General features: G+C 61.6%; 167 protein-coding genes, 1 tRNA gene and 3 pseudogenes. 104 read left to right on the top strand and 67 right to left on the bottom strand.

All coding sequences use genetic code 11. The features are described 5' to 3' along the window. Positions 1 to 30: 30 nt before the first annotated feature. The 4 genes and pseudogenes from ppx to RWK44_RS24110 form a co-directional block, all read right to left on the bottom strand. Positions 31 to 1,548 carry an exopolyphosphatase gene (ppx, locus tag RWK44_RS24125; RefSeq protein ID WP_020049393.1) on the bottom strand — a complete coding sequence of 506 codons (1,518 nt, stop codon included), beginning with the start codon at positions 1,546 to 1,548 and terminating at the stop codon, positions 31 to 33. A 54-nt stretch (positions 1,549 to 1,602) separates the two neighbouring features. Then, positions 1,603 to 3,765: pseudogene (locus RWK44_RS24120) on the bottom strand (RNA degradosome polyphosphate kinase); the annotation flags it as partial. A gap of 66 nt (positions 3,766 to 3,831) precedes the next feature. Beyond that, positions 3,832 to 4,545, bottom strand: a complete 714-nt coding sequence (hdaA, locus tag RWK44_RS24115; protein ID WP_131664289.1) for a DnaA regulatory inactivator HdaA — start codon at positions 4,543 to 4,545, stop codon at positions 3,832 to 3,834. Further along, positions 4,538 to 5,662: an AI-2E family transporter gene (locus tag RWK44_RS24110; protein WP_017959846.1), complete on the bottom strand. Its 1,125-nt coding sequence runs from the start codon at positions 5,660 to 5,662 to the stop codon at positions 4,538 to 4,540. Before RWK44_RS24110 ends, hdaA begins: the two co-directional genes overlap by 8 nt. A gap of 245 nt (positions 5,663 to 5,907) precedes the next feature. Between RWK44_RS24110 and purM the strand changes: the two genes are divergently transcribed. Continuing rightward, entirely contained in the window at positions 5,908 to 6,981 is a 1,074-nt protein-coding gene (gene purM / locus RWK44_RS24105; RefSeq protein ID WP_168282734.1) for a phosphoribosylformylglycinamidine cyclo-ligase, read from the top strand. Beyond that, entirely contained in the window at positions 6,978 to 7,649 is a 672-nt protein-coding gene (gene purN, locus RWK44_RS24100; protein ID WP_131664291.1) for a phosphoribosylglycinamide formyltransferase, read from the top strand. The genes purM and purN overlap by 4 nt, the downstream gene beginning before the upstream one ends. Before the next feature lie 268 nt (positions 7,650 to 7,917). On the opposite strand, the gene RWK44_RS24095 is transcribed toward purN, so the two are convergent. Further along, positions 7,918 to 9,087: an alpha-D-ribose 1-methylphosphonate 5-triphosphate diphosphatase gene (locus RWK44_RS24095; RefSeq protein ID WP_316029490.1), complete on the bottom strand. Its 1,170-nt coding sequence runs from the start codon at positions 9,085 to 9,087 to the stop codon at positions 7,918 to 7,920. 180 nt (positions 9,088 to 9,267) lie between these two features. Between RWK44_RS24095 and RWK44_RS24090 the strand changes: the two genes are divergently transcribed. Next, on the top strand, positions 9,268 to 9,507 hold the full coding sequence (locus RWK44_RS24090) for a type II toxin-antitoxin system Phd/YefM family antitoxin (protein WP_017959842.1): 240 nt from the start codon (positions 9,268 to 9,270) through the stop codon (positions 9,505 to 9,507). Beyond that, positions 9,507 to 9,911, top strand: a complete 405-nt coding sequence (locus tag RWK44_RS24085) for a type II toxin-antitoxin system VapC family toxin (RefSeq protein ID WP_131664293.1) — start codon at positions 9,507 to 9,509, stop codon at positions 9,909 to 9,911. Before RWK44_RS24090 ends, RWK44_RS24085 begins: the two co-directional genes overlap by 1 nt. A gap of 267 nt (positions 9,912 to 10,178) precedes the next feature. Here the strand turns inward: RWK44_RS24085 and RWK44_RS24080 are convergent, their stop codons facing one another. Together RWK44_RS24080 and RWK44_RS24075 are read right to left on the bottom strand one after the other, a co-directional pair. Next, complete coding sequence (locus tag RWK44_RS24080) at positions 10,179 to 10,769, bottom strand: NUDIX domain-containing protein (protein WP_131664294.1); 591 nt, start codon at positions 10,767 to 10,769, stop codon at positions 10,179 to 10,181. Further along, positions 10,766 to 12,970, bottom strand: coding sequence for a molybdopterin oxidoreductase family protein (locus RWK44_RS24075; protein ID WP_221999569.1), 2,205 nt, complete (start codon positions 12,968 to 12,970; stop codon positions 10,766 to 10,768). The genes RWK44_RS24080 and RWK44_RS24075 overlap by 4 nt, the downstream gene beginning before the upstream one ends. Before the next feature lie 16 nt (positions 12,971 to 12,986). Between RWK44_RS24075 and RWK44_RS24070 the strand changes: the two genes are divergently transcribed. Further along, positions 12,987 to 13,856, top strand: coding sequence for a 23S rRNA (adenine(2030)-N(6))-methyltransferase RlmJ (locus tag RWK44_RS24070; protein WP_131664296.1), 870 nt, complete (start codon positions 12,987 to 12,989; stop codon positions 13,854 to 13,856). A gap of 62 nt (positions 13,857 to 13,918) precedes the next feature. Next, complete coding sequence (locus RWK44_RS24065) at positions 13,919 to 14,515, top strand: glutathione S-transferase (RefSeq protein ID WP_168282745.1); 597 nt, start codon at positions 13,919 to 13,921, stop codon at positions 14,513 to 14,515. A gap of 85 nt (positions 14,516 to 14,600) precedes the next feature. On the opposite strand, the gene RWK44_RS24060 is transcribed toward RWK44_RS24065, so the two are convergent. Beyond that, entirely contained in the window at positions 14,601 to 15,236 is a 636-nt protein-coding gene (locus RWK44_RS24060; RefSeq protein WP_020049381.1) for an outer membrane protein, read from the bottom strand. Positions 15,237 to 15,601: 365 nt separating this feature from the next. Between RWK44_RS24060 and RWK44_RS24055 the strand changes: the two genes are divergently transcribed. From RWK44_RS24055 to RWK44_RS24035, 5 genes are all read left to right on the top strand, one after another. Then, a complete protein-coding gene (locus RWK44_RS24055; protein ID WP_131664298.1) occupies positions 15,602 to 16,369 on the top strand; it encodes an SDR family oxidoreductase in 768 nt (255 codons plus the stop codon). Then, on the top strand, positions 16,366 to 18,408 hold the full coding sequence (gene uvrC / locus RWK44_RS24050; RefSeq protein WP_131664299.1) for an excinuclease ABC subunit UvrC: 2,043 nt from the start codon (positions 16,366 to 16,368) through the stop codon (positions 18,406 to 18,408). Before RWK44_RS24055 ends, uvrC begins: the two co-directional genes overlap by 4 nt. 192 nt (positions 18,409 to 18,600) lie before the next feature. Then, positions 18,601 to 19,191 carry a CDP-diacylglycerol--glycerol-3-phosphate 3-phosphatidyltransferase gene (gene pgsA, locus RWK44_RS24045; protein ID WP_003547103.1) on the top strand — a complete coding sequence of 197 codons (591 nt, stop codon included), beginning with the start codon at positions 18,601 to 18,603 and terminating at the stop codon, positions 19,189 to 19,191. Continuing rightward, positions 19,188 to 19,442, top strand: a complete 255-nt coding sequence (gene moaD / locus RWK44_RS24040; RefSeq protein ID WP_017959832.1) for a molybdopterin converting factor subunit 1 — start codon at positions 19,188 to 19,190, stop codon at positions 19,440 to 19,442. Before pgsA ends, moaD begins: the two co-directional genes overlap by 4 nt. 261 nt (positions 19,443 to 19,703) lie before the next feature. Continuing rightward, positions 19,704 to 20,165, top strand: a complete 462-nt coding sequence (locus RWK44_RS24035; RefSeq protein ID WP_025393988.1) for a molybdenum cofactor biosynthesis protein MoaE — start codon at positions 19,704 to 19,706, stop codon at positions 20,163 to 20,165. 1 nt (position 20,166) lies between these two features. On the opposite strand, the gene RWK44_RS24030 is transcribed toward RWK44_RS24035, so the two are convergent. Further along, on the bottom strand, positions 20,167 to 21,063 hold the full coding sequence (locus RWK44_RS24030) for a branched-chain amino acid ABC transporter permease (RefSeq protein ID WP_131664301.1): 897 nt from the start codon (positions 21,061 to 21,063) through the stop codon (positions 20,167 to 20,169). A 64-nt stretch (positions 21,064 to 21,127) separates the two neighbouring features. Between RWK44_RS24030 and RWK44_RS24025 the strand changes: the two genes are divergently transcribed. Further along, complete coding sequence (locus RWK44_RS24025) at positions 21,128 to 21,673, top strand: CGNR zinc finger domain-containing protein (RefSeq protein ID WP_131640389.1); 546 nt, start codon at positions 21,128 to 21,130, stop codon at positions 21,671 to 21,673. Further along, on the top strand, positions 21,670 to 22,170 hold the full coding sequence (locus RWK44_RS24020; protein WP_316029489.1) for a hypothetical protein: 501 nt from the start codon (positions 21,670 to 21,672) through the stop codon (positions 22,168 to 22,170). The genes RWK44_RS24025 and RWK44_RS24020 overlap by 4 nt, the downstream gene beginning before the upstream one ends. A gap of 84 nt (positions 22,171 to 22,254) precedes the next feature. Here RWK44_RS24020 and ndk read toward each other — a convergent pair whose 3' ends face one another. Beyond that, positions 22,255 to 22,677, bottom strand: a complete 423-nt coding sequence (gene ndk / locus RWK44_RS24015; protein ID WP_131640391.1) for a nucleoside-diphosphate kinase — start codon at positions 22,675 to 22,677, stop codon at positions 22,255 to 22,257. A gap of 81 nt (positions 22,678 to 22,758) precedes the next feature. Beyond that, positions 22,759 to 23,448 carry a glutathione S-transferase family protein gene (locus RWK44_RS24010; RefSeq protein ID WP_131640392.1) on the bottom strand — a complete coding sequence of 230 codons (690 nt, stop codon included), beginning with the start codon at positions 23,446 to 23,448 and terminating at the stop codon, positions 22,759 to 22,761. A 139-nt stretch (positions 23,449 to 23,587) separates the two neighbouring features. Here RWK44_RS24010 and RWK44_RS24005 point away from each other — a divergent pair, with 139 nt between their 5' ends. The 6 genes from RWK44_RS24005 to RWK44_RS23980 all read left to right on the top strand — a co-directional run bounded on the left by RWK44_RS24005 (position 23,588) and on the right by RWK44_RS23980 (position 31,106). Then, positions 23,588 to 24,097 carry a DinB family protein gene (locus RWK44_RS24005; protein ID WP_131664303.1) on the top strand — a complete coding sequence of 170 codons (510 nt, stop codon included), beginning with the start codon at positions 23,588 to 23,590 and terminating at the stop codon, positions 24,095 to 24,097. A 141-nt stretch (positions 24,098 to 24,238) separates the two neighbouring features. Beyond that, positions 24,239 to 25,288, top strand: a complete 1,050-nt coding sequence (locus RWK44_RS24000) for a GGDEF domain-containing protein (RefSeq protein WP_221999564.1) — start codon at positions 24,239 to 24,241, stop codon at positions 25,286 to 25,288. A 115-nt stretch (positions 25,289 to 25,403) separates the two neighbouring features. Further along, positions 25,404 to 27,287 carry an ABC-F family ATP-binding cassette domain-containing protein gene (locus tag RWK44_RS23995; RefSeq protein WP_221999636.1) on the top strand — a complete coding sequence of 628 codons (1,884 nt, stop codon included), beginning with the start codon at positions 25,404 to 25,406 and terminating at the stop codon, positions 27,285 to 27,287. Positions 27,288 to 27,471: 184 nt separating this feature from the next. Then, positions 27,472 to 29,514, top strand: a complete 2,043-nt coding sequence (locus RWK44_RS23990) for a prolyl oligopeptidase family serine peptidase (protein ID WP_316029488.1) — start codon at positions 27,472 to 27,474, stop codon at positions 29,512 to 29,514. Between the two features lie 89 nt (positions 29,515 to 29,603). Further along, a complete protein-coding gene (locus RWK44_RS23985) occupies positions 29,604 to 30,530 on the top strand; it encodes a Gfo/Idh/MocA family protein (RefSeq protein WP_316029487.1) in 927 nt (308 codons plus the stop codon). A 72-nt stretch (positions 30,531 to 30,602) separates the two neighbouring features. Further along, positions 30,603 to 31,106, top strand: a complete 504-nt coding sequence (locus RWK44_RS23980) for a hypothetical protein (protein WP_131640481.1) — start codon at positions 30,603 to 30,605, stop codon at positions 31,104 to 31,106. A gap of 33 nt (positions 31,107 to 31,139) precedes the next feature. Here the strand turns inward: RWK44_RS23980 and RWK44_RS23975 are convergent, their stop codons facing one another. Together RWK44_RS23975 and RWK44_RS23970 are read right to left on the bottom strand one after the other, a co-directional pair. Then, the gene (locus RWK44_RS23975) at positions 31,140 to 31,589 is read right to left on the bottom strand and encodes a DNA polymerase III subunit chi (protein ID WP_131664308.1); all 450 of its coding nucleotides are present in this window, start codon (positions 31,587 to 31,589) and stop codon (positions 31,140 to 31,142) included. Continuing rightward, positions 31,589 to 33,079, bottom strand: a complete 1,491-nt coding sequence (locus RWK44_RS23970; protein ID WP_316029486.1) for a leucyl aminopeptidase — start codon at positions 33,077 to 33,079, stop codon at positions 31,589 to 31,591. Before RWK44_RS23970 ends, RWK44_RS23975 begins: the two co-directional genes overlap by 1 nt. 144 nt (positions 33,080 to 33,223) lie before the next feature. Between RWK44_RS23970 and RWK44_RS23965 the strand changes: the two genes are divergently transcribed. The 7 genes from RWK44_RS23965 to rsmA all read left to right on the top strand — a co-directional run bounded on the left by RWK44_RS23965 (position 33,224) and on the right by rsmA (position 41,682). Further along, entirely contained in the window at positions 33,224 to 33,997 is a 774-nt protein-coding gene (locus tag RWK44_RS23965) for a phosphatase PAP2 family protein (RefSeq protein ID WP_316029485.1), read from the top strand. A 100-nt stretch (positions 33,998 to 34,097) separates the two neighbouring features. Further along, positions 34,098 to 35,279: an LPS export ABC transporter permease LptF gene (gene lptF / locus RWK44_RS23960; RefSeq protein ID WP_077976289.1), complete on the top strand. Its 1,182-nt coding sequence runs from the start codon at positions 34,098 to 34,100 to the stop codon at positions 35,277 to 35,279. Beyond that, positions 35,276 to 36,364, top strand: a complete 1,089-nt coding sequence (gene lptG, locus RWK44_RS23955) for an LPS export ABC transporter permease LptG (RefSeq protein ID WP_316029484.1) — start codon at positions 35,276 to 35,278, stop codon at positions 36,362 to 36,364. The genes lptF and lptG overlap by 4 nt, the downstream gene beginning before the upstream one ends. After that, the gene (locus RWK44_RS23950) at positions 36,364 to 38,691 is read left to right on the top strand and encodes an LPS-assembly protein LptD (RefSeq protein WP_316029483.1); all 2,328 of its coding nucleotides are present in this window, start codon (positions 36,364 to 36,366) and stop codon (positions 38,689 to 38,691) included. The genes lptG and RWK44_RS23950 overlap by 1 nt, the downstream gene beginning before the upstream one ends. 184 nt (positions 38,692 to 38,875) lie before the next feature. After that, a complete protein-coding gene (locus RWK44_RS23945) occupies positions 38,876 to 39,820 on the top strand; it encodes a peptidylprolyl isomerase (RefSeq protein ID WP_316029482.1) in 945 nt (314 codons plus the stop codon). Positions 39,821 to 39,826: 6 nt separating this feature from the next. After that, positions 39,827 to 40,855, top strand: a complete 1,029-nt coding sequence (gene pdxA / locus RWK44_RS23940; protein ID WP_131664313.1) for a 4-hydroxythreonine-4-phosphate dehydrogenase PdxA — start codon at positions 39,827 to 39,829, stop codon at positions 40,853 to 40,855. After that, positions 40,855 to 41,682: a 16S rRNA (adenine(1518)-N(6)/adenine(1519)-N(6))-dimethyltransferase RsmA gene (gene rsmA, locus RWK44_RS23935; protein ID WP_316029481.1), complete on the top strand. Its 828-nt coding sequence runs from the start codon at positions 40,855 to 40,857 to the stop codon at positions 41,680 to 41,682. Before pdxA ends, rsmA begins: the two co-directional genes overlap by 1 nt. Positions 41,683 to 41,749: 67 nt before the next feature. Here the strand turns inward: rsmA and gmk are convergent, their stop codons facing one another. The 7 genes from gmk to fabD all read right to left on the bottom strand — a co-directional run bounded on the left by gmk (position 41,750) and on the right by fabD (position 48,334). Beyond that, positions 41,750 to 42,412 (bottom strand): guanylate kinase, encoded by a 663-nt coding sequence (gmk, locus tag RWK44_RS23930; RefSeq protein ID WP_003547062.1) that lies wholly within the window; start codon positions 42,410 to 42,412, stop codon positions 41,750 to 41,752. Positions 42,413 to 42,415: 3 nt separating this feature from the next. Continuing rightward, positions 42,416 to 43,303, bottom strand: coding sequence for a YicC/YloC family endoribonuclease (locus RWK44_RS23925; protein ID WP_316029480.1), 888 nt, complete (start codon positions 43,301 to 43,303; stop codon positions 42,416 to 42,418). An 18-nt stretch (positions 43,304 to 43,321) separates the two neighbouring features. Then, positions 43,322 to 44,539, bottom strand: coding sequence for an endolytic transglycosylase MltG (gene mltG / locus RWK44_RS23920; protein WP_316029479.1), 1,218 nt, complete (start codon positions 44,537 to 44,539; stop codon positions 43,322 to 43,324). Positions 44,540 to 44,721: 182 nt separating this feature from the next. Next, entirely contained in the window at positions 44,722 to 45,984 is a 1,263-nt protein-coding gene (fabF, locus tag RWK44_RS23915; RefSeq protein ID WP_168282771.1) for a beta-ketoacyl-ACP synthase II, read from the bottom strand. A gap of 93 nt (positions 45,985 to 46,077) precedes the next feature. Beyond that, positions 46,078 to 46,314, bottom strand: a complete 237-nt coding sequence (locus RWK44_RS23910) for an acyl carrier protein (RefSeq protein WP_132610620.1) — start codon at positions 46,312 to 46,314, stop codon at positions 46,078 to 46,080. 286 nt (positions 46,315 to 46,600) lie between these two features. Continuing rightward, positions 46,601 to 47,338 (bottom strand): 3-oxoacyl-[acyl-carrier-protein] reductase, encoded by a 738-nt coding sequence (gene fabG, locus RWK44_RS23905; RefSeq protein ID WP_077976145.1) that lies wholly within the window; start codon positions 47,336 to 47,338, stop codon positions 46,601 to 46,603. Positions 47,339 to 47,389: 51 nt separating this feature from the next. Beyond that, positions 47,390 to 48,334, bottom strand: a complete 945-nt coding sequence (gene fabD / locus RWK44_RS23900) for an ACP S-malonyltransferase (protein WP_077976144.1) — start codon at positions 48,332 to 48,334, stop codon at positions 47,390 to 47,392. A gap of 201 nt (positions 48,335 to 48,535) precedes the next feature. Between fabD and RWK44_RS23895 the strand changes: the two genes are divergently transcribed. From RWK44_RS23895 to alr, 7 genes are all read left to right on the top strand, one after another. After that, complete coding sequence (locus RWK44_RS23895; protein ID WP_168255033.1) at positions 48,536 to 49,579, top strand: aldo/keto reductase; 1,044 nt, start codon at positions 48,536 to 48,538, stop codon at positions 49,577 to 49,579. 313 nt (positions 49,580 to 49,892) lie between these two features. After that, positions 49,893 to 50,360: a 30S ribosomal protein S6 gene (rpsF, locus tag RWK44_RS23890; RefSeq protein WP_003547040.1), complete on the top strand. Its 468-nt coding sequence runs from the start codon at positions 49,893 to 49,895 to the stop codon at positions 50,358 to 50,360. A 14-nt stretch (positions 50,361 to 50,374) separates the two neighbouring features. Beyond that, entirely contained in the window at positions 50,375 to 50,623 is a 249-nt protein-coding gene (rpsR, locus tag RWK44_RS23885; RefSeq protein WP_003547038.1) for a 30S ribosomal protein S18, read from the top strand. 159 nt (positions 50,624 to 50,782) lie between these two features. After that, positions 50,783 to 51,769 carry a DUF2232 domain-containing protein gene (locus tag RWK44_RS23880; RefSeq protein ID WP_316029478.1) on the top strand — a complete coding sequence of 329 codons (987 nt, stop codon included), beginning with the start codon at positions 50,783 to 50,785 and terminating at the stop codon, positions 51,767 to 51,769. A 22-nt stretch (positions 51,770 to 51,791) separates the two neighbouring features. Further along, entirely contained in the window at positions 51,792 to 52,370 is a 579-nt protein-coding gene (gene rplI, locus RWK44_RS23875; RefSeq protein WP_020049349.1) for a 50S ribosomal protein L9, read from the top strand. A 374-nt stretch (positions 52,371 to 52,744) separates the two neighbouring features. Continuing rightward, entirely contained in the window at positions 52,745 to 54,241 is a 1,497-nt protein-coding gene (locus tag RWK44_RS23870) for a replicative DNA helicase (RefSeq protein ID WP_316029492.1), read from the top strand. Between the two features lie 88 nt (positions 54,242 to 54,329). Further along, a complete protein-coding gene (alr, locus tag RWK44_RS23865; protein ID WP_206117102.1) occupies positions 54,330 to 55,499 on the top strand; it encodes an alanine racemase in 1,170 nt (389 codons plus the stop codon). An 8-nt stretch (positions 55,500 to 55,507) separates the two neighbouring features. Here alr and RWK44_RS23860 read toward each other — a convergent pair whose 3' ends face one another. Then, a complete protein-coding gene (locus RWK44_RS23860) occupies positions 55,508 to 56,143 on the bottom strand; it encodes a LysE family translocator (protein WP_222060350.1) in 636 nt (211 codons plus the stop codon). Between the two features lie 234 nt (positions 56,144 to 56,377). Here RWK44_RS23860 and radA point away from each other — a divergent pair, with 234 nt between their 5' ends. The 4 genes from radA (at position 56,378) to RWK44_RS23840 (ending at position 60,954) form a co-directional block, all read left to right on the top strand. Further along, positions 56,378 to 57,778, top strand: coding sequence for a DNA repair protein RadA (gene radA, locus RWK44_RS23855; protein ID WP_025393959.1), 1,401 nt, complete (start codon positions 56,378 to 56,380; stop codon positions 57,776 to 57,778). A 90-nt stretch (positions 57,779 to 57,868) separates the two neighbouring features. After that, positions 57,869 to 58,495: a CvpA family protein gene (locus RWK44_RS23850; RefSeq protein WP_168282787.1), complete on the top strand. Its 627-nt coding sequence runs from the start codon at positions 57,869 to 57,871 to the stop codon at positions 58,493 to 58,495. Between the two features lie 147 nt (positions 58,496 to 58,642). Beyond that, positions 58,643 to 60,133 carry an amidophosphoribosyltransferase gene (gene purF, locus RWK44_RS23845; protein ID WP_017993519.1) on the top strand — a complete coding sequence of 497 codons (1,491 nt, stop codon included), beginning with the start codon at positions 58,643 to 58,645 and terminating at the stop codon, positions 60,131 to 60,133. An 80-nt stretch (positions 60,134 to 60,213) separates the two neighbouring features. Then, entirely contained in the window at positions 60,214 to 60,954 is a 741-nt protein-coding gene (locus RWK44_RS23840; protein WP_168282789.1) for an SDR family NAD(P)-dependent oxidoreductase, read from the top strand. Between the two features lie 27 nt (positions 60,955 to 60,981). On the opposite strand, the gene RWK44_RS23835 is transcribed toward RWK44_RS23840, so the two are convergent. Next, positions 60,982 to 61,731 (bottom strand): glycoside hydrolase family 25 protein, encoded by a 750-nt coding sequence (locus tag RWK44_RS23835; protein WP_316029477.1) that lies wholly within the window; start codon positions 61,729 to 61,731, stop codon positions 60,982 to 60,984. A gap of 353 nt (positions 61,732 to 62,084) precedes the next feature. Here RWK44_RS23835 and cysS point away from each other — a divergent pair, with 353 nt between their 5' ends. The 7 genes from cysS to rarD all read left to right on the top strand — a co-directional run bounded on the left by cysS (position 62,085) and on the right by rarD (position 69,019). After that, complete coding sequence (gene cysS, locus RWK44_RS23830) at positions 62,085 to 63,476, top strand: cysteine--tRNA ligase (RefSeq protein ID WP_316029476.1); 1,392 nt, start codon at positions 62,085 to 62,087, stop codon at positions 63,474 to 63,476. Positions 63,477 to 63,705: 229 nt separating this feature from the next. Next, positions 63,706 to 64,185, top strand: a complete 480-nt coding sequence (locus tag RWK44_RS23825) for a GFA family protein (protein WP_316029475.1) — start codon at positions 63,706 to 63,708, stop codon at positions 64,183 to 64,185. Next, positions 64,182 to 64,670 (top strand): GFA family protein, encoded by a 489-nt coding sequence (locus RWK44_RS23820; protein ID WP_131665949.1) that lies wholly within the window; start codon positions 64,182 to 64,184, stop codon positions 64,668 to 64,670. Before RWK44_RS23825 ends, RWK44_RS23820 begins: the two co-directional genes overlap by 4 nt. Then, positions 64,667 to 65,143: a GFA family protein gene (locus RWK44_RS23815; protein WP_025393951.1), complete on the top strand. Its 477-nt coding sequence runs from the start codon at positions 64,667 to 64,669 to the stop codon at positions 65,141 to 65,143. Before RWK44_RS23820 ends, RWK44_RS23815 begins: the two co-directional genes overlap by 4 nt. Then, positions 65,140 to 66,102 (top strand): prolyl aminopeptidase, encoded by a 963-nt coding sequence (pip, locus tag RWK44_RS23810; RefSeq protein WP_316029474.1) that lies wholly within the window; start codon positions 65,140 to 65,142, stop codon positions 66,100 to 66,102. Before RWK44_RS23815 ends, pip begins: the two co-directional genes overlap by 4 nt. 185 nt (positions 66,103 to 66,287) lie before the next feature. Continuing rightward, positions 66,288 to 67,901, top strand: coding sequence for a citramalate synthase (gene cimA, locus RWK44_RS23805; RefSeq protein WP_316029473.1), 1,614 nt, complete (start codon positions 66,288 to 66,290; stop codon positions 67,899 to 67,901). Between the two features lie 206 nt (positions 67,902 to 68,107). After that, on the top strand, positions 68,108 to 69,019 hold the full coding sequence (rarD, locus tag RWK44_RS23800; RefSeq protein ID WP_026265122.1) for an EamA family transporter RarD: 912 nt from the start codon (positions 68,108 to 68,110) through the stop codon (positions 69,017 to 69,019). Between the two features lie 11 nt (positions 69,020 to 69,030). On the opposite strand, the gene RWK44_RS23795 is transcribed toward rarD, so the two are convergent. After that, positions 69,031 to 69,654, bottom strand: coding sequence for a TIGR00730 family Rossman fold protein (locus tag RWK44_RS23795; protein WP_020049334.1), 624 nt, complete (start codon positions 69,652 to 69,654; stop codon positions 69,031 to 69,033). A 154-nt stretch (positions 69,655 to 69,808) separates the two neighbouring features. Between RWK44_RS23795 and RWK44_RS23790 the strand changes: the two genes are divergently transcribed. The 5 genes from RWK44_RS23790 (at position 69,809) to RWK44_RS23770 (ending at position 76,164) form a co-directional block, all read left to right on the top strand. Beyond that, the gene (locus RWK44_RS23790; protein WP_316029472.1) at positions 69,809 to 71,845 is read left to right on the top strand and encodes a LysM peptidoglycan-binding domain-containing protein; all 2,037 of its coding nucleotides are present in this window, start codon (positions 69,809 to 69,811) and stop codon (positions 71,843 to 71,845) included. Between the two features lie 212 nt (positions 71,846 to 72,057). Continuing rightward, the gene (locus tag RWK44_RS23785) at positions 72,058 to 73,935 is read left to right on the top strand and encodes an ABCB family ABC transporter ATP-binding protein/permease (protein ID WP_131665954.1); all 1,878 of its coding nucleotides are present in this window, start codon (positions 72,058 to 72,060) and stop codon (positions 73,933 to 73,935) included. Positions 73,936 to 74,008: 73 nt separating this feature from the next. Then, complete coding sequence (locus RWK44_RS23780) at positions 74,009 to 74,767, top strand: phosphatidylserine decarboxylase (RefSeq protein WP_260691447.1); 759 nt, start codon at positions 74,009 to 74,011, stop codon at positions 74,765 to 74,767. Between the two features lie 79 nt (positions 74,768 to 74,846). Next, the gene (pssA, locus tag RWK44_RS23775; protein ID WP_077976128.1) at positions 74,847 to 75,692 is read left to right on the top strand and encodes a CDP-diacylglycerol--serine O-phosphatidyltransferase; all 846 of its coding nucleotides are present in this window, start codon (positions 74,847 to 74,849) and stop codon (positions 75,690 to 75,692) included. Positions 75,693 to 76,017: 325 nt separating this feature from the next. Beyond that, positions 76,018 to 76,164, top strand: coding sequence for a hypothetical protein (locus RWK44_RS23770; protein ID WP_017959783.1), 147 nt, complete (start codon positions 76,018 to 76,020; stop codon positions 76,162 to 76,164). Positions 76,165 to 76,387: 223 nt separating this feature from the next. On the opposite strand, the gene RWK44_RS23765 is transcribed toward RWK44_RS23770, so the two are convergent. Further along, positions 76,388 to 77,152, bottom strand: a complete 765-nt coding sequence (locus RWK44_RS23765) for an SOS response-associated peptidase (RefSeq protein ID WP_131665956.1) — start codon at positions 77,150 to 77,152, stop codon at positions 76,388 to 76,390. Positions 77,153 to 77,193: 41 nt separating this feature from the next. Then, positions 77,194 to 77,514, bottom strand: a complete 321-nt coding sequence (locus RWK44_RS23760; RefSeq protein WP_222010106.1) for a YnfA family protein — start codon at positions 77,512 to 77,514, stop codon at positions 77,194 to 77,196. A gap of 72 nt (positions 77,515 to 77,586) precedes the next feature. On the opposite strand from RWK44_RS23760, the gene RWK44_RS23755 reads away from it, so the two are divergent. From RWK44_RS23755 to RWK44_RS23720, 8 genes are all read left to right on the top strand, one after another. Then, positions 77,587 to 78,003, top strand: coding sequence for an NUDIX hydrolase (locus RWK44_RS23755; protein ID WP_077976125.1), 417 nt, complete (start codon positions 77,587 to 77,589; stop codon positions 78,001 to 78,003). A gap of 34 nt (positions 78,004 to 78,037) precedes the next feature. Then, positions 78,038 to 78,481 (top strand): TIGR02301 family protein, encoded by a 444-nt coding sequence (locus RWK44_RS23750; protein ID WP_027665234.1) that lies wholly within the window; start codon positions 78,038 to 78,040, stop codon positions 78,479 to 78,481. A gap of 103 nt (positions 78,482 to 78,584) precedes the next feature. Next, on the top strand, positions 78,585 to 78,842 hold the full coding sequence (locus RWK44_RS23745) for a hypothetical protein (RefSeq protein WP_003546972.1): 258 nt from the start codon (positions 78,585 to 78,587) through the stop codon (positions 78,840 to 78,842). An 18-nt stretch (positions 78,843 to 78,860) separates the two neighbouring features. Beyond that, on the top strand, positions 78,861 to 79,616 hold the full coding sequence (locus tag RWK44_RS23740; RefSeq protein WP_221946293.1) for a hypothetical protein: 756 nt from the start codon (positions 78,861 to 78,863) through the stop codon (positions 79,614 to 79,616). Positions 79,617 to 79,714: 98 nt separating this feature from the next. Further along, positions 79,715 to 80,551, top strand: a complete 837-nt coding sequence (gene ygfZ, locus RWK44_RS23735; RefSeq protein ID WP_316029491.1) for a CAF17-like 4Fe-4S cluster assembly/insertion protein YgfZ — start codon at positions 79,715 to 79,717, stop codon at positions 80,549 to 80,551. After that, positions 80,548 to 81,156 (top strand): YfbR-like 5'-deoxynucleotidase, encoded by a 609-nt coding sequence (locus RWK44_RS23730; protein ID WP_020049321.1) that lies wholly within the window; start codon positions 80,548 to 80,550, stop codon positions 81,154 to 81,156. Before ygfZ ends, RWK44_RS23730 begins: the two co-directional genes overlap by 4 nt. Further along, entirely contained in the window at positions 81,153 to 81,683 is a 531-nt protein-coding gene (locus RWK44_RS23725) for a tyrosine phosphatase family protein (protein ID WP_168270247.1), read from the top strand. Before RWK44_RS23730 ends, RWK44_RS23725 begins: the two co-directional genes overlap by 4 nt. Before the next feature lie 58 nt (positions 81,684 to 81,741). Beyond that, positions 81,742 to 82,626: a mechanosensitive ion channel family protein gene (locus RWK44_RS23720; protein WP_316029471.1), complete on the top strand. Its 885-nt coding sequence runs from the start codon at positions 81,742 to 81,744 to the stop codon at positions 82,624 to 82,626. A gap of 107 nt (positions 82,627 to 82,733) precedes the next feature. Here the strand turns inward: RWK44_RS23720 and RWK44_RS23715 are convergent, their stop codons facing one another. Both RWK44_RS23715 and RWK44_RS23710 read right to left on the bottom strand, forming a co-directional pair. Next, entirely contained in the window at positions 82,734 to 83,249 is a 516-nt protein-coding gene (locus tag RWK44_RS23715; protein ID WP_131665961.1) for a superoxide dismutase family protein, read from the bottom strand. A gap of 131 nt (positions 83,250 to 83,380) precedes the next feature. Then, positions 83,381 to 83,734, bottom strand: coding sequence for a hypothetical protein (locus RWK44_RS23710; RefSeq protein ID WP_205930276.1), 354 nt, complete (start codon positions 83,732 to 83,734; stop codon positions 83,381 to 83,383). 433 nt (positions 83,735 to 84,167) lie between these two features. On the opposite strand from RWK44_RS23710, the gene RWK44_RS23705 reads away from it, so the two are divergent. From RWK44_RS23705 to RWK44_RS23695, 3 genes are all read left to right on the top strand, one after another. Further along, entirely contained in the window at positions 84,168 to 86,066 is a 1,899-nt protein-coding gene (locus RWK44_RS23705) for a putative bifunctional diguanylate cyclase/phosphodiesterase (protein WP_316029470.1), read from the top strand. 250 nt (positions 86,067 to 86,316) lie between these two features. Continuing rightward, positions 86,317 to 86,976, top strand: coding sequence for an HD domain-containing protein (locus RWK44_RS23700; protein ID WP_316029469.1), 660 nt, complete (start codon positions 86,317 to 86,319; stop codon positions 86,974 to 86,976). 9 nt (positions 86,977 to 86,985) lie between these two features. Then, positions 86,986 to 87,843, top strand: a complete 858-nt coding sequence (locus RWK44_RS23695) for an MOSC domain-containing protein (RefSeq protein ID WP_222041012.1) — start codon at positions 86,986 to 86,988, stop codon at positions 87,841 to 87,843. Between the two features lie 67 nt (positions 87,844 to 87,910). Here RWK44_RS23695 and RWK44_RS23690 read toward each other — a convergent pair whose 3' ends face one another. From RWK44_RS23690 to rpoZ, 12 genes are all read right to left on the bottom strand, one after another. After that, positions 87,911 to 88,906, bottom strand: coding sequence for an aldo/keto reductase (locus RWK44_RS23690; protein ID WP_221999547.1), 996 nt, complete (start codon positions 88,904 to 88,906; stop codon positions 87,911 to 87,913). Between the two features lie 102 nt (positions 88,907 to 89,008). Then, on the bottom strand, positions 89,009 to 89,779 hold the full coding sequence (gene recO, locus RWK44_RS23685; RefSeq protein ID WP_025393929.1) for a DNA repair protein RecO: 771 nt from the start codon (positions 89,777 to 89,779) through the stop codon (positions 89,009 to 89,011). Positions 89,780 to 89,899: 120 nt separating this feature from the next. Further along, complete coding sequence (locus RWK44_RS23680; protein WP_316029468.1) at positions 89,900 to 90,385, bottom strand: hypothetical protein; 486 nt, start codon at positions 90,383 to 90,385, stop codon at positions 89,900 to 89,902. Positions 90,386 to 90,534: 149 nt separating this feature from the next. Further along, complete coding sequence (locus tag RWK44_RS23675; RefSeq protein ID WP_017959764.1) at positions 90,535 to 91,287, bottom strand: Crp/Fnr family transcriptional regulator; 753 nt, start codon at positions 91,285 to 91,287, stop codon at positions 90,535 to 90,537. A gap of 150 nt (positions 91,288 to 91,437) precedes the next feature. Then, entirely contained in the window at positions 91,438 to 92,379 is a 942-nt protein-coding gene (era, locus tag RWK44_RS23670; protein WP_003546943.1) for a GTPase Era, read from the bottom strand. Between the two features lie 7 nt (positions 92,380 to 92,386). Beyond that, positions 92,387 to 93,106 carry a ribonuclease III gene (gene rnc, locus RWK44_RS23665; RefSeq protein ID WP_017959762.1) on the bottom strand — a complete coding sequence of 240 codons (720 nt, stop codon included), beginning with the start codon at positions 93,104 to 93,106 and terminating at the stop codon, positions 92,387 to 92,389. Next, complete coding sequence (lepB, locus tag RWK44_RS23660) at positions 93,103 to 93,846, bottom strand: signal peptidase I (protein ID WP_025393926.1); 744 nt, start codon at positions 93,844 to 93,846, stop codon at positions 93,103 to 93,105. The genes rnc and lepB overlap by 4 nt, the downstream gene beginning before the upstream one ends. Before the next feature lie 158 nt (positions 93,847 to 94,004). Continuing rightward, entirely contained in the window at positions 94,005 to 94,409 is a 405-nt protein-coding gene (acpS, locus tag RWK44_RS23655; RefSeq protein WP_020049306.1) for a holo-ACP synthase, read from the bottom strand. Between the two features lie 38 nt (positions 94,410 to 94,447). Further along, a complete protein-coding gene (locus RWK44_RS23650; protein ID WP_131665969.1) occupies positions 94,448 to 95,038 on the bottom strand; it encodes a DUF2062 domain-containing protein in 591 nt (196 codons plus the stop codon). Positions 95,039 to 95,199: 161 nt separating this feature from the next. Further along, positions 95,200 to 95,349 carry a DUF3563 family protein gene (locus tag RWK44_RS23645; protein WP_003558084.1) on the bottom strand — a complete coding sequence of 50 codons (150 nt, stop codon included), beginning with the start codon at positions 95,347 to 95,349 and terminating at the stop codon, positions 95,200 to 95,202. A 185-nt stretch (positions 95,350 to 95,534) separates the two neighbouring features. Beyond that, the gene (locus RWK44_RS23640) at positions 95,535 to 97,769 is read right to left on the bottom strand and encodes a RelA/SpoT family protein (protein WP_131665970.1); all 2,235 of its coding nucleotides are present in this window, start codon (positions 97,767 to 97,769) and stop codon (positions 95,535 to 95,537) included. A 182-nt stretch (positions 97,770 to 97,951) separates the two neighbouring features. Further along, positions 97,952 to 98,356 carry a DNA-directed RNA polymerase subunit omega gene (gene rpoZ, locus RWK44_RS23635; RefSeq protein WP_017959757.1) on the bottom strand — a complete coding sequence of 135 codons (405 nt, stop codon included), beginning with the start codon at positions 98,354 to 98,356 and terminating at the stop codon, positions 97,952 to 97,954. Between the two features lie 297 nt (positions 98,357 to 98,653). Between rpoZ and RWK44_RS23630 the strand changes: the two genes are divergently transcribed. Continuing rightward, on the top strand, positions 98,654 to 99,235 hold the full coding sequence (locus RWK44_RS23630; RefSeq protein ID WP_003546927.1) for a LabA-like NYN domain-containing protein: 582 nt from the start codon (positions 98,654 to 98,656) through the stop codon (positions 99,233 to 99,235). Positions 99,236 to 99,354: 119 nt separating this feature from the next. On the opposite strand, the gene smpB is transcribed toward RWK44_RS23630, so the two are convergent. Together smpB and dapA are read right to left on the bottom strand one after the other, a co-directional pair. Next, positions 99,355 to 99,834, bottom strand: coding sequence for an SsrA-binding protein SmpB (smpB, locus tag RWK44_RS23625; protein WP_003546925.1), 480 nt, complete (start codon positions 99,832 to 99,834; stop codon positions 99,355 to 99,357). Between the two features lie 100 nt (positions 99,835 to 99,934). Further along, positions 99,935 to 100,819, bottom strand: a complete 885-nt coding sequence (dapA, locus tag RWK44_RS23620; RefSeq protein WP_020049304.1) for a 4-hydroxy-tetrahydrodipicolinate synthase — start codon at positions 100,817 to 100,819, stop codon at positions 99,935 to 99,937. Between the two features lie 214 nt (positions 100,820 to 101,033). On the opposite strand from dapA, the gene RWK44_RS23615 reads away from it, so the two are divergent. Together RWK44_RS23615 and RWK44_RS23610 are read left to right on the top strand one after the other, a co-directional pair. Further along, entirely contained in the window at positions 101,034 to 103,109 is a 2,076-nt protein-coding gene (locus tag RWK44_RS23615; protein WP_221946301.1) for a lytic transglycosylase domain-containing protein, read from the top strand. Positions 103,110 to 103,174: 65 nt separating this feature from the next. Continuing rightward, complete coding sequence (locus tag RWK44_RS23610) at positions 103,175 to 104,071, top strand: alpha/beta fold hydrolase (protein ID WP_221946302.1); 897 nt, start codon at positions 103,175 to 103,177, stop codon at positions 104,069 to 104,071. A gap of 249 nt (positions 104,072 to 104,320) precedes the next feature. On the opposite strand, the gene RWK44_RS23605 is transcribed toward RWK44_RS23610, so the two are convergent. The 4 genes from RWK44_RS23605 to RWK44_RS23590 form a co-directional block, all read right to left on the bottom strand. Continuing rightward, complete coding sequence (locus RWK44_RS23605) at positions 104,321 to 105,346, bottom strand: porin (protein ID WP_221946303.1); 1,026 nt, start codon at positions 105,344 to 105,346, stop codon at positions 104,321 to 104,323. A gap of 535 nt (positions 105,347 to 105,881) precedes the next feature. Next, positions 105,882 to 105,972 (bottom strand) — tRNA-Ser (locus RWK44_RS23600). 169 nt (positions 105,973 to 106,141) lie between these two features. Next, positions 106,142 to 107,359 carry an NAD(P)/FAD-dependent oxidoreductase gene (locus tag RWK44_RS23595; protein WP_221946304.1) on the bottom strand — a complete coding sequence of 406 codons (1,218 nt, stop codon included), beginning with the start codon at positions 107,357 to 107,359 and terminating at the stop codon, positions 106,142 to 106,144. 87 nt (positions 107,360 to 107,446) lie between these two features. Beyond that, positions 107,447 to 108,562, bottom strand: coding sequence for a Gfo/Idh/MocA family protein (locus tag RWK44_RS23590; RefSeq protein WP_131665975.1), 1,116 nt, complete (start codon positions 108,560 to 108,562; stop codon positions 107,447 to 107,449). Positions 108,563 to 108,769: 207 nt separating this feature from the next. Here RWK44_RS23590 and RWK44_RS23585 point away from each other — a divergent pair, with 207 nt between their 5' ends. The 8 genes from RWK44_RS23585 (at position 108,770) to RWK44_RS23550 (ending at position 117,291) form a co-directional block, all read left to right on the top strand. Next, on the top strand, positions 108,770 to 109,645 hold the full coding sequence (locus RWK44_RS23585; RefSeq protein ID WP_017959750.1) for a MurR/RpiR family transcriptional regulator: 876 nt from the start codon (positions 108,770 to 108,772) through the stop codon (positions 109,643 to 109,645). 92 nt (positions 109,646 to 109,737) lie between these two features. Then, positions 109,738 to 111,672: a bifunctional 5-dehydro-2-deoxygluconokinase/5-dehydro-2-deoxyphosphogluconate aldolase gene (locus RWK44_RS23580; RefSeq protein ID WP_316029467.1), complete on the top strand. Its 1,935-nt coding sequence runs from the start codon at positions 109,738 to 109,740 to the stop codon at positions 111,670 to 111,672. Positions 111,673 to 111,875: 203 nt separating this feature from the next. Then, positions 111,876 to 113,726 (top strand): 3D-(3,5/4)-trihydroxycyclohexane-1,2-dione acylhydrolase (decyclizing), encoded by a 1,851-nt coding sequence (gene iolD / locus RWK44_RS23575; protein ID WP_168284159.1) that lies wholly within the window; start codon positions 111,876 to 111,878, stop codon positions 113,724 to 113,726. Between the two features lie 65 nt (positions 113,727 to 113,791). After that, positions 113,792 to 114,712: a myo-inosose-2 dehydratase gene (iolE, locus tag RWK44_RS23570; RefSeq protein WP_168284160.1), complete on the top strand. Its 921-nt coding sequence runs from the start codon at positions 113,792 to 113,794 to the stop codon at positions 114,710 to 114,712. A 213-nt stretch (positions 114,713 to 114,925) separates the two neighbouring features. Next, a complete protein-coding gene (gene iolB / locus RWK44_RS23565; RefSeq protein WP_017963650.1) occupies positions 114,926 to 115,723 on the top strand; it encodes a 5-deoxy-glucuronate isomerase in 798 nt (265 codons plus the stop codon). Between the two features lie 89 nt (positions 115,724 to 115,812). Beyond that, positions 115,813 to 116,040, top strand: a complete 228-nt coding sequence (locus RWK44_RS23560) for a DUF1127 domain-containing protein (protein WP_168305146.1) — start codon at positions 115,813 to 115,815, stop codon at positions 116,038 to 116,040. Positions 116,041 to 116,091: 51 nt separating this feature from the next. After that, the gene (locus RWK44_RS23555; RefSeq protein WP_222060338.1) at positions 116,092 to 116,928 is read left to right on the top strand and encodes a helix-turn-helix domain-containing protein; all 837 of its coding nucleotides are present in this window, start codon (positions 116,092 to 116,094) and stop codon (positions 116,926 to 116,928) included. Positions 116,929 to 117,129: 201 nt separating this feature from the next. Continuing rightward, complete coding sequence (locus RWK44_RS23550; RefSeq protein ID WP_020049291.1) at positions 117,130 to 117,291, top strand: hypothetical protein; 162 nt, start codon at positions 117,130 to 117,132, stop codon at positions 117,289 to 117,291. Positions 117,292 to 117,335: 44 nt separating this feature from the next. Here RWK44_RS23550 and RWK44_RS23545 read toward each other — a convergent pair whose 3' ends face one another. Beyond that, positions 117,336 to 118,703 carry an MATE family efflux transporter gene (locus tag RWK44_RS23545; RefSeq protein WP_316029466.1) on the bottom strand — a complete coding sequence of 456 codons (1,368 nt, stop codon included), beginning with the start codon at positions 118,701 to 118,703 and terminating at the stop codon, positions 117,336 to 117,338. Positions 118,704 to 118,777: 74 nt separating this feature from the next. Next, complete coding sequence (locus RWK44_RS23540; protein WP_131665982.1) at positions 118,778 to 119,218, bottom strand: glyoxalase superfamily protein; 441 nt, start codon at positions 119,216 to 119,218, stop codon at positions 118,778 to 118,780. Positions 119,219 to 119,572: 354 nt separating this feature from the next. Between RWK44_RS23540 and RWK44_RS23535 the strand changes: the two genes are divergently transcribed. Continuing rightward, the gene (locus RWK44_RS23535) at positions 119,573 to 119,905 is read left to right on the top strand and encodes a hypothetical protein (protein WP_077976102.1); all 333 of its coding nucleotides are present in this window, start codon (positions 119,573 to 119,575) and stop codon (positions 119,903 to 119,905) included. Here the strand turns inward: RWK44_RS23535 and RWK44_RS23530 are convergent. Then, on the bottom strand, positions 119,856 to 120,107 hold the full coding sequence (locus RWK44_RS23530) for a hypothetical protein (protein ID WP_077976101.1): 252 nt from the start codon (positions 120,105 to 120,107) through the stop codon (positions 119,856 to 119,858). The genes RWK44_RS23535 and RWK44_RS23530 overlap by 50 nt on opposite strands. A gap of 92 nt (positions 120,108 to 120,199) precedes the next feature. Between RWK44_RS23530 and RWK44_RS23525 the strand changes: the two genes are divergently transcribed. Then, the gene (locus RWK44_RS23525; protein ID WP_131640441.1) at positions 120,200 to 121,066 is read left to right on the top strand and encodes a LysR family transcriptional regulator; all 867 of its coding nucleotides are present in this window, start codon (positions 120,200 to 120,202) and stop codon (positions 121,064 to 121,066) included. A gap of 152 nt (positions 121,067 to 121,218) precedes the next feature. Here RWK44_RS23525 and RWK44_RS23520 read toward each other — a convergent pair whose 3' ends face one another. Then, positions 121,219 to 121,665: a baeRF12 domain-containing protein gene (locus RWK44_RS23520; RefSeq protein ID WP_131640442.1), complete on the bottom strand. Its 447-nt coding sequence runs from the start codon at positions 121,663 to 121,665 to the stop codon at positions 121,219 to 121,221. A gap of 156 nt (positions 121,666 to 121,821) precedes the next feature. Between RWK44_RS23520 and RWK44_RS23515 the strand changes: the two are divergent. The 3 genes and pseudogenes from RWK44_RS23515 to RWK44_RS23505 all read left to right on the top strand — a co-directional run bounded on the left by RWK44_RS23515 (position 121,822) and on the right by RWK44_RS23505 (position 124,090). Then, a pseudogene (locus RWK44_RS23515) lies at positions 121,822 to 122,218 on the top strand (DUF2177 family protein). Positions 122,219 to 122,459: 241 nt separating this feature from the next. Further along, the gene (locus RWK44_RS23510; protein WP_316029465.1) at positions 122,460 to 122,861 is read left to right on the top strand and encodes a PilZ domain-containing protein; all 402 of its coding nucleotides are present in this window, start codon (positions 122,460 to 122,462) and stop codon (positions 122,859 to 122,861) included. A 113-nt stretch (positions 122,862 to 122,974) separates the two neighbouring features. Next, positions 122,975 to 124,090 carry a pyridoxal phosphate-dependent aminotransferase gene (locus tag RWK44_RS23505; protein WP_316029464.1) on the top strand — a complete coding sequence of 372 codons (1,116 nt, stop codon included), beginning with the start codon at positions 122,975 to 122,977 and terminating at the stop codon, positions 124,088 to 124,090. Positions 124,091 to 124,329: 239 nt separating this feature from the next. Here the strand turns inward: RWK44_RS23505 and RWK44_RS23500 are convergent, their stop codons facing one another. Next, complete coding sequence (locus RWK44_RS23500; protein WP_003546876.1) at positions 124,330 to 124,599, bottom strand: sel1 repeat family protein; 270 nt, start codon at positions 124,597 to 124,599, stop codon at positions 124,330 to 124,332. Positions 124,600 to 125,042: 443 nt separating this feature from the next. Here RWK44_RS23500 and RWK44_RS23495 point away from each other — a divergent pair, with 443 nt between their 5' ends. The 5 genes from RWK44_RS23495 (at position 125,043) to RWK44_RS23475 (ending at position 128,000) form a co-directional block, all read left to right on the top strand. Then, the gene (locus tag RWK44_RS23495) at positions 125,043 to 125,381 is read left to right on the top strand and encodes a DUF2147 domain-containing protein (protein ID WP_026158604.1); all 339 of its coding nucleotides are present in this window, start codon (positions 125,043 to 125,045) and stop codon (positions 125,379 to 125,381) included. A 74-nt stretch (positions 125,382 to 125,455) separates the two neighbouring features. Continuing rightward, on the top strand, positions 125,456 to 125,725 hold the full coding sequence (locus RWK44_RS23490; protein ID WP_017959735.1) for a CopG family ribbon-helix-helix protein: 270 nt from the start codon (positions 125,456 to 125,458) through the stop codon (positions 125,723 to 125,725). Positions 125,726 to 125,781: 56 nt separating this feature from the next. After that, positions 125,782 to 126,018, top strand: coding sequence for a type II toxin-antitoxin system RelE/ParE family toxin (locus RWK44_RS23485; RefSeq protein ID WP_245521127.1), 237 nt, complete (start codon positions 125,782 to 125,784; stop codon positions 126,016 to 126,018). A gap of 212 nt (positions 126,019 to 126,230) precedes the next feature. Continuing rightward, positions 126,231 to 126,410, top strand: coding sequence for a hypothetical protein (locus tag RWK44_RS23480; protein ID WP_131665988.1), 180 nt, complete (start codon positions 126,231 to 126,233; stop codon positions 126,408 to 126,410). 87 nt (positions 126,411 to 126,497) lie between these two features. Then, the gene (locus RWK44_RS23475; RefSeq protein WP_316029463.1) at positions 126,498 to 128,000 is read left to right on the top strand and encodes an AMP nucleosidase; all 1,503 of its coding nucleotides are present in this window, start codon (positions 126,498 to 126,500) and stop codon (positions 127,998 to 128,000) included. A gap of 9 nt (positions 128,001 to 128,009) precedes the next feature. On the opposite strand, the gene RWK44_RS23470 is transcribed toward RWK44_RS23475, so the two are convergent. Then, a complete protein-coding gene (locus tag RWK44_RS23470) occupies positions 128,010 to 128,228 on the bottom strand; it encodes a hypothetical protein (RefSeq protein WP_221967860.1) in 219 nt (72 codons plus the stop codon). Positions 128,229 to 128,379: 151 nt separating this feature from the next. Here RWK44_RS23470 and RWK44_RS23465 point away from each other — a divergent pair, with 151 nt between their 5' ends. Genes RWK44_RS23465 through RWK44_RS23450 form a run of 4 tightly spaced genes read left to right on the top strand, consistent with a single transcriptional unit; the run spans position 128,380 to position 130,716 of the window. After that, positions 128,380 to 128,736 (top strand): YciI family protein, encoded by a 357-nt coding sequence (locus RWK44_RS23465; RefSeq protein ID WP_131640448.1) that lies wholly within the window; start codon positions 128,380 to 128,382, stop codon positions 128,734 to 128,736. Between the two features lie 10 nt (positions 128,737 to 128,746). Further along, on the top strand, positions 128,747 to 129,106 hold the full coding sequence (locus RWK44_RS23460) for a YciI family protein (RefSeq protein ID WP_131640449.1): 360 nt from the start codon (positions 128,747 to 128,749) through the stop codon (positions 129,104 to 129,106). A gap of 2 nt (positions 129,107 to 129,108) precedes the next feature. After that, positions 129,109 to 129,468 carry a YciI family protein gene (locus RWK44_RS23455; protein ID WP_020049276.1) on the top strand — a complete coding sequence of 120 codons (360 nt, stop codon included), beginning with the start codon at positions 129,109 to 129,111 and terminating at the stop codon, positions 129,466 to 129,468. 9 nt (positions 129,469 to 129,477) lie between these two features. Beyond that, positions 129,478 to 130,716 carry an RNA polymerase sigma factor gene (locus RWK44_RS23450; RefSeq protein WP_316029462.1) on the top strand — a complete coding sequence of 413 codons (1,239 nt, stop codon included), beginning with the start codon at positions 129,478 to 129,480 and terminating at the stop codon, positions 130,714 to 130,716. On the opposite strand, the gene RWK44_RS23445 is transcribed toward RWK44_RS23450, so the two are convergent. Beyond that, complete coding sequence (locus tag RWK44_RS23445; protein ID WP_316029461.1) at positions 130,687 to 131,649, bottom strand: lysylphosphatidylglycerol synthase domain-containing protein; 963 nt, start codon at positions 131,647 to 131,649, stop codon at positions 130,687 to 130,689. The two genes, RWK44_RS23450 and RWK44_RS23445, sit on opposite strands and share 30 nt — an antisense overlap. 163 nt (positions 131,650 to 131,812) lie before the next feature. Here RWK44_RS23445 and RWK44_RS23440 point away from each other — a divergent pair, with 163 nt between their 5' ends. The 4 genes from RWK44_RS23440 to RWK44_RS23425 all read left to right on the top strand — a co-directional run bounded on the left by RWK44_RS23440 (position 131,813) and on the right by RWK44_RS23425 (position 137,459). Then, positions 131,813 to 133,306: an ArnT family glycosyltransferase gene (locus RWK44_RS23440; protein WP_131665994.1), complete on the top strand. Its 1,494-nt coding sequence runs from the start codon at positions 131,813 to 131,815 to the stop codon at positions 133,304 to 133,306. Between the two features lie 136 nt (positions 133,307 to 133,442). Further along, positions 133,443 to 134,459, top strand: a complete 1,017-nt coding sequence (locus RWK44_RS23435; protein WP_020049272.1) for a glycosyltransferase family 2 protein — start codon at positions 133,443 to 133,445, stop codon at positions 134,457 to 134,459. A gap of 12 nt (positions 134,460 to 134,471) precedes the next feature. Beyond that, a complete protein-coding gene (locus RWK44_RS23430; protein WP_168284164.1) occupies positions 134,472 to 135,971 on the top strand; it encodes an ArnT family glycosyltransferase in 1,500 nt (499 codons plus the stop codon). Next, the gene (locus tag RWK44_RS23425; RefSeq protein WP_222012859.1) at positions 135,972 to 137,459 is read left to right on the top strand and encodes an ArnT family glycosyltransferase; all 1,488 of its coding nucleotides are present in this window, start codon (positions 135,972 to 135,974) and stop codon (positions 137,457 to 137,459) included. It abuts the gene before it with no gap. 6 nt (positions 137,460 to 137,465) lie between these two features. Here RWK44_RS23425 and RWK44_RS23420 read toward each other — a convergent pair whose 3' ends face one another. Beyond that, complete coding sequence (locus RWK44_RS23420) at positions 137,466 to 138,833, bottom strand: aspartate aminotransferase family protein (protein WP_221999538.1); 1,368 nt, start codon at positions 138,831 to 138,833, stop codon at positions 137,466 to 137,468. A gap of 82 nt (positions 138,834 to 138,915) precedes the next feature. Here RWK44_RS23420 and RWK44_RS23415 point away from each other — a divergent pair, with 82 nt between their 5' ends. Continuing rightward, positions 138,916 to 140,271, top strand: a complete 1,356-nt coding sequence (locus RWK44_RS23415; RefSeq protein ID WP_131661171.1) for a glutamine synthetase family protein — start codon at positions 138,916 to 138,918, stop codon at positions 140,269 to 140,271. 19 nt (positions 140,272 to 140,290) lie between these two features. Here RWK44_RS23415 and RWK44_RS23410 read toward each other — a convergent pair whose 3' ends face one another. After that, positions 140,291 to 141,235 (bottom strand): diacylglycerol/lipid kinase family protein, encoded by a 945-nt coding sequence (locus RWK44_RS23410; RefSeq protein ID WP_131640456.1) that lies wholly within the window; start codon positions 141,233 to 141,235, stop codon positions 140,291 to 140,293. 293 nt (positions 141,236 to 141,528) lie between these two features. Between RWK44_RS23410 and RWK44_RS23405 the strand changes: the two genes are divergently transcribed. Then, positions 141,529 to 142,773, top strand: a complete 1,245-nt coding sequence (locus tag RWK44_RS23405) for an MFS transporter (protein ID WP_221999537.1) — start codon at positions 141,529 to 141,531, stop codon at positions 142,771 to 142,773. On the opposite strand, the gene RWK44_RS23400 is transcribed toward RWK44_RS23405, so the two are convergent. Next, entirely contained in the window at positions 142,732 to 143,136 is a 405-nt protein-coding gene (locus RWK44_RS23400) for a winged helix-turn-helix transcriptional regulator (RefSeq protein ID WP_131640458.1), read from the bottom strand. The genes RWK44_RS23405 and RWK44_RS23400 overlap by 42 nt on opposite strands. A 104-nt stretch (positions 143,137 to 143,240) precedes the next feature. Between RWK44_RS23400 and RWK44_RS23395 the strand changes: the two genes are divergently transcribed. Continuing rightward, a complete protein-coding gene (locus tag RWK44_RS23395; RefSeq protein ID WP_316029460.1) occupies positions 143,241 to 144,254 on the top strand; it encodes a zinc-binding alcohol dehydrogenase family protein in 1,014 nt (337 codons plus the stop codon). A 328-nt stretch (positions 144,255 to 144,582) separates the two neighbouring features. Continuing rightward, positions 144,583 to 145,956, top strand: a complete 1,374-nt coding sequence (mgtE, locus tag RWK44_RS23390; protein ID WP_168337504.1) for a magnesium transporter — start codon at positions 144,583 to 144,585, stop codon at positions 145,954 to 145,956. A gap of 22 nt (positions 145,957 to 145,978) precedes the next feature. On the opposite strand, the gene RWK44_RS23385 is transcribed toward mgtE, so the two are convergent. Further along, complete coding sequence (locus RWK44_RS23385) at positions 145,979 to 146,500, bottom strand: Lrp/AsnC family transcriptional regulator (protein WP_206102937.1); 522 nt, start codon at positions 146,498 to 146,500, stop codon at positions 145,979 to 145,981. A 97-nt stretch (positions 146,501 to 146,597) separates the two neighbouring features. Between RWK44_RS23385 and RWK44_RS23380 the strand changes: the two genes are divergently transcribed. Beyond that, on the top strand, positions 146,598 to 147,503 hold the full coding sequence (locus tag RWK44_RS23380; RefSeq protein ID WP_168284170.1) for a DMT family transporter: 906 nt from the start codon (positions 146,598 to 146,600) through the stop codon (positions 147,501 to 147,503). Positions 147,504 to 147,602: 99 nt separating this feature from the next. Here the strand turns inward: RWK44_RS23380 and RWK44_RS23375 are convergent, their stop codons facing one another. After that, a complete protein-coding gene (locus tag RWK44_RS23375) occupies positions 147,603 to 148,217 on the bottom strand; it encodes a L,D-transpeptidase (protein ID WP_017959713.1) in 615 nt (204 codons plus the stop codon). Between the two features lie 135 nt (positions 148,218 to 148,352). Next, positions 148,353 to 150,017 carry an electron transfer flavoprotein-ubiquinone oxidoreductase gene (locus tag RWK44_RS23370; RefSeq protein ID WP_316029459.1) on the bottom strand — a complete coding sequence of 555 codons (1,665 nt, stop codon included), beginning with the start codon at positions 150,015 to 150,017 and terminating at the stop codon, positions 148,353 to 148,355. Positions 150,018 to 150,268: 251 nt separating this feature from the next. Between RWK44_RS23370 and RWK44_RS23365 the strand changes: the two genes are divergently transcribed. Further along, complete coding sequence (locus tag RWK44_RS23365) at positions 150,269 to 151,057, top strand: SDR family oxidoreductase (RefSeq protein WP_222060331.1); 789 nt, start codon at positions 150,269 to 150,271, stop codon at positions 151,055 to 151,057. 4 nt (positions 151,058 to 151,061) lie between these two features. Here RWK44_RS23365 and RWK44_RS23360 read toward each other — a convergent pair whose 3' ends face one another. Next, positions 151,062 to 151,940, bottom strand: coding sequence for a phosphotransferase family protein (locus RWK44_RS23360; protein WP_316029458.1), 879 nt, complete (start codon positions 151,938 to 151,940; stop codon positions 151,062 to 151,064). Between the two features lie 274 nt (positions 151,941 to 152,214). Between RWK44_RS23360 and RWK44_RS23355 the strand changes: the two genes are divergently transcribed. The 6 genes from RWK44_RS23355 (at position 152,215) to RWK44_RS23330 (ending at position 159,664) form a co-directional block, all read left to right on the top strand. Then, positions 152,215 to 153,522, top strand: coding sequence for an efflux RND transporter periplasmic adaptor subunit (locus RWK44_RS23355; RefSeq protein ID WP_316029457.1), 1,308 nt, complete (start codon positions 152,215 to 152,217; stop codon positions 153,520 to 153,522). Beyond that, on the top strand, positions 153,519 to 156,635 hold the full coding sequence (locus RWK44_RS23350; protein ID WP_222060328.1) for an efflux RND transporter permease subunit: 3,117 nt from the start codon (positions 153,519 to 153,521) through the stop codon (positions 156,633 to 156,635). Before RWK44_RS23355 ends, RWK44_RS23350 begins: the two co-directional genes overlap by 4 nt. A gap of 188 nt (positions 156,636 to 156,823) precedes the next feature. After that, entirely contained in the window at positions 156,824 to 158,116 is a 1,293-nt protein-coding gene (locus RWK44_RS23345) for an Hsp70 family protein (RefSeq protein ID WP_130701687.1), read from the top strand. A gap of 68 nt (positions 158,117 to 158,184) precedes the next feature. Beyond that, complete coding sequence (locus RWK44_RS23340) at positions 158,185 to 159,084, top strand: uracil-DNA glycosylase (protein WP_131666008.1); 900 nt, start codon at positions 158,185 to 158,187, stop codon at positions 159,082 to 159,084. A gap of 131 nt (positions 159,085 to 159,215) precedes the next feature. Further along, complete coding sequence (locus RWK44_RS23335) at positions 159,216 to 159,407, top strand: hypothetical protein (protein ID WP_316029456.1); 192 nt, start codon at positions 159,216 to 159,218, stop codon at positions 159,405 to 159,407. A 98-nt stretch (positions 159,408 to 159,505) separates the two neighbouring features. Next, positions 159,506 to 159,664: a hypothetical protein gene (locus RWK44_RS23330; RefSeq protein ID WP_020049252.1), complete on the top strand. Its 159-nt coding sequence runs from the start codon at positions 159,506 to 159,508 to the stop codon at positions 159,662 to 159,664. Here RWK44_RS23330 and RWK44_RS23325 read toward each other — a convergent pair whose 3' ends face one another. Beyond that, complete coding sequence (locus RWK44_RS23325) at positions 159,665 to 160,537, bottom strand: hypothetical protein (protein ID WP_131666009.1); 873 nt, start codon at positions 160,535 to 160,537, stop codon at positions 159,665 to 159,667. A 247-nt stretch (positions 160,538 to 160,784) separates the two neighbouring features. Then, the gene (locus RWK44_RS23320) at positions 160,785 to 161,723 is read right to left on the bottom strand and encodes a DMT family transporter (RefSeq protein ID WP_020049250.1); all 939 of its coding nucleotides are present in this window, start codon (positions 161,721 to 161,723) and stop codon (positions 160,785 to 160,787) included. 346 nt (positions 161,724 to 162,069) lie between these two features. Between RWK44_RS23320 and RWK44_RS23315 the strand changes: the two genes are divergently transcribed. The 3 genes from RWK44_RS23315 (at position 162,070) to RWK44_RS23305 (ending at position 168,515) form a co-directional block, all read left to right on the top strand. Further along, positions 162,070 to 163,176, top strand: coding sequence for a methyl-accepting chemotaxis protein (locus tag RWK44_RS23315; RefSeq protein ID WP_131666010.1), 1,107 nt, complete (start codon positions 162,070 to 162,072; stop codon positions 163,174 to 163,176). Positions 163,177 to 163,364: 188 nt separating this feature from the next. After that, on the top strand, positions 163,365 to 166,013 hold the full coding sequence (gene pepN, locus RWK44_RS23310) for an aminopeptidase N (protein ID WP_316029455.1): 2,649 nt from the start codon (positions 163,365 to 163,367) through the stop codon (positions 166,011 to 166,013). Positions 166,014 to 166,205: 192 nt separating this feature from the next. Continuing rightward, entirely contained in the window at positions 166,206 to 168,515 is a 2,310-nt protein-coding gene (locus tag RWK44_RS23305) for a PAS domain-containing sensor histidine kinase (protein ID WP_020049247.1), read from the top strand. A gap of 12 nt (positions 168,516 to 168,527) precedes the next feature. Here the strand turns inward: RWK44_RS23305 and RWK44_RS23300 are convergent, their stop codons facing one another. The 6 genes and pseudogenes from RWK44_RS23300 to RWK44_RS23275 form a co-directional block, all read right to left on the bottom strand. Continuing rightward, entirely contained in the window at positions 168,528 to 169,178 is a 651-nt protein-coding gene (locus RWK44_RS23300; RefSeq protein ID WP_168284177.1) for a glutathione S-transferase family protein, read from the bottom strand. Between the two features lie 100 nt (positions 169,179 to 169,278). Then, the gene (locus RWK44_RS23295; RefSeq protein ID WP_316029454.1) at positions 169,279 to 172,236 is read right to left on the bottom strand and encodes a bifunctional [glutamine synthetase] adenylyltransferase/[glutamine synthetase]-adenylyl-L-tyrosine phosphorylase; all 2,958 of its coding nucleotides are present in this window, start codon (positions 172,234 to 172,236) and stop codon (positions 169,279 to 169,281) included. Between the two features lie 136 nt (positions 172,237 to 172,372). Beyond that, positions 172,373 to 173,782: a sensor histidine kinase gene (locus RWK44_RS23290; protein ID WP_131641439.1), complete on the bottom strand. Its 1,410-nt coding sequence runs from the start codon at positions 173,780 to 173,782 to the stop codon at positions 172,373 to 172,375. Then, a complete protein-coding gene (locus RWK44_RS23285) occupies positions 173,779 to 174,534 on the bottom strand; it encodes a response regulator transcription factor (protein ID WP_017990850.1) in 756 nt (251 codons plus the stop codon). The genes RWK44_RS23290 and RWK44_RS23285 overlap by 4 nt, the downstream gene beginning before the upstream one ends. A 67-nt stretch (positions 174,535 to 174,601) precedes the next feature. Further along, positions 174,602 to 176,194, bottom strand: coding sequence for a Do family serine endopeptidase (locus tag RWK44_RS23280; RefSeq protein ID WP_316029453.1), 1,593 nt, complete (start codon positions 176,192 to 176,194; stop codon positions 174,602 to 174,604). Between the two features lie 202 nt (positions 176,195 to 176,396). Further along, positions 176,397 to 176,462, bottom strand: a pseudogene (locus RWK44_RS23275) (cytochrome c-type biogenesis protein CcmH); the annotation flags it as partial.

Below are 176,462 nucleotides of genomic sequence, written 5' to 3'. Positions count from 1 at the left end.
CTGATACGGCACAACGGCCGCAAATCAGACCTATTCGAACCGAAATGCCAACCGCTTGTTCGTCAGCTTCGACAGCTGCTGCAGGCGGCCGTCCAGGCGTTCGCCGGCGAAGTCGCGATACTCGGGAGGCACGACGAATTCGAGGTCGAGGTCCGGGCTCGATGATTTGCGGAAGATCAGGTTCTTGACGATGCCGGGCATCGAGGCCGAGAAGAGGTAGACGACGCGCAGCATGCCGCCGAGCAGCTTGGCGCGCTCGATGAGCTGTGGCGTGGCAATCTGCGCCAGCGGGCCGGTGGCGCCATCGTCATGCAGGCCTTCGAAACGGTAATAGTTGGAAAGCGCGATGAAAGCGCGGCCGGGATGGCTGATGCCGACGAAAGAAGAGTGGGCGATGACGTTCAGCGCCTGCAGGCCGCGATAGTCAGGATGGGCGCGCCAGCTGATATCGGCCAGCAGACAGGCGGCCTGACGGTAGCGGCTTTCCTCGTCGGTTTCCTGGATGCCGAAAAGGGGCATCATGCGGCCGGTCCATTCCGCCAGCTCGCGGGCATGCTCCGGCGAACGGGCACGCAGGATCGCCAGTTCGCCGGCGGCGGCAAGCAGCGGGTCCAGGCGGCGTTCGGACTCCGACAACAGCGAATAAAGATATCCCTCGCGCACACCCTGCGCCGAGAAGGAAATCACCGACGGCTTCATCGCGCTCAGCACTTCCTTCATGGCGATAGCGCCGAAGGGCAGCAGCGAACGGCGGTGCTTGGAAACGGCCTGCAGCGCCGGTTCCCTGGAATCGCGCGCGGTCACCTGTTCGAGGAACAGCATCATCGCTTCGAAAGACACCTCATAGCCCTGCATCATATGCAGCGGATAATGGGTGATTTCCATGTGCAGCTTGGCAATGTTTCGCCAGGTACCGCCGACGGCGTAGAAGGTGCGCCCCTCGCCTTTCGACAACAGCTTTGCCGTCTTCAGCTGCTTGCGGGCAAAGGTTTGAGCCTTGGAAAGCGAGCCGCCGGCATATTCCGACAGGCGCAGGCCGCCGAGCGGCAGCGTGATGCCCTTGCCGACCTCCTTGCCCTTGATATCGATCAACTCCAGCGAGCCGCCGCCGAGATCGCCGGCAATGCCGTCAGGATTATAGAAACCGCTGATGATACCGAGCGAGGCGAATTTCGCCTCCTCCTCGCCGGAGAGCACGCGGACCTTTCGGTTAAGGATGGTTTCTGCCTGATGGATGAAATCGGGACCGTTGCTCGCCTCGCGCGCGGCCGCCGTCGCCAGCACATACATGGTGGCGGCGCGCGCCTGGTCGGACAGAGCCTTGAAACGGTGTAGCGCCGCCAGAGCCCGGCTGACGCTGTCTTCATCCATCTTGCCGGTAAGGGCTACGCCCTTGCCGAGGCCACAGAGGACCTTTTCATTGAAGAGGACGGTCGGCGAACGGGACATGCCTTCGTAGACGACAAGACGAATCGAATTCGATCCAATATCGACGACGGAGACCGGGGCGATCCCCGGAAGGCGCCCCTGGGCTTCAGATTCAACCATTTAGGTCCAGTATTACTTGTTGTTGCGGCCTTCGAGCAGACCGGCGATCAGCTTCGGCGCACTGGACTTCAGAGCTTCACCACGGCCCGACAGGCTCGGATTGGTCATGAAATACTGCTGCGCATTGAACGGTTCTTCGCCCCTGCGCACTTCCATGCGACGCGACGTACCGTCGGGCAATATCTCGTAGCTTTGTTGATTGTCAATCACGTTGCCGAGCATAATCTGTGACAAGACCTGCTCGTGAACGGTGGGATTCGTCAGCGGAACCATGGTTTCGACACGGCGATCGAGGTTTCTTGGCATCATGTCGGCCGAGCCAATATAGACCAACGCCTTGTCGGACGGCAGACCGTGGCCGTTGCCGAAGCAGAAGATGCGGCTGTGTTCCAGGAAGCGGCCGACGATCGACTTGACGCGGATCTTTTCCGAAAGGCCGGGCACCTGCGGACGCAGGCAGCAGATGCCGCGCACGACGAGATCGATCTCGACGCCGGCATGGCTGGCGCGATAGAGTGCGTCGATGATGTCGGGATCGACAAGCGAATTCATCTTCATCCAGATCGCCGCCGGCGCACCGTTCCTGGCGTGCTGGACCTCTTCCTCGATGTGACGCAGGATGCGCGAGCGCATCGTATAGGGCGAGATCGCGAGCTTCATACCCGGTTCCGGCTCGCCGTAGCCGGTGATGAAGTTGAAGATGTTCGCCATGTCGTGGGCGATGACGGGATTGCAGGTGAAGTAGGAGAGATCGGTATAGATCTTCGCGGTGATCGGGTGATAGTTGCCGGTTCCGAGATGGCAATAGGTGCGCAGTTTGCCATCCTCGCGACGGACGACCAGCGACATCTTGGCGTGGGTCTTGAGCTCGATGAAGCCGAAGACGACCTGGACGCCGGCGCGCTCGAGGTCGCGCGCCCAACGGATGTTTGCCTCTTCGTCGAAGCGGGCCTTGAGCTCGACCAGCGCCGTCACCGACTTGCCGGCTTCGGCGGCATCGATCAGCGCGCGAACGATCGGGCTGTCGTTGGAGGTGCGATAAAGCGTCTGCTTTATCGCCAGGACGTCAGGATCGCGCGCAGCCTGGAGAAGAAACTGGACCACGACGTCGAAGGATTCGTAGGGATGATGGACGACCATGTCCTTTTCGCGGATGGCGGCGAAGCAATCGCCGGCGTGCTCGCGGACGCGCTCGGGAAATCGCGCATTGTAGGGGGCAAAGCGCAGATCGTCGCGCGGCGCCTTGGTGATCTCCGACAGCGTGTTCAGCGCCAGAAGACCCGGCAGAACGGCGACGCGGTTGTCTGGGATGCTCAGCGCCTGGACAACGAACTGGCGTAGCGACGCCGGCATTTCCGAATCGGTCTCGATGCGGATGACCTTGCCGCGGCGGCGGCGTTTCAGCGCCGTTTCGAAGAAGCGGACGAGATCCTCGGCCTCTTCCTCGACTTCGATATCGCTGTCACGGATGACGCGGAACGTACCGGAGCCCTGCACCTCGTAACCCGGGTAGAGCCGATGGATGAAGATGTTGGCGACATCTTCCAGCGTGATGTAGCGGATTGTGTTTCCATCATCCGGCAGGCGGACAAAGCGGTCGAGCGCCACCGGCAGGCGCAGCAGCGCCGTCATCGGCTCGCGGCCGTTCTTGCTGACGAGCTGCAGACCGATCGAAAAGCCGAGATTCGGAATGAAGGGGAACGGATGGGCGGGATCGATCGACAGCGGCGTCAGCACCGGGAAGATCGCCTGTTCGAATTCGGCGGCCAGCCACTGGCGGTCGCCCTCGCTCAGGGCGCCGGGGCGCACGATCAGGATGTCTTCCTTGGCGAGATATTGTTGCAGCACGGCGAGCGAGGCCTGCTGCTCCATCTGCAGATGGTCGATCTCCTGCAGGATGGAATCGAGCTGCTCGGCCGGCGTCTTGCCGTCCGGGCTGCGGATGGCAATATTCTGGCGTATCTGGCCTTCGAGGCCGGCGACACGCACCATGAAGAACTCGTCGAGGTTGGCGGCCGAGATCGACAGGAAGCGGACACGCTCGAGCAACGGATGCTCGGTATTCAGCGTTTCTTCCAGGACACGGCGATTGAACTGCAGCCAGGAGAATTCTCGGTTGATGAAGCGCTCGGGGCTCTTGAGCAGCTCTTCAAGCGCGGGGGTGTTGTCGTTGATTTCCGGAGTGAGTTCCTGATGTTCTGCGACTGCACTATCCATGGTCCGCTTACCCCGTTTTCAATCGCCAAAGGCAATTATATCAGTTTGACGACGGAACTGTGACAGTCAATCGGCCGGTTCCGAATTTCCCAATTCATTCAATACTTCGGCAGCAAGAGACCGGGTAATTTTCGTGCCCCGCGACAGGGCCAGCCGGTCAAGCCTTTCGACGATTGTCTGGGCCGCGTTCAGCGACCGCTCCATCCGGTTCACGATATAAAGCACGAGTTTGTCATCAATATAAAGCTGCCGGTCGGCGAAGAGCTTGACGATCACCTGCGACAACAGCGCCTCATCGGGTTCGCCGATCTCGACGACGGTTGCCGCTTTCAGGCGCGAGCGCAGATCGGGCAGCGAAACCGGCCACGACATCGGCCAGAGACGGCTGGTGATCAACAGGCTGGTACCGTTTTCGCGGACGCTGTTGATGACGTGAAAGAGCGCATTGTCGTCGAAGCCAAGGCGGTCGGCGTCCTCGAACAGCACCGGGCCGGCGGCAGCGACAACCGCCGCGTCCGAGCCAGGCTCGGGGTGGATGTCGACGGCGCCGCTCAATTCCCGCCAGATGCGGGCGAGATGCGATTTTCCCGAGCCGACGGGGCCGGCGAGCACGACCACCGGCGATGGCCATGCCGGCCAGGCATCGACGATCGAAACTGCGGCGGCGAGCCGCTCCGAGATCAGGAGGTCGTCGCGCCCGCTTGCGGCATCGTGCGAAAAGACCAGCGGCAGCTGCTCTCCGGCCTTGCGCTTCGGATCAGCATTTTTCACGTCATTCATTGGGAACTGATTTCGTCTTCCGGGCACTGCCACTCGGCGACCCGCCAAAATAAAGATCGCTCTGAAGGTAGCGTGAAAGTGCGAAACGAACAAGGACGCCGACGGCCGCCGCCGCCGGCACGGCGACCAGAAGCCCGACGAAACCGAAGAGCGCGCCGAAGGCAAAGAGCGCAAACATCAGCCAGACCGGATGCAGGCCAACGCTGGAGCCGACGAGCTTCGGCTGCAGAATGTTGCCTTCGAGGAACTGACCGCTGAAGAAGACGACGAGCACCAGGCCGATCCACGGATAATCCGGCCAGAACTGCACAAGCGCGACGCCGACCGCCAGCACGAGACCAACCATCGAGCCGACATAGGGAATGAAGCTGATCATGCCGGCGAAGAGGCCGATCAGCAGCCCGAAATTCAGCCCCACGAGAGAGAGGCCGACGGCATAATAAATGCCGAGTATGAGGCAGAGCGAGCCCTGGCCGCGGATGAAACCGGCGATTGCCTGGTCGATCTCCTTGGCGATCTGGCGGACATCGCTGACATAATCGCGCGGGATCCACTGATCGACCTTGGCAACCATGCGGTCCCAATCAAGCAGGATGTAAAAGGCAACGACGGGGGTGACGACGAGCAGCGATATGACGTCGACGATCGCCTTGCCTGAATTCCAGATCTGCGCAAAGAGCCCGGTGAGGAAGCCCATGCCTTCCGACAGGATGCCCGAGAGATTGTCCTTGATCGTGCCCACTTGGTTCTCAACCCAGTCCGGCAGCAGCGAATTCTGCGCCTGCGCGATGAACTGCTGTAATTGGCTGATATAACCCGGCAGACGTTGAGCGAAATCGTTAAACTGGCTGATCAGCACCGGAATGAGGATCATCAGCGCCAGCGCGAAGACGATCACGAAAGCGACGAGAATGCCGATGGTCGCCATCATGCGGCTCAGTCCCAGCCGCTGCAACCTATCTGCCACCGGATCGAGGAAATAGGCGATCGCCATGCCGGCGACGAAGGGCAGCAGGATCGAGCTGAAGACATAGAGAAAGACGATGAAGAAGACGAGCACCACCAGCCAGAAGAAAATCTGACGCTTGAGACTGTTGCCGCTGACTTGCTGTGGCATTGCTTCCCCGCTGATCGCTCGCCGCCGTCTGACGCCGCATCCGATCCGAAGCGGCCATTGAGCACATAGGATGCAGGCGCAAAGATGGTCAACCCTGTCGCGCCAAATCCCGGAAAGGCCGGAAGAAGACGCGGGAAATTGGGGGCTTTCGCCATGCAGCGCTTGCATAAAAGCCCCTGTCATGCAATTGCGACCGGCAGATGACGCGGCACGTTTGCCGCCTGAAATAGCCATCGGAGACCAGCATGAGCCAGTCTGGGAAAAACGGCCTGACATATAGCGATGCGGGCGTCGACATCGATGCCGGCAACCTCCTCGTCGAGAAGATCAAGCCGGCGGTGCGCTCGACCCGCCGTCCCGGCGCCGACGGCGAGATCGGCGGCTTCGGCGGGCTTTTCGATCTCAAGGCGGCAGGCTTTACCGATCCGGTTCTCGTCGCCGCCAATGACGGCGTCGGCACCAAGCTGAAGATTGCGATCGACGCCGACTATCACGACACCGTCGGCATCGACCTCGTCGCCATGTGCGTCAACGATCTCGTGGTACAGGGCGCCGAGCCGCTGTTCTTCCTCGATTATTTCGCGACCGGCAAGCTCGACCCCGACCAGGGTGCGGCCATCGTCGGCGGCATTGCCGCCGGCTGCCGCGAGGCCGGCTGCGCGCTGATCGGCGGCGAGACCGCCGAAATGCCCGGCATGTATTCCTCCGGCGATTACGATCTCGCGGGCTTTGCCGTCGGTGCTGCCGAACGCGGCAAGCTCCTGCCATCAGGCGATATTGCCGAGGGTGACGTGATCCTCGGCCTCGCCTCCTCCGGCGTCCATTCCAACGGTTTCTCGCTGGTGCGCAAGATCGTCGAACTGTCCGGCCTCGATTGGGATGCGCCGGCGCCGTTCACAGCAGACAAGAAGCTCGGCGAAGCCCTGCTCGAGCCGACCCGTATCTATGTGAAGCCGCTCCTGAAGGCGATCCGCGAGACCGGCGCCATCAAGGCGCTGGCGCACATTACCGGCGGCGGCTTCCCGGAAAATATTCCGCGCGTGCTGCCGAAGCATCTGGCGGCCGAGATCGATCTTGCCGCCGTCAAGGTGCCGCCGGTGTTTTCATGGCTCGCCAAGACGGGCGGCGTCGAATCCAAGGAAATGCTGCGCACCTTCAACTGCGGCGTCGGCATGATCGCCGTCGTTGCCGGCGAGAATGTCGCGGCAGTTTCCGCCGCACTCGAAGCCGAAGGCGAGACGGTTGTCACGCTCGGCCGCATGATCGCTCGCGACGAGGGCGCTGCCGGCACGGTCTACAAGGGCACGCTTGCCATATGAGCTCGCCGCGCAAACGCGCCGTCGTCTTCATATCAGGCAGCGGCTCCAACATGATGGCGCTGGTTGCGGCGGCAAAGGCAGCCGACTATCCGGCCGAGATCGTCGGGGTGATCTCCGACAAGACGGATGCCGGCGGGCTTGCCAAGGCGGCTGCCGAAGGCATCGCCACCTTCGCCTTTCCCCGCAAGGACTATGCCAGCAAGGACGCGCACGAAGCGGCGATCTTTTCGGCGCTCGACGAGCTTAAACCCGACATTCTCTGCCTGGCAGGCTATATGCGGCTGCTGACGGCGACCTTCATCCAGCGTTACGAAGGCCGGATGCTCAATATCCACCCTTCCCTGCTGCCGCTGTTTCCCGGCCTGCATACACATCAGCGTGCGATCGACGCCGGCATGCGGATCGCCGGCTGCACGGTGCATTTCGTCACCGAAGGCATGGATGAGGGGCCGGTGATCGGCCAGGCGGCCGTACCGGTTCTTTCCGGCGACACGGCCGAAAGCCTTGCTGCACGTGTGCTCACCGTCGAACACCAGATCTACCCGCAAGCGCTGCGGCTCTTTGCCGAAGGCCGTGTGATGATGGAAGGCGGCAGGGCCGTCGGCGCTGAGGCCTCGACCGCTGTGCCCAAGGCTCAGCTGATTTCACTGATCGGCGATCACGCTTAAGCGCATCGCCACGTGACGCGCTTCAGACTGGTGACAAAATCGGCCAGCTTGCCGCCTGGTTCGAATGGCCGCCCCTCATCCGGCTGCCGCCACCTTCTCCCCGTAAACGGGGCGAAGGGACCATGCCGCAACCTCTCCGATTCCAGCAACCTTTCGTATGGCACGTCCCCTCGCCCCGTTTACGGGGAGAGGGTTAGAGTGAGGGGCAGCCATCTCTCATTGTTTATCCATGTCGTCGTTCCAAAATCGCACTTTTGGGCGACATGCATTAAGCCGCCAGGGCCCGCAACGGATGCAACGTGCCGTCGCTGTAGACGAAGCGGCCGGCGCGGAAGGTGGCGCGGATGCGGTTGATATCGCCCGGCTCGACCACGACCAGATCGGCGCGCTGGCCGATGGCGATCGCGCCACGATCCAACAATCCGGCCGAGCGGGCCGCATTGCTGGTCGCCATGGCAACGGCTGCCGGCAAGCCACCTTCCACCATATCGGCAAGCTTGAAGATGCCGGGCACGAAGGCGGCCGGATGATAATCGGCGGCGATGATGCTCAGCAGGCCGGCGCTTGCGGCATCGAGCGCGCTGAGATTACCCGACATCGACTGGCCGCGCAGCGCGTTCGGCGCGCCCATCAGCGTCCAGAGACCGCGGCGGCGCGCTTCCTCCGCTGCAGGTGCGGTGACCGGAAACTCGCTGATGGTGACGCCGAGATCATGCATCTCGGCGACTTTTTCGACGCTGTCATCGTCATGCGAGGCAAGCGACAGCTTGTGCTTCAGCGACAGCGCGACGATCTCCTTCAGCTTGGCCTCGATGTCACGATTGCTGCGCATGGCGATGCGCTTGGCAACGATCTCTGCCGCCATTTCCTCGGAGATGGCGCGGCGCTCGGAAATGCTGAGGATGTAGCTCTGCAGGTTGTTGTACTGGCCCTGGCCCGGCGTGTGGTCGGTCAGCGAAACCATGGCGATCTGATCGGCACTCAGCAGGCGCTCGAGTGCTGCGGCTGCACCGACATTGGTGATTTCGTAGCGGGCGTGGACGCGGTGGTCGATCAGCAGGTCGTCACGCAGGCGGTTGATGCCTTCGATCACCGCCGATGTCGTCTCCAGCGAGCGGACGTGGCCGTAGACGCTTTCGGTCGCGAAGGAGACGGCGGCAAACGCCGTCGTGACACCGGCAGCGGCAAGCTTCTTGTCGAGTTCGTGGATGCCGAAATCGATCGGCATCGTCGCGTTCGGCCGCGGGGCAATCTCGCGCTCGATCATATTCCCGTGGAGATCGACGAAGCCCGGCATCAGCAGCCGCCCGCCGCCATCGATCACAGCACCTGCGACCGGCTCCGCCCTGATCTCGGCGATGACCCCATCCTCAACACGCACGGAACCTTCACTCACCACCTCGTCTGGGAGAACGAGGGTGAAATTGCCGAGCCACATGGGCTTTCTCCTGACCGCATCCGATGATTGACAAACCGCAGCGCATAGAACCGCTTCGTGACAACTGCATGAAGAACTTCCAAACTTCTTACCCTTTCCGTTCTTGCTTCGCCATACTTGACCAATCAGTTGACCAAGTTTTGACATAACATTATATTAGAGACAAAGTGGACGGTGGCCATGACGATCAAAGTGAAAGTGGCAGAGGCAAAAACGCATCTTTCGGAGCTTCTGACAAAGGTGGAAGCAGGCGAAGATGTGGTGATATCACGCGGCAACAACGCGGTCGCCCGCATGATCAAGATCGATGACCGTCGCCAGAGGCTCGACGCCATCCGTGCACTCCGCAGCGAACGGGCAGAACGCGCCGGAGCAACCGCGGCTGAAATTCAAGCCTGGCGGCGCGAAGGCCAGCGCTGATGCCGTTCGTGGTTGATGCTTCTGTTGCGGCGGCTTGGTTGCTTGCCGATGAGGAAAGCCGGACTGCCGAAGAAGCCTTGTCGTTTCTCGAAACGGAAGATGCCTTGGTGCCCGATCTCTTCTGGCATGAGATACGCAACATCCTGTTGACCGCGGAACGGCGGAAACGCATCTCCAACGAGGATGTGCTCGCTTGTCTCATGCGGCTCACCAGCCTGCCGCTGCGCACTGTCTCAAGCGAAGACCATCTTCCGATCTTACGACTTGCCGGAAAATATCAACTATCGGCCTCTGACGCCGCTTATCTGGCGCTTGCGGTCGCAGAGAACGTATCGCTTGCGACGCTGGACGCCAGATTGGAGCGTGCCGCGTCAGCGGAAAGTCTCACCTTCGGGCGGGGTTAGAGCCTTTCCTGGTCAGATTGCAGCATTCTGTTGGCTCAAACGGAGTCGGATGGTCGACCGGCCGGCGCGCGTCGTAGCCAAGCTCTACGGCCAAGCCGGCCGGTCGATCAGCCGGCCCGTTTCAGCCAACCCGAAGGGCCGGGCATCTTTCCACCAGGATCAAAGGCGATCGGCTCGGACGTACCAAGAGGTATGCCCTTCGCCAATCGCCTCTGCCCTGACGAAAACCTGCTCCGGCAGAATGCTACAATCTGACCAGGAAAGGCTCTAAGAAAGCGTTCCCCTGTTCAACAGCGCCCATTGCAGAAGCACGATCGTCTTGACGTCGAAGATCTCGCCGGTTTCGATCATCGCTGCCGCCTCGTCGAGCGGGATCTCGAGGACTTCGATGTCCTCATGTTCCTCGTCCAGGCCACCGCCTTCGGCCACGCGGTCGGCGGTATCGACGAGGGCTGCGAAGAAATGCACGACTTCGGTGACAGCACCCGGCGACGTATAGGATTTGAACAGGAAGCGCGCATCGCGCAGGCGATAGCCGGTCTCCTCCATCGCCTCGCGACGGATTGCCGCTTCGGGGTGGTCGTCGTCGAGAAGGCCGGCCGGCACCTCGATCATCCAGGCCGGATCGCCGTTGAGATGAACGGCGAGGCGGAATTGGCGGACGAGAACGACGAGGTCGCGCTTCGGATCATAAAGAAGGATGCAGGCGGCCGGCGTGCGGTGATAGACTTCCCGCTTCAACCGCTGGGTTGCGCCCTTGCGATCGATATAGTCGAGGAGGTAGCTGCTCAGCCGCGTCCACCCATTCGACAGGGTTTCCTCGCCGGCGATCTTCACGCGTGATTTCGGCTGCATCATGCTGCGTCCCTGCGAAGCCAGACCTTGTTGTCGTGCACGGCCGCCCCGCCATAAGGCGCGACGGGGTCGGCGCCGGTCAAGACGTTGATGCCCTCGCCGTCGACATGCGCCTTGTTCGGCCAAAGCCCCTCGGCGATCAGCACGCCGGATTTGACTTCGGTGGTGATGCGGGCGTGGATGCGCAGATCGCCGCGGCTGTTGCCGATGCGCACAAGATCGCCATGCGCGATGCCATTGGCTTCGGCATCGGCCGGATTGATCATCACTTCAGGGCGGCCTTCCTTCTGGCGGGAGGTCTTGGTCTCGGAAAAGCTCGAATTCAGGAAGTTGCGCGCCGGCGAGGTGGCGAGCCGGAAGGGATGTTCGGAATCGGCGACTTCAATGACATCGACCTGATCAGGGAAAGCCGGAAGCGCGGCATGCGGCCCGAGCACGCCGATAGAAGCCGGGGGTTTGTTCGGCGCCGGCTGATCGATCCAGTCCGGGCGGAAATGGAACTTGCCATCCGGATGGGCAAAACCGTTCAGATAATGCGCCTCCTCGAAAGCGGGTTGACGATCGAACCATTTGTGTTCGAGGAAATGGTCGTAATCCGGCAGGCCGCTCGATTCCAGAATGCGGTCGACCATCTCCCGGGCAGTGAAGCCGAAGCCGGGGCGATCGGCGACGCCGAGGCGTTTTGCCAGTTCCTCGATGACGAAGAGATTGGTGCGCACGGTTGGCGGCGGCTCGACCAGTTTCGGCCCCAGCAGGATATGGTTCTGGCCGCCGGCGCGGTAGATGTCGTCGTGCTCGACGAACATCGTCGCGGGAATGACGATATCGGCGATCTCGGCCGTTTCGGTCATGAACTGCTCGTGCACGGCAACGAAAAGATCGTTGCGGGCAAAGCCGCGCCTGACGAGGCGCTGCTCGGGGGCGATGTTGGCGGGATTGGTGTTCTGGATCAGCATCGATGTCACCGGGCCGCGATGGCGCAGCGCGACAGCGTCACCGGTCAGCACTCGGCCGATCTGGGATTGATCGAGCATGCGGATATCCGCATCCTTCATCGACCGGCCGATCAGTTCCGCATTGTTCAAGCGGAAGATGTCGCTGTTCGAATGGAAGGCGCCGCCGCCTTCATATTGCCAGGAGCCGAGGACGGTGGCAATCGAGGCCGCCGCATGCATGGCGACCGCGCCGTTGCGCTGGCGGGTGAAGCCATAACCCAGGCGGAAGAAGGTCTTCTTCGTCGTGCCGACGAGGCTGGCGAAGGCTTCGATCTCCTCGACCGAAAGGCCGGTGACGGCAGCGGCCCATTGCGGCGTCTTGGTTTTCAGATGCGCTTCGAGACCCTCGGGATCATCGGCATATCTCGCCATGTATTCGCGGTCGGCGTAACCGTCGCGGAAGGCGATGTGCATGACGGCGCAGGCGAGCGCGGCGTCGGTGCCTGGCCTGACGACAAGCGCCATGTCGGCCTGCTTCATCGTCGGATTGTCGTAAATGTCGATGACGACGATCTTCGCGCCGCGCTCCTTGCGCGACTTGATGGCGTGGGTCATCACATTGACCTGGGTCGACACCGCGTTGGTGCCCCAGATGACGACGCAATCGGTGCGGCCCATCTCGCGCGGATCGGGACCGCGCAGCGTGCCGGTCGCCATGGTGAAGCCGGTCCAGGCGGGGTTGGTGCAGATCGAGGAGAAGAAGCCGGAGTAACGCTTGGCATGACGCAGGCGATCGATGGAATCGCGCTGCACCCAGCCCATGGTGCCGGCGTAAAAATAGGGCCAGATCGCTTCGCTGCCGTCCCTTGCCTCGGACTTCACAAAGGCTTCGGCGATCTCATCCAGCGCATCGTCCCAGGAAATCTGCTGCCACTGCCCTGCCCCCTTGGCGCCGGTGCGACGCAACGGATGCATCAGGCGGTCGGGATGGTAGAGCCGCTCGGCATAACGGGCGACCTTGGCGCAGATCACGCCCGAGGTGTAGGAATGATCGCGCGCGCCGCGCACACGGCCGATGCGGCCATCCTCCGATATCTCGACCTCCAGCGCGCATGTGGAGGGACAGTCATGCGGACAGGCCGTGTGCCCTACCCTGTTGTCCGACTTCGGGGATTTGGCGTGGATGGGGGTCGCAATGTTCATGGCATTTGTATATTCCAAGGCTTGCACGGCCAAAAGCCACAAAAATTCCTCATGACGCGAATTCATACGGACATCAGCGAAAATGAACTACCGCCACATTTATCACGCGGGCAACTTTGCCGATGTGCTGAAACATGTCGTGCTGACGCGGCTGATCCGCTACATGCAGAAGAAGGATGGCGGGTTCCGCGTGCTCGATACGCATGCCGGCATCGGGCTCTACGACCTCTCCTCCGAAGAAGCGCAGAAAACCGGCGAATGGCTCGATGGCATCGGCAAGCTGATGGAGGCAGAACTCGGCCCTCAGGTCTCTGAACTGCTGGAGCCCTACCTCTCGGCGATCCGCGAACTCAATCCTGAGGGCGGCATCCGTTTCTATCCCGGTTCGCCGAAACTTGCGCGCATGCTGTTCCGGCCGCAGGACCGGCTGTCGGCGATGGAACTGCATCCCGAGGACTTCGCCCGGCTGCACCGGCTGTTTGAGGGCGATCACCACGCCCGCATTACCGAGCTCGACGGCTGGCTGGCGCTCGGCGCGCATCTGCCACCGAAGGAGAAGCGCGGCATCGTGCTCGTCGATCCGCCCTTCGAGGAAGAGGACGAATATCAGCGGCTGGCCGAGGGGCTGGAAAAGGCCTATCGGCGCTTCCCCGGCGGCACCTATTGCCTGTGGTATCCGATGAAGAAGGGCGCGCCGATCAAGGAATTCCACGAGACCCTGCAGGCGCTCGACATCCCGAAAATGCTCTGCGCCGAACTCGCCGTTCGCAGCGATCGCGGCATCACGGGACTGACGGGCTCAGGCCTCGTTATCGTCAACCCACCCTTCACTCTGAAGGACGAGTTGCACCAGTTGCTGCCGGCATTGAAGGACCATCTGGCGCAAGACCGCTTCGCCTCGCACCGCGCCTTCTGGCTGCGCGGCGAGAACAAGGCGGTCAAGGACGATTGACCAGCCAATCGCCTTCAGGAATAGTCCGCGCCGCCGCAGTCCACAACCTTATCAGGTGTCCCATGAAGCTCCTTTGTTCGCCCGCCTCGCCCTATTCCAACAAGGTGCGGATGGCCGCGCATTTTCTGGGGCTGGAGCTGAACGCCATCCGGGTCGATACCAATACCGCACCGGCGATCCTGGTGGACAACAATCCGCTCGGCAAGATCCCGACGCTGCTGACCGATGACGGGGTCTCGATATACGACAGCGTGGCGATCATGCATTATTTCGACCGGCTGACGAAGGGCGGGCTCTACCCTTCCAAGAAGGGCAAGCGCACGGATGCGGAAATCCTCGAAGCGCTCTGCGACGGCATCTGCGACTGCCTGCTGGCGATCGTCTACGAGCGGCGCTTCCGCGACGAGGAAAAAATTCATCAGCCATGGATCGACCGGCAGTGGAAGAAGGCGACGAGCGGGCTCGCTCATCTCAGCGCCAACCCGCCGAAAACAGGCAAGAACCTCAATGGCGGACATTTCGCGCTGGCCGCGACGCTCGACTATCTCGAGCTGCGCTTCAAGGACCAGTGGGAAGCCGATCATGCGCCGCTGATCGACTGGCTTGCCCAGTTCGAGAAAAAATTCCCTGCCCACCGCGAGCTCAAGTCTGAGGGCTGAGCGGGCTCAACGTCTGGAGAGACAGGCGGACAGCAAAAAGCCGGGCGACGTGCCCGGCTTTTCCATGTTCGGATATTCGACCAGCTTAGAACTTGACGCCGATACCGAGCTTGACGCTGTTCTCGTCGTAACCGCGCGAGAAGCTGCCGGAGTCGAGGTCGTAGTCCTTGCTCTGGTAGTCGGTGTAGCGATATTCCAAGCGCGTCGTGATGTTGTTGGTCACGAAGGCTTCGACGCCGGCGCCGACCGTATAGCCGAAGTTCGTCTTGCTTTCGTCCGAAGTGTCGTCGGAAACCTTGACGTCGCCGATGGCGAGACCGGCCGTGCCGTAGAGCAGGAAGGGGTTCATGTCGTAGCCGACGCGGCCACGGACGGAGCCGTTCCAGCCATACTTGTTCTCGACGCCGCCCGAGGAGACGTCGTCGCCGCTGTAGCCGAGATCGGATTCAACGCCGTAAACGATCTGGCCCTGCTGCCAGTTGTAGCCGGTAAAGACCTGGCCGCCGAAACCGTAGGTGTGGCGATCGGAACCGAAGTCACCCATGTTATAGGTGCCGGCGCCGCCGAGGTAGAAACCTTCCCAGCTGCCGGCCGGCTTGACTGGAGCTTCCTGGGCGACCGGTGCTTCCGGAACCTGGTCGACGGCATCGGCCGCCTGAGCTGCCGAGACGCCCGCAATTGCAAAAACGGAGGCCATGAGGCCAGCAATGAGTACACGCATACTTAGTCTCCTTTCAGTCCCGCGCCGCTTGTCAACTGTCTATCAGTGAAGCATTGGCGGGATATTGCCAGATGTCCCTTCCGGATCGAGATTGAAATTGGAACTGAAATGCGGATTTGAAAGAGCCAAATTGTGATATCATTGTGGCTACGCCATGGCTGAAATTCGATGTTGCTTTGGCGCAACATACACTTTGTTAACCCTACTGAATAGTTAAACTTAAAATACTTATTTTAGGAAATCGCATTCTTAAATAATACATAGAATATCCGGCTCCCGGACGCAACCGCAACGGCCTATTTATATAATCTCCGTCGGCCCCTATATAGTCTGCGGACAGACTCGCGGGATCAGAAGGCAAGATTTTGAACCACAAAAGACTTCGCTCGGCCCTTATAACAGGGGCCGCCAAAAGAATAGGCCGGGCAATCGCCGAAGACCTTGCTGCAAATGGCTTTTCCGTTGCGATCCACGCGAACGGCTCCATCGGTGAGGCCGAAGAGCTGGTGGCGGAATTGCGGCGAAAGGGACAAAGGGCGGTCGCGCTGCAGGCCGATCTTAGCGATCTCGGCGAAACGGGCGCGTTGGTCGCGAAGGCGTCGGAAGCGCTCGGGCCGCTCGATCTGCTCGTCAATAATGCGTCGGTCTTCCAGTATGATTCAGCGCGTAGTTTCAATGCCGCCACATGGGCATTGCACTTCGACCTGCATGTCCGTGCGCCCTCTATCCTTGCGGCGGCCTTCGCGCAGCAGGTGCCCGCTGAGGCAGCGGGGCTGATCGTCAATATCATCGACCAGCGGGTTTGGGCGCTGAGGCCCAGCTTCTATTCCTATACCCTCTCCAAATCCGCGCTGTGGACGGCGACGCAGACGCTTGCACAGGCATTGGCGCCACGCATCCGCGTCAATGCCATCGGCCCCGGCCCCTCGATGCCGAGCGAACGACAGAAGATGGAGGACTTCCAAGCGCAGGTCTCAGCCCTTATCTTGCAGCGAGGGCCGGCGCTGGAAGAATTCGGACAAACGATTCGCTTCCTTTACGACACGCCCTCGATCACCGGCCAGATGATTGCCCTCGACGGCGGCCAGCACCTTGCGTGGCAGACGCCCGATGTGGCGGAGATTACGGAATGAACGGACGAAAGCTGCCGGATGGCGGCGTTCTCTACGACGACACGGACGAGAGCGAAGACGATATCGAGGTGGAAGGCGACGCTTCCGTCGCCGCGCCGCTTGCGGCGACGGTCGATTGGAATGCGGGCAGCCTCAATGAAACCGGACTCCTCGGCGCGGACCTGATCGGCGAATTCGTCAAGCGGCTGCCGAACAGCCCCGGCGTCTACCGCATGTTCAATGCCGAGGGCGACGTGCTCTATGTCGGCAAGGCGCGCAGCCTGAAGAAGCGGGTCAACAATTACGCGGTCGGCCGCGTGCATTCCAACCGCATCGCCCAGATGGTGCGCCAGACGGCGAACATGGAATTCGTGACGACGCGCACGGAAACCGAAGCGCTGCTCTTGGAAGCGAATCTGATCAAGCGCTTGCGGCCGCGCTTTAATGTGCTTTTGCGCGACGACAAGTCCTTTCCCTATATCCTCATCACCGGCGACCACCGGGCGCCAGCAATCTTCAAACATCGTGGTGCGAGAGCGCGAAAGGGCGACTATTTCGGACCTTTTGCTTCGGCCGGCGCGGTCGGACGGACGATCAACTCGCTGCAGCGCGCCTTCCTGATCCGCACCTGCACCGACAGCGTCTTCGAAACGCGCACGCGACCCTGCCTGCTCTACCAGATCAAGCGCTGTTCCGGGCCGTGCACCCACGAGATCAGCGATCAGGGTTACGGCGAACTGGTGCAGGAGGCGAAGGACTTCCTGTCCGGCAAGAGCCAGAAGGTGAAGTCGCATATGGCCGAGGCGATGAACCAGGCGGCCGAGGATCTCGACTTCGAGCGGGCGGCAATCTATCGCGATCGCCTGGCGGCATTGTCGCATGTGCAGAGCCACCAGGGCATCAATCCGGCCGGCGTCGAGGAGGCTGACGTCTTCGCCATCCACCATGAAGGCGGCATCTCCTGCATCCAGGTGTTCTTCTTCCGCACCGGCCAGAACTGGGGCAACCGCGCCTATTTCCCGAAGGCCGATCCGCAGCTTTCGAGCGCCGAAGTGCTGAACTCGTTCCTCGCGCAGTTCTACGACGACAAGCCGGTGCCGAAGCAGATCATGCTGTCGCAGACGGTGGAGGAGCTGGAGCTGCTTGCCGCCGCACTCAGCGAAAAAGCCGGCCACAAGGTTTCCATTCTGGTGCCGCAACGCGGCGAGAAGCGCGATCTGGTCGACCATGTCGTCGGCAATGCACGCGAGGCGCATGGGCGAAAGCTTGCCGAGACGGCGTCGCAGTCGCGGCTGCTCGAAGGTTTCAAGGAAACGTTCGGGCTTGCCTATGCACCGCAGCGCATCGAGATCTACGACAACTCACATATCATGGGCACCAATGCCGTCGGCGGCATGGTGGTCGCGGGGCCGGAAGGTTTCGTCAAGAACCAGTACCGCAAGTTCAACATCAAATCGACCGACATCACGCCCGGCGACGACTTCGGCATGATGAAGGAGGTGATGACGCGGCGGTTCTCGCGGCTGATCAAGGAGGAAGGCATTCCTGACCGGACGGCGCAGGTGGCCACGCCCGATGCAGCCGACATGCCCTTTCCGACCTGGCCCGATGTGATCCTCATCGATGGCGGCCAGGGGCAGATGACGGCGGTGCGCGCCATCCTTGCCGAACTCGGCATCACCGACAGCGTGACGGCGATCGGCATCGCCAAGGGCGTCGACCGCGATGCCGGGCGCGAACGCTTCTTCCCGGCCGGACGCGAGAGCTTCACGCTGCCGCCGCGCGATCCGGTGCTCTACTTTATCCAGCGCATGCGCGACGAAGCGCACCGTTTCGCGATCGGCTCACACCGGGCGCGGCGCAAGAAGGAAATGATCAAGAACCCGCTCGACGAGATCGGCGGCATCGGGCCGTCGCGCAAACGCGCGCTGCTCCAGCATTTCGGCACGGCAAAGGCGGTTTCGCGCGCAGCCCTGTCCGACCTGATGGCGGTGGAAGGCATATCGGAAGCCGTCGCCAGGCAGGTCTATAACCATTTCCACGACGACGCCGCGAAATAACCGGCGTCCGTCGCAAATTCCACGCAAAGGCGGTGAAAAGACAGAAAGAATGTTGACGGTCCGCGGCCAAAGCCGTCATCTACCGCATCGGCCCGAGCATGATGCGGAGGTTCTAAAGTGTTACAGCGTCCTTGGCTCGTCTGAAAAGGCGCGCGGCGCTGTAGCGGTGCATCAATTCAGAGAAACGATCCCATGGCATCGCGTGCGTACAGCATTCCCAATCTCCTGACCTACGGCCGTATCCTCGCCGTACCGCTGATCGTTCTCTGCTTCTTCATCGAGGGCAGGCTGTCGATCAGCAATACGGCGCGTTGGGTGGCGCTGTGGATCTTCGTCATCGCTTCGCTCACCGATTTCCTCGACGGTTATCTCGCGCGCATCTGGAACCAGACGTCGAATATCGGCCGCATGCTCGACCCGATCGCCGACAAGCTGCTGGTCGCCTCGATCCTCCTCCTGGTCGCGGCCGACCAGACGATCGCCGGCTGGTCGATCTGGGCGGCGATCACCATTCTCTGCCGCGAGATCCTGGTGTCGGGCCTACGCGAATATCTGGCGGCGCTGAAGGTCAGCGTGCCGGTGACGCGGATCGCAAAGTGGAAGACGACGCTGCAGCTTGTCGCCATCGCCTTCCTGCTCGCCGGCCCTGCCGGCGACGAGATTTTCCCCTATACGACGCAGACCGGCATCGCGCTGCTGTGGATCGCGGCGCTGCTGACGATCTATACCGGCTACGACTATTTCCGCGCCGGGGTGAAACATATCGTGGATGATGAAGAATGACGCGACTTGTCTATTTCGCCTGGGTGCGCGAGCGCATCGGCAAGGGCGAGGAGGAGATCGACCTCCCCTCCTCCGTCGTCACCGTCGCCGATCTCTTGAATCATTTGAAGACGCTGGGCGAAGAATATGAGACCGCACTTCAATATCCCGACGTGATCCGCGTGGCGCTCGACATGGAGCATGTCGAGCATGACGAACCGATATCAGGCGCACGTGAAATCGGGATATTTCCGCCGATGACGGGTGGATAGGGCGGTGACCATGATGCCGTGTCGCTACCCCCCTCTGCCCTGCCGGGCATCTCCCCCACAAGGAGGGAGATTGGCTGGGCGCACCGGCCTCCCCAAACAATCGGCGATTCAGCTTGGCAAAACTGTAGATGGGCACGATGGTCAAGCCACGCGTAATCTCCCTCCTTGTGGGGGAGATGCCCGGCAGGGCAGAGGGGGGTTGGCACGGCACGCCCTCTCCATAGCCTCCGCTACGACATCAAAGCAGTTGGGGATGTTATCATGACCATCACCCCCACCATCCGCGTCCAGCATGAGGACTTCGACCTGCAAGCCGAGGTCGATCGCCTCTCCAAGGGCAAAGCCGGCATCGGCGCCGTCGTCACTTTTTCCGGCCTCTGCCGTGATGAAGGCGGGACACTGGCCGCCCTCGAACTCGAGCATTATCCCGGCATGGCGGAGGCGGAGATGCGGCGCATCGGCGATCTTGCCATCGGGCGTTTCGGGTTGCTCGGGCTGACCGCCATCCACCGCTACGGGAAGATCGCTGCCGGCGAGAATATCGTGCTCGTCGTCGCAGCCGCGCCGCACCGGCAGGCGGCGTTCGACGGCGCCAATTTCGTCATGGATTTCCTGAAGACTGCAGCCCCCTTCTGGAAGAAGGAGCACGCTGGAGATGGCACCACCGGCGACTGGGTCTCGGCGAAAGACGCCGACGACGCGGCGCGTGACAAGTGGAAGTAAATTAGAGAACCACGCGCTCCCTGCGGCTCATCACCAGGAGCAGGACGAGCAGCGAGAAAACGACCAGATCCCGCCAGACGAAGGGGCCGTATGCGCCCCACATGGTTTCGACAACGGCAAGCCCGGCAGCGCCGCCTGCCGAGCGCAGCGGATCGGAATGGCCGCCGACGGCTGCGATCAGCAGCACCTTCAACCCGAACATAAGGCCGGCGCCGAAATCCATCGAGCCGTAGTAGAAAGTCGCGAGGATGCCGCAGATGGTGGCGACGAGGGCTGCTGCCCCATAGGCGACAAGAAAGACGCGGTTGGCGCTGGTGCCGCAGAGTTCGGCGGCCAGCGGATCATCGGTGACGGCGCGCCAGACGCGGCCCCAGGCCGTGCGCCTGAGGATCAGCGTACCCACGGCGACGATGGCGCACATCAGCGCGGTGTCGATCAACTGGATATGGGTGAGCGTCACCTTGAACGGGCCGTCGCTCCAGAAGACGACCGTGTCGTTCAGGAACGGCGGCAGCCAGATGGCGCGGGTATTGGCGGCAAGCCGGGCGGTCTCCATGAGGACGATCATGATGCCGAGGGCAGCGACGATGACCGTATTCGGCGATTTGCTGACCAGCGGCAGCATGATCGAGCGACCGATCCATAGGCCCGCCGCCAGCGAATAGACGATCGAAGCGCCGGCGCCGACGGCAAGGGCGGCCGGCAGCACCAGCCAGAAGCGGTTGAAGGCGAGGTCGGTGAAGAGCAGCAGGATCTGGCCCGCAAAGGCAAAGATCGCCCCATAGGTGATGTCGGCCCGCTTCGTCACGCCGAAGGCGACGGCGTAACCGAAGGCAAGCGCGGCATAGAGGGCGGCCAGCGGAACCGAATTCGCCAGCTGCTGCAGAAGATAAGCCATTCCAGACACTCCGCGTCACCAAAATTATAACTGGTAAAACCCATTTCGTCAGTTATAATTTATCATGAGCTTTTCCTGGACCCCTCACCGCTTTGCCGGCGGCGCACTGGCGCTCGATGTCGTCAACAGCGTCGTTCTGCGCCACGATACCACGCGGCGTATCGACCGCTTCGCGGTCAGGGACCAGATGCGGAGCTTTCCGCGCGCTGCCGCCGAATTCTGCGCCGAGCGCGCCCTCTTCGGCGACATCGCGCCGGTCGCGGCGGAAAACGAAGCGGATTTCATCGCGCTGCGGGAAACAATCGATCTCTATTTCCGCGAGCGTATACTGAATGGCGGCGACGACCAATTGCTGGCCATGCTGCTGGAAGCGCTGGCGAAGGCATTGCGCGAAACAAGCCCCGGCAGCGTGGCCGCGGCGACTGCCCATTCGGCACTGCGGCTGATCGCCATGCCGGATCCCCGGCGCATGAAGATCTGCGGCAATTGCGGCTGGCTGTTCATCGACCGCAGCAAGAACAGGAGCCGGGCCTGGTGCGACATGGCGGTCTGCGGCAACCGCGCCAAGGCGAACCGTCACTATCGCCGCAAGAAGGAGGAGACACCATGAGAAAGCATTGGATCATGATGGCCGCCGTCGGGCTGATACTGTCAGCCTGCCAGCGCCAGGCTGAAAACCTGGTCGAGGTCACCGGCCATCTCTTCGTCTTCAACTATCGGGTGGCGAGCGCCACCTACCTGCTGACGCTGAAAAAGACGGGGCCTATCCCCGACGGTTCGGTCATCATCGCTGAATTCGAAAATCCGCAAGGAGGCGATCCGCTGGTGCTGAACCAGAAGATCTATCCGATCGACGACAAGATCGCGCTGCAGAGCGAAAACCTGCATTGCGTGCGCAAGGACCGTCCCTATTCCGTCAGTGTCCGGCTGGTCGACAAGGACGGCAAGGTGCTGCAGGAATTGAAGACGCAGTTCCGGTCCGACCTCGACCAGACCGTCCTACCGAGCAAGCCACTCGTCGTCGGCGCGTTTTATGACAAGAACCCGGAGGTCTTCAAGCCTGACGGCAGCGTCGATTTCTCGAATACGGACAAATGCCCGGCATAGAGAAATGCATAGAAAAAGCCGGAGCGTGGCCCCGGCTTTCGAGAGTCAGTTCAAGGCATTGCCGGCGAATGCCGAAGCGAGGCCTCAGCCGACGATTTCGGTATCGGAGAACCAGTACTTGATTTCCTGGGCAGCCGTTTCAGGAGCGTCCGAGCCGTGAACGGAATTTTCGCCGATCGACAGAGCGTGAACCTTGCGGATCGTGCCTTCGTCAGCGTTAGCCGGGTTGGTCGCGCCCATGATCTCGCGGTTCTTGAGGATCGCGCCTTCGCCTTCCAGCACCTGGACGACGGTCGGGCCGGAGATCATGCCTTCGACCAGTTCGCCGAAGAAGGGACGGTCCTTGTGAACGGCGTAGAAGCCTTCGGCTTCGCGACGGCTCATCCAGACGCGCTTGGAAGCGACGACACGCAGGCCGGCATCTTCGAGCATCTTGGTGATGGCGCCCGTCAGGTTGCGCTTGGTCGCGTCCGGCTTGATCATCGAGAAGGTGCGTTCAATCGCCATAGTCAAATCCTCTGTTTTCTCGGGAAAAGTGGGCGGTCTTTACCCGCCCCAACGCCCGAAAACAAGAGGTAGGCGGCAATTTCACGCCGCTGTCACAGTCCTGCCGCGGCTTTGGTGAAGATCGAGGCAGCGTTCGAACCAGGCCATGACGGGATCGTCGGCAGCTAGCATGGCGAGACCGGCGGACACACGCAGCCATTGCAGCGCGCCGAAGACGATATAGTCGGCAAAGAGCGGTGTCTGCCCGCCGATGAAGGGCTGGAACTTCAGCATGTGCCGGAGCGGCTCCAGTTTGGCGCCGAAGGTAGCCTTCTCCGCCTCGCTGTCGGCGGCAACCACCTCCAGCGGTTTGCCGAGCCGAGCCTCCCGGCTTTCGCGGAAATAGGCCTTGTCTGCCTCATCGAGGTTCGCATGGATGTCGAGAAGGGCAATGCGCATGATAGCCGGATGGATGATCATCTGCGAATAGCCTTCCACCATGCGCGACAGCGCCTTGCCGCCCTCGCCGTTGAACAGCGACGGCCGCTCGGGATAAGCCCCCTCCAGATAAAGGGCGATGTCGAAGCTGTCTGGAATCAGTCGGCCATTATCGTCGAGAACGGGCACGATCGACGAGACGCCGCCGCCAATCGCGCGGATGCGGGCATAAGTCGTCGGAATTTCCTCGAAATCGAGCCCCTTATGCGCCAGCGCCATCACCGCCTTCCAGCAATGGGGCGAAAAGAAGCGCCGTTCGTCGGCGCCGCAGAGGGAATAGAGGGCTCTGGTCATGACAGTCCTTTCGAGATCGCAGCTTAATGCATTCGACGACAGAAAGTGCCTGCGATCAAATCAGGAAATTTCATGGGCGCATCACTGCGATTTCCGGGAAAAGGGGCTAAACTGCCGCGACCAATCCGGGAGGGACGGAATGCTCAGACATTACAGGATGTTCGCCGCCTATAATCGCTGGGCCAACACGCAAGTCTATGCGGCTGCCGCCGAACTCAGCGATGCAGAATTCCGCAGCGGCCGCGGCGCCTTCTTCGGCTCACTGCATCGCACGCTCAATCATCTGATCGTCGCCGACCGGATATGGATGAAGCGCTTCACCGGCACCGGCGAAGCGCCGGCGACACTCGATGCCGTGCTCTTCGAAGATCTGGATGCGCTTGCCGGCGCACGCAAAGCAGAGGACGAGCGTATCATTGCCTGGACGGGCATGCTGGACGAGGCGGCGCTTGCCGCCAACTTCACCTATGTAACAGTGGTACAGCCGGTCGAGATCACCCAGCCTCTGTCGTCGGCGCTCGCGCATTTCTTCAACCACCAGACCCATCATCGCGGCCAGTGCCACATGACGCTGACGGCGCTCGGCAAGCCGAGCCTCGTGCTGGACCTCATCTACTTCCTGCGGGTCGAGGGCCGCGAATGGATGTGAGGTCTTCGCCATCAAGGCCGCGTTAACCGCCTTTACGGGTTCCGCCCGCGAATCCAGGGCTTCCGATTGAAAGTTCAGCCTCTCTTAAAAGCTTGCGGGCATAGCGGAACACAGGAAAAGAGGCTGCCGCGAGGGATCGTCATGCAGAATGCAAGCGCAAACGCATTGGTGCCGCGCGAGGCTGCGCGCCCGGCGCCGATGGCGGATATTCAGAAGATCGCCCAGCACATGGCGCGTCTGAACGTCGCGGCCCTACCGCGCAATTACGAACTCTTTCACGAGGCGATCGTCGGGCTCAATGCCGGCCTTGCGCAGGATATCGCAGCGCTCGGATCGCAGCCGCAGCAGCCGATGCTCGACGAACTCGGCCTGAAATACCGCCTCGTCGGCCATTGCGGGCTGGCAGGCGAGACATCACGAAACGAGGCGAGCCGGATGCTGCGCGACGTGGCGGAAAGGCTTGCCGAAGGGCTAAAGCACAAGAATGCCTTTGCGCGCGCCTGCGGCACGATCCTGAAATCCGTCTCCGGACAGGACGACCAGAGCCTTGCCGCCTTTCTCAGCGAGATCGACTACCTAACTGCGTCGCTTTCGACCGTTCTTGCAGCGGAGATGGAAATCGGCGCGAAGCTGCAGGACGATATCAAGACGCTGGAAACGCTGGAGCGCGGCATTTCGGCGATGCAATCGGCCGCGATCGCCGACAGGATCACCGGACTTCCGAACCGCATCGCGCTGAACCGGACGATCGCCGATCTCTACAAGCGCGAGGAAGGTGCCGCCGGCAGCGCGCTGATCATGGTCGATATCGACAACTTTACCGATCTTAACGATAAATACGGCACCCACGCCGGCAATAAGCTCCTGAAGAAGCTCGCCGGCCTGTTCAGCAAGTCGGTCAAGAAAAACGATTTCGTCGCCCGCACAGAGGCTGACGAATTCGCCCTGTTGTTTTCCAATGTCGGCATGCAGGATGCGATGACGATTGCCGAACGCCTGCGCGCCTCTGTCGAGGACAACCTCGTCTTCGCTACATCCGACAAGGCCGATCCCGGCAGACTCACCATCTCGATCGGGGTGGCGCTCAGCACCGACGCGGCAACGCCGGGACAATTGCAGGCCAATGCCCGCGTAGCACTTCTCGCCGCGCAGTCGAACCCCCGACTGCCGGTGCAGGCTTTCGGCCGCTGAGGCGACGGACAAGCAAGCTTGTCCGGGGGATAAGCAAGCTTGCGGCGGACAAGCAAGCTTGCCGCGGGGAGAAGTACTCTTGCCTTGGCGAGCGCTTTCGGCCAAAACGCCGGCCATGATCACGCTCACCGATATTTCCGCCCGCATCGCCGGACGCCTGCTTCTCGACAATGCCAGCGTTTCGCTGCCTTCAGGCACGAAGGCTGGGCTCGTCGGGCGCAACGGCGCCGGCAAGTCCACGCTTTTTCGCGTCATCACCGGCGATCTCGGCTCGGAGAGCGGAACGGTGTCGATCCCCAGGGCCGCACGCATCGGCCAGGTGGCGCAGGAAGCGCCGGCGACCGAAGACGCGCTGATCGAGATCGTGCTTGCCGCGGACAAGGAACGCACCGCCCTCGTTGCCGAGGCGGAAACGGCAACCGATCCGCACCGCATCGCCGAAATCCAGATGCGTCTTGTCGATATCGACGCGCATTCGGCCGAAGCGCGTGCGGCGAGCATTCTTGCCGGCCTCGGCTTCGACAAGGACGCGCAAGCCCGCCCCGCCTCCTCCTTTTCCGGCGGCTGGCGCATGCGTGTCGCCCTTGCCGCCGTGCTGTTTTCCGAGCCGGACCTGCTTCTGCTCGACGAGCCGACCAACTATCTCGACCTCGAAGGCACGCTGTGGCTGGAAGATTATGTCAGGCGCTATCCGCACACTGTCATCATCATCAGCCACGATCGCGACCTGTTGAACAATGCGGTCAATGCGATCGTCCATCTCGACCAGAAGAAGCTCACTTTCTATCGCGGCGGTTACGACCAGTTCGAGCGACAGAAGGCGGAAGCCGACGAGCTGCAGACCAAGGCCAAGGCCAAGAACGATGCGGCGCGCAAACATCTGCAGGGCTTCATCGATCGCTTCAAGGCCAAGGCTTCCAAGGCTCGTCAGGCACAATCGCGCGTCAAGGCGCTGGAGCGTATGGGAACGGTTGCCGCGGTCATCGAGGACCACGTACAGCCGATCACTTTTCCCGAGCCGGAAAAGCAGCCGGCTTCGCCGATCGTCGCGATCCAGAGCGGCGCCGTCGGCTACGAGCCCGGCAATCCGATCCTGAAGAACCTCAATCTTCGCATCGACAATGACGACCGCATCGCCCTGCTCGGCTCGAACGGCAACGGCAAATCGACCTTTGCCAAATTCATCTCCGGCCGGCTGGCGCCGGAGAGCGGTGAAGTGAAGATCGCGCCGAGCCTTAAGATCGGCTTCTTCGCGCAGCATCAGCTCGACGACCTCATCCCCGAGCAATCGGCGGTAGAGCATGTGCGCCGGCTGATGCCCGGTGCACCGGAAGCCAAGGTGCGCGCCCGCGTCGCCCAGATGGGGCTTGCGACCGAAAAGATGGCGACGGCCGCCAAGGATCTTTCCGGCGGCGAAAAAGCTCGATTGCTGATGGGGCTTGCCGCCTTCAATGCGCCCAATTTGCTGATCCTCGACGAGCCGACCAACCACCTCGACATCGACAGCCGCCGCGCGCTGATCGAGGCGCTGAACGACTATGAAGGCGCCGTCATCCTGATCTCGCATGATCGCCATCTGATCGAGGCGACGGTCGACCGGCTCTGGCTGGTCAATGGCGGCACGGTGACGAGTTTCGAAGGCGATATGGACGAGTACCGCGACCTCATTGTCACTTCAGGTAAAAAAAAAGAAGAAAAGCCTCAGCTAGTTGAAGACGCGACGTCGAAGGCCGACCAGCGCAAGCTCAATGCCGAGCGTCGCGCCTCGCTGACGCCACTCAAGAAAAAGATCAACGAAATCGAAACCTTGACGGCGAAGCTGGAGAAACAGATTCAGGCGCTTGACGCGGAACTTGCGGATCCGGCCCTTTACGAGAAGACGCCCGCTAAAGCCGCCGAGAAGGCAAAGCAGCGCGGCGAAGCCGCGGCGAAACTCGCTGCCGCCGAGGAAGACTGGCTGATGCTGTCGGCCGAATACGAAGAAGCGATGGCGGGATAGCCACAGGGTGACGCTGAAATTCAAGAAGACCGAGGTGCCCGACACCGTCGTCGCCTCGGCCGAATTCGTGACGATCCGCTAGCGCATCAGCGCGTCTGAAGAGACGCGGCGCTATAAGGCGGGTTGCCAAGTCGGGACCGTCTGCCTAGATCTGTCCGACGTCAACGGAAGCCGGCAGGTTAGAATGAACCTTCATCTCGAAACGGACGACGATCCACGCACCCGTCAGTTCATCGACGAGCACAACCGGGCTTCCGGCGCGGCACTGAGAACACCTGAATTCGACAGGGATCGCGACGCGATCAAAGCGCTGATCGAGCGGCAGGACAGGCTGATCGTTCCGATGCGCCGAGGTGAGTGGCTGTTCGATTTCCGCCAGAGCAAGGACAATCCTCTCGGCATCTGGCTCCGCCTGCCGGCAGATCAGGAGCCGCTGCCGGACACCGCCTGGGAGCCGGTCTTCGATCTCGACGCCTTCTGCGTCAGGGAAGGCAAGCGCTGGAACTGGCGCGGCGCCGTCACCTGCCCATGGGAGCCGACGCGGGTGCTGCTCACGCTTTCGGACGGCGGCTCCGACCTTCTCCGGCTGCTCGAATTCGACGCCGAGCGGAAACAGGTCGTCGAGGGCGGCTTCGATACACCGGCCACACGATCGCATGCCACCTGGCTCGGCCGCGACGAAATCTGCTATTTCGGTTCCATCGACAGATTTTCGGCGACCCGCTCCGGATGGCCGCGCGTCGGACGGCGATTGAAGCGCGGGCAGCGACCGGAAGATGCCGCCGTCATGTTCGAAGCCGCAGACGAGGACGTCTACGGCTTCAATCTCGTCATTGACCCTGACCTAGCAGGCGCTTCGGCGGATCGCGGATTGATCGATATTTTCGTCGCCGCCCACGAGATCGGCGTCGCCAGCGCTTTCCTGATCGCCAACGACGGCACACAGCGGCGCATCGATCTGCCTAAGGAAGCCGATTTCCAGTTCAACCATGATCATTGCCTTTGGCGGGCAAAGACGGATGAACGCGTTGCGACCGGCAGCCTCGTGCTGCAACGCTTCGACCCCGCCTCGGAGACGGCCCTGCTCGGGCCGGAGCAGATCCTGTTTCAGCCTGGAGAGGGCCAGTCCATCGCGCAGATGATGCTGATGCAGGAGTGGTGCGTCTTCATCATCTCCGATCGGCTGCGTCCGCGTCTCATGGTGCTGGACCTGACAAGGCCTGACGGCGAGCAGCGCGAGATCGCACTGCCGGCGGATATGCAAACGGCTCACTTCAGGCCACTCCATGCGGATCTGCATCTTGGCGACGATACGCTCCTCGTCATCGGCCAGGGCTTCCTGCAGCCGCCCGTCTGTTACCGTCTCGAGCTGTCGGATCGCAGCAGAGAGGCCGAGCCGGTTTTTGTCGCCGCGGCGCCGAGCTATTTCGATACGACCGATATGTCATCCGAACTGCTGGAGGCTGTTTCGGAGGACGGAACGAGGGTTACCTACCGGTTGGTTCTGCCGAAGCAATGGACCAAGGGCGCGCTGCCGGTGCTGCTTTACGGCTATGGCGGCTTCGATGTCCCGTTGTCGCCAAGCTATTCCGGCGTGACAGGACGCTGGCTGGAACAAGGCGGCGCCTATGTGCAGGCCTATATTCGCGGCGGCGGCGAATTCGGGCCCGACTGGTATCGCAGCGCCAAGCGGCAGGGGCGAGACCGGGCGTTTGCCGATTTCGTCGCCATCGCGCGCGATCTCGTCGCCCGCGGCTATACCGTGCCGTCGCGGATTGCCTGCCAGGGCGGCAGCAATGGCGGTCTGCTGACCGGCGTGATGCTGACGCGCTACCCGCAAGATTTCGGCGCCGTCTGGTGCCAGGTGCCGGTCCTCGACATGACACGCTTCCACCTGTTTACCGCAGGGCAAGCCTGGATGGACGAGTATGGCGATCCGGAGACGCCGGTGGACCGGGACTTCATGCTCGGTTATTCGCCGCTTCACAATGTCGGGGCGGCGACCAAGGTCAGCTATCCGCCGATCTACATCGAAAGCTCCGCCAATGACGACCGCGTGCATCCCTCGCATGCGCGCCGCTTTGCCGCGCGGCTGGAGGAAGAAGGACACCGGCCGCTCTTCCATGAATTCGGCTCCGGCGGGCATGGCGGCGACGGCAATTCCGAAGAGCGCGCCGCCCGCGCGGCGATGGGTTACAGCTTCCTTCGCCAAACCATCATGCGATAGAATGGAGGAGGAGCGCTTGTCGGCGCGCCTCTTTCTGATACAAACAGATCAATAAATCATACTTTTCATACAGGCTCGAGCGAAACACCATGTCTCCTATCAACCTCGCCATCGTCGGCGTCGGCAAGATCGTCCGCGACCAGCACCTTCCCTCCATCGCCAAGAACCCGGATTTCGAACTCGTCGCCACGGCAAGCCGCCACGGCACGGTCGAAGGCGTCAAGAGTTATACGACGGTCGAAGCGATGCTCGACGCCGAGCCCTCGATCGATGCCGTCTCGCTCTGCATGCCGCCGCAATATCGCTATGAGGCAGCCTATAAGGCGCTGGTCGCCGGCAAGCATGTCTTCCTGGAAAAGCCGCCCGGCGCGACGCTCAGCGAAGTGGCCGATCTCGAAGCGCTGGCGAACAAGCAGGGTGCGTCGCTCTTTGCCAGCTGGCATTCGCGCTATGCACCGGGCGTCGAGGCGGCCAAGGCGTTTCTTGCCGCGACGACGATCAAAAGCGTGCATGTGATCTGGAAGGAGGATGTTCGCCACTGGCATCCGAACCAGGACTGGATCTGGCAGGCCGGCGGCCTCGGCGTTTTCGATCCTGGCATCAACGCGCTGTCGATCGTCACCCATATCCTGCCGCGGCCGATCTTCATCACCGAGGCCGTGCTCGAATTTCCCGAGAATCGCGATGCGCCGATCGCGGCCGACATTCACTTCCGCGATGCGGACGGCCTGCCGGTTCACGCCGAATTCGACTGGCGACAGACCGGCAAGCAGAGCTGGGACATCGTCGCGGAGACGGCAGCCGGCCAGATGGTGCTCGCCGAGGGCGGCGCCAAGCTTTTGATCGACGGCGCGCTCAGCTTCGCCGAGCCGGAGCAGGAATATCCCTCGCTCTACCGTCGCTTTGCCGAAATCATCAAGGCCGGCAAATCGGATGTCGATCTCGCGCCGCTGCGTCACGTCGCCGATGCCTTCATGCTCGGCAAGCGGAAATTCGTCGACGCCTTCCACGACTGAGCGTCGCAATAACGTCATAGAAACCGGCAAGATTTGCCGGCCTATGGCAATCGTGTTCGGGGGCAGCCGCTCATGAGCAACAAAATTGGCCGCAAGGGCCGATTTTTCCGCGTGTCGAAGATTGGCATTCTTGTGGTGCCGCTTCTCGGCCTTGCCGCATGTTCGGGCGAAGAGGTCGTCATGCCGCCTGATCCACCGGGCATTTCCCGATCCGAGGAATATTCCTTCGGATCGGCGACCCAGGCCCAGGATTGGCAGGCCACCCGCAAGGTGCTGGGCCAACTGGAAGGGCGGTTCGGAGAGAAGTCCATGCGTATCCTGGCGCGCAATCTCGCCAGCACGACCGACCCGCAGACTATCAAGGCTTATTATGCCGAACGCCTTGTCCATCAAGCCGGCTGGGCGGAAATGCCGGTCAGCACCTTTGCCGACAAAGCGTGGGCATTCGCTTTGGTCAGTCCGAATGGAAAGCATGTTTTGGCAGTCGAGGCGCTGGACGCATCGGAAAGTGCTGGCGGGATCGTACCCCTCAATATCCTGACAAACCTCGACGAGGATAAAGGGGCGAGGCGATAACGGCTTCTATCGCGCGCATTTCACGCAAAACCCTCAAGCTTTCTTCTCCCACCGCCCCTGTGCCGTCTGCTGCCAATAGGTGAGGTTGTGCCCCTCGCCTTTCAGCTTCTTCCACTGCGCACGGGCGGTGTCCAGTTGCTCCTGGTCGTGACCGTCGAACATGAAGACGACGCGCTCATAGGCATCGGCCGGCGGCGGCTCGGCGCCATCGACGATGAAACGCACGGTCGCCGCATTGGCATTGTCCGGCGTCACGGTCAAAAGCACCGGCTGGCTTTCGGCGAAATCCGCCTCGTCGGTGCCGTGCGGCAGGAAGCTCTCCTCGCGGAAAGTCCAAAGATGCTGATCGAGAGCATCACGCCGCGCCGGCTCGCGCGTCTGGACGGCAACGCGCCAGCCGCGCTCGACGCTTTTGTCGATGAGCGGCGGAAGCGCGTCCTCCAGCCTGGATTCGGTCAGATGATAGAAGAGAATTTCCGTCATCAGGATTCATAATGGGCGCGAACGAGTTCATCGAGCAGGCGCACGCCGAAGCCGGAGCCCCAGGATTGATTGATCTCATCCTGCGGCGAGCCCATCGCCGTGCCGGCAATATCGAGATGCGCCCAAGGGGTGTCCTGCACGAAGCGCTTGAGGAAATGCGCGGCCGTGATCGAGCCGGCCTGTCGGCCGCCGGTGTTCTTCATATCGGCGAACTTGCTGTCGATCAGCTTGTCGTAGTCCCTGCCGAGCGGCATGCGCCAGAGTTTTTCGTTGCTCGAAAGACCGGCTGCCGTCAGTTGGGCGGAAAGCTGGTCGTCATTGGAGAACAGGCCGGCATGCACATTGCCGAGCGCCACGACGATCGCACCGGTGAGTGTCGCAAGATTGATCATGAACTGCGGCTTGAAGCGGTCGTTGCAGTACCAGAGCGCATCGCAGAGCACGAGGCGGCCCTCGGCATCGGTGTTGATCACCTCGATCGTCTGGCCGGACATCGAGGTGACGATATCACCAGGACGCTGGGCGTTACCGTCAGGCATGTTCTCGACCAGGCCGATGATGCCGACGGCGTTGACGGCGGCCTTGCGGGAGGCGAGCACATGCATGAGGCCGGTGACGGCTGCCGCACCGCCCATATCGCCCTTCATGTCCTCCATGCCGGCGGCCGGCTTGATCGAAATGCCGCCGGTATCGAAGACGACACCCTTGCCGATGAAGGCGACGGGACGATCCTTGTCCTTGCCGCCCTTCCACTGCATGACCGCCAGGCGCGGCGGGCGCACGGAGCCCTGGGCGACGCCGAGAAGGGCGCCCATGCCGAGGCGGCGCATTTCGCGCTCCGTCAGGATTTCCACTTCGACGCCGAGCTTTTCCAGCTCCTTCGCCTTGGCGGCGAACTCGACGGGGCCGAGCACGTTCGGCGGTTCGTTGACGAGGTCGCGGGCAAGGTTGACACCACCGGCAATCGCTTCGGAATCGGAAAACGCCTTCTTGGCACCGCCCGGATCGGCAGTGACGATCGTCACCTTGACGGATTTCGCCGGCTTCTCCTCCTCGTCGCTCTTCTTCGTCTTGTAGGTATCGAAGCTATAGGCGCGCAGCAGCATGCCGAGCGCGAAATCGGCAGCTGCCCGCGCGCTCGTCTCGAGCCCGGGCACGTCGATGAAGACGGCGGCCTTGTCGGTATTCTTGATTCTCGATGCCGCAGCACCGCCGGCCTTCAGCCAGTCATGGGCGGTGAGTTCAGCTGCCTTGCCGAGCCCGATAACGACGATGCGCTCGACGGGCGCGCCTTCGGGGGCAACGATATCGAGCCCGCTCATGGATTTTGCGGAGAATCGGGCAATCCTCGCAGCCTTGGCGATCACGCCTGCCGGATCGACCGTGTCGGCGCCGGCAGCGCTGTCGGCCTCCGCAGTCTTCAACAGGATCGCCAGGCCGCCATTGAGCTTTGCCGACTTCGAGAATGAAATTTCCAACTTTACTGACATGTCTTCTCCGCTGGGATTCTTTGAAATCCGTCCCTCGCGGATAATTTCGCGTTTGGCGGGTCTGTCAATGGCTTGCGACAATTGTTATGGTCGCCCGCAGCCATCAGGGCTCTCTTGTTTTCGTCAGTTTTGTAGATATTCGCGTTGACAGTTTTTCCTAAAAATCGATGGCGGGGCTTGGCAATCCGCCTGCCGAAAACGAGTTTCGGCGCATTCATGCTGCTGTTTTGGATGTGGTGGGCGCTGCTTGCCGTCTTCCGCGCTTTCCCCGAAATAGACATCTATTTTTCCCAGCTTTTTTTCGTGGGCGCAGATTGCGACACGACTGCTGCTGCCGGAAGCATCTGCGGCGGCTTTCCCTATCGCGACGTCGCGGCCTTCGACCTGCTGCGCACTCTCTTCTTCCGGCTGCCCTATGTGGTGGCGATCGTGATGCTGTGGAAACTCGTCGAATGCTACCAGCAGCATGGCGCGACCTTCAACGCCCAGCGCGCGCAAAGGCTCAAAGTCGCGCTCGGAACGCTGCTGATCGGGCCGGTGCTGCTCGTCAATGTGGTCCTGAAGGAACATTGGGGCCGGCCGCGGCCGATACAGACGGACATTTTCGGCGGTGCGCTGCATTTCGTCGAGGCAGGTTCGCTTGCCGGAAAATGCGTTTCGAACTGCTCGTTCGTCTCCGGCGAGGCGGCGAGTGCCGGCTGGCTCTTCTGCCTCCTGCTCTTCGTGCCGAAATCCCTGCGTTATGCGGTGGCGGCACCCCTGGCGGCGATCTCGATCCTCACCCCGGCGATGCGGCTATCCTTCGGCGCACACTATCTTTCCGACGTCGTTCTTGGATGGCTTTCGTCGCTTGTCGTCTTCGCCGCATTGCTGGCGTTAACTGAGTCGCAACAGCATCAAAAAAATTCTGAAATTTGAATGAATTTTTGACACCAGCTTGTCGCAAAAGCGCGACAAAGAGCGTAGAGGGATTCTCCTGCAAAGCCGTTTGGGCGTGCAGGTGCTTTCAAGGGCAGGCATGAAACTACTCGAGACATACATATTGCGGCGCGTCGGCCAGATGTTTCTCGTGGCGCTCCTGCCGGTTCTGGCGATCATTTGGACGACTCAGGTTCTGCAGCGCATCAATCTGGTCACCGACAGCGGCCAGTCGATCGGCTCGTTCGCCAAGCTGGCGACGATGATTTTGCCGTCGATCATTCCTGTCGTCCTGCCCTTCGCTCTCGTTATCGCGATCACCCAGACGCTGACGACGATGAACAATGATTCCGAGCTCACCGTCATCGACGCGGCCGGGGCGCGGCGCAGCGTGCTGATCCGCCCGATCCTGCTGCTTGCCGCCGTCATCAGCGTCTTTTCCTTCTTCGTCGACAACGTCGTCGAGCCACGCGCAAAGACCGTCGTGCGCCAGATGATCGCCGAGACCTATGCCGACCTCCTCTCTTCGGTGATCGAGGAAAAGACCTTCCGCAAGCTCGATGAAGGCCTCTATGTACAGATCTCGCAGCGGATGGCGGGCCGCATGCTGAAGGGCCTTTTTGTCGCTGACGAGCGCGACCCGGCCTACGAACTGATCTATTATGCGAAGGAAGGCGCCGTCGACGACACGGGCACGACGCTGATCATGCATCAAGGCGAAGTGCACCGCAAAACGCCCGATGGCAATGTCTCGGTCATCAATTTCGATTCCTATTCCTTCGACCTCTCGGATATGACGGAGAATCGCGGTCAGGCGACGCTGCGCGCCAGCGACCGTGACCTGTGGTTCCTGTTCAATCCGGATCCGGCCGACAAGGACTTTACGATCCGGCCGCAAAGCTACCGCGCCGAACTGCATCGGCGGCTGACCGACTGGATCCTGCCTGTCGTCTTTGCACTGTTTTCACTGGCGATCGCCGGCGATGCGCGCTCGCACCGCGAAGCGCGGCTGCATCCGATGGTGAGCGCTCTCGCTTATGCCTTCGCGATGCGATGGGCGGCTTTCTACGCGGCCAATCAGATCGATACCGACCCTGAATATATCGCCGTCCTCTACGCCATCCCGATCGTCAGCAGCATCGTCTCGATCGTCTTCCTCGGCCTCCACAAACGACTGGTCATGCCTTCGTTCATCCGGGACCGGATTTCGTCTTTCTGGAGGCGGATGCAGGAAAGGCTGCTTGCTGCAACCGGCAGGATCGGCGGGGGCACTGCCCAATGATGTTCGGGACATTGTCGCGTTATTTCTTTCGCCGCTATCTGGTGACGACGGGCTGGTTCCTGATCGGCGTCTCGGCGATTTCTTTCCTCCTCGATTTCAGCGAGACGGCGGGCCGCATGTCCGGCCTTCCCGGCTACACGATCGGCGGCGGCGTCTTGATGACCGCGGTGCGCCTGCCGCTCATCCTGCAGCAGACGGTGCCGTTCATCGCGCTGTTCGTCGGCATGACGGTGCTGATCGGCCTCAACCGCAAATATGAACTCGTCGTCACGCGCGCCGCCGGCATTTCGGTCTGGCAGTTCATGTTCCCCTTCATCGCCGGCTCGCTGGCGCTCGGCCTGCTGACGATGGCGGCGCTGAACCCGCTTGCCGCCTGGGGACAGCGCCAGGCACTGATGGTCGAATCCGACTGGCGCGGCGAGAACGCGGTTCTGCGCAAGGCGCCGCAGATTCCGTGGCTGCGCCAGATCAGTGGCCGGGACGATGTCATCATCGGCGCCCAGACGGTCCAGGAGAACGGAACCAAGCTGATCGACGCCGTGCTGATCCATTTCGATTCAAGCGGTCAGGTCATTCTGAGACAGGACGCCGCCACGGCAAAATTGGAAGATGGTTACTGGCAACTTAACACCGTTGCCGAGCGCAAGCCTGGCGAAATCCCCGTGCGTAAAGCTTCGGTTCAACTTCGCACCAATCTGAAACAGGACTTCGTCCAGGAGCGGCTTACAGCGCCGGAAACAATTGGTTTCTTTGACCTTTCCAACCGGATTGCGGCGGCCAAATCCTTCGGCATCTCGACCAAGGCGCTGGAGACGCAGTTCAACTCCCTGTTGTCCCAGCCATTGCTGCTGGTGGCCATGACTTTCATAGCCGCAACAGTGTCCCTAAAATTTAGCCGGTTCAACCAATCCCGCTCCGTGATTCTGGGTGGCATCCTTTCGGGCTTCATGCTTTATGTCATCACCGTGCTTGTAAAGGCATTCGGAAGCAGTGGAGTCGTGCCCCCCTTCGTGGCGACGTGGATACCGGTGGTCGTCGCGCTGGCCTTGGGTGCGACTATTCTGCTTCATCAGGAGGACGGCTAGTGGCGGCAGGCGACCGCAAGTATTTTAGTAAACAGTTGGTTGCCCTGCTTGTCGGTGCGGCTTTATGTTCCTATTTCGGCAGCGCCCCGGCCTCTTTCGGCCAGGCCAGCGCGCCCGAACAAAATATAGAGAAGAATATTCCCGAAGGGGCCAAGCTTCTGCTTTCGGCCAATGAACTGGTCTATAATCGTGACGCCGATCTGGTGTCGGCGGTCGGCGGCGTGCAGATCAACTATGGCGGCTATAAAATGGTCGCGCAGAAGGTCGAGTACAATCAGAAGACCGGCCGGATGATGGCGCTTGGCAATGTCGAGTTGGTCAGCCCGGACGGCAACCGTATCTATGCCGACAACCTCGACGTGACCGACAATTTTGCCGACGGTTTCCTGAACTCGTTGCGCATCGAGACCGCCGACAATACCCGCATCGTCGCCGAAAGCGGCGAGCGCGTCGGCGGCACGAAGATGATTCTCAACAAGGGCGTCTACACGGCCTGCCTTCCCTGCGCCGAAGATCCGAAGCGCGCCCCTTTCTGGCAGGTCAAGGCCCAGCGGGTGATCCAGAACGGCGAGACGCATACGATCCGTCTGGAGAGAGCGCGCTTCGAGCTGCTCGGCCATCCGATCGCCTTCCTGCCGTTCATCGAAGTTCCCGACAATACGGTGAAACGCAAGTCCGGCTTTCTGTTTCCGACGATGAGCCTGTCGCAGAATCTCGGCTTCGGCCTTTCCGTTCCTTATTACTATGTGATCTCGCCGAGCATGGACGCGACGGTCACCGCCACGGGCTACACCGCCCAGGGCTTCCTCATCGAAGGCGAATTTCGCCAACGCTTCGAAAATGGTACGCATATTCTGCGCGTCGCCGGCATCGACCAGGCAACGCCGGGCAACTTCAGCTCCGGCACCACCGATGCCGAAGCCGATCAGCGTGGCATGGTGGCTTCGAAGGCCGAATTCCGCATCAATCCGCGCTGGACGTTCGGCTGGGACGTCATGATGCAGAGCGACAACAATTTCTCGAAAACGTACAAACTCCGGGGCCTGGCCAGCACGGATCGGACCAACCAGATCTATTTGACGGGACTTGGGAAACGCAATTATTTCGACATGCGGGCGTTCTATTTCGACGTCCAGGATGCCGACCGGACGAACACCGCCGAAAAGCAGCAGGCGATCGTCTATCCGTCGCTCGACTATCATTACGTGGCGCCGCAACCGCTTGCCGGCGGCGAGCTTTCGGCTGATGTCAACCTGACGAATATTTCGCGCACTCATGACGACTTCTATACCGTCGACGGCTTCGAGCGCTTCCGCGGCCTGAAGGGCCAGACTTCGCGCCTGACTGCCGAGCTGCAGTGGAAGCGCACCTACGTCACGCCGACCGGCCTGGTGATCACACCGCTGCTGGCCGCGCGCGGCGATGCCTTCGCGCTGAACATGGATGATCCGACCGACTACACCGGCAACTACGTCAACGGCAATTCTGCTACCCGCTCGATGTTCACAGCCGGTCTGGAGATGCGTTATCCGATCCTGATGACGACTGACAATAGCACCCACATCCTCGAGCCGATCGCGCAGATTTATGCCCGCCCCGACGAGCAGCTGGCAGGCCGCCTGCCGAACGAGGATGCGCAAAGCTTCGTCTTCGACGCCACCTCGCTGTTCGACCGCGACAAGTTCTCGGGCTACGACCGGGTCGAAGGCGGCACCCGCGCCAATATCGGCGTTCAGTACACCGGTACATTCGACAGCGGTTACAAGCTGCACGGCATCTTCGGCCAGTCCTATCAGATCGCCGGCCAGAACTCGTTTGCGACCGATGACCTCGTCAATGTCGGCGCGGATTCGGGCCTTGAAACCGACCGCTCCGATTATGTCGGCCTTGGCGGCGTCGAAACACCGTACGGCGTTTCCGTCGCAGCCTCCTACCGGCTCGACGAAAAAGATTTCGAATTCCGCCGCGGCGACCTGACGACGGCCTACCAGAACGATACCTTCGCAACGCAGCTGACCTACACTCATCTCAGCGCCCAGCCGGCATATGGCTTTGCCGAGGACAATGACGAGATCCAGACCAACAGCAGCGTCAGATTCAAGGATTACTGGTCGATTTTCGGCGGCATTGCCTGGGATCTGAATAATGATGTGATCAGCCGGCGGACGATCGGCCTCTCTTATGACGACGAATGCACGATCTTCACGATCGCCTATACGGACAGCAGAGATTCCGACGACGAGTCGGGAAGCGACTGGACGATCGGCGCACGGCTGACCTTCCGCACGCTCGGCGACATCAAGATCGGTTCCGATACCCTCGAATGACGGGCGATCGGCGCAAACATGGCCTGAAGCCATTCTTTCGCCGTAAGCCTGTGCAGGACATTGCCGCCAGTCGGAATCTGAGGCATAGGGGTTTCGCGCCGTGATGGAAGCGATTTCAGCGTGTCTCGCACTGTGGTAAGAACGCCGCGAACAACGTCTCGCGGCGCTATCGGGAGGTCAACAGATGATTGACGCGAAAAAAGCCATAACCAAGTTCCTCGCCGGGGCAGCGCTTGCATTGCTGACAGGCTTTGCCGCTCCAGCGCTTGCGGCCAGTGAAGTCAAAGCCGTGGTGAACGGCACCGCTATCACAAGCGGCGATGTCGCCAAGCGCCAGGCCTTCCTGCGCCTGCAGCGTACGAAGGCCGACGCCAAGACTGCCCAGGAGCAATTGGTCGACGAGGCGCTCAAGCGGCAGGAAGTCGCCCGCGTCCGTATGTCGGTTTCGCAGCAGGATGTCGATGCGTCCTTCGCGCGCTTTTCGAGCGGCAACAAGCTATCCTCAGAGCAGATGTCGCAGATCCTCGATCGCGCCGGCGTCGGCGTCGACCATTTCAAGAGTTTTATCGCCGTGCAGATGAGCTGGCCGCGCGTCGTCAACGCCCGCTACGGCTCGACCTCGCGGCTGTCGAACTATGATCTCGTCTCGCGCATGATGCAGAACAACAAGCAGAAGCCGGTGACGACGGAATATATGCTGCAGCAGATCATCTTTGTCATTCCGCAAGCCAAGCGCGGCGCCATCACCGGCAAGCGTAAGGGCGAGGCCGAGGCGTCGCGCTCCAAATTTCCGGGCTGCGATCAGGCAAAGGTGTTTGCTGCAACGATGCGCGACGTTTCCGTGCGCGATCTCGGCCGCCTGCTCGCCCCCGAGATCCCGCCGGATTGGAAGCCGCTGGTCGAGCAGGCCAAGGGTAACACGACAGGGACCCGCGTCACCGACAAGGGCGTCGAATATCTGGCAATCTGCAGCCAGCGACAGGTCTCCGACGACCAGGCCGCCGAAATGGTCTTCCGACAAGAAGATCTCGACAAGTCCAAGGCCGGCAAGGATGCCAGCCCGGAAAACGAAAACAGCAAGAAATACCTGGATGAACTGCGCAAAAAGGCGCAGATCGCCTATCGCTGACCGACAATGGCGATACCGTTTTCGCGACCGCTTGCGCTGAGCCAGGGCGACCCCGCCGGCATCGGGCCGGATATTACTCTGATGGCTTGGCTCCGGCGGCGAGAACTCGGGCTGCCGCCTTTCTTCCTGATCGGCGACCCCGACGTTCTGGCGTTGAGAGCCCGCCAGCTCAATCTGGCGGTCTCGATCCGCGAGACTGATGAAGCCAGCAAGGCCGCCGGCATGTTTGCCGATGCGCTGCCCGTCATGACCATATCGGCCGGCATCGAGGTCGTGGCCGGCGAACCGCATGCGGCAACGGCGAAAGGTACGATCGCGTCGATCGAGAAAGCCGTGTCGCTTGTCATTGACGGCGAGGCGCTCGCAGTCGTTACCAATCCGATCGCCAAGGCCGTGCTTTACGAGGCGGGTTTCCGGTTTCCCGGCCATACCGAATTTCTCGCCGATCTCGCCGCCAGGGCGATCGGCCGGCCGGTAACACCGGTAATGATGCTGTCCGGGCCGAAGCTCCGGGCCATTCCCGTCACCATCCATATTCCGGTCCGCGACGTGCCGCAGGCGCTGACGGGCGAACTGATCATGGAAACCTGCAGGATCGCCCATGAAGACCTGAGGCAGCGCTTCGGCATCGAGGCGCCGCGGCTCGCCGTTGCCGGCCTGAACCCGCATGCAGGCGAAGGTGGGGCGATCGGCACGGAGGACGAGGACGTCATCCGCCCGGCGATCGAGCGCCTGCGCGACGAGGGCTTCGATGCGATCGGCCCCCTGCCCGCCGATACGATGTTCCATGACGAGGCGCGGGCGCGATACGACGTTGCCATCTGCATGTATCACGATCAGGCGCTGATCCCGGCCAAGGCACTTGGTTTTGACGACAGCGTCAACGTGACGCTCGGGCTTCCCTTCGTGCGCACCTCGCCGGATCACGGCACCGCTTTCGGCATTGCCGGCAAGGGACTGGCGCGCGAGCACAGCCTCGTTGCCGCGCTGAAGCTCGCCGCCCAGCTCGGCCGCAGCGCGGAAAGCCGCCGCTGATGGCAGCACTCGATGGTCTGCCGCCGCTTCGCGACGTCATCCAGCGTCACGGCCTCGATGCACGCAAGGCGCTCGGGCAGAATTTCCTGCTCGACCTCAACCTCACGCAGAAGATCGCCCGCACGGCGGGGGCGCTCGAAGATGCGACCGTTTTCGAGGTCGGCCCCGGCCCCGGCGGACTGACGCGCGCGATCCTGGCGCTGGGCGCCAGGAAGGTTATCGCCATGGAGCGGGATACACGCTGCCTGCCGGCGCTTGCCGAGATCGCCGATCATTATCCCGGCCGGCTGGAGGTGATCGAAGGCGATGCGCTGAAGACGGATTTCGAGACATTGGCGGCAGAAGGCCCGATCAAGATCATTGCTAACCTGCCCTACAATGTCGGCACGCAGTTGCTGGTCAACTGGCTGTTGCCGAAAGCCTGGCCGCCGTTCTGGCAGTCGCTGACGCTGATGTTTCAGAAGGAAGTCGGCGAGCGTATCGTCGCCAACGAAGACGACGACCATTACGGCCGTCTCGGCGTGCTCTGCGGCTGGCGGACGGAGGCACGCATGGCCTTCGACGTGCCGCCGCAAGCCTTCACGCCGCCACCAAAGGTGACGTCGACGGTCGTGCAACTGACCCCCCGCGAAAACCCGATCCCCTGCGCTGTCAGCAATCTGGAAAAGGTGACACAGGCGGCCTTCGGCCAGCGCCGCAAGATGCTGCGCCAAAGCCTGAAACCGCTCGGCGGCGAGAGCCTGCTCGTCAAGGCCGGGATCGATCCGGCGCGTCGGGCAGAAACCCTGTCCGTCGAGGAGTTTTGCCTGTTGGCGAACAGCCTCTAAAGCGCGCCGCAATCTTTCAGATTTGGTGTCTCATCGCGAAATCGCGCAGATTTTTCGGCATCACGCTTTAAAGCGACGGCGTCTCTTCCAGCAACTCGCGGACGAAGTCGAACATGCCATGGCGGCGGTCACGGCGCAGGCGTTCGGCCTTGACGATCGACTGGACGGCGTCGAGGGCGGCGTTGAGATCGTCATTGACGATGACATAGTCGTATTCGCGCCAGTGGGCGATCTCGGCGCGGCTGTTGGCGAGGCGCGTCTGGATGACCTCCTCGGAATCCTCGGCACGGCGGTGCAGCCGCGACTGGAGCTCGGTCATGGTCGGCGGCAGCACGAAGATCGAGACGACGTCGGCCGACATCTTCTCCTGCAATTGCTGGGCGCCCTGCCAATCGATGTCGAAGAGCATGTCGCGGCCTTCGCCCATGGCCTGCTCGACCGGCTCGCGCGGCGTGCCGTAGAAATTGCCATGCACCTCGGCCCATTCGAGCAGCGCGTCGCTATCGCGCAGCCGTTCGAACTCGCGCACACTCTTGAAGTGGTAATGCACATCCTCGACTTCACTCGGGCGGCGCTGGCGCGTGGTGACGCTGACGGAAAGGCCGATTTGCCTGTCGGTCTCCAGCAGCGTGCGCGCGATGGTGGACTTGCCGGCGCCTGATGGCGACGAGATGACAAGCATCAAACCGCGACGGGCGATCTGCACGGGCGAGGATTTCGCCGGTTTCATGTCTTACTCCAAATTCTGGACCTGCTCGCGGAACTGGTCGATCACGACTTTCAGCTCGATGCCGGCGGCGGTGACCGCCGAGGCATTCGACTTCGAGCAGATGGTATTCGATTCGCGGTTAAATTCCTGTGCAAGGAAGTCCAGTCGGCGCCCGGCGGGGCCACCTTTCACCAAGAGATCGCGCGCTGCGGCGATATGAGCCTTCAGACGATCGATTTCCTCGCGCAGATCCGCCTTGGTCGCCAACAGCGCGGCTTCGGCATGCAGCCTGTCGCGGTCGAGCGCGGCTATGCCGTCCATCAACAAGGCGACCTGCGCGGCAAGCCGCGCGGCGATCTCCTGCGGCGAGCGCGATGGATCGGCCTCGATCGTCCGCGTCAGGCCTTCGATCGTCGTGACGTGGTCGTGAAGAATGCGGGCCAGCGCCGCCCCTTCCTGTTCGCGCATCGCTCTCAGATCGGCAAGCGCGGCCAGCAGGCCGGCAGCGATATCGGCGTCACGGGCGGCAAGCGCCTCCTCGCCATCCTCGCTTTCGCGGAATTCGACGATGCCGCGCACCAGCAGCAGCGTATCGAGCTTCAGCGGCGCCGGGTCGATGACACCGTCCAGTTGCTCGCGCATGGCCAGCACGGCGGCAAGCGCCTGCCTGTTCAGCACCGCCTCGAAACGGTTCTCGTCGGCGGTGACGGATAGCGATGCCTGCAGGTTGCCTCGGCTGAAGCTTTCTCCGGCGAGGCGGCGGACCTCTGCCTCCATGCGTTCGAGACCGGGCGGCAGGCGCAGGCGCAGGTCGAGGCCCTTGCCGTTGACCGAGCGCAGTTCCCATGCCCAGCGCCAGCGGCCGCTCGTTCCCTCGCGCCGCGCAAAACCGGTCATGGACTGCAAAGCCATGCGAGCCTCCAGAAAGTCTCAGTTGATCTTCTTTTTCTTCGGCGGCGCGACGGTCGCGCCATTATCCGCCGGCTGCTCTTCCGGCTGGCCGTCGACTGCGATGTTCGGGTCTGAACCCTTGTCGGCTTCGAGCTTGCGCCAGCGCTTGACGTTAGCATTGTGCTCCTCGAGCGTCGCAGAGAAAACATGGCCACCAGAGCCGTCAGCGACGAAATAGAGATCCTGCGTCTTCCAGGGATTGGCGACGGCTTCCAGCGCATCCTTGCCGGGATTGGCGATCGGCGTCGGCGGCAGACCCTTGATGACATAGGTGTTATAAGGTGTGTCCCGCTTCAGGTCCGACTGGTAGATCGGCCGGTCGGCCGGTTTACCCTCGCCGCCGAAGAGGCCGTAGATGATCGTCGGGTCGGACTGCAGGCGCATGCCCTTGCCGAGCCGGTTCAGGAAAACGGAGGCGACATGAGCACGCTCGTCGGGAACGCCGGTTTCCTTTTCGACGATCGAGGCGAGTGTCACGAACTCCTCCTTGGATCGCAGCGGCAGCGACGAGTCACGCTTATCCCAGATCTGATCGACGAGCTTCTGCTGCGCAGCCGCCATCTGTTCGATGATTTCCGAGCGCTTGGTGCCGCGCGAGAATTTGTAGGTATCCGGACGCAGGCTGCCCTCGGTCGGCAGTGCCGCCGGCAAGTCGCCTTCCAGCACGGTATCCTGCAGCATCCGGTCGAACATCTGGCGGACCGTCAGACCCTCGGGGAAGGAAACGGAATAGAGAATGGACTTGCCCGATTTCAGCAGCTCCATGATATCCCTCATGGAGGCCCTCGCCTTGATCTCGTATTCACCCGCCTTCAGGCTCTCACCGGTAGAAAGATGCGTTGCCGTGAGATAGCGGAAGATGCGGGCATCGCTGATGATCGCGTTGCGCTCGAGATTCGAGGCGATTTCGGCCAGACCAGCACCGTTGCGGACGATGAAATTGGTGTTGGTCTGCAACGGACCGGGGTTCCGATAGGTCGAGGTGGCGTAATAGAAGCCGATGACTGCGACGACGCAGACCAGAACCGCCATCGTCATGAGGAAGTTCAGGAAAAGAACGACCTGGCCGCGGGCTTTCTTGGACCGCTTCGGCGGCTCCGGAACGCGCTCCGGACGCAGGGCTTCGCTGGGCGATTTCGGGATAATCGGTCCCTTCTGCGCCTGGGTATCGTTGCTCTGGTTCGTCGTATCGCTCACCGGCAATCCTCTAAAACTTGACCCTCACTTCGCTATTTCGCGAAGCAATGCGGCAAAAGCAGGTTCTGCCGCCGTTCAACGACGCCGCTGCCGGTCGTTATGCTTTCGCACGCCCTCCTACGCAACGGAGAGGACGGCCGGTTGCGGTGCATGGGAGACCCATTACACCGCTTGCAGCACTCTTATTGCGCGTAACGGCGCAGCACGAGCGACGCGTTCGTGCCGCCGAATCCGAACGAGTTGGACAGCGCCACATTGATGTCTCGCTCACGCGCCTTGTGCGGAACAAGATCGATCGCCGTCTCCCGTTCGGGATTGTCGAGATTGAGTGTCGGCGGCGCGATATTGTCGCGAATGGCGAGCGTGGCGAAGATCGCCTCGATGGCACCGGCAGCACCGAGAAGGTGTCCTGTCGCCGACTTGGTCGAGGACATGGAGATCTTCGACGCCGCATTGCCAACCAGTCGCTCGACGGCGCCGAGTTCGATCGTGTCGGCCATGGTCGAGGTACCGTGGGCATTGATGTAATCGATATCCGCCGGCGTCAGCCCGGCGCGCTTCAGCGCCATCGTCATGCAGCGGCCGGCGCCCTCGCCGTCTTCGGACGGCGCGGTGATGTGATAGGCATCGCCCGACAAGCCGTAGCCGACGATTTCGGCGTAGATCCTGGCGCCGCGCGCCTTGGCATGTTCCAGTTCCTCGAGCACGACGATGCCGGCGCCTTCGCCCATGACGAAGCCGTCGCGGTCGCGGTCATAGGGGCGCGAAGCCTTCTGCGGGTCATCGTTGTGCTGGGTCGACAGCGCCTTGCAGGCGGCAAAACCTGCAAGCGAAATGCGGCTGACGGGGGATTCCGTACCGCCGGCGACCATGACGTCGGCGTCGCCCAGCGCAATCAAGCGCGCGGCATCGCCGATCGCATGCGCGCCCGTCGAGCAGGCGGTGACGACCGAATGATTGGGTCCGCGCAGCTTGTGGCGGATCGAGACCTGGCCGGAGACGAGGTTGATCAGGCGGCCGGGAATGAAGAAGGGGGAGATGCGGCGCGGGCCCTTGTCGCGCAGGGTATAACCCGCCTCGACAATGCCTTCGATGCCGCCGATGCCGGATCCGATCAGCACGCCGGTGGCGATCTGGTCCTCATCGGTTTCAGGATGCCAGCCGGCATCGGCAAGCGCCATGTCGGCGGCGGCCATGCCGTAGATGATGAAGGGATCGACCTTGCGCTGCTCCTTCGGCTCCATCCACTGATCGACATTGAAGGTGCCGTCGGTGCCGTCACCGATAGGAATACGGCAGGCGATCTTGGCGGGAAGATCATCGACCTCGAATTCGGTGACGAGGCGGGCGCCGTTCTGACCGGCAAGCAGCCGGGACCACGTCACCTCGGTTCCGCATCCCAAGGGTGATACCATGCCGGTACCGGTGATGACGACACGTCTCATCGCGTGCTTTCCCCCGTCTCTTATGTTCTATGGAGAAATATGCCGAAAAGAAAAGGGCGGACTCCAGGCCCGCCCTTTCTCAAATTCACAGGATCAGGCCTGGGCCTTCTCAATAAACTTCACTGCATCGCCTACCGTCAGGATCGAGTCAGCAGCGTCGTCAGGAATTTCAACGCCGAATTCTTCTTCGAAAGCCATGACAAGTTCGACCGTGTCGAGCGAGTCAGCGCCCAGATCGTCGATAAAGCTGGCGCTCTCGACGACCTTGTCGGCATCAACGCCAAGATGATCAATAACAATTTTCTTTACGCGGTCTGCGATATCGCTCATGTCGGTTTCCTCGACCTTATGTCCTGATCGGAATGCCATCGCGGCACCCCTACCCTGTTTCAGCCTGCGATGTTTTCAGACATCCTCGGCAAACTCGTTTACCCGGCTTCAGAGATGTCCCAGGCTTGCAAAAAGCCCGCCGGTCCGTCTGCTTTCTCGGGACGACTGTTCACAGTCATGGCCCGCTTAACATGCTTTATGTCTGCCGCAAAGCCAGAAAATCAACGGTTCGTGATTGCTCAACATGCTATTGACGGAATTATTCCCATGCCAGCGGTTTGTCGTTTCAGATCATTGCCATGCCGCCGTTTACGTGCAGCGTCTGGCCCGTCATATAGGCAGCCTCGGAGGACGCAAGGTAAGCGACCGCCGAAGCGACCTCACCGCCTGTACCCATGCGCTTCATCGGGATCGCCCCCATGATCGCTTCCTTCTGCTTGTCATTGAGCTTGCCGGTCATGGCGCTTTCGATGAAACCCGGTGCGACGCAGTTGACCGTCACGTTGCGGGTGGCAATTTCCTGCGCCAGGGACTTGGTGAAGCCGATCATGCCGGCCTTGGAGGCGCAGTAATTGGCCTGGCCCGGATTGCCGGTGACGCCGACGATGGAGGTGATGTTGATGATGCGGCCATAGCGGCGGCGCATCATCGGATGCGTCAATTCGCGCGTCAGGCGAAAGGTCGCCGTCAGATTCACTTCGAGGACGCTGTCCCAGTCCTCGTCGCTCATGCGCACGAACAGCCCGTCGCGGGTGATGCCGGCATTGTTGACGAGGATGTCGACACCTTCGAGATCGGCCTCGGCTTTCTGGCCGAGCGCCTTGACCTCATCGCGGTCTGAGAGGTTCGCCGGGAAGATCTTGACGCGCTCGCCGAGATCGGCCGCCAGCGCTTCCAGCTTCTCGACGCGGGTGCCATGCAGGCCGACGATGGCGCCCTGCTTATGAAGAAGGCGGGCGATTTCCTCGCCGATACCGCCCGAAGCGCCTGTGACGAGAGCCTTGCGGCCGGAAAGATCGAGCATGGAAACGTTCCTTATATCAGGGACACCAAATCCGGTGTCCGGAAATACCAATCAGGCCATGAGGGCGGCGACGGCCGCGTCGATATCCGCCGGACCGTTGACGGAGATGCCGGTGATCGTCTTGTCGATGCGGCGGGCAAGGCCGGTCAGCACCTTGCCGGAACCGAGTTCATAAAGCGTCGTCACGCCATTTCCGGCAAACCATTCCACCGTCTCGCGCCAGCGGACCTGGCCGGTCACCTGCTCGACCAGCAGGCTGGCAATCTCGTCGGCGCCGGTCACCGGGGCGGCACGGACATTGGCGATGACGGGCACGACGGGGTCGGACTTCGCGACTTTTGCCAGCGCTTCGCGCATGGCGTCGGCGGCGGGCGCCATCAGCGTCGAATGGAACGGAGCAGAGACCGGCAGCAGGATGGCGCGCTTGGCGCCCTTGTCGGTCGCAAGGGCGGCCGCCTTTTCGACGGCTGCCTTCTCGCCCGAGATGACGATCTGGCCGCCGCCATTGTCGTTGGCGATCTGGCAAGCGCCGATAGCGGCCGCTGCCTCACAGACGGCAACGACGTCGGCATGTTCGAGGCCGATGATCGCGGCCATGGCGCCGACGCCGACGGGAACGGCGGCCTGCATGGCATTGCCGCGGATACGCAACAGCCGAGCGGTGTCGGCGAGCGAAAAGCTGCCGGCGGCGCAAAGCGCCGAATATTCGCCGAGCGAGTGGCCGGCGACGTAGGCGACCTTGGACTTCAGATCCAGCCCCTTGGCTTCGAGAACGCGGACAACGGCGATCGAGACGGCCATCAGCGCCGGCTGGGCGTTCGCCGTCAAGGTCAGCGTATCCTCGGGACCGTTGAACATGACGTCCGAAAGCTTTTCACCGAGTGCCTCATCGACCTCTTCGAAAACGGCGCGGGCTTCCGCGAAATTCTCGGCGAGATCCTTGCCCATGCCGACGGCCTGGCTGCCCTGACCGGGAAAAGTGAAAGCAATGGTCATTTTCATGTCCCTGATTGCGCCCCTTGAGGCTGTTTTGCCTCCAATTGACATTCTTTCCGGCAGAGTCAAGTGGCGGCTCATTCTCCGCAAAGCCTTTCGCGCGCGCGCAAAAGCCCGGCTTTTGCTCTTGCGCTCCGCCAAATCCAGCCTAGATTTGCCCGGACCTCCCCAAGGCTTTCACCTCTCTCCCAAGGTTTTTCCATGAAGTACAATTCACTAGGCCGCACCGATATTTCCGTTTCAGAGATTTGCCTTGGCACCATGACCTGGGGCTCGCAGAACAGCGAAGCCGATGCGCATGCGCAGATGGATTACGCCGTCGAAAAGGGCGTCAATTTCTTCGATACGGCCGAGCTTTATCCAACCACCCCGGTTTCAGCCGCGACACAGGGCTGGACCGAAGACTATATCGGCAGCTGGTTCGAGAAGACCGGCAAGCGCGGCGATATCGTGCTCGCCACCAAGGTTGCCGGCCGCGGCCGCGATTATCTGCGCGGCGGCGAAGGTGCCGATGCAAAGAATATCCGCCTGGCGCTCGAGGCCAGCCTGACGCGGCTGAAGACGGATTACGTCGACCTCTACCAGATCCACTGGCCGAACCGCGGCCATTTCCATTTCCGCCAGAACTGGAGCTACAATCCGTTCACCCAGGATCGCGACAAGGCGGTCGCCAATATGCTCGACATCCTGGAAACGCTCGGCGCTCTGGTGAAGGAGGGCAAGATCCGCGCGATCGGCCTTTCCAACGAAACTACCTGGGGCATGCAGAAATACCTGACGCTCTCCGAACAGAAGAGCCTGCCGCGGGTCGCCAGCGTCCAGAACGAATACAACCTGCTCTACCGCCATTTCGATCTCGATCTCGCCGAGCTCTCGCATCATGAGGATGTCGGGCTGCTCGCCTATTCGCCTCTCGCCGGCGGTATCCTGTCCGGCAAATATATCGACGGCGGCAGGCCGAAAGGTTCGCGCGGTTCGATCAACCACGATATCGGCGGCCGCCTTCAGCCGCTGCAGGAGCCGGCGACCAGAGCCTATCTGGAGATCGCCGCAACATATGGCCTCGACCCGGCAGCGATGGCGCTCGCCTTCTGCCTGTCACGTCCGTTCATGGCCTCGGTCATCATCGGAGCGACCTCGATGGAGCAGTTGAAAACAGATATCGGCGCGGCCGACATTACGCTTTCGAACGAGATCCTGGCGGAAATCGCCAAGGTGCACCGGCAGTATCCGCTGACGCTTTGATCCTATTTGTCTAGCGCCTGCCCGATGCCGACCATTGGCCGGCATCGGGTGGGTGTCCGATTGCGCTTGCCTTTGCCCAAAAAATCCGTATAAGCCGCCCTGTTCGTTAACCCGGTCTTCTGGCTGGTGGCTGAACGGAGGGCCGGTTTCCTCATGGAAATCGTTCGGAACGGAAGCGTTCCAGCCTCCCGTGTCTCCGCTCTCGACCGTCTCGGAAACGCTTTCTTGCCTGGGTCCGCCCAATCAGGAGCAGTCGTTGAGGCTTAGCCGCCGAATATCGGGTTGAACCAAACGCAAGAAAGGCAAAGCTGTCATGGCTCTTTATGAACATGTATTCCTTGCCCGGCAGGATATTTCCGCTCAGCAGGTCGATGCCCTCGTAGAACAGTACAAGGGTGTGATCGAAGCGAATGGCGGTAAAGTCGGGCGTATCGAGAACTGGGGCCTCAAGTCCCTCACCTACCGCATCAAGAAGAACCGCAAGGCGCACTACGCCCTGATGGACATCGATGCACCGGCTGCTGCCGTCCAGGAAATGGAACGTCAGATGCGCATCAGCGAAGACGTTCTTCGCTACATGACGATCGCCGTCGAGAAGCATGAAGAAGGTCCGTCTGCCATGATGCAGAAGCGCGACCGTGACGACCGTCCGCGTGAAGGCGGCCGTGGCCCGCGTGAAGGCGGCTTCGGCGATCGCGACCGCGGCCCGCGTCCGCCGCGTGAAGGTGGCTTCGGCGACCGCGACGACCGTCCGCGCCGTCCGCGCGAAGACCGTGTATAAGGGAGATCTGAGATATGTCTGAAACTTCCTCCGCTCCGGTCCGCCGCCCGTTCCATCGCCGCCGCAAGACCTGCCCGTTCTCCGGCGCCAACGCGCCGCGGATCGACTACAAGGACGTACGCCTGCTGCAGCGCTACATTTCCGAGCGCGGCAAGATCGTTCCGTCCCGCATCACGGCCGTTTCCCAGAAGAAGCAGCGCGAACTCGCCCAGGCGATCAAGCGCGCCCGTTTCCTCGGCCTGCTGCCCTACGTCGTCGCCTGATCATCGGCCGACGCGCGCACCCTTGAGGGAAGGCATTCGTGCCTTCCCTTCTCCCTTCCGCGATGGGCGCGGATCGGAACTCTTAAAACCCATGTTGAGACGTTTCTGAATCTGATTCAGCAACATCCTCTAACTGCTTGATGAAGCAGGACAGCGACCTTGAAACGACCGAACATTAAAACGCTGCTGATCGGCGCACTCGCCGGATTGACTGCCGCCCTGCTGGTGCTGGGCGCGAGCATGCAGCCGTCGTTTTTCAGCGCGCTTCTCTACACGGCCTCGGCTCTGCCGATCCTCATCGTCGGGCTCGGCTGGGGCAATACCGCCGCGATCTCGGCCGTCGTCAGCGCCGCGGCACTCGGCGCGATCTTGATCTCGCCTTCCTTCGCGCTGATCATGACGATGGTGACGCTGCTGCCGGCCGGTTGGCTCAGCCATCTCGCCAATCTGGCGCGTCCGGCCGCCGAACTCGGCGGACCCGACCATCTGCTTGCCTGGTATCCGCTCTCCGATATCCTGCTGCATCTCTGCGGTCTGGTGACGCTCGCCGTCATCGTCATCGGTGTGATCATCGGCTACGGCCCCGAAATTACCGATCCGATCGTCGATCTGCTGATCACCTCGCTCAAGCAGCAGCAGCCGGAATTCATGCCCGATCCGGCAGCGACCGCGCAGACCAAGTCGCTGATCCTGCTGATGCTGCCTGCTTTGCAGGGCGGCATGTGGGTCAGCATGCTGTTTGCCGCCTATTATTTCGCCGTGCGCATCGTTGCAGCATCCGGCCGCGGCCTTCGCCCGCGCGAGGACATTCCCTCGTCGCTGCGGATGAACCGCAACTCGATCTTCATCTTCCTGGCCGGGCTTGCCGCCTGCTTTTTCGGCGGCGTTCCGGCGCTGGTCGGCGCGACCGTGATCGGCGCCTTCGGCGCCGGTTTCATGCTTTCCGGTTTCGCCTCGCTGCATTTCCGCACGCGCAGCAAGGACTGGCGCATACCGGCCCTCATCCTCTGCTATCTGGGCTCGATGCTCATGCTGCTGCCAGCTCTCCTCATCCTCGTCCTCGGTCTCAGCGATACGCGCAAGGCGATCGCACTGACCCCGACGAAAGATGCTGATGCCCCCAAACAATCCGATACGAAAATCTGAGACACAAGAAAGGAAAAAGAAAATGCAAGTCATCCTTCTCGAACGCATCTCCAAGCTCGGCCAGATGGGCGAAACCGTAAAGGTTCGCGACGGCTTTGCCCGCAACTACCTGCTGCCGCTCGGCAAGGCGCTTCGCGCCAACGCCGCCAACAAGACCCGCTTCGAAGCCGAGCGCGCGACGCTCGAAGCCCGCAACCTCGAGCGCAAGTCGGAAGCCCAGACGGTCGCCGACGTTCTCGACGGCAAGTCCTTCATCGTCGTACGCTCCGCCGGCGAAACCGGCCAGCTCTACGGTTCGGTTGCCGCCCGTGACGTCGTCGATATTCTCGCCGCCGAAGGCTTCAATATCGGCCGCAACCAGGTTCACCTCAACACGCCGATCAAGTCGATCGGCCTGCACAAGGTCGAGCTGCAGCTGCATGCCGAAGTCGAAATCCACGTCGAGCTGAACGTCGCCCGTTCTGCCGAAGAGGCAGAGCGCCAGTCCAAGGGCGAAGAACTCACCTCGGTCGACGCGATCTACGGCGTCGACGAAGACGCGCTGCGTCCGGAAGACTTCTTCGATCCGGAAGCCGACGGCGTCGACGAAGACGAAGCATAATTTCGTCGGAGCGATCCGCGAGAGGGAAGCCCGGCCACCGCGCCGGGCTTTTTCGTTTCCACCCCTTCTATGTGAAGCTGCCGATCGGTTCGCTTTTTTAAAGGGGATCTTCCGGATGTTTTTGCTGCGTGCCTTATCGCATCGCGCTAAAATAAAATTCTCCGAAGCGGATGGGCTGAGTCGGCGCCATATCGTGTCGTGCGGGTGACACTGCCAGTATTTCTCCTTTGTGTCGCCCAAGACTGTGGAGAAGTCGAACAACGTGCACAGCGTTCAGGATTTAGGCGAAGCGAGCCCCCGCTCCTTTCGTAGCCTCTTGATTTTCGCGTCCGGAATTGCAAATCCGGAGCTGGAAAAAGACAGAACGGATGATGATGAACGACGCCGCTCGAAAGATTGCAGCTGTTGCCCCGTCGGAGCAGCATTATCGCGAAGCACCCAACAATATCGAAGCCGAGCAAGCGCTTCTGGGTGCGATCCTGATGAACAACGACGCCTATTACCGGGTGTCGGACTTCCTGAAGCCAATCCATCTCTATGAACCGCTGCACCGGAAGATCTTTGAGGTTGCCGGCGATATCATCCGCATGGGCAAGATCGCCAACCCTGTGACGATCAAGACCTTCCTGAAAGCCGACGAGAAGGTCGGCGACATGACGGTTTCGCAATATCTGGCGAGCCTGGTCAGCAATGCCGTCACCGTCATCAATGCCGAGGATTACGGCCGGGCGATCTACGACCTGGCGCTGCGCCGGGCGCTGATCACCATCGGCGAGGACGTCGTCAACATCGCCTATGACGCGCCGCTCGACATGCCGCCGCAGTCGCAGATCGAGGATACGGAACGCCGACTGTTCGAACTGGCGGAAAACGGCCGCTACGACGGCGGCTTCCAGGCCTTCAACGATGCGGTTGCGCTGGCGATCGACATGGCGGCCGTGGCCAAGGAGCGCGACGGCGGGCTTTCCGGCATTTCCACCGGCATCCATTCGCTGGATTCCAAGATGGGTGGCCTGCAGAGGTCGGACTTGATCGTGCTTGCCGGACGCCCCGGCATGGGCAAGACCTCGCTTGCCACCAACATCGCCTACAACATCGCCGCCGCCTATGAAGGCGAAGTCCAGTCGGACGGCAGCATGAAGGCGAAGAACGGCGGCGTCGTCGGTTTCTACTCGCTCGAAATGTCGTCCGAACAGCTTGCCACCCGTATCATCTCTGAGCAGACCGAAGTCTCCTCCTCGAAGATCCGCCGCGGCGACATCAACGATGCCGATTTCGAAAAGCTCGTCGCCTGCTCGATGATGATGCAGAAGGTGCCGCTCTTTATCGACCAGACCGGCGGCATCTCGATCGCCCAGCTTTCGGCCCGCGCGCGCCGTCTGAAGCGCCAGCGCGGCCTCGACGTGCTTGTGGTCGACTACATTCAGCTGATGACCGGCTCGGGCAAATCCAGCGACAACCGCGTGCAGGAAATCACCCAGATCACCACCGGCCTGAAGGCGCTCGGCAAGGAGCTCAACGTTCCGATCATCGCGCTGTCGCAGCTCTCGCGTCAGGTCGAAAGCCGCGACGACAAGCGGCCGCAGCTGTCCGACCTTCGCGAATCCGGCTCGATCGAGCAGGACGCCGACGTCGTGCTCTTCGTGTTCCGCGAGGAATATTATGTCAAGAATTCGGAGCCGCGCGACCTCCACGATCCGAAATATCCGGAATGGGAAGCGCTGTTCGACAAGGTGAAGGGCACGGCCGACGTCATCATCGCCAAGCAGCGCCACGGGCCGACCGGCACGGTGAAGCTCGCCTTCCAGTCGGAATTCACGCGCTTTGCCGATCTCGCCGATCCCTCCTTCACCCAATATGAAGAGCACTGATCGCGCGGATGCTGCATGCAGGACCGGGCTTTTCCTTGACATAGTTGACCTTTAAACTGGCCGGGGAATCTTCTCTGGCCTCTTTTCGATGTGGATCATGAGCGAAATTTTCGACGCCCCCGAAGATGATAATTTTGCCTCGGCAGGGCTGCGGCTGACCGTCGACCTGACCGCTCTGACGGAGAACTGGCGTGACATGGCGCGGCGCTCGGGGGCGGCGCGCGCCTCGGCGGTCGTCAAGGCGGATGCCTACGGCATGGGCATCGAGGATGCCGGCGAAGCGCTCTATATGGCCGGCGCGCGCGACTTCTTCGTCGCGACCGTCGACGAGGGCGTGACGCTTCGCCTCTATGCGCCCGAGGCACGCATCTTCGTGCTCTCAGGCATCTGGCCGGGCACCGAGCGGCGCTTCTTCGAAAACGATCTGGTGCCGGTGATTTCCTCCGACGAACAGCTCGCCTTCTGGATGGCGGTGCTTGCCGATTACGGCGATTACCCCTGCGCGCTGCATGTCGACACCGGCTTCAATCGGCTCGGGTTGCACATCGACGATGCGATCGCGCTCGCCGACGACGTCTCGCGGCCGGCGAGCTTCGCGCCCGTGCTTGTCATGAGCCATCTCGCCTGCGCCGACGATCCCACCCATGCGATGAACCGGCAGCAACTCGAATCATTCCACAGGGTTAGCGCCGCCTATGAAGGCATCGATTCAAGCCTTGCGGCCTCGGCGGGCATCTTTCTCGGTGAGGATTATCACTTCGACCTGACCCGCCCCGGCATCGCGCTCTATGGCGGCGAAGCGGTCAGCGGCATGGCGAACCCGATGCGGCCGGTCGCAACGGCGGAAGCGCGCATCATCCAGGTGCGCAGCGTCGAAGCCGGCGAGACCGTCAGCTATGGGCGGGCACTGCAGCTTCGCCGTGAAAGCCGGCTGGCGATCGCCTCGGCCGGTTATGCCGACGGCTACATGCGCAGCCAGTCGAGCGGCGGCGTGCCACTGCGCCAGGTAGTGCCGCAAGGCGGGCAGGGTTTCATCGCCGGATGCAAGGTTCCGGTTGCCGGCCGGATCACCATGGACCTGACGATCTTCGATATCACCGACCTGCCTGACAACGCCGTGCGCGCCGGGGATTATGTCGAGCTGTTCGGAAAGAACATGCCGGTGGACGATGTGGCGCGGGCATGCGGCACGATCGGATACGAGATTCTGACCAGCATGGGGCTTCGCCACGAGCGGCGCTACGTGGCCGAGGAGTAGCCTTCCTATCAGCGGCTGCTGAGGACGAGGCGGACACCAAGCGCGAGGAAAAGCGCACCGAGGCCGCGATCGAGCCAAAGTCCGATTTTTTGATTATGCCTGATTGCATCCGCAAGGCGCCCGCCGAGAAGGACGAGCGGCGGTTCGATGAAGGCGGCGACGACGATGATAAGCCCGCCATGCAGCATGAGCTGCGCCCATGCCGGCCCTGCCCCTTCGACGACGAATTGCGGCAGGAAAGCCAGGAAGAATATCGCCACTTTCGGATTGAGCAGCGACACCAGAATCCCCTGCCGGTAGATTCTTGCGACCGGCAAACTTTCACCGGCGGCCTTTATCAGGCCGTTGCCGCCGCCGGAACGCAAAGCCTGAATGCCGAGCCAGACGAGATAGGCGGCGCCGATCCATTTGACCGTGGAGAACGCGACGGCAGAAGCGGCAAGTATGGCCGAGAGACCAAGTGCAGCCATCAGCACGTGCAGGCAGGCGCCGGACCAGACGCCGAACAGCGCGGAAAAACCGGCACGTTTTCCGCTTCTCATCGTGTGACCGAGGATGAAGGCGATGTCGGGACCGGGCGAGAGATTGAGCAGAACCGCCGCCGACAGAAATGCAAGCCAGTGCGCAAACGAATAATCGAACATCTTCACCATTCCCGGATTACAGCGCGGCGCGTCTTCTCAGACGCGCAAAGGACGCCGTAACACTTTCAATCCTCGCATCGGACCGATGCGCCAGAGGTAAAGGATAGGCATGGGTTCGCTGATGGGGAAATCATTAGTTTTGATCCGTCGCGATAGCCATTATCTCAAGCACGACAATGATTCGGTGAAGCGGCGCGTCGCTTCGCTCGGGAACCCGGACTGAAAGAGTAATCGATGGCGAAGGCCAGGACACAATTCATCTGCCAGAGTTGCGGCACGGTTCATAACCGCTGGGCCGGCAAATGCGAGAACTGCGGCGAGTGGAACACCATCGTCGAGGAAGACCCGATGGGCGGGATCGGCTCCGGTCCGGGCAAGACGCCGAAGAAGGGCCGACCGGTGGCGCTGACGGCGCTCTCCGGCGAGATCGAGGAGGCGCCACGCATCCATACAGCCATGTCGGAGCTCGACCGGGCGCTCGGCGGCGGTTTCGTGCGCGGTTCGGCGGTGCTGATCGGAGGCGATCCCGGCATTGGCAAATCGACCCTGCTGATGCAGGCCGCCGCCGCCCTTGCACGGCGCGGCCACAAGATCATCTACGTCTCCGGCGAAGAAGCCGTGGCGCAGGTGCGGCTGCGGGCGCAACGCCTTGCGGCGGCCGATACCGACGTGATGCTGGCAGCAGAAACCAATGTCGAGGATATTCTGGCGACGCTCGCCGAGGGCAAGCGGCCGGATCTCGTCATCATCGATTCCATCCAGACGCTGTGGAGCGAACTTGCCGAATCCGCTCCGGGAACGGTGACGCAGGTGCGCACCGGGGTGCAGGCAATGATCCGTTTCGCCAAGCAGACGGGGGCCGCCATGGTGCTCGTCGGCCACGTAACCAAGGACGGGCAGATTGCCGGGCCGCGCGTCGTCGAGCACATGGTCGACGCCGTGCTCTATTTCGAAGGCGACCGCGGCCATCACTACCGTATCCTGCGCACAGTCAAGAACCGCTTCGGCCCGACCGACGAGATCGGCGTCTTCGAAATGTCCGACAGAGGCTTGCGCGAAGTCGCCAATCCTTCCGAACTCTTCCTTGGTGAGCGCAACGAAAAATCGCCGGGTGCTGCCGTCTTTGCCGGCATGGAGGGCACCCGCCCCATTCTCGTCGAAGTGCAGGCGCTGGTGGCCCCAACCTCGCTCGGCACGCCCCGGCGCGCCGTGGTCGGCTGGGATTCAGCGCGGCTGTCGATGATCCTTGCGGTGCTGGAAGCCCATTGCGGCGTCAGGCTCGGCCAGCACGACGTCTATCTCAACGTCGCCGGCGGTTACCGCATCTCCGAACCGGCGGCCGATCTTGCCGTCGCCTCGGCGCTCGTTTCCTCGCTTGCCGGTATTGCCCTTCCTGCCGATTGCGTCTATTTCGGCGAAGTCAGCCTGTCGGGTGCCATCCGGCCGGTTGCGCACACCGCTCAGCGCCTCAAGGAAGCCGAGAAGCTGGGCTTTTCCGCAGCGCTGCTTCCATCCGCCTCCGCCGAATTGCCGAAGGGCTCAGGCGGGCGCTGGAGCGAAGTCGCAAGCCTGCCGGATCTGGTCGCGCGCATCGCCGGATCGAAGGGAGCGCTGCGTGTGGAAGACGAGGTTTGATCCTTTCATTGCCGGGAATGGTGATGATATAGGAGGCACACGATAAGGCACGACACGGCCGCCAAGCGGCAGTCCTGGAGTTGAATTTACATGCCCATTACGATTTTCGACGGTATTGTCATCGGCGTCGTGCTCTTCTCCGCCGTGCTGGCGATGGTCCGCGGCTTTTCGCGCGAGATTCTTTCGATCGCGAGCTGGGGCGGTTCGGCCGCGGCTGCCTATTATCTCTATCCGTACCTGCTGCCCTATGCGAAGAAATATACCGATGACGACCGTATCGCGATCGTCGGTTCGGCAGCGGTCGTCTTCCTGATCGCGCTCATCGTCATCTCCTTCATCACGATGAAGATCGCCGATTTCATCATCGACAGCCGTGTCGGCGCGCTCGACCGCACGCTCGGCTTCCTGTTCGGGGCAGCGCGCGGCGTGCTGCTCCTGGTCGTCGCCGTCGCCTTCTGGAACTGGCTCGTCGATGCCGACCACCGTCCGGCCTGGGTCAACGAAGCGAAGTCGAAGCCCTTCCTGGATTCGATGGTCGTGAAGCTGAAATCGGTTCTGCCGGAGCAATTTGCCCAGATGATACCGGAAAGCATCCGTGATAAGCTGCAGCCGCCGGCACAGGGCGCGGGAGGCACCACTCCGCCGACGGGCGACCAGGCTCCGGCGGAAGACGCACCGACCGCGCCTGCAGACGGCGCACAGCAGCCGGCGAATTGACACAGTGTTCAAGAGCTTGACCCGCCTTCCGGCAATCGCCATTTGAGCGGGACGTGAATAAGGGTCCGGCCGGGCATTCCAGCTCCGCCGGGCTCAGCTATTTCTGGAAATGCCGATCCATTCTTGTGAGAGCAGAGGCCCGCAGAAATGAACCAGTCCCATTCCTTCCCGACCGACGATCCGCTCGACGGAGATACGCTGCATGAAGAATGCGGGGTTTTCGGTATTTTGGGACATCCCGATGCCGCCGCGCTCACGGCTCTCGGCCTGCATGCGCTTCAACATCGCGGACAGGAAGCGGCCGGCATCGTCTCCTTCGACGGCAAGCGCTTCTATCAAGAGCGCCACATGGGCCTTGTCGGCGACCACTATACCAATCCGATGACGCTTGCCCGCCTGCCCGGCAGTATTACGATCGGTCATACCCGCTACTCGACAACCGGCGAAGTGGCTATGCGCAACGTGCAGCCGCTCTTTGCCGAACTGGAAGAAGGCGGCATCGCCATTGCCCATAACGGCAATTTCACCAATGGCCTGACGCTGCGCCGCCAGATCATCGCGACCGGCGCCATCTGTCAGTCGACTTCCGATACCGAAGTCGTCCTGCACCTCATCGCCCGTTCCCGCCATGCTTCCACGTCCGACCGCTTCATCGACGCCATTCGTCAGATGGAAGGCGGCTATTCGATGCTCGCCATGACGCGCACCAAGCTGATTGCCGCGCGCGACCCGACCGGTATCCGCCCACTCGTCATGGGAGAATTCGACGGCAAGCCGATCTTCTGCTCGGAGACCTGCGCACTCGACATCATCGGCGCCAAGTTCATCCGCGACGTTGAGAACGGCGAGGTTATCATCTGTGAAATCCAGCCCGACGGCTCGATCAGCATCGATGCGCGCAAGCCCAGCAAGCCGCAGCCGGAACGCCTATGCCTGTTCGAATATGTCTATTTCGCTCGCCCGGACTCGGTGGTCGGTGGCCGCAACGTCTATACGACGCGCAAGAGCATGGGCATGAACCTCGCCAAGGAATCGCCCGTCGATGGCGACGTCATCGTGCCGGTGCCGGACGGCGGCACGCCGGCAGCGCTCGGCTATGCGCAGCAGAGCGGGATTCCCTTCGAATACGGCATCATCCGCAACCATTATGTCGGTCGCACCTTCATCGAGCCGACGCAGCAGATCCGCGCCTTCGGTGTGAAGCTGAAGCATTCGGCCAACCGGGCGATGATCGAAGGCAAGCGCGTGGTGCTGGTCGATGATTCGATCGTTCGCGGTACGACGTCTCTCAAGATCGTGCAGATGATCCGCGAAGCCGGGGCGCGCGAAGTCCATGTCCGCGTCGCAAGCCCGATGATTTTCTTCCCGGATTTCTACGGCATCGACACGCCCGATGCCGAAAAGTTGCTGGCAAACCAGTATGCCGATGTCGAAGCCATGGCCAAATATATCGGCGCGGACTCGCTCGCCTTCCTGTCGATCAACGGACTTTACCGTGCCGTTGGCGGCGAGGATCGCAACCCCGCCCGGCCGCAGTTCACCGACCACTATTTTACCGGCGACTATCCGACCCGCCTGCTCGACAAGAACGGCGAGTCCATGGGCAACAAGATTTCCATGCTTGCCAGCAACGGCTGACACGGCGCGCCGGCTTTTCCATTGTCCCATCCCGAGGGGTTCAATCGCACCCCTCTCCCTTCGTGAGGGAACACGACATCATGAATATCAATCTTGAGGGCAAGATCGCACTCGTCACCGGTGCGTCGCGTGGCATCGGCTATTTCACAGCGCTGGAACTTGCCAAAGCCGGCGCCCATGTGATTGCCTGCGCACGCACGGTCGGCGGGCTCGAGGACCTCGACGATGCGATCAAGGCTGTCGGCGGCACGGCAACACTCGTGCCCTTCGACCTTTCCGACATGAATGCGATCGATGCGCTCGGCGGCTCGATCTTCGAGCGCTGGGGCAAGCTCGACATCCTTGTCGCCAATGCCGGCGTGCTCGGCGTCATTTCGCCGATCGGCCATATCGAAGCGAAAGTGTTCGAGAAGGTGATGACCATCAACGTCACCGCGACATGGCGGCTGATCCGCTCGGTCGACCCGCTGCTTGCCCGCTCGGATGCCGGCCGCGCGGTGATCATCTCTTCGGGTGCTGCCCACAAGTGCCGCCCCTTCTGGGGCGCCTATTCCGCTTCCAAGGCTGCGGTCGAAGCGCTGGCGCGCACATGGGCCGGCGAGAGCCAAAGCACCCCGTTGCGGGTCACCAGCGTCGATCCGGGGGCGACACGCACGGCGATGCGGGCGCAGGCAGTGCCCGGCGAAGATCCGCAGACGCTGCCGCATCCCTCCGAGGTCGCAAAGGCGATCCTGCCGTTGCTCGGGCCTGGTGTGACGGAGACGGGCAAGCTGTTCATCGTTCGAGAGAACAAGCTCGTCGATTACCGGCTGCCCGAATAGGCCGGCGTTTCAGATAGGCCGGACGTTTCAATTCGCTGCAACGGCGGGGAACAGATGCGCTAGGCCCGCTTCCGACGGGCATAGCGCATTCAGGTCAACCGGACCCTGGATGCCGTCCAAGGTGCCGTTATCGGCAAATTGCCAGATCGACCAACGGCTGCACTCTTCCTGCCTCGGCTCTCTGAACACGCTGCGCAGCCACAGATAGTGGTCGGGGAAGCGCGATTCATTGCCTTTCAGATATTGATCGAAGAACTCCTGCGTGACGTAGAAAATAGGCTTCTCCGGAAAAGTGCCATTCAGCTCGGTGAAAAAGGCGTTCACCTCGGCAGCTATTTCCTCGAGCGTCGGGATCTTGTTGCAATTGCCGACAAACTCCAGATCGACGGCGATCGGCAGAGTTCCCTGCTCCTTTGGCACGGTCGCCAGGACATTCTGCGCCTGATCCTTACCCGGGCGACAGAAGGTGAAGAAATGATAAGCGCCCCTGACCATTCCCGCATCTCCGGCGCGCTGCCAGTTGTCGACGAACTTGGAATCCCGATGGTCTCCGCCTTCGGTCGCCTTCATGAAGGCGAAACGGACATTCGGCTGCGCGGCAACGACCTTCCAATCGATATCGCCCTGGTGATGGCTGACATCGATGCCTTGGATTGGATAGTTGCTGAGAGAGGGATTGTTGAAGCGAAGCATCCCGAAATCGTATGCGAAATATGCAGCGAATGCGACCACCAGAACCGCAGTCGCTCCGATCGTCGATCGCGCAAGTCTCCGCATCCCTTCCACCTATTTTCAACAGCTTCTCAACTGGCTATGCGAGATTTGTGCTCCGAAAATGGCGGACGAATTTCAAGAGCGCGCTAATGGGTTTCAAAGACGTTGGTTGCTGCCATCGATTCATCGGAGGGATGGATCCTGTTGCCGATGGATCGCTCTTCGCCCCCTTGACCGGAAGCGCGAACCGGGCCATAAAACCCGCCATGAAAACGGTTATCTGCATTATCTGCCGGAAGATTATTCGCTAGCGCGAGCGCTGGCCCGGCCGTTTTCGTCTCCCAAATAGTCAAGATGCGAAACGCCCCGGTCCGCCGGTCGTGATATTTTTCTGATCGTGCATTTGGGAGAGTGAAATGGACGCGACGCCGGAACTGAAGCTGTACAACACGCTGACACGGGAAAAATCGGTCTTTTCGCCGATCGATCCCAACAATGTCCGCATGTATGTCTGCGGCCCGACCGTCTATGACTTCGCTCATATCGGCAATGCCCGGCCAGCCATCGTCTTCGATATGCTGTTCCGGCTGCTGCGCCATGTCTATGGCAAAGACCACGTCACTTATGCCCGCAACATCACCGACGTCGACGACAAGATCAATGCGCGGGCGCTTCGAGACCATCCGGGCCTGCCGCTCAATGAAGCGATCCGCGCGGTCACCGAAAATACAGAGATGCAATATCACGCCGATGTCGCCGAACTCGGCTGCCTGGAGCCGAGCTTCGAGCCGCGCGCCACCGACAATATCGTTGAGATGACCGAGATCATCGAGAAGCTGATCGGCAACGGCCATGCCTATGTCGCATCGGGCGAAGTGCTGTTCGACACCAAATCCATGGCGGATTACGGTCAGCTGTCGAAGCGCCCGCTCGACGAGCAGCAGGCCGGCGCCCGCATCGCCGTCGACGCGCACAAGAAGAACCCGGGTGATTTTGTGCTCTGGAAGCTGTCGAGCCACAACGAACCCGGCTGGGAGAGCCCATGGGGCCGCGGCCGGCCCGGTTGGCACATCGAATGCTCGGCGATGAGCAAGCGTTATCTCGGCGACGTCTTCGACATTCATGGCGGCGGGCTGGACCTGATCTTCCCGCATCATGAAAACGAGATCGCCCAGTCGCGCTGCGCCCACGGCACGGAGGTGATGGCGAACGTCTGGATGCACAACGGCTTCCTGCAGGTCGAAGGGCGCAAGATGTCGAAATCCGAAGGCAATTTCGTCACCATCCACGAGTTGCTGCACGCGGACATCTTCGGCGGCCGTAGCTGGCCGGGCCAGGTGCTGCGCATTGCCATGCTGATGACGCATTACCGCGAGCCGATCGATTTTTCGATCAAGCGGCTGGAAGAAGCCGAACGTCTGCTCGCCAAATGGCCGGTAGCCGAAGCCGGCGATGCGGCGCCCGATGAAGCCGTGCTGAACGCGCTTTCCGACGACCTCAATACGGTCGCGGCAGTGCAGGCACTGCATGCGCTGGCCCAGGCTGCCCATGCGGATCCCACAGCCCGTGGCGTCTTTGCAGCAACGGCCGACCTTCTGGGCCTGTTGCCGAAAAAGATGGAGATCGACGAAGCCGTCGCGTCGGCAGTCGATGCGCTGGTCGCGATGCGTCTCGAAATGCTGAAGGCGAAGAACTTCACCGAGGCTGACAAGATCCGTGACGAGCTGACGGCGAAGGGCATCCAGTTGAAGGACGGCAAGGATCCGGTGACGGGTGAGCGCGTGACGACGTGGGAGATGAAGCGGTGAGAGCGGCATCTTGGGATAAGACCCCTCCCCAACCCCTCCCCACAAGGGGGAGGGGCTACGGTGCCGCAGCGTCTCGGAATAGCCTGATCGTCAGCGCACGAGTTAGCGTTGCCGCCTTTGCCCATGTTTGCGGCTGGAACGACAACGGTGCCGCATCTAAGCCCTCCCCCTTGTGGGGAGGGTTGGGAGGGGTCTTTTTCTCATCGGCATCGCTGCGGAGGGACCTGCCATGACCAAGACCTATACCGGCGGGTGCCAATGTGGAGCGATCCGGTTCCGGGTCAGCGGCGACATCAAGGATTCGTCGATCTGTCATTGCCGTATGTGCCAGAAGGCGTTCGGTGCTTATTATGCGCCGCTGGTCTCGGTGCGCGGCGCCGATTTCGAATGGACACGCGGCAAGCGGAAAAAATTCCGCTCTTCCAATTTCGTCGAGCGCGGCTTCTGCGGCGATTGCGGCACGCCGCTCACCTATGAGGCGCCGGATGGAATGGCGATTGCCGCGGGCGCGTTTGACGATCCTTCGGCGTTTCCGCCGGTGGTCCAATTCGGTATCGAAGGCAAGATCGGTTTCGTCGATCATCTGCACGAATTGCCGGGGCACCGGACGGAGGAGGACGCGCAGGCTGCCCCCTTCCTGCTCGAGCTCGTCTCCTACCAGCATCCCGATCATGAGACGCAGGCATGGCCACAGAAGGAGCTCGGATGACGGCGGAATCAGACAGAAGCGGCGGGTGCCAGTGCGGGGCGGTGCGTTACCGCGCCAAAGGCGAACTCGGCTATCCCCATCTTTGCCATTGCCGCATGTGCCAGAAGGCGGCGGGCAATTATTTCATGCCGCTTGCCGCCGCGATGCGTAACGATTTTACCCTGACGCGCGGCGCTCCGAAATGGTTTCAGTCTTCGGATCTGGTGCGGCGCGGTTTCTGCGGCGATTGCGGCACGCCGCTGTTCTACGACATTCCGGAAGCGGACTCGATCAACCTCACGCTCGGCTCGTTGGACGATCCCGATGGGGTCAAGCCGGTTATGCAATCGAACACCGGCCGCAAGATGTCCTGGTTTCATGCGCTCGACGGCCTGCCGCTGGAACCACAGCCTGAAACGCCCGACCGCGAGAATGCGATCGCGGCAAGCAACCATCAGCACCCGGACCACGACACGAAAAGCTGGCCGCTCGGAGAAACCTCATGACGGATACGATAAAGACAGGCGGATGCCAGTGCGGCGCTGTGCGCTTCCGCATCTCAGGCAGACTGGGGCGACCTTCGATCTGCCATTGCCGCATGTGCCAAAAGCAGTTCGGCGGCTTCTTCTCCGCGCTCGTTACCGCGCCTGAGGAAGGGATGGAATGGACGCGCGGCGAGCCGAGCTATTTCCAGTCCTCGGTCAATATCGAACGCGGCTTCTGCAGCAATTGCGGCACGCCGATGACCTATCGCCATCCGGGCGGGCTGGAGCTTGCGATCGGCACATTCGACGATCGCAGCGACCTCGCTCCGCTGATCCAGGTCAACTACGAGGCCCGCCTGCCCTGGGTCGAGAAAATCTTCGAGGCGCCGGTGCTGAAGGATCAGGATTTCTACGCACGACAGGAGGCTATCATCTCCTTCCAGCATCCCGACCACGACACAGAAGTCTGGCCCGCGAAAGGCGTGAAGATATGACCGAGATGTTGCGCACGCTCTATCCCGAAATCGAGCCCTATGCTTCCGGCCATCTCGATGTCGGCGACGGCCATGTGATCTATTGGGAGCGCTCGGGCACACCAGGCGCCAAGCCTGCCGTCTTCCTGCATGGCGGTCCGGGCGGCGGCATCTCACCCGCCCATCGCCGGCTCTTCGATCCCGCTCTCTACGACGTCATGCTGTTCGACCAGCGCGGTTGCGGCAGGTCGACGCCGCATGCGGAGCTCCATGCCAACACGACCTGGCACCTCGTCGCCGATATCGAGCGGCTGCGCGAGATGGTGGGCGTCGACAGCTGGCAGGTGTTCGGCGGTTCCTGGGGTTCGACGCTGGCGCTCGCCTATGCCGAGACGCATCCGGAGCACGTCTCCGAGCTCATCCTGCGCGGCATCTACACGCTGACCAAGGCGGAGCTCGACTGGTATTACCAATTCGGCGTCTCGGAAATGTTCCCCGACAAGTGGGAGAGGTTTATCGCTCCCATTCCTAGGGAAGAGCGTCATGAGATGATGCATGCCTATCATCGCCGCTTGACGCATGAGGACAAGAACGTGCGCCTTAAGGCCGCGCAGGCCTGGAGCATCTGGGAAGGCGAAACGATTACGCTGCTGCCGGAACCTTCGACGAGCGGCAAGTTCGAGGAGCCGGAATTCGCTTATGCATTTGCGCGCATCGAAAACCATTTCTTTGTCAATGCCGGCTGGATGGACGAGGGACAGTTGATCCGCGATGCGGGCAGGCTCAGGGATATTCCGGGCGTCATCGTACATGGACGCTACGATATGCCCTGCCCGGCCAAATATGCCTGGCTGCTGCACAAGGCCTGGCCGAAGGCAGAGTTCCACCTGATCGAGGGCGTGGGCCATGCCTATTCGGAACCGGGGATTCTCGATCAACTGATCCAGGCGACGGACAAGTTTGCCGGGAAGCAAGCCTGATCGTTGGCATTGGGGGGCAACCCCTCACCCTAACCCTCTCCCCGCCCGCGGGGAGAGGGGACGTGCCCTGCGATACGGTGCGGCATATCCCTCTTCTCCCCATCATAACGGGGAGAAGGTGGCGGCAGCCGGATGAGGGGCAGCATCCGCACTCCATCACAACCCGCCTGGCGGGAGGAACCGACATGAAAGAACGCATCTATCTCTTCGACACGACGCTCCGGGACGGGCAGCAGACGCCCGGCATCGATTTTTCCGTCGAGGACAAGATTGCGATCGCCGCCATGCTGGACGAATTCGGCATCGATTACGTCGAGGGCGGATATCCCGGCGCCAACCCGACGGATACCGCTTTCTTCAGCGAGAAGCGCACCAGCCAGGCCAGTTTCGTCGCCTTCGGCATGACGAAGCGGGCCGGCGTTTCGGTCTCCAACGATCCCGGCATTGCCGGGCTGCTGCAGGCGAAATCCGACGCCATCTGTTTCGTCGCCAAGAGCTGGGATTATCATGTCGCGGTGGCGCTCGGCTGCACCAACGAGGAAAACCTCGAATGCATCGCCGAAAGCGTCAAGGCGGCGGTTGGCGCGGGCAAGGAGGCGATCGTCGATTGCGAGCATTTCTTCGACGGCTTCAAGGCCAATCCGGCCTATGCGCTCGCCTGCGCCAACATGGCCTATGAGAGCGGCGCCCGCTGGGTCGTGCTCTGCGACACCAATGGCGGCACGCAGCCGCCCGAGGTGCGCGCCATCGTCGAGGCGGTGATCGCCTCAGGCGTTCCCGGCCACTGTCTTGGCATCCATGCGCATAACGACACCGGCCAGGCGGTCGCCAATTCGCTTGCCGCGGTCGACGCCGGCGTCCGGCAGATCCAGGGCACGCTCAACGGTATCGGCGAGCGCTGCGGCAATGCCAATCTGGTGACACTGACCCCGACGCTGGCGCTGAAGAGCGCCTACAACACACGTTTCGAAACGACGATCGACGAGGAGCGGCTGCTCAACCTCACCCGGCTCTCGCATGCCTTCGACGAGCTGCTCAACCGCTCGCCCGACCACCAGATGCCCTATGTCGGCGCTTCCGCCTTTGCCACCAAGGCCGGCATTCATGCATCGGCGCTGCTCAAGGATCCGCGGACCTATGAACATGTGCCGCCGGAAACCGTCGGCAACTTCCGCAAGGTCATGGTCTCCGACCAGGGCGGCAAGGCGAACTTCATCAATGCGCTGAAACGGCGCGGCATCGCGGTCGCCAAGGATGATCCGAAGCTCGACCTGCTGATCTCGATCGTCAAGGAACGTGAATCCATCGGCTATGCCTATGAGGGCGCGGATGCGAGCTTCGAGCTGCTGGCGCGCCGCACGCTCGGCACGATCCCGGAATTCTACACCATCGAAGGCTTCCGCGTGATGATAGAGCGCCGCTTCGACAGTCTCGGCCGTGTGAAGATCGTCTCGGAGGCGGTGGTCAAGATCACCATCGACGGCCAGACGCTGATGTCGGTTGCCGATGCCGAAGGCCCGGTCAACGCACTCGACCTCGCGCTGCGCAAGGATTTCGGCAAGTACCAGCACGAGATCGACGATCTGGTGCTCGCCGATTTTAAGGTGCGTATCCTCAATGGCGGCACGGAGGCGATCACCCGCGTGCTGATTGAATCCACCGACAGCGACGGCGTGCGCTGGTGGACCGTCGGCGTCTCGGAGAACATCATCGACGCTTCGTTCCAGGCGCTGATGGATTCGGTCATCTACAAGCTGATGAAGAACCGGCAGTTGGCGGGCAAGATCGCGGCGGAATAAACCTATTCCGCGGCTCGGCGACGGGTCCCAGCCCTCGCCCGAATATTATTCGCTTCCTTCGGACTCCGCCTTCCACTGCAGGGAGCCGGATCATCGCGTCGTCTCCCGCTTCAAATCCTCTCACCCTTCATTCAACGAAATGAATTGGCCTATTCACGGCGCTTAAGTTAGGCCGGATCAGAAGAAGAACAAAGATGGAAACACCGATGTCGACCGATGCATCCGTTCCGTTGGCCAAGAACGAAGACAGTCCGCGCGGGTTCGCCTTCGCGCTGACGGCCTATCTGCTCTGGGGCTTCCTGCCGATCTACATGAAGGCGGTGGCGCATATCTCGCCGGCCGAGGTGATCGCCCATCGCATCGTCTGGTCGCTGCCGCTGGCGGGCATCGTGCTGATCGTGCTCGGGCGCACGCAGGACATCCGCGCAGCACTCAGGTCGCCGCGCATGCTGGCGATGGCGGCGCTGACCGCGTCGCTGATCACCGTCAACTGGGGCACCTATGTCTGGGCGATCGGCGCCGGCCATTCGCTCGATGCAGCACTCGGTTATTTCATCAATCCGCTGTTCAGCATCTTCCTCGGCGCGGTGTTCCTCAAGGAAAAGCTGCAGCCGCTGCAGATCGCCGCGATCGCGCTTGCGGCGCTTGCCGTCGCCATTCTCGCACTGGACAGCGGCGGCATCCCGTGGGTGGCGCTGACGCTGGCGGTCAGCTGGGGTTTTTACGCCCTGTTGCGCAAGACGCTGCCGCTCGGGCCGAACCAGGGATTCTTCCTCGAAGTGCTGATCCTCAGCGGGCCCGCCCTCCTCTACATCCTCTATCTCGAATTCGGCGGCCAGGGCCACCTCTACCGCACCGGTCTTGCAGATACGACCCTGCTGCTCGGCTGCGGCGTCATCACCGCCGTGCCGCTGATGATCTATGCGAACGGCGCCAAGCTCTTGAAACTCTCAACGATCGGCATCATGCAGTATATCGCGCCGACGATGATCTTCCTGATCGCGGTCTTCGTCTTCCACGAGCCATTCGGCACGGCGCGCATGATCGCCTTCCCGCTGATCTGGGCGGGGCTGTTCCTCTATAGTTGGTCGATGCTGAAGGGAAGCCGGGGGCGCTAAAGGCAACAGACCTACATCTTCGAAATCACCTCGTCCTCGCCGTCACGGTCGGCGGCGAGCTGGGCTGCCTGGGCCATGATCGCCGGAATGATGCCGGAGATCTCGTCGACAACGAGCGGCTGCACCCGGTGGGCGGTGTGCAGGAAGCCTTCTTCGGTCATATGGCGCATCAGTTCCATCATCGGATCCCAGAAACCGTTGACGTTGGCAAAGACCATCGGCTTCTCGTGGCGGCCGAGCTGCGCCCAGGTCATGATCTCGACGATCTCCTCCAGCGTACCGATGCCGCCGGGCAGCGCGACGAAGGCATCGGAGCGCTCGAACATGGTGTGTTTGCGCGCATGCATGTCAGGGGTTACAATGAGTTCGTTGAGCTGACCGAGCGAGTGGCGAGTCGCTTCCATATCGATCAGGAATTCGGGGATAATGCCCGTGACCTGACCGCCGCCTGAAAGCACGCCGCTGGCAACCGCGCCCATGATGCCTTTGGTCCCCCCGCCATAGACGAGGCGCAGGCCGTATTCGGCGATCTCTCTTCCGAGAGCACGCCCGGCCGCCATGTGGGAAGGATCGCCTCCCGGCCTGGAGCCGCAGTAAACGCAGATGGATCGAATCGATACAGATTGTTCGGTCATAGAGGCAAACAACTATTCCATTTCAATGCAGTCAAGAAAATTGACTGAAAAGCAGCGTGCCTAGCTTGCCGAATTGCTTTGAATGCTTGTGAAAAGCAACGGGAATCGCTAGCAATTTTGGTTACTACGGCAAATTGCCGCTCTGGGAGACATAATGATGAAGAACCGTGCCGGCTTGCTGGCTCTTGCAGTCCTCGCAATCGCAATCCTACTGATGGTGTTTGTCGTCATGCCGCGCATCGGCGGCGATGCAACCAAGGTCGGCGATGCCATCAACCAGGCGAGCACGGAGGTCAAGAACACGGTTAACGAGGCGGCAAAGACATCGCGCTCCGCCGTGGGCGACGCGGCTGCGGTCGCCGACCAGGTCGGTCGCCTTTCGGCCGATGCCGGCGTATCGCTCAGCGAGCTCAAGGCGCTGTTTGCCGACGGCAAAGGTCCGGCCATCGATGTCTTCACTGCCGCCAAGACCAAGGCCGTGAACGCGCTGACCGCGCTTGCCGATTTCACCATTCCCGAGGGCCTCGATCCCGCGACCCAGACCCTTGCCGCCAAGGCCAAGGTCGGTGGCGCGAAGGCACTCGCCATCGTCCGGTCGCTGCCCGAGAACATCGCCGATGCGCTTGCCGCGATCGCCAAGGCCGAGGTTGCGCTGACCGGTGCGCCGGAGACCGCCCCTGGGGCAAATACGGCAGCGGAAAATACCGGCCCGAAGCTTCCGGCCTTCGACGTATTGCGCGTCGAGCCCGACGGATCGACGGTGATTGCCGGTTCCGCCGAACCGAACGGCAAGCTCGAGGTGCTCGACGGCGAGAAGGTGGTGACGACGGCCAATGTCGATGCGAGCGGCGATTTTGCTGCCGTTCTCGACGATCCGCTTCCGGCCGGCGACCACCAGCTCGTGCTCAAGTTCACGGGCAAGGACGGCAAGAGCACGCTTTCCGAAGAAGTCGCGACCATTTCCGTGCCGAAGGACGGCAATGGTGCCAATCTGCTCGCCATGGTTTCCAAACCCGGCGCGGCGAGCCGCATCATCACCGCGCCGAAGGCCGGAACCGAAGTCGCCGATGCCTCCAATCCGATGGCTCCGCCTGCGGACAAGCCGGCAACCGGCAAAAGCTCGGCTACGCCTGCACCAACCGGCGAGTTGGCGCTGCAGACGCCGAACCTCACCGATACCCCCTCCGGTAGCGCTGATACGGCACCGGCCATTCCCGGCACCGCAGCACCGGATAAGACGAATGTGCCCGACGTGATGGTCAATGCCGTCGAGATCGAAGGCAACAAGATCTTCATTGCCGGCACGACGCGCTCCAATGCCAAGGTCATCGGTTATGCCGACGACAGCCTCGTCGGCCAGGACACAGCCGGCTCCGACGGCCATTTCGTCATCGACGGTGTGGTGGCGCTCTCGGTCGGCGACCATAAGATCCGCGTCGATGTCGTTGATCCCACAGGCAAGGTCATCGTGCGCGCGGCGGTGAATTTCAATCGCCCGGCCGGCGATCAGGTGAGGGTCGCCGCGCAATCGGTCCCCGCCGACACCAACGGCGCTTCCTCGATGGTGCTGCTCGACGAAGGCGAACTCGGCAAACTCAAAGCCGAAGTCGGCAAGGCCTTTGGCCTGCTGAAGGGGCTGTTTGCCGATGGCAAGCTGCCCGGCGCCGAACAGCTTGCGGCGGCGCGCTCGGCAACGGAGTTCGCGCTACGCTCGGTCGCCGACTTCCGCCCGGCGCCCGATGCGCCCGGTGCCTTCAGGCTAACGTCCGGCTCGGCCTCGCAGGTCGCCGGCAATGCGCTGAAGCTGCTGCAGGGCCTGCCTGGGGATGCGAAGTCCGTCGGCGCCGCGCTCGAAAAACTGGGCGGGATGATCGCCGAACTCACCGCTGCACCCGCGCCGGCAACGCCATCTGCAAACGATGTCGGAAGCAACCAGCCGAAGACGATCGAACAGGCGCCGCTGACGGCAAACAATGCGGCGGTCATCATTCGCCGCGGCGACACGCTGTGGCAGATCTCCCGCCGCACCTATGGCCTCGGCGTTCGTTACACGACGATCTACATCGCCAACGAGGACAAGATCATCAATCCCGATCGCATCCGCCCTGGCCAGATTTTCGGCCTGCCGAAGGATGTCCTGCCGAATGCCGAAGAGCTGCACCGCAAGCGCATGTCCGGCCAGCATCTCTAAGCTGCAAAACAACGCGACGAGGCCGGGCGGGATAAGCGCCCGGCCTCGTCGTTTCCTTACGCCAGCAATTGTTGTATTCGTCCGCCCGGCACCCTATCTGGCGGTGGCGGCTACGGGATATGGGAAGCGCTTTCAGGTAGGTCCCGGTTCTGGGCTCCTGCCGCCATCGAATCGCCGCAATCGCGGCAAGCTCATCCGGGCTGGAGACAAGCATGGCAAACGGCAAGACAGTCTCGGAATCCAACCTGCCGCAGACGCTTCTCAACCTTTGGCCCTATATGTGGCCGGCCGGCCGGCCCGACCTGAAAATGCGCGTCGTCTGGGCTTCGGTCTACCTGCTGATCTCCAAATTCGTACTGCTGCTCGTTCCCTATTTCTTCAAATGGTCGACCGATGCGCTGAACGGCAGGATGGATCTTGCCGGCTCAGTGCCACCGCTGCTGGCCGGCGCCATCGCGCTGGTGATTGCCTATAACATCACCCGGCTGATCCAGCTCGGCCTCAACCAGCTGCGCGACGCGCTCTTTGCCAGCGTCGGACAACATGCGGTGCGCCAGCTCGCCTACAGGACCTTCGTGCACATGCACGAGCTGTCGCTGCGCTTCCATCTCGAGCGCAAGACCGGCGGGCTGTCGCGCATCATCGAGCGCGGTACCAAGGGTATCGAGACGATCGTGCGCTTCACGATCCTCAATTCGGTCCCGACCGTCATCGAATTCGTGCTGACGGCGGTGATCTTCTGGTGGGGCTACGGCTTCTCCTATCTCGCCGTTACCGCCTTTACTGTCTGGGCCTATATCTGGTTCACGATCCGGGCATCCGACTGGCGCATCGCCATCCGCCGGTCGATGAACGACAGCGATACCGACGCCAACACGAAGGCGATCGACTCTCTCCTCAATTTCGAGACCGTCAAATATTTCGGCAATGAGGAGATGGAGGCAAAGCGTTTCGACAAATCAATGGAACGCTACGAGAAGGCGGCGACCGATGTCTGGACCTCGCTCGGCTGGCTGAATTTCGGCCAGGGCGTCATCTTCGGCATCGGCACGACCATCATGCTGGTGCTGTCGGCGCTGGCCGTGCAGCGCGGCGAGCAGACGGTCGGCGATTTCGTCTTCGTCAATTCGATGCTGCTGCAGCTTTCCGTACCGCTCAACTTCATCGGCTTCGTCTACCGCGAAATCCGCCAGGGGCTGACCGATATCGAGCAGATGTTCGATTTGCTTGAGGTGCAGACCGAAGTCAAAGACGCGCCTGATGCGACGGAACTTCGGATCGGCAAGGGCGCGATCTCCTTCAAGGACGTGCACTTCGCCTATGATGCGGCCCGTCCGATCCTGAAGGGCATTTCCTTCGAGGTGCCGGCCGGTAAGACGGTCGCCGTCGTCGGCCCGTCCGGTGCGGGCAAATCGACGCTGTCGCGCCTGCTCTATCGTTTCTACGATATCCAGAGCGGCGCAATCACCGTCGACGGTCAGGATATCCGCACGGTGACGCAGAAGAGCCTGCGTACGGCGATCGGCATGGTGCCGCAGGATACCGTGCTCTTCAACGACACGGTCGCCTACAACATCCGCTATGGCCGCACATCGGCCAGCGACGGCGAGGTCTTTGCCGCCGCCGAGGTGGCGCAGATCGCGCATTTCATCGAAACGCTGCCCGAGGGCTTCGAAACCAAGGTCGGCGAGCGCGGGCTGAAGCTTTCGGGCGGCGAGAAGCAGCGGGTGGCTATCGCCCGCACCATCCTCAAGGCGCCACCGATCCTGATCCTCGACGAGGCGACATCGGCGCTCGACACGACAACGGAGCGGGAAATCCAGGAGGCACTCGACCTGGTTTCGAAGAACCGCACGACGCTTGTTATTGCCCACCGGCTTTCGACTGTCATCAGCGCCGATGAGATCATCGTGCTCAAAAGCGGCGAGATCGCCGAGCGCGGAACACATGCCGCCCTCCTCGAAATGAACGGCCTTTATGCCTCGATGTGGAACCGCCAGCGCGAGGCGACACAGGCGGAGGAACATCTGAAGCAGGTGCGCGAAAGCGACGACCTCGGCGTGATAACGCGGCTTGCTCCGGCAAGCTGACAGCGGAAGCCGACGCTGGCCGGCTTTTGTTGTTTAGAACCCCGGCGCGGGAACCAGGGCCGAGGCCACAGCATTGCCCCAGAGACGGTTTTTCGCTAACAGCAAAAATGAAAACGCAAGGAGACCGGCAGCCATGAGCCTGTTCAACACGGTTCGCAACACGATCGTCCCCGTGCACAAGGAGGGCTATCCCTTCGTTGCCGCCTTCTTCGTCGCGTCGCTTGTCCTGGGCTGGATCTTTAAGCCGCTCTTCTGGATCGGCATGATCTTCACACTTTGGTGCGCCTATTTCTTCCGCGATCCGGAGCGCGTGACCCCGCAGGATGACGACCTGGTGATCTCCCCCGCCGATGGCAAGGTCTCGGCGATCCAGATGGTGACCCCGCCGGCCGAGCTCAACCTCGGCTCCGAGCCGATGCTGCGCATCTCCGTTTTCATGAACGTCTTCAATTGCCATGTGAACCGGGCGCCGATGCGCGGGCGCATCGTCAGCATCAACTACCGCTCCGGCAGCTTCGTCAACGCCGAGCTCGACAAGGCGAGCGAAGACAATGAGCGCAACGGGCTGGTGATCGAAACCCAGCACGGCCAGATTGGCGTCGTGCAGATCGCCGGCCTCGTCGCGCGGCGCATCCTCTGCTGGGCAAACCCCAACGAGCCGGTGGATGCCGGCGAGCGCTTCGGGCTGATCCGTTTCGGCTCGCGGCTCGACGTGTTCCTGCCCGCCGGTGCTGCGCCACGCGTCTCGCTCGGCCAGACGGCGGTTGCGGGAGAAACCGTCATCGCCGAATTCGCCTCCGCCAAGGGTCCCGTCATCAGCCGCCGCAGCTAGAGCGGTTCAGCTTTTCACGGAAGTGCAGAAGCGCTACGCACTGTTGCAGGAATTGCCTTAGGAACGATTGGAACGCGATATGGAAACGCCTTTTCCGCCTTTCGAGCCCAATGGGCCAGATGATTCCGCCCGCGGCCCACGTCTGCGCGAAATCCCGCTCCGGCTCGTCTTTCCAAATCTCATCACCATTCTGGCGATCTGCGCCGGGTTGACCGGCATCCGGCTGGCTTTCGAGAACCGTTATGAGCTCGCCGTCTCCATGGTGCTGCTCGCCGCCTTCCTCGACGGCATCGACGGGCGCGTGGCACGGCTGATGAAAGCAACCTCAAAGTTCGGCGCGCAGATGGATTCGCTTGCCGACATCGTCAATTTCGGCGTCGCACCCGCCCTCGTCGTCTACGTCTTCGCGCTCGACCAGGCGCGCTCGCTCGGCTGGATCGCCGCCCTGATCTATGCGATCGCCGCCGGGCTTCGCCTTGCCCGCTTCAATGTCATGGCCGAACGCGAGAACAAGGCGAGCTGGCAATCGGAATATTTCGTCGGCGTGCCGGCGCCGGCCGGCGCCATGCTGGTGCTGCTGCCGGTCTATCTCGGCTTCCTCGGGCTGGCGACGGACCGCACCTTCGCCTATCTCTCGTCGATCTACACCGTGCTCATCGCCTTCCTGCTGATCAGCCGGCTGCCGGTCTGGTCGGGAAAAGCGGAAGGCAACCGCTTGCGGCGCGATCTCGTGCTGCCGATGATGCTCGGTGTCGTGCTCTATGTGGCTCTGCTGATGAGCTACACCTGGGAGGTGATGGTCTTCACCGTCGCCGCCTACCTCATATCGCTTCCCTTCGGCGCGCGGAAATGGCGGCGGAAATACGGGACATTAACGATCGAGGAACCCGGCATCGGCGACGACGATATCGGCCGGCACATCTGATCACCGAGCATTTCCGGATTTCTCCAAATGATGGAAATGCTTCTCTCTCTTCGTTCTGAGGGATACTTGGGAAAAGCGCAGGTTTTCCCCGGAGAAAACCGTGCGCTTATCCGGCTGTTCCGCATTTTGCCGAGAAAACCGCTTTCGCACTTTTATTGGAACTGCTCTCTTCAGTAAGTATTAACCAACGTAGGCTTCAGTTAAGCCTCGCGAATTATGGTGCGCGTTTACAAATCCTGATGAGCTACGCCCCCATTTTGTCGCTATTCGTGACGAAACATCAAACTATAAAATGTCCAGGGAAGAACCACGTAAGGAGAGTATCGTGACTTCGAAGACGAGCAGTACCGGCGAACAGCAAGCGGCCAAGCCAGACCTCGCCGCCAACTATCGCCCCGTCGGCCTGAAGGCTGTTGCCGCAGCATCGCTGATGGCGAAGCATAAGCCAACCAGCGTCAAAAAATCCGCTTGAAGAAGGCTTCAAATTGGAAGCATGCGTGCTCTCGCGTTACATCCGTCAGGCACCGCTGACCAAGTGAATGACGAGAGGCGATCGCCGGAATCTCCTGACAACGCTCCGGCGACATAAGCACAACCCGAAAAACCTGTTGGACGAAGCGATGCATGGCCACCGCCAATGTGACACGTCGGCGCCGATAGGTCGCCGACGGGCCGGCTGGTGCGGCGGACAGTGTTCAGAAGAAGCTGAGCTGGCCGTCGTCAGGCTTTTGCTTGTCGGGCGCCTTCAACGGCTTTTCGATGACAACCGGCTCCTGCAGGTCGGGACCCATGTTGGCAACCTTGTTGACCTTGTCGGAGACCGGCACGACCTCGAAGAAATCATCCTGAACCGGCTGCATCAGGTCGACCACCTCGCGTGGCTCTTGCGTCTTGCAGTCGAGCCAGCGCGTGAAATCCTCAGGTCTGATGACGACAGGCATGCGATCGTGGATCGCTGATATGGCTGAATTGGTCGATGTCGTCAGGATCGCGCCGGTATCGACCTCGGAGCCGTCGGCAGAAGACCATGTCTCCATCAGCCCGGCAAAGGCGATGATCCCACCCTGACGCGGCCTGATCCAGTAGGCCTGCGGCAGCTCGCCGCTTTCTTTCGACGGGCGATGCCATTCATAGAAACCGGAGGCCGGAATGAGCACGCGGCGATGCCGCATGGCGGCGCGGAAGGAGGCTTTACCGATTGCGGTTTCTGCGCGCGCGTTGATCAGCAGCGGGAAATCTCTCGGATCTTTGACCCAGCCCGGAGTGAGCCCCCAGCGCACGAGCACGGCGCGCCGGTCGGCCAAGTTGCTTCCCTGCTCCCTGCCCTCGCCTGATATGACGACGAGGATCGGCTGCGTCGGCGCGATGTTGTAGCGCGCCGGAAAATCGTCGAGATCGAGACCGGAGAAGACGTCGCTCAGGTCGACGCTGGAGACTGTCAGGGCGAAACGTCCACACATCGGCCTGTCTTTACACCCGGCTGGTACTCCGTCAAGGCGCCTCAGCCTCTCGGCGCGAAGAGGATGAGGCTGGCGCCGGCAAGGCAGATCAGCGCACCGCCGATATCGTAACGATCCGGCACGCGGGCTTCGACCAGCCACAGCCAGAGCAGCGAAGCGAGGATGTAAATGCCGCCATAGGCTGCGAAGGTGCGGCCGGCGGCCTCGCTCGGCACCAGCGGCAGAAGCCAGGCGAAAAGCGCCAGGGAGATCATGCCCGGCGCCAGCCACCAGACTGACTTTTCGAGCTTCAGCCATGCCCAGAAGGCAAAGCAGCCGGCGATCTCGAAGAGGGCAGCAAACGCAAAAATGATGTAAGTCACGGAAGCACCTTTCGAATCCCCGTCGCACTATTCCTCCGATAAGATGGGCCATCACAGCAAGAGCAGCCTCCGATGATCTCCACCGCCAAAGCCGCCTCCTCCGCCATTCTCGAACGCGACGGCCGATTCCTCCTCGTGTTGCGGCGCAACCCGCCTTCCGCGGACATGTATGCCTTTCCCGGCGGACGGGCTGAACCCGGCGAAACTCCGGAGCAAACGGCATTGCGCGAACTCCATGAAGAGACCGGCATTTCGGCACGTAATCCGCGGCTGTTTTCGACCTACGACCTGAAAACGCATGCGGCCGACGGCAGCGTCAAGAGCCATTTCCTGCTGTCGGTCTTTCGCGTCGATGCGGATCGGGATGCAGTGGCGGAAGCTGCCGACGATGCGGCAGCCCTCGGCTGGTACACGGTCGAGGAAATCCGGCAATTGCCCGTACCGCAGAGCGTGCTCGAATGCGCGGAGCGGCTGGCGGGCGGCGAATAGACGTGGAAACTTTGAAGCACGCCTTGTTGCCGTCATGCTGAGCGTATCAACTGTGAGCATGATTCCCGTTCGACGCGTTTTTCTGTCCCTGCTCGTTCTCGCCGGCCCCACGATGGCGCAGGGCAAGAATACGCCGCCTCCACAGGAAGAGGAGATTGCCCCGCCGATCGTGAGCGTGCCCTATGACGACAAGCTGGCGCGGTTCGCCGAGGTGCTGGGCTCAGTGCATTATCTCAGAACGCTCTGCAAGGCGGCGGGCGGCGACGATTGGCGAAACGGCATGCAGCAGCTGCTCGATTCGGAGACCGGCAACGAGCCGCAGCGCAAGGAAAAGCTGACAGCAGCCTTCAATCGCGGCTATCGCGCCTTCGCCTCGGTCTATACGGATTGCACCCCGGCGGCCATCGTGGCAGAAGAGCGCTACCGTAACGAAGGTGCAACACTTGCCACAGAAATTACCTCGCGCTTTGGAAATTGACGTATAATTAACCTGTTTTCGCAAGCGGACGTGTCGTTTTGGGAAAAGGCTGTTAGTGTTGTTAACTGTGCAGTAAGACATGAGAAGTTCTGAGGAAAAGACAATGGAAGCAAGCCTCAACGACATCGACGACATGATCGTCCACGAAAAGATGCAGGCAGCTCTGGAGTACCAGAACGAGGCTTGGGCCGACGGCATGGCCGACGGCATCGAGCCTGAAATCATCGCTGATGCCGCCATTGCACATGCGCTGCGCGAGACGATCAGATTGCATGGGGAAAAGAGCGCCGAAGCTCTGCTGGATTCGCTGCGTGAGCGCATGCTTGCCGGCGAATTCTCCGCGAACCGCACCCTGCAATAATTATTATCAGAGAGTTTGATGCGCACCGGTAAAGAGAAAGTTTCGCGAATTTCGCTCGCGCCGGTGCTGCTTGCGTTCAGCCTCGCCGCCGGCAATGTTTTCCTTGCGCCGGCAGCCTACGCGCTTTCCGAACTGCACAAGATCCCCGGCCAGGCGGCCAACGAGACACCCGCACAGGGAAGCGCTCAGGGACAGAGCCAGCCGCAGAGCGGGGCCACTCCCGGCGTTCCCATGGCCGATCCACTGGTCAACAGCCAGAACAATCAGGGTGTCGACAAGACGCCGGGCGCTCGGGACAATTCCGAGCCCACCGAGGTGATCTACGACATCAGCAAGGTGCCAGAGCCGGTTCGCAAGATGCGCGAGCAGATCGTCGAGGCGGCCGCCTCCGGCGATCTCGAGCGGCTGCGGCCGCTGATGGGCACCGGCGCCGACCAGACGCAGGTGACTGTGGGCGAACCGACCGACGATCCGATCGGCACGCTGAAGGATCTGTCGGGCGACCCTGACGGCGACGAGATCCTTGCCATCATGCTCGACATCATCTCGACCGGCTTCGTGCATCTCGGCCAGGGCACGCCCGACGACATGTATGTCTGGCCCTATTTTGCCGAGAAGGACCTGAAGACGCTGACACCGCCTGAGCGCGTCGAGCTGCTGCGCATCGTCACGGCCGGCGATCTCTCCGACATGCAGGAATTCGGCGGATATAATTTCTATCGCCTCGGCATTACGCCTGAGGGTAAATGGAAATTCTTCACAGCGGGCGATTGATGCCCGTCTCGCCTGCGCTTTTCACGTTTCGCATGGCGCTTGCGATCCACCTCATGAAGACATACCTCTGAGCAATGACCAACGCGACAGGTTCCGCCATGCCAGCCGTATTCCTGAAAGACCGCTCATTGCTCCTTGTCAGCGGCGCGGAAGCCCAATCCTTCCTGCAGAACTTGATCACCACCGATATCGCCGCGCTTGGCGCCGACGAGGCGCGGCCCGGGGCATTGCTGACGCCGCAGGGCAAGATCCTGTTCGACTTCATGATCTGGCGGGATCGCGACGGTTACACGATCGAGACCGATGCCGGCCAGCGCGACGGGCTGCTGAAACGGCTGACGATGTACAAGCTGCGCGCCGCCGTCACACTTGCGCCAAGCACCGAAGAAGGCGTTACCGTTTCCTGGGACGAGGATGCCGAGGGCATCCGAGATAGCCGCTTCACCAAGGCGGGCGTCATGCTGATCCGCCGACCCGGCAAACACGGCGATGGTGCAGAAGCGCTCTACGACGCGCTGCGCATCCGCCACGGCATCGTCACATCAGGATCTGACTTCGCCCTGCAGGACGCTTTCCCGCATGATGTGCTGATGGATTTCAACGGCGGCCTCTCCTTCAGGAAAGGCTGCTATGTCGGCCAGGAGGTCGTCTCACGCATGCAGCATCGCGGCACTGCGCGTCGGCGCGTCGTGACGGTGTCCGCCGCAACGGATCTGCCGGGAACCGGGACGGAGATTACCGCCGCCGGCAAGCCTGTGGGAACCCTCGGTTCGGTTGACGGCGGCAATGGACTTGCGATCGTGCGCATCGACCGCGCCGGCGCGGCGATGGCAGCAGGCACGCCGCTGCTCGCCGGCGACACGCCTGTTTCCCTCGTCCTACCGGCATGGTCCGGTCTCGTCTTTCCCGCCAGCGCCGACGAGGCCAGCGCGTGACAACGACGAAAGCTCCGCGTGCCTGGCAACGCATGCTGTCCGGGCGCAGGCTCGACCTGCTCGACCCCTCGCCGCTCGACGTCGAACTCATCGACATCGCTCACGGGCTTGCGCGCGTGGCCCGCTGGAACGGCCAGACCTCCGGCGATCATGCTTTTTCGGTGGCCCAGCACAGTCTCGTTGTCGAGGATATCTTCCGCCGCTTCAACGATGCGCGGCCGCAGGAGTGTCTGATGGCGCTGCTGCACGATGCACCCGAATATGTCATCGGCGACATGATCTCGCCGTTCAAATCGGTGGTCGGCGGCGGCTATAAAACGGTGGAAAAGCGACTGGAGGCCGCCGTGCACCTGCGCTTCGGCCTGCCGCCGCATCCCTCGCGCGATCTCAAGGAGCGGATAAAAAAAGCCGACACGATCGCCGCCTATTTCGAAGCGACCGTGCTGGCCGGTTTCACACCCGCCGAGGCGCAGAAATTCTTCGGCCAGCCGCGCGGCATCAGCAAGGACATGCTGATGATCGAGCCCCTGCCGGCGATCGAAGCGCAGCGGTTGTTCTGCGAGCGCTTCGCGGCGATCGAGGTCGAGCGGGAGATGGTATCGTGACCTTCATCGTCGTCTCGCCGCTGTCGCGCATCGCGGAAATGGCGGTGCGCCACAAGGCGCGCGACATGATCAGCCTGATCGCCAAGGAGCAAGCCTTTCACCGGCCGGGCGTGATCGCGGCCGAGCGCCATCTGACGCTTGCTATGAACGATATCGTCTTCAAGGGCACCGGCGATCTCGTGGCGCCTGACGAGACGCATGTGCAGGGGATTATCGACTTTGCCGCTTCATGGCGGCAGGAGACGCCGCTGCTCATCCATTGCTGGATGGGCGTGTCGCGATCGCCGGCCGCAGCGCTCATTGCCGCGCTGTCGCTGGCACCCGATCAGAGCGAGGAAACGCTTGCCCGCCGCCTGCGGGCCGCCTCGCCCTTCGCGACGCCGAATGCCCGGCTGATCGAGATCGGTGACGCGCTGCTCGGCCGCAGCGGCCGGCTGGTCGCGGCGGTGCGGGCAATCGGACGCGGTGCCGATGCCGACGGCAATGCGCCCTTCGTGCTTACCATCCGAGACGCCGCCTGCGGTTGACGCTGCCGCAAGCCGCTCCATCTAGCCCCCGACCACGCACAACCGACAGGGCCAGATCATGGAACAACAGGCAGCCGATGTCCTCCTCGCCGCGCGAACGGTACTCAGCCAGGCAAGCGCACTTGCCGTGCAGTATTCCTTCTCCGTCCTCGGAGCGGTGATCCTGCTCGTCCTTGGCTGGACGCTGGCCGGTTTTGCCAGCCGCTGGGCTTATGAAGGCCTGTCGCGCGTTCATGGTATCGACGAGACGCTGGCGCGATTCTTCACCAATGTGCTGCGCTATGCGCTGCTCATCCTGGTGTTCATCACCGTGCTCGGTCAATTCGGCGTCCAGACCGCCTCGATCATCGCCGCCCTCGGCGCGGCAGGCCTGGCGATCGGACTGGCGCTACAAGGGACGCTGCAGAATATCGCTGCCGGCATCATGCTGCTGATCCTCAGGCCGTTCCGCGTCGGCGAATATATCGAGACCAGCAGCGTGGCCGGCACGGTGCGCGAAATCGGATTGTTTGCGACCGAACTCAGAACCGGCGACGGGCTCTACCGGTTGGCGCCGAATTCGACGCTCTGGAACACGCCGATTACCAATTTCAGCCGCGAGCCCACGCGGCGGGAAGAGTTGAAAATCAGCGTCCCCCATGACGATGACATCGATCTGGCGATGGAGAGGCTGATGGGCCTTGCCAAAGCCGATTCCAGAGTGCTGAAGTCACCGGCACCCAGCGTCTTCATCGACAGCCTCGGTGACAGTGCGATCTCTGTAACGCTGCGCTATTGGGCAAAGACCGGCGATTGGTGGCTGGTCACCCGTGACATGGTGAAGCGCGTGAAACTCGCTTTCGACAAGAATCCTGCCGCTGAGGCGGATGCTTCAGATGCCGCGCCGTCAAAAAAGTCCAACGGCGAGGCAACCGCCGAAAAGCCGACGCAGACGCGGCAGTAAGACATTGCAGCGCCGCGGATCTTTAAGACCAGCGGCGCTGTGCGCACTTTGAATTGCTGCATGGCTTCGTCCCTCAATCGATTCCGATTTAAGGAGTTGTGCCGTAGCTATTGAATGACGCCGCAGGCAAGTCTTTCCCCGGCATCACCCGAAGGCTGGCTGCGATAATCATCCGAATTGGCGTGCACCATCAATGCGCGCCCACGAATACGATCGGTCTTACCGTCGAGCGTGACCATGCTGTCGAAGATCTGTGCCCGCAACACGCCATCCTGCCCGACATATTGATTGGGCATGTCGCCAGCGTGCGGGCCTTTGGCGGCAAGAATGCCATGCTCCGCCTTCTCAGGATTGAAATGACCGCCCGCCGACTCATGATGGGTTGCGGCGTCGCAGCGACCGGTCTCATGAACATGGAAGGCCACCCATTTGTTCGCCGGCAGTCCCGATATCTCAACTTCGATCAGGACGCCGCCGTTGGCAGCAGCCGTCAGCTGCGCGCGGCCATCTTCCTTGCCGTCCTTGCCGACGAAATTGGCGACCGCCGTCTGCTTGTCCTGAGCGCCCGCCGGCAATGCAACCGCAAGCAGGCTCAGGGCGGCGATAATGCGCATGGCTTTCATGGAGATCTCCTTCCGTCCGGTTGTCCTTCTGAACGTATCAGCCTGGAAGGTGTTCCTGATTAGAGATGATCGAACGGGAAAAGCCGGCCAAAGGGCCGGCTTGCAGATCGCCCGAATTGAGACGCCGGTCTTCAGGCGACGGCGTTGAAGTCGAACTGGCCGTAGGTGTTACGGTAGAGATCGTCGGACTGATCGCCGGTCGCCGGCGCGGTCTGCTGCAGCGGATAGGAAACGGCGATGCTGCTTGCCGTGCCACTGTCGCGCGTGTCCATCATCAGCGCGATCAGGCTGCCGGAGAATTTCGGTTGCGTGTCGCCGCTCGTATCGTCCTCCAGAAGTTCCTTGATGATGCCGGGCTTCTCATCGGCGGCACGTTCGCCGCGGCTGAGGACGCCATCACCATTGGCATCAAGACGCGAAAGCGTCGCCAGATATGCATATGAGGTGTCTGAAACGGATGTGGTGCTGGTCATACAAACCTCCATTCACCGCCTTTTGCCGGTGGTGTTTGTACGCAATACGAACGTGGAAAATCAGTGCTGACTCGGTGGTTAAACTGATTTGCGCAGTGCGTCAATAAGTTGTTAACTTCTCATTAACGATGATTGACAAAAGTTAACGGAACGCCGCGAAGTCACCTGCCGCCTGCGCCAGCCGGCCGATTTCCCCCATATTTCAGCGATTTTTCACATACAAACAATTGTCTGGCCAAGTGCCCGCCGCTGTTGCACTGCAACCGAATATTAATTCGGCCCATAGAAAATGGCCGTCACGCATTGCCACCAGACAGTCCGACTATAAAAGCAATTTCTGTGTTCATTTGAGAAAGGTTTTCATGTCCGGCGTAATGATGCACGTACGTCAATCGAAGGCACCTTCCCCCGAGGCCGGGGCAGCAGCTGCGCAAGACGCATCCACATGAAAGCTGAAGCGCTTTTCTGGCAGCAATGCACTCAGGCCGTTACGGACGATGGATCGATCGATGCGCAGCGTCTGATGGATCTCGTGATCGCGACCTATCGCGTCCATGAAAGCAACTATGACAAAATCGAGAGAAGCGTGGAAACGCTGCTGAGGGAAAACCATGTGCTGAGAGGCAATATGTCAGCGCTCAGCCAGGCATTCGACGGACAGAAAAAACTCTTCGAAATCATTCTCAACAACCTGCCGCTCGGTCTCAGCGTCTTCGACGCCGACCAGCGACTGACGCTTTCCAACACCCGCTTCCGTCAGCTCTTCGGCCTGACGCAAAAAGATCTCTCTGCCGGCGCGAGGATCGCCGATCTCACGGCCAAAATGCGTGGTACGGAGAGCACCAAACCCGGCCGGCGGACCGGGCGACATTCCGCTGCAACCGCAAGAAGCAGTAGTCTCCGTCGGCGCGAATGGTTGATGGATGACGGTCGCATCATCCAGAGCATGGTGACTATCCTTTCCGACGGCAGCAACATTTCCATTCATGCCGATATCACTGAGGATCGAAGGGCGGCCGAGCGCATCACCTATCTCGCCCACCACGACCCGCTGACCGGCCTTCCGAACCGCATCCACTTTCGCGAGCAGGTCGATGCAACGCTTGCGGAACGCAAGCCGGATGAGCAGATCGCCCTCGTTCACCTCAATCTCGACCGGTTCAAATCGATCAACAACACGATGGGCGTTTCGGCCGGCGACAAAATCCTGCAGCAGGTCGCGGAGCGCGTCCGAGCCTCGGCCGGTTCGGAAAACACCCTGGCGCGCCTCGGTTCGGACGAATTCGCCATCCTCCAGACGGGCAAGCAGCAGCCGTGGAACGTAACGGCGCTTGCCGAGCAGATCCGCCGGGAGCTTTCCGAGCCATTCTTCCACGGCGAGAAACAGGTGGAGCTCAGCGTCTCCATGGGCATCGCAATCGCCCCTGAGGATGGCGAGGAAACCGATATCCTGCTGAAAAATGCCGGCGTGGCACTGTCGCATGCCAAGTCCGACGGGCGCAAACGTGAGCGCTTCTTCGCCAATGAGATGGAAGCGCAGATGCAGCTGCGTCACGCGCTGGAAGCTGATCTCAGGGCAGCCGTCGAGAAAGAGGAATTCGAGCTGCATTATCAGCCGCTCTACGACCTCACGCAGCGGCGCATCTGCGGCTTCGAAGCATTGATCCGCTGGAACCACCCGGTCCGAGGCCGCGTTCCGCCGATGGATTTTATTCCGCTTGCCGAAGAGGTCGGCCTCGTCGTCGATATCGGCCGCTGGGTTTTGCGTCGGGCCTGCGACGATGCAGCGTTATGGCCTGAAGGCATCAAGGTCGCCGTCAACGTTTCGGCGATCCAGTTCAGCAGCAGCGACCTGACACGGGATGTCAGCGAGGCGCTTGCCGCCGCGACGCTGTCGCCGTCGCGGCTTGAACTCGAAATCACCGAGAGCGTGCTGATGGAAAATCTAAGCGAAGTCTTGCCGATCCTGCATGCGCTGAAGGAGCGCGGCATCCGCATCTCGATGGACGATTTCGGAACCGGCTATTCCTCACTGAGCTACCTCTCGAGCTTCCCCTTCGACAAGATCAAGATCGACAAATCCTTCGTCAACGACATCGTCGACAACAAGGAAGCGCATGCGATCATGCACGCGATCATCCTGCTCGGCGATGCGCTCGGCATGCGGGTCACCGTCGAGGGTGTCGAGACGGCCGAGCAGCTGGCGCTGCTCGAATGCGAGGAATGCGACGAGATCCAGGGTTATCACATCAGCCCGCCGAGACCGGCGCGTGAGGTGCCTCATCTTCTCTCCCTGCCGCCGAAAAACGGCGGCGCGACGCGTCTTCCCAAAGCCAAGCGGTGAGATCACCCTCGATTGCGACTCGCACGGCAAGCCGTTAGAACAGGATGATTTCAGGCCGGGTCGGCCTAAAATCTGAATCCTGTTCTACAATATATAGTTAGAGCATGATGTCGCCCGAAAACCGCTCACACTTTTCGGCATCATGCTCTAGAAAATCGGCTGCGATTCCTGAGATCTTCGTTGTCGCGTCCTTTTACCCGCCCGCATCCACTTCCGCGCCGATGCGCTATCGGCGGAAACGATCTTCCTCATGACAGGTGGCGCAATGTTCGCGGCTGAAGCCTTCTCCCCACACGAAACGCTTGCCGCGGCGCTGATTGCGCATGCGGCCGAGGGCGACGACGGCTCGCACGACCTTGCCCATATCCTGCGTGTCTTCAGGAATGCCATGCGCATCCATGCGGGAGAAGGCGGCGACGGGCGGGTTCTTGCCGCTTCCGTGCTGCTGCACGACTGCGTCGCCGTCGAGAAGAATTCGCCGCTGCGGGCAAAAGCATCGGCTTTGGCGGCCGAGAAGGCATCGGCGATCCTGGCGGAACTCGGCTGGAGCGGCGCGGATATCGAAGCCGCGGCCCACGCAATCACCGCGCATAGTTTCTCGGCCGGGGTGGCGCCGCAGACCCTGGAGGCGAAGATCCTGCAGGATGCCGACCGGCTGGACGCGATCGGCATGATCGGCGTCGCCCGCTGCTTCTATATCGCCGGGCGACTGGGATCCGGGCTCTACGATCCGTTCGACCCGGCAGCGGCAGACCGCCCGCTCGATGACAAGCGTTATGCCATTGACCATTTCCAGACGAAGCTGTTCAAACTGGCGGAAGGATTCCAGACCGAGACCGGCCGCAGGCTGGCGGCCGCGCGTGACAAGAGCTTGCGCGATTATCTCTCGGAATTCATGGACGAAATCTAGGAGAACGGCATGCTTGTCAGCGACCTCTTCATCTATCCGCTCAAGAGCGCCCGTGGCATTGCGCTGCCCGCCGCCGACATCGACGCCTATGGGCTTCCAGGCGACCGGCGGGCGATGATCACCGATGCGCAGGGGCACTTCATCACCCAGCGCGAGTTGCCCGACCTCGCACGCATCGAGGTACGACCGGAAGCGAGTGCCTTTCGGCTGCTGATGCAGGGGAAAACGGACATATCGGTACCACCGCCTCAGCCTGAAGCCCGCATGGATGTGATCGTGTGGAAATCTGCCGTCAACGCGGCCGTCGCCGATCCGGAGAGCAACCGGCAGCTTTCGGAATGGCTTGGCCGCGAGGTGCGCCTGGTCTTCTTCGACGGGCAGGCACGGCGGACGGCGAATGCCGAATGGGCCGGCGAAGCCACGCCCGTCACCTTTACCGACGGCTACCAGATCCTGGTGACGACGACCGGCTCGCTGAAAGCGTTGAATGCCGATCTCGCCGCCCATGGCGAAGGCAGTGTCGGCATGGAACGCTTCCGTCCGAACATCGTCATCGATACCGACGAAGCCTGGGCGGAGGACCGCTGGGCGGCGATCGAGATCGTCGGCATCCGCTTCGATCTCGTCAAACCCTGCTCCCGCTGCATCATGACGACGCAGGACCAGTTGACCGGGTCCCGCGAGGGACCAAACCCGATGCCGGCCATGGGCCGCCTCCGTATGTCGGCCGATCGGCGCGTGCCAGGCCCGCTCTTCGGTTGGAACGTCACGCCGCGCGGCAGCGGCAGGGTCACGATCGGTGACACCGTCCGCATCGTTGAAGAGAGGCCAGAAGGCTGGGCGCTCAAGCGTCGCGCCGCAGCATAAAGCAATTCCAGGAAAAGCGCGAAGCGGTTCTCCGTCCGGAATTGCGTGAAAACAAAGAGTTAGAGCGTCACACGCGTGCGAGTGCGGTATCGATGCCTGCCATGACATCGGCCGGCAATGGTCCCTTCTCCAGAGCGCCGGCATTTTCCTCTACCTGGGCGACGGTGCGGAACCCCGGAATGGGAAGGGTGCGCGGCGAGCGTGCCCAGAGCCAGGCAAGCGCGCCCTGCGTCAGTGTGCGGCCGCCTGACGTCAGGAGATCGCGGACGGCATCGAGCCTTGCGGCGAATTCCGGGGCCATGCGCCCGTTCTTGAAATAGACCATCCAGTCAAGGGCCGCCCCACGGACATCCTTGGCGCCTACCGCCTTGTCGGCGGTGAACTTGCCGGTCAGCAGTCCCATCGCCAGCGGACCGCGATTGATTGACATCAGACCCGTCCCCTCGATCACCGCGATCATCTCCGGCACCGGTTCGAAAACGTTCATCGTATGCTGGATCGAGACGTAGCCCTGGCGGCCGACATGACGGGCGGCACGATCGGGAAAATCGGTGCTCCAGCCGAACGCATCGATCTTGCCTTCGGCGCGCAGCGCCTCCAGCGTATCGAAGACGGCATCCGACTGTTCAAGCGGAAAATCATTGAGGTGGAACTGCAGGAGATCGAGGCGATCGCGCTTGAGGCGGCGCAGCGAGGTCTCGACCGAACGGCGGATGAAGGCCTCATCGGCGAAGGCGCCGGTTGCCTGCTTGGTTTCCGGGTCGGTGGCGAAGCCGAACTTGGTGGCGATGACAATATCGTCGCGATTGCCGATCGCCCGGCCGAGCACCTCCTCCGAGTGGCCGGCGCCGTAGTTCGAGGCCGTGTCGAAGAAGCGGATGCCGAGTTCGATGGCACGGTGGATCGCTTCCACGGATTCATCGTCGTCGACATCGCCCCAGCCGAGCGGCGTGTCGCCGGCGAAGAAGGGACCGCCGATCGCCCAGCATCCCATACCGAGGCGCGGAATTTCGCGGCCATTCCAGAGCGTGATCGTCGTCGGTGATGCGGTCTTGGTCAGCATGAGATCCTCCTTGATTGGCAATCCTGTGAAGACATAGGAAGCGCTCATAGGCAGGTAAACCGCCAAATCCGGAGGATGTTTTGCACCCGTAAAAAACGGAAGTCAGGCGGAAATACCATTCGGACCTGAAAGCGTCCGCAAGGCTGGATTGAGCGCCTTGAGTGCCGCCTGAACGAAGCCGTCGCGGGCTGCCACGGCTTCGATGCCGCGCGGTTCGTAGACATGGCGATGCAGAAAAAACCCTGTCAGACGGAATGCGGCTGAGAGACTATCGAAGTCGGCCGCATGATTGCCCTCGATGCTGAGGAACTGCGGCAGGAGCAGCATCTTGTCCGCCCAGGGGGCACCAGCGGCGCGGCTGACGGCGCGGCCGGATTTCGGCGAGACATAGACGAGATCGGAACGGGCGCCGGTCGCGGCGCATTCGGCGAGATCGAGGCCGAAGCCGAGGTCATTCAGCACCGCAAGCTCGAAACGCACAAAGAGTTCGCCGGCATCGGCCGGGTTGTGCAGGTGATCGAGGATGACCTCCAGCGCATCGAAGAGATGCGGATGCGGGTCACGCTCCGGCAGCAGCCGCAGCAGCGCGCCCATCGCCTGGACACCGTAGACGGCGGTTGCCGTTTCCATCAGCCGGGCAGCGCGCAGCGTCACCGGCTCGACGCGGAATTCGCCCAGATGCTCGTCAAGCCGGGCGCGCCAGATAACCTCCACCGCATTACCCGCCTGCAGCACCGGCTGCATGGCGCGCGAGCGGCCGGAGCGCACCAGGCCGAGATGGCGGCCGCGATCACGCGTCATTACCTCGGCGATGACGCTCGTCTCGCCGTGGCGCTTGACGCCCAGGATGATCGCATGGTCCTGCCACTGCATCGAAAGAAGTCCTTACGGCTGACGAATCCATCCTACTGCATAATTCAACGCGTTACAGCGTCCTTTGCGCGTCTGAAAGACACGCTGCAATGCAAGGCCCGGCTTCCGTCGGGGACTGCGTCAGGCGACAGCCGGGAAAAGCCTCTGCAGGAATTCCCGCATCGCCATTTCGTCGAAAGGCTTCACCAGAAGCGGTATCTGCTGCAGGTCGGGCGGGAAATCGCCGGTATCGGAATAGCCGCTGACGAAGCCGAACGGGATGCCGATGTCGAGAAGATGGCGGGCAAAACCGAAGCTCATGCCCTCGCCGAGATTGACGTCGAGAAGAGCGAAATCATATTTCTCCGCAGCAATGGCGGCCCTTGCCTGTTCGACGCTGCCGACGATATCGATGCTCTCGACGCCGGCCAGGCGTAGAATATCCTCCGCCTCCATCGCGATGATCAAACTGTCTTCAAGAACCAGAACACGGATTGCGCTCATGACTCGATGCCCCTCGTCGGGCGCCTGTCGCAGCGCCCCGGCCGTTTCGCCAACATCATTGCCCTCCGGTGCCCCGCATGGCACGCTATCGGTGAATTCCGCCACCTTTTCTGAATAAACCATTTTTCTGCCCGGTCGATAAGAATCAAAATCGGAGGAAGATGACAGCCGACCTTATTTTCCTTGCTGCTAATCTGCATTTAAAAAAGACATAACCAGGCTGCTTGACCAAAGCATGTCGCGCAGAACAAAGACCTAAGACGCGACGCGCTTTAGATGAACGGGCGTTTGCCCTCTCCCAGCCCTTCCCAGCCGGCGATCGCCATCAATTCCTCGCCGTTCAGCACCTCGCAGCCGCGCTCCTGCCAGCGGATCAACCCTCGTTCGCTGAGCTTTTTCAAAGTTTTATTGGTGTGAACGATGGAAAGACCGAGCGTGTCGGCGATGTGCTGCTGAGTGATGGGAATGAATTTGCGGCCGTTGAAGATATTGAGCTTCCGGCCACGCTCAAACAGGAAGGCGATCAGGTAGGCTGCTCTTTCCAGCGCCGTGCGGCGGCCGATGCTCAAGAGATGCTCATCCAGGATGCGCTCCTCGCGCGCGGCGATCCAGGTGATGTCGAAGGCCAGCGAGGCGTGCTTGTTGTACAGCGTCATCAGCCTGTCACGCTCGAAGACACAAAGGGACACGGGCGAAAGCGCTTCGACGGAATGCTGCATCTCACCGGCGATCGTTCCCTGCAGGCCGACCAGGTCGCCCGGCATAATATAGTTCAGAATCTGGCGGCGTCCGTCCTCCAGCATCTTGTAGCGGAAGCCCCAGCCGGCGAGCACGGTGAAGAGGTGAGCGCTATGTGCGCCCTCGACGAGGATGGTGGAGCCGGCATCGACGGCAAGCTCACCCCTCTTGAAGCTCGAGACGAATTCCAGCTCGTCGCGGCTGAACTCCCTGAAATGCGGCAGAGGCCGCAAGGGACATTGGTCGCAAGGGGTCTTGAAAGAATTGATGGGTCTCGACGTTGCCATGCTTGCCCTTGCCGTCGCAAAATCGGCGCGCCAACATTGGCGCGCCGTTCGTCAAGGAATGCGCAAGGCACGGATTTGTTCCATGAGCGAGGCCGATTTTTTATGCGGAAACAAAGGGCTGGCGCCAACCCGACGAAATCCTTGCCATGCTTATTTCGGGAAATCGAGACCCATTTCGCGGAACCGCTCGGGATCATCACCCCAATTCTCGCGAACCTTGACGAACAGGAAGAGATGGACCGGCTGTTCGAGGATCTGCGACAATTCCTTGCGGGAAGCAGTCGAGATCGCCTTGATGGTTTCACCACCCTTGCCGAGCGCGATCTTCTTCTGGCTGTCACGCTCGAGATAAATCACCTGCTCGATCCGCACCGAGCCGTCCTTGCGCTCTTCCCACGTCTCCGTCTCGACATGCGAGGCATAGGGGAGCTCTTGGTGCAGGCGCAGAAACAGCTTCTCGCGGGTGATCTCGGCAGCGAGCTGGCGCATCGGCAGATCGGAGATCTGGTCTTCCGGATAGTACCACGGCCCCTCCGGGAGCGTTTTCGCCAGATAGTCCATGAGATCGTCGCAGCCGGAGCCGTTTTCGGCGGAGATCATGAAGGTGCGATCGAAAGCGATCTTCTCGTTGGCGGCAGCGGCCAGCGCCAGCAGATCCTCGCGATTGACGCGGTCGATCTTGTTGAGCAGCAGGATCTTCGGCTGCCGGACTTCCTTGAGGCCTTCGAGGATGGCTTCGGCATCCCCGCGCAGGCCGCGCTCGCTGTCGATCAGCAGCACGATCAGATCGGCATCCCTCGCACCGCCCCAGGCCGAGGTCACCATGGCGCGGTCAAGCCGGCGGCGCGGCTTGAAGATACCAGGCGTATCCATGAAGACGATCTGGGCATTGTCGTGGATCGCGATGCCGCGGACGATGGCCCGCGTCGTCTGCACCTTATGGCTGACGATCGAGACCTTGGCGCCGACGAGGCGGTTGACCAGCGTCGACTTGCCGGCATTGGTCGGCCCGATCAGCGCGACAAAGCCCGAATGCGTCGGACCATTGGTTTCTGCGGCAGCTTCGGCCGCGATCTCTTCTTCTTGTGTCATTGTCCCGTCAGTTTCCGGCAGGCGATTGCTGCCAAATGCCTTCGCGCTCGAGCATCTTCGTTGCCGCCACCTGTTCGGCGGCACGCTTCGACCGCTCTACGCCGGTTTCGGGCTTAATGCCAGCAACTTCCACCGTCACCTTGAAGCGCGGATCATGATCCGGTCCGCTGCGTTCATCAACCCGGTAGATCGGCGTGACACCAAATTTCGCGTGCGACCATTCCTGCAGCTCGGTCTTGGCGTCGCGCTTGGCGCCATCGGCCCGCACCGCCCTGCCCTGCCAGTAACGCAGAATGAAGCGGCGGGCGACTTCGAGGCCGCCGTCGAGATAGATCGCGGCGATCAGGCTTTCGACGACATCGGCGCGCACATTCATCATGCGCTTGCCGGTCAGTTTTTTCACATCGGCGCCGGTGCGGATATAGAGGTGAAGATTGAGTTCGTCGGCGACCGCAGCACAGGTTTCGGCGCTGACGAGCTGGTTGAGGCGAACCGAGAGCTCGCCTTCTCCTGCCGTGCCGAAGGTGCGGAACAGAAGCTCGGCGATGCAGAGCCCGAGGACCCTGTCGCCGAGGAATTCCAGCCGTTCGTAATTGCCGCCCTTTTCGGTACGGGCGCTGGCATGGGTCAGCGCGCTATCCAGGCGTTCCTTTTCAGCGAAGTCATGACCGATCAGGCCCTCAAGCTTTGCGCGGTCCGCCGCAGAAAGCGTCTGCGCCTTACTCATTCAACAACCTTGAAGAGGCGGTCCCAACGCATGTTCGTCGGCCACTTCCAGATTTCGCGGAAGGAGGTGTCGTTGCCGAGCGAGAAGAAGATGACGCTGGCACGGCCGACAAGATTTTCAGCGGGCACGAAGCCGACGTCGAAGCGGCTGTCTAGCGAGTTGTCGCGATTGTCGCCCATCATGAAATAATGGCCTTCCGGCACGATGAACTCGCGGGTGTTATCACCACGCGACACCCGAGACTGATCGAGCGTGTCGTAGGACTTGCCGTCGTCGAGCGTTTCGCGGAATACCGGCACGTCCTCGCCCGGGTCGAGCTTGTAATCCGAAGTGAACGCACCGTCCGCCACCTTCGGAACCGGCTTGCCGTTGACGTAGAGCACGCCGTCGGTAACCTGGATACGGTCGCCCGGCAGGCCGATGCAGCGCTTGATGTAATCGATGTCGGGGTTCGGCGGGAAACGGAAGACGACAATGTCGCCACGCTTCGGATCGGCGCCGAACAGGCGGCCGCTGAAGACATCAGGCGAGAAAGGCAGCGAATATTTCGAATAGCCGTAAGCGAACTTGTTGACGAAGATGTAGTCGCCGACAAGCAGGGTCGGCATCATCGAACCGGATGGAATGGTAAAGGGCTGGAACAGCACCGTTCGGATCACCATCGCCAAAATCAGCGCCTGGATGATAACTTTGATATTTTCCCAGAGGGCGTTCGGCTTGGCTTCGACTTTTTCGGACACGCAGTCTTATTCCTTCAAGACGCCGCGGCGGCGCAATTCTTTCTGTCGTTCTCTCTACCGGCTTCGGCCGGTTGCGGCAATGGCGACAACATCAAAAGCGACGAGAGGTCGCGATCAACAGCGCCCGAGGTCGCCATCAACAGCGCCCGAGGTCGCGATCAGAGGCTCTCGGGCAACGCCTCGATAATGACGAAGGCCTGCGCCAAGGGATAATCATCGGTTATTGTCAAATGAATGGCGGGCCTGTGGCCGGCGGGCAGCAGCGATTCGAGGATCAGGGCAGCGCCGCCCGATAAAAGCATGGTCGGCTTGCCGCTCGGCAGGTTGACGACGCCCATGTCCTTCCAGAAGACGCCCTGTGCCATGCCGGTGCCGAGCGCCTTGGAACAGGCCTCCTTGGCGGCAAAACGCTTGGCATAGGATGCCGCACGGTTTGCCCGCCTGTCGGAACGCGCGCGCTCGATCTCGGTGAAGCAGCGATGGGTGAAGCGCTCGCCGAAGCGCTCGATGGATTTCTCGACACGGCGAATGTCGATCAAATCACTGCCAATGCCGATGATCATGCCGGCCCCTTCCGTCGCTTAAGAATTCTTGATCGGATTCATATGCTCGGCATGTCGCCGGCTGGAACGGCAAGACGCAGGCGCGCCCGCTCCATCAGCCGTATATGGCGGCGCGTCTGAAAACCCTTCACGGTGTAGAATGTCAGCGCATAGAGCGCAACGGAGGTGACGATCGCCGGCGGGATAGCGCCGACCAGCATCGGCTCCAGCACCGGCTTCCATAATTCGGTGAAGTTCAGCTTGTGGAAAAGGGCGGCGAGATCCACCGTCTGACCGGCCAGCTGATCCTCGCGGCTCAACAGCAGACGCCCGATTTCCCAGGTGATGCCCCAGATGAAGGGATAGGTCAGCGGATTGCCGAAGGCGGCGCAGCCGAGGGCGGCGGCCACCATGCTGCCGGAGAGGAAATAAGTGATGACGAAAGCCATGACGAAATGCACGCCGATGAACGGCGTCCACGAGACGAAGACACCCGCAGCGACGCCGGCGGCAACCGCATGCGGCGAAGCGCTCAGGCGCAGGACGCGCATTGTCAGATAACGGATCGGGCGAAGGAAACCTTTGCGAGGCCATAAAAGCTCCCGCATCTTTTCCTTGAATCCCGCAGGCTTGCGACGGCGAAACAACATGGCCGGTATTTAGTGCAGCGCACACCACCATGACAAGAGCGGCAAATGATACCGCTCCAAAAACCGCCCCTCAATTCTCGCTGCGAAGAGGAGCTTCTTCATGCCGAGGGGCGTCCGTTATGCATAACGTCCCTCACTTACCTCAAGTATAAAGTCCATTATCAGCGATTACGGAACAGACCGCGATCGACCTGGCGCTGACGAAACTCGAGATCGATACGATCGAGCGAGCCATTCAAATATGCCATTTCACGTTCCTGCGTGGTCGGAGCGCGAAAGGCGCGAGCGAATTTCTTGATAGGGTCAAACATTATCTTGTCTCATCTTCTGTTTACGTTTCGATGACCAGAAGATAGGCCCGGCACAGGTTAATTACTACCGCCGCAATATGGAGACAGCCATGCGCTGAGTGCACCGCTTGCCCCTCTCATGCGCTGCTCCGATTATAAAATGTGCAATTTTTCGCCCAACCCTCTGGAGGGGCTTAACAAAAGCTTTAGTCGTAGAGGCGCCGGACCGTGGCGATGCAATCCAGTTCCTTCATCTGAGCGAGCAACTGGTTGAGCTGGCGCAGGTCCCAGACCTCGACCTCGAGCATCATTTCGGTGAAATCGGCCGCCACCCGCACCGTGTTCAGCAAGCGGATATTGACGTCGAGGCCTGCGACCGTCTGGGCGACCTTGGCAAGCGTGCCGGGCTCATTCAACCCATTCACCATGATGCGCGCCATGAAACGCGACTTGTTGGCTTCGTCGAGGTCCCAGCGCACGTCGATCCAGCGGTCGGGCTGATCGTCGAAGCGCTGCAGGCTCGGCGACTGGATCGGATAGATGGTGATGCCCTTGCCCTGATCCATGATACCGACGATGCGATCGCCGGGCACGGCGCCGGTCGGCGCGAACTTGACGTCGACATTGCCGGACAGGCCGCGGATCGGCCCGATATCGGCATCGGCGTCGATTTCCGAATGGCCGCCGTCGTGCCCTGTCTTGGTCTTGCCGGGGATCTTGAAGATCATGCCGGCGGCGCTGCGAACGTTGAACCAGCCATCATCGCCGGAGGGCTTCACGGTGACGCGCTCATCTTGATGATCGGGATAGACGGCGCGCAACACGTCGAGCGAGGACATCTCGCCGCGGCCGACGGCGGCGATCGCATCCTCGACATCCTTCTGGCCGAGACGGTGCAGCGCTGGCTTCATCGCCTCGCGCGAAAAGATCTTGCCGGCCCTGTTGAAGGTGCGCTCGAGAATGCGGTGGCCGAGGCCTGCATATTGCTTGCGGATCGCCGTGCGGGTGGCGCGGCGGATGGCGGCGCGCGCCTTGCCGGTCACGACGATCTCCTCCCAGGCGGCGGGCGGAACCTGCACGCCGGAGCGGATGATCTCGACCTCGTCGCCATTTGCAAGTCGCGTCACCAGCGGCATGATGCGGCCGTTGATCTTGGCGCCGACTGTCGTATCGCCGATATTGGTGTGCACCGCATAGGCGAAATCGATCGGGGTGGCGCCGCGCGGCAGGGCGATCAACTTGCCCTTCGGCGTGAAGCAGAAGACCTGGTCCTGGAAGAGCTCGAGCTTGGTGTGTTCGAGGAACTCTTCCGGGCTGTCGCCCTCGGCCAGGGCCTCGATCGTATGACGCAGCCAAGAATAGGCATTGGATTCGCGGGAAAGAATATCGCCATCGGCATTGGTGGCGCCGTCCTTATAGAGCGTGTGGGCGGCGATGCCGAATTCGGCGATTTCGTGCATGCGCTTGGTGCGGATCTGCAGTTCGATGCGCTGGCTGGAGGGGCCGACGATAGTGGTGTGCAGCGAACGGTAATCGTTCTGCTTCGGCGTCGAGATATAATCCTTGAAGCGGCCGGGCACGACGCGCCAGCGCGTGTGGACAATGCCGAGTGCCCGGTAACAGGACGGGATGTCCTCGACGATCAGGCGGAAGCCGTAGACATCGGAAAGCTGTTCGAAGGAAAGCGACTTCGATTGCATCTTGCGGAAGACGGAATAGGGCTTCTTCTGCCGGCCCTTGACATAGGCGCTCGTCAGGCCGCTTGCGACCAGAAGGTCGCGCAATTCGGCCTCGATCTTCTTGACGATGCCTTCGTTGCGCTTCGAAAGCTCTTCCAGCCTTTTGGTGACGGTCTCGTAGGCTTCCGGGTTCATATGGCGGAAGGAGAGTTCCTCGAGCTCCTCGCGCATATCCTGCATGCCCATGCGGCCGGCGAGCGGCGCATAGATTTCCATCGTCTCCTCGGAAATGCGGGCACGCTTGTCGGCCGACATGTGATCGAGTGTGCGCATATTGTGCAGGCGATCGGCAAGCTTGACGAGCAGCACGCGCACATCGTCTGATATGGCGAGCAGCAGCTTGCGCAGGTTTTCCGCCTGCTTGGCCTTCTTGGTGACGAGATCGAGCTTCTTGATCTTCGTCAGCCCCTCGACCAGGCGGCCGATATCCTCGCCGAAGAGTTCGTCGATCTCGGCGCGCGTTGCCGTCGTATCCTCGATCGTATCATGCAGAAGGGCGACCGCGATCGTCGATTCATCGAGGTGCATGTCGGTGAGGATGGCGGCGACCTCGAGCGGATGGGAAATATAGGGATCGCCGCTCGCGCGCTTTTGCTGGCCATGCTTCTGCATGGCGTAGACATAGGCTTTGTTCAGCAGTGCTTCATTGGCATCGGGCTTGTATTGCTGAACCCGCTCCACGAGCTCGTACTGCCGCATCATTCCAAAGCCACTCCGATAAAAATAAAAGCGCGCCAATCAACGATTGGCGCACACATGGGCAATAATATGCCTAAGCAATAAAGGTGCAAGATTGACGATTGGTAATCGTCGCTCTTTTGCGTCGCATGCAGCTTTTTCCGGGCTGCATCTAACCGATGCGACCGGTGATCCCGCCTGCGCGCTTAGTAGTCGTCGCTCTTTTCCGGCGGCACGAGGCCTTCGATGCCGGCAAGCAGCTCTTCTTCCGACATCTGGTCGAAAGTGATCGTCTCCGGCACGTCGTCCTGCTCTTCGCTGTCGGCCGCAGTGGCACCGCCGGCGGCGATCATGCTTGCCGGATCGGGCTCGGGCTCATCGACTTCGACATGCTTCTGCAGCGAATGAATCAGATCTTCCTTGAGGTCGTCGGGCGAAAGCGTCTCGTCGGCAATTTCGCGCAGGGCCACGACAGGATTCTTGTCGTTGTCGCGATCGATGGTGATCGAGGCACCCTGAGAAATCAGCCGGGCGCGGTGGCTGGCGAGCAGAACCAGCTCGAAGCGGTTCTCCACCTTATCGATGCAATCTTCAACTGTGACACGGGCCATTGCCTGTCCTTTACGGTCGTCATTTCGGGATTAACACGCCCGATACAATTAAAACCGGGCAAATACAAGTTTTTCATTCCGGCTCCCCTCGTCTTTATCCGCGGCTGAGCTAGATTTCCATGGAGAATGTCATAATTCCACCGAAGGTTGCTTGGAATATGTCGAATCGTGCCCTAAATCTTTCATATATGAATAATTCATAAAGTAAGGATCAGATCGAAATCGAAACACAAGCTATTGTTTTTATTGAAGTTTGGTGCATACGGATTTCGATTGCTCTCATTGGATTGGTAAGCGATGTTTGACCCACGCGAAAAAATTGCACTCTTCATTGACGGCGCCAATCTGTACGCTGCATCCAAGAGCCTCGGCTTTGACATTGATTACCGCAAGCTCCTGAAAGCATTCCAGAAACGCGGATATCTGCTGCGCGCGTATTATTATACCGCTCTGATCGAAGATCAGGAATATTCGTCGATCCGGCCGCTGATCGACTGGCTCGACTACAACGGCTACAAAGTCGTCACCAAGCCCGCCAAGGAATTCACGGATTCCATGGGTCGCCGAAAGATCAAAGGCAACATGGACATCGAGCTTGCGATCGATGCCATGGAACAGTCCGAAACGGTCGATCATCTCGTCATCTTCTCGGGCGACGGCGATTTCACGAACCTGGTCGAGGCATTGCAGCGCAGAGGCCGCAAGGTCTCGGTAATATCAACCATGGCGACCCAGCCACCAATGATTGCCGACGACCTGCGCCGTCAGGCCGATCATTTCATCGATCTCTTGTCTCTGAAGGCTGAAATCGGTCGCGATCCTTCCGAGCGGGCGCCACGCCCGGCCGAAGTCGCCCCGGCCAGCGATTTCGAGGACTGATCTCTCGCTGTAACATTTGAATCATGCAGGGGCGCGGCGGCCAGCTCCTCGCGTGGCCACGCCTTTACATGGACGATACACGACAGCGGCCGATTGCAGCGTGATCGGACCCAGCGCGGTCAACCATGAGCCTTCAGCAGGCGGCTCTTCTGCCGGTTCCAATCGCGCTCCTTCTCGGATTCGCGCTTGTCGTGCAATTTCTTACCCTTGGCGAGCGCCAGTTCCATCTTCGCCCGACCGCGATCGTTGAAATAGATCTTCAGCGGAATCAGCGTCATGCCTTCGCGGTTGATGGCAGAGCGCAGGCGATGGATTTCACGGCCCGACAGCAGCAGCTTGCGGCGCCGGCGCGGCTCGTGGTTGAAGCGGTTGGCTTGCAGATATTCCGGCAGGTAGGAATTGATCAGCCAGATCTCTCCGCCCTCATCCGAGGCGTAGGATTCGGCGATATTGGCCTTGCCTTCGCGCAGCGACTTGACCTCCGTGCCCATCAGCACGATGCCGGCCTCATAAGTATCGATGATCTCGTAGTTGAAGCGGGCCTTGCGGTTTTCGGCCACGACCTTGTTCACCACACGCTGGCTGCCTTTGGGGGCCATGACGATATTCCAATTATTTTTTAGGGCGCGAAAAGCCGCACCCTTATTCCTTGCCCTTATGTAAGGGAGAGACCCGGCCTTGTGAAGACGGCCGGCCTCGTCAGTTCAACAGGCCCGCATGACGCATCGCGGCGTCGATCGCCGATTCCGTTGCCGGCTCCAGCGTCGAAAGCAGCGGCGAGCGGACGTTGCGGCTCATCCGGCCAAGTCTGGAAAGCCCGTATTTGGCGCCGCAAAGACCAGGCTCGAGGAAGATCGCCTTGTGCAGCGGCATCAGCCGGTCCTGATATTCCAGAGCGCGGGCATAGTCGCCGGCCAGCGTTGCCGCCTGGAAGTCGGCGCAAAGGCGCGGGGCGACATTCGCCGTCACCGAAATACAGCCGACACCGCCATGGGCGTTGAAGCCGAGCGCCGTCGCATCCTCGCCGGACAATTGCCTGAAATCCGCGCCGCAGCTGATGCGCTGTTCGGAGACGCGCTCGATCTTGCCCGTCGCATCCTTGACGCCGACGATATTCCTATGCGCCTTGGCGAGCGCACCCATCGTTTCCGGGGTCATGTCGACCACCGAGCGGCCGGGGATGTTATAGATATAGATCGGCAGATCGACGGCCTCGGCGATCGCCGAAAAATGCGCGATCAAACCCTTCTGCGTCGGCTTGTTGTAATAGGGGGTGACGACCAGCACGGCGTTCGCACCGACCTTTTCGGCATGCTGGGCAAGCTCGATCGCCTCACGCGTATTGTTCGAGCCGGCGCCAGCCATGACGGGAACGCGTTTTGCGGCAACCTCGATGCAGAGTTCCACCACCCGCTTGTGTTCGGCATGCGACAGCGTCGGGGATTCGCCCGTCGTGCCGACCGGAACGAGACCGCCGCTGCCTTCCTTGATCTGCCAGTCGACATGAGCGGCGAAGCTGTCTTCGTCGATCAGTCCGGCATCGGTGAAGGGGGTGACGAGGGCGGGAATGGACCCATTGAACATGCAAAGCTCCTCACGACCAAATCCTTGCTTCGGCCGCATTCCATGAATAAGAGTTGCGCACCATAGAGCGCCGAAATCATCGCGACAAGCGCGTAGAGTTCGGTTTAGGGCAAATTCCGATAGCAGATGTGAATGAATTTTACCTGGTACGGTAAGGTTTCGTTAAGATGCCTCTAGCCTAATGGCAGGGCGTGTTTTCATTGCGAGATCCCGGATGAAGAAAGCTGTCCTGATTCTGTCCGCCTTCGGCTTCATTGCCGCTGCGTGGGGCAGCGTTGCGTCGCCGCTTCCCGGCGAGAGCACTGCCATGCCTGCCGTCAAGCCGCTCGGCTTCATTCCCGAAACAGCCATACCGGAGTCGATCACGACAGGCGCTATTCCGCGCAATCCGGCCATCGCGCCCGTCAACGGCGACCTGAAGGCCGGCCTCGACGCGCTTTCCGACAAGGATCCGCAGCTGGCGCTTTCGATCCGCGACAGCATGCGCGACGGGACGCTCGACCGCCATATCCTCACCTGGGCGATCGCCGTTTCCGGATTGAAGGGTGTTCCTTCTTTTGAAATCGCCAGCGCCGCGCAAGAGCTCAAGAGCTGGCCGGGTCTTTCGCGGCTGCGCGCCTATTCCGAACGCGCGATCTATGATGAAAATCCCGCCCCTTTCGCCGTGCTCGCCGCCTTCGGCGATACCGCGCCCGAGACGATGCAGGGCGCCGTCATCCTCGGCCGGGCGCTGGTTGCGTCAGGCAAACAGGCACAGGCGGCAAAATATATCCGCAAGGTCTGGCGCGGAGAGGCGCTCGACAAGGCGACCGAGGACAAGATCCTCATCGAGTTTTCCGCGCTGTTGACGCCCGCCGACCATAAGGCGCGGATGGACTATCTGATGTATCGCGGCCGGGTGGCGCAGGCTAAGCGCTTCGGAGACATGGGCCAGGCGCAGTCGCTCTACACGGCCTGGGCTGCCGTCGACGCCAAAGCCGGCAATGCCGGCGCGCTGCTCAACGCCGTCGATGCGAAATGGCGCGGCGATGCCGGCCTGCTGTTTGCGCGGATCGAATATCTGCGCAAGCAAGACAAATATGCCGAAGCGGCTGTGCTTCTGGAGCAGATGCCGCCAGAGCGTAGCGAACTCCTCAATTCCGGCGAATGGTGGAACGAGCAGCGCATCGTCAGCCGTGGTCTCGTCGACCAGGGACAGTTCAAGCCTGCCTATCGCATCGTCGCAAACTACGCCGCAACGAGCCCGACGGATATCGTCGAGGCTGAATTCCATGCCGGATGGTACGCCCTTCGCGGCCTGCAGGACCCGGCAACGGCGGAAAGACATTTCCGCAAGATTCTCCAGACATCAAACGGACCGATCTCGGTTTCACGCGCCTGGTATTGGCTGGGACGAGCAGCGGAGGCCGGAGGTCCCGGCAAATCCAGCGAATTCTATGCGAAGGCCGCGAGTTTTCCCGGCACCTTCTATGGACAGCTCGCGGCCGAAAGACTGGGGCGAAAGACGCTTAACGTCACCTATCCCGCACCGAGCACGGCCGACCGGCAGCGCTTCCAGGCACGCGAAGCCGTGCAGGCGATCGGCCGGCTGGAGGCCGCCGGCCATGGATGGCGGGCCGCCATTCTCTATCTCGCGCTCGCCGATCAACTGCAAAGCCCCGGTGAATTGGCTGTCCTTGCGGCACGGGCCGAGCAATCCGGCGATCATCATCTCTCGCTGCAGATCGGCAAGATCGCCTATGGACGCGGCATTGATGTCGCAGCGCTTGCCTTTCCGGTCGGCGTGATCCCGGCGAGCGCCAATATAACAGGCTCCGGCAAGGCGCTCGCCTATGCTATTGCCCGGCAGGAAAGCGCCTTCAACCCGGCCGCCGTTTCGGCGGCAAACGCGCGCGGCCTGCTGCAACTTCTGCCGGGAACAGCCCAGGCGGTGGCCAAGCGCCACAACATCGCCTTTTCCAAGGACAAGCTAACGGCCGATGCCGGCTATAACGCGACACTCGGTGCCCATTATCTCGGCGAGCAGATCGACGCCTTCGGCGGCTCCTATATTCTCACCTTCATTGCCTATAATGCCGGGCCGAAGCGGGTGCCGGAATGGATCGGCCGCTACGGCGATCCGCGCGGCAGGCCGATCGACGAGATCGTTGACTGGATCGAGCGCATCCCCTTCCCCGAAACGCGCAACTACGTGCAGCGCGTGATGGAGAATTACGAAGTTTATAAAGCCCGTCTCGGCCAACCCACCGATATCGAGCGCGACCTGATCGGCGGACGCAGCGCCTCCTGAAGCCGTTTGGCGCGGCTTGAAAAGCAAGCTACATCTTCGGGATCAAACAGATCTCGAGGGATGCGATGCCGGATATGGATGCAGGCGGTTTCCAGGAACGATTTTACACGTCTTCCGATGGGTTGAGGCTTTATGCCCGCGACTACCGACCCGACCAGGCGACAACCGCCGGACGGCTGCCGGTGATCTGCCTGCCCGGCCTGACCCGCAATACGCGGGATTTTCATCCGCTTGCGCTGCTTCTCGCCCGGGACACAACAACGCCACGCAGGGTGATTGCGCTCGATTCGCGCGGACGAGGAAACTCGGCATGGGATGAGAACAAGGCGAACTACAATCTCGCCATCGAGGCCGGCGACGTCCTTGCCGCCTGCACGGCGTTCGGCATCGAGCGGGCGATTTTCGTCGGCACGTCGCGGGGCGGGCTGATCCTGCATCTGATCGCCGCGACACATCCGGATCTTCTCGAAGCCGTCATCCTCAACGATATCGGGCCCGTGCTTGAGGCTGAGGGGCTGGCGCGGATCCGCGATTACCTCAACAGCGGCAGGAAGCCGGCGGACTGGAACGAGGCGGCCGATATATTGAAGGAAAATCATGGCGCGTCGTTTGCTGCGCTTGCAGAGGAAGATTGGCGCGAGATGGCGCTTGCCCTTTATCGCGATATCGGTGGACGGCCGGTCGCCGACTTCGACCCGGCGATCGCAGAGGCACTGAAATCGATCGATTTCAGCCAGCCGTTGCCTGATCTCTGGGGGCAATTCGAAAGCCTGAGCCGGTTGCCGCTTATGCTGATCCGCGGTGAAAACACGTCGCTGCTTTCACAGGAAACCGCCGGCGAAATGGCACGGCGGCATTCGCGGCTGATCCTTCATGCTGCCGAAGGACAAGGACACGCCCCACTTCTGCATCTCGGTAATATCCCCACGACAATTCGAGCTTTTCTCGACACCTGCCGATAAGCTCACGAAATTGGTCAGAGCCGGCACTTTGCCTACAGCTTCCTTCAGACCCCGCCTCGCGACGACGCCCTTGCTGTTCAGCTAACGATTCCCATCACCAGGGCCCGCAGAGGACTCTCACCTCCAAGTCATCGGCCGGATACCAACCCGGCCAAACGGTGTTCTCACACCACGCGCCATGCCTGGCGCACAATACAAAAAGCCCGGCTCGAGAGCCGGGCTTTCCTGATTGACCGAAGTCAGATCAGATTAGAACGAACGCTGCAGGCGGAAGTAGCCCGAAGTGGAGTCGTCATCATCTTCCGGATCGAGATACTGAACCGAAGCCTTGGCGTAGAAGTTGTCGACGATCTGGTAATCAACCGTCAGACCGACCTTCCAGGCATCGCCGTCGTCGAAGTCGTCAGCAGTGATGCCGTAGTTGCTGTAGTACTGGACACCGGGGGTGATCTTCAGCTGGTCAGTCGCCTTGATGGCGTATTCAGCAGCGATCGCCCATTCGGCCTTGGTGTAGTAAGAGCTCGGGCCGGTAGCGTATACGGCAGCGAGGCCGAGCGTACCGGGACCGATGTCAACCGTACCCATTGCACGGACAGCACCATCTTCGTTGTCGACGTCATAGCCGGCAGTGATCTGGTAGCTGAAGGCACCAGCCTTGCCGCCGAGACCGACTGCAACGCCAACGTTGTTGGGTTCTTCGTCCGCCTTGAAGTAGCCGTCCTCGAGTTCATCGACGCTGATGCCAGCGTAGAAGGCGTCGGTTTCGTACTGATAACGGATGGAGTTATGCAGCGTGACCGGCGAGCCGATGTCGTCGGTTTCGCCAGAGAGGCCATCGTCCCACCAGCTATAGAACAGACCAGCGCGGAAGCCGGCGATGTCGAGGTAAGCGGAGTCGAGCTTGGCAGACTGATCAGTGGCATTGTCAGCATTGAACTGCATGACGATGACGCCGGTCAGCGGACCATATTCGGTGTCGCTCTTGGCAGTGAACTGAACCTGACCGCGAGTGACGGCATCCCAATCGGAGTCGTTAGGACGATCGTCATTAGCGCCGACCTGGTCGCCAACGTTGACCTGGAAACGGATGTAACCGTTGATCTTGAGGCAGGTTTCGGTGCCCGGGATGTAGAAGTAGCCGGTGCCGTAAGCGTCGCAGACGCGAACATATTCAACCGGTTCCGGCTCGGCAGCAACGATAGCGTCAGCAGCCTGAGCACCGGATACTACTGCGAGAGCAGCAGCGGAGCCGAGAAGAAGGCTCTTGATGTTCATAAATGACCTCCAATTCAAAGTTTCGATCGGGTTTGGGATCTTTCGCTGAGCAGCGTTCCCTGCCCCATCCCCGTGTTTCAAGAAGTGGACGATCAGTCGCCCTTGCTTCCGACGCTGAAAATACAAGACGGAAGCCATCACGCAATCACCAACTTACTCGGACAGGGGATTTGAAGGAGCCTTCCCGACATTCTGTTGCTGAAAGGACACAAGTCGGGCAACCGGCCTCGATTTCCTTTATGCTTCGTTAAGAAAACCCTGATTTTGCGGAGGCTTAGGTCAAGCCAACAAAGAATTGGACATGCGCTTTGCGACACATTCGTGACACTTTTTTGACAAAATGCGGCTCTTACGAGGGATTCATGATTGCCGGAAGCGTAACCGGGCGTGCACCGATCCGCTTTCGCCACCTGTCGGTGGCTTGAGCGCGGGAGGTGATTCCCGCAGGCGATTCTCTCACTCCGGCCTAGCCGACTAAGCGAACATGGTTCCCAGCCAGAAACTAACGATCGACGCGCGCTCAGGAAATCGGGAATGGCGGAGAAGATGGGATTCGAACCCACGATACGCTTTTGACGTATACTCCCTTAGCAGGGGAGCGCCTTCGACCACTCGGCCACCTCTCCGGTGCGGCCTAACTATGGTGACCGGTCTGTGAATGCAAGGGTTTTTTGAGTTTTCACCAGAAGAAATGCAGCGAGCTGCAATTCAGCCGGTTGCGCAAACAAACCGCATTTCCTGGTGAAATCCGCGGAATTTGATCGCGCTTCGTTCTCTTCAATGAAGAAGCCGAACTCAGCCGAGCAGGCTCTTGAGGTCGGCAGAAGGGTCGGCGAGAATCGATTTATCAGGATTGGTCCCGGATTCCAGCAGTTTTTTGCCGGTCACATAGGCCTTCGCGTCGTTGATCGCATCGACGGCAATCAGCCGGCCTTCCCTGAAGTACCAGACCGAATGGGCGCCTTCGCGGGCGCCGGGGCGCAGCAGCGTCTCGTCATAACCAAGATTGAAGCCGGCGATCTGCAGCTTGACGTCATACTGGTCCGACCAGAACCACGGCTTCGGATCATAGGGCTCGCTGCCGCCGGCGATGACGGCTGCCGCCGCTTCGGCCTGGTCGACGGCGTTCTGCACCGATTCGAGCCTGATGCGTCCGCCCTGCCAGGGAAGTGCTGCGCAATCGCCAGCCGCAAAGATCGCCGGATCGGAGGTGCGGGCGAATTCGTCGACGACAATGCCGTTGGTGACTTCGAGGCCGGCTTCCTTGGCAAGCTGATCGTTCGGGGCGATGCCGATGCCGACGACGGCGAAATCGATGTCGATGACCGATCCGTCGGAAAGTGCGGCGCCGGTGACGCGGCCATCCTTGCCGATCAGATTCTTGAGCCCTGTCTTCTCGCGGATCACCACGTCATGGGCCTCGTGGATCACGCGCATGATGTCGGCAGTCTCCTTCGCCGCGACGCGCTGCAGGATGCGGTCTGCCATCTCAATGACGGTGACTTCCAGCCCGCGATGGCGGGCAACAGCCGCCGCCTCGAGCCCGATATAACCGCCACCGATGATGAGGACGCGACGACCGGGGCGCATCTCGTCAGCAAGCAGATCGGCATCGCGCTTGTCGCGGGCGACATAGACGCCTTCGAGATCGCCGCCGATTGCGGCCGGCAGCCGGCGCGGCGTCGAGCCGGTGGCGAGCGCCAGCGTGCCGTAATCAAGAACGGAGCCGTCCTGCAGCAGAACCTGCTTGCTGTCCGGCTTGATCTGCTCGGCCCAAGTCGAAAGGCGAAGATCGACGTCATTGTCCGCATACCAGTGCTCGGCGCGGAACAGCAGGCGGTCGAAAGACATTTCGCCGAGCAGGTATTTCTTCGAAAGCGGCGGGCGCTGATAGGGAGCGACGTCCTCTGCACCGATGAGGGTGATCGGGCGCGTATCCTTCAACGCACGCAGCTTGGCCGCCAATGCGAAACCGGCCTGGCCCGCGCCGATGATCACCAGTCTATCCGTCACGATCTCACTCCTGAAGCTGCGCCCGACGCCCACGCCAAGGCCTATTCCCTACCCCACGCCCCGTCAACGGAAAGCGGCCTCTTACATTCAGCCGATCTCGATCCAGCGGCGCTCGTGGAAGGACTGTGCCATGGCATGCACCGACTTCTCTATCCTGAGACCGTCTTCGAATGTCACGATCGACGACGGCTCGCCTGATATTGCCCGGATCAGCTCACGGCATTCGATGATCTTCAGATCGTTGAAGCCGAGGCCGTGGCCTGGTGCCGGGATAAACCGATCATAAGGCTGATGGGCGGGGGCCGCCAGTATCTTGCGGAAGCCCTGCTCGGAGCCACGGCCGTCGGCCTGATAGAGCTCGAATTCGTTCATCCGCTCCTGGTCGTAGACGATCGAGCCTGTCGAGCCAAAAATCTGCAGGGCGATGCGGCCCTTGCGACCCCAGGCGGCGCGATTCGCCATCAACACGGCGGAGATGCCGCCGCCAAGCCGCATCAGCACGTTAGCGCCATCGTGGTTTTCGACGGCACGGCGACCGCCCTCGCTTAGCGGGCGGTCGGCATAGGGTTTGACCATATCCGTTATGACGGCCTCGACATGGCCGAAGAGATACCAGAGCAGCGACAGCGGGTGCACGGCGAAATCGTCGAGCGCGCCGTAGCCAGCGGAAAGCTCGCTCTTCCAATAAAAGAAGACATCGGGATCGGCCATGAAATCCTCGTCCATCTCGACGCGGATGTGGTTGACCGCGCCGATGGCGCCCTCGCCGATCAACGTCCTGATATGCCGCATGACAGGATTCTGGATGTAATTATAGCCAAGGGCGGCAACCCTGCCGGATCGCTTCGCCGTCTCCAGCATGCGCTCGGCATCGGCATAGGCCGGCGCCATCGGCTTTTCGCACCAGACATGTTTGCCGGCCGCGAGGGCTGCAATCGCCATCTCGGCGTGGAACTGATTGGGCGTGGTGACGGAGACGACGTCGACCTCGGGGTCAGCAATCAGCGCCCGCCAGTCGGCCGTCGCCTTCTCGAAACCGAATTCACCGGCACGAGCATCAGCAAGCCCGGCATTGGCTTCGGCCAGATGCACGAGACGCGGACGCTCGACATCGCCGAACACCGTCTTCACCGCATTCCACGCCAATGCATGGCACTTGCCCATATAACCGGTCCCGATCAAACCGATGCCGAGTGGCTTCATTTCCGTCTCCTCCAGAACTGCACGCGGATTTTTGGAATATTTGGATCATTTTGACAAGGGACCTGCTGACAGGCATTTCTGCAGCCGTTCCTAGAGGATTGTCCAAAAGCCTTCAATTACAGGGGATTAAAAACAGTTAGCCGTGCCGTTTGAAATCGTTTATGTTCGATAATATGGAATATTTGTTTCATCTCGTGAGCCGCAAGCATGGATAACGATTCCCAGAGGCACGCGCGCGTGCCGCGCGATTTCGAAAGCCTGCGCAGCACCATCATCGAGCGCAAGGCGAGCATGCCGAAGCGGCTGGCGCAGGTCGCCGCCTTCGCGCTCGGCAATCCCGACGAAATCGCCTTCGGCACGACGGCGAGCATCGCGGCCGCCTCCGACGTTCAGCCGTCGACGCTGGTGCGCCTGGCGCATCATCTGGGTTACGGCGGCTTTTCCGACCTGCAGAGCATCTTTCGCGAAAGATTGCGGGACCGGACGCTAAGCTACGAAGAGCGCCTCGTCACGCTCGAGCAATCGAGCGGCGACGATGAGGACGCCAATCTACTCTCCGGCTTCATTGCCGCGGCTAACCAGTCGGTCAACCGGCTGGCGGCGACGGTGCAGAGCGATACTTTTACAAAAGCCGTGAATATCCTTGCCAGCGCCGAGACGATCTATCTGATCGCCAAACGGCGCTCCTACCCGCTGACGGCGCACATGACCTACGCTTTTTCCAAGCTCAATATCCGCCACCAGATCGTCGCCTCGCCAAACGGCGTCGACCCTGAAATGGTGCAGTTCGCAACACCGAAAGACGCAGCGATCGCGGCAAGCTTCTCGCCCTATGCCGCCGACAGCCTTAATCAGAGCCAGGAGCTTGCCGACCGCGGCGTCCCCGTTATCGCGATCACCGATTCGGCCTTTTCGCCGCTTGCCGCCTGCGCCACGCACTGGTTCGAAGTGGCGGAAGCCGATTTCGCCGGCTTCCGCTCGCTTTCGGCCTCGATGGCGCTCACCATGGCACTACCGGTTGCAATCGCCGAACGGCGGCGCAAGAGTCAGCAGTCAAAACCTGCAAAAGGCAAAATGGAATAAACATTCCGAATTGACAAAATATCGGAACCGATGTTTCATTATTGAAAATTCGCAGGCACTGGAAGCCGCGCAAAATCTAGCGGGAGGACATCATGGTACAATCGAATCCGGGTTCACAGCCGGAGCCGGCGCTTGATGTGATCACCATCGGCCGTTCCTCGGTCGATCTTTACGGCCAGCAGATCGGTTCGCGGCTGGAGGATATCGGCTCTTTCGCCAAGTCCGTCGGTGGCTGCCCGGCCAATATCGCCATCGGCACGGCGCGGCTCGGGCTCAAATCCGGCCTCATCACTCGCGTCGGCGACGAGCAGATGGGACGTTTCATCCGCGAGCAGTCGGCGCGCGAAGGTGTCGCGACAGACGGCATCGTCACCGACAAGGAGCGACTGACGGCGCTGGTGCTGCTGGCGGTCGAGGCCGAGGGCGTGTCGCCGATGATCTTCTATCGGTCGGACTGCGCCGACATGGCGCTCGATGAAGGCGATATCGACGAGGATTTCATCAGATCGTCGCGCGCCGTTCTCGTTTCCGGAACGCATTTCTCGCGGCCGAATACCGAGGCCGCACAGCGCAAGGCTATCCGCATCGCCAAGGCGAACGGCCGCAAGGTGATCTTCGACATCGATTACCGGCCGAACCTCTGGGGCCTTGCCGGCCATGCGGAAGGCTTCGAACGCTACGTGAAATCCGACCGGGTCTCCTGGAAGATGAAGGAGACGCTGCCGGATTGCGACCTCATCGTCGGCACCGAAGAGGAAATCCTGATCGCTTCCGGCGCCGACGACGTGCTCGGCGCGCTGAAGGAGATCCGTCGGCTGTCGCCGGCGACGATCGTGCTCAAGCGCGGCGCCATGGGCTGCATCGTCTATGACGGGCCGATCGCCGACGATCTCGAAGCCGGCATCATCGGCCAGGGTTTCCCGATCGAGGTCTTCAACGTGCTGGGCGCCGGCGATGCGTTCATGTCCGGTTTCCTGCGTGGCTTCCTGCGCGACGAGCCGCTGAAGACCTGCGCCACCTGGGCCAATGCCTGCGGCGCCTTCGCCGTCTCCCGCCTGCTCTGCTCGCCGGAATATCCGACCTGGGCGGAACTCGACTTCTTCCTGACGACCGGCAGCAAGCACCGGGCACTGCGCAAGGACGAGGCGCTCAACCATATCCACTGGGCATCGACCCGGCGCGGCGAAATCCCGCTTTTGATGGCGCTGGCGATCGACCACCGTTCGCAGCTCGTCAGCGTCGCCGATGAGCTCGGCGTCGGCCATGAGAAGATCGTCGCCTTCAAGCGGCTGGCGGTGGCGGCAGCGGCGCGGGTTTCAAATGGCCGCGACGGTTACGGCATGCTGATCGACGAACGCTTCGGCCGCGACGCTTTCTTCGATGCGGCGACGAAGAATTTCTCCTGGATCGGCCGTCCGGTGGAATTGCCGGGCTCGAAGCCGCTGCGCTTCGAATTCAGCCAGGATATCGGCTCGCAGCTCGTCGAATGGCCGCTCGGTCATTGCATCAAATGCCTGTGCTTCTATCATCCTGATGATCCGGCTGAATTGAAGACGGAGCAGCAGGAGAAGCTGCGGACGCTGTTCGAGGCCGCCCGCAAGGTCGGCCGCGAGCTGCTGGTGGAGATCATTGCCGGCAAGAACGGGCCGCTCACCGACGACACGATGGCAACCGCGCTGGAGGAGCTCTATGCGCTCGGCATCAAGCCGGACTGGTGGAAGCTGGAGCCGCAGGCATCCCGTGAAGCCTGGAAGAAGATCGATGCGGTGATCGCCAAAAATGATCCCTGGTGCCGCGGTATCGTGCTCCTGGGGCTCGAGGCGCCCGCCGACGAGCTGATCTCCTGCTTCGAGGCGACGCTGGCAGCTCCCTCCGTGAAGGGTTTCGCCGTCGGCCGGACGATCTTTGCCGATCCGGCGCGCGCCTGGCTTTCAGGCGAAATGAACGACGAGGAAGCGATCGCCGATATGGCCGGCCGCTTCCGGCAACTGACAGAGGCGTGGCTGAAAACGCGCGGACATCAGTAGACTTAGAATTAAGACCCCTCCCCAACCCCTCCCCACAAGGGGGCGGGGCTAACCTGGCGGGCCCTCTGCATTCTCGCCGCAGCGTCTTGTCCAAAAGGATGCTCGCTCATGGTGTGAGACGGTGCCCCAAGTTAAGTCCCTCCCCCTTGTGGGGAGGGGTTGGGGAGGGGAAAACGCGAAAAGAAAGATTGCGGGAGGACCCGATGGGCAAGACGATACGGTTGACGATGGCGCAGGCCGTCGCGCATTTCCTGAAAGTACAGATGACGATCGTCGACGGCAAGAAAGTGCCGATCTTCGGCGGCGTCTGGGCGATCTTCGGCCACGGCAACGTCGCCGGTATCGGCGAAGCGCTCTATCAGGTGCGCGCGGAATTGACGACCTATCGCGCCCACAACGAACAGGGCATGGCGCATGCCGCGATCGCCTATGCCAAGGCGAATTTCCGCACGCGCTTCATGGCCTGCACGAGCTCGATCGGTCCGGGCGCGCTGAACATGGTGACCGCCGCCGGCGTGGCGCATGTCAATCGTATCCCCATTCTCTTCCTGCCGGGCGACGTCTTCGCCAACCGCGCGCCGGATCCGGTGCTGCAGCAGATCGAGGATTTCGGGGACGGCACGGTTTCGGCCAATGACGCCTTCCGTCCGGTTTCGCGCTATTTTGATCGCATCACCCGGCCCGAGCAGATCATCACGGCGCTGAAGCGCGCCATGCAGGTCCTGACCGACCCCTTGGATTGCGGTCCGGTGACATTGTCGCTCTGCCAGGACGTTCAGGCAGAAGCCTATGATTATCCGGAAAGCCTGTTCGAGGAAAAAGTCTGGACCACCCGCCGGCCGCAGCCGGATGCGGACGAGCTGGCAAATGCCATCGCGCTGATCAAGGCATCGCAGAAGCCGGTGATCGTTGCCGGCGGCGGCGTGCTTTATTCGCAGGCGACGAAGGAGCTTGCCGCCTTTGCCGAGGCCCACGGCATTCCTGTCGTCGTCAGCCAGGCGGGCAAATCATCGATCAACGAAACCCATCCGCTGGCGCTTGGTTCGGTCGGCGTCACCGGCACCTCGGCGGCGAATGCGATCGCCGAAGAGACGGACCTCGTCATCGCCGTCGGCACCCGCTGCCAGGATTTCACCACGGGCTCCTGGGCGCTGTTCAAGAATGACAGCCTGAAGATGATCGGCCTCAATATCGCCGCCTATGACGCGGTGAAGCACGACAGCCATCCGCTGGTGACTGACGCCCGCGAAGGACTGAAGGCGCTTTCGGCCGGACTTTCCGGCTGGAAGGCGCCGGCAGCACTCGCCGAGAAGGCAGCGGCGGAGAAAAAGATCTGGATGGAGGCTGCGGCCAGGGCGATGGCGACGACCAATGCAGCCCTGCCCTCCGATGCGCAGGTCATCGGCGCGGTAGCGCGCGCGATCGGCGGTGAGAATACGACGGTGCTTTGCGCTGCGGGCGGCCTTCCCGGCGAATTGCACAAGCTCTGGCCGGCGACGGCGCCGGGCAGCTATCACATGGAATACGGTTTTTCCTGCATGGGCTACGAGATCGCCGGCGGGCTCGGCGCCAAGATGGCGCGTCCCGAACGGGATGTCGTCGTCATGGTCGGCGACGGTTCCTACATGATGATGAATTCCGAGCTCGCCACCTCGGTCATGCTCGGCCTCAAGCTCAACATCGTCGTGCTCGACAATCGCGGTTACGGCTGCATTAACCGATTGCAGATGGGCACCGGCGGCGCCAACTTCAACAATCTGCTGAAGGACTCCTATCACGAGGTGATGCCGGAGATCGATTTCCGCGCGCATGCCGAAAGCATGGGCGCCATCGCCGTCAAGGTCGCCTCGATCGCGGAACTCGAGCAGGCAATCGCCGATTCCAGGAAGAACGACCGCACGTCCGTCTTCGTCATCGACACCGATCCGCTGATCACCACGGAAGCCGGTGGCCACTGGTGGGATGTCGCGGTGCCTGAGGTCAGCTCGCGCGGTGAGGTCAACAGGGCGCATGAGGCCTATGTCAAAGCACGCGCTGCCCAGCGCGTCGGCTGATCGATTGCTGTCATTTTTCTGGAGGAGCGGCACCGCTCCCCGTAATGCTTTTAAGGAGAATGTTGATGAAGGCCAAACTCGGCATGTCGCCCATCGCGTGGTGGAACGACGATCTTCCTGAGCTCAGCGACGATGTGTCCCTGGAGGAATGCCTGCGGCAATCGCGCAGTGCCGGTTTCACCGGCATGGAAAAGGGACGCCGCTTCCCCGACGATCCCGAGGTGATGCTGCCCATTCTGCGCGCAGCCGACGTGACGCTGTGCGGCGGCTGGTTCTCGGGCACGCTGGTCGATGAGGAGCTTGCCGCCAACAAGGACCGCATCGCGCCGATGATCGAGCTTTTCAAGGCGGTCAATGCGCCCTGCATTGTTTATGGCGAAGTCGGCCGCTCGATCCAGGGCGACCGCTCCAAGCCGCTCGCGACCAAGCCGCGCCTCTCCGATGACGAGATGAAGGCCTATGCGCGGCGCGTCACGGAATTCGGGGAATGGTGCGCCGAGCAGGGCATGCCGCTTTCCTATCACCACCACATGGCGGCCGTGGTCGAAACCGAGCCGGAACTCGACGCCTTCATGCGCCATTCGGGCGAAGGCATCCCGCTGCTGCTCGATGCCGGGCATTTGGCCTTTGCCGGCGGCGACGTGCTGCGCGCCATCGGGAACCACCACGCCCGCATCAATCATGTTCACGTCAAGGACATCCGCAAGCCGGTGGTGGACGGGCTGGACCGCAGCCGGCAGTCCTTCCTCGATGCGGTGGCGCTTGGCGCCTTCACGGTGCCGGGCGACGGCTCGCTCGATTTCGCCGCCATCGTCCAGCGGCTGGCCGATCACGGTTATGAAGGCTGGTTCGTTGTCGAGGCCGAACAGGATCCGCGCAAGGCCCCGCCGCAGAAAATGGCCGAGATCGGCCACGCCGAGTTGATGCGCGTCATGACGGCTGCGGGCTATACCGTGGAAACGGAAGGCTTTCCTAAGGGATCGTAGAGAACTGTTTGCCCGGAGATTCCTCCCACAAGGAGTTGGTCTTTCCGGACTGCTGGAGCAAGTAGCCCCCTCATCCGCCCTTCGGGCACCTTCTCCCCGTGGGGAGAAGGGGGAATGGAACGGCGCGGCATGTCCCTTCTCCCCTCGGGGAGAAGGTGGCGGCAGCCGGATGAGCAGGGGGGCCGCACACGCCAATTTACAAGGAAAACACCAATGCCAAATCTCAAGGTGAAACCATCAGGCACGCATGGCCGCGTCACGCATGTCACCCCGGAAAATGCCGGCTGGACCTATGTCGGCTTCGATCTGCATCGGATGAAGCCGGGCGAAACCGTCTCGGGAGAGACGGGCGATCGCGAAGTCTGCCTCGTCTGGGTGACCGGCAAGGGCAAGGCGTCTGCCGGCACCAAGGATTTCGGCACGCTCGGCGGCCGGATGAACCCGTTCGAAGGCGCCCCGCATGCGCTCTACATCCCGATGGAATCGACATGGTCGGTGACGGCGGAGACCGATCTGGAGCTCGCGGTCTGCTCGGCACCCGGCGGCGGCACCTATCAGGCGAAGGCCATCCCGCCCGGCACGCACCCGCAGGTGACGCGCGGCAAAGGCACGAATGTGCGCTATGTCAACAATATCATGCCGGAAGATGACAGCTCGGCGCATTCGCTGCTGGTCGTCGAGGTGATCACGCCTGGTGGACACACCTCCTCCTATCCGCCGCACAAACACGACCAGGACGACCTGCCGAACGAGAGCTTCCTGGAAGAGACCTATTACCATCGCCTCAACCCGCCGCAGGGCTTCGCTTTTCAGCGCGTCTATACCGACGATCGCTCGCTCGACGAAGCGATGGCGCTCGAGGACGGCGATGTGACGCTGGTGCCAAAAGGCTACCACCCCTGCGCCGCCTGCCATGGTTACGATCTCTACTACCTCAACGTCATGGCCGGACCGCAGCGGATCTGGAAATTCCACAATGCCGCCGAGCACGAGTGGCTGCTGAAAGCATAAGCGTCGCCTCCGATCGCTAAATAATCTGACAGCGCGAAAACGCCGCTGATGGTTCACTGCCTCCATCCAAACACGGATGGAGGATCACCATGCACAGCCCGAACTTCACGATACCGGCCCGAAATATTCGCTCTTCGCGTCTTACGCGACCCGGCCTGTTCCTTGCCGCGATCAGGTCGGCGCGCTGGCTGGCCGGCAAAATAAACGAACGCCGCAACCGGAATGCGTTGATGGAGCTTTCGGACGAACAGCTGAAGGATATCGGCCTTTCCAGGGGGCAGACGGAAAGCGATGTTCATGTCTACAGCCGGTACTGAAGTGCTGTTATAAGTAAGGTCGGTTCTGGCCTGTCTGATACGGAATATGCAATGCCGCAGTTCTCAACGGCACCGCTTCTGAAAACGAAGATGGTCACGATTCGTGACATCGTCTGCAATGGCGAGTGCCGTCATAAGAGCGACGAGGAATGCGCCCACAGGACGAGCCTCGTCTATCCCTATCGCGGCGTCTTCATGCGGCATGTCGGCCGCAATGATACGGTGGCGGAAGCCAATCAGGTCTTGTTCTTCAATGCCGGCCAGGGATATCGGATCAGCCACCCTATCGAGGGTGGCGACGCCTGCATCGATCTGGCGATCGACGAATCCATGCTTGAAGAGCTTACGCCGAAGGAGCAGGCGCAGCCCGGCCCGCCCCTTTCCTTCCGCCGCCAGCGCCGGCGGATCGATCCGCGTGCGCAGGCCCTGGTCGCTCTCCTGCGCCATGGTCTCAGCCGCAACGTCGCCGAAACGCTGGAAGCGGAAATATTGGCGCTGACGCTCGTGCGCCGCTCGCTCGGCGAGCGCACATCGCACGCAGCGGGCGCCAGCGCCGGCCGGCAGAAACTCGTCGACCGGGCAAAGCTGGTGCTTTCCTCCGATCTCGCGCGGCGCTGGACACTTTCGGAAATCGCCACCGAAGTGGGCGTCTCGCCCGTTTATCTCACCCAGGTCTTCCAACAGGTCGAGGCGACGCCACTCTATCGCTACCAGCTTCGGCTGCGGCTTTCCCGCGCGCTCGATCTGCTCGGCCAGTATGAGGATCTGACGGCGCTCGGTCTCGATCTCGGCTTCTCCAGCCACAGTCATTTCAGCGCCTCCTTCAAGCAGTCTTTCGGGCAGACTCCGGCCGAATTCCAGCGCGCGGCGCAGTTGCGGCGCAAGTGAAAGCCTACAGCGCCGCGCCTCTTTTCGAGAGCCGCAAAGGACGCTGTAGCACTTTGAACCCCCGCACAATTCCTTAAATCGATCCCGATTTAAGGAATTGTGCGGGGAATCGATCGCTAAAGATTTCGACAGCGACGATGCGGTCTTCGATGATCTTATCAGCCTGTCCCGATCACGGGGCGATCAACGGAGGATCACCAGATGAAGAAGACCACATGCGCCGCCTGCGACTGCGAACTCGGCGCGGATACCATCACCGTCAAGCTCGGCGGCAAGACTGTCGAGGTCTGCTGCCAGGAGTGCGCCGAAGCCTTGAACGAGGCTGAAGCCGCAACATCGGCCGCTTCGGCAGGCAAGGAATGACGATTCCAGGCAAAAGCCGCGCTCCCAAGCGCGGCTTTTCCGTCTCAGACGGGCAGAAGCCCGTAGCGCCAAGCGCAGCGTTTGGCGTTCTGCGACAGCACCAGGAAGGCAAGGATGAACATGCCTGCCTCGGCAAAGACCGGCACCATCCAGATCCCCTGCTCGCCGAAGACGAAGGGCAGCAGGAAGGTGAGCGGCAGGGTGAGCAGATAGGGCCGCGACAGGCCGAAGATCGCAGCGCGCGGCGCATCGCCGATCGATTGGAAATAGGATGACAGGATCAGCATCTGCCCGAAGAGAAAATAGGCGCCGATCGTCCAGGGCAGAATGCGCCTGACCTCGGCGATGATGGCGGGATCCGCAACGAAGACGGCGCCGAGGCGGCCGGCCAGCAATTCGACGGTGATTTCCACCAGGGTGCAATAGACGAGCGCTGCGAGCATGGCGATCTGCAGGCTGCGGCCGACGCGGAGCCCGAGGCCGGCGCCGTGATTGTTGCCGGCGACCGTCTGCAGCGCAATGCTGAGGCCAAGCAGCGGCAGATAGGTGAAGGTCATGATCCGGGTGATGATGCCATAGGCAGCCACCGTCGCAGCATAGTCATGCGTGCTCCAGAGCGAAACGTTGATCAGAATGGCGGCTGAGGCCAGTGATATGCCGATGAAGCCGAGGCTCATCGGCGCGCCGAAGGCGACGATGCCGCGCCATTCGGCAAGAGCCAACCCTCGGAAAGGCCTCAGTGCCGCCGGCCGGCGCCAGCGATAGGCGAGCACAGCCGCGAGACAGACGAATTGCGATGCGATGGAGCCGACTGCCGAACCGAGCACGCCCCAATGCATCACCGCCATGAACAGCCAGTTGCCGAAGATGTTGAGCAGCGAGGCCGACAGCGTCACCAGCGTCATAAAACCGATCTTGCCTTCGCAGCGCAGCCCGTCGAGATGCAGCGACAGGAAGAAGCCGACCGGCGCACAGGCGATCATCGCGCCCATGAACAGCATGGCGCCATCGGCCACGGCAGCATTGCCGGCGGCACCGGCATCGATGATCTGCCGGCCGACAGTCCAATAGACCAGATTGAGAATGAGGGTAACGGCGAACGTCAGCGCATGCGCGCCGGCAAACACCCGACGCGCGCCTTGACGATCGCCGGCGCCGAGCCGGCGGGCGAGGATGCTCGCCATGCCGTTCGAGACCAGCGATTGCAGGGCGATCAGCAGCATCAGCCCGGGGAAAATCAGGCTGACGGCAGAGAGCGCGTCCGGGCCGACATAGGCGCCGAGAAAATAGGCGTCGACGACGGTGAACAGACCGTTGACGGTGGTGATCGCGACGATCGGCGCCGCCGTTTTGACGAAGACGGCCGGCAGCCAGCCGGTGAGAAAGGCATTACCTTCAGAAAGATCGGTCATGGATAAATCCGTGCGATATGAGGCCGATCCGGCTAAATCATCCGGATCGACAGCCTCAAAAGGACAAAAACAATCTAGAGATCGAGCACCAGATGCGGCACACCGTTGGAGGTCTTCCGCGGCGACACACCATCGGCATCGATCTGCGCGTTCACACGTTGGCGAAAGGCGGAAAAGCTCTCGAAGGTTACGACATCCACCGGCTCGTCGAAGTGGATGGTGATCCTGTGCAGGTCGCCGCCCGGCAGGGCCGAAAGCGCCAGGACTTCGCCGGTGAACGGCTGATTGAGATAGCGGCCGCGAATATGCGCGCCGACGAAGAGCGGCGTCTTGGGAGCAGCATTGGGCTTTGCCGCAAGGGCCGCGAGCGTGTTCCAATCGCGCGCGCCGTGCTGGCGGGCAATCATTTCTAACGCCGCACTGTGGGTCAGCGTGGTGCCGCGATCGTTCATCGCCTGGCGCAGGCGCTTGGCCTGGGCCTTCAATTCATCAATGGCAGGATAGGTCGTCGTCATGGCGTGAGCCTTCGAAAGGCATGCTCTTCGACTGCGGATGGGAGCTCGCTTTGCCGCCAGTCAGCATGCACAAAGGGCCGTGACCATGATCGCGAGGACTTCACCATGGATTTTCATCCGCGAGCGGCCGGTGCCTCGAACCGGCCTTTGTATGCGCGAACGCCACCGACATGTCAAGAATGGCGCATCTGCTTCAGGAATGCGCAGCTTTGGAGCAAATCTGCACGAAATCGGTGCGATTTTCCCGCGGCTTTCACATAAGCATTCAATCTTAACGGTGTTCTTCAGCAAATGTCAGCATTCTTCGGCTAATATCCTGTCGTATTACAAGCGGAGGCTAAAAGGGCCTTTCAGATGCACCTCGACACAGAACACCCCAAGCCGGAACGTGCCTACAGGGAATTCAACCTCGACAGGCCCGGCAACATCATCTTCGTCGGCCATCACCTCAGCACCGGAACCCAGGTGCGCTGCCTGATCCGCACGATCACGCTTGCCGGCGCATTGCTTGAAGTCAGCCCGAACCTGGAAATACCGAGCCATTTCTTTCTCGAAATCCTAGGCATCCATGACGAGATCGGTGCGACCGTGGTCAAGCGCGAAGGCGAATCGGTGACGATCAGCTTCAACATGCTGATCAATCCGGAATTCCTGCACCACGTGTTGCGATTGAACTTCGAAACCTGAGGCTTTTTCCGATCCGTGAATCATCGCGGCGCGTCGCCTTTGTTTCGCCGCTCCGTCTTGCGGCGAGACGCGCGATGATCGAAACGGCCCAGAGAAATCCGCGCCATTCCGGACGCTCGAGTGGATCGGCCAAGGGATCATGGCGGATCCGGCGATTGCCGTTTTCGATTTCCTTAAAGAGAACAATCCAGTTGAGATCCATTGCTCGATCCTCCATCTATTTGGCTCAGGCACTTGAGCTAAGCCTTCGCGCCCCTCCGATGTAGAGGCGCTGGGGAAAGGGGGTTTTCATCCATGAAAGATGCGAGCTGGGACGACTTGCAGCTTTTCTTCCATGTTGCGACCGGCGGCGGGCTTTCGGCGGCGGCGACGCGCACCGGGCTCAGCGCACCGACGATCGGCCGGCGCATGCTGGCGCTCGAACGGGTGACCGGCCGCTCGCTGTTCAGCCGCGGCCCCACCGGTTATCTGCTCGCCAAGGACGGGCAGGAACTGCTCGATCGCGTCCGGCTGATGCAGGATGCGGCGCGTGCGATCTCCGACTGGCGCGGCGAGGTGCTGACACTGCCGATCGTCTCGACGGCCGCCGACAGCTGGACCTCGCGCTTCGTCGCCGACCGCCTGGCAAGCGTCTGGACGCCGAAGGACAGCTTCCGCATGTGCTACAAGACCTGCGATGCGAGCGTCGATTTCACCTATCGCGAGGCGCATATCGCCATTCGCCACAGCCGGCCGGAGAGCGGCAACGTCGCGATCCGCCGTTCGGTCAAAGTGGCGCATGCGGCTTATCAGGCGGCCGGCTATGACGACAAAAACTGCAACTGGATCTCGCTCGGCACAGATACCGCCATCACGCCGGCGGACAAATGGACGTTCGAACAGCCGGATTCCTGGATCACCAGCTGGACGAACACGCCGCATATGCTCTTCTACCTCATCCGCGGCGGCGCCGGCCGCGGCGTGCTCCCCTGTTTCATCGGCGATCAGGAGCGCAGGCTCGTCCGCGCCGGGCCTGTCATCGACGAACTGACCTACGACATGTGGATCGTTGCGCATGACGACGAGCGGCAACGGCCGGAAGTCAGGATCGTCATCGACCGCCTGGCGGCGCTCTTTGCCGATCATGAAGATCTGTTTGCCGGGCAGAAACCGTCCGCATGACGCGAAAACGCGGGCCTCTCGACCCGCGTTCCCTCAGATTGGGCTAGAGCGGCTCAGCTTCACGGGAAGCGCATAACCGCTCTAGCCTTCTGTTTTTACGCAATTCCGGACGGAAAACCGCTTCACACTTTTCCTGGAATTGCTCTAACGGTTCAGGCAGCGAGATGCCGCTCGATCTCATCGACAGGCATATTGGTATAGTCCTTCGCCAATTCCACGGAGATCGCTGCTTGCGTATCGGCGCTGAGCGCCGGCCGCAGCGTGCCGAGTGCTTTCGGCGGCGCAACGAGGACGATGCGGCGGACATCCTTTTCCTGCGACAGCTCATCCAGCCTTTCTGCGACTTGTTTCAAGAATTGGGCTTCGGCCTGATCCTGCCAGTTGGTCTCCTCCACAGCACTGCGGCTGAAGCCATCGGCGGCATGGCTGCGGCCGGGCTTGTCGGTGCCGATCTCGCGGTCTGGCTCGCTCGGCTGCGTTAAAGTCTCCAGCACCTTCAGCTTCATCAGCTGGGCATCGCCGGCATTCTGCATGATCAGAGCCTTGGCTCCGTTGCAGACCACGACCCATGATTTCCAAGGGATTTTGACGTCGGTCATCTTCAACTCCTCGCTGTCGTCATTCGAAGCGCGCCGTGCTTCATCGATCAAGGCACAACGCTCGGCCATTGAAAGAGTTCGGGAAAATTGCGCCGAAATCGAACGGGGCGGCGATCCGGTCGGCCTTGGCCGCGTAGAAAGGCTAAGCTCGGTAAATTGACGACGAAGACAGCGCTGTTTGCCTATGCCGGCACCTTTCTCACTCTTCTCATCTGCGACGGGATATGGCTCGGCCTCATCGCCCGCAACTTCTACCGCGACCAGTTGGGAGCGCTGATGCTGCCCTCGCCCAATCTGGCGGTCGGCGCACTGTTCTACCTGTTCTTCGCCGCCGCAGTGCCGTGCTGCCAGCGCTGTCGGCGGGCTCTATCGCCACGGCGTTCTCCACGGTGCCATTCTGGAACTGGCGGCCTATGGCACTTATGACATCACCAATCTCGCCACGCTTCGCAACTGGCCGCTCGCCATGAGCCTGGTCGACATGGCCTGGGGCACGGCTCTGACGGCGCTGACTGCCGCCGGTAGATATTTCGCCGTCAGATTTTTTGGCTGAAACGGGAGCCTGGAGATGCAAGCCCGCGTCCCGAAAATGGACATCGGGCGTCCCGCTTGGAAACAAAGTTTAAACTCGTTAAAATTGTAATTTTATATTTGACGAATGTGCAAAACATTCATGTGACCTTGGTTGGAGCAAGACCCCAGCTTGAATGAGATCAAGACCAGCTTGCTCGTGATCAAGACCAGCTTGCTCGTGATCAAGACCCCAAATGTGCACTGTCTGACGGAGAATGTGAATGACTATGCTCCGCGCTACACACCTTGCCACGGTCAAATCCGCTGTCTACGACCTGCGCTGGGAAGAGTTCAACGTCAAGCGACCCGCCCGCATCGTCGCCGTCCGCCCGTGCCTGACCGGCGTGTCGATGCGAAGCGCCGAGATCATCGATATCTCGCAGGGCGGCGCCACCTTCATCGTTTCGACCACGGCCGGTCTGCCGAAACATTATTATCTCAACATTCTCGGCCTCGCCTACCGGATCGGCTGCGCCGAGGTCTACCGCTACAACGAACGCATCGGGGTGCGGTTCATCAACATCATGGACCCCGAGGTTCTGCGCCGCGTCGTCCGCACCGATTTCATGATCGGCAACATGGAAGCGATCGACGCCCGGCGTGCGCCGATCTTCCGCGCGTAAACAGGCCGGCGACACGCGCGGCGCTGCCGTTGCGGAAATAATCTTGCTTGCGTTGGCCGTGCCCGGGCCTATTGTTTCGCCGATTGTCAATATGTCCGGGAAGCTGCCTTCGCATGTCCGCCTTTTCGCGCTTCACACCTCTTGCCAGCGCCCTGCCCTCCACAGTTCCCTTCGTCGGCCCCGAGGCGATCGAGCGCCAGCGCGGACTTGCCGTTTCGGCGCGCATCGGCGCCAATGAGAACGGCTTCGGCCCAGCGGCTTCGGTTTTTGCAGCGATGCGCGAGGAGACAGGCAATATCTGGAAATACAATGATCCGGAGAATTTCGCACTCCGGGAAGCGCTTGCCGCCCATCTCGGCGTCTCGGCCGCCAATATTGCCATCGGCAGCGGCATCGACGAATTGCTCGGCCAGATCGTCCGGCTGGTGATCGAGCCGGGGGCGCCGGTCGTTACCTCGCTCGGCGCCTATCCGACCTTCAATTTCCATGTCGCCGGTTTCGGCGGCCGGCTGGTGACCGTTCCCTACGCAAACGACCGCGAGGATCTCGACGGGCTGCTCGATGCGGTGAAACGCGAGAATGCGCCGCTCGTCTATTTCGCCAATCCCGACAATCCGATGGGAAGCTGGTGGGATGCCGACAGCATCGTCGCTTTCGCCCGTGCGCTGCCCGAGACGACGCTGATGGTGCTCGACGAGGCCTATAGCGAGACGGGGCCGGCAGGTTCGCTGCCGTCGATCTCCTCGCTCATCGAGCTGCCGAACGTCGTTCGCACCCGCACCTTCTCCAAGGCCTACGGACTTGCCGGCTCACGCACCGGCTACGCGATCTCGACGGCGGGCACGGCACAGGCCTTCGATAAGATCCGCAATCATTTTGGCATGAACCGGCTGGCGACGGCAGCAGCGCTCGCGGCGCTGAAGGACCAGGCCTATCTCGTCGAGGTGGTCGGGAAAATCCATGCGGGCCGGGAGCGGATCGGCGGTATCGCCCGGGCGAACGGCCTTCAACCGCTGCCCTCGGCGACGAATTTCGTGGCGATCGACGCTGGCCGCGACGGCGCTTATGCCAGGGCGGTCGTCGACGGATTGATGGAGCGCGGGGTTTTCATCCGCATGCCTGGCGTGGCGCCGCTCAATCGCTGCATTCGCGTCAGCGTCGGGCCGGAGGCGGAAATGGCGCTTCTCGAAGAAGCGCTGCCGCAGGTGCTGGAACAGATCAGCCAATAAAACCAAGAACCGCGGCCGGTGGAGGACCCGGTCGCGGTTCCGGTCTCCCGGCGTCGGCCCCGTCCAAAGCGCCCCGCCAGTCCCCTCTTTTTGAGGTTGTTATTGCTGCTCTTGTCGAATGCCTGATCGGAGACGGTGTTAAGTGCGGTTCAGCTTTTCACGGAAACGCAGAATCGCTCTCACTTTTTGTTTTTACGCGATTCCCGGCAAAAGCGCTTCGCGCTTTGCCTGGAATTGCTCTAGTGAACCGTCATCCACTCGCGGGCGGCGCGCAGCGCTGCTGCGAGCTGCATCTTGTCCATGGCGGCGGCCACGTCGGCGCGAAGCTCGGCGGCGCGGTCGTTGCCCTTGATTGCGGCGATGTTCAGCCATTTGTGGGCTGCGACGAGATCGACTTCGCAGCCGCGGCCGGTCGCATACATCAGACCCATTTCGCAGAAGACATCGGCGCTGTTGTTGTCGCCACCCATGGTGGCCGTTTCAGCATTGTGCATTTCAAAGCGTGCCATCGGTTTTATCCCTGTTAGCCTGTTTATGACTGACCCTGTTTTACCTCTAGGCCTTGCCGTCTGTTGCGGCTTGCGGCCCTTTCGGTCCGGCGGGTTTGCCCCGCTCGTTTGATGGGTTCACTATGCCAAACGGCTTTCAAAAAACGCCTAAAATGCATGATTAATTTGAGACAAACAAAGTGCAAACACTTGGTAAAATTGGATTTTCGTTAAACATCGGACTCCCTGCGAATTAAGGATTTTCGAGCAGATTTTACGAAAGATTCAGATTTGAAAATAAACGGATCGTTCATCATGAAACCAGCAGGCGATATCTTTGAAAGCTCGCTGCACGGCTTTTTCTCGCGTTTTTCAGCCAGTCAGCATGATAGCGATTGACCCTGTTTACCTTTACGTTCGCGTCAGTTATTTTCGCGGCGATCAAGCACATCATGGAGGAAAAGATGATCCGCAGCTTCGTTCTCGCCGGCGCCATAACAGTGATCGCGGGTATCGCGCATGCCGATGAGCCGATCGTCGGCAACTGGAAGACGGCTGCCGGCGATACGGCGGTGATCGCATCCTGCGGCGGCAGTTACTGCGTGACACTGAAGACCGGTAAATATGCCGGCCGGAAGATCGGCACGCTTGCGGGAACCGGCGGCAGCTATGCCGGCGAGATCACCGACCCGGCCGCCGAAAAGACCTATAGCGGCTCAGGCAAGGTTTCCGGCAATTCGCTAAGGATGCAGGGCTGCGTGATGAAGATCCTCTGCAAGTCGCAGACCTGGACGCGGCTCTGAGAGAACGCGGGGCGGATCGCGGGCAACGGCTGGGATGTGTTAGAGTGTACACAGCTCAACGCAGGGTTTTCGAAGTGGCCGACAGCACGACCATGACAATTCGGATCCGCCCCGACGTAAAAGAAAAGCTCGACAGGATTGCGGCCGACACGCAACGCGGCAAATCATTCCTCGCCGGCAAGGCCGTAGCGGCCTATGTGGAGCGCGAGCTTGAAATCATCGAGGGTATCAAGCGCGGCATGGCCGATGCGGAAGCCGGGCGTGTTATCCCGCACGATCAGGCCGTCGCCGAAATGCGTAAGGTCATCGCGGATGCCAAGCGTAGGAAGACCCCGCGCGGATGAGGCCGGTTCTTCGGTCGAAGCAAGCACATCAGGATAATCTGGAAATTCTGCGTTAAATCGCAAAGGACAACCCCGATGCGGCCGAAAGGGTCGTGGACGCCATCGAGGATGCAGGCAAGAAACTTGGCGAATTTGCAACCGGTCGGCCAGGGCGAATAACTGGCACTTATGAAAAGTCCCTCACCCGACTCCCCTACATAATTTCCTATGAGCTGCGGTCGATCGCGGGACGCGAAAGCGTCGTCATCTTGCGTGTGATCCATACCGCGCGGGATTGGCCCGCCGAAGAATAGCCGAACCAACTTATAAGCGTACCGCAACGCACCTGTGCAGCCATCATCCAAAACGCCAAGCATGTCGAAGCCGGCATGCCTCGAAACCCCTGGCGACCGGCCCGAGCCGGCCCGACAAGCTGAACGGCGGATGAACCGGTATCTCAGCACTCATTCAGCCACCGCATGGCAAAACTCATGTCACGATAGAGTTGCGTATCGGGGGCAAGGCAATGAACCACTATATTATGGCAAGACGCCTCAGCATCATCACGCTATTTGCGGCGATCTTTGCGATCACGTTTTCGGCAGTCGTGGTGCATGAGGGTGGCGGCGGTGCACAGTCGCATTTCGGGGCGAGTTATACCTGCCTGGAGAGAAACGGCAGCTTCTGCGCACCGACGGTGCGGTGACTGGCATCAGACACGGAAGGAGATAAAAAATCGGAATCCGCCGGCGCGCGTCGTTTGCTTGTCAAGAACAACTCTCTATAATGCGTCATGAACAAACGAATCTCCCTTTTGTCGCCCCTCGACATATCCTCTCCTCCGCCTTTCCAGCCTCAGAGCTTCGATGATCCCGCCAAGGCGGTCGAGACGCTGACAGCGCTTTACGAGCGCAACACGGCGTTCCTGATTGAGAGTTTCAGCGAACTTGCGCAGGGCGCTCCGATCTCCTCGCGCTACCGCGCATTTTATCCGCAGGTCAGCATCGAGACGACAAGCTTCGGCCATGTCGATTCGCGGCTTTCCTACGGTCATGTCACGGCACCCGGCATCTACACGACGACCGTCACGCGGCCGAAACTCTTCAAGCATTACTTGAAGGAGCAGCTGGCGCTCTTGATGAAGAGCCACAATGTGCCTGTGATCGTCTCGGAATCTGCGACGCCGATCCCCTTGCACTTCGCTTTCGGCGAGGGTGCGCATGTGGAAGCTTCGACCAACGCCTTCGTCGACGTTCCGATGCGCGATATCTTCGACACGCCCGACCTCAACACCACCGACGACGAGATCGCCAACGGCGAATATATCCCGCCGCCGGGAGAGCCCTCGCCGCTGGCGCCGTTCACCGCGCAACGCATCGACTATTCGCTCGCCCGGCTGTCGCATTATACGGCGACGCATGCCGAGCATTTCCAGAATTTCGTGCTGTTCACCAACTACCAGTTCTATATCGACGAATTCTGCGGCTGGGCGCGCAAGCTGATGGCGGAGGGCGGCGACGGCTATACCGCCTTCGTCGAGCCCGGCAATGTCGTCACCCTTCCCGGCTCGAACGCGCCGGAAACGGATGCTATCCTCACCCGCCTGCCGCAAATGCCGGCCTACCATCTGAAGAAGAAGGGCCATGCCGGGATCACCATGATCAATATCGGCGTCGGCCCCTCCAACGCCAAGACGATCACCGACCATGTCGCCGTGCTGCGCCCGCATGCCTGGCTGATGCTCGGCCACTGCGCCGGTCTTCGCAACAGCCAGCGGCTCGGCGATTATGTTCTCGCCCATGCTTATATGCGCGAGGACCACGTTCTCGACGACGACCTGCCGGTCTGGGTGCCGATCCCGGCGCTGGCCGAAGTGCAGGTGGCGCTCGAAGCCGCCGTTGCCGAAATCACCGGCTATGAGGGTTTCGAGCTGAAGCGCATCATGCGCACCGGCACGGTCGGCACGATCGACAACCGCAACTGGGAACTGCGCGACCAGCGCGGACCGGTGAAGCGGCTCTCCCAGGCGCGAGCCATCGCCCTCGACATGGAATCGGCAACGATCGCCGCCAACGGCTTCCGCTTCCGCGTGCCCTATGGCACGCTGCTCTGCGTCTCCGACAAGCCGCTGCACGGCGAATTGAAGCTGCCGGGCATGGCAACGGCCTTCTACCGCACGCAGGTCAACCAGCACCTGCAGATCGGCATCCGCGCCGTCCAGAAGCTTGCCGCCATGCCGAAGGAAGCGCTGCATTCACGCAAGCTGCGCAGCTTCTTCGAAACGGCCTTCCAATAGGCCGTTTCCTCATCTGCCCGTCACGACAGACGCCGAGCCCTCGGCCAGCACCTGCGGCCTACCGGCGGCAAGGTTCAGCCCTGATATCAGCAGGGTGAAGGCCACCACGACGAAAGCGATGCGCAGGAGAACCTTCAGCACATCGGCATCGTCGAGTACTACCAGCTGACGCTTCTCGTGGCGACGTGCCCAGATCTGGCTTGCCAGAGCGATTTCAAGAATGCTCATTTCCATTCTCCTCGACAGGTTTCGATGAAGCCTTGTCGAGTGCTGCCTTGCTATTTCGACACCTCGTCCGCACATTTTTTTTTTGGCGCTGTCGAAATGCATGCAGGTCGTTCGTCCATGTTTATGGGAACAGGGCAAGGAGGCTGCCGCGATGAAATATCTCTGTCAGGTCTGGTTCGATGGCGGGGTACTCGACGCCATGACGCAAGAGGAGAAGACCGAACTCGACACCAATTCCTTGAATTATGACAAGGACCTCGTCGATAGCGGGCATATGATCGTCGCCCAGGCGCTGCAGCCGCCGAAATCGGCGGTGACCGTACGGGTGCGCAATGGCGAGATGTCGGTGACGGACGGTCCCTTCGCCGAGACGAAGGAGGCGCTCGGCGGCTTCATCCTGATCGAGGCAAAGGATCTCAACGAAGCGATCCGCATTGCCGCCGGTATCCCGCTCGCCAGGCTCGGCGCGATCGAGGTGCGGCCAATCCACGAATTCGGAGCTAAATGAGGAGAGACCAATGAAATTTCTATGCCAGATCTGGTTCGACACGGAAAAAAGCAAGCTGGTCCCTCAGACCGAATGGGATGCGCTGACACAGGAGTGCATCACCAGCGACAATCGCTGGCGCGAGAGCGGTCATCTGCTGGTGGCGCTCGCCTTGCATGACCCGTCAACGGCGATCACGGTCCGCCTGCGCAATGGCGAAGCCTTTGCGACCGATGGCCCATTTGCCGAAATCAAAGAGCACCTCGGCGGTTTTTTGCTGATCGAAGCCGAGACCATCGAGGAGGCGAAGACGATCGTGTCGAGTTTTCCGATCCTCAAATATTGCTCGATCGAAGTGCGCCCGACTTACTCCATTGAGGATGGGAAATAGCGATGCGCTACATCTGCCTGATTTATAACAGCACCGACACGGACGGAACGCTGACGCCTGATGAAACCGCCGAACTTATCAAAGCGCATTTCGCTTTCGATGAGGAGCTGAGCCGCGAAGGCATCATGATCCACTCCGATGCCTTGGAGATGCCTGACACGGCGACCGTGCTGCGCGTTCGCAACAACACGCTCTCCGCCACGGACGGTCCCTATGTCGAAACGAAGGAGCATCTGGCCGGCTTCTACGTCATCGAGGCGCCCGACATGGTCAAGGCCAAAGAGATCGCCGGGCGAATCCCGTCGGCCCGTTACGGCGCGGTCGAACTGAGGCCCGTGCGGACGCTGACCCTGCCAGACTGAGGAGCCTGATTGGAAAGCATCATCGAAGAAATCTACCGAACTCAGTCGCGCCGGGTGCTGGCGACGCTGATCCGTCTGCTCGGCGATTTCGACCGGGCGGAGGAGGCGCTTCACGACGCCTTTGCCGCCGCCGCCCGGACATGGCCGACGGACGGTATTCCCGGCAATCCCTTCGCCTGGCTCGTTTCGACAGGGCGTTTCAAGGCGATCGACACGATCCGACGGCGGGCGCGTTTCGATGCTTCGCAGCATCATATCGAAGACAGCCTCTACACGCCCGATGCAACGGAGATCGGCGACATGGAACCGATCGAGGACGACATGCTGCGGCTGATCTTCACCTGCTGCCATCCGCTCATCCCGGCCGATGCGCAGATGGCGATGGCGCTGAGGGAAATCTGCGGGCTGACCACCGAAGAGATCGCCCATGCCTTCCTCATTCCGGCGCCGACGGTGGCCCAGCGGATCGTACGCGCCAAAGGCAGGATCCGGGCGGCGAAGATCCCCTACGAGGTGCCGGGCCGCGAGGCGCTGCCGCCGCGGCTAGACCGGGTGCTGCACGTCATCTACCTCGTCTTCAACGAGGGCTATTCGGCCTCTTCGGGCGATGAGGTGGTCCGCGCCGACCTGACCGCAGAAGCGATCCGTCTGGCGCGACTGCTTCTGGCGCTGCTGCCGCATCCCGACGTCTCCGGCCTGCTGGCCTTGATGCTGCTGCAGGATTCCCGCCGCACCGCCCGCCGCGTCGGAGACGGATCGCTGGTGTTGCTTGCCGATCAGGACCGCTCGCTCTGGGATCATGCGAAGATTACGGAAGGCCTGGCGCTGCTCGCCGCGGCGATGGAAGCCGGAGAGATCGGCACCTATACGCTGCAGGCGGCGATCGCCGCCGAACATGCCAAGGCGCCGGCTGCCGAAGAGACCGACTGGCGGCGGATCGCCTTCTATTACGATCTGCTGCTGGCGGCGCAGCCCTCTCCGATCGTCGAGCTCAACCGCGCCGTGGCGATTGCGATGGCCGAAGGGCCAGCGAAGGGGCTGGACCTGATCGATAACATTCTGGGACGCCGGGAGCTGCAGGCCTATCACCTCGTCCATTCGGCGCGCGCCGATTTCCTGCGCCGTCTCGGCCGGAGGCAAGAGGCGATCGCGGCCTATCAAACGGCGTTATCGCTCTGTCGGCAGGAGCCGGAGCAGGCGTTTCTGAGAAAGCGGATTTCAGAGGTTGCCACGGCGTCCGAGCGGTAGTGAGATCGCAGTTCCCGTCAGCGCCGAGACAATGATCAGCAGGTGGGCATTGACGCTCGCCTGTGCCAGCGCGGCAAGGGCCAGCCGCTCGCTCGATGCTCCCAAGGCGATGGCGCCGGCGGTGATGCCGGCCGGATAGGTGCCGACGCCGCCCGGCGCATGCATTGGCAGCACGGAGGAGAGTTCGCCGCCGAGCGCGCCGCCGAAGCTTGCCGCGATCGGCAGCACGCCCATCAGGCCGAGCGCCCACGCGAGCACCATCACCTTCACCAGCCAGTTGACGATGGTCATCGCCCAGGCACGCGCAAAGGCGATCGCATCGAGTGGCAAGCCGTTTTCGATCTCGGCGACGAATTTCTGCGCCTTGTTCGGCAGCAGTCTGGCGGCCAGGCGCAGCAGCGGCTTGCGGGCGGCAAAGGCCGCGACCGGCAGCAGCAGGAAGGCCGCCCAGAGCGACCAGGCAACCGCTGCATCGGCTGAAGCGATGGCAAAGCCGATGCCGGCGGCAGCCAGAAGCGCGTGCAGGTCGAGTAGCCGCATGACGAACAGCGCCGAGGTCCCGCGCGTCAGCGGAATGCCGAATTCGGTGCGCATCAACAGCGGGAAGCTGGTTTCGCCGGTTCGGAAAGGCAGCATGATGTTCAGGAGATTATGGATCTGCGTGACGCGGAAGAGGGTCGCAAACCGGCCGGCCGTTTCCTTCGGAAAATAATCATAGATGCGCCAGGTGCGCAGGAAATAGGTGCTGGTCAGCAGTACGAGCGCAGCGATCACCGGACCTACGCCGACATCGGCCCACTGCCTGATGATAACAGGCCATCCCCAGAACCATTGGATGAAGAGGCCATAGGCTGCGACGATGACGACCGTCAGAACGGTCATGCGATTGCGCATAAACCAGGATTGCCGGCTTTCAACGATCGAACTCTTCATGTAGTAGGCATTCCTCGCTTGGCGTCGGCATGGGCCTCGGTTCCGTCGCCAGGCGTTTTAGGAGAAATGAAGGTTGCGCACAACGGCGGAGTTGACGGCGACGGCGGCGAGATCGCCGGACGACCGAAAATAGCGACGCCTTGCCGGCCTGACTTGGAGATCGATGTTGAAGCGCATTACCAGAAGCATTACGAGCGCAAGCCTGTTTCTGGCAGTCTATTTCCTGCTGAACGTCGCGCTTCGCCTCGCCTTGCCGCATACGCTCGACCTCGACGAGGCAGAGCAATCCTTCTACTCGCAATACCTGCTTGCCGGCTACGGCCCGCAGCCGCCCTTCTACAACTGGATCCAATATGCCATCGTTTCGGTGACTGGCATATCGATGTGGGTGCTCTCGGTGCCGAAGAACATCATTCTCTTCGGCTGCTATCTGTTCTACGGACTTGCTGCCCGCGAAGTGCTGAAGAACCGGTCGCTCGCAGCCATCGCCATGCTGAGCCTGATTACCCTGCCGCAGGTCGGCCTGATGGCGCAGCGCGAATTGACCCACACGGTTGCCCTGCTGTTTGCGACCTCGCTCTTCCTCTTCGGTTTTTTCCGCACACTGCGCCAGCCGACGATCTGGAGCTATCTGATCATCGGTATCGCCACCGGCATCGGGCTCATCTCGAAGTATAATTTTGCCATCCTGCCATTTGCCGCCCTCATCGCCGTACTGCCGGAGCGGGAATGGCGCAGCCGTCTCATCGACTGGCGTTTGCTGCCGGCGGCCGTCCTTGCCATTCTGATCGTGCTGCCGCATGCGCTCTGGTTGCCTGACAATCTTGCCAGCGCCTCTGCGCCGACGCTGGAGCGGATGACTGCTGAAGAGCTGGCCCCGGCCGGCCTGCCGCGCATCGGGCAAGGGCTGCTGTCTCTCGTCATCGCCGTCCTCGGCTTCGTCGCATTGCCGATCGTTCTCATCGCGGCCGCCTTCCGGCGCGACTTCTTTCGCGCGCTCTCCGCTTCCAGCCCGATGATCCGGGTGATCGAGCGGATGATGGTCATCAGCCTGCTCGCCTTCGTCGGCGTGGTCCTCTTCGCCGGCGCGAGCGATATCCACGAGCGCTGGCTCGACCCATGCCTGCTCGTCCTGCTGATCTATCTGTTCCTGAAACTGGAAACCGCAGACCTCGATCTTTCCGCCGGTCTTGCCCGCTTCCGGCCCGTGGTGCCGGTCTTCATGGTCGTCATCCTGTCGATCCTTCTTTTCCGGATCGTCGGCATTCAATATATCGGCCCTTATACGAGAACGAACGTACCCTTTTCCGGCTACGTGGCTGAATTGACCGCGACCCGCAAGCCGGTTCTCATCGTGGCGGGAACCAAGTTCGTTGCCGGCAACATGCGACTGAGATTTCCCGACGTTCCCGTCGTGATCCCGTTCTTCCCCGGACCCGGGGTTCCCGAATATGCTGACGCAAAGGGGCCGGTGCTGGTTATCTGGCGCGGCGAGACCGCAGATGATCCGACAATTTCCCCCGGTTTTGCCAATGACCTCGTGAGATCGGGCATTCACCTGCAAGAGTTGAAGACGCTGACGCTGCCCTATCTCTTCGGTGACGGCAAACGCAGCTTCTCCATTGGCTACTCCTGGGTGGAAGGCGGCGCGAAATAGCGCCCCGGAAGATCCGCCGATTGCGGGAAACCGGCATTGCCCGCTGGCAACCGGCGGACACTTCATGTAGTAGCCTTCCGCAAGTGCGGCGGCGCATTAAAAATTGCTCGGCCGTCCGGCCTTTTGGAGATGAAAGTTGCAGACAACCGTAGAGCCCATTCGCGGTACGAATGATCCGGTACAATCGCTCGAACTGTCGCTGGTCGTGCCCATTTTCAACGAAGAGCAAAGCGTCGGCCCGCTTGTCGAGCGTGTCGCGGCCGCGATGGTCAGCTACCCCCATCGCTGGGAGCTGATCCTCGTCGATGACGGCAGCACGGATGCGACGCTCGTCAACGCCCGCCAGTATGTCGGACGCGAGGGGCTGGCGCTCAGGATCGTCGAGTTGCAGCGCAACTTCGGCCAGACTGCCGCCATGCAGGCCGGCATCGATACCGCCCGTGGCCGCCTGATCGCGACGATGGACGGCGACCTGCAAAACGATCCGAAGGACATTCCTTCGATGGTCTCCGAGTTGGAACGGCGTGAACTCGACCTCTTGGTCGGCTGGCGCAAGAACCGCAAGGATGGTCTGTTCCTGCGCAAGATCCCCTCCTGGTGCGCCAACTACCTGATCGGCCGCATCACCGGCGTCAAGCTGCATGATTACGGCTGCAGCTTGAAGATCTACCGTGCCTCGATCATCAAGCAGGTGAAGTTGATGGGCGAGATGCACCGCTTCATCCCCGCATGGGTCGCCGGGGTCGTGCCGAGCTCGCGCATCGGCGAGATGGCCGTCACCCACCATGCCCGCGAGCACGGCGTTTCGAAATACGGCATTTCGCGCACCTTCCGCGTCATCCTCGATCTGCTGTCGGTGATGTTCTTCATGCGCTACAAGGCGCGGCCGGGGCACTTCTTCGGTTCGCTCGGTCTCGGCCTCGGCGCGCTCGCCATGCTGATCCTGCTCTATCTCGGCTTCGACAAGTTCATCCTGGGCAACGACATCGGCACGCGACCGATGCTGATGGTCGGCGTCGTGCTGCTGCTGTCGTCGGTGCAGATGATCACCACCGGCATCCTGGCGGAAATGATCGCGCGCACCTATTACCGCGACGATGCCTCTCCGAATTATATCGTGCGGCAGATCTTCGACGATCAAAGCCAAGCCTAAGCCGGCAGCACGATGCTGGAGCGCGCGACGAGGACGATCAGAACCGCGGGCCTGCTGCTTGCAGCCTATTTCGTGCTCAACATCGCGCTGCGCATTTCGCTTCCGCATTCGCTGGAACTCGACGAGGCCGAGCAGTCCTTCTTTTCGCAATATCTGCTGGCGGGCTACGGCCCGCAGCCGCCCTTCTACAACTGGATGCAATATGCCGTCGTTTCGGTGACGGGCATGTCGATCGGCGCGCTGATCGTTCCGAAGAATATCCTGCTGTTCCTATCCTATCTCTTCTATGGCCTTGCCGGGCGGCGCGCGCTGAAGGACGAGGGGCTTGCCGCTATCGGCATGCTGGCGCTGATCACCCTGCCCCAGGTCTCCTACATGGCCCAGCAGGATCTGACCCACACGACGGCGCTGCTCTTTGCCAGCTCGCTGTTTCTCTACGGCTTCTTCCGCACGCTCGACCGGCCCGATATGGCGAGCTACCTGCTGCTCGGGCTTGCGACCGGCATCGGGCTGATCTCGAAATATAATTTCGCGCTGATGCCTGTCGTCGCCTTGATCGCCATCCTGCCCGATGCCGAATGGCGACGCCGGGCACTCGACTGGCGCATGCTGGCAGCGATCACTGTTGCGCTCGTCATCGTCCTGCCGCACGCGGTCTGGCTGCAGGGCAATCTCGCATTTGCCTCCTCCGACACTCTGGTCAAGATGGCCGCCGGCAGCGAACCCGCCGGCGCTGTGCGGATCGGCAAAGGCCTTCTCGCCTTTCTCGTCGCCATCATCGCCTTTGCGGCGCTGCCGGTGGTGATCTTCGCCGCCACCTTCCGCCGGGATTTCGTCCGGGCACTTTCGGCGGGCAACCGCTGGACCGGGATGATGGAGCGGATGATGCTCGCAAGTCTCGCCGGCATTGCTCTGATCGTGCTGTTCACCGGCTCCACCACGGTGCGCGAGCGCTGGCTCGACCCCTTCCTGCTGGTGCTGCCGATCTACTTCCTTGCGAAAATGCAGGCCGCCGGGCTCGACCTTTCCACAGGACTCCGCCGCTTCCGGCCGGTATTGCCGGTGCTGATGGCCTGCGTGCTGATCGCCCTCGGCTTCCGCGTCGTCGGCGCCGGACTAATTGGCACTTACAGCCGGCCGAATGTGCCGATGGCGGGTTTTTCGCGCGAGATGACGCGACAGGCGCAACCGGCGCTGGTGATCGCTTCCGACACTTATATCGGCGGAAACATGCGGCTGCAATTTCCCGATGTGCCGGTGGTGATCCCGGATTTTCCGGCACCGGGCATTCCGGCCTATGCCGAGGCCAAGGGGCCGGTGCTGATCGTCTGGCGCGGCAAGAAGACGGCGACGGCTGCCGATGCGATCATGCCCGAGCGGTTTTCATCGGCGCTGACGGCGGCTGATATCGCGCTGCAGGAGATCGGCTCGCTATCGCTTCCTTATTATTTCGGCCGCCAGAGCGACAATTTCGCGCTCGGCTACGCCTGGGTTCGGCCGGAGACCAAATAGATGACCGAGAGCAGCCGTCGCGACATCAGTTGGATCTTCGTTCTGCTGGCAGCCTACTTCGTGCTCCAGGTCGGCGTGCGGCTCGCAACCTCGCATTCGCTCGATCTCGATGAGGCCGAACAGGCCTTCCGCTCGCAATGGCTTGCCGCCGGCTACGGCCCGCAGCCGCCCTTCTACAACTGGCTGCAATACACCGTCTTCCGGTTTGCCGGCGTCTCGCTGACCGCGCTTTCTATCGTGAAGAACCTGCTGCTGTTCAGCTCCTACGTGCTCTACGGCCTGACCGCGCGGCTTATCCTGCACGACAAGGCGCTGGTGGCGATCGCCACGCTCGGGCTGCTGACAATCCCGCAGATGGCTTTCGAGATGCAGCGCGACCTGACGCACACGGTCGCGGTGTTCTTCTCGGCCAGCATCTTCTTCTACGGCTTTATCCGCAGCCTGAAGCAGCCGAGCCTTGCCTCCTATCTGATCGCAGGCATCGGCATCGGTTTCGGCCTGCTTGCCAAGTATAATTTCGCGATCCTGCCGGCGGCAGCCCTGATCGCCGCGCTTTCGGATGCGCGCCTGCGGCCGCGGATCTTCGACTGGCGGCTGGTGCTGACGGCGGCGGTGGCGCTCGTCATCACCCTGCCGCATCTCTTCTGGCTGAAGGACAATCTCGATTTCGCCACCGCACGCACCCTGGAGAAGATGACCGCGAGCGGCGATGCGAGCTATCTCACGCAGGTCGCCATGGGCGTCAGTTCGCTCGCCCTCGCCACCATCAGCTTTGCCGCATTGACCGTGGCGGTGTTCGCGCTCGTCTTCGGCAAGGGCCTTCGCCCGGCGCTCGCCTCCGGCTCGGAATGGACGCGGCTTCTCGAGAGGATGATGCTCGTCTTTCTCGCCGGCATTCTGCTTCTGATCGTCTTCGGCGGCGCTGCCGGCATCAAGGATCGCTGGCTGGTGCCGATGCTCTTCATCCTGCCGCTCTATTTCTGCCTGAAGATCGAGGCCGCAGGCGTCACGACAGACAGAGCCTTCCGGCGTTTTATACCCATCCTCGCCGTCATCATGATCGGCGTGCCGGCGGCCCTCTATGGGAGCGTTGCAACTGCACGCTTTACCGGTCATTACGAGCGGCTGAACAGGCCTTACGCCGGCATGCTGGAAACCTTGCGCAAACAGGCCGAACCGGCGGCAATCCTTGCCGGCGACAGCCTGCTCGCCGGCAACCTCAGGCAGGATATTCCGAACGTTCCGGTTCTCTCCACGGATTATCCCGGTTTCAACCCGGATCTTACCAGCCGGCGACCGCTTCTCCTGGTCTGGCTCCTCCCGCAGAAGGGGGAAAGCGAAGCACTTCCGCCGGCCATGGCTCAATGGCTACAGGCCAATCTCGGCGTGTCCGCACCGCCGGCGTCGGTGATCGACGTGCCCTATGTCCATGGGCGCGGCGGCGACAACTATCGTTTCGGTTATGCCTGGGTCAACCAACCGGGCTGAGCGGCATCAGGATTTCAGCTCCTTCCAGGCCAAATCCAGCGCCAGCCTGGTAATCCTCGCCATCTCGTCCACCTCGGCATGGCTAATGACGAGTGGCGGCGAGGCGAGCATGCGGTCGCCGGTGGCGCGCAGCACCAGACCGTTCGCCAGCGCGTGGTTGCGCACCAGCGCACCGACCTGATCGGGCTTGGCATAACGGGTACGGGTGCTCTTCTCCGCGGCAAGCTGCAGTCCGCCCATCAGGCCGATGCTGGCGGTTTCGCCGACCAGATCATGGTCTGCCAGCGCTGCCCAGGCCCTGCCGAAATAGGGGCCGATATCGTCGCGCACGCGTTCGACCAGTCTTTCCTCTTCGATGATGCGCAGGTTTTCGAGTGCTGCGGCCGCGCAGACCGGGTGGCCGGAATAGGTGAAGCCATGGTTGAAGTCGCCGACCTCGTTGATCAGCACATCGGCGATGCGGTCGCTGACGAGCACGCCGCCGATCGGCAGGTAGCCGGAGGAAAGCCCCTTGGCGATCGGCGCCAGATCGGGCTCGACGCCGAAATACTGGTGGCCGAACCAGGCGCCCAGACGGCCGAAACCGCAGATCACCTCGTCGGTCACCAGCAGGATATTGCGCGCCTTGCAGATGCGGCCGATCTCCGGCCAGTAGGTCTCGGGCGGGATGATGACGCCAGCAGCCCCCTGCACCGGCTCGGCGACGAAGGCGGCGACATTCTCCTCGCCGAGTTCGTCGATCTTCGTTTCGAGTTCGCGGGCGACCTTGAGACCGAATGCGGCGGGTGAGAGATCGCCGCCCTCGCCGTACCAGTAGGGCTGGCCGATATGGACGATGCCAGGGATCGGCAGGTCGCCCTGCTCATGCATGTATTTCATGCCGCCGAGGCTGGCGCCGGCGACGGTCGAACCGTGGTAGCCGTTCTTTCTCGATATGACGATCTTCTTCGACGGCTTGCCGACGGCGCTCCAGTAGACCCGCGCCATGCGGAACCAGGTGTCGTTCGCCTCCGAGCCGGAGCCGGTGAAGAAGATATGGTTGAAAAGCTCGCCGGCATGGGAAGTGACCTTCTGCGCAAGCAGCGTCGCCGGCGTCGAGGTCGTGCCGAAGAAGGTGTTGTAATAGGGCAGCTCGTTCATCTGCCTGGTGGCGGCGTCAGCGATCTCCCGGCGGCCATAGCCGATATTGACGCACCAGAGGCCGGCGAAGCCATCGAGATATTTCCTGCCGTGATTGTCGAAGATGTAGACGCCCTCGCCCCGCTGGATGATGCGCGCGCCCTCGGCATTCAGCTTCTTCATGTCAGCGAAGGGATGCAGGTGGTGCGCGGCGTCGATCGCGGCAAGGTTCGAGGGTGGGTAAGTGTCGGGCATGATTGGTAAAGACCCTCGCGGATTGAAAGGCTGATGTCGATGGGATAGGAGCTTGGCCTTGTCCCGGAGGATTTTCAAGGTCATGGCGAGCGACAGGGTGGACGGCAAGGCCGAGGCGGGCGGCGACCCGCGTTTCGAGATCCTTATCGTCGGCATGAACGGCGACCTGCGCGGCAAGCAGCTTCCGCCCGGCGCCGAAGACAAGGTCTGGGCCGGCGACATCCGCCTGCCGACGTCGACGCAATCGCTCGACATATGGGGCGACGACAATGACGACATCACCGGCCTTTCGCTGACGATAGGCGATCCCGACGGCAAGGTCATCCCCGACCGGCGCAGCCTTGCGCCGATGCCTTGGGCGCCCGAGGGTTCGATGCAGGTGCTCGCCACCATGCATGAATTCGACGGCAGCCCGAGCTTCATGGATCCGCGTGCCATCCTCGCTTCGGTGGTCGAGCGCTATGCGGCGCGCGGGCTGACGCCCGTCGTCGCCACCGAACTGGAATTTTACGTGATGTCGGGAGACTGGCGCGAGACCGGACGCCCCTGCCCACCCGAAAGCCTCACCTATCAGGGCGAACCGAACGGTTTCCAGCTCTACGACATGAGCGCCGTCGACGCGCTCGATGGCTATTTGCAGACGCTGAGGGCCTATGCGAAGGCGCAGGACCTGCCGGCGGATGCGACGACGGCGGAATTCGGTCCGGGCCAGTTCGAGGTCAATCTCATGCACCGCGCGGACGCGCTGGCAGCCGCCGACGATTGCCTCTATCTCAAGCGCATCGCCGAACAGGCGGCACGCCGGCACGGGCTGAAATCGACCTGCATGGCCAAACCCTATTCCGAACATGCCGGCTCCGGCCTGCATGTGCATGCGAGCATCATCGACGGGCAAGGCCGCAACATCCTCGATGCCAAGGGCGGCGAACCGAAGCTACTCAAATCGGTGATATCAGGCCTGCTCGACTCCATGCGCGCGGCGCAGCTGATCTTCGCCCCCTTTGCCAATTCCTACCGCCGCTTCCAGCCGGGCTCGTTTGCGCCTGTCGATCTGACCTGGGGCAGCGGCCATCGCGGCACGGCGATCCGCATCCCCGACAAGGATGGCCCGGCCGCACGCATCGAACACCGCGTCGCCGGCGCCGACGCCAATCCCTATCTGCTGCTGGCGGCGATCCTCGGCGGCATGCTCACCGGTCTCGACGGCGAACTCGACCCCGGCGAAGAGACGACGCCCTCGCACATACCTGCGAACACGACGCGACTGACGCATGATTTCCTCAGCGCCGTCGAGACCTTCCGCACCTCGCCCTTCATCGCCGATATCTTCGGTGCGCGTTATCAGGCGCTCTATGGCGACACCAAACGCAAGGAAGCGCTTGCGCATCTGCGCACCGTCTCGGATTTCGACTACCGCACCTATCTGCCGCGGCTCTGAAATTACGTAGCGGGCCGACTTACGCAGCGGGCTCGCGGCGTTCGTCCTCATTCACCTGAGCGGCGAGCCCCTGCTTGACGAGAACCTTCAATTCGCCCGGATGCAGCCGGATCGAGACGTCGCGTTCGAGCGGCAGCAGCTCGCCATCCATGACGCAATTGGCTTTGGAGCGCAGTTTCGGGAAATGCAGGTGCACTTCTGCCGGATGCATCACCATGACATCGGCATTCTCGCGGACCTTGCCGCGCAGCATGTCGATGGCGAGGCGGGCGACACCGAGGGGCTTTAAGGGATTTGCAGTATAGAATCCGAGTTCGCCGCTTCTCAAATTATCGGCGTAGAGCAGTGCGTTCTCACCGAAGGGATTGTTGGAGACTGAGATCGCCGACACCCTGCGGCGCTCGCGCATGCCGATCGCCTCGAATTCGACCTCGAATTCCGGCGGGTTGAAGATGACGCCTAAAGCCGCCTTGGTGCTCGCCCGAATCTTGCCCAGCCGGGACCGATAGCTGTAGGCGTTACGGTAGCGGACCATGCGGGCATGCAGGCCGGCGGAAAACTGGTGGATGAAGGGCCGGCCGTTGGCGCTGGCGATATCGACATTGTCGACCTCGCCGGAGGCAAGCACATCGAGCGCCTGCCAGATATCGAGCGGCACACGCAGCGAGCGGGCAAAGAGGTTCATCGTGCCGGCAGGCACGACGCCGAGCGCAATTCCGTTCTTCCAGGCAATCGATGCCGCCGCCGAAATCGTACCGTCGCCGCCGCCGGCGACGATACCGTCGATATCGTCGCGCTTGGCCGCCCGCTCCATGGCAGGAATGATTTCCTTTCCTGAGAAGACGATGGCGTCGAAATCGTGCCCCGCTTCGCGGAAGGCCGCCTCCGCCCTCTTCTCATAGGCCAGCATGTCGGTGGTCTTGAAGGTGCCGCCGTCGCGATTGAAAAAGCCTACAAGCCTCATAAGAGCTCCCGTCCCTGGCGCGGAAATGCTCCTGCCTTGCCCCTGAGATGGTTGCGACATCGGCGATTTCAAGCGCAGCCATCTTTGCCGAGAAATGACAGAAATGCAAAAATTGCAATAGACGTATGCACATAGCAGGACGCTGCACTGCAAAAAATGCACTCGACGGCAGCCGAGAGGTTGGGGATAGATGGTGTATCGGAGACACGTCTCCACCTCCCGCCATTTCCAACGATCGGCTCGCGTCTGCGCCAGCGGCCATTGCCAAGCAGAAACCGCCTCGAGGAGCTCTCGTGAGTGAGATTGCCGCCAATATTTCAGTCGATAGCCGGAACTCCATTGATCGCCAGGAAGAAGAGCTGCCGTCGGCAATGACCGTGGCGCTGGTCCAGTTGGCGCTCGCCTGCGGCGGCTTCGGCATCGGCACCGGCGAATTCGCAATCATGGGGCTGCTGCCCAATGTCGCCGAGACTTTCTCGGTCACGACGCCGCAGGCCGGCTACGTCATCAGCGCCTATGCGCTCGGCGTCGTCGTTGGCGCACCTGTCATTGCGGTACTCGCCGCGAAGATGGCGCGGCGCACCTTGCTTTTGACGCTGATGCTGATCTTTGCCGCCGGCAATATATCAAGCGCCATGGCGCCGACCTTCGAGACCTTCACGCTGCTGCGTTTCGTCAGCGGCCTGCCGCACGGCGCCTATTTCGGCGTCGCGGCCCTTGTCGCCGCCTCGATGGTGCCGGTGCATCGCCGCGCCCGCGCTGTTGGCCGCGTCATGCTCGGCCTGACCGTTGCGACACTTCTCGGCACGCCGTTGACGACCTTCTTCGGCCAGTCGCTCGACTGGCAGGTGGCGTTTTTCTCGGTCGGCGTGCTCGGCCTGCTGACGGTAGCGCTGATCTGGTTCTACGTTCCGAAGGACACGGTTTCCGCGGAAGCGGGCTTCCTGCGCGAACTCGGCGCCTTCCGCCGGCCGCAGGTGTGGCTGACACTCGGCATCGCCGCCGTCGGCTACGGCGGCATGTTCGCAATGTTCAGCTATATCGCCTCGACGACGACTGAGGTGGCGATGCTGCCGGAAGCAGCCGTTCCGATCATGCTGGTCCTCTTCGGCGTCGGCATGAATGCGGGCAATTTCATCGGCTCGTGGCTCGCCGACAAATCGCTGCTCGGCACGATCGGCGGGTCGCTCGTCTATAATATCGTCGTGCTGACCACCTTCTCGCTGACCGCCGCCAATCCCTATTTGCTCGGGCTTTCCGTCTTCCTCGTGGGCTGCGGCTTTGCCGCCGGCCCGGCGCTGCAGACGCGGCTGATGGATGTTGCCGCCGACGCGCAGACGCTTGCGGCCGCGTCCAACCATTCCGCCTTCAACATCGCCAATGCGATCGGCGCCTGGCTCGGCGGCCTCGTCATCGCCGGAGGCTACGGTTTTGCGGCGACCGGCTATGTCGGCGCGGCGCTGTCCTTCCTCGGCCTGTTCGTCTTTGCAGCCTCGTTACGCCTCGAGCGCCGAGACCGGAGCGCGCAGGCCGTCTGAGGCCAGGCGCAGTTCGCGGCCTTCCGGGCTGCAGAAGACATAATCGTCACCCCAGGCGGCCAATGCCTGGATCACGGGCTTCAGCGTCATGCCGAGCGGCGTCATTGCATATTCGACCCTCGGCGGCACGACCGGATAGACGGTGCGTGATACCAGGCCGGACTCTTCCAGTTCACGCAACTGCTTGGTCAGCATGCGCTGGGTCACGGCCGGCAGTTTACGCCGCAATTCGTTGAAGCGCAGGGTTCCTTGCATCAGATGAAAGAGGATGACGCCCTTCCACTTCCCGTCGAGGTAAGTCAGCGTCGCTTCGACCGGGCAGCCAGGGAAATTCTTGACGAGCTTGGCGCGCGGCAATGACATTTTACAGTATCCTTTTGGGTACTACGTACAGAATTTGTGCATTCTTGCGTTGTCAGAACATAGTGCGCATCTAGCTTCCGTGCAAACGAACACAGGAGTTTCCCATGCGCGCCGTCGCCTATAAAACGCCCCAGCCGATCTCCGCCGAGACCTCGCTGATTGATGTCGAGTTGCCGATGCCGGAGCCCAGGGGCCACGATCTGCTCGTCGAAATCAAAGCCGTTTCGGTCAATCCCGTCGACGTGAAGGTGCGCGCCCATTCCGCACCGCCCGCGGGCGAGTTCAAGGTGCTCGGTTGGGATGCCGCCGGCATCGTCAAGGCCGTCGGCGCCGATGTCACCCTGTTCAAGCCCGGCGATGAGGTGTTCTACTCCGGGGTTATCAGCCGCCCGGGCACCAATGCCGAATTCCATCTCGTCGACGAGCGCATCGTCGGCACCAAACCGAAGAGCCTCCATTTCGCTGCCGCGGCCGCCTTGCCGCTGACCTCGATCACGGCCTACGAAGCGCTGTTCGACCGGCTGAAGGTGCAGGACGCGGTTTCGGGGGCGGGACGCTCCATCCTGATCATCGGCGGCGCTGGCGGCGTCGGCTCGATCGCCATTCAGATCGCCCGGGCATTGACCGACCTGACGGTGATCGCCACCGCCTCGCGGCCGGAAACGCAGAACTGGGTGAAGGAACTCGGCGCACATCATGTCGTCGATCATTCCAGGCCGATCGCACCGCAGGTGGCGGCACTCGGCATCGGCACGCCGGGATTCATATTCTCGACCACCAATACCGACAGCCATATCGGCGACATCGTCGAAGCGATTGCGCCGCAGGGCCGCTTCGTTTTGATCGACGATCCGAAGACGCTCGACATCATGCCCTTCAAGCGCAAGGCCGTCTCTGTTCATTGGGAGCTGATGTTCACCCGCCCGCTCTACGGCACGCCTGACATGATCGAGCAGCACAAGCTGCTGAACAGGATTTCCGAGCTCGTCGACGCCGGAAAGATCCGCACCACGCTTTCGGAGATCGTCGGCCCGATCAATGCGGCAAACCTCAAGACGACTCATGCCATGGTCGAAAGCGGCAGAATGAAGGGCAAGGCGGTGCTTGCAGGATTCTGAGATCGCAGCCGGCAGCGCCGGTGTTTTTGGAAGCCCCGAGGTCTACATGCCATACCGCCGGCCATACCTGCCTGGAATGCCGCATCGCGGGGGTGCGGCATTCTGGCGTTAAGCATTTACCCCGCTTGACTTTTTTCGCGTCCGGGACCACCTAGCATCCACGTGGATGACACTCGTCAGCCACGGATTTCAACGGAGCCATCATAACGATGCCAAGCGACAGTAGCAGTCGATTGCCTTTGCCGTACGCGGCCCTCGTGCGCTGACCGACTCCTGTCGGCTCGCCCGATCGGACGCTACGGCGGATCGACGGAAAGGCGAGCCTCAAATGAATATCAATCGCTTCCCTCTTCGGGCAGGCCATGCCGCCCGTGCCTTCATCAACAACAGCCGCGGCGCAACAATCGCCGAACGCGTCGAATCATTGAACGCGCTGAGCGTCCAGGACGCCGGACGTGTTCTATGCGGCATGCCGCTGGACTATGCGGTCAACATTCTCGACCGGCCGGAGCTTCGCAACTCCGCACAGATCCTTGCGCTGATCAGTGCCGAGGATGCCGCACGGCTGCTGCACGGCATGTCGAACGACCGCGTCGCCGACGTGCTGCTCGAACTCGACGGCGAGACCCGCGCCCGGCTGTTCTCCAGCCTCGACGAACCGGTGCGCATCGCGATCCAGCACCTGATGGGATATCCGCCGCGCACAGCCGGCGGCATCATGACGACGGAGTTCGTCAGCGTGCCTGACAGCTGGACCGTCGCCCGCACACTCGACCATGTGCGCCAGGTCGAACGCTCGCGCGAAACCGTCTACGCCATCTATGTGCTCGACGAGGTCAGCCATACGCTGCTGCATGTGGTGACGCTGCGTCGCCTCATCACCGGCGAGCCGGAGGCTTCGATCCTCTCGGTGGCACAGAAGGGCGTGCCGGTTTCGGCCGATCCGCTGATGAAGCAGGAGGATGTCGCGCGGCTGATCCGCAAGCACGACCTGCTCGCCCTGCCCGTCACCGACGAACATGGGCAGATGCTCGGCATCGTCACCGTCGACGACGTGATCGACACGATGATATCGGACACGACGGAAGCGGCCCAGAAGTTCGGCGGCATGGAGGCACTCGGCCAACCCTACATGAAGATCAGCTTCGCCGGCATGATCCGCAAGCGCGCCGGCTGGCTCGCTGCGCTCTTCCTCGGCGAGATGCTGACGGCAAGCGCCATGCAGCATTTCGAAGGCGAGCTGGAAAAGGCCGTGGTGCTGACGCTGTTCATCCCGCTGATCATGAGCTCGGGCGGCAACTCGGGTTCGCAGGCGACGTCGCTGATCATCCGAGCGCTGGCACTCGGCGAGCTGAAGCTTTCGGACTGGTGGAAGGTGCTTTTGCGCGAACTGCCGACCGGCATCGTGCTCGGCGCGATCCTTGGCCTGGTCGGCTTCATCCGCATCGTCTTCTGGCAGTCGGCCGGCCTCTACGATTACGGCCCGCACTGGCAAATGGTCGCCGTCACGGTGTTTGCCGCCCTGATCGGGATCGTCACCTTCGGCTCGATCTGCGGCTCGATGCTGCCCTTCGTGCTGCAGAAGCTCCGGCTCGATCCGGCCAGCGCGTCGGCCCCCTTCGTCGCCACGCTGGTCGACGTCACCGGGCTCGTCATCTACTTCTCGGTAGCGCTGCTCATCCTCAGCGGGACGCTGCTCTAACCGGCAAGCAAGCCCGAGGGAATTATCTCCCCTCGGGCAGCTTCAACGGCCCATGCGTCTTGATGCTGCGGATGGCGAAGTTCGAGCGGATGTCGCTGACATTCGGCAGGGTCAACAGCGTTTCGGTCAGAAGCCGTTCATAGGCGGCAAGATCTTCCACCACCACCTCGGCGAGGAAATCGGCCGTACCCGAAATCAGGAAGCAGGAGACGATCTCGGGGATTGTGAGCAGCGCCTTCTGCTGCGCCTCGGAATTCTCGCGGCTGTGATGGACGACCTTGAATTCGACGAAGACGGTGAGGCCGAGACCAACCTCCTTGCGGTCGATATCCGCAGTGTAACCGCGGATGATGCCGGACCGTTCGAGATTGCGGATGCGGCGCAGGCAGGGCGACGGCGAAAGGTTCACCTTCTCGGCGATCTCGACATTGGTGGCGCGCGCATCCTCCTGCAGGCACTTCAGGATGGCGATATCGAATTTATCGAGATTTGGCATTTTCGCGATACCTGTGGGCCTCGATTGGCAGAAGATTGCGCATAGCATGATTTTGGAGCCATAGATAGCAAGGACATGCCTCGGCCTCTGGCGCTAATCTTTTCTTCAACCGGACAGGCTCCGGACGGAAGAAAGGATTGAGACGATGACCACCATTGCATTTACAAACGACAAGTCGCCGTCGCAGATACTGGGTTATGCTGGCGGCACCATTACCGTGCTGATCTGGGCGACATGGTTTCTCGTCACCCGCCACAGCGCCGCAACGCCGCTCGGCTCGATCGATATCGGGCTGATCCGCTTCGGAATTCCGGCGCTGATGCTTTCGCCCGTCTGGCTGAAGACGGGGCTGCTGCCGAAGGCCCTGCCGCTTCACCTGCTGGCGATCATGGTGTCCGGTTCCGGCGCTGTGTTCTTCCTGCTGACGACGCTGGCAATCCATTCGACGCCCGCCGCCTCTTCAGGCATTCTGCTCGGCGGCTCGATGCCGCTCGCTGCGGCGCTGATCGGCATTGCGCTGTTTCGCGAAAGACCTGACGGCACCCGCATCGCCGGGCTCGTCGCGATCGTCGCCGGCGTGCTGATCCTGCTCACGCGCAGTCTTGCGGACGCCTCGCTGCCATGGACGAGCTTCGTACTGCTGCCGGCCGGCGCCATTCTCTGGGCAAGCTATACGCATGCCTTCCGCCGCACCGGTCTGACAGCCGTGCAGGCGAGCGCCCTGATCGCCGTCTGGTCCTTCCTGATCATGGGCGCGCTTGCCCTCATCTTCGGCATCTCGCTGCCACAGGCTACGCTCCCGGAGATCGGCCTGCAGGTGCTAAGCCAGGGCGTTCTTTCCGGCCTCGTCGCCATGGTCGCCTACGGCACCGCCGTCAGAACACTCGGCGGAACACAGGCTGCCGCCTTCACGGCGCTGACGCCGGTGCTCGCGACACTTGGCGGCGGCTTGCTGCTTGACGAAGCGATCGGCATGACGGAAATCAGCGCCGCCGTGATCACCGGCATCGGCGTGGCGCTTTCGACAGGTATCGCCACGCCACGTCGCTGAAATCCAACACCAACAGCAGATGGAAAAGCCGCCTGCAGCCATCGCTGCGGCGGCTTTTTCAATGGAGAGGGCGTCGTTACCGAGCTTGGAACGGACACGTCAGGCCTGGATGACAACGACCCTGGCGCCGACTTCGACTCGGCTATAGAGGTCGATCACGTCGTGGTTCATCATGCGGACACAGCCGCTCGACATGGCAAGACCAATCGATTGCGGCTGGTTGGTGCCATGAATGCGGAAATGCGTGTCGTTGCCGCCGCGATAGAGATACATCGCCCGCGCACCGAGCGGGTTGTTCGGGCCGCCCGGCATGCCGCCGGCGAGCTTGCGATAGCGCTCTTCGCGGCGCTGCATGTTTTCAGTGGGCGTCCAGCTCGGCCACTCGGCCTTGCGGCCGATATAGGCATTCCCGGCAAAGGCCAGCCCCTCGCGGCCGACGCCGACGCCATAACGCATCGCCCTGCCGCCGCCGAGGACGTAATAGGCGCGGCGCGCGGGTGTATCGACGATCACGGTGCCGGCAGCATGCGTGGTTTCGTAGGCCACTTCCTGGCGGCGGAGCTCCGGCTTGATCTTGTCGATCGGCACCTGCTTCAACGGGAATTTTTCATCCGGAAGTGCGGCATAATTCGTCTGGCTGTTCAGACCGGTCGAAGAGCAGCCGGCCACGAAAAGCGGCAGAGCGATCAGAAAGCCCCGGCGGGAGATCGTCATGAATGTGTCCTTAGTGCGTCAACTTGATGTCGCAAGCTAAGGAAATTATGGTTAACGAACGGCTAACAGCCTCCGGCAGAAGGCGATCACGAAGGCGTCAGCACGCAAGAATTGTCGCGGTGGGGATAATCCGCATCACATATTCGGATAGACCGGCCCCTCGCCGCCCTGCGGCGGCACCCAGTTGATGTTCTGGTTGGGGTCCTTGATGTCGCAGGTCTTGCAGTGCACGCAGTTCTGGGCGTTGATGACGAAGACCTCTTCGCCGTCCTTTTCCACCCATTCATAGACGCCGGCCGGACAGTAACGTGTCGACGGACCGGCATAGATGTCGTGTTCGGAACGCTTCTGCAGCGCCATGTCCTTAACCTGCAGATGCACCGGCTGGTCTTCCTCGTGATTCGTGTTCGACAGGAACACCGAGGAGAGGCGATCGAAGGTCAAGACGCCATCGGGTTTGGGATAGGCGATCGGCTTGTGCTGCGACGCCGGCTCCAGGCTCTCAGCATCGGTCTTGCCATGCTTCAGCGTGCCGAAGACGGAGAAGCCGAACAGCTGGTTGGTCCACATGTCGAAGCCGCCGAGCGCCACGCCGAGTGCGGTGCCGAACTTCGACCATAGCGGCTTGACGTTGCGCACCCGCTTCAAATCCTTGCCGATGTCGCCCTTGCGCCATTCATTCTCGATCTCGGCCACCTCGTCATGGCTGCAGCCGGTCGCGATCGCGGCGACGATCTTCTCGGCGGCCAGCATGCCCGACAGCACCGCATTGTGGCTGCCCTTGATGCGCGGCACGTTGACGAGACCGGCCGAACAGCCGATCAGCGCCCCGCCGGGGAAGGTCAGCTTCGGCACCGACTGATAGCCGCCCTCGGTGATGGCGCGGGCGCCATAGGACAGGCGCTTGCCGCCCTCGAAGGTGGTGCGGATGGCCGGATGGGTCTTGAAGCGCTGGAATTCCTCGAAGGGATAGAGATAGGGGTTCTTGTAATTGAGGTGGACGACGAAACCGACGGCGACCAGATTGTCTTCCAGGTGATAGAGGAAAGAGCCGCCGCCGGTCTTCATGCCGAGCGGCCAGCCGAAGGAGTGCTGCACCAAACCCGGCCTGTGGTTTTCCGGCTTGACCTGCCAGAGTTCCTTGAGGCCGATGCCGAATTTCTGCGGTTCGCGGTCTTTTTGCAGATCGAACTTGGCGATCAACTGCTTGGCGAGCGAGCCGCGCACGCCCTCGCCGATCAGGGTATATTTGCCGAGCAGTTCCATGCCGCGGGTATAGTTCGGGCCAGGCTCGCCATTCTTCTCGATGCCCATATCGCCGGTGGCGACCCCGATGACCGCACCCTGGTCATTGTAGAGCACTTCGGTGGCGGCAAAGCCCGGATAGATCTCGACGCCGAGCTCTTCGGCCTTGGTCGCCAGCCAGCGACAGACGTTTCCGAGCGAGACGATGTAGTTGCCGTGATTGTTCATCAATGGCGGCATCAGCACATTCGGCAGGCGAACGGAGCCGGCCGGACCGAGCAGCAGGAAGTGATCGGCGCTGACCTTGGTCTTGAACGGTTGGTCGGCCTCGTCGCGCCAGCCGGGCAGCAGCCGGTCGATGCCGATCGGATCGACCACGGCGCCAGAGAGGATATGCGCGCCAACTTCCGCGCCCTTCTCCAGCACGACGACGGAGAGTTCCGGATTGACTTGTTTCAGACGGATCGCCGCCGCAAGACCAGCCGGACCGGCGCCGACGATCACAACGTCGAATTCCATGCTCTCGCGTTCGGGCAGCTCAGTCGTCTCGGTCATTCACTCGTCTCCGCTTGCCGGCACGCGGCCGTCATCCCGTCATGGCACTTTCTTGTCAAAACGAGAAAGCATTGTCGAGCCGGGATACGACAGCCAATCTTCCAATTCGCACAATGATGAGGCCTCGCGAGACAGAATTACATAACGCTTACGTCAACGTCAATTATCAAACGCTGCCGAACCGGTCACATGCCCTTTCCTTTTCCGCCGCTTGCGCCTTATACATCGCTCAAAGCTATCGGAGGACAATCATGGATCTCGGCATCAAGGGCAAACGGGCACTCGTCCTCGCCTCCTCGCGCGGTCTCGGTCTCGGCATCGCCGTGGCGCTGGCGCGTGAGGGCGCAAACGTGCTGCTCTGCGGGCGTAGCGGCGAACAGCTGGAGGCCAATTGCAAGGCAATCAATGGTGAAGGCAAAGGCCGGGCCGACTGGATCTGGGCCGATCTCGGGGACGAACGCTTCGTCGAGATGACGACGACGGCGGTGAAGGAGAAGTTCGGCGGGCTCGATATCCTCGTCAACAATACCGGCGGACCGACGCCCGGTACGACGGAGGATATGACGGGCGAAAAGCTCGAAAGTTACTTCCTCTCCATGGTCGCTCGCGTGATCACGCTCACCAATGCCCTGCTGCCCGGCATGAAAGCGCAGGGCTGGGGCCGCATCCTGACGGTTGCCTCGTCCGGCGTGATCGAACCAATCGCTAATCTGGCGCTGTCGAATACGCTGCGCCCCGCCCTTGCCGGCTGGAGCAAGACGCTTGCCTCCGAAGTGGCGGGCTTCGGCGTCACCACCAACCTGCTGTTGCCGGGCAGCATCCTGACGGCGCGGCTCGACGATCTCGACGGAGCTGCGGCAAAGCGAACCGGCAAGAGCCTCGAGGAAATCCGCATCGACAAGGAAGCGCGCATTCCGGTCGGCCGCTACGGCAGGGTCGAGGAATTCGCCGCAACGGCTGCCTTCCTGTGCAGCCAACCAGCAAGCTACATCACCGGCTCGCTCATCCGCTGCGACGGCGGCGCGGCACGATCCGTCTGACGGCTTAGCCGACGCGGGCCGCCGCCCCCCATGTCGCCACACTTTGGATCATCTGTTCGACGTTAGCCGGATCGTCCGCAAGTTCGGCGAGCTCGGACAGACGATGGAAGCCGGTCAAGATCGCAATGCGGCGCCGGTCGAGCCGGCGTCCGGTCAGCGTTTCATAGGCCGATATGATGCGCGCGGTCAGATCGGGCGAAATGAAGTTCGAGTAGATGAATTCCTGGTGCAGCGGGCCAAAGCCGGAATCGGCGAAATCGTAGATGCCGTTCAGCCGCCTTTGCGCATGGTCGAAGGCCATGTTCCAGCCGTGACCGTCGAAGAAGCCGTAGATGTTGCCGTAGGGATCGGGCGGCAAGGCCTCGAAATCCGAAATAATGGCCTGCGCAAAGCTCCTGATGTCAGGCGGCAACAGCGGCAAAGCCTTTATTCGCACCGTCTCGGGCGATTGCCATGGCTGGATAGCCCCGGCACCGGCGGACCGTATGCGATCGGCATCGAGCACATGCAGCTCGGCGTAAAAACGCGCGAGATCTTCCCCGAGGCGCTGCCGATCGCTTTCGCCAAGCGCATCATAATCTTCGGCAATGAGATGTTCGCCGTCGAGTTTGGCATGGCTGGAGAAGATCGGCGGCCCGTCGTGAATGCGCATGTCGGGAACCGCCATCGACAGCGACGGCCGAACAATATCGAGCAAGGCGGCTTCCTTCTGAAGCGCTCTTTCCGCGCCGAGATTGCGGGGAAACTTGAAGATTAATGTGTCATCGACGTCGACGGCAAGCGAATCCCAGCCCTTCGCCGCCAGCTTGAAGACGGAGGCCGTGAGTTCAGGAAATAGGCTTACGATCAGAGAGCGAAATTCGCTGGCATCCAACTCAGTCATGACGACTTGCCTTCTCTCGTTTTTCCATGTTTTTCCGCGCGATGGACGGCATACGGGTCGGCATCGTCATTGGCGAACCACCCTCGCCGCCGCCGTCGGACGGCATTTGATCTATATTAGTATAATTGAATATTACGGAATATTCATTACAAAATTTTAAGCCATTATAACCACTTAGTGATCACATACCGGGAATTATGTCCTTTTTGCGCCGCAATATAAGCAGCTCAATCAGAGCATAAAGTTTGCACCTTGCTCAAGACCGGTTCCCGCCATGAAGAAATTTTGGATCACCGTCAGCGTTATCGCGATTGCCGCCATCGGCGTCTGGCAATTCGGGAATCTGGTCCCTTATGCCTCCCGCATTCCCTACCTCTCGCAGTTCATCAAGCAGCCGGCCGGCGGCGATGGCGGCGGGCAGCAGGCGCAAGCCGATCAAGGTCAGGCCACCAGTCAGGATGGCGGGCAACATCAGGGCGGCGGGCGCAGGCGCGGTGGCGGCGGCCCGACCGTCGTCAAGACCGTCGCAGCCGTGAAAACGACGCTGCCGATGGATGTGACGGCGACCGGCTGGGCCGATGCCGATGACAACACGACCATTGCCGCACAGGAACAGGGCTTGATCGTCAGAATCGATGCGCAGGATGGGACGACCGTGAAAGCCGGCGACCTGATCGCCAAGCTGGACGACCGGACGGCCAAGGCAACCGTCGACAAGGACAATGCGATGATCGTGCGCGACAGGGCAACCCTTTCGGAAGCCGAGACCGCATTGACGCGCGCGCAGGATCTCTTCAACCAGAAGGCCGGCACCCAGCAGAGCCTCGACCAGGCGGTCGCCGCCCGCGATACCGCCGCAGCCACTGTTGACGCCGACAAGGCGTCGCTGGCCTCCGACCAAATCCTGCTCGAGCACACCGACATCCGTGCTCCCTTCGATGGCCGGCTTGGCGATATCGCCGTCAGCAAGGGCGCCTTCCTCAATGCCGGCTCGGCAATCGTCACCATTGCGAAATACGATCCGATCTATGTGAAATTCCACCTGCAGGAACGCTACCTGCGGGAGCTGAAGAGCGCTCTGGCAGGCGGTCCGGTCGAGGTCAGCACCGCTCCCAGTTCCACCAAGGGGCAAGTGCGAAAGGGCGAGATCAGCTTCTACGACAATACGGTCGATACCGCCTCGGGCACGATCCTCGCCAAGGCGAAATTCGAGAATTCCTCCGGCGCGCTCTGGCCCGGCCAGTCGGTCAACATCGTCGTGCATTTCAACAATGACGAACAGCAGGTGGTGGTGCCAACGGTCGCCGTCAGCCCCGGCCCGGAGGGTTTCTTCGCCTTCGTCGCCAAGGACGGCAAATCGCATCTGACGGCCGTCACCGTTGCCCGCGCAAATGGCGGCTTCACCGCCATCGCCTCGGGCCTTTCGGAAGGCGACCATGTCGTCGTCGAGGGCCAGGGCCAGCTCAGCGACCAGCAGGCGATCAAGGAGCAGTTCGACGATAAGGCGCTTGATGTCGCCTCCGCCGAAGAGCCTCGGCAACAGCAGCCCTCCGAGACAATCGCGGTGGGAGCTCAACAATGATCCCGAATTTCTGTATCCAGCGACCCGTCGCGACGACGCTGCTTGCGATCGGCGTCATTCTGGCCGGTCTTGCCGGTTATCAGCTCGTCGCCGTCGCAGCGCTACCGCAGGTCGATTTTCCCACCATCAACGTTTCGGCGCAGTTGAGCGGCGCCTCACCGCAGACGATGGCGACCTCGGTTTCGACGCCGCTGATCAAGCAGTTCGAGACCATTCCCGGGATCACCGAAATCAGCGCCTCCAGTTCGCTCGGCAGCACCAGCATCGTGCTGCAGTTCGACCTCAGTCGTAATATCGATGCGGCCGCAGCCGACGTGCAGGCGGCGATCTCGAATGCGACCCGGCAACTGCCCGACAATCTGACGACGCCGCCGAGTTATCGCAAGACGAACCCGGCCGATGCGCCTGTCATGCTGCTCTCGGTGCAGAGCAACACCATGCCGCGCAGCAAGCTTGACGACATCGCCGAGAACATCATCTCGCCGTCGCTTTCGACGCTTCCCGGCGTTGCCCAGGTCAGCGTCTACGGTGCGCAGACCTATGCCGTGCGCGTCGAGGTCGATCCCAACAAGCTTTTGACCCGCGGCATCGGCATCGATACCGTCAACAAGGCGCTTGCTGCCGCCAACAGCCAGCAGCCCGTGGGAACGCTGCAGAACAATTCGCAGAGCATGACCATCACGGCGAACACGCAGCGCACCAGCGCCGAACAATTCCGTTCGCTGGTCATTGCCAATCCGAACGGCGCGCCGATCCACCTCGGCGATATTGCCGATGTGCAGGACAGCGTCGAGAACCAGTATACCGGCAGCTGGTATGATGGCCAGCGTGGCATTATCCTCGCCATCCAGCGTCAACCCGATGCCAATACGGTGGATGTCGTCGATGCGATCAACGCCAAGCTGCCGCAGCTTCACTCCGAAATCCCGCCCTCGGTCAACACGGTCGTCATGAATGACGCCGCAAAACCGATTCGCGATGCCATCTCCGATGTGAAATTCACGCTGCTGCTCACGATCGGCCTCGTCGTTCTCGTCATCTACCTGTTTACCGGCCATGCGACCGCAACGATCATTCCCGGGCTTGCCGTTCCGCTGTCGCTGATCTCGACTTTCGGCATGATGTATGTGCTCGGCTACAGTATCGACAACATCTCGCTGCTCGGGCTGACGCTCGCGGTGGGGCTCGTGGTGGACGACGCGATCGTCATGCTCGAGAACATTCTGCGCCATGTCGAGGACGGCATGCCCGCGCGGGAAGCGGCGATCAAGGGTGCGGGCGAAGTCAGCTACACCATCATTTCCATGTCGGTTTCGCTCATCGCGGTCTTCATCCCGATCCTGATGATGGGCGGCGTTGTCGGCCGCGTGTTCAACGAATTCGGCATGGTGGTTGCGATTGCGATCATCTCTTCGGCAATTGTCTCGCTGACCGTAACGCCGATGCTCGCCTCGCGTCTGTCCAACCACCAGAGCCGCCCGCCGCTCATCATCCGCATCTTCGATGCCGGCTTCGAACGGACGCTGCGCGGCTATGACAGGGCTGTCGGCTGGTGCCTTCGCCACCGCCCCACGATCCTCGGCGTTTTCCTCGCCACGGTGGCGCTGACGATCTATTTCTTCATGACGCTGCCGACAAGCTTCTTCCCGCAGGAGGATATCGGCCGCCTGACGATCAGCACGCAGGCCCGGCAGGACATTTCCTATTCCGCCATGGCGGCGCTGCAGCAGCAGGCGGCAGCCGCCGTCAAGGCGAACCCAGCGGTCAACCATGTGATGTCGACGATCGGCGGCAACCCCAACAAACCGCAGAACAACGGCTCGATGTTCGTCGAACTCAGGGACAAGAAGGAACGTCCGCCGCTTGACCAGACGCTGCGCGAGCTGCGCGCGGAGATCAACAAGATCCCCGGATTGCAGGCCTTCGTGACGCCGAACCAGAGCCTGCGCTTCGGCGGTCGCCAGACGGCCAGCCAATATCAGTTGGTGGTGCAGGCGCTGAGTGCCGATCAGACCAACCTGTGGGCTGGCAAGATCCAGGCGGCGATGCGCAAGGATCGCCTCTTCACGGACGTGACGTCGGACGCGCAGAACAACGCGCTGCAGGCCAATATCGTCATCGATACCGAGCGGGCAGCCGCCTACGGGATCGACAATGACACGCTGCGCACGACGCTGCAGGAATCCTTCAGCGGATATGCAGCGGCGGAAATCCAGTCGACCGGCGACAGCTACGACGTCATCGTCGAATATGATACGAGCAAGCCCTGGGACGACCAGAAGCTCTCGGAAATCCGTGTCGCCTCGGCCAATGGCAGCCTGGTGCCGCTTTCGAACTTTGCGCATGTCGAGCGCACGGTCGGCCCGGTGACAATCAACCAGACGGGCCAGCTCGTCTCGACCACCGTTTCCTTCAACCTGCCGGAGGGCGTATCGCTCAGCAATGCCACGGCGGCAATCGACCAGATCAAGACGGAAATGAGCATGCCGGCCGACGTCTTCACCTCCTATGGCGGTACAGCTGAGATTTTCGAGCAGTCTCAGGGCAATACGCCATACCTCATCCTGGCGGCGGTGCTGACTATCTATGTCGTGCTCGGCGTGCTCTACGAGAGCTTCATCCACCCGCTCACCATTCTGTCCGGCCTGCCGGCCGCGGCATTCGGTGCGTTGCTGGCGCTCAAGATCATGGGCTTCGACCTGTCGATCATCGCCCTGATCGGGCTGCTGATGCTGATCGGCATCGTCAAGAAGAACGCGATCATGATGATCGACGTGGCGGTGGAGACCATGCGCAAAACCGGCGAAAAGGCGACGGTGGCGATCCACGAAGCCTGCGTGCGACGCTTCCGACCGATCATGATGACGACCTTCTGCGCCCTGCTCGGCGCCTTGCCGATCGCGCTCGGCACCGGCGCAAGTTCGGAACTGCGCCAGCCGCTCGGCATCGCCGTCGTCGGCGGCCTGATCGTCTCGCAGATGCTGACGCTCTTCATCACCCCGGTCATCTTCGTCGAGATGGACCGCTTCGGAAACTTCCTCGGCCGCCTGATCGGCCACAAAAAGGTCGAGGAGCCGCAGCTGGAAGAGGCAAGGGCGATGGCCGCCGAGTAACGGCGGCCTGCCCTCTTCGCTCCGGCAGGCGAAGAGGGAACAACAGATGTCGGCGCGATGCCTTCAATCCTCTTGAAAGTGTCACGCCCCTGTGGCATCACCCGCCCTCCTGATTCCGGGGGGTGCTTACGCCCTTTCGCGGAGCGATGCTCCGTCTCCAATAACAATCGGCATGAAGAGGTGCGGGCATGGCTCAGGCGCTGGGTTTCGACTTCGGCACGACGAATACGGTTCTCGCCATGGCGGATGGCGGGGCGACGCGCTCGATGGCGTTCACGAGCACGGAGGGTACGGCAGACAGCATGCGCACGGCGCTTTCCTTCATGAAGGATGCCCAGCTCGGCGCTTCGGCACTGAAGGTGGAAGCGGGCCATGCGGCGATCCGCCAATTCATCGACAATCCCGGCGAATGCCGCTTTCTGCAGTCGATCAAGACCTTTGCGGCGAGCGCGCTGTTCCAGGGCACGCTGATCTTCGCCAAACGGCATAATTTCGAGGATCTGATGGAGGTCTTCGTGCGGCGGCTGCGCAACTATGCCGGCGACAACTGGCCTTCGGATGTTAGTCGCATCGTCACCGGCCGGCCGGTGCATTTTGCCGGCGCCAGCCCCGATCCGGCGCTGGCGACCGAGCGCTACAACGAGGCGCTGTCGCGCTTCGGCTTTCCCGAAATCCACTATGTCTACGAGCCGGTCGCCGCCGCCTTCTACTTCGCACAGAACCTGAAGCGGGATGCCACAGTGCTGGTCGCCGATTTCGGCGGCGGTACCACCGACTATTCGCTGATCCGCTTCGAGACCGTCGCCGGCAAGCTGACGGCAACGCCGATCGGCCATTCAGGCGTCGGCGTCGCCGGCGACCATTTCGACTACAGGATGATCGACAACATCGTCGCGCCGCTGATCGGCAAGGGCAGCCATTTCAAAAGCTTCGACAAGATCCTCGAAGTGCCGTCCAATTACTATTCCAGCTTCGGCCGCTGGAACCAGCTGTCGATCTTCAAGACGACGCGCGAATTCGAGGATCTGAAGAAGCTGGTGCGCACCAGCCTGGAACCGGAAAAGCTCGAAATCTTCATCGATCTCATCGACCATGATGAGGGCTACCCGCTCTATCAGGCGGTGTCGGCGACGAAGATGGCGCTCTCGGCTTCGGAGGAAGCGCCTTTCGATTTCGCGCCGCTTGGCCGCGGCGGACATCGCAGCATCAAGCGAAGCGACTTCGAAGGCTGGATCGCCGATGATCTCGCCCGCATCGAAGGCGCACTCGATGACGTGCTCGACAAGACCGAGACGAAACCATCGGAGATCGACAAGGTGTTTCTGACCGGCGGCACCTCCTTCGTGCCGGCGGTGCGCCGCATCTTTACCGAACGCTTCGAGCGCGACCGGATCGAAAGCGGCGGCGAGCTGTTGTCGATCGCCCATGGCCTGGCGCTGATCGGCGAACGTGACGACATCGCGCAATGGACTGTGCAATAGAGCCGGCAAGGTCGGGCAATCGGCCGCCCGCCCTTTCAATGCCCCTGTCACTCCGCTAAGCTTGCCGCATGATCTCCGCCAACGACCTTTCCCCAGCCGAGCTCGCAGCGCTTCTGCATTTCCATGCCGATGCTGGCGTGGAATGGCTGCTGGAGGAAGAGGCGATTGACCGCTTCGCCGAATTCGAGGCGATGAAGGCCGCCCGCCGCCCGGCGGCACAGGCGCAGCAGCAACGTCCCGCCGCTGGGGAGCGCCCTGCCCCAGGTCAGGCACAGGTGCGCCCGAATGCAGCGGTGCGCCCGGCGCCTGCCGAACGCGCGGCGTCCGGTCCGCAACCGGCAATCCCGGATGGCGAGGCGGTACAGCAGGCGCGCTTCGTCGCCGAGACCGCGCGCTCGCTCGTCGAGCTCAAGACCGCGATCGAAGCCTTCAGCAGCTGCAACCTCAAGCACAGTGCCCGCTCGACCATCTTTGCCAGCGGCGATGCCGAAAGCGGGATCATGGTGATCGGCTCCGCGCCGAGTGCCGAAGACGATCGCGAGGGCATGCCCTTCTCGGGAAAATCCGGCCAGCTGTTAGACAAGATGCTGGCGGCGATCGGGCTGACGCGCTCGAGCGTTCTGTTGACGCAGGTCATCCCCTGGCGACCACCTGGCAATCGTGCGCCCTCGGCCGCGGAAATGGACATTTGCCGACCCTTCATCGAGCGGCAGATCGCGCTTGCCGAACCGAAAGCGATCCTGGTGCTCGGCAATTTTTCGGCGCGCTTCTTCTTCGGTGAAAACGATACGATTCATGGGTTGCGCGGCCGCTGGAAGGAGATTGCCGTTGCGGACTGTGTCATTCCTGCCATAGCCAGTCTGCATCCGCAGGATCTGTTAACCGCACCTGTAAACAAGCGGCTGGCCTGGAACGACCTGCTGGCTTTTCAGGCGAAACTTAAGTCCCTCTCTTTGCTTAGAAATTAGCAAAAGTTGAATAATTTGTGAATCAATCTATGCGATTTTCGCATGGCTGCATCCCGCCGTGATGCATTGCGGAATCTATGCTGCACCGCAATATCAGCTGTGTCTTGGGAGGAATCACAGGAACCAAGGCCATGAACAAGCGTTTTCGTCCTATCCATAGCGGGTTTGAAACCCTTCGCCTCGCCGGCGACCAGGTTCGTTCCACTCAAGGCTACAGCCGTTTCGGCTTTGCCACGAACGAACAGATCATTGCCCGCGGCACCGGCATCAACAGCCGTACGGCGCGCCCGAACGCCATTTTTTCGGACTTCCAGCAATATTGAGCAGAGAACTCAAAGTGTTGCAGCGTCCTTTGCGCGTCTGAAAAGACGCGCGGCGCTGCAGGCGCTTCGCCTGCCCTTTCGTGTCAAGAGCACCCAACATGTCGACGATCCTGATATCGCTTCTGCGCAACATCGAAACCTTCGAGCACATCCGCGTCGCGGTCTGCGCCGCGCGGGAATATGAGCGCGAGCTTTCGGTCAAGCCGGCCGATGCCAGCGCGCGCATTGGCGCAGGCGCTACAGCCATCGTTCTCTGATCACACGGCCATTTCTTCGATCTGGGCCTTCGCCCATTCGAAAGCTTCGTCGACATAGGCGAACTTGACCGCCTGCCAGGCGCAATATTCCTCGACGAAATCCCGCGATATCCATAGGTGCGTCTTGCGCGGCTCATCCTGCCAGCCGACGCAGCCGCGTTGCGCCGCTTTTGCCAGCAACCGCTGCAGATGGGTGCGCGACATCATGAAATCAGCGGCGAGCGCGCGGGTTTCGACGCGACCGACGGACAGCCTATCCGGCTCGCTGCTTTCTATAGCCATCCGGGCGATGAAGTTGTCGACGACGAGGCCGCCGGCTTCCGTCCAGAGGAAGAGCGCCACCTGCTCCGGCGGCTCGCGCCAGGCGGCATCTTCGAGGCAATGGCGGGCAATGCGCGGCTGAATGAGCCGCATCAGTGATGGATTTGCCTGGAAAAAGGCTGCCCTTTGACCGCCGTCGAGCAGGTCGAGCGCACCGAGATTGGAGAAAAGCCAGGCAAACATACCCTGATGACTGACGTCGCCCGGTTCGAAATGACGTGGTCGCCGCCGCTCGTCGCCGGGCGTGTGGGTGATGAAGCGGTAGGTATAGAGTTCTTCGATGAAGGCGAGCACGGTGTTGCGGCTCGCCACCTTGTGCGCGGTGATGCGCCCGGTCAGCCCAACGGCGGTGAAGCCCGAGGTCGGGTCGCGCGGATCATATTCCAGATGGAGGGCATAGGCAGTCTGGGTCAGAAGCCAGCGTTGATGGGAGGCGAGCAGTCGCGCCAGCCGCGGACCGGCATCGAACATGCCGCGCATCTGCCCAGCCAAAAAGCGAATGCTCATCAGAAAGGAAGAATTCCCCACCAATTGCTCCGCTGTGAATGCCATTATGCTTTTCTCCACCCCCCGCTCGCCGGCCAGCGTTCGGAGCAACGACACCCGAGAGCTCCTCCGGCATCAGCGGCCATTCAGACATGCACAGCTTGGAATAAATGATACTCTCTCATGTTCAACAATCATATTCCGCAGACCGAGGATATCCCAAGAATTCACCATTCTTTTCACTCTTTGAGCGCAAGTTTCAAGCCACCGCAATCCCTGCGTTAAAACCTTGATAAACATGCGCTTGCAGGCGTCAGGCTTGCGGCGTTGTGGCCTTGCGCGCCTCTCTCTGCTCGATGCCCAGCTGATGCTCGCGATAGATGATGAAGATGCCGGCGGCGACGACGATGACGGTGCCGATCAGCATGGTCACGCTCGGCACGTCGCCGAAGACGAAGTAGGCGACAATGCCGCCGAGCAGGATCGACGTATATTCGAACGGCGCGATGGTGGAGACGTCGGCATGGCGGTAACTTTCCGTCAGCAGGATCTGCGCGACGCCGCCACAAAAGCCGGCGGCGATCAGATAGAGCGCCGTCGGCCATGCCAGGATGAGCCAGCCGAAGGGAAGAGAAGCCAGCGAGAAGACCGAGGCGGTGATCGAGAAATAGAGCACGATCGTCGCAGTCTTCTCTTCCTCGACGAGGCGACGCACCTGGATCATCGCCGCGCCGCCGAGAACGGCCGAGAGCAGCACGCAGAGCGCACCGACGGCCTGTTCTGCTTCCATGCCGCCGTCGCGAAACAGCGTGAGTTTCGGCCAGGAAACGATGGCGACGCCGACGATGCCGACCAGGACGGCGCTCCAGCGATAGATGCGCACGGTCTCGCCGAGAAAAACGGCAGCGAAGATGACGGCGACGAGCGGCAGCGCATAGCCAAGCGCGATCGCCTCCGGCAGCGGCAGATGCAGCAGGCCGTAGAAACCGAAAGCCATCGACAAGATGCCGATCGTACCGCGTTTCAGGTGACCGATTGGATTGGCGGTGTAGAAGGCGGCGCGCAACTGCCTGTTATAGGCCAGATAGGCCATGATCGGGAACAGCGCGAAGAACGACCTGCAGAAGGTGACCTGCCCCGGCGGGATGTCTGAGCCCGCCAGCTTGATGAAGGTCTGCATGGCCAGGAAGACCACGACCGACGAGACCTTCAGCGCAATGCCTCTCATCGGGTTTCTGAGAACCGAGTGCATGATCCTGGCTCTTGATACTGACTTAACCGGAACGGGGAGACGCGTTCGACTCGGGAACGCAGCAGGTGACGTCGCCCATCGTAGCGAAAGAAAAGTCTGATTGGCGAAAAAACCGCAAGCAATATGAGAGAATCACAGAATCGCCGTCAGCCGCGGGCTCAACCGTGCTGCATACGCGTCACCGCGCTGAAATTTCCCTTTTTGAGCCATTTACCCCCAAAATGTTCATCTCCCGGCGCTCGGCGTTAACCAATTGAAAACCATAGGCAAGCATCGTTTTTATCGCTGATCTCGAAATTTTCTTCACCGCACAAACAATTGCCCGCTCCTTCCAGGATCCCATTTGATGAAGCCGCTTAGCGCCGAAACCATTGCCCAGTCGCAGAATGCGACACCGCGCTCCATGCGCGTCGTCACCGACGGCATCAGCACCGACCTCGAGCGCTTCAGCGCCGACAACACCCATATCGTCAAGCAGATCAAGCTGCTGGCGATCAATGCGCTGATCGAGGCGGCCAGAGCCGGCGAGACCGGAAAGGGTTTTGCCGTCGTTGCCAACGAGGTGCAGCGGCTGGCGCAGATCGCAACCGACATCACCGGCAGGTTCGAAAGCAACGTGCTCGGCCGCATCGGCCTCAGCCGTGCCATGGCCGATTCGCTGGTCGAGGAGATGGAGGGCGTTCGCCTAACCGATCTGGCGCAGACGCTGGTGCAGCTCATCGTCCGCAATCTCTTCGAGCGCACGGCCGATGTGCGCTGGTGGGCGACGGATCCAGCGCTCTGGCAGGCGCTGCAGAACCCGAGCCGGGAAACCGTCGCCTTTGCGGCGGAGCGTCTCGGCGCCATCAACCGCTTCTACACCGTCTATCTCGATCTCGTCATGACCGATCTCTCGGGCAAGGTGATCGCATCCGCCAATCCCAAGTTCCAGCGCAAGATCGCAGACACGAGCCTTGCCGGCGATCCGTGGTTCCGCGCAGCGTCGGCCTGCTCCTCCGGCGACGCTTATATCGTCGATGATGTCAAAGCGAGCCCGCTCCACGACGCCAGGCATGCGCTCGTTTATGCCACAGGCATCCGCGAAGAGGGCAAGCTCGACGGGCGGCTGGTCGGCACGCTCGGCGTCTATTTCGACTGGCAGAACCAGGGCCAGGCGATCGTCGAGAAAGAGGCCAACCTGCCACCGCAACTGGCGGAAAGAACGACGGTCATGCTGCTCGACGGCAAGAGCCGTGTCATCGCCACCACCAATCCCGCCTTGCTCTTTTCCCATTTCGCGCTCGCCAATCCGTCCGGCCAAACGAAAGGCAGCTACTACGACAATAACGGCTCGATCGTCGCCTTCGCGCGGACCCTCGGCTACGAGGATTACGATGGGCTCGGCTGGTACGGCGTCGTCGTGCAGCAGACGGAAAACGACGCGACGATCAAAGCTGCCCTCAACCTGAAGTAGCGCCCATCTCCCCGCAGCGGCGTTCATCCGTTTCCAATAAGATATTTTGCCCGCGAACTTGGTGTTCGCGGGCAATTTGCTTTAACTTTAGTTCAGACTTTAATGTAATCATCCCCGGCAAAATTTATGGCAGAGTGCGCCCGCCTCTGTATTCCGCGGTTATCAAATAACGGTCTTCAGGAAACACCATGCGAACAGATACCGGCCAGGTCATTCATCTGGCAGATTACCGTCCCACCGACTTCGTGCTGGAACGTGTGGACCTGACCTTCGAACTCGACCCGACGGAGACAAAGGTCGAGGCACGTCTGATCTTTCATCGTCGCCCGGGCACCGATCCGGCCGCGCCGATCGTTCTCGACGGCGACGAACTGATGCTGTCGGGGCTGCTGTTGGACCAGGTGGAACTGGACCCTTCGCGTTACGACGCAACACCGGAAAGCCTGACGGTGCGCGACCTGCCGGAGAGCGCGCCCTTTGAACTGACGATCACCACCGTCATCAACCCTGAGGCCAACACCAAGCTGATGGGCCTTTACCGCACCGGCGGCATCTACTGCACGCAGTGCGAGGCGGAGGGTTTCCGCCGCATCACCTATTTCCCCGACCGGCCCGACGTGCTTGCGCCGTTCACGGTCAACATCATCGCCGACAGGGACGCCAACCCGCTGCTTTTGTCGAACGGCAACTTCCTCGGCGGCGCCGGCTATGGCCCCGGCAAACATTTCGCCGCCTGGTTCGATCCGCATCCGAAGCCGAGCTATCTCTTCGCGCTCGTCGCCGGCGATCTCGGCGTCGTCGAAGACACGTTCACGACCATGTCCGGCCGTGAGGTGGTGCTGAAGATCTATGTCGAGCACGGCAAGGAGCCGCGCGCAGCCTATGCCATGGACGCGCTGAAACGCTCGATGAAGTGGGACGAAGAGAGGTTCGGCCGCGAATACGATCTCGACATCTTCATGATCGTCGCCGTCTCCGATTTCAACATGGGCGCGATGGAGAACAAGGGCCTCAACGTCTTCAACGACAAATACGTGCTTGCCGATCCAGAGATCGCCACCGATGCCGACTATGCCAATATCGAGACGATCATCGCGCATGAATATTTCCACAACTGGACCGGCAACCGCATCACCTGCCGCGACTGGTTCCAGCTGTGCCTCAAGGAAGGCCTGACGGTCTATCGCGACCACGAATTCTCTTCCGACCAGCGCTCGCGCGCCGTCAAGCGCATTGCCGAAGTGCGGCACCTGAAATCGGAGCAGTTCCCGGAGGACGGCGGCCCGCTCGCCCATCCGGTGCGGCCGACGACATATCGTGAGATCAATAATTTCTACACGACGACCGTCTACGAAAAGGGCAGCGAAGTCACGCGCATGATCGCGACGCTGCTCGGCAAGGACGGCTTCAAGAAAGGCATGGACCTCTATTTCGACCGCCATGACGGTGAGGCCGTGACGATCGAGGATTTCGTCAAATGCTTCGAGGATGCAAGCGGTCGCGACCTCACGCAATTTTCGCTCTGGTACCATCAGGCCGGCACGCCGCTCGTCACCGCATCGGGCAGCTATGATGCGGTGGCCGGCAGTTTCACACTGTCGCTCGAACAGATGATCCCGGCAACGCCCGGCCAGCCGAGCAAGGAACCGATGCATATTCCGCTCAGTCTCGCACTGTTTGGCGAAAACGGCGACAAGATCGAGCCGACTTCGGTCGATGGCGCGGAATATGCCGGCGAGGTGCTGCATCTCACAGGCCGCACGCAGACGGCCGTGTTCCATGGCGTTGGCTCGCGGCCGGTCGTTTCCATCAACCGCAGCTTCTCGGCGCCGATCAACCTGCATTTCGATCAGAGCCCGGCCGATCTCGCCCATCTCGCCCGCCATGAGACCGATCACTTCGCCCGCTGGCAGGCATTGACCGATCTGGCGCTGCCGAACCTCCTGAAAGCGGCACGCGACGCCCGCGAGGGCAAGCCTGTGATCTGCGAGGCGACCTTCGTCGAGACACTGATCGCCGCCGCCGCCGACGAGAGCCTCGAGCCCGCCTTCCGTGCCCAGGCGCTGGCTCTGCCGAGCGAATCCGATATCGCCCGGGAACTTGGCGGCAACAACGATCCCGATGCCATCCATGCCGGCCGGCAGGCGGTCCTGAAACAGATCGCCGATGCCGGAAAGGATGTCTTTGCCGGCCTCTACGCAGCGATGACGACATCAGGCGATTTCAACCCGGATGCGAAAAGCGCCGGCCTGCGGGCGCTGCGCAATAGCGCCCTCACCTACCTCTCGCATGCCGAACAGACGCCCGCCCGCGCCAAGGCCGCCTTCGATGCGGCCAACAATATGACCGATCTCAGCCATGCGCTGACGATCCTCGCTCATCGCTTTCCCGACAGCGCGGAGACGAGCGAGGCGCTCGCCGCCTTCCGTGACCGCTTCGCGGAAAATGCGCTCGTCATCGACAAATGGTTCGCGATCCAGGCCGGCATTCCGGGCGCAAAAACCCTGGGACGGGTCCGCGCGCTGATGGACGATCCGCTTTTCAAGCGCACCAATCCGAACCGGATGCGGTCGCTGGTCGGCACCTTCGCCTTTGCCAACCCGACCGGATTCGGCCGCGCCGATGGCGAAGGTTATCGTTTCCTCGCGGATCAGATTCTCGATATCGACGGGCGCAACCCGCAGCTTGCCGCCCGCATCCTTACCTCGATGCGCTCCTGGCGGTCGCTCGAGCCCGTGCGTGCCGATCACGCCCGCTCGGCGCTGATCGAGATCGAGCGGGCCGCCGATCTTTCGACCGACGTGCGCGATATCGTAGAGCGCACGCTTAAAGGGTAATTTGATTCGACCGCACATCAGGAGAAATTCGGCGGCCGGTCGCCCAGCACCTCGAATCACGTGGAAAAACCCGAAATTATAAATAGTTAACGGATTTTTACCTTTGCCTCTGGACAAGGCGAATCACCCATGATTCTCTAGGTCAGGTTCGAGCGAGCGGCGCGCGAATCACATGAGGAACAAGGCGAAGAGATGATGGACGTGCGGCGGGCAACCGTGGCCGGAGGACGGCTGCGTGTCGATTTTGACGGGCTGAAAGCCTGGCGCGACAGCCTTTCGGGCCATGCGACATCGGAACCACTTCTCCGTTATCTGCCGAAGGCCGAGCTGGTCTTGAAGCGGGCCATCCCAGCGCTGATCGTCGCCTTCCTCTCCGTCGTCGCCGCCTCGCATTTCTTTGGCATGATGAGCGAATATGGGCGGCTGGAGGCCTCGGCGCGCCATGCCACCGCACTTTCGGCGGCGACCGCCTCTGCGGTGTTTGCCGATGCGGCCGACATCTTCGACAGCGGCGATATCACCGGGGCGCAGGCCCGCCTTGCCAAATACCTGCCGCAGGACCGGCTGGACAGCGGCGCTTTCGTACTGCTGGTGCAGGCAAGCGGCAAGGTTTTTGCCGCGACCACCGCCGGGCTTTCGCATGTTGGCAGCAATGTCGGCGATTTCTTCCCTGAGGTCTCGGCGATCCGCCGCTTCGGCGATCGCGCCGGCGTCATCGAAACGACGATCGGCGGGGTGCCCTATTATGCCGAGATCACACTGATGGGCAATGCCGGCGGTTATATCGTCGCCGCCACCTCGCTCGACGAGGTCGGCCGGCTTTGGCGCGAGGAACTGGCGCTCAACGTCACGCTGTTTGCCGGGATCTCCTCGATCCTGCTCGTCATCCTCTATGCCTATTACACCCAGGTGAAGCGCGCCCGCGACGCCGACGACATCTTCGTGGAATCGAACCTGCGCGTGGAGACGGCGCTGTCGCGCGGCCGCTGCGGCCTCTGGGATTTCGATTTCGAGAGCCGCGAATTCTTCTGGTCGCGCTCAATGTACGACATGCTCGGCCTGCCGGGCTCCGACAAGACGATGGGCTTCGGCGACGCCGCGCGGCTGATGCATCCCGATGACGGCGGGCTCTACGAGATCGCGCGCGTCATCGGCAAGGGCGCGTCCGCCCAGGTCGACCAGATCTTCCGCATGCGCCATGCCGGCGGCCACTATGTCTGGATGCGGGCGCGCGCCCAGGTGATCCGCAGCAATTCCGGCCGTATGCACCTGATCGGCATCGCCATGGACGTGACCGAACAGCATAGGCTCGCCCAGCGCTACGCAGAAGCCGACCAACGCCTGGCCGACGCCATCGAATGCACCTCGGAAGCCTTCGTGCTCTGGGACAAGAACGATCGGCTGGTCATGTGCAACACGCATTTCCAGCAGGCCTATGGCCTGCCGGACAGCGTGCTCGTGCCCGGCACCGAGCGCTCGACCGTCAATGCCGCCGCCGCCCGGCCTGTCATCGAACGGCGGATTTCCGATGCCGACGGCTCCGGCTATTCGCGTACGACGGAGGTGCAGCTTGCCGACGAGCGCTGGCTGCAGATCAACGAGCGGCGCACCCGCGACGGCGGCAGGGTCTCGGTCGGAACCGACATCACGCTGATGAAACGCCATCAGGAGCGGCTGCGCGAATCCGAGCGCCGGCTGATGGCGACGATCGGCGATCTGTCCGCCTCGCGCCAGACACTGGAGATCCAGAAATCCGAGCTTTCGACGGCCAACGCCAACTATCAGGCGGAGAAGGAACGCGCCGAGGCTGCCAACAAGGCGAAATCGGAATTCCTCGCCAACATGTCGCATGAGCTGCGCACGCCGCTCAACGCCATCCTCGGCTTCTCGGAAATCCTGCAGAACCAGATGTTCGGTCCGCTCGGCTCGCTGAAATACGACGAATATGCCCGCGATATCCATGACAGCGGCAAACATCTGCTCAACGTCATCAACGACATTCTCGACATGTCAAAGATCGAAGCCGGCCATGTCAGGCTGCATTGCGAGCGCATCGATCTTGTGCCGCTGATTGAGGAAAGCCTGCGCTTCACCGCCATGCCCGCGGCTGAAAAGAACATCGTCATCGAACAGCGCATCTGCTCCGGTCTGACGCTGATGGCCGACCGCCGGGCGATGAAGCAGGTGCTGCTCAACCTGCTCTCCAATGCGGTGAAGTTCACCGACAATGGCGGCCGCATCGCGGTACGCACCCGCCGCGTCGACGGCGCCGTCGTCGTCACCATCGCCGACACCGGCATCGGCATTCCACGCTCGGCGCTGTCGAAGATCGGCCAGCCCTTCGAGCAGGTGCAGAGCCAATATGCCAAGAGCAAGGGCGGCTCCGGCCTCGGGCTCGCCATCTCCCGCTCGCTGACCTTGCTGCATGGCGGTCGCATGAAGATCCGCTCACGCGAAGCGGTCGGCACCGTAATCTCGCTGCGTATTCCCGACGATATCTAGACCCGACCTCATTTAGCCGGCCGATGCGGCGGTGAAAACCGCCAATTGGGCGGCGAAAGCACGCTTATATGCCGGCCGCGCTTCGCCGCGGGCGACATAGGCGGAGAGATTCGAATATTCTTCCAGTATGCCTGATCCTTTCAACCTGAGAAGCACCGTCACCATCAGCAGGTCACCGGCGCTGAACGCGCCGTCGAGCCAGTCGGCACCGCCAAGGCGACGGGAAAGATCGTCCAGCCGTTTCCGGATGCTGGCCTCGAGGGCAGAAAGGCGCTGGTCGTACCAAGGCTTGTCGCGCTCGAGGATCATGACGAGAGCGCGGTCGAAGATCGGTGTTTCCACCGTGTTGAGCGCGGCAAACATCCATGTGAGCGCGCGCGCCCGGGCATTCGCATCGTCCGGCAGCAGGCCCGGATGGCGCTCTCCGATATGAAAGACGATCGCTCCGGACTCGAATAAAGCGAGATCGCCTTCTTCATAGGTCGGGATCTGCCCGAAAGGCTGAAGTGCGAGATGCGCGGGTTCTCTCATCGTCTTGAACGAAACAAGACGAACGTCGTAAGGCTGGCCCACTTCTTCGAGCGCCCAGCGAACGCGCATGTCACGCGCCAGCCCCCTGCCGCGATCGGGCGACCGTTCAAAGGCAGTGATGGTAATCGTCATTGGTGTTCTCCATAGCTTTGTCCTGAAGACGACTGGCTAAACGAGAATCCGACAGGCCATGCTCGAGATAATCCTCGCGGTCGTTCCATCTGATGTGAGATCAGGCTTTCACGACATTCAGGAATATTTTCCGAACCGCTTTCGACAGCCGCTTCATTTCCGCTTCCAGTGTCTTGATGTCAGGGCAGTCGCCGGCGCGGCAGGCGAGTTCGACGAGGCCCGCCGGCGCATCCTTCGGATCGAACAGGCCGTCGATGGAGAGGCGGATCAGCTGCGAAAGTCGGGTATAAAGCGTGAAGGCCTCGAGGCATAGGTCGAGATCGACGGTTGCCATCAGCCGGTCGCCAATCACCTTCAGGGCCTCGCCGGTGCTCATCCCATTGACCGCAATGCCGACGCCCCTGGTCGGCGCGATCAGTGCGAGATATTGGGCGATGAATTCGAGATCGATGACGCCGCCGGGAATGAGCTTCAGGTCCCACGGGCTGGAGGGCGGCTTTTCCTTGTCGATCAATTCGCGCATCTCGGCGACATCATGCGCCACCTTGGCAATATCGCGATCGGCCGACAGCACCTCGCGGACGATGTGTTCCGCCTCGGCGATCAGGCTCTCATTGCCGCAAATCAGCCGGGCGCGGCTGAGCGCCATATGTTCCCAGGTCCATGCCTCTTCGCGCTGATACTTGCCGAAGGCATTGATGCGGGTGGCGACCGGCCCCTTGTTGCCGGATGGGCGCAGCCGCATGTCGACCTCATAGAGCACGCCTTCGGCGGTCGGCGCCGACAAAGCGGCCATCAGCCTCTGGGTGATGCGGGTGAAGTAACGCGTCGCATCGAGCGGCTTCGGCCCATCGGATTCGGAGGCCGCGTCGTCATAATCATAGAGCAGGATCAGATCGATGTCGGAACCGGCCGTCAGCTCGAAGCTGCCGAGCTTACCCATGCCGGCGACAGCGATGCGCCCGCCGGGATAGTCGCCGTGTGCTGCCCGCATCTCGCCGACCACGGCATCGAGTGCCGCCGCAATGATGAGGTCGGCGAGATGGGTGAAGGCGCGTGCGGCCATCACGCCGTTGATCGCGCCTGTGAGCAGGCGGATGCCGATCAGGAAGCGTTGCTCGGCGGCGAAGATGCGCAGCCGGTCGAGCACCTCTTCATAGTGGCGTGCCTGGGCAAGCGAGCCCTTCAGCCGTTCGCCGAGATAATCGCGCGTCGGCAGCTCGGCCATCAGGCCGGGATCGAGCATGCCGTCGAAGACATGCGGCTTGGCGGCGATCACCTCGGCAAGCCGGGGTGCGGAGGACATGATGTTGACGATCAGCGACAGCAGCGCCGGGTTGCTGCCGAGCAGCGAGAACAGCTGGATACCGGATGGAAGACCGGAGATGAAGCTGTCGAAGCGCAGCAGCGCCTCGTCGGCGCGCTTGCTTTCACCAAAGACCCGCAGGAGCTCCGGCGCCAGCTCCGTCAGCCTTTCACGCGCCTCGACCGATTGCGTCGCCCGGTAGCGGCCGTAATGCCAGGTGCGGATGATACGGGAAATATCGGACGGTCTGGTAAAACCGAGTTTCTTCAGCGTCTCCAGCGTATCCGGGTCGTCGCCCTGGCCGGTGAAGACGAGATTTCCGGTGTCGGTGGAAAGCCTGCTCTCCTGCTCGAAGAGGTGGGCATAACGCCGCTCGACCGTTTTCAGCACGCCGACCAGCCGCTCGGAGAAGCTCGGCGTGTCGGAAAAGCCCATCATGAAGGCGATACGCTTCAGGTCCGCATCCGTCTCCGGCAGCAGGTGGGTCTGCTCGTCGCGCACCATCTGGATGCGATGCTCGACATCGCGCAGGAACCAGTAGGCCTCCGTCAGTTCGTCGCGGGTCTCCGCGTCGATCCATTTCGCCTTGGTGAGTTCACCGAGCGTCTCCTCCGTCGCCCTGCCACGCAATGCCGGCATGCGACCGCCGGCAATCAGCTGCTGCGTCTGGACGAAGAATTCGATCTCGCGAATGCCGCCGCGGCCGAGCTTGACGTTATGCCCCTTGACCGCAATGGCGCCGTGGCCCTTATGCGCGTGGATCTGACGCTTGATCGAATGGATATCGGCAATCGCCGCGTAATCGAGATATTTGCGGAAGACGAAAGGGGCGAGCCCGCGCAGGAAATCGCCGCCCGCGGTCAAGTCGCCGGCAACGGCACGCGCCTTGATGAAGGCCGCCCGCTCCCAGTTCTGGCCCCTGCCCTCGTAATAGATCATCGCCGCATCGACCGGGATCGCCAGCGGCGTCGAGCCGGGATCGGGGCGCAATCTGAGATCGGTGCGGAAGACGTAGCCGTCGGCTGTCCGCTCCTGCAGGATGCGCACCAGCCGGCGCATCATTCTGGGAAAGACCTCGATCGCGTCATCGGGGTCGGGCACGATGCCCGCCTGTTCGTCGAAAACGACGACGAGGTCGATATCGGAGGAATAGTTGAGTTCGGATGCGCCGAGTTTGCCCATGCCGAGCACGATCAGCCCGGAGCCCTCGCTCGGTGCCGCCACATCCCGCAGCCTGAGCTTTCCACCCTCATGCGCCGAAAGCAGCAGATGGTCGATCGCGGCGGCAACCGAAGCTTCGGCAAGCTCGCTCAGCCAGGCCGTCGTCGCCCGCCCGTCGAAGATGCGCGCGAGATCGGCGAGTGCAACGAGGAAGGCCACCTTGCGCTTGATGATGCGCAGCCTGCTCATCACCACGGATTCCGAAAGTGCTGCCCCCTCGCCGTCCCGCTGCCAGCAGCGCCGCGCATCGGCGACCAGCGCCTCGATCTGCGGCTCCAGCGGTTGGGTGATGGCGCCGGCGAGGATGGCGGGATCGAGATTGACGATTTCGCGCAGATAAGGCGACAGCGTCAGCACGGCCGCGATGAAATCGCAAAGCGGGCTCTCCGTCTTCAGCATCGCCGCCACCGACGGCTCGTGTCTGCCGGCCTCCTGAAGGTCGGCCAGCGCCAGCTTCAACTCCGTCTGGTTCAGCGGACGCAGCAGCCCTTCGGCCACATTCTTCAGGCCATGCGTCGATTTCGTCAGCATGCACTCTCCCTGCTTTAGCGCCGAAGGAACGGTCCCGCAGAATCGCGGGAACGCCTCCTTCGACCAGCATTAAACTAGGGTCTTGGCGGCAAACCGCCAATATACGATTCAACCGATCGTGTTTCGGCGGAAAAGCTCAGGCAGCCTTGGCGGGGAAGATCATGCTGACGGTCAATCCGCGCTTTTCGGGCTTGTCGGGATCGGTATCGGAGAGTTCCAACCGGCCGTTGTGCAGCTCCATCACCGCTTCCACCAGCGAAAGCCCGAGCCCCGTTCCCGGCTTCGATCGGCTTTCATCGAGGCGGACGAAGCGCTTCACCACGTCGTCGCGCCTGTCGGCCGGAACGCCCGGCCCATGGTCGGCCACCGAAAGGCAGATGCCATCCGGGCGGCGGGCGAGCTTCAGCGTTACCTTGCCTGCTCCTTCCGTATCGGAGGAATATTTGATGGCATTGTCGAGCAGATTGAAGATTGCCTGGCCGATCAGCTCTCGATTGCCCTGCACCTCGACATCCGGCTCGATGCTGGAGCTGAGGCCGAGCCCGGCTTCCTCCGCTGCTGGTTCGTAGAGCTCGGCGCTGTCGGCGACGATGGCCGAAAGCTCCACGGGCGACATCTCGGCCGCGACCGATCCGGCCTCGACGCGGGAGATCATCAACAGCGCATTGAAGGTGCGGATCAGTTGGTCCGATTCCGAAATGATGCCTTCGAGGGCTGCGCGCCGCGCCGCGCCGTCACCGATGTCCAGCGCATCGGCCGCCTTGTTGCGCAGCCGCGTCAGCGGCGTCTTGAGATCGTGGGCGATGTTGTCGGAGACCTGCCGCAGGCCCTCGTTCAGCTTCTCGATGCGCTCCAGCATGGTGTTCAACGATATCGACAAGCGGTCGAATTCATCGCCGGATCCGCCCACAGGCAGGCGCTGCGACAGGTCTCCGGCCATGATCTTCTTGCTCGCATCCGACATGCGGTCGATGCGTTTCAGCGCGTTGCGGCCGATGGCGAACCAGATGATGATGGCGCCGAGCCCCATGATCGCCAAGGCAACCATCAGCGCCTGGCGCACCAGCAGACGGAAACGCTCGGGGTCGCCAAGGTCGCGGCCGATCAGGATTCTGAGGCCATTGTCGAGAACGAAGATATTGGCAATCGCCTTGTGGCGGCGCTCGATGCCGCTGTCGGTATAACGCTGGTAGCCGAAGGGCGCGGAGGTCCAGCCGATCTCCTCGAAGACCCCCGGCTGCACCGAGGCGACGTTGCCGGCGAGAATATCGCCTGAGGGACCGGCGATGATGTAGAGGTTGGCGCCCGGCTGGCGGGCACGCCGCTCCATCATGCGCAGCAGAAGGTTCATGCCGCCGGTGTCATAGGCGCGCTGCACCTGCTCCACCTCCTGCCTGACGGCGTCGCGAATCTGGCCCGACAGCAGCCTTTCCGACATTGCCGTCACATAGAAGACGAGCGTCGCGGCACAGATGGCGAAAAGCAGGATATAGAGTGCCGAAAGGCGGACTGCGGTGGACTTGAAGAGAACCTTGAAACGGCTCATCCCTCATCCTTGATCATGTACCCCGCGCCGCGAATGGTCTTCAGGAGCGGCTGGCTGTAGTCCTTTTCGATCTTCGAGCGCAGTCGCGAGACATGGACGTCGATGACGTTGGTCTGCGGGTCGAAGTGATAGTCCCAGACATTTTCGAGCAGCATGGTGCGGGTCACCACCTGGCCGGCATTCTTCATCAGATATTCCAGCAGGCGGAATTCGCGCGGCTGCAGCGGGATCTCCTTGCCGCCGCGGCGCACCTCGTGGGAGAGCCGGTCGAGTTCGAGATCGCCGACGCGATAGACGACGTCCTGATCCGGCGTGCCCTTGCGGCGGCCGAGCACCTCGACGCGTGCCAGCAACTCGCTGAAGGCATAGGGCTTCGGCAGGTAATCGTCGCCGCCGGCACGAAGACCGGTCACGCGGTCATCGACCTGGCCGAGCGCCGAGAGGATGAGGACCGGCGTATGGATGGCCTTGCGGCGCAACTCGCTGATGACGGAAAGCCCGTCCCGGCGCGGCAGCATGCGGTCGATGACGATCACGTCGTAGGTATTTTCCGACCCCATGAACAGGCCGCTCTCGCCGTCGCTGGCGTGATCGGCGACGATGCCCGCCTCGCGAAAGGCTTTCGTGAGGTAGACCGCGGCTTCGAGATCATCTTCGATGATGAGAATCTTCATGCGGCCGACATTACCCGCCGGCTGCGTTTCGGCAAGACTCAAAGCATCTTCCTGCGGGGCGGCGCTCATGGCGATCATCCTTCAAGGTCAGAAGAATCGAGCCGCGCGGAGTTTCGTCCGCACGGCTCCAAGTTGTCTTGAGGGATCAGCCCTGGCCGTTGATCGGAAGCGCGACGAAACGGCTTCCTTCATTGGACTGGATCTGGAAGAGCGCGCGGGTGCGCCCGTCCTTCTTGGCCTGGTTCAGCACCCTGACGACATCGTCGGGGCTGGCGACCTCCTGGTTGTTGACCGAAGTGATCTTTTCGCCTTCCTTGATGCCCTTGTCGGCAGCGTCGGAGTCCGGATCGATGCCTGTTATCGCCAGGCCCTTGCCATCGTCAGACGGGCCAACCGTCAGGCCGAGATCGGCAAGCGCCTTTTCGGAAGCCGGTGCCTCAGGCTGCTGCGGCTGGCTGTTGTCATCGGCGGACGCATCCTTCTGGTCGATCGGCAGCGTACCGAGTTCGACGGTGAGAGGCTGGGCCTTGCCGGCGCGCCAGACCGAAAGCTCGACCTTGCTGCCCGGCTGCATCGCGCCGATGCGGCGGCTGAGATCACGCGCATCCTTGATCGTCTCACCGTTCAGAGCGGTGACGACGTCGCCGGCTTTCATGCCGGCCTTGTCACCCGGCGAACCGGCCTGCGGGGCAACCACGAGGGCGCCGCTCGGCTCGGAGAGACCGATGGATTCAGCGATATCCTTGGTCACCGGCTGGATCTGCACACCCAGCCAGCCACGCGAGACCTGGCCGTCCTTCATCAGGTCGGCAACGACGTCCCTGGCGGTCGAGGCGGGGATGGCGAAGGCAATGCCGACGCTGCCGCCCGACGGCGAGAAGATCGCGGTGTTGATGCCGACGACTTCGCCGCTGAGGTTGAAGGTCGGACCGCCGGAGTTGCCGCGGTTCACGGCGGCATCCACCTGCAGGTAATCGTCATAAGGACCGGAGCCGATATCGCGGCCGCGGGCCGAGACGATGCCGGCTGTGACCGTGCCGCCGAGGCCGAAGGGGTTGCCGACGGCAACGACCCAGTCGCCGACGCGGACGTTGTTGTCGTCGGCCCAGTTGACGTAGGTGAACTTCTTGCCCTTGCCGTCGACCTTCAGCACGGCGAGATCGGTGCGCGGATCCTTGCCGATCAGCTTGGCATCGAGCTCGGTGCCGTCATTCGTGACAGCGACGAAGGCCTGGCCATCAGAAACGACGTGGTTGTTGGTGACGATATAGCCGTCCTCGGAGATGAAGAAGCCGGAACCCTGGGCGACGGGGCGGAGGCGACCCTTGCCGCCCGGACCATTCGGGCCGCCATTCGGTCCGTTCTGGCCGAAGCGCCGGGAATGGCCCTGCTGATCATTCGGATCCTGGCCGAACTGCTTGAAGAACCGCTTCAGCGGATGATCGTCGGGAAGGTCGTCGAAGCCGCGGCCGTTGAAATCGAAGGAGAAGCCGTCATTGTTGTCGGCGACGGGGTTGACGCGGTTTTCGACCCGGACGGAAACGACGGCCGGAGAAACGGCGTCGACGACATTGGCGAAGCTCGGAACGGCAGGCGCCTGAATCTTGACAGCTTCGGCATAAGACCGGGTGATTTCGAGCGGAACGCCGGTTGCGAGCACAGCGGCTGCGATACCGGCGACGGTAGAAGCCTTGAGCACAGTAGCGAGGGACGGACGTCCGTTGAAATTCTTGAGCATTGGAGCACCTTCTCTTGTTCTTAAACCTTCAGACCGGCGGCGCCGGATCAGTCGATGACGAAAGATATAGGACGCCGCACCTTACTGCGAACTGTCCGGCCAATGAAAAGTTCGTAATGTTTGCAAGGTTTGTTTTCGGCCAAACGTGCCGCCGGCCTCTCTGGCGGCTAGAAAATGCTCGCCTGCCGGCCAGCCTGGTCGATTATTTCCTGAGAAGCTCGCTCAACTTCGCCTGCTCGTCTGCCGTCAGCTTGCTGCCGGTCGGCTT

Source organism: Rhizobium sp. 25PS6 (genome assembly GCF_032464655.1).
Classification (GTDB): Bacteria; Pseudomonadota; Alphaproteobacteria; order Rhizobiales; family Rhizobiaceae; genus Rhizobium; species Rhizobium laguerreae.
The sequence above is the reverse complement of the archived record's forward strand: the minus strand, read 5'-3'. Positions and strand labels throughout refer to the sequence as shown.

Coding starts and splice junctions, on each gene's coding strand:
- ppx (WP_020049393.1), bottom strand. CDS start 1,548: ATGGTTGAATCTGAAGCCCAGGGGCGCCTTCCGGGGATCGCCCCGGTC.
- hdaA (WP_131664289.1), bottom strand. CDS start 4,545: ATGAATGACGTGAAAAATGCTGATCCGAAGCGCAAGGCCGGAGAGCAG.
- RWK44_RS24110 (WP_017959846.1), bottom strand. CDS start 5,662: ATGCCACAGCAAGTCAGCGGCAACAGTCTCAAGCGTCAGATTTTCTTC.
- purM (WP_168282734.1), top strand. CDS start 5,908: ATGAGCCAGTCTGGGAAAAACGGCCTGACATATAGCGATGCGGGCGTC.
- purN (WP_131664291.1), top strand. CDS start 6,978: ATGAGCTCGCCGCGCAAACGCGCCGTCGTCTTCATATCAGGCAGCGGC.
- RWK44_RS24095 (WP_316029490.1), bottom strand. CDS start 9,087: ATGTGGCTCGGCAATTTCACCCTCGTTCTCCCAGACGAGGTGGTGAGT.
- RWK44_RS24090 (WP_017959842.1), top strand. CDS start 9,268: ATGACGATCAAAGTGAAAGTGGCAGAGGCAAAAACGCATCTTTCGGAG.
- RWK44_RS24085 (WP_131664293.1), top strand. CDS start 9,507: ATGCCGTTCGTGGTTGATGCTTCTGTTGCGGCGGCTTGGTTGCTTGCC.
- RWK44_RS24080 (WP_131664294.1), bottom strand. CDS start 10,769: ATGATGCAGCCGAAATCACGCGTGAAGATCGCCGGCGAGGAAACCCTG.
- RWK44_RS24075 (WP_221999569.1), bottom strand. CDS start 12,970: ATGAATTCGCGTCATGAGGAATTTTTGTGGCTTTTGGCCGTGCAAGCC.
- RWK44_RS24070 (WP_131664296.1), top strand. CDS start 12,987: ATGAACTACCGCCACATTTATCACGCGGGCAACTTTGCCGATGTGCTG.
- RWK44_RS24065 (WP_168282745.1), top strand. CDS start 13,919: ATGAAGCTCCTTTGTTCGCCCGCCTCGCCCTATTCCAACAAGGTGCGG.
- RWK44_RS24060 (WP_020049381.1), bottom strand. CDS start 15,236: ATGCGTGTACTCATTGCTGGCCTCATGGCCTCCGTTTTTGCAATTGCG.
- uvrC (WP_131664299.1), top strand. CDS start 16,366: ATGAACGGACGAAAGCTGCCGGATGGCGGCGTTCTCTACGACGACACG.
- pgsA (WP_003547103.1), top strand. CDS start 18,601: ATGGCATCGCGTGCGTACAGCATTCCCAATCTCCTGACCTACGGCCGT.
- moaD (WP_017959832.1), top strand. CDS start 19,188: ATGACGCGACTTGTCTATTTCGCCTGGGTGCGCGAGCGCATCGGCAAG.
- RWK44_RS24035 (WP_025393988.1), top strand. CDS start 19,704: ATGACCATCACCCCCACCATCCGCGTCCAGCATGAGGACTTCGACCTG.
- RWK44_RS24030 (WP_131664301.1), bottom strand. CDS start 21,063: ATGGCTTATCTTCTGCAGCAGCTGGCGAATTCGGTTCCGCTGGCCGCC.
- RWK44_RS24025 (WP_131640389.1), top strand. CDS start 21,128: ATGAGCTTTTCCTGGACCCCTCACCGCTTTGCCGGCGGCGCACTGGCG.
- RWK44_RS24020 (WP_316029489.1), top strand. CDS start 21,670: ATGAGAAAGCATTGGATCATGATGGCCGCCGTCGGGCTGATACTGTCA.
- ndk (WP_131640391.1), bottom strand. CDS start 22,677: ATGGCGATTGAACGCACCTTCTCGATGATCAAGCCGGACGCGACCAAG.
- RWK44_RS24010 (WP_131640392.1), bottom strand. CDS start 23,448: ATGACCAGAGCCCTCTATTCCCTCTGCGGCGCCGACGAACGGCGCTTC.
- RWK44_RS24005 (WP_131664303.1), top strand. CDS start 23,588: ATGCTCAGACATTACAGGATGTTCGCCGCCTATAATCGCTGGGCCAAC.
- RWK44_RS24000 (WP_221999564.1), top strand. CDS start 24,239: ATGCAGAATGCAAGCGCAAACGCATTGGTGCCGCGCGAGGCTGCGCGC.
- RWK44_RS23995 (WP_221999636.1), top strand. CDS start 25,404: ATGATCACGCTCACCGATATTTCCGCCCGCATCGCCGGACGCCTGCTT.
- RWK44_RS23990 (WP_316029488.1), top strand. CDS start 27,472: ATGAACCTTCATCTCGAAACGGACGACGATCCACGCACCCGTCAGTTC.
- RWK44_RS23985 (WP_316029487.1), top strand. CDS start 29,604: ATGTCTCCTATCAACCTCGCCATCGTCGGCGTCGGCAAGATCGTCCGC.
- RWK44_RS23980 (WP_131640481.1), top strand. CDS start 30,603: ATGAGCAACAAAATTGGCCGCAAGGGCCGATTTTTCCGCGTGTCGAAG.
- RWK44_RS23975 (WP_131664308.1), bottom strand. CDS start 31,589: ATGACGGAAATTCTCTTCTATCATCTGACCGAATCCAGGCTGGAGGAC.
- RWK44_RS23970 (WP_316029486.1), bottom strand. CDS start 33,079: ATGTCAGTAAAGTTGGAAATTTCATTCTCGAAGTCGGCAAAGCTCAAT.
- lptF (WP_077976289.1), top strand. CDS start 34,098: ATGAAACTACTCGAGACATACATATTGCGGCGCGTCGGCCAGATGTTT.
- lptG (WP_316029484.1), top strand. CDS start 35,276: ATGATGTTCGGGACATTGTCGCGTTATTTCTTTCGCCGCTATCTGGTG.
- RWK44_RS23945 (WP_316029482.1), top strand. CDS start 38,876: ATGATTGACGCGAAAAAAGCCATAACCAAGTTCCTCGCCGGGGCAGCG.
- pdxA (WP_131664313.1), top strand. CDS start 39,827: ATGGCGATACCGTTTTCGCGACCGCTTGCGCTGAGCCAGGGCGACCCC.
- rsmA (WP_316029481.1), top strand. CDS start 40,855: ATGGCAGCACTCGATGGTCTGCCGCCGCTTCGCGACGTCATCCAGCGT.
- gmk (WP_003547062.1), bottom strand. CDS start 42,412: ATGAAACCGGCGAAATCCTCGCCCGTGCAGATCGCCCGTCGCGGTTTG.
- RWK44_RS23925 (WP_316029480.1), bottom strand. CDS start 43,303: ATGGCTTTGCAGTCCATGACCGGTTTTGCGCGGCGCGAGGGAACGAGC.
- fabF (WP_168282771.1), bottom strand. CDS start 45,984: ATGAGACGTGTCGTCATCACCGGTACCGGCATGGTATCACCCTTGGGA.
- RWK44_RS23910 (WP_132610620.1), bottom strand. CDS start 46,314: ATGAGCGATATCGCAGACCGCGTAAAGAAAATTGTTATTGATCATCTT.
- fabG (WP_077976145.1), bottom strand. CDS start 47,338: ATGCTCGATCTTTCCGGCCGCAAGGCTCTCGTCACAGGCGCTTCGGGC.
- fabD (WP_077976144.1), bottom strand. CDS start 48,334: ATGACCATTGCTTTCACTTTTCCCGGTCAGGGCAGCCAGGCCGTCGGC.
- RWK44_RS23895 (WP_168255033.1), top strand. CDS start 48,536: ATGAAGTACAATTCACTAGGCCGCACCGATATTTCCGTTTCAGAGATT.
- rpsF (WP_003547040.1), top strand. CDS start 49,893: ATGGCTCTTTATGAACATGTATTCCTTGCCCGGCAGGATATTTCCGCT.
- rpsR (WP_003547038.1), top strand. CDS start 50,375: ATGTCTGAAACTTCCTCCGCTCCGGTCCGCCGCCCGTTCCATCGCCGC.
- rplI (WP_020049349.1), top strand. CDS start 51,792: ATGCAAGTCATCCTTCTCGAACGCATCTCCAAGCTCGGCCAGATGGGC.
- RWK44_RS23870 (WP_316029492.1), top strand. CDS start 52,745: ATGAACGACGCCGCTCGAAAGATTGCAGCTGTTGCCCCGTCGGAGCAG.
- alr (WP_206117102.1), top strand. CDS start 54,330: ATGTGGATCATGAGCGAAATTTTCGACGCCCCCGAAGATGATAATTTT.
- RWK44_RS23860 (WP_222060350.1), bottom strand. CDS start 56,143: ATGTTCGATTATTCGTTTGCGCACTGGCTTGCATTTCTGTCGGCGGCG.
- radA (WP_025393959.1), top strand. CDS start 56,378: ATGGCGAAGGCCAGGACACAATTCATCTGCCAGAGTTGCGGCACGGTT.
- RWK44_RS23850 (WP_168282787.1), top strand. CDS start 57,869: ATGCCCATTACGATTTTCGACGGTATTGTCATCGGCGTCGTGCTCTTC.
- purF (WP_017993519.1), top strand. CDS start 58,643: ATGAACCAGTCCCATTCCTTCCCGACCGACGATCCGCTCGACGGAGAT.
- RWK44_RS23840 (WP_168282789.1), top strand. CDS start 60,214: ATGAATATCAATCTTGAGGGCAAGATCGCACTCGTCACCGGTGCGTCG.
- RWK44_RS23835 (WP_316029477.1), bottom strand. CDS start 61,731: ATGCGGAGACTTGCGCGATCGACGATCGGAGCGACTGCGGTTCTGGTG.
- cysS (WP_316029476.1), top strand. CDS start 62,085: ATGGACGCGACGCCGGAACTGAAGCTGTACAACACGCTGACACGGGAA.
- RWK44_RS23825 (WP_316029475.1), top strand. CDS start 63,706: ATGACCAAGACCTATACCGGCGGGTGCCAATGTGGAGCGATCCGGTTC.
- RWK44_RS23820 (WP_131665949.1), top strand. CDS start 64,182: ATGACGGCGGAATCAGACAGAAGCGGCGGGTGCCAGTGCGGGGCGGTG.
- RWK44_RS23815 (WP_025393951.1), top strand. CDS start 64,667: ATGACGGATACGATAAAGACAGGCGGATGCCAGTGCGGCGCTGTGCGC.
- pip (WP_316029474.1), top strand. CDS start 65,140: ATGACCGAGATGTTGCGCACGCTCTATCCCGAAATCGAGCCCTATGCT.
- cimA (WP_316029473.1), top strand. CDS start 66,288: ATGAAAGAACGCATCTATCTCTTCGACACGACGCTCCGGGACGGGCAG.
- rarD (WP_026265122.1), top strand. CDS start 68,108: ATGTCGACCGATGCATCCGTTCCGTTGGCCAAGAACGAAGACAGTCCG.
- RWK44_RS23795 (WP_020049334.1), bottom strand. CDS start 69,654: ATGACCGAACAATCTGTATCGATTCGATCCATCTGCGTTTACTGCGGC.
- RWK44_RS23790 (WP_316029472.1), top strand. CDS start 69,809: ATGATGAAGAACCGTGCCGGCTTGCTGGCTCTTGCAGTCCTCGCAATC.
- RWK44_RS23785 (WP_131665954.1), top strand. CDS start 72,058: ATGGCAAACGGCAAGACAGTCTCGGAATCCAACCTGCCGCAGACGCTT.
- pssA (WP_077976128.1), top strand. CDS start 74,847: ATGGAAACGCCTTTTCCGCCTTTCGAGCCCAATGGGCCAGATGATTCC.
- RWK44_RS23765 (WP_131665956.1), bottom strand. CDS start 77,152: ATGTGTGGACGTTTCGCCCTGACAGTCTCCAGCGTCGACCTGAGCGAC.
- RWK44_RS23755 (WP_077976125.1), top strand. CDS start 77,587: ATGATCTCCACCGCCAAAGCCGCCTCCTCCGCCATTCTCGAACGCGAC.
- RWK44_RS23750 (WP_027665234.1), top strand. CDS start 78,038: ATGCTGAGCGTATCAACTGTGAGCATGATTCCCGTTCGACGCGTTTTT.
- RWK44_RS23745 (WP_003546972.1), top strand. CDS start 78,585: ATGGAAGCAAGCCTCAACGACATCGACGACATGATCGTCCACGAAAAG.
- RWK44_RS23740 (WP_221946293.1), top strand. CDS start 78,861: ATGCGCACCGGTAAAGAGAAAGTTTCGCGAATTTCGCTCGCGCCGGTG.
- ygfZ (WP_316029491.1), top strand. CDS start 79,715: ATGCCAGCCGTATTCCTGAAAGACCGCTCATTGCTCCTTGTCAGCGGC.
- RWK44_RS23720 (WP_316029471.1), top strand. CDS start 81,742: ATGGAACAACAGGCAGCCGATGTCCTCCTCGCCGCGCGAACGGTACTC.
- RWK44_RS23715 (WP_131665961.1), bottom strand. CDS start 83,249: ATGAAAGCCATGCGCATTATCGCCGCCCTGAGCCTGCTTGCGGTTGCA.
- RWK44_RS23710 (WP_205930276.1), bottom strand. CDS start 83,734: ATGGAGGTTTGTATGACCAGCACCACATCCGTTTCAGACACCTCATAT.
- RWK44_RS23705 (WP_316029470.1), top strand. CDS start 84,168: ATGAAAGCTGAAGCGCTTTTCTGGCAGCAATGCACTCAGGCCGTTACG.
- RWK44_RS23700 (WP_316029469.1), top strand. CDS start 86,317: ATGACAGGTGGCGCAATGTTCGCGGCTGAAGCCTTCTCCCCACACGAA.
- RWK44_RS23695 (WP_222041012.1), top strand. CDS start 86,986: ATGCTTGTCAGCGACCTCTTCATCTATCCGCTCAAGAGCGCCCGTGGC.
- RWK44_RS23690 (WP_221999547.1), bottom strand. CDS start 88,906: ATGCTGACCAAGACCGCATCACCGACGACGATCACGCTCTGGAATGGC.
- recO (WP_025393929.1), bottom strand. CDS start 89,779: ATGCAGTGGCAGGACCATGCGATCATCCTGGGCGTCAAGCGCCACGGC.
- RWK44_RS23680 (WP_316029468.1), bottom strand. CDS start 90,385: ATGGTTTATTCAGAAAAGGTGGCGGAATTCACCGATAGCGTGCCATGC.
- RWK44_RS23675 (WP_017959764.1), bottom strand. CDS start 91,287: ATGGCAACGTCGAGACCCATCAATTCTTTCAAGACCCCTTGCGACCAA.
- era (WP_003546943.1), bottom strand. CDS start 92,379: ATGACACAAGAAGAAGAGATCGCGGCCGAAGCTGCCGCAGAAACCAAT.
- rnc (WP_017959762.1), bottom strand. CDS start 93,106: ATGAGTAAGGCGCAGACGCTTTCTGCGGCGGACCGCGCAAAGCTTGAG.
- acpS (WP_020049306.1), bottom strand. CDS start 94,409: ATGATCATCGGCATTGGCAGTGATTTGATCGACATTCGCCGTGTCGAG.
- RWK44_RS23650 (WP_131665969.1), bottom strand. CDS start 95,038: ATGTTGTTTCGCCGTCGCAAGCCTGCGGGATTCAAGGAAAAGATGCGG.
- RWK44_RS23645 (WP_003558084.1), bottom strand. CDS start 95,349: ATGTTTGACCCTATCAAGAAATTCGCTCGCGCCTTTCGCGCTCCGACC.
- RWK44_RS23640 (WP_131665970.1), bottom strand. CDS start 97,769: ATGATGCGGCAGTACGAGCTCGTGGAGCGGGTTCAGCAATACAAGCCC.
- rpoZ (WP_017959757.1), bottom strand. CDS start 98,356: ATGGCCCGTGTCACAGTTGAAGATTGCATCGATAAGGTGGAGAACCGC.
- RWK44_RS23630 (WP_003546927.1), top strand. CDS start 98,654: ATGTTTGACCCACGCGAAAAAATTGCACTCTTCATTGACGGCGCCAAT.
- smpB (WP_003546925.1), bottom strand. CDS start 99,834: ATGGCCCCCAAAGGCAGCCAGCGTGTGGTGAACAAGGTCGTGGCCGAA.
- dapA (WP_020049304.1), bottom strand. CDS start 100,819: ATGTTCAATGGGTCCATTCCCGCCCTCGTCACCCCCTTCACCGATGCC.
- RWK44_RS23615 (WP_221946301.1), top strand. CDS start 101,034: ATGAAGAAAGCTGTCCTGATTCTGTCCGCCTTCGGCTTCATTGCCGCT.
- RWK44_RS23610 (WP_221946302.1), top strand. CDS start 103,175: ATGCCGGATATGGATGCAGGCGGTTTCCAGGAACGATTTTACACGTCT.
- RWK44_RS23605 (WP_221946303.1), bottom strand. CDS start 105,346: ATGAACATCAAGAGCCTTCTTCTCGGCTCCGCTGCTGCTCTCGCAGTA.
- RWK44_RS23590 (WP_131665975.1), bottom strand. CDS start 108,562: ATGAAGCCACTCGGCATCGGTTTGATCGGGACCGGTTATATGGGCAAG.
- RWK44_RS23585 (WP_017959750.1), top strand. CDS start 108,770: ATGGATAACGATTCCCAGAGGCACGCGCGCGTGCCGCGCGATTTCGAA.
- RWK44_RS23580 (WP_316029467.1), top strand. CDS start 109,738: ATGGTACAATCGAATCCGGGTTCACAGCCGGAGCCGGCGCTTGATGTG.
- iolD (WP_168284159.1), top strand. CDS start 111,876: ATGGGCAAGACGATACGGTTGACGATGGCGCAGGCCGTCGCGCATTTC.
- iolE (WP_168284160.1), top strand. CDS start 113,792: ATGAAGGCCAAACTCGGCATGTCGCCCATCGCGTGGTGGAACGACGAT.
- iolB (WP_017963650.1), top strand. CDS start 114,926: ATGCCAAATCTCAAGGTGAAACCATCAGGCACGCATGGCCGCGTCACG.
- RWK44_RS23560 (WP_168305146.1), top strand. CDS start 115,813: ATGCACAGCCCGAACTTCACGATACCGGCCCGAAATATTCGCTCTTCG.
- RWK44_RS23555 (WP_222060338.1), top strand. CDS start 116,092: ATGCCGCAGTTCTCAACGGCACCGCTTCTGAAAACGAAGATGGTCACG.
- RWK44_RS23550 (WP_020049291.1), top strand. CDS start 117,130: ATGAAGAAGACCACATGCGCCGCCTGCGACTGCGAACTCGGCGCGGAT.
- RWK44_RS23545 (WP_316029466.1), bottom strand. CDS start 118,703: ATGACCGATCTTTCTGAAGGTAATGCCTTTCTCACCGGCTGGCTGCCG.
- RWK44_RS23540 (WP_131665982.1), bottom strand. CDS start 119,218: ATGACGACGACCTATCCTGCCATTGATGAATTGAAGGCCCAGGCCAAG.
- RWK44_RS23535 (WP_077976102.1), top strand. CDS start 119,573: ATGCACCTCGACACAGAACACCCCAAGCCGGAACGTGCCTACAGGGAA.
- RWK44_RS23530 (WP_077976101.1), bottom strand. CDS start 120,107: ATGGATCTCAACTGGATTGTTCTCTTTAAGGAAATCGAAAACGGCAAT.
- RWK44_RS23525 (WP_131640441.1), top strand. CDS start 120,200: ATGAAAGATGCGAGCTGGGACGACTTGCAGCTTTTCTTCCATGTTGCG.
- RWK44_RS23520 (WP_131640442.1), bottom strand. CDS start 121,665: ATGACCGACGTCAAAATCCCTTGGAAATCATGGGTCGTGGTCTGCAAC.
- RWK44_RS23510 (WP_316029465.1), top strand. CDS start 122,460: ATGACTATGCTCCGCGCTACACACCTTGCCACGGTCAAATCCGCTGTC.
- RWK44_RS23505 (WP_316029464.1), top strand. CDS start 122,975: ATGTCCGCCTTTTCGCGCTTCACACCTCTTGCCAGCGCCCTGCCCTCC.
- RWK44_RS23500 (WP_003546876.1), bottom strand. CDS start 124,599: ATGGCACGCTTTGAAATGCACAATGCTGAAACGGCCACCATGGGTGGC.
- RWK44_RS23495 (WP_026158604.1), top strand. CDS start 125,043: ATGATCCGCAGCTTCGTTCTCGCCGGCGCCATAACAGTGATCGCGGGT.
- RWK44_RS23480 (WP_131665988.1), top strand. CDS start 126,231: ATGAACCACTATATTATGGCAAGACGCCTCAGCATCATCACGCTATTT.
- RWK44_RS23475 (WP_316029463.1), top strand. CDS start 126,498: ATGAACAAACGAATCTCCCTTTTGTCGCCCCTCGACATATCCTCTCCT.
- RWK44_RS23470 (WP_221967860.1), bottom strand. CDS start 128,228: ATGAGCATTCTTGAAATCGCTCTGGCAAGCCAGATCTGGGCACGTCGC.
- RWK44_RS23465 (WP_131640448.1), top strand. CDS start 128,380: ATGAAATATCTCTGTCAGGTCTGGTTCGATGGCGGGGTACTCGACGCC.
- RWK44_RS23460 (WP_131640449.1), top strand. CDS start 128,747: ATGAAATTTCTATGCCAGATCTGGTTCGACACGGAAAAAAGCAAGCTG.
- RWK44_RS23455 (WP_020049276.1), top strand. CDS start 129,109: ATGCGCTACATCTGCCTGATTTATAACAGCACCGACACGGACGGAACG.
- RWK44_RS23445 (WP_316029461.1), bottom strand. CDS start 131,649: ATGAAGAGTTCGATCGTTGAAAGCCGGCAATCCTGGTTTATGCGCAAT.
- RWK44_RS23440 (WP_131665994.1), top strand. CDS start 131,813: ATGTTGAAGCGCATTACCAGAAGCATTACGAGCGCAAGCCTGTTTCTG.
- RWK44_RS23430 (WP_168284164.1), top strand. CDS start 134,472: ATGCTGGAGCGCGCGACGAGGACGATCAGAACCGCGGGCCTGCTGCTT.
- RWK44_RS23425 (WP_222012859.1), top strand. CDS start 135,972: ATGACCGAGAGCAGCCGTCGCGACATCAGTTGGATCTTCGTTCTGCTG.
- RWK44_RS23420 (WP_221999538.1), bottom strand. CDS start 138,833: ATGCCCGACACTTACCCACCCTCGAACCTTGCCGCGATCGACGCCGCG.
- RWK44_RS23415 (WP_131661171.1), top strand. CDS start 138,916: ATGGCGAGCGACAGGGTGGACGGCAAGGCCGAGGCGGGCGGCGACCCG.
- RWK44_RS23410 (WP_131640456.1), bottom strand. CDS start 141,235: ATGAGGCTTGTAGGCTTTTTCAATCGCGACGGCGGCACCTTCAAGACC.
- RWK44_RS23400 (WP_131640458.1), bottom strand. CDS start 143,136: ATGTCATTGCCGCGCGCCAAGCTCGTCAAGAATTTCCCTGGCTGCCCG.
- RWK44_RS23395 (WP_316029460.1), top strand. CDS start 143,241: ATGCGCGCCGTCGCCTATAAAACGCCCCAGCCGATCTCCGCCGAGACC.
- mgtE (WP_168337504.1), top strand. CDS start 144,583: ATGAATATCAATCGCTTCCCTCTTCGGGCAGGCCATGCCGCCCGTGCC.
- RWK44_RS23385 (WP_206102937.1), bottom strand. CDS start 146,500: ATGCTATGCGCAATCTTCTGCCAATCGAGGCCCACAGGTATCGCGAAA.
- RWK44_RS23380 (WP_168284170.1), top strand. CDS start 146,598: ATGACCACCATTGCATTTACAAACGACAAGTCGCCGTCGCAGATACTG.
- RWK44_RS23375 (WP_017959713.1), bottom strand. CDS start 148,217: ATGACGATCTCCCGCCGGGGCTTTCTGATCGCTCTGCCGCTTTTCGTG.
- RWK44_RS23370 (WP_316029459.1), bottom strand. CDS start 150,017: ATGACCGAGACGACTGAGCTGCCCGAACGCGAGAGCATGGAATTCGAC.
- RWK44_RS23365 (WP_222060331.1), top strand. CDS start 150,269: ATGGATCTCGGCATCAAGGGCAAACGGGCACTCGTCCTCGCCTCCTCG.
- RWK44_RS23360 (WP_316029458.1), bottom strand. CDS start 151,940: ATGACTGAGTTGGATGCCAGCGAATTTCGCTCTCTGATCGTAAGCCTA.
- RWK44_RS23355 (WP_316029457.1), top strand. CDS start 152,215: ATGAAGAAATTTTGGATCACCGTCAGCGTTATCGCGATTGCCGCCATC.
- RWK44_RS23350 (WP_222060328.1), top strand. CDS start 153,519: ATGATCCCGAATTTCTGTATCCAGCGACCCGTCGCGACGACGCTGCTT.
- RWK44_RS23345 (WP_130701687.1), top strand. CDS start 156,824: ATGGCTCAGGCGCTGGGTTTCGACTTCGGCACGACGAATACGGTTCTC.
- RWK44_RS23340 (WP_131666008.1), top strand. CDS start 158,185: ATGATCTCCGCCAACGACCTTTCCCCAGCCGAGCTCGCAGCGCTTCTG.
- RWK44_RS23335 (WP_316029456.1), top strand. CDS start 159,216: ATGAACAAGCGTTTTCGTCCTATCCATAGCGGGTTTGAAACCCTTCGC.
- RWK44_RS23330 (WP_020049252.1), top strand. CDS start 159,506: ATGTCGACGATCCTGATATCGCTTCTGCGCAACATCGAAACCTTCGAG.
- RWK44_RS23325 (WP_131666009.1), bottom strand. CDS start 160,537: ATGGCATTCACAGCGGAGCAATTGGTGGGGAATTCTTCCTTTCTGATG.
- RWK44_RS23320 (WP_020049250.1), bottom strand. CDS start 161,723: ATGCACTCGGTTCTCAGAAACCCGATGAGAGGCATTGCGCTGAAGGTC.
- RWK44_RS23315 (WP_131666010.1), top strand. CDS start 162,070: ATGAAGCCGCTTAGCGCCGAAACCATTGCCCAGTCGCAGAATGCGACA.
- pepN (WP_316029455.1), top strand. CDS start 163,365: ATGCGAACAGATACCGGCCAGGTCATTCATCTGGCAGATTACCGTCCC.
- RWK44_RS23305 (WP_020049247.1), top strand. CDS start 166,206: ATGATGGACGTGCGGCGGGCAACCGTGGCCGGAGGACGGCTGCGTGTC.
- RWK44_RS23300 (WP_168284177.1), bottom strand. CDS start 169,178: ATGACGATTACCATCACTGCCTTTGAACGGTCGCCCGATCGCGGCAGG.
- RWK44_RS23295 (WP_316029454.1), bottom strand. CDS start 172,236: ATGCTGACGAAATCGACGCATGGCCTGAAGAATGTGGCCGAAGGGCTG.
- RWK44_RS23290 (WP_131641439.1), bottom strand. CDS start 173,782: ATGAGCCGTTTCAAGGTTCTCTTCAAGTCCACCGCAGTCCGCCTTTCG.
- RWK44_RS23285 (WP_017990850.1), bottom strand. CDS start 174,534: ATGATCGCCATGAGCGCCGCCCCGCAGGAAGATGCTTTGAGTCTTGCC.
- RWK44_RS23280 (WP_316029453.1), bottom strand. CDS start 176,194: ATGCTCAAGAATTTCAACGGACGTCCGTCCCTCGCTACTGTGCTCAAG.